The 224,523-nt window shown below is 64.4% G+C and carries 218 protein-coding genes, 3 pseudogenes and 3 riboswitches (2 of these 224 cut by a window edge); of the genes and pseudogenes, 111 read left to right on the top strand and 110 right to left on the bottom strand.

Annotated features, from left to right (window positions below; genetic code table 11):
• On the bottom strand, window positions 1–142 hold the beginning of the coding sequence (locus AC5RUQ_RS14365) for a glycoside hydrolase family 3 C-terminal domain-containing protein (RefSeq protein ID WP_493948002.1). Its footprint begins 2,753 nt before the window's first position; only the first 142 of its 2,895 coding nucleotides appear in the window; its start codon is at window positions 140–142; its stop codon lies beyond the left edge, outside the window.
• A gap of 195 nt (window positions 143–337) precedes the next feature.
• Here AC5RUQ_RS14365 and AC5RUQ_RS14360 point away from each other — a divergent pair, with 195 nt between their 5' ends.
• Genes AC5RUQ_RS14360 through AC5RUQ_RS14350 form a run of 3 tightly spaced genes read left to right on the top strand, consistent with a single transcriptional unit; the run spans window position 338 to window position 4,068 of the window.
• Window positions 338–2,041 (top strand): extracellular solute-binding protein, encoded by a 1,704-nt coding sequence (locus AC5RUQ_RS14360; RefSeq protein ID WP_493948001.1) that lies wholly within the window; start codon window positions 338–340, stop codon window positions 2,039–2,041.
• A gap of 12 nt (window positions 2,042–2,053) precedes the next feature.
• Complete coding sequence (locus AC5RUQ_RS14355; RefSeq protein WP_493948000.1) at window positions 2,054–3,118, top strand: ABC transporter permease; 1,065 nt, start codon at window positions 2,054–2,056, stop codon at window positions 3,116–3,118.
• A complete protein-coding gene (locus AC5RUQ_RS14350; RefSeq protein WP_493947999.1) occupies window positions 3,115–4,068 on the top strand; it encodes a carbohydrate ABC transporter permease in 954 nt (317 codons plus the stop codon). Before AC5RUQ_RS14355 ends, AC5RUQ_RS14350 begins: the two co-directional genes overlap by 4 nt.
• Window positions 4,069–4,100: 32 nt before the next feature.
• Here the strand turns inward: AC5RUQ_RS14350 and AC5RUQ_RS14345 are convergent, their stop codons facing one another.
• Window positions 4,101–5,126 (bottom strand): LacI family DNA-binding transcriptional regulator, encoded by a 1,026-nt coding sequence (locus AC5RUQ_RS14345; RefSeq protein WP_493947998.1) that lies wholly within the window; start codon window positions 5,124–5,126, stop codon window positions 4,101–4,103.
• Window positions 5,127–5,150: 24 nt separating this feature from the next.
• Here AC5RUQ_RS14345 and AC5RUQ_RS14340 point away from each other — a divergent pair, with 24 nt between their 5' ends.
• Together AC5RUQ_RS14340 and yicI are read left to right on the top strand one after the other, a co-directional pair.
• Complete coding sequence (locus AC5RUQ_RS14340) at window positions 5,151–7,220, top strand: beta-galactosidase (protein ID WP_493947997.1); 2,070 nt, start codon at window positions 5,151–5,153, stop codon at window positions 7,218–7,220.
• A gap of 6 nt (window positions 7,221–7,226) precedes the next feature.
• Complete coding sequence (gene yicI / locus AC5RUQ_RS14335; protein ID WP_493947996.1) at window positions 7,227–9,407, top strand: alpha-xylosidase; 2,181 nt, start codon at window positions 7,227–7,229, stop codon at window positions 9,405–9,407.
• Window positions 9,408–9,477: 70 nt separating this feature from the next.
• On the opposite strand, the gene AC5RUQ_RS14330 is transcribed toward yicI, so the two are convergent.
• Window positions 9,478–10,071, bottom strand: a complete 594-nt coding sequence (locus tag AC5RUQ_RS14330; RefSeq protein ID WP_493947995.1) for a DUF5655 domain-containing protein — start codon at window positions 10,069–10,071, stop codon at window positions 9,478–9,480.
• Window positions 10,072–10,265: 194 nt separating this feature from the next.
• On the opposite strand from AC5RUQ_RS14330, the gene AC5RUQ_RS14325 reads away from it, so the two are divergent.
• The 3 genes from AC5RUQ_RS14325 to AC5RUQ_RS14315 all read left to right on the top strand — a co-directional run bounded on the left by AC5RUQ_RS14325 (window position 10,266) and on the right by AC5RUQ_RS14315 (window position 12,492).
• Entirely contained in the window at window positions 10,266–10,958 is a 693-nt protein-coding gene (locus tag AC5RUQ_RS14325; protein ID WP_493947994.1) for a protein tyrosine phosphatase, read from the top strand.
• 222 nt (window positions 10,959–11,180) lie between these two features.
• Window positions 11,181–11,759: an RNA polymerase sigma factor gene (locus tag AC5RUQ_RS14320; protein ID WP_493947993.1), complete on the top strand. Its 579-nt coding sequence runs from the start codon at window positions 11,181–11,183 to the stop codon at window positions 11,757–11,759.
• Window positions 11,752–12,492 carry a hypothetical protein gene (locus tag AC5RUQ_RS14315; RefSeq protein WP_493947992.1) on the top strand — a complete coding sequence of 247 codons (741 nt, stop codon included), beginning with the start codon at window positions 11,752–11,754 and terminating at the stop codon, window positions 12,490–12,492. The genes AC5RUQ_RS14320 and AC5RUQ_RS14315 overlap by 8 nt, the downstream gene beginning before the upstream one ends.
• Before the next feature lie 36 nt (window positions 12,493–12,528).
• On the opposite strand, the gene AC5RUQ_RS14310 is transcribed toward AC5RUQ_RS14315, so the two are convergent.
• Window positions 12,529–13,083 (bottom strand): COG4315 family predicted lipoprotein, encoded by a 555-nt coding sequence (locus AC5RUQ_RS14310; protein WP_493947991.1) that lies wholly within the window; start codon window positions 13,081–13,083, stop codon window positions 12,529–12,531.
• Between the two features lie 161 nt (window positions 13,084–13,244).
• On the opposite strand from AC5RUQ_RS14310, the gene AC5RUQ_RS14305 reads away from it, so the two are divergent.
• Together AC5RUQ_RS14305 and AC5RUQ_RS14300 are read left to right on the top strand one after the other, a co-directional pair.
• Window positions 13,245–13,745: a sigma-70 family RNA polymerase sigma factor gene (locus AC5RUQ_RS14305; protein WP_493947990.1), complete on the top strand. Its 501-nt coding sequence runs from the start codon at window positions 13,245–13,247 to the stop codon at window positions 13,743–13,745.
• Entirely contained in the window at window positions 13,742–14,410 is a 669-nt protein-coding gene (locus tag AC5RUQ_RS14300) for a zf-HC2 domain-containing protein (protein WP_493947989.1), read from the top strand. Before AC5RUQ_RS14305 ends, AC5RUQ_RS14300 begins: the two co-directional genes overlap by 4 nt.
• A gap of 67 nt (window positions 14,411–14,477) precedes the next feature.
• Here AC5RUQ_RS14300 and AC5RUQ_RS14295 read toward each other — a convergent pair whose 3' ends face one another.
• Window positions 14,478–15,296, bottom strand: a complete 819-nt coding sequence (locus tag AC5RUQ_RS14295; protein WP_493947988.1) for a DUF1206 domain-containing protein — start codon at window positions 15,294–15,296, stop codon at window positions 14,478–14,480.
• A gap of 271 nt (window positions 15,297–15,567) precedes the next feature.
• On the opposite strand from AC5RUQ_RS14295, the gene AC5RUQ_RS14290 reads away from it, so the two are divergent.
• Both AC5RUQ_RS14290 and AC5RUQ_RS14285 read left to right on the top strand, forming a co-directional pair.
• Window positions 15,568–17,148 (top strand): hypothetical protein, encoded by a 1,581-nt coding sequence (locus AC5RUQ_RS14290; RefSeq protein ID WP_493947987.1) that lies wholly within the window; start codon window positions 15,568–15,570, stop codon window positions 17,146–17,148.
• A gap of 67 nt (window positions 17,149–17,215) precedes the next feature.
• Entirely contained in the window at window positions 17,216–17,662 is a 447-nt protein-coding gene (locus AC5RUQ_RS14285; protein ID WP_493947986.1) for a hypothetical protein, read from the top strand.
• Between the two features lie 38 nt (window positions 17,663–17,700).
• On the opposite strand, the gene trmB is transcribed toward AC5RUQ_RS14285, so the two are convergent.
• Entirely contained in the window at window positions 17,701–18,624 is a 924-nt protein-coding gene (gene trmB / locus AC5RUQ_RS14280; RefSeq protein ID WP_493947985.1) for a tRNA (guanosine(46)-N7)-methyltransferase TrmB, read from the bottom strand.
• A 34-nt stretch (window positions 18,625–18,658) separates the two neighbouring features.
• Entirely contained in the window at window positions 18,659–19,072 is a 414-nt protein-coding gene (locus AC5RUQ_RS14275) for a hypothetical protein (RefSeq protein ID WP_493947984.1), read from the bottom strand.
• A gap of 134 nt (window positions 19,073–19,206) precedes the next feature.
• Between AC5RUQ_RS14275 and AC5RUQ_RS14270 the strand changes: the two genes are divergently transcribed.
• Window positions 19,207–20,544 carry an MFS transporter gene (locus AC5RUQ_RS14270; RefSeq protein ID WP_493947983.1) on the top strand — a complete coding sequence of 446 codons (1,338 nt, stop codon included), beginning with the start codon at window positions 19,207–19,209 and terminating at the stop codon, window positions 20,542–20,544.
• A gap of 57 nt (window positions 20,545–20,601) precedes the next feature.
• Here the strand turns inward: AC5RUQ_RS14270 and AC5RUQ_RS14265 are convergent, their stop codons facing one another.
• Together AC5RUQ_RS14265 and AC5RUQ_RS14260 are read right to left on the bottom strand one after the other, a co-directional pair.
• A complete protein-coding gene (locus tag AC5RUQ_RS14265; protein WP_493947982.1) occupies window positions 20,602–21,891 on the bottom strand; it encodes an MFS transporter in 1,290 nt (429 codons plus the stop codon).
• Window positions 21,892–21,917: 26 nt separating this feature from the next.
• Window positions 21,918–23,162 carry a M20 metallopeptidase family protein gene (locus AC5RUQ_RS14260; protein ID WP_493947981.1) on the bottom strand — a complete coding sequence of 415 codons (1,245 nt, stop codon included), beginning with the start codon at window positions 23,160–23,162 and terminating at the stop codon, window positions 21,918–21,920.
• 132 nt (window positions 23,163–23,294) lie between these two features.
• Here AC5RUQ_RS14260 and AC5RUQ_RS14255 point away from each other — a divergent pair, with 132 nt between their 5' ends.
• Both AC5RUQ_RS14255 and AC5RUQ_RS14250 read left to right on the top strand, forming a co-directional pair.
• The gene (locus AC5RUQ_RS14255) at window positions 23,295–24,326 is read left to right on the top strand and encodes an Lrp/AsnC family transcriptional regulator (protein WP_493947980.1); all 1,032 of its coding nucleotides are present in this window, start codon (window positions 23,295–23,297) and stop codon (window positions 24,324–24,326) included.
• Between the two features lie 78 nt (window positions 24,327–24,404).
• Entirely contained in the window at window positions 24,405–25,805 is a 1,401-nt protein-coding gene (locus tag AC5RUQ_RS14250; protein ID WP_493947979.1) for an MFS transporter, read from the top strand.
• A 5-nt stretch (window positions 25,806–25,810) separates the two neighbouring features.
• Here the strand turns inward: AC5RUQ_RS14250 and AC5RUQ_RS14245 are convergent, their stop codons facing one another.
• Entirely contained in the window at window positions 25,811–26,554 is a 744-nt protein-coding gene (locus tag AC5RUQ_RS14245; protein WP_493947978.1) for an SAM-dependent methyltransferase, read from the bottom strand.
• A gap of 386 nt (window positions 26,555–26,940) precedes the next feature.
• Between AC5RUQ_RS14245 and AC5RUQ_RS14240 the strand changes: the two genes are divergently transcribed.
• Window positions 26,941–28,857 carry a DEAD/DEAH box helicase gene (locus tag AC5RUQ_RS14240; RefSeq protein ID WP_493947977.1) on the top strand — a complete coding sequence of 639 codons (1,917 nt, stop codon included), beginning with the start codon at window positions 26,941–26,943 and terminating at the stop codon, window positions 28,855–28,857.
• An 88-nt stretch (window positions 28,858–28,945) separates the two neighbouring features.
• Here AC5RUQ_RS14240 and AC5RUQ_RS14235 read toward each other — a convergent pair whose 3' ends face one another.
• The 7 genes from AC5RUQ_RS14235 to AC5RUQ_RS14205 form a co-directional block, all read right to left on the bottom strand.
• Window positions 28,946–29,596 (bottom strand): MBL fold metallo-hydrolase, encoded by a 651-nt coding sequence (locus AC5RUQ_RS14235; RefSeq protein ID WP_493947976.1) that lies wholly within the window; start codon window positions 29,594–29,596, stop codon window positions 28,946–28,948.
• Between the two features lie 37 nt (window positions 29,597–29,633).
• Window positions 29,634–30,626, bottom strand: coding sequence for an aldo/keto reductase (locus AC5RUQ_RS14230; RefSeq protein WP_493947975.1), 993 nt, complete (start codon window positions 30,624–30,626; stop codon window positions 29,634–29,636).
• A 69-nt stretch (window positions 30,627–30,695) separates the two neighbouring features.
• On the bottom strand, window positions 30,696–31,322 hold the full coding sequence (locus tag AC5RUQ_RS14225) for a nucleoside/nucleotide kinase family protein (protein ID WP_493947974.1): 627 nt from the start codon (window positions 31,320–31,322) through the stop codon (window positions 30,696–30,698).
• Between the two features lie 111 nt (window positions 31,323–31,433).
• Entirely contained in the window at window positions 31,434–31,811 is a 378-nt protein-coding gene (locus AC5RUQ_RS14220; RefSeq protein ID WP_493948142.1) for a DMT family transporter, read from the bottom strand.
• Complete coding sequence (locus AC5RUQ_RS14215) at window positions 31,811–32,134, bottom strand: DMT family transporter (protein WP_163167896.1); 324 nt, start codon at window positions 32,132–32,134, stop codon at window positions 31,811–31,813. Before AC5RUQ_RS14215 ends, AC5RUQ_RS14220 begins: the two co-directional genes overlap by 1 nt.
• Before the next feature lie 9 nt (window positions 32,135–32,143).
• A riboswitch (guanidine-III (ykkC-III) riboswitch) is annotated at window positions 32,144–32,209 on the bottom strand.
• An 83-nt stretch (window positions 32,210–32,292) separates the two neighbouring features.
• Complete coding sequence (locus tag AC5RUQ_RS14210) at window positions 32,293–32,823, bottom strand: ferritin (protein WP_493947973.1); 531 nt, start codon at window positions 32,821–32,823, stop codon at window positions 32,293–32,295.
• A gap of 72 nt (window positions 32,824–32,895) precedes the next feature.
• Window positions 32,896–33,501: a HutD/Ves family protein gene (locus AC5RUQ_RS14205; RefSeq protein WP_493947972.1), complete on the bottom strand. Its 606-nt coding sequence runs from the start codon at window positions 33,499–33,501 to the stop codon at window positions 32,896–32,898.
• A gap of 96 nt (window positions 33,502–33,597) precedes the next feature.
• Here AC5RUQ_RS14205 and AC5RUQ_RS14200 point away from each other — a divergent pair, with 96 nt between their 5' ends.
• Together AC5RUQ_RS14200 and AC5RUQ_RS14195 are read left to right on the top strand one after the other, a co-directional pair.
• On the top strand, window positions 33,598–34,212 hold the full coding sequence (locus AC5RUQ_RS14200; protein WP_493947971.1) for a phosphoribosylanthranilate isomerase: 615 nt from the start codon (window positions 33,598–33,600) through the stop codon (window positions 34,210–34,212).
• A 71-nt stretch (window positions 34,213–34,283) separates the two neighbouring features.
• Window positions 34,284–34,685 (top strand): YccF domain-containing protein, encoded by a 402-nt coding sequence (locus tag AC5RUQ_RS14195; protein WP_493947970.1) that lies wholly within the window; start codon window positions 34,284–34,286, stop codon window positions 34,683–34,685.
• 56 nt (window positions 34,686–34,741) lie between these two features.
• Here AC5RUQ_RS14195 and AC5RUQ_RS14190 read toward each other — a convergent pair whose 3' ends face one another.
• From AC5RUQ_RS14190 to AC5RUQ_RS14180, 3 genes are all read right to left on the bottom strand, one after another.
• Window positions 34,742–35,128: a VOC family protein gene (locus AC5RUQ_RS14190; RefSeq protein ID WP_493947969.1), complete on the bottom strand. Its 387-nt coding sequence runs from the start codon at window positions 35,126–35,128 to the stop codon at window positions 34,742–34,744.
• A 94-nt stretch (window positions 35,129–35,222) separates the two neighbouring features.
• A complete protein-coding gene (locus AC5RUQ_RS14185) occupies window positions 35,223–36,032 on the bottom strand; it encodes a 2-phosphosulfolactate phosphatase (RefSeq protein ID WP_493947968.1) in 810 nt (269 codons plus the stop codon).
• Window positions 36,029–36,898: a DUF4031 domain-containing protein gene (locus tag AC5RUQ_RS14180; RefSeq protein WP_493947967.1), complete on the bottom strand. Its 870-nt coding sequence runs from the start codon at window positions 36,896–36,898 to the stop codon at window positions 36,029–36,031. The genes AC5RUQ_RS14185 and AC5RUQ_RS14180 overlap by 4 nt, the downstream gene beginning before the upstream one ends.
• 139 nt (window positions 36,899–37,037) lie before the next feature.
• Between AC5RUQ_RS14180 and AC5RUQ_RS14175 the strand changes: the two genes are divergently transcribed.
• From AC5RUQ_RS14175 to AC5RUQ_RS14160, 4 genes are read left to right on the top strand one after another with little or no spacing between them, the layout of a single operon-like run.
• A complete protein-coding gene (locus tag AC5RUQ_RS14175; RefSeq protein ID WP_493947966.1) occupies window positions 37,038–37,445 on the top strand; it encodes a TOBE domain-containing protein in 408 nt (135 codons plus the stop codon).
• Between the two features lie 41 nt (window positions 37,446–37,486).
• Window positions 37,487–38,224, top strand: a complete 738-nt coding sequence (gene modA / locus AC5RUQ_RS14170; protein WP_493948141.1) for a molybdate ABC transporter substrate-binding protein — start codon at window positions 37,487–37,489, stop codon at window positions 38,222–38,224.
• Window positions 38,221–39,069, top strand: a complete 849-nt coding sequence (locus AC5RUQ_RS14165) for an ABC transporter permease (RefSeq protein ID WP_493947965.1) — start codon at window positions 38,221–38,223, stop codon at window positions 39,067–39,069. Before modA ends, AC5RUQ_RS14165 begins: the two co-directional genes overlap by 4 nt.
• Window positions 39,066–40,124, top strand: a complete 1,059-nt coding sequence (locus AC5RUQ_RS14160; RefSeq protein ID WP_493947964.1) for a sulfate/molybdate ABC transporter ATP-binding protein — start codon at window positions 39,066–39,068, stop codon at window positions 40,122–40,124. Before AC5RUQ_RS14165 ends, AC5RUQ_RS14160 begins: the two co-directional genes overlap by 4 nt.
• A gap of 10 nt (window positions 40,125–40,134) precedes the next feature.
• Here the strand turns inward: AC5RUQ_RS14160 and AC5RUQ_RS14155 are convergent, their stop codons facing one another.
• A complete protein-coding gene (locus AC5RUQ_RS14155; protein ID WP_493947963.1) occupies window positions 40,135–40,518 on the bottom strand; it encodes a YciI family protein in 384 nt (127 codons plus the stop codon).
• A 177-nt stretch (window positions 40,519–40,695) separates the two neighbouring features.
• On the opposite strand from AC5RUQ_RS14155, the gene clpB reads away from it, so the two are divergent.
• Window positions 40,696–43,353, top strand: a complete 2,658-nt coding sequence (gene clpB / locus AC5RUQ_RS14150) for an ATP-dependent chaperone ClpB (protein WP_493947962.1) — start codon at window positions 40,696–40,698, stop codon at window positions 43,351–43,353.
• A gap of 46 nt (window positions 43,354–43,399) precedes the next feature.
• Here the strand turns inward: clpB and AC5RUQ_RS14145 are convergent, their stop codons facing one another.
• A complete protein-coding gene (locus tag AC5RUQ_RS14145) occupies window positions 43,400–44,128 on the bottom strand; it encodes a septum formation family protein (RefSeq protein ID WP_493947961.1) in 729 nt (242 codons plus the stop codon).
• A 262-nt stretch (window positions 44,129–44,390) separates the two neighbouring features.
• Here AC5RUQ_RS14145 and AC5RUQ_RS14140 point away from each other — a divergent pair, with 262 nt between their 5' ends.
• A complete protein-coding gene (locus AC5RUQ_RS14140; protein ID WP_050053419.1) occupies window positions 44,391–44,624 on the top strand; it encodes a DUF3073 domain-containing protein in 234 nt (77 codons plus the stop codon).
• 312 nt (window positions 44,625–44,936) lie between these two features.
• Here the strand turns inward: AC5RUQ_RS14140 and AC5RUQ_RS14135 are convergent, their stop codons facing one another.
• From AC5RUQ_RS14135 to uraD, 10 genes are all read right to left on the bottom strand, one after another.
• Window positions 44,937–46,730, bottom strand: coding sequence for an ABC transporter permease subunit (locus tag AC5RUQ_RS14135; RefSeq protein WP_493947960.1), 1,794 nt, complete (start codon window positions 46,728–46,730; stop codon window positions 44,937–44,939).
• A complete protein-coding gene (locus AC5RUQ_RS14130) occupies window positions 46,730–48,292 on the bottom strand; it encodes an ABC transporter substrate-binding protein (RefSeq protein ID WP_493947959.1) in 1,563 nt (520 codons plus the stop codon). The genes AC5RUQ_RS14135 and AC5RUQ_RS14130 overlap by 1 nt, the downstream gene beginning before the upstream one ends.
• 88 nt (window positions 48,293–48,380) lie before the next feature.
• On the bottom strand, window positions 48,381–49,664 hold the full coding sequence (locus AC5RUQ_RS14125; RefSeq protein ID WP_493947958.1) for an MFS transporter: 1,284 nt from the start codon (window positions 49,662–49,664) through the stop codon (window positions 48,381–48,383).
• Entirely contained in the window at window positions 49,661–50,461 is an 801-nt protein-coding gene (locus tag AC5RUQ_RS14120) for an ABC transporter ATP-binding protein (protein ID WP_493947957.1), read from the bottom strand. The genes AC5RUQ_RS14125 and AC5RUQ_RS14120 overlap by 4 nt, the downstream gene beginning before the upstream one ends.
• Complete coding sequence (locus AC5RUQ_RS14115; RefSeq protein WP_493947956.1) at window positions 50,458–51,246, bottom strand: ATP-binding cassette domain-containing protein; 789 nt, start codon at window positions 51,244–51,246, stop codon at window positions 50,458–50,460. Before AC5RUQ_RS14115 ends, AC5RUQ_RS14120 begins: the two co-directional genes overlap by 4 nt.
• A 215-nt stretch (window positions 51,247–51,461) precedes the next feature.
• The gene (purM, locus tag AC5RUQ_RS14110) at window positions 51,462–52,622 is read right to left on the bottom strand and encodes a phosphoribosylformylglycinamidine cyclo-ligase (protein WP_493947955.1); all 1,161 of its coding nucleotides are present in this window, start codon (window positions 52,620–52,622) and stop codon (window positions 51,462–51,464) included.
• The gene (gene purF / locus AC5RUQ_RS14105) at window positions 52,619–54,310 is read right to left on the bottom strand and encodes an amidophosphoribosyltransferase (protein ID WP_430231344.1); all 1,692 of its coding nucleotides are present in this window, start codon (window positions 54,308–54,310) and stop codon (window positions 52,619–52,621) included. Before purF ends, purM begins: the two co-directional genes overlap by 4 nt.
• Before the next feature lie 59 nt (window positions 54,311–54,369).
• Window positions 54,370–54,684, bottom strand: coding sequence for a hypothetical protein (locus AC5RUQ_RS14100; protein WP_493947954.1), 315 nt, complete (start codon window positions 54,682–54,684; stop codon window positions 54,370–54,372).
• Window positions 54,685–54,775: 91 nt separating this feature from the next.
• Window positions 54,776–55,114, bottom strand: a complete 339-nt coding sequence (uraH, locus tag AC5RUQ_RS14095; protein WP_493947953.1) for a hydroxyisourate hydrolase — start codon at window positions 55,112–55,114, stop codon at window positions 54,776–54,778.
• The gene (uraD, locus tag AC5RUQ_RS14090) at window positions 55,111–55,608 is read right to left on the bottom strand and encodes a 2-oxo-4-hydroxy-4-carboxy-5-ureidoimidazoline decarboxylase (RefSeq protein WP_493947952.1); all 498 of its coding nucleotides are present in this window, start codon (window positions 55,606–55,608) and stop codon (window positions 55,111–55,113) included. The genes uraH and uraD overlap by 4 nt, the downstream gene beginning before the upstream one ends.
• Window positions 55,609–55,858: 250 nt before the next feature.
• Between uraD and AC5RUQ_RS14085 the strand changes: the two genes are divergently transcribed.
• Window positions 55,859–57,091: a sensor histidine kinase gene (locus tag AC5RUQ_RS14085; protein WP_493947951.1), complete on the top strand. Its 1,233-nt coding sequence runs from the start codon at window positions 55,859–55,861 to the stop codon at window positions 57,089–57,091.
• A gap of 97 nt (window positions 57,092–57,188) precedes the next feature.
• Here AC5RUQ_RS14085 and AC5RUQ_RS14080 read toward each other — a convergent pair whose 3' ends face one another.
• The 4 genes from AC5RUQ_RS14080 to AC5RUQ_RS14065 are packed head-to-tail and all read right to left on the bottom strand — an operon-like array spanning window position 57,189 to window position 61,014.
• Complete coding sequence (locus AC5RUQ_RS14080; protein WP_493947950.1) at window positions 57,189–57,614, bottom strand: ATP-binding protein; 426 nt, start codon at window positions 57,612–57,614, stop codon at window positions 57,189–57,191.
• Window positions 57,607–57,939: an STAS domain-containing protein gene (locus tag AC5RUQ_RS14075; protein ID WP_387547502.1), complete on the bottom strand. Its 333-nt coding sequence runs from the start codon at window positions 57,937–57,939 to the stop codon at window positions 57,607–57,609. The genes AC5RUQ_RS14080 and AC5RUQ_RS14075 overlap by 8 nt, the downstream gene beginning before the upstream one ends.
• Window positions 57,929–59,905: a glycosyltransferase family 2 protein gene (locus AC5RUQ_RS14070; RefSeq protein WP_493947949.1), complete on the bottom strand. Its 1,977-nt coding sequence runs from the start codon at window positions 59,903–59,905 to the stop codon at window positions 57,929–57,931. Before AC5RUQ_RS14070 ends, AC5RUQ_RS14075 begins: the two co-directional genes overlap by 11 nt.
• Entirely contained in the window at window positions 59,902–61,014 is a 1,113-nt protein-coding gene (locus AC5RUQ_RS14065) for a PP2C family protein-serine/threonine phosphatase (protein ID WP_493947948.1), read from the bottom strand. The genes AC5RUQ_RS14070 and AC5RUQ_RS14065 overlap by 4 nt, the downstream gene beginning before the upstream one ends.
• Window positions 61,015–61,283: 269 nt before the next feature.
• On the opposite strand from AC5RUQ_RS14065, the gene AC5RUQ_RS14060 reads away from it, so the two are divergent.
• Window positions 61,284–61,685, top strand: a complete 402-nt coding sequence (locus AC5RUQ_RS14060) for a hypothetical protein (protein WP_493947947.1) — start codon at window positions 61,284–61,286, stop codon at window positions 61,683–61,685.
• Window positions 61,686–61,880: 195 nt separating this feature from the next.
• Here AC5RUQ_RS14060 and AC5RUQ_RS14055 read toward each other — a convergent pair whose 3' ends face one another.
• On the bottom strand, window positions 61,881–62,459 hold the full coding sequence (locus AC5RUQ_RS14055; protein ID WP_493947946.1) for a GNAT family N-acetyltransferase: 579 nt from the start codon (window positions 62,457–62,459) through the stop codon (window positions 61,881–61,883).
• A 272-nt stretch (window positions 62,460–62,731) separates the two neighbouring features.
• Here AC5RUQ_RS14055 and AC5RUQ_RS14050 point away from each other — a divergent pair, with 272 nt between their 5' ends.
• Window positions 62,732–64,228, top strand: a complete 1,497-nt coding sequence (locus AC5RUQ_RS14050; protein ID WP_493947945.1) for an MFS transporter — start codon at window positions 62,732–62,734, stop codon at window positions 64,226–64,228.
• Window positions 64,229–64,383: 155 nt separating this feature from the next.
• Here the strand turns inward: AC5RUQ_RS14050 and bcp are convergent, their stop codons facing one another.
• The 7 genes from bcp to AC5RUQ_RS14015 all read right to left on the bottom strand — a co-directional run bounded on the left by bcp (window position 64,384) and on the right by AC5RUQ_RS14015 (window position 71,838).
• Window positions 64,384–64,863, bottom strand: coding sequence for a thioredoxin-dependent thiol peroxidase (gene bcp / locus AC5RUQ_RS14045; RefSeq protein ID WP_163165875.1), 480 nt, complete (start codon window positions 64,861–64,863; stop codon window positions 64,384–64,386).
• A gap of 81 nt (window positions 64,864–64,944) precedes the next feature.
• Window positions 64,945–65,616 carry a winged helix-turn-helix transcriptional regulator gene (locus AC5RUQ_RS14040; protein WP_493947944.1) on the bottom strand — a complete coding sequence of 224 codons (672 nt, stop codon included), beginning with the start codon at window positions 65,614–65,616 and terminating at the stop codon, window positions 64,945–64,947.
• A 9-nt stretch (window positions 65,617–65,625) separates the two neighbouring features.
• On the bottom strand, window positions 65,626–66,969 hold the full coding sequence (gene allB / locus AC5RUQ_RS14035; RefSeq protein WP_493947943.1) for an allantoinase AllB: 1,344 nt from the start codon (window positions 66,967–66,969) through the stop codon (window positions 65,626–65,628).
• The gene (locus AC5RUQ_RS14030) at window positions 66,962–68,176 is read right to left on the bottom strand and encodes a glycerate kinase (protein ID WP_493947942.1); all 1,215 of its coding nucleotides are present in this window, start codon (window positions 68,174–68,176) and stop codon (window positions 66,962–66,964) included. Before AC5RUQ_RS14030 ends, allB begins: the two co-directional genes overlap by 8 nt.
• A gap of 2 nt (window positions 68,177–68,178) precedes the next feature.
• Window positions 68,179–69,957 carry a glyoxylate carboligase gene (gene gcl, locus AC5RUQ_RS14025; protein ID WP_493947941.1) on the bottom strand — a complete coding sequence of 593 codons (1,779 nt, stop codon included), beginning with the start codon at window positions 69,955–69,957 and terminating at the stop codon, window positions 68,179–68,181.
• Between the two features lie 146 nt (window positions 69,958–70,103).
• The gene (locus AC5RUQ_RS14020; RefSeq protein WP_493948140.1) at window positions 70,104–70,985 is read right to left on the bottom strand and encodes a 2-hydroxy-3-oxopropionate reductase; all 882 of its coding nucleotides are present in this window, start codon (window positions 70,983–70,985) and stop codon (window positions 70,104–70,106) included.
• Window positions 70,986–71,037: 52 nt separating this feature from the next.
• The gene (locus AC5RUQ_RS14015) at window positions 71,038–71,838 is read right to left on the bottom strand and encodes a hydroxypyruvate isomerase family protein (RefSeq protein ID WP_493947940.1); all 801 of its coding nucleotides are present in this window, start codon (window positions 71,836–71,838) and stop codon (window positions 71,038–71,040) included.
• Window positions 71,839–72,277: 439 nt separating this feature from the next.
• Here AC5RUQ_RS14015 and AC5RUQ_RS14010 point away from each other — a divergent pair, with 439 nt between their 5' ends.
• Window positions 72,278–72,676, top strand: coding sequence for a cupin domain-containing protein (locus AC5RUQ_RS14010; RefSeq protein ID WP_493947939.1), 399 nt, complete (start codon window positions 72,278–72,280; stop codon window positions 72,674–72,676).
• Window positions 72,677–72,846: 170 nt separating this feature from the next.
• Here AC5RUQ_RS14010 and glgX read toward each other — a convergent pair whose 3' ends face one another.
• Both glgX and AC5RUQ_RS14000 read right to left on the bottom strand, forming a co-directional pair.
• Window positions 72,847–75,051, bottom strand: a complete 2,205-nt coding sequence (gene glgX / locus AC5RUQ_RS14005; protein WP_493947938.1) for a glycogen debranching protein GlgX — start codon at window positions 75,049–75,051, stop codon at window positions 72,847–72,849.
• 161 nt (window positions 75,052–75,212) lie between these two features.
• Window positions 75,213–75,344 (bottom strand): Hsp20 family protein, encoded by a 132-nt coding sequence (locus AC5RUQ_RS14000; protein ID WP_493948138.1) that lies wholly within the window; start codon window positions 75,342–75,344, stop codon window positions 75,213–75,215.
• Between the two features lie 360 nt (window positions 75,345–75,704).
• On the opposite strand from AC5RUQ_RS14000, the gene AC5RUQ_RS13995 reads away from it, so the two are divergent.
• The gene (locus tag AC5RUQ_RS13995) at window positions 75,705–76,004 is read left to right on the top strand and encodes a putative quinol monooxygenase (protein WP_493947937.1); all 300 of its coding nucleotides are present in this window, start codon (window positions 75,705–75,707) and stop codon (window positions 76,002–76,004) included.
• Window positions 76,005–76,132: 128 nt separating this feature from the next.
• A complete protein-coding gene (locus AC5RUQ_RS13990; RefSeq protein ID WP_493947936.1) occupies window positions 76,133–77,020 on the top strand; it encodes a Rieske (2Fe-2S) protein in 888 nt (295 codons plus the stop codon).
• A gap of 87 nt (window positions 77,021–77,107) precedes the next feature.
• Here AC5RUQ_RS13990 and AC5RUQ_RS13985 read toward each other — a convergent pair whose 3' ends face one another.
• The 5 genes from AC5RUQ_RS13985 to AC5RUQ_RS13965 form a co-directional block, all read right to left on the bottom strand.
• On the bottom strand, window positions 77,108–78,532 hold the full coding sequence (locus AC5RUQ_RS13985; RefSeq protein WP_493947935.1) for an HNH endonuclease signature motif containing protein: 1,425 nt from the start codon (window positions 78,530–78,532) through the stop codon (window positions 77,108–77,110).
• A 111-nt stretch (window positions 78,533–78,643) separates the two neighbouring features.
• A complete protein-coding gene (locus tag AC5RUQ_RS13980; protein ID WP_493947934.1) occupies window positions 78,644–79,924 on the bottom strand; it encodes an N-acetylglucosamine-6-phosphate deacetylase in 1,281 nt (426 codons plus the stop codon).
• A gap of 6 nt (window positions 79,925–79,930) precedes the next feature.
• Window positions 79,931–80,683 carry a copper homeostasis protein CutC gene (locus AC5RUQ_RS13975; protein WP_493947933.1) on the bottom strand — a complete coding sequence of 251 codons (753 nt, stop codon included), beginning with the start codon at window positions 80,681–80,683 and terminating at the stop codon, window positions 79,931–79,933.
• Window positions 80,680–81,459: a glucosamine-6-phosphate deaminase gene (nagB, locus tag AC5RUQ_RS13970; RefSeq protein ID WP_493947932.1), complete on the bottom strand. Its 780-nt coding sequence runs from the start codon at window positions 81,457–81,459 to the stop codon at window positions 80,680–80,682. The genes AC5RUQ_RS13975 and nagB overlap by 4 nt, the downstream gene beginning before the upstream one ends.
• Window positions 81,460–81,512: 53 nt before the next feature.
• Window positions 81,513–82,763 carry a PTS transporter subunit EIIC gene (locus AC5RUQ_RS13965; RefSeq protein WP_493947931.1) on the bottom strand — a complete coding sequence of 417 codons (1,251 nt, stop codon included), beginning with the start codon at window positions 82,761–82,763 and terminating at the stop codon, window positions 81,513–81,515.
• A gap of 228 nt (window positions 82,764–82,991) precedes the next feature.
• Here AC5RUQ_RS13965 and AC5RUQ_RS13960 point away from each other — a divergent pair, with 228 nt between their 5' ends.
• Window positions 82,992–83,222, top strand: a complete 231-nt coding sequence (locus AC5RUQ_RS13960; RefSeq protein ID WP_104043504.1) for a PTS sugar transporter subunit IIB — start codon at window positions 82,992–82,994, stop codon at window positions 83,220–83,222.
• Entirely contained in the window at window positions 83,222–83,680 is a 459-nt protein-coding gene (locus tag AC5RUQ_RS13955; protein WP_493947930.1) for a PTS sugar transporter subunit IIA, read from the top strand. The genes AC5RUQ_RS13960 and AC5RUQ_RS13955 overlap by 1 nt, the downstream gene beginning before the upstream one ends.
• A 21-nt stretch (window positions 83,681–83,701) precedes the next feature.
• Here the strand turns inward: AC5RUQ_RS13955 and AC5RUQ_RS13950 are convergent, their stop codons facing one another.
• Window positions 83,702–84,460 carry a GntR family transcriptional regulator gene (locus tag AC5RUQ_RS13950; RefSeq protein ID WP_493947929.1) on the bottom strand — a complete coding sequence of 253 codons (759 nt, stop codon included), beginning with the start codon at window positions 84,458–84,460 and terminating at the stop codon, window positions 83,702–83,704.
• 190 nt (window positions 84,461–84,650) lie between these two features.
• Here AC5RUQ_RS13950 and AC5RUQ_RS13945 point away from each other — a divergent pair, with 190 nt between their 5' ends.
• The 4 genes from AC5RUQ_RS13945 (at window position 84,651) to AC5RUQ_RS13930 (ending at window position 87,127) form a co-directional block, all read left to right on the top strand.
• Window positions 84,651–85,502: a hypothetical protein gene (locus tag AC5RUQ_RS13945; RefSeq protein ID WP_493947928.1), complete on the top strand. Its 852-nt coding sequence runs from the start codon at window positions 84,651–84,653 to the stop codon at window positions 85,500–85,502.
• A 147-nt stretch (window positions 85,503–85,649) separates the two neighbouring features.
• Complete coding sequence (locus AC5RUQ_RS13940; RefSeq protein WP_493947927.1) at window positions 85,650–85,865, top strand: hypothetical protein; 216 nt, start codon at window positions 85,650–85,652, stop codon at window positions 85,863–85,865.
• Window positions 85,866–85,902: 37 nt separating this feature from the next.
• Window positions 85,903–86,163 carry a hypothetical protein gene (locus AC5RUQ_RS13935; protein ID WP_493947926.1) on the top strand — a complete coding sequence of 87 codons (261 nt, stop codon included), beginning with the start codon at window positions 85,903–85,905 and terminating at the stop codon, window positions 86,161–86,163.
• 1 nt (window position 86,164) lies between these two features.
• Window positions 86,165–87,127, top strand: coding sequence for a threonine/serine dehydratase (locus AC5RUQ_RS13930; RefSeq protein WP_493947925.1), 963 nt, complete (start codon window positions 86,165–86,167; stop codon window positions 87,125–87,127).
• A 3-nt stretch (window positions 87,128–87,130) separates the two neighbouring features.
• Here the strand turns inward: AC5RUQ_RS13930 and AC5RUQ_RS13925 are convergent, their stop codons facing one another.
• A complete protein-coding gene (locus AC5RUQ_RS13925; protein ID WP_493947924.1) occupies window positions 87,131–87,469 on the bottom strand; it encodes a hypothetical protein in 339 nt (112 codons plus the stop codon).
• A 200-nt stretch (window positions 87,470–87,669) separates the two neighbouring features.
• Here AC5RUQ_RS13925 and AC5RUQ_RS13920 point away from each other — a divergent pair, with 200 nt between their 5' ends.
• Window positions 87,670–88,605, top strand: coding sequence for an SMP-30/gluconolactonase/LRE family protein (locus AC5RUQ_RS13920; RefSeq protein WP_493947923.1), 936 nt, complete (start codon window positions 87,670–87,672; stop codon window positions 88,603–88,605).
• 85 nt (window positions 88,606–88,690) lie between these two features.
• Here the strand turns inward: AC5RUQ_RS13920 and AC5RUQ_RS13915 are convergent, their stop codons facing one another.
• A complete protein-coding gene (locus tag AC5RUQ_RS13915; protein ID WP_493947922.1) occupies window positions 88,691–89,332 on the bottom strand; it encodes an NADPH-dependent F420 reductase in 642 nt (213 codons plus the stop codon).
• 267 nt (window positions 89,333–89,599) lie between these two features.
• Between AC5RUQ_RS13915 and AC5RUQ_RS13910 the strand changes: the two genes are divergently transcribed.
• Complete coding sequence (locus tag AC5RUQ_RS13910) at window positions 89,600–91,597, top strand: rhamnogalacturonan lyase (RefSeq protein ID WP_493947921.1); 1,998 nt, start codon at window positions 89,600–89,602, stop codon at window positions 91,595–91,597.
• Window positions 91,598–91,729: 132 nt separating this feature from the next.
• On the opposite strand, the gene AC5RUQ_RS13905 is transcribed toward AC5RUQ_RS13910, so the two are convergent.
• The 4 genes from AC5RUQ_RS13905 to AC5RUQ_RS13890 form a co-directional block, all read right to left on the bottom strand.
• Complete coding sequence (locus tag AC5RUQ_RS13905; RefSeq protein ID WP_493947920.1) at window positions 91,730–92,665, bottom strand: SRPBCC family protein; 936 nt, start codon at window positions 92,663–92,665, stop codon at window positions 91,730–91,732.
• A 149-nt stretch (window positions 92,666–92,814) separates the two neighbouring features.
• The gene (locus AC5RUQ_RS13900; protein ID WP_493948137.1) at window positions 92,815–93,516 is read right to left on the bottom strand and encodes an SRPBCC family protein; all 702 of its coding nucleotides are present in this window, start codon (window positions 93,514–93,516) and stop codon (window positions 92,815–92,817) included.
• A gap of 172 nt (window positions 93,517–93,688) precedes the next feature.
• Window positions 93,689–96,334 (bottom strand): exo-rhamnogalacturonan lyase family protein, encoded by a 2,646-nt coding sequence (locus tag AC5RUQ_RS13895; RefSeq protein WP_493947919.1) that lies wholly within the window; start codon window positions 96,332–96,334, stop codon window positions 93,689–93,691.
• Window positions 96,335–96,579: 245 nt separating this feature from the next.
• Window positions 96,580–97,467: an SAM-dependent methyltransferase gene (locus tag AC5RUQ_RS13890; RefSeq protein WP_493947918.1), complete on the bottom strand. Its 888-nt coding sequence runs from the start codon at window positions 97,465–97,467 to the stop codon at window positions 96,580–96,582.
• Between the two features lie 576 nt (window positions 97,468–98,043).
• Between AC5RUQ_RS13890 and AC5RUQ_RS13885 the strand changes: the two genes are divergently transcribed.
• The 4 genes from AC5RUQ_RS13885 (at window position 98,044) to AC5RUQ_RS13870 (ending at window position 100,304) form a co-directional block, all read left to right on the top strand.
• On the top strand, window positions 98,044–98,793 hold the full coding sequence (locus tag AC5RUQ_RS13885) for a pentapeptide repeat-containing protein (protein WP_493947917.1): 750 nt from the start codon (window positions 98,044–98,046) through the stop codon (window positions 98,791–98,793).
• 225 nt (window positions 98,794–99,018) lie between these two features.
• Entirely contained in the window at window positions 99,019–99,423 is a 405-nt protein-coding gene (locus AC5RUQ_RS13880) for a VOC family protein (protein WP_493947916.1), read from the top strand.
• Window positions 99,420–99,698: a winged helix-turn-helix transcriptional regulator gene (locus AC5RUQ_RS13875; RefSeq protein WP_493947915.1), complete on the top strand. Its 279-nt coding sequence runs from the start codon at window positions 99,420–99,422 to the stop codon at window positions 99,696–99,698. The genes AC5RUQ_RS13880 and AC5RUQ_RS13875 overlap by 4 nt, the downstream gene beginning before the upstream one ends.
• Before the next feature lie 174 nt (window positions 99,699–99,872).
• Entirely contained in the window at window positions 99,873–100,304 is a 432-nt protein-coding gene (locus tag AC5RUQ_RS13870) for a hypothetical protein (RefSeq protein ID WP_493947914.1), read from the top strand.
• 206 nt (window positions 100,305–100,510) lie between these two features.
• On the opposite strand, the gene AC5RUQ_RS13865 is transcribed toward AC5RUQ_RS13870, so the two are convergent.
• A complete protein-coding gene (locus AC5RUQ_RS13865) occupies window positions 100,511–101,101 on the bottom strand; it encodes a hypothetical protein (RefSeq protein ID WP_493947913.1) in 591 nt (196 codons plus the stop codon).
• Between the two features lie 105 nt (window positions 101,102–101,206).
• Window positions 101,207–101,824 carry a hypothetical protein gene (locus AC5RUQ_RS13860; RefSeq protein WP_493947912.1) on the bottom strand — a complete coding sequence of 206 codons (618 nt, stop codon included), beginning with the start codon at window positions 101,822–101,824 and terminating at the stop codon, window positions 101,207–101,209.
• A 437-nt stretch (window positions 101,825–102,261) separates the two neighbouring features.
• Here AC5RUQ_RS13860 and AC5RUQ_RS13855 point away from each other — a divergent pair, with 437 nt between their 5' ends.
• The gene (locus AC5RUQ_RS13855; protein ID WP_493947911.1) at window positions 102,262–103,044 is read left to right on the top strand and encodes a hypothetical protein; all 783 of its coding nucleotides are present in this window, start codon (window positions 102,262–102,264) and stop codon (window positions 103,042–103,044) included.
• A gap of 179 nt (window positions 103,045–103,223) precedes the next feature.
• Here AC5RUQ_RS13855 and AC5RUQ_RS13850 read toward each other — a convergent pair whose 3' ends face one another.
• From AC5RUQ_RS13850 to AC5RUQ_RS13840, 3 genes and pseudogenes are all read right to left on the bottom strand, one after another.
• On the bottom strand, window positions 103,224–103,328 hold the full coding sequence (locus tag AC5RUQ_RS13850; protein ID WP_493948135.1) for a hypothetical protein: 105 nt from the start codon (window positions 103,326–103,328) through the stop codon (window positions 103,224–103,226).
• A 139-nt stretch (window positions 103,329–103,467) separates the two neighbouring features.
• Window positions 103,468–103,659: pseudogene (locus tag AC5RUQ_RS13845) on the bottom strand (LD-carboxypeptidase); the annotation flags it as partial.
• Window positions 103,660–103,780: 121 nt separating this feature from the next.
• Window positions 103,781–103,930, bottom strand: a complete 150-nt coding sequence (locus AC5RUQ_RS13840) for a hypothetical protein (RefSeq protein ID WP_493947910.1) — start codon at window positions 103,928–103,930, stop codon at window positions 103,781–103,783.
• Window positions 103,931–104,141: 211 nt separating this feature from the next.
• Between AC5RUQ_RS13840 and AC5RUQ_RS13835 the strand changes: the two genes are divergently transcribed.
• The gene (locus AC5RUQ_RS13835) at window positions 104,142–104,753 is read left to right on the top strand and encodes an NADPH-dependent FMN reductase (protein ID WP_163165931.1); all 612 of its coding nucleotides are present in this window, start codon (window positions 104,142–104,144) and stop codon (window positions 104,751–104,753) included.
• Between the two features lie 82 nt (window positions 104,754–104,835).
• Here the strand turns inward: AC5RUQ_RS13835 and AC5RUQ_RS13830 are convergent, their stop codons facing one another.
• The 8 genes from AC5RUQ_RS13830 to AC5RUQ_RS13795 form a co-directional block, all read right to left on the bottom strand.
• Window positions 104,836–105,309, bottom strand: a complete 474-nt coding sequence (locus AC5RUQ_RS13830) for a sensor histidine kinase (RefSeq protein ID WP_493947909.1) — start codon at window positions 105,307–105,309, stop codon at window positions 104,836–104,838.
• A gap of 129 nt (window positions 105,310–105,438) precedes the next feature.
• The gene (locus tag AC5RUQ_RS13825) at window positions 105,439–105,639 is read right to left on the bottom strand and encodes a PfkB family carbohydrate kinase (protein ID WP_493947908.1); all 201 of its coding nucleotides are present in this window, start codon (window positions 105,637–105,639) and stop codon (window positions 105,439–105,441) included.
• Window positions 105,640–105,722: 83 nt separating this feature from the next.
• Window positions 105,723–105,899, bottom strand: coding sequence for a hypothetical protein (locus AC5RUQ_RS13820; RefSeq protein WP_493947907.1), 177 nt, complete (start codon window positions 105,897–105,899; stop codon window positions 105,723–105,725).
• Between the two features lie 78 nt (window positions 105,900–105,977).
• On the bottom strand, window positions 105,978–107,483 hold the full coding sequence (locus AC5RUQ_RS13815) for a glycoside hydrolase family 32 protein (RefSeq protein WP_493947906.1): 1,506 nt from the start codon (window positions 107,481–107,483) through the stop codon (window positions 105,978–105,980).
• 123 nt (window positions 107,484–107,606) lie between these two features.
• The gene (locus tag AC5RUQ_RS13810; protein ID WP_493947905.1) at window positions 107,607–109,214 is read right to left on the bottom strand and encodes an ABC transporter substrate-binding protein; all 1,608 of its coding nucleotides are present in this window, start codon (window positions 109,212–109,214) and stop codon (window positions 107,607–107,609) included.
• 85 nt (window positions 109,215–109,299) lie between these two features.
• Window positions 109,300–110,259 carry a carbohydrate ABC transporter permease gene (locus tag AC5RUQ_RS13805; protein ID WP_493947904.1) on the bottom strand — a complete coding sequence of 320 codons (960 nt, stop codon included), beginning with the start codon at window positions 110,257–110,259 and terminating at the stop codon, window positions 109,300–109,302.
• A gap of 7 nt (window positions 110,260–110,266) precedes the next feature.
• Complete coding sequence (locus AC5RUQ_RS13800; protein WP_493947903.1) at window positions 110,267–111,241, bottom strand: ABC transporter permease; 975 nt, start codon at window positions 111,239–111,241, stop codon at window positions 110,267–110,269.
• A complete protein-coding gene (locus tag AC5RUQ_RS13795) occupies window positions 111,238–112,281 on the bottom strand; it encodes a LacI family DNA-binding transcriptional regulator (RefSeq protein ID WP_493947902.1) in 1,044 nt (347 codons plus the stop codon). Before AC5RUQ_RS13795 ends, AC5RUQ_RS13800 begins: the two co-directional genes overlap by 4 nt.
• Before the next feature lie 171 nt (window positions 112,282–112,452).
• On the opposite strand from AC5RUQ_RS13795, the gene AC5RUQ_RS13790 reads away from it, so the two are divergent.
• A complete protein-coding gene (locus tag AC5RUQ_RS13790; RefSeq protein WP_493947901.1) occupies window positions 112,453–113,544 on the top strand; it encodes an SDR family oxidoreductase in 1,092 nt (363 codons plus the stop codon).
• Between the two features lie 118 nt (window positions 113,545–113,662).
• On the opposite strand, the gene AC5RUQ_RS13785 is transcribed toward AC5RUQ_RS13790, so the two are convergent.
• Both AC5RUQ_RS13785 and AC5RUQ_RS13780 read right to left on the bottom strand, forming a co-directional pair.
• Window positions 113,663–114,850: a rhamnogalacturonan acetylesterase gene (locus tag AC5RUQ_RS13785; protein ID WP_493947900.1), complete on the bottom strand. Its 1,188-nt coding sequence runs from the start codon at window positions 114,848–114,850 to the stop codon at window positions 113,663–113,665.
• A 248-nt stretch (window positions 114,851–115,098) separates the two neighbouring features.
• Window positions 115,099–116,028 (bottom strand): aldo/keto reductase, encoded by a 930-nt coding sequence (locus AC5RUQ_RS13780; protein ID WP_493947899.1) that lies wholly within the window; start codon window positions 116,026–116,028, stop codon window positions 115,099–115,101.
• 338 nt (window positions 116,029–116,366) lie between these two features.
• On the opposite strand from AC5RUQ_RS13780, the pseudogene AC5RUQ_RS13775 reads away from it, so the two are divergent.
• Together AC5RUQ_RS13775 and AC5RUQ_RS13770 are read left to right on the top strand one after the other, a co-directional pair.
• Window positions 116,367–116,448, top strand: a pseudogene (locus AC5RUQ_RS13775) (YkvA family protein); the annotation flags it as partial.
• Window positions 116,449–116,640: 192 nt separating this feature from the next.
• Window positions 116,641–116,829, top strand: coding sequence for a hypothetical protein (locus AC5RUQ_RS13770; RefSeq protein WP_493947898.1), 189 nt, complete (start codon window positions 116,641–116,643; stop codon window positions 116,827–116,829).
• Between the two features lie 684 nt (window positions 116,830–117,513).
• Here the strand turns inward: AC5RUQ_RS13770 and AC5RUQ_RS13765 are convergent.
• The 4 genes from AC5RUQ_RS13765 to AC5RUQ_RS13750 form a co-directional block, all read right to left on the bottom strand.
• Window positions 117,514–117,690 carry a CsbD family protein gene (locus AC5RUQ_RS13765; RefSeq protein ID WP_163165952.1) on the bottom strand — a complete coding sequence of 59 codons (177 nt, stop codon included), beginning with the start codon at window positions 117,688–117,690 and terminating at the stop codon, window positions 117,514–117,516.
• Window positions 117,691–117,784: 94 nt separating this feature from the next.
• A complete protein-coding gene (locus AC5RUQ_RS13760) occupies window positions 117,785–119,650 on the bottom strand; it encodes a glycoside hydrolase family 15 protein (protein WP_493947897.1) in 1,866 nt (621 codons plus the stop codon).
• A complete protein-coding gene (locus tag AC5RUQ_RS13755; protein ID WP_493947896.1) occupies window positions 119,647–120,123 on the bottom strand; it encodes a hypothetical protein in 477 nt (158 codons plus the stop codon). Before AC5RUQ_RS13755 ends, AC5RUQ_RS13760 begins: the two co-directional genes overlap by 4 nt.
• Window positions 120,124–120,315: 192 nt before the next feature.
• Window positions 120,316–121,302: an aldo/keto reductase gene (locus tag AC5RUQ_RS13750; RefSeq protein WP_493947895.1), complete on the bottom strand. Its 987-nt coding sequence runs from the start codon at window positions 121,300–121,302 to the stop codon at window positions 120,316–120,318.
• A 442-nt stretch (window positions 121,303–121,744) separates the two neighbouring features.
• Between AC5RUQ_RS13750 and AC5RUQ_RS13745 the strand changes: the two genes are divergently transcribed.
• Window positions 121,745–122,362: a T6SS immunity protein Tdi1 domain-containing protein gene (locus AC5RUQ_RS13745; RefSeq protein ID WP_493947894.1), complete on the top strand. Its 618-nt coding sequence runs from the start codon at window positions 121,745–121,747 to the stop codon at window positions 122,360–122,362.
• A gap of 179 nt (window positions 122,363–122,541) precedes the next feature.
• Here AC5RUQ_RS13745 and AC5RUQ_RS13740 read toward each other — a convergent pair whose 3' ends face one another.
• Window positions 122,542–123,126: an SMI1/KNR4 family protein gene (locus AC5RUQ_RS13740; protein ID WP_493947893.1), complete on the bottom strand. Its 585-nt coding sequence runs from the start codon at window positions 123,124–123,126 to the stop codon at window positions 122,542–122,544.
• Window positions 123,127–123,253: 127 nt separating this feature from the next.
• Between AC5RUQ_RS13740 and AC5RUQ_RS13735 the strand changes: the two genes are divergently transcribed.
• On the top strand, window positions 123,254–123,955 hold the full coding sequence (locus AC5RUQ_RS13735) for a hypothetical protein (protein ID WP_493947892.1): 702 nt from the start codon (window positions 123,254–123,256) through the stop codon (window positions 123,953–123,955).
• Window positions 123,956–124,638: 683 nt separating this feature from the next.
• Here the strand turns inward: AC5RUQ_RS13735 and AC5RUQ_RS13730 are convergent.
• Entirely contained in the window at window positions 124,639–125,274 is a 636-nt protein-coding gene (locus tag AC5RUQ_RS13730) for a hypothetical protein (protein WP_493947891.1), read from the bottom strand.
• 182 nt (window positions 125,275–125,456) lie between these two features.
• Here AC5RUQ_RS13730 and AC5RUQ_RS13725 point away from each other — a divergent pair, with 182 nt between their 5' ends.
• From AC5RUQ_RS13725 to AC5RUQ_RS13710, 4 genes are all read left to right on the top strand, one after another.
• Entirely contained in the window at window positions 125,457–125,888 is a 432-nt protein-coding gene (locus tag AC5RUQ_RS13725; protein ID WP_493947890.1) for a DUF6228 family protein, read from the top strand.
• A gap of 804 nt (window positions 125,889–126,692) precedes the next feature.
• The gene (locus AC5RUQ_RS13720; protein WP_493947889.1) at window positions 126,693–127,040 is read left to right on the top strand and encodes a hypothetical protein; all 348 of its coding nucleotides are present in this window, start codon (window positions 126,693–126,695) and stop codon (window positions 127,038–127,040) included.
• A 513-nt stretch (window positions 127,041–127,553) separates the two neighbouring features.
• Entirely contained in the window at window positions 127,554–128,453 is a 900-nt protein-coding gene (locus AC5RUQ_RS13715) for a tetratricopeptide repeat protein (protein WP_493947888.1), read from the top strand.
• A 292-nt stretch (window positions 128,454–128,745) separates the two neighbouring features.
• The gene (locus AC5RUQ_RS13710) at window positions 128,746–129,207 is read left to right on the top strand and encodes a hypothetical protein (RefSeq protein ID WP_493947887.1); all 462 of its coding nucleotides are present in this window, start codon (window positions 128,746–128,748) and stop codon (window positions 129,205–129,207) included.
• Between the two features lie 120 nt (window positions 129,208–129,327).
• Here the strand turns inward: AC5RUQ_RS13710 and AC5RUQ_RS13705 are convergent, their stop codons facing one another.
• Window positions 129,328–130,068 (bottom strand): alpha/beta fold hydrolase, encoded by a 741-nt coding sequence (locus tag AC5RUQ_RS13705; protein ID WP_493947886.1) that lies wholly within the window; start codon window positions 130,066–130,068, stop codon window positions 129,328–129,330.
• Between the two features lie 73 nt (window positions 130,069–130,141).
• Between AC5RUQ_RS13705 and AC5RUQ_RS13700 the strand changes: the two genes are divergently transcribed.
• The 3 genes from AC5RUQ_RS13700 (at window position 130,142) to AC5RUQ_RS13690 (ending at window position 131,934) form a co-directional block, all read left to right on the top strand.
• The gene (locus tag AC5RUQ_RS13700) at window positions 130,142–130,840 is read left to right on the top strand and encodes a helix-turn-helix transcriptional regulator (RefSeq protein WP_493947885.1); all 699 of its coding nucleotides are present in this window, start codon (window positions 130,142–130,144) and stop codon (window positions 130,838–130,840) included.
• Window positions 130,841–131,009: 169 nt separating this feature from the next.
• The gene (locus AC5RUQ_RS13695) at window positions 131,010–131,378 is read left to right on the top strand and encodes a hypothetical protein (RefSeq protein WP_493947884.1); all 369 of its coding nucleotides are present in this window, start codon (window positions 131,010–131,012) and stop codon (window positions 131,376–131,378) included.
• Between the two features lie 199 nt (window positions 131,379–131,577).
• On the top strand, window positions 131,578–131,934 hold the full coding sequence (locus AC5RUQ_RS13690) for a hypothetical protein (protein ID WP_493947883.1): 357 nt from the start codon (window positions 131,578–131,580) through the stop codon (window positions 131,932–131,934).
• Between the two features lie 55 nt (window positions 131,935–131,989).
• On the opposite strand, the gene AC5RUQ_RS13685 is transcribed toward AC5RUQ_RS13690, so the two are convergent.
• On the bottom strand, window positions 131,990–132,202 hold the full coding sequence (locus AC5RUQ_RS13685) for a hypothetical protein (RefSeq protein ID WP_493947882.1): 213 nt from the start codon (window positions 132,200–132,202) through the stop codon (window positions 131,990–131,992).
• 143 nt (window positions 132,203–132,345) lie between these two features.
• Between AC5RUQ_RS13685 and AC5RUQ_RS13680 the strand changes: the two genes are divergently transcribed.
• From AC5RUQ_RS13680 to AC5RUQ_RS13660, 5 genes are all read left to right on the top strand, one after another.
• Entirely contained in the window at window positions 132,346–133,272 is a 927-nt protein-coding gene (locus tag AC5RUQ_RS13680) for an ABC transporter ATP-binding protein (protein ID WP_493947881.1), read from the top strand.
• A gap of 3 nt (window positions 133,273–133,275) precedes the next feature.
• Window positions 133,276–134,193, top strand: a complete 918-nt coding sequence (locus AC5RUQ_RS13675) for an ABC transporter permease (protein ID WP_493947880.1) — start codon at window positions 133,276–133,278, stop codon at window positions 134,191–134,193.
• Between the two features lie 24 nt (window positions 134,194–134,217).
• Entirely contained in the window at window positions 134,218–134,514 is a 297-nt protein-coding gene (locus AC5RUQ_RS13670; protein ID WP_493947879.1) for a hypothetical protein, read from the top strand.
• Between the two features lie 65 nt (window positions 134,515–134,579).
• The gene (locus AC5RUQ_RS13665; protein WP_493947878.1) at window positions 134,580–134,870 is read left to right on the top strand and encodes a hypothetical protein; all 291 of its coding nucleotides are present in this window, start codon (window positions 134,580–134,582) and stop codon (window positions 134,868–134,870) included.
• Window positions 134,867–135,445 carry a hypothetical protein gene (locus AC5RUQ_RS13660; protein WP_493947877.1) on the top strand — a complete coding sequence of 193 codons (579 nt, stop codon included), beginning with the start codon at window positions 134,867–134,869 and terminating at the stop codon, window positions 135,443–135,445. Before AC5RUQ_RS13665 ends, AC5RUQ_RS13660 begins: the two co-directional genes overlap by 4 nt.
• A 718-nt stretch (window positions 135,446–136,163) precedes the next feature.
• Here the strand turns inward: AC5RUQ_RS13660 and AC5RUQ_RS13655 are convergent.
• The 3 genes from AC5RUQ_RS13655 to AC5RUQ_RS13645 form a co-directional block, all read right to left on the bottom strand.
• Window positions 136,164–137,585: an MFS transporter gene (locus AC5RUQ_RS13655; protein WP_493947876.1), complete on the bottom strand. Its 1,422-nt coding sequence runs from the start codon at window positions 137,583–137,585 to the stop codon at window positions 136,164–136,166.
• A gap of 347 nt (window positions 137,586–137,932) precedes the next feature.
• The gene (locus AC5RUQ_RS13650) at window positions 137,933–138,481 is read right to left on the bottom strand and encodes a P-loop nucleotide/nucleoside kinase family protein (RefSeq protein ID WP_493947875.1); all 549 of its coding nucleotides are present in this window, start codon (window positions 138,479–138,481) and stop codon (window positions 137,933–137,935) included.
• Window positions 138,478–139,125 (bottom strand): bifunctional 4-hydroxy-2-oxoglutarate aldolase/2-dehydro-3-deoxy-phosphogluconate aldolase, encoded by a 648-nt coding sequence (locus AC5RUQ_RS13645; protein WP_493947874.1) that lies wholly within the window; start codon window positions 139,123–139,125, stop codon window positions 138,478–138,480. The genes AC5RUQ_RS13650 and AC5RUQ_RS13645 overlap by 4 nt, the downstream gene beginning before the upstream one ends.
• A 148-nt stretch (window positions 139,126–139,273) precedes the next feature.
• Between AC5RUQ_RS13645 and AC5RUQ_RS13640 the strand changes: the two genes are divergently transcribed.
• From AC5RUQ_RS13640 to AC5RUQ_RS13615, 6 genes are all read left to right on the top strand, one after another.
• Window positions 139,274–140,254, top strand: a complete 981-nt coding sequence (locus AC5RUQ_RS13640) for a Gfo/Idh/MocA family protein (RefSeq protein ID WP_493947873.1) — start codon at window positions 139,274–139,276, stop codon at window positions 140,252–140,254.
• Complete coding sequence (locus AC5RUQ_RS13635) at window positions 140,247–141,242, top strand: LacI family DNA-binding transcriptional regulator (RefSeq protein ID WP_493947872.1); 996 nt, start codon at window positions 140,247–140,249, stop codon at window positions 141,240–141,242. Before AC5RUQ_RS13640 ends, AC5RUQ_RS13635 begins: the two co-directional genes overlap by 8 nt.
• Window positions 141,239–141,823 (top strand): VOC family protein, encoded by a 585-nt coding sequence (locus AC5RUQ_RS13630; protein ID WP_493947871.1) that lies wholly within the window; start codon window positions 141,239–141,241, stop codon window positions 141,821–141,823. The genes AC5RUQ_RS13635 and AC5RUQ_RS13630 overlap by 4 nt, the downstream gene beginning before the upstream one ends.
• Entirely contained in the window at window positions 141,820–142,725 is a 906-nt protein-coding gene (locus tag AC5RUQ_RS13625) for a sugar phosphate isomerase/epimerase family protein (RefSeq protein WP_493947870.1), read from the top strand. Before AC5RUQ_RS13630 ends, AC5RUQ_RS13625 begins: the two co-directional genes overlap by 4 nt.
• Window positions 142,722–143,720 (top strand): Gfo/Idh/MocA family protein, encoded by a 999-nt coding sequence (locus tag AC5RUQ_RS13620; protein WP_493947869.1) that lies wholly within the window; start codon window positions 142,722–142,724, stop codon window positions 143,718–143,720. Before AC5RUQ_RS13625 ends, AC5RUQ_RS13620 begins: the two co-directional genes overlap by 4 nt.
• Before the next feature lie 329 nt (window positions 143,721–144,049).
• Complete coding sequence (locus AC5RUQ_RS13615; protein ID WP_493947868.1) at window positions 144,050–145,051, top strand: shikimate dehydrogenase family protein; 1,002 nt, start codon at window positions 144,050–144,052, stop codon at window positions 145,049–145,051.
• A gap of 443 nt (window positions 145,052–145,494) precedes the next feature.
• Here AC5RUQ_RS13615 and AC5RUQ_RS13610 read toward each other — a convergent pair whose 3' ends face one another.
• The 3 genes from AC5RUQ_RS13610 to AC5RUQ_RS13600 form a co-directional block, all read right to left on the bottom strand.
• Window positions 145,495–146,868, bottom strand: a complete 1,374-nt coding sequence (locus AC5RUQ_RS13610) for a protein kinase domain-containing protein (RefSeq protein ID WP_493947867.1) — start codon at window positions 146,866–146,868, stop codon at window positions 145,495–145,497.
• Between the two features lie 283 nt (window positions 146,869–147,151).
• On the bottom strand, window positions 147,152–147,739 hold the full coding sequence (locus AC5RUQ_RS13605) for an RBBP9/YdeN family alpha/beta hydrolase (RefSeq protein ID WP_493947866.1): 588 nt from the start codon (window positions 147,737–147,739) through the stop codon (window positions 147,152–147,154).
• A gap of 190 nt (window positions 147,740–147,929) precedes the next feature.
• Complete coding sequence (locus tag AC5RUQ_RS13600) at window positions 147,930–148,427, bottom strand: HAD domain-containing protein (protein WP_493947865.1); 498 nt, start codon at window positions 148,425–148,427, stop codon at window positions 147,930–147,932.
• 433 nt (window positions 148,428–148,860) lie between these two features.
• Here AC5RUQ_RS13600 and AC5RUQ_RS13595 point away from each other — a divergent pair, with 433 nt between their 5' ends.
• Window positions 148,861–150,093: a saccharopine dehydrogenase family protein gene (locus AC5RUQ_RS13595; RefSeq protein WP_493947864.1), complete on the top strand. Its 1,233-nt coding sequence runs from the start codon at window positions 148,861–148,863 to the stop codon at window positions 150,091–150,093.
• A gap of 62 nt (window positions 150,094–150,155) precedes the next feature.
• Here the strand turns inward: AC5RUQ_RS13595 and AC5RUQ_RS13590 are convergent, their stop codons facing one another.
• The 5 genes from AC5RUQ_RS13590 to AC5RUQ_RS13570 all read right to left on the bottom strand — a co-directional run bounded on the left by AC5RUQ_RS13590 (window position 150,156) and on the right by AC5RUQ_RS13570 (window position 155,278).
• Window positions 150,156–150,980, bottom strand: a complete 825-nt coding sequence (locus AC5RUQ_RS13590; RefSeq protein WP_493947863.1) for an alpha/beta fold hydrolase — start codon at window positions 150,978–150,980, stop codon at window positions 150,156–150,158.
• A 407-nt stretch (window positions 150,981–151,387) separates the two neighbouring features.
• The gene (gene katG, locus AC5RUQ_RS13585; protein WP_493947862.1) at window positions 151,388–153,682 is read right to left on the bottom strand and encodes a catalase/peroxidase HPI; all 2,295 of its coding nucleotides are present in this window, start codon (window positions 153,680–153,682) and stop codon (window positions 151,388–151,390) included.
• 165 nt (window positions 153,683–153,847) lie between these two features.
• Window positions 153,848–154,168 (bottom strand): DMT family transporter, encoded by a 321-nt coding sequence (locus tag AC5RUQ_RS13580; protein ID WP_493947861.1) that lies wholly within the window; start codon window positions 154,166–154,168, stop codon window positions 153,848–153,850.
• Window positions 154,165–154,521: a DMT family transporter gene (locus AC5RUQ_RS13575; protein ID WP_493947860.1), complete on the bottom strand. Its 357-nt coding sequence runs from the start codon at window positions 154,519–154,521 to the stop codon at window positions 154,165–154,167. The genes AC5RUQ_RS13580 and AC5RUQ_RS13575 overlap by 4 nt, the downstream gene beginning before the upstream one ends.
• A gap of 118 nt (window positions 154,522–154,639) precedes the next feature.
• Entirely contained in the window at window positions 154,640–155,278 is a 639-nt protein-coding gene (locus tag AC5RUQ_RS13570; protein WP_493947859.1) for an isochorismatase family protein, read from the bottom strand.
• 135 nt (window positions 155,279–155,413) lie between these two features.
• Between AC5RUQ_RS13570 and AC5RUQ_RS13565 the strand changes: the two genes are divergently transcribed.
• From AC5RUQ_RS13565 to AC5RUQ_RS13495, 15 genes and pseudogenes are all read left to right on the top strand, one after another.
• Window positions 155,414–156,364: a GlxA family transcriptional regulator gene (locus tag AC5RUQ_RS13565; protein WP_493947858.1), complete on the top strand. Its 951-nt coding sequence runs from the start codon at window positions 155,414–155,416 to the stop codon at window positions 156,362–156,364.
• Window positions 156,365–156,739: 375 nt separating this feature from the next.
• The gene (locus AC5RUQ_RS13560; RefSeq protein ID WP_493947857.1) at window positions 156,740–157,846 is read left to right on the top strand and encodes an ice-binding family protein; all 1,107 of its coding nucleotides are present in this window, start codon (window positions 156,740–156,742) and stop codon (window positions 157,844–157,846) included.
• Window positions 157,847–158,195: 349 nt separating this feature from the next.
• Window positions 158,196–158,669, top strand: coding sequence for a class F sortase (locus tag AC5RUQ_RS13555; RefSeq protein WP_493947856.1), 474 nt, complete (start codon window positions 158,196–158,198; stop codon window positions 158,667–158,669).
• A gap of 39 nt (window positions 158,670–158,708) precedes the next feature.
• On the top strand, window positions 158,709–159,308 hold the full coding sequence (locus AC5RUQ_RS13550; RefSeq protein ID WP_493947855.1) for an LURP-one-related family protein: 600 nt from the start codon (window positions 158,709–158,711) through the stop codon (window positions 159,306–159,308).
• A gap of 159 nt (window positions 159,309–159,467) precedes the next feature.
• A complete protein-coding gene (locus AC5RUQ_RS13545; protein ID WP_493947854.1) occupies window positions 159,468–161,201 on the top strand; it encodes an ABC transporter ATP-binding protein in 1,734 nt (577 codons plus the stop codon).
• Window positions 161,198–163,216: pseudogene (locus tag AC5RUQ_RS13540) on the top strand (ABC transporter ATP-binding protein). Before AC5RUQ_RS13545 ends, AC5RUQ_RS13540 begins: the two are co-directional and overlap by 4 nt.
• A gap of 571 nt (window positions 163,217–163,787) precedes the next feature.
• The gene (locus AC5RUQ_RS13535; RefSeq protein WP_493947853.1) at window positions 163,788–163,925 is read left to right on the top strand and encodes a hypothetical protein; all 138 of its coding nucleotides are present in this window, start codon (window positions 163,788–163,790) and stop codon (window positions 163,923–163,925) included.
• A gap of 377 nt (window positions 163,926–164,302) precedes the next feature.
• A complete protein-coding gene (locus tag AC5RUQ_RS13530) occupies window positions 164,303–165,502 on the top strand; it encodes a GmrSD restriction endonuclease domain-containing protein (protein ID WP_493947852.1) in 1,200 nt (399 codons plus the stop codon).
• Window positions 165,499–166,596, top strand: coding sequence for a HEPN domain-containing protein (locus tag AC5RUQ_RS13525; RefSeq protein ID WP_493947851.1), 1,098 nt, complete (start codon window positions 165,499–165,501; stop codon window positions 166,594–166,596). Before AC5RUQ_RS13530 ends, AC5RUQ_RS13525 begins: the two co-directional genes overlap by 4 nt.
• A gap of 495 nt (window positions 166,597–167,091) precedes the next feature.
• Window positions 167,092–170,745 (top strand): methionine synthase, encoded by a 3,654-nt coding sequence (gene metH / locus AC5RUQ_RS13520; RefSeq protein WP_493947850.1) that lies wholly within the window; start codon window positions 167,092–167,094, stop codon window positions 170,743–170,745.
• Between the two features lie 366 nt (window positions 170,746–171,111).
• On the top strand, window positions 171,112–172,317 hold the full coding sequence (locus tag AC5RUQ_RS13515) for a phytase (protein WP_493947849.1): 1,206 nt from the start codon (window positions 171,112–171,114) through the stop codon (window positions 172,315–172,317).
• Between the two features lie 169 nt (window positions 172,318–172,486).
• Window positions 172,487–173,338 carry a glycoside hydrolase family 25 domain-containing protein gene (locus tag AC5RUQ_RS13510; protein ID WP_493947848.1) on the top strand — a complete coding sequence of 284 codons (852 nt, stop codon included), beginning with the start codon at window positions 172,487–172,489 and terminating at the stop codon, window positions 173,336–173,338.
• Between the two features lie 701 nt (window positions 173,339–174,039).
• Window positions 174,040–175,167, top strand: a complete 1,128-nt coding sequence (locus AC5RUQ_RS13505) for a GTP-binding protein (protein WP_493947847.1) — start codon at window positions 174,040–174,042, stop codon at window positions 175,165–175,167.
• Window positions 175,164–175,286 (top strand): type B 50S ribosomal protein L36, encoded by a 123-nt coding sequence (ykgO, locus tag AC5RUQ_RS13500; protein WP_011693081.1) that lies wholly within the window; start codon window positions 175,164–175,166, stop codon window positions 175,284–175,286. Before AC5RUQ_RS13505 ends, ykgO begins: the two co-directional genes overlap by 4 nt.
• 356 nt (window positions 175,287–175,642) lie before the next feature.
• Window positions 175,643–176,719: a TerC family protein gene (locus AC5RUQ_RS13495; RefSeq protein WP_493947846.1), complete on the top strand. Its 1,077-nt coding sequence runs from the start codon at window positions 175,643–175,645 to the stop codon at window positions 176,717–176,719.
• Between the two features lie 474 nt (window positions 176,720–177,193).
• Here the strand turns inward: AC5RUQ_RS13495 and fdhA are convergent, their stop codons facing one another.
• The 7 genes from fdhA to AC5RUQ_RS13460 all read right to left on the bottom strand — a co-directional run bounded on the left by fdhA (window position 177,194) and on the right by AC5RUQ_RS13460 (window position 188,474).
• Window positions 177,194–178,411, bottom strand: a complete 1,218-nt coding sequence (gene fdhA / locus AC5RUQ_RS13490) for a formaldehyde dehydrogenase, glutathione-independent (RefSeq protein ID WP_190613821.1) — start codon at window positions 178,409–178,411, stop codon at window positions 177,194–177,196.
• A gap of 536 nt (window positions 178,412–178,947) precedes the next feature.
• Window positions 178,948–180,549 carry an APC family permease gene (locus AC5RUQ_RS13485; protein WP_493947845.1) on the bottom strand — a complete coding sequence of 534 codons (1,602 nt, stop codon included), beginning with the start codon at window positions 180,547–180,549 and terminating at the stop codon, window positions 178,948–178,950.
• Window positions 180,550–180,669: 120 nt separating this feature from the next.
• Window positions 180,670–182,223, bottom strand: coding sequence for an aldehyde dehydrogenase family protein (locus AC5RUQ_RS13480; protein WP_493947844.1), 1,554 nt, complete (start codon window positions 182,221–182,223; stop codon window positions 180,670–180,672).
• 31 nt (window positions 182,224–182,254) lie between these two features.
• A complete protein-coding gene (gene betA, locus AC5RUQ_RS13475; RefSeq protein WP_493947843.1) occupies window positions 182,255–183,967 on the bottom strand; it encodes a choline dehydrogenase in 1,713 nt (570 codons plus the stop codon).
• Between the two features lie 421 nt (window positions 183,968–184,388).
• Window positions 184,389–184,973 carry a TetR/AcrR family transcriptional regulator gene (locus AC5RUQ_RS13470; protein ID WP_493947842.1) on the bottom strand — a complete coding sequence of 195 codons (585 nt, stop codon included), beginning with the start codon at window positions 184,971–184,973 and terminating at the stop codon, window positions 184,389–184,391.
• 55 nt (window positions 184,974–185,028) lie between these two features.
• Window positions 185,029–187,908, bottom strand: coding sequence for an ATP-binding cassette domain-containing protein (locus AC5RUQ_RS13465; RefSeq protein ID WP_493947841.1), 2,880 nt, complete (start codon window positions 187,906–187,908; stop codon window positions 185,029–185,031).
• On the bottom strand, window positions 187,905–188,474 hold the full coding sequence (locus AC5RUQ_RS13460) for a hypothetical protein (RefSeq protein WP_493947840.1): 570 nt from the start codon (window positions 188,472–188,474) through the stop codon (window positions 187,905–187,907). The genes AC5RUQ_RS13465 and AC5RUQ_RS13460 overlap by 4 nt, the downstream gene beginning before the upstream one ends.
• Window positions 188,475–188,641: 167 nt before the next feature.
• Between AC5RUQ_RS13460 and AC5RUQ_RS13455 the strand changes: the two genes are divergently transcribed.
• Window positions 188,642–190,090 carry an HNH endonuclease signature motif containing protein gene (locus AC5RUQ_RS13455; RefSeq protein WP_493947839.1) on the top strand — a complete coding sequence of 483 codons (1,449 nt, stop codon included), beginning with the start codon at window positions 188,642–188,644 and terminating at the stop codon, window positions 190,088–190,090.
• 79 nt (window positions 190,091–190,169) lie between these two features.
• Here the strand turns inward: AC5RUQ_RS13455 and AC5RUQ_RS13450 are convergent, their stop codons facing one another.
• Together AC5RUQ_RS13450 and AC5RUQ_RS13445 are read right to left on the bottom strand one after the other, a co-directional pair.
• Window positions 190,170–190,643 carry a GNAT family N-acetyltransferase gene (locus AC5RUQ_RS13450; protein ID WP_493947838.1) on the bottom strand — a complete coding sequence of 158 codons (474 nt, stop codon included), beginning with the start codon at window positions 190,641–190,643 and terminating at the stop codon, window positions 190,170–190,172.
• Window positions 190,644–190,752: 109 nt separating this feature from the next.
• Window positions 190,753–191,544 (bottom strand): IclR family transcriptional regulator, encoded by a 792-nt coding sequence (locus AC5RUQ_RS13445; protein ID WP_493948134.1) that lies wholly within the window; start codon window positions 191,542–191,544, stop codon window positions 190,753–190,755.
• Between the two features lie 140 nt (window positions 191,545–191,684).
• On the opposite strand from AC5RUQ_RS13445, the gene AC5RUQ_RS13440 reads away from it, so the two are divergent.
• The 11 genes from AC5RUQ_RS13440 to AC5RUQ_RS13390 all read left to right on the top strand — a co-directional run bounded on the left by AC5RUQ_RS13440 (window position 191,685) and on the right by AC5RUQ_RS13390 (window position 201,723).
• Window positions 191,685–192,188, top strand: coding sequence for a tripartite tricarboxylate transporter TctB family protein (locus AC5RUQ_RS13440; protein ID WP_493947837.1), 504 nt, complete (start codon window positions 191,685–191,687; stop codon window positions 192,186–192,188).
• Window positions 192,189–192,190: 2 nt separating this feature from the next.
• Complete coding sequence (locus tag AC5RUQ_RS13435; RefSeq protein ID WP_493947836.1) at window positions 192,191–193,693, top strand: tripartite tricarboxylate transporter permease; 1,503 nt, start codon at window positions 192,191–192,193, stop codon at window positions 193,691–193,693.
• 57 nt (window positions 193,694–193,750) lie between these two features.
• A complete protein-coding gene (locus AC5RUQ_RS13430) occupies window positions 193,751–194,755 on the top strand; it encodes a tripartite tricarboxylate transporter substrate binding protein (RefSeq protein WP_493947835.1) in 1,005 nt (334 codons plus the stop codon).
• A 33-nt stretch (window positions 194,756–194,788) separates the two neighbouring features.
• Window positions 194,789–195,418, top strand: coding sequence for an RraA family protein (locus AC5RUQ_RS13425; RefSeq protein ID WP_493947834.1), 630 nt, complete (start codon window positions 194,789–194,791; stop codon window positions 195,416–195,418).
• Between the two features lie 37 nt (window positions 195,419–195,455).
• On the top strand, window positions 195,456–196,235 hold the full coding sequence (locus AC5RUQ_RS13420) for an NAD(P)-dependent oxidoreductase (RefSeq protein ID WP_493947833.1): 780 nt from the start codon (window positions 195,456–195,458) through the stop codon (window positions 196,233–196,235).
• Between the two features lie 79 nt (window positions 196,236–196,314).
• Entirely contained in the window at window positions 196,315–197,652 is a 1,338-nt protein-coding gene (locus AC5RUQ_RS13415) for a TRAP transporter large permease subunit (RefSeq protein ID WP_493947832.1), read from the top strand.
• Between the two features lie 11 nt (window positions 197,653–197,663).
• A complete protein-coding gene (locus AC5RUQ_RS13410; RefSeq protein ID WP_493947831.1) occupies window positions 197,664–197,918 on the top strand; it encodes a hypothetical protein in 255 nt (84 codons plus the stop codon).
• On the top strand, window positions 197,915–198,898 hold the full coding sequence (locus tag AC5RUQ_RS13405) for a cyclase family protein (protein ID WP_493947830.1): 984 nt from the start codon (window positions 197,915–197,917) through the stop codon (window positions 198,896–198,898). The genes AC5RUQ_RS13410 and AC5RUQ_RS13405 overlap by 4 nt, the downstream gene beginning before the upstream one ends.
• Before the next feature lie 196 nt (window positions 198,899–199,094).
• Window positions 199,095–199,541 (top strand): SRPBCC family protein, encoded by a 447-nt coding sequence (locus AC5RUQ_RS13400; protein ID WP_493947829.1) that lies wholly within the window; start codon window positions 199,095–199,097, stop codon window positions 199,539–199,541.
• A gap of 260 nt (window positions 199,542–199,801) precedes the next feature.
• Window positions 199,802–200,662, top strand: a complete 861-nt coding sequence (locus tag AC5RUQ_RS13395; RefSeq protein WP_493947828.1) for a phosphatidylinositol-specific phospholipase C/glycerophosphodiester phosphodiesterase family protein — start codon at window positions 199,802–199,804, stop codon at window positions 200,660–200,662.
• Window positions 200,663–200,691: 29 nt separating this feature from the next.
• Window positions 200,692–201,723, top strand: a complete 1,032-nt coding sequence (locus AC5RUQ_RS13390; protein WP_493947827.1) for a hypothetical protein — start codon at window positions 200,692–200,694, stop codon at window positions 201,721–201,723.
• Window positions 201,724–201,802: 79 nt separating this feature from the next.
• Here AC5RUQ_RS13390 and AC5RUQ_RS13385 read toward each other — a convergent pair whose 3' ends face one another.
• Window positions 201,803–202,120: a hypothetical protein gene (locus AC5RUQ_RS13385; RefSeq protein ID WP_493947826.1), complete on the bottom strand. Its 318-nt coding sequence runs from the start codon at window positions 202,118–202,120 to the stop codon at window positions 201,803–201,805.
• A gap of 259 nt (window positions 202,121–202,379) precedes the next feature.
• Between AC5RUQ_RS13385 and AC5RUQ_RS13380 the strand changes: the two genes are divergently transcribed.
• From AC5RUQ_RS13380 to AC5RUQ_RS13370, 3 genes are all read left to right on the top strand, one after another.
• Window positions 202,380–203,150 (top strand): GOLPH3/VPS74 family protein, encoded by a 771-nt coding sequence (locus AC5RUQ_RS13380; protein ID WP_493947825.1) that lies wholly within the window; start codon window positions 202,380–202,382, stop codon window positions 203,148–203,150.
• 339 nt (window positions 203,151–203,489) lie between these two features.
• Window positions 203,490–203,633, top strand: a complete 144-nt coding sequence (locus tag AC5RUQ_RS13375; protein WP_493948151.1) for a hypothetical protein — start codon at window positions 203,490–203,492, stop codon at window positions 203,631–203,633.
• Window positions 203,634–203,737: 104 nt separating this feature from the next.
• Window positions 203,738–204,082: a hypothetical protein gene (locus AC5RUQ_RS13370; protein ID WP_493947824.1), complete on the top strand. Its 345-nt coding sequence runs from the start codon at window positions 203,738–203,740 to the stop codon at window positions 204,080–204,082.
• A 91-nt stretch (window positions 204,083–204,173) separates the two neighbouring features.
• Here the strand turns inward: AC5RUQ_RS13370 and AC5RUQ_RS13365 are convergent, their stop codons facing one another.
• Together AC5RUQ_RS13365 and AC5RUQ_RS13360 are read right to left on the bottom strand one after the other, a co-directional pair.
• Window positions 204,174–204,458 carry a DUF427 domain-containing protein gene (locus AC5RUQ_RS13365; protein WP_256247098.1) on the bottom strand — a complete coding sequence of 95 codons (285 nt, stop codon included), beginning with the start codon at window positions 204,456–204,458 and terminating at the stop codon, window positions 204,174–204,176.
• A gap of 138 nt (window positions 204,459–204,596) precedes the next feature.
• Complete coding sequence (locus tag AC5RUQ_RS13360) at window positions 204,597–204,956, bottom strand: VOC family protein (RefSeq protein WP_493947823.1); 360 nt, start codon at window positions 204,954–204,956, stop codon at window positions 204,597–204,599.
• A gap of 79 nt (window positions 204,957–205,035) precedes the next feature.
• Here AC5RUQ_RS13360 and AC5RUQ_RS13355 point away from each other — a divergent pair, with 79 nt between their 5' ends.
• The gene (locus tag AC5RUQ_RS13355; protein WP_493947822.1) at window positions 205,036–205,347 is read left to right on the top strand and encodes a hypothetical protein; all 312 of its coding nucleotides are present in this window, start codon (window positions 205,036–205,038) and stop codon (window positions 205,345–205,347) included.
• A gap of 16 nt (window positions 205,348–205,363) precedes the next feature.
• On the opposite strand, the gene AC5RUQ_RS13350 is transcribed toward AC5RUQ_RS13355, so the two are convergent.
• Window positions 205,364–205,720 (bottom strand): hypothetical protein, encoded by a 357-nt coding sequence (locus tag AC5RUQ_RS13350; protein WP_493947821.1) that lies wholly within the window; start codon window positions 205,718–205,720, stop codon window positions 205,364–205,366.
• Window positions 205,721–205,868: 148 nt separating this feature from the next.
• A riboswitch (glycine riboswitch) is annotated at window positions 205,869–205,966 on the top strand.
• Window position 205,967: 1 nt separating this feature from the next.
• A riboswitch (glycine riboswitch) is annotated at window positions 205,968–206,075 on the top strand.
• A gap of 52 nt (window positions 206,076–206,127) precedes the next feature.
• Between AC5RUQ_RS13350 and gcvP the strand changes: the two genes are divergently transcribed.
• The 11 genes from gcvP to AC5RUQ_RS13295 all read left to right on the top strand — a co-directional run bounded on the left by gcvP (window position 206,128) and on the right by AC5RUQ_RS13295 (window position 218,464).
• Window positions 206,128–208,992 (top strand): aminomethyl-transferring glycine dehydrogenase, encoded by a 2,865-nt coding sequence (gene gcvP / locus AC5RUQ_RS13345; RefSeq protein ID WP_493947820.1) that lies wholly within the window; start codon window positions 206,128–206,130, stop codon window positions 208,990–208,992.
• Between the two features lie 10 nt (window positions 208,993–209,002).
• The gene (gcvT, locus tag AC5RUQ_RS13340; protein WP_493947819.1) at window positions 209,003–210,169 is read left to right on the top strand and encodes a glycine cleavage system aminomethyltransferase GcvT; all 1,167 of its coding nucleotides are present in this window, start codon (window positions 209,003–209,005) and stop codon (window positions 210,167–210,169) included.
• A gap of 104 nt (window positions 210,170–210,273) precedes the next feature.
• Complete coding sequence (gene gcvH, locus AC5RUQ_RS13335) at window positions 210,274–210,657, top strand: glycine cleavage system protein GcvH (RefSeq protein WP_493947818.1); 384 nt, start codon at window positions 210,274–210,276, stop codon at window positions 210,655–210,657.
• An 11-nt stretch (window positions 210,658–210,668) separates the two neighbouring features.
• The gene (gene glyA / locus AC5RUQ_RS13330) at window positions 210,669–211,982 is read left to right on the top strand and encodes a serine hydroxymethyltransferase (RefSeq protein WP_493947817.1); all 1,314 of its coding nucleotides are present in this window, start codon (window positions 210,669–210,671) and stop codon (window positions 211,980–211,982) included.
• A gap of 83 nt (window positions 211,983–212,065) precedes the next feature.
• Complete coding sequence (locus AC5RUQ_RS13325) at window positions 212,066–213,493, top strand: L-serine ammonia-lyase (protein WP_493947816.1); 1,428 nt, start codon at window positions 212,066–212,068, stop codon at window positions 213,491–213,493.
• Window positions 213,494–213,506: 13 nt separating this feature from the next.
• Window positions 213,507–214,514: a lipoyl synthase gene (gene lipA, locus AC5RUQ_RS13320; RefSeq protein WP_493947815.1), complete on the top strand. Its 1,008-nt coding sequence runs from the start codon at window positions 213,507–213,509 to the stop codon at window positions 214,512–214,514.
• A gap of 36 nt (window positions 214,515–214,550) precedes the next feature.
• The gene (locus AC5RUQ_RS13315; RefSeq protein WP_493947814.1) at window positions 214,551–215,384 is read left to right on the top strand and encodes a methylenetetrahydrofolate reductase; all 834 of its coding nucleotides are present in this window, start codon (window positions 214,551–214,553) and stop codon (window positions 215,382–215,384) included.
• Window positions 215,374–216,864, top strand: coding sequence for a D-serine/D-alanine/glycine transporter (gene cycA, locus AC5RUQ_RS13310; protein WP_493947813.1), 1,491 nt, complete (start codon window positions 215,374–215,376; stop codon window positions 216,862–216,864). Before AC5RUQ_RS13315 ends, cycA begins: the two co-directional genes overlap by 11 nt.
• Before the next feature lie 5 nt (window positions 216,865–216,869).
• Window positions 216,870–217,790, top strand: a complete 921-nt coding sequence (gene purU, locus AC5RUQ_RS13305; protein ID WP_493948132.1) for a formyltetrahydrofolate deformylase — start codon at window positions 216,870–216,872, stop codon at window positions 217,788–217,790.
• A gap of 70 nt (window positions 217,791–217,860) precedes the next feature.
• Complete coding sequence (locus AC5RUQ_RS13300; protein WP_493947812.1) at window positions 217,861–218,013, top strand: hypothetical protein; 153 nt, start codon at window positions 217,861–217,863, stop codon at window positions 218,011–218,013.
• Between the two features lie 208 nt (window positions 218,014–218,221).
• Window positions 218,222–218,464, top strand: a complete 243-nt coding sequence (locus AC5RUQ_RS13295; RefSeq protein ID WP_493947811.1) for a hypothetical protein — start codon at window positions 218,222–218,224, stop codon at window positions 218,462–218,464.
• 192 nt (window positions 218,465–218,656) lie between these two features.
• On the opposite strand, the gene AC5RUQ_RS13290 is transcribed toward AC5RUQ_RS13295, so the two are convergent.
• Complete coding sequence (locus AC5RUQ_RS13290; RefSeq protein WP_493947810.1) at window positions 218,657–219,079, bottom strand: universal stress protein; 423 nt, start codon at window positions 219,077–219,079, stop codon at window positions 218,657–218,659.
• A gap of 282 nt (window positions 219,080–219,361) precedes the next feature.
• On the opposite strand from AC5RUQ_RS13290, the gene AC5RUQ_RS13285 reads away from it, so the two are divergent.
• Window positions 219,362–220,402 (top strand): hypothetical protein, encoded by a 1,041-nt coding sequence (locus tag AC5RUQ_RS13285; RefSeq protein WP_493947809.1) that lies wholly within the window; start codon window positions 219,362–219,364, stop codon window positions 220,400–220,402.
• A 91-nt stretch (window positions 220,403–220,493) separates the two neighbouring features.
• Here AC5RUQ_RS13285 and AC5RUQ_RS13280 read toward each other — a convergent pair whose 3' ends face one another.
• The 4 genes from AC5RUQ_RS13280 to AC5RUQ_RS13265 form a co-directional block, all read right to left on the bottom strand.
• Window positions 220,494–221,510, bottom strand: a complete 1,017-nt coding sequence (locus AC5RUQ_RS13280; RefSeq protein ID WP_493947808.1) for a LacI family DNA-binding transcriptional regulator — start codon at window positions 221,508–221,510, stop codon at window positions 220,494–220,496.
• 19 nt (window positions 221,511–221,529) lie between these two features.
• Entirely contained in the window at window positions 221,530–222,432 is a 903-nt protein-coding gene (locus AC5RUQ_RS13275) for a carbohydrate ABC transporter permease (RefSeq protein WP_493947807.1), read from the bottom strand.
• 2 nt (window positions 222,433–222,434) lie between these two features.
• Window positions 222,435–223,400: a carbohydrate ABC transporter permease gene (locus AC5RUQ_RS13270; RefSeq protein WP_493948131.1), complete on the bottom strand. Its 966-nt coding sequence runs from the start codon at window positions 223,398–223,400 to the stop codon at window positions 222,435–222,437.
• Window positions 223,401–223,536: 136 nt separating this feature from the next.
• On the bottom strand, window positions 223,537–224,523 hold the 3' portion of the coding sequence (locus AC5RUQ_RS13265; RefSeq protein ID WP_493947806.1) for an ABC transporter substrate-binding protein. Its footprint extends 333 nt past the window's final position; 987 of the gene's 1,320 nt are visible here — the last part of the coding sequence; the start codon falls outside the window, past its right edge — the gene reads right to left on this strand; it ends in the stop codon at window positions 223,537–223,539.

Genomic DNA, 224,523 nt, shown 5'->3' with positions numbered 1-224,523 from the left:
CCGGGGCGTGCTGGTGGAGCATGGCCACCTTCTGCTCCAGGGACAAGCTGGCCAGGATCCGGGCGGGCAGGCCGGCGGCCTCCTCTAGGCCGGGCCCTGAGGCATCAACGTTGAGGGTGGCAGGCAGAACGGAATGCGGCACTGGAGTCCAATCGGCTGGTTATCGAATCGCTTATACGAAGCAGGCGAGACCCAGTGTTGCACTCCAGGATGTGAGGCGCAACACATTTCGGCCTTGCGGGATTTGCTGCGAGTGCCCTACGCTAATCGAAGTCGAACCGATTCGATGAATCCGTTGAATCCTCCCGTCATTGACTTAACACGAAGGAGTGCTGTCATGCTCAGTTCCACCACAGGCCCCGGGAGGGGCAAGCCCCGAAAAACCGCCGCCGGACTGCTGGACGAAGCATCATCCGCAGGCGTGAACCGCCGGTCCTTCCTCGGAATCCTCAGCGGCGCCGTGTTCCTGGCCGCGGCGCCGGCCGCGCTCTCTGCTTGTTCCGCAGGTACCGCAGCACCCCAGGCCACTAACTCGGGAGGACTGGCGGAAGCGGTAGCCAAGCTGGTTCCTGCCTACAAGCCACTCGAGCTGGTGAAGCCCGACATCCCCTCCACCAACGGCTCCACCCCCGGCTTCACCAGCATCCCTTCCTCCCTGGTCAAGTCCGTCGCCACGACACCGGGAAGCGGCGGAACCTACACGGCCATGACGCCGGCCTGGTGGGCCGTCCCGCCTGCCTTGCCGCAGAACAGCTACTACCAGGCTGTCAACGAAAAGCTTGGCGCCACCATCAACTTCCAGGCCAATGACGGCAACGCCTACGCGGACAAGGTCCAGACAGTCCTGGCCTCGCCCAAGGACGTGCCGGACTGGATGGTTATCCCGAGCTGGAACCTCCCGCCCCGCTTTGGGCAGGCCGCCGCGGGTGTGTTCCAGGATCTTTCGGAGTTCATTGCCGGGGACAAGGTCAACAAGTATCCCAACCTGGCAAACATCCCTACTGCCGCCTGGAAGATGGGCTGCTTCGAAGGCGGCCTCTACGGGCTCCCATATCCCGGCGCGCTGATCTCGGACGCCATCTTCTACCGGGCGGACCTCTTCGAGGAACTCGGAGTGGAACCGCCGAAGTCCGCCGACGGATACCGCAAGCTCGCCAAGGAGCTGACGGACGAGTCCAAGAACCGCTGGGGATCCGAAGACGTCTGGAACGGCGCCCAGATCATGCACGGCGTGGTACCCAAGTGGAAGATGGTGGACGGCAAGCTCCAGAACAAGGTCGAAACGGACGAATACCGGGCCGCCCTGGAGTGGACCGCCCAGCTGTTCGCCGATGGTTCCGTCCACCCCGACGCCGTGGCAGGCAACTCCCAGCAGTCCAAGCAGCGTTTCGAGTCCGGGGCCTCCCTCATGGCGTCTGACGGCACGGGCTCCTGGCATGAGGCCCTGGCCCGTGTCCTGCCCTCCAACCCGAAGTTCAACATGCAGCCCATGGACTATTTCGCTCCCGACGGCGGGAAGCCCACCCTCTTCCGCGCCCAGCCTGCCGCCATCTTCAGTTTCATCAAGAAGGCAGACCCGGCGAAGGTGGAGGAAATGCTGGCACTGGCCAACTTCATGGCCGCCCCGTTTGGCACAGAGGAGAACGTGCTGATCAACAACGGCGTTGAAGGAGTGCACTTCACCCGTGATGCCCAGGGCATTCCGAAGGCCACCGCCAAGGGGACCGAGGAGGTCACCAGCACCTACGCCTTCCTCGTCAGCCCTCCGATCGTCAACTCCATGGTCCAGTACCCCGGGCTGGTTAAGTCCCAGTCGGATTGGGAAGCACGGCAGGCCCCGAACGTGGTGGAGGACGTGTTCTTCGGCATGCAGATCCAGGAGCCAGCCAAGTTCGGCTCCCTGTCCAAGCCGTTCGATGACCTGGCCAAGGACATCATCCGCGGACGCAAGAGCCTGAAGGACCTCGACAGCGAGCTCGCGTCCTGGAAGAGCAAAGGCGGAGACGAACTCCGGGACTTCTACGCCGGGTTCCTGGCCTAGGACGTGGCACGCATGATCACCGGAATAGAGCACAAGGCTGCCGCGCCATTGCAGGATGGGGCTGGGACACATACCGATGAGGCCCTGGCAGCGGGCACGACGGCTGGGCGTAGTTCCCGTGTCGGCGGGCGGGCTGCTGGAGGTGCCGCCACCGTGCCGCCGCGCGCAAAGGGAAACCTTTGGTTGCGTTTCAAGCGGGACCGCTCCCTGGTATTGATGGCATTGCCTGCGGTCATCCTGCTGGGCGTTTTCGCTTACCTCCCCATGCTGGGCAATGTGGTGGCGTTCCAGGATTACTCACCCTACGTCGGTATTCCTGACAGCCCCTGGGTGGGCACGGACAACTTCGCCAGGGTGCTGGCGGACGCCGACTTCTGGCATGCCGTCAAGAACACCCTGGTGATTACAGCGTTCCAGCTGGTGTTCTTCTTTCCGGTTCCCATCGCCCTGGCCATGCTGTTGAATTCCCTGGTGAATCCCAGGCTGAGGGCGGCAGTTCAGGCCGTGGTGTACCTTCCGCACTTCTTTTCCTGGGTGCTGGTGGTGTCCGTCTTCCAGCAGATCTTCGGCGGAGCCGGACTGCTCAACCAGTCGTTGCGGGCCAACGGCTGGCAAGCGATGGACATCATGACCAACCCGGACACCTTCCTGTTCCTGCTCACCTCGCAGGCAGTCTGGAAGGACGCAGGCTGGGGCATCATCGTCTTCCTCGCTGCCCTGAGCGCCATCGATCCCGCCCAGTACGAAGCGGCGGCGGTGGACGGAGCGGGCCGCTGGAAGCGCATGTGGCACGTCACCCTGCCAGGCCTGCGCAGCGTCATCGTGCTGCTGCTGATCCTGCGGCTGGGGGATTCCCTGACCGTGGGTTTTGAGCAGATGATCCTCCAGCGCGATGCAGTAGGGGCGGAAGCCTCCGAAGTCCTGGACACGTTTGTGTACTACACCGGCGTCCAAAACGGCGACTGGAGCTACGCTGCAGCCGCTGGCCTGATCAAGGGCCTGGTGAGCCTGGCCCTGATCCTGACAGCCAACAAAGTTGCCCACATCTTCGGTGAGAGCGGTGTCTATTCCAAATGAGCACAATAATTAGCAAGGCCGGGCCCTCCACCAGCACCTCCAAACCCTCCAGGCCACCGCGGCTGAAACCCGAGCGCCCCGTCTGGGACGAAGAACCCGGGGCAGCAGCGAAGGCAGGGAAGTTTATTGTCCTGGCCGTCGTCGTCCTGGCTGTCCTGGGGCCGCTGTACACAATCGTCCTGACGAGCATCTCCTCCCAGGCCACCATCACCCAGGCCGGCGGACTGGTCCTGGTCCCCGGAGAAATCTCTTTCGCCGCGTACCAGCAGATCCTCAGTGGAGGTGTGGTCACCCGCGCGGTGCTCGTCAGTGTGGGAGTCACGGCCACCGGAACCGCTCTGAGCATGGTGGTTTCCATCCTCTGCGCATACGGATTGTCCCGGCCGGGGTCCTTTGCGCACACACCCATCCTGTTCACGCTGCTGGTCACCATGTTCTTCAGCGCGGGGATCATTCCCTCCTACCTGCTGGTCTCCGGGCTGGGGCTGATCAACACGTATTGGGCGCTGATTCTGCCCAGCTGCATCTCGGTGTTCAACATCATCATCCTGCGCGGCTTCTTTATGGGGATCGACAGGGGAATCCTGGACAGCGCAAGGATCGACGGTGCCAGTGAATGGCGAACCCTGACCCAGATTGTGCTGCCCATGTCCAAGGCCGTTACCGCCGTGATCGCATTGTTCTACGGCGTTGGCTACTGGAACGCCTTCTTCAACGCCGTCCTCTACATCAACGACAGCGCCATGAACCCGCTGCAGGTGGTGCTCCGGTCCTACGTGCTCCAGGGCGTCTCGGTTCCGGGGCAGGTGGACGTGGGCACCGGAGCCGCTGCGGGCCCTGCCCTGCAGATGGCTGTCATCGTGCTGGCCATGGTGCCCATCCTGATCGTGTACCCCTTTGTGCAGAAACACTTCACCAAGGGCGTGATGATCGGGGCGGTCAAGGGATGAGGGGCCAGTCTGCGCCGGCCCTTCAGCTCACGTCATCGAACCGCGGCGGTGGTTTCGCCAGCCATCAGTGTGGGGGCGATGAGCCGGAGTTCGGCTGGTTTTTCCAGGCTCAGCCGGTCCATCACCATCTCCACCGCGGCACGGCCGATGTCCATCGCGGGGATGGGTACAAAAGTCCAGGGTCGGACGGCAGCCTTTGCCACATCTGCCGGCGCAATCACTGCCACGGAGATGTCCCCGGGGACGGAAAAGCCGTGGACGGCCAGGTTCTCCCGCAGGATCGGCAGCAACCCCTCGTTGTGCACCAGAAGAGCAGTGATGGGCTCGGGGCCAGCGAAGACCTTGTCCAGGGCCCTTGCCAGGTCAGGCGAGTTGGCCTCGCACGCCACTGCCACATGATGAACCTCCAGCGCGCGGCATGCCTCCTCGAATCCACGCAGGGTGCGGTCGGCATACGTAGCGTGGCGGCGGAGGGAAGCCGGCGGAGACCCGATGAACGCAATACCCCGGTGGCCCAGCTCGGCCAGGTGGCGTACGGCAGTGCGGGACGCCCCGGCAAAATCAAAGTCGACGCAACTAAGGCCCCGCGGATCATCCGGCATGCCGATCAGCACCGCCGGTTTCTGCAGCCTGGCCAACACCGGAATGCGGGGATCGCGGGCTTCGATGTCCATCATGAGCAGGCCGTCCACCATGGACTGGGACGTCACCCGCTCTATGCTGCCGGCGTCGTCCTGGGTCAGCAGCAGGACGTCCTGGTTGAAGGAGCGGGCAGTGGTCACCACGGCCGTGACGAACTGCATGACCACGCCGACGTTCACGTCAGCGCGCAATGGCACTACAAGGCCCAGGACATTGGACCGGCTGGAGGCCAGCGCGCGGGCACTCGACCGCGGGCTGTACTTCAGGCGGCGCATTGCGGCTTCGACGATATCGCGGGTTTCTTTCGATATGGGACGGTTACCGCTCATCACATAGGACACCGTACTTGTTGAAACTCCGGCTTCTTTGGCCACATCACTGATCGTCGCCGCAGTTGAAGCCTTTCGATTACCCATACCCCCATTTAACCAAGGAATTCGATGCATCTTCGCAGCCACGGGCTGAACACCGTAACCCAGCAGGCAGGGTTGCTGTTCGGCGCCGACTACAACCCCGAGCAATGGCCGGAAGAAAGCTGGCCGGAAGACATCCGCCTAATGCAACAAGCGGGCATTAACCTCGCCACCCTGGGCGTGTTCAGCTGGGCAAGGCTGCAGCCGTCTGAAGGCAGGTGGGACTTTGGTTGGCTGGACCGGATCCTGGCGCTCCTGCACGAAGGCAACATCAACGTTTGCCTTGCAACGCCCACCGCATCGCCGCCGCCGTGGCTGGGACACCGCTTCCCCAGTACGCTTCCCACCGATGCCTCGGGGACTACGCTGTGGTACGGCTCACGCAACCAGTTCTCGCCGTCATCGGCGGTGTACCGCAGCGCTGCGCTGCAGGTTACGGCCGCACTGGCGGAGCGCTACGGCAAGCATCCCGCTGTCGTGATGTGGCACGTGGGCAACGAGCTCGGGCAGGCCAGTTACGACGACGAAACGGCCGGTGCGTTCCGGGGCTGGCTGCTGCGCCGCTATGGTTCCCTGGACAACCTGAATTCCGCCTGGGGCACAACCTTCTGGAGCCAGGGGTACAGCAGCTGGGAGGAGATCCTGCCGCCCCGCACAGCGCCCTACCTGCACAACCCCACCCAGGTCCTAGACTTCAAGCGTTTCACCTCGGATGCGCTGCTCAAGCTCTTCACGGCTGAACGGGATATCATCCGCCAGCACTCTCCCGACGTCCCGGTCACCACAAACCTCATGGGCTTTTTCCGCGGGGCGGACTACTTCAGGTTCGCAGGCGAGACGGACCTGATCGGCAACAACTGGTACACGGACCCGGCCCAACCTCAAACCTGGGAACTCGGCGCGCTCACGCACGATCTCTGCCGCGGCATGGCCGGGGGCCAGCCCTGGCTCCTGATGGAATCAGCGGCGTCGGCCGTCAACTGGCGCCCGCACAACAGCGCCAAGGAACCCGGCGCGCTGCGGGTGGACTCCCTGTCTGCCCTGGCCCGGGGCTCGGACGGAATCTGTTTCTTCCAGTTCCGCCAGTCCGCCTTTGGTGCCGAGCGCTTCCATTCCGCAGTGGTACCCCTGGCGGGGGAGGACACCCGCGTGTTCCGGGAAGTCTCGGCTCTCGGGTCCGAGCTTCAGGATCTCCGGCTCCTGGCAGGCACCCCCTCACCCTCCCGCATTGCCGTGTTGTTCGACTGGGACAGCTGGTGGGCTGCCGAGTCCCCGGACTGCCCCAGCGACAGGTTGGGCGTGCTGGACCAGCTCCAGGCCTACTACCGGCCGTTGCTAAGGCGCGGATTGTCCGTTGAGGTGGTGCATCCCGCTGCCGCCCTGGACCGCTTCGACCTGGTGCTTGTCCCCAGCCTTTTCCTCCTCACAGAAGAACATGCCGCGGCCCTGACCGGCTGGGTGCATGGGGGAGGAACTGCAGTGGTGGGCCCCTTCAGCGGATTGGCCGACAGCAACGGACACCTCCGCCAGGGACGGTTCGCTGCCGTGCTGGCTGAGGTACTTGGGGTTACAGGGGAAGAATGGCGGCCTCTGGCCCGCAGCGTTGGACTTGAATATGCACAGCCCGGTCCCATTGGCCCGGAGGCCAACGCAGGAATGCCGGACAACCTCGAAGCCTCCTTCTGGTCGGAGGACCTGCGCCTCCACAGTTCCAGCGCTGCCGCGGTGGCCACCTTCACGTCCGGCCCGCTTGCCGGGAAGCCGGCAGCAGTCCGCAACAGCCACGGCCAAGGGACCGCCTGGTACATCGGCTGCGACCTGCCTCCTGCAGCGCTGGGAAGCATTGTTGGGGCGGCGGTGGCGGAAGCGGGACTGAGTGCGCCCGTCGCCGCGGAGCTGCCCGACGACGTCGAACTGGCCACCCGCGGCGGTTACCACTTCCTGCTGAACCACAGCCCGGAACCCCGGACGGCACGCCTCAAAGAGCAGTCGGTGGACTTGCTCTCCGGGGAAAGCCACGGACCTGAAATCACCCTGGAGCCGTACGGCGCACTGGTCCTCAAGAACAGCTTTGACCATATTGAGAACGGAAACTGAGATCCCATGAAATTCACGGACGGATACTGGCTGTACCGCAAAGGCTTTTCCGCGCTGCACCCCCGCGACGTATCGGACGTAGTGGTGAATGGCGGGACGATGACCGTCTACGCGCCCACCAAACGAATCACCTCCCGCGGCGACGCGCTTAACCTTCCCCAGCTGACGGTCACCTTCGACGCCCCGATGCCGGACGTCATTGGGGTAACCATCGAGCACTTCCAGGGCGGCCTGGACAACGGTCCGCATTTTGAAGTGAACCGGGCAGGATCCGCCGCGGAGTTCAGCCAGGACGGCGGCAGTACCGCAAGCATCACTTCCGGGGCGCTGACGGCACGGGTCAGCACTTCCGGCGACTGGGGAGTCGACTTCTTCGGGAACGGCAGGCTGCTGACAAGCTCCACTCCGCGCAGCGTCGGCGTCATCACGGACGACGGCGGGCGGACCTTTGTGCACGAACAGCTCAGCCTCGGGGTGGGCACCAACGTCTACGGCCTGGGCGAGCGCTTCGGCGCCTTCGTGAAGAACGGCCAGGCGGTGGACATCTGGAACGAGGATGGCGGCACCTCCAGCGACCTCGCGTACAAGAACGTGCCGTTCTTCCTCACCAATGACGGGTACGGCGTGTTCGTCAACCACCCGGAGAAGGTGTCCTTCGAGGTGGGCTCGGAAGTGGTTTCCCGTACGCAGTTCAGCGTGGAAGGCCAGAAGCTGCAGTACTTCATCATCCACGGGCCCACACCCAAGGAGATCATCCGCCGGTACACGGAGCTGACCGGCCGGCCCGCCCGGATCCCGGCGTGGTCCTATGGGCTCTGGCTGTCCACGTCGTTCACCACCGACTACGACGAGAAGACCGTCAACTCCTTCATCGACGGCATGGAAGAGCGGAACCTTCCGCTCTCCGTCTTCCACTTCGACTGCCACTGGATGCGGTCCTTCCATTGGAGCGATTTCGTGTGGGACCCCGCCACGTTCCCGGACCCGGAGGGCATGCTCGCCCGCCTGCACGACCGCGGGCTCAAGGTCTGCGTCTGGATCAACCCGTACATCGCCCAGCGCTCGCACCTGTTCCGGGAAGGCCTGGAACGCGGCTTCCTGGTCAAGCGTCCGGACGGTTCTGTCTGGCAGTGGGACATGTGGCAGGCAGGGATGGGATTGGTGGACTTCACCAACCCCGACGCCGTGCTCTGGTACCAGGACAAACTACGCGGGCTGCTAAGCCAGGGCGTTGATTCATTCAAAACCGATTTCGGCGAGCGCATCCCCACTGATGTGGTGTGGCATGACGGCTCAGATCCGGCCCGGATGCACAACTACTACGCGCAGCTGTACAACAGGACGGTCTTTGACCTGCTCTCCAAGGAGCTGGGTGAGGGCGAAGCGGTGGTCTTTGCACGCTCAGCCACAGCAGGCGGCCAAACCATGCCGGTGCACTGGGGTGGAGACTGCGAGTCCACCTTCGCGGCGATGGCTGAATCGCTGCGCGGCGGATTGTCGCTGGCTGCGTCCGGATTCTCGTTCTGGAGCCATGACATCGGCGGCTTCGAGGGCACGCCTGAACCGGAAATCTTCAAGCGCTGGATCGCGTTCGGGCTGCTGTCCTCGCACTCCAGGCTGCACGGCTCCAACTCCTACCGCGTCCCGTGGCTCGTGGACGAAGAGTCGGTGGACGTCCTTCGGCACTTCACCGAGCAGAAGATGCGGCTGATGCCTTACCTGCAGATGGCGGCCGAAGAAGCGTATGCAGAGGGCATTCCCCTGATGCGCCCGTTGTTTATGGAATTCCCGGAGGACCCGGGCTGCGCACATCTCGACCGGCAATACATGCTGGGCCCCGACCTTCTGGTGGCACCTGTGATGGACCCCTCCGGCACAGTGTCCTTTTACCTGCCCGAAGGGACGTGGACCCATCTGGAAACCGGCGAGCAGCTGGCGGGCCCCCGGTGGCACCGCAAGGAGTACTCGGTCATGGAAGCGGCAACCTGGGTCCGTGAAGGCGCCGTGCTGCCCATCGGTACGGTGTCCGACCGGCCGGACTACGACTGGGCGCAGGACATGCGGTTCCAGGCCTTCGCGGCACAGGACGGCACACGCCGGGTCGCTGTGCCGTCACCGGGCGGGTCCACCACCGTCTTCGAGGTGACGGTTGCTGACGGTGACGTGTCCGCCGTCGTGGTCCCGTAGCTCGTGCTGGGCTGGTCGGCGGGTGCCAAGTAGACGCAGGGCAGCAACCGTCAGCTGTTCTGCATCAGGCTTAGCTGTTCTGCTCCAAGGCCACGGCCAGGATGTCCATAAGTTCATCGTCCACCTGGTCGGCTGAGGTGAGGCGCACCCTGCGGGTGAAAGGGTCATCGGCCCGGGTCTTGACGGTTTCAAGCCGGCCTTCCGCGGAGGCGTCGAGCCGGAGGGTTACGTCAACGGCAGTGTTGGTGGTCCGGGTGACCTGCGCGAACTTCCGCCGGGCACTGTGGAGGGACACGTAACCCTTCCGCATCTGGATCTCCACCCCGCCGGTTGCGGACGCCCATGCCAGGAGGGCGTCCGCAATGGGCCTGAGGTGCGGGTGGTTGGCATACTGACCGTCAATCAGTTCGTCGGCGTCGCGCAGCATAAATTCCGGATAGCCGAACATCTCCCAGGACACCGCGTACTGGGCGTACCCAGTCACCCCGAAGCTGTCGCGCATCCAGGTGCGGAGTTCGCCGTCGTTCCGGATGCCCGCGGCACGGGCCTTCCCAACCCAGTAATTGGTGTCTTCGCCGGTCTTCCGCAGAAGGAGGGCTTTGTTGCTGTCCACCATCGACTGCCAGGTGCTGGCTTTCTTCTGGGACTCCGGGATCGCAGGCATGCATCGATCGTAGCGCCGTCCCTAAACCTCGCCGGCTGCTGCCCGCCGGCTGCCACCGCGATGTTTTCTGACAAACGCCGCAGAAAAAGATCCCGGAGACCCGTAACCTTTCCGCCTGCCCCCGCGATGTAGGAGGTGATGGGTCCGCCCGACGGACCTGCTTCGAATAAGTTGTCTAAGTTTTGGAGTGTCTAATGTCGTTGTTCACCGTTCTCGCCACCAGCAAAGTCGCCGCCGGAGTACTGGCAGCCGGCACCCTTGCCGTCGGCGGAACCGGCGCCGCTGCCGTTTCCGGCGTCCTCCCCGCCGAAGCACAGCAGACCGCCCACAATCTTTTCGGCGCCCCGGCTCCGCAGCTGGCAGCAGAAGCTGCCACTGACGCGCAGGCAACCGCTGACGCCGCCGCAGAGGCCACTGCCAACGCTTCCGCTGACGCAGAAGCGGAAGCCGCAGGAGATGCCACGGTTTCCGGCGAGAACGTCGCAGCCCAGGCTTCCGTGTCCGCCGCAGCCGGTACGGCAGTTGACGCAGCCGGCGCCGCAGCCCTTGGCCTCTGCACCGCTTTCACCAACGGTGGCCTGAACGCCTCTTCCGAAGGCTTTTCCTCGCTTGCCATCGCAGCGCAGGGTGAAGCGAACATCGAAAGCTTCTGCGCCGACGTCGCAGCGCAGGCTGACGCTGCCGCAGAGGCAGGCGCCGCAACCGGTGGTTCCGCCGCTGTTGAGATCGAGCGTCCCGAGGTTCCTGCTGTTCCCGCTGTCCCGGCTGTTCCGGGTGTCGACGGCGAGCCGGCAGTTCCGGCCGTGCCTGCAGTTCCCGAGGTTCCTGCTGCCTCCGTCGACGGTGGCAGCGCAGCTGTGGACGCGCCGTCAGTTTCGGTCCGCTAAGCGGCGTTGGCTAGTGTGTACTGCGGGAAACGGCCCACGGTCCGTTTCCCGCAGTACGGCAGTCCCCGATTTTAGGAACTGCCCTTTCAGGAACACTAACGGCCCTTGGGGAGGCCGGTCCGGAATGAAGCCCGGAATCACCTGCCGAAAGGCAGCGGGAAAGTAAGCGCAGGACCTGCAGACCGCACCGTAAAACCGGGACGGGCCTTGCCTTGCTCCGGGATGGAGGAGCCGCCGGTGCTAGACACTTTGGCCCAAGAAAAGATCGACATATTCGACGACGCAGCCGGAACCGACCCGGCTGCGGTGTTCGGCGTTGCCTACCGGTCCTTCGCGGGACCGGTGCTGGGATACCTCAAGGCACGCGGCGTCGACGATCCCGAAGCGGTAACCCAGGACGTGTTCCTGGCATTCTTCCCGCAGATCAGCAGCCTCACCGGCGGGCTGCAGGGGGCCAAGTCGCTCATCTTCTCCATCGCCCACGCCCGCATGGTGGACCACTACCGGCGGCTGGAACGCAGGCCCCAGCTGACTCCTTACGACCCGCTGGAGGACAGCCGGAGCACCCCCTCCGCAGAACACTGCGCGGTGGAGCTCAACGGCGCGGCTGCCGCCCTGCTGGACGGGCTCAGCGACGAACACCAGGAAGTGCTGGCCCTTCGCGTGGTGGCTGACCTGTCCATAGAACAGGTGGCCGGCATCATGGGCAAGAGCGAAGGGGCAATCAAGCAGCTCCAGCGCCGGGCCCTTCAAAATCTCAAGGCACAAACGCTCAAAAGAAACCAGGCAAACCATGAGTGACACTGCAGGATTCCGCGACGGGTCCGTCGACCAGCTGCTGTTGGAGGCAGACCTGGATGGCGACACCCAGCTCCGCCCAGTCCTTCTCGAGCTTCAGGCCCTGGGCTCTGCTGCGCCGGAGCCTTCTGCTGAGCTGCTGGCCCTGATGGCCGGAGGCAACGCGGGGCTTAGTGCCGACCCGGAAGCCGCCGAAGATGCGCTTGCTTCAGCTCCCGCTGACGAACTCGCTGCCCGCCGCAGGGCCAAGCGCCGGGTCACCCTGACGGCCTTGTCCGTGGCGGTGTCCCTGAGCGCCGGCGGCGCAGTTGCCGCGGCATCAGACCAGTCCATCCGGGAGTCGTTCACCCAGCTCAACCAGGCTGTCACTTCGTTTATCACGGGGACCGGCGGAGCACCTGCAGACCACCAGGTTAAACAGCCCGCGGCGCCTTCGCCCAACACGCCGGCTGGCGCCGAGCCTGCCGCAACTGCACCGGCCGGCCCAACATCGATACCGGCGGACCCCGCCGCAGCGACGCAACCGACGGTCCCGCCGTCGAATGGTCCGGTTGCGCCGGAGACCGCTGCAAGCCAGCCAACTTCCCCGGGAAAACCCGGGGAAGTCCCCGCTTCAGAGACCCTGCCGGGGGCTGTACCCGAGCATATTGCCGACGGGCTGGGCGGGTCACGGGAAGTGCCGGTGCCGCCCCACGTTCCACTGCCCGCCACGCTGCCGGCAGTTCCGCTCCCGTGACGCACCGGCACCCGGCCCACCGCCCCCGGAGGGTCATTATTTGGCCGCGGTTTTGATCATTTCGCCGGCCGGATCGGCCAGGTACCAGACGTCGTTGACGCCCTGGCCGAGGATGTCACCGGCCTTGGTGTCCTTGGCGAAGTAGTACAACGGCAGGCCGTTCAGGGTCACCTGCTTGGCACCTTCCGGCGTGGTGATGGTGCCCACGGTCCCGGTTACCCCTTCGACTTTGGGCTCGTCCGAAGTGATGAGGAGCGGCGGCCACGCGGTCAGGCATCCCCCGGTGCAGGTGCTGGTACCGGAGTCTTTGACATCCTTGGTGTAGTAGTAGACGCTCATCCCCTTGCCATCGACCACAATGTCGCCCAGGCTGGAAGACGCAATCTGGAGGTCGACACCGGCGGCCGTTGCTGTGGACGTTGCGGAGGGCGGAGAAACAGAGGCAGCGGGGGCCGTTGCAGAGGCGTTAGGTGAGCCTCCCGTGACAGCCGGGCTGCTGGCTGCAGGGGTGGAACCGCCGCCGCCGGCGCACCCCGCGAGGGCCCCGGTCAGGGCGAGGATGGTGAGGCCTGTTCCCAGTTGCTTTTTCATAGGTTTGCTCCTTGGTCCGTGCCCGGCGCCGATGCCGGACGCTAACGACTAAGACGCCGCCGGGTGAAGAATGGTTCAAATGAACCAAATTCCGGCTGCGGACGTCGTATCAGCCGGAAGCACACGGTGGCGAACCATGCTGAAGGCCGGGAGGTCCTGATATGCCGCTGGACGAGGACGTTGTTGAGTCCATCTACCGTGAGCACGGCCCGGCCCTCCGGCGCTTTGTGCTCAGCGCCTCCCGGGACCCGCAGCTGGCTGAGGACGTGGTCCAGGAAACCGTGCTCCGTGTCTGGCAGCACGCCCCGGAGGTCACCGGGAGCCTTCGCAGCTATCTTTTCCGGACGGCCAGGAACATCATGATCGACAATTACCGCCGGGCGCAGCGCCGCCCGGCCGAGACCCTGGACGACGGCCTTGCCAATTCCGCCGAGGCAGTGGAACGCGTGGACGAGCTGCTGAACAAGGTGCTGATCGAGGAAGCGCTGCTCCGCCTCAGCTCGGAACACCGGGACGTGCTGGTGGCATTGCACTACCGCCGTTTCACCGTCAATGAGGCAGCGGTGCAGTTGAACGTCCCGAGCGGAACGGTGAAGTCCCGTGCGTACTACGCAGTGCGGGCCTTGCGGACCATCCTGGACGAAATGGGGGTGGAACGGTGAACCCTGCCGAGCTGCACCACTTGCTGGGCGCCTACCTGTTGGGCGGGCTGGACGCCGAGGACCTGAAGATCTTTGCGGCGCACCTTCAGGGTTGCGCGAGATGCCGGGACGAGCTTGGCCGGCTGGAGAAAGTGCCTGCGTTGCTGGACGCCCTCCCGGTGCCGGACGCCGTTGCGCTCACCGTGGTGCCGGCAGGACCGGGCGCGCCACCCGCTCGGACAGCCGGGGCCCCGGTGCCCCTCCTTTCGGAACTGTCCCGCCGGCGTCGTAAGGTACGACGGCGGTGGGCGGCCCTGGTGGGAGCGGTCGCCGCAGCATGCCTCGCCGTCGGTTTGGCCGTGGGCCCGGTCCTGAACCGGCCGACGCAACCGGACGCGAGCTACTCCGTGCAGTCCGGAGATGGCCTGCAGTTCAGCATCGACCTGGCCCGGAAGATCTGGGGAACCGAGTTGGCGGTGAACGGCAGCAGCCTCCCTTCCGACGGGACATTGTCGCTGTGGGTCCGGGACCGGGCCGGCGGCGAAGACCGCGCGTGCGCTTGGACGGCCACGCCGAGCGGCAGGGTCAGGGTCACCGGAGCAACACCCATCCAGCTGGCGAGCATTTCGAGTGTGGAACTGCGGGACGGTACCCAGCAGGCCGTCGCGGTAATTACGGTGCCATAGGGTCCGGCACAAACCCGGGCGCTCCAACCCCAGCCACACTGGCAGCTTCAACAGCTGCGGCCACCGGCTATCGGGTCATCTTCGCGAGGCGTGCCCGGACGATCATGTAGGCGCCGTAGCAGATGAGCCCGGCGCCCACAGCCGCCAGGAGGTACACCCCTAAGGGCTGGTCGCGGAGTGCCCGAAGTCCGCCGTCCAGGCCGGTGGATTCCTCAGGGTGCGCCTGCAGGGTGGCTATGGCGATGAGCAGCCCGGTCAGCAACAGCACAATGCCCTTCGCCACGTATCCAGTTACGCCCAGCACGGTGACGGCGGTCCGTGCGGTGGGGGACGAGGGCATTGTCAGATGCTTTTCAAACGATTTCCGAAGGCCGCGGATGCCGTACACCACGCCGGTTACGGCAATGCCCACGCCCAGCAGGACCAGCAGCGCTACGCCGCCCGGCGCCTTCATCACGGACGCGGTAAGGTCGCTTGCCGCCTGCTGGTTGTCCCCGCCCGCACCGGTTCCCATGGCGAAGGACATCAGTGTCAGGGCAAGCCCGGCGAAAACCACTGCCTGCGCCGCTGCCTTGGCCTTCTTTCCGGCCTTTTCCTTTGTGGGCAACTGGTTGTAGTCGAAAATGGCATCGCTGGTCTGCCACAGTGCGAGGGCAGCGCAGGCGGTGAAGCTGGCCCACAACAGGAAGGGTCCGGCAGGCTGGGTGGCGAGTTCGGCCACGGCACCGCTGAAGTCGGCGTTGCCCGTACCGCCCATGGCCAGCCGGATTGCGATAGCACCTACCAGGAGATGCAGGATTCCGCTCGCTGCAAACCCCGCCCTCGCCATCATCTCCAGGGTGTGGGAGTTGGTGACGTTCTCTGCCGCATCTGCGGCCTGTCGCAATTCTTTTTTGATGGCTGTTCCCTTTGTACAGGCGCGGATGCCCGGATGGTGCGTACCCCCGCGTAAGGGCAATCGTGCCACGCGCTGATGGTCCGGGCCAGTAATTCCCTCGGACGATGTGGATTAGGTGGCGGATCGTGCGGCTCCAGGATGAGGTGCCAGTGCCGCCGCTGCCGGATGGGGAGGGATGCCCATCGCCGAATTTCCCGCCGCCGTGGAACTATATGGTCAGCGACCGAACATCGGCGCGAACTTCTCCGGGGGACGAACCATGACTTTTTACGGCGCTGATGTCAGCCAGTTGCGGGCTCTGGCGAAGGCGGCTGATCAGGCTGCCTTGCTGTTGAGCACCCGGGCGAGTTCGCTGCATAGCCAGATCCAGGCGGCTCCCTGGAAGGGCACGGACGGCGAACGTTTCCGTCAGGAGTGGAGCGGAAGCCACCGCCCCGGGCTGGAGAAGGTTGTGTCCAGCCTGCGTGAGAACTCCAGGATTTTGCTGCAGCACGCAGAGGAGCAGGAGAAGTCCTCCTCGTCCTCATCGGCCGGTGCCGGCACCGGCGTCTGGGACCGGGTTAAATCGTTTGCCGGGCAGGCCCAAGACTGGCTGAAGGACCAAGCCGCTGCCGCCGCGGCCGCGGCCGGGCACCGCCAGGAGCTGGAAGCCGGCCTGGAACGGATGCTGGACGCCAGCCCGGAAGAACAGGCCACGTGGTGGGACAGCCTCTCTGCAGCCGACCGGAAATACCTCATCGAGAGCGAAGGCGGCGACGGTCCGTTCGCCGAGGACCTCATGCGAATGGACGGCGGCATCCCCAAGTCCGCGCAGGAGCAGGCCAAGGAACATCTCCAGGACATCGCCAGGGCGGACATTCCCGTCTACTCCGAGGCAGGCAAGGCATCGATTGAGGCCCGGGTGGCCTGGGTGCACGGCGGCGCCGAAGTGGGCACCGAAGTGGTGGAGAATGCCGATGGCACCGCCACCATGATGGTGTACGGAAACATGGGGCTGGGCGTCAACGACACCACCGGAACCGCCGGCGTGACCCTTAACGGGCAGGTGTCCCGCGAATACTCCTTCGGCAGCGTGGAAGAAGCCATGGCAGCCCGCGAGCAGATGTACCGGGACCTGCCGCCGGACAGCGTGGGTGAGATCAAGGATGTGGCCGGCAATCCGACCGGTTACATCCTGGACACCATCAACAAAGCCGCCGGTGACAACGGCTCCACCGGACAGACGGACAAGGCCAAGGGAACGCTGTCGCTCGAGGCCGAGGGGGAGACTGGAGCCGCATCAGGTTCGGCCAGGCTGGACCTGGCCTACGAGCGGAACCTGACCGACGGCACCTCAACAGTCAACGGCGAGGTTTCCGCCCAAGGCAAGCTCAACCTGGACGGCCGCGTTTTCGAGGCTTCCGGCAAGGGCGGACTGCAGGTGAACATGGACAAACACAGCAGCATCGAATCCGTGTCAGTCTCCATGGATGGAACGGTGGCGCATGGATTCACTGCGGGTTCGGACGTCAAGGCCGCCAAGCTCGAGTCCTCAGTCACCGTGGGAACCCGGGGTACTGTCAAGATCGATGTGGATTATTCACCGGAGAACAAGCCACTGATCGACAGCTACTTGCGGCATGTCGCGCTCGGAAACGAATACGGCGCAGCACGCGATGCCGCCAGGCTGTATGAAGCCGGTTCTGCCACTGTCCAGGTCAACAATGTGGTGACGGCGTCCAATGAGGCCGGGCTTGACGTGAAGGCGGGCGAGGTGGAGGTCAGAACAGAGAGCCAGGCCACTACAAACGTCTCCACGTACTACAAAGTCCCCAACGACGCCAGGCTTGAGCGGCTGTAATCGCGCCGGCCAACATCCGGCCGCGCACCCAGCCCAGCTACGACACACCCGCTGAAGGAGCAAGAGAATGTCAGTCCACATCGAATCCGCGCTGGGGTTCACAGCAGACTTTCCCGAGCACACCCAGGTCCTGGAAAACTCCACGGCCGGCCCCAACACTGAACAGTACGGATTGCTCGGTGGGGTCCTTGTCACCGTCATCAAGGACGACACCTCCGTGCATGGCGCCGCGCAGGCCAACGGCTGGGCGCACCTGATGTCCGGTTACTACCTGGAGGAGAAGGCAGGCAGCCTTCTCACGGAAGGCGGGTTGAACCTGCCCGGCAAGTCCGCATACGCGGTGGTAGTGGGCTACGACGACGCCGAGGGGGCGGGGAAAGTGGCGGCGACCGTGGGCGTCTGGGAACGCGGGCGGTTCATCGGCCTGGTGGTCATCTGGCCCTACGCCGGCCCTGACGTGGAGCCGAGGCTCAGCATGCTCAGGGAGATTGTTGCCTCCATCAGCGTGGGCTGATGATGCCCGGGCGGCGGCCGGGTGTGCACTCGCTGGAACTAACGGCGGCGGTAGCAGAGATCAAAAATGAGCCGCCCGGCCTCGTGGGCCTTGCCTTCAAAGCTGGTCCGGATCCTTCCCTCGAACCTGGGAGCCCAGCCGCCCGTTTCGTCCACACCCTCGTTGGGGCCGGTGTGTTCCGTGCTGACCGGGGCACGGCCTTCACGGACGGGGGCCCCGCCCACCACTGATTCCACGCCGGACTGCCACACCTGGGTCAGCGGACTCTCCGGTCCGCGGCGCTCGCCTGTGTGCAGGTTCTCAAAGTCCTCCGAATCCGCCAGGACATCGCGGACATGGACCGCATAGTTGGACCAGTCAGTGGCAATGCGCCACAGCCCGCCCTTCTTCAGGGCACGGGCAGCAAGGTCCGCGAATTCGGGTTGGATGAGGCGCCGTTTGTGGTGGCGGGATTTGTGCCAGGGATCGGGAAAGAAGACCCACAATTCACTGACGGAACCCTCCGGGAGCATGGTGGCCAGCACCTCGGGCGCGTTGGCCTCGACAACCCGGACATTGCTCAGCCCCCGGCTGTTGATCTTGATGATGGTGTTGGCCAGCCCGGGAGTGTAGACCTCCACAGCGAGGAAGTCGGTGTCCGGGTTCTGCTCAGCGGCGTGGCAAATAGCGTCACCCAGGCCCGAGCCGATCTCGACAATGAGGGGTGCCTTACGGCCGAATTCCGCCTCCGCGTCGAAGGTGTAGTCCGGGTGGACCGACGTGTTGGCCACGTGCCGGGGGACGTTCACGGCCCACCGCTCGGCATGGAGTTCCCAGGCTGCCTGCCGGCGCCCCTGCAGGCGTGTGCCGCGGCGAACAAAGCTGACAGGCCGGCCACCGTAGGTGCCGTAGGAGGCTTGGGTTCCGGGGGTCACCGGCCGCGGGACATGCTGCGGCTGGGGGGTTTCTGGGGATTCACTCATCCCTTCCAGAATACCGGCGGCCGGAGAGCCCTCATTATGGATTCCCCAATTGATCCAATGCAGGCCCCAAAGCCAGTACGAGGACCAATCCCGCGAGGCATAAAGCGAGTGCCGCCGATGACCGGTCCGGCGAAGTATCCGGGGAGTTCTTGAGGACGGAAATTGCCAACACCAGGGAGGGCAAAGCAAACAGGAGGGGAAGGCTGAAGAACACCAATGGTGCCACCCAGGGCATCTCGGATGGCCCGGTGGAAGGGTAAGTGGCAAGCATGGCAAACATCGCCAAGGGAGCAGTAACGATCATGCTGACAAGGGCAAGGACTGCCAATAACACACTGGCTGTTGCTTTGCGCCCATAACGGGGTTCCTGGGCTTCTTCTGCAACGGGTGCTTCGGGTTGGGTTGGCTCCTTTGCCGGTTGGGGCTCATCTGGCGGCGCAATGCCCATTAGTCTCCTCCGGAGCCGGGCAGTTGGGTGCTGTTCATGCTTCCAAACCTATGGCTCAGACCTGCGGTGGCAGCAGTCCTCCACCGCCCTATGTGGACAACTCGGTCCGATGGCCCTCCTGCAAGAATGGGCAGGTGACGGAAGCGACGAGTGCTGCGGCGAAGAAGGACCGGCGCGCCAGGCCGCCGGGGAGGCCCCACCCCGACAACCTGGTGGATGCCGAAATTGATGAGTTGCCCGCGCCGGAACCAACCCGGGTGGGAAGCCGGAGAAGCTTGGTGTACCTGGGCCTGTGCCTGGTCCTGATCGGCCTAAATCTGCGCACGGTTTTCTCCAGTTTTTCGGCGGTGCTTCCCGAGGTGACGTCGCAGGCCGCACTGCCGGGATGGGCGGTTGTTGTGCTGACCACTGTCCCCGTGACGCTGCTGGGCCTGTTTGCGCCCCTGGCCCCGGTGCTGGCCCGCCGGTTCGGTGCCGACCGCGTGCTCCTCGGCGCCATGGCGGTGCTGACGGCGGGGCTTCTGCTGCGCCCGGCCGCGCTGCCCTGGCCTCCAGCCGGGGATCTGCCGGGACCAGTGCACCTGCCCGCCCTCCTTGCCGGGACAGCCGCCTGCGGTGCCGCCATCGCCCTGTGCAATGTGCTGCTGCCCGGGCTGGTCAAGCGGGACTTCCCGCACCGCCTGGGCCTCATGGGCGGGCTCTACACCACAGCCATCTGCGCCTCCGCCGCTTTGGGAGCCGGCTTTACCTACCCCCTCTACACGGCGACGGGGGAGTGGACCCTGGCGCTGTGGTTCTGGGCGCTGCCGGCCGCCGTCGTACTTTTCCTGTTCCTGCCGGTGGCGGTACGGCAGCGCCCCGTCCGGCACCAGGCGGTAAAGGAAGGGGTGAACGTCTGGCGCTCCGCGGTCGCGTGGCAGGTCACCATTTTTATGGTGCTCCAAGCGATGATGTCCTTCAGCGTCTTCGCGTGGCTGGCACCCATCCTGCGGGAACGGGGAGTGGACGGCGCAACGGCCGGGCTGATCGTATCCGTGTGCATCGTGCTGCAAATGCTCGGCTCGCTCTTCGCCCCGGCGCTTGCGGCGAGGTTCAGGGACCAGCGGGTCATCAACACCGTGGTGGCCCTGATGACCGGCGGCGGCTTCGCGCTGAGCATCTTCGGGCCACTTGGGTTGATCTGGGTATGGGCGGGACTGCTGGGGCTGGGCCAGGGGAGCCTCACCGCGGTGGCGCTGACCATGATCATGCTGCGCACCCGGGACGGGCACACTGCAGCGCACCTGTCCGGGATGATGCAGGGCGTGGGCTACGGCCTCGGTTCAACGGGGACCCTGATGGTGGGCCAACTGCACCAGGCCACCGGGTCCTTCACAGCCGCCGGCGTCCTCTTTCTGGCCGTGGGACTGCTCGCGGCCGTGTTCGGCTACCGGGCCGGACGGAACCGCTTCGTCGGCGACCCAACTGGGTAGCAGTAAGTGTCGTTATGAGCGTTCATAACGACACTTACTGCCACTTACATCGGTGAACTAGTGCGTCAGGTCCTTGCCCTTGGTCTCCGGGATGGTGAAGACGAACAAGGCGCTGACAGCCAGGAGCAGCACAGCGTAGACGTTGAAGAGGTCGGGCAGCTGCAGGGTGGTTCCCAGCCACTGCTGCAGGTAGGGGGCGGTGCCGCCGAAGAGCGCCACGCAGATGGAGTACGGAACACCCACGCCCACGGTGCGGATGCTGGTGGGGAAGAGCTCGGCGTACACGGCCGGCACAATCGCGGCACTCGCGGCGATGAAGATCAGCATCACGGACATGCCAACGGCCAGCTGCCACGCAGAGTCCTTCAGCAGCCAGGTCATGGGGAAGTGCATCACGGCAGACCCAATGGCGCCGGACCACAGCACCTTCTTTCGGCCAATGCGGTCCGAGAGCTTCCCCCAGAAGGGCAGCGCCGCGATGAACACGATGTTGCCGATGACGCCGGCCCACAGGGCCTCGCCGCGGTCGATCTTCAGCGCTGTTGTGGCGTAGCTCGGCGCCACCACACCCCAGATGTAGTAGATCACCGTGAGGCCCACGGTCAGGCCGATGACCTGCATGGCCTGCTTGCGGTGGCGGACAATCTGCGGCCAGATCGGTGCCCGCTTTTCGCGGACGGACTCGCTTTCGAACGCTTCGGTCTCGTGCAGCCGTGACCGCATGATCAGTGCGTACAGCCCCAGCACCGCACCGATCAGGAAGGGGATACGCCAGCCCCACGCGTTCATGGCCTCCGTGCTCAGCACCATGTTCAGCACGGCGCCCAGGAGCGTGCCGAACAGGATGCCCACCGTGCCTGATGTGTAGATCAGGGTGGCCCAGAACCCGCGCTTTTCCTTCGGCGCCATCTCCGAGAGGTACGTTTGCGACGACGGCAGCTCACCGCCGTGCGCCAGGCCCTGGACCAGCCGGGCCACCAGCAGCATCAGGGAAGCCCACACACCGATGCTCGCGAACGTCGGCGCGATGCCGATCATCAGGCTGCCCAGTGAGGCCAGGCCCACGGCCAGGGTCATGGACGTCTTGCGGCCTACCCGGTCACCGATCCAGCCGAACAGGAATCCGCCGAAGGGCCGGGCAACGAAGCCGACGGCGAAGATCGCCAGCGTAGACAGGACGGCCGACGCCGGGTCCGCCTTGCTGAACAATTGGCTGGCTATGAAGGGGGTGAAGGTTGCATAAATCGCCCAGTCGTACCACTCCACGGCGTTGCCGATCCCGGTACCAACAATGGTTTTCCGCATTGCTGCCCGCGCGCTGCGGTGCGGGTTCACGACAGTGGTCATTTCAGTTCTCTTCCTGGAAGGGTGGATCAGGAGTTGTTGGTGCGGGATTGCGAGAGCGCGGCGAGACGCTGCGTGGCGAGTTCCGCGTAGAGGGCGGCACCGTCCGCCAGGACGCCGTCGTCGAACGTTGCGTACGGTGAGTGGTTGAACGGGGAGGCGGCATGGTCCACGCCGCGGGGGACTGCGCTGAGCCCGATGAACGTGCCGGGCACTTCCGCCAGCACCCTGGAGAAGTCCTCTGAGCCGCTGAGGGGTGTGGCCCAGCGGGACAGCCGGGAATCACCGAACAACTCCGTGATGACGTCCTCGGCCGTATGGGTCTCGTCCTCGTCCGTGATGGTGAGGGGGTACTCCTGCTGGTAGTCGACGTCGACCTCGAGGCCGTGTGCCGACGCGATCCCCTGCAGGAGGCGGGGAATAGAGTCCATCAGCTTCTCCCGGGAGGCCTCGGAAAAGGTCCGGATGGTGGCTTCGATCCGCGCAGTTTCCGGGATGACGTTCCGCTTGGTGCCGGCGTGGAGGACGCCGACGGAGAGGACCACCGGATCGAACATGTTGAACTGGCGCGTGATCATCACCTGCAGCGCGGTGACCATCTCGGCCGCCGCAGTTACCGGATCCTTGGCCGCGTGCGGGGCCGAACCATGGCCGCCTGCACCGAGCACGGTGACCACCAGGCCGTCAGAAGCACTGAGCATCACTCCGGGTTTGGTGGTGAAGGTGCCATGCGGTTCCAGGGCGGAAAACACGTGCATGCCGTACGCGGCGTCTACCCGCCGGCCCGGCGCGTCCAGCACACCCTCGCGGATCATATAGCTGGCGCCGTCAAAGCCTTCCTCGCCCGGCTGGAACATCAGGACCACGTCCCCGGCCAGGCGGTGCCGGTTCTCGGCCAGCAAGGTGGCGGCACCCGTGAGCATCGCGGTATGGAGGTCATGGCCGCAGGCGTGCATGGCGCCGTCCAGGCGGGAGGTGTAGTCCACGCCGGTCTTTTCCTGGACCGGAAGGGCGTCCATGTCGGCGCGAAGCAGGACGGCCGGCGCAGCCTCCTGTCCCTGCCCGGCCCGGGCACCCGGGGCGCCGCGGAGCACTGCCGTGACCGACGTCGTTTCCTTGCCCAAGGTTATTTCGTAGGGGAGTCCGTCCAGCGCCTGAAGGACCTTTTCCTGCGTTCGTGGCAGGTCGAGGCCGATTTCCGGCTCCTGGTGCATGGCGTGGCGGAACCGGGTCAGTACGGGCTGGAGTTCCCGGGCCGCGGATGTGATGGTCATTTCTGCTCCTCCAAAGAATGGACTGCTTCCAGTCTGGCGTGACCTGCTTCACAACTGCGGGAACCGCTGGAAAAATGCGAGGGCAGCCCTCCTGCTCCTCGATCTACGCAGCCGTGCGGAAGAATGGGCACCATGGACCTGACCGAGGAGGACCTCGCACTCATCAACGCGCTTGAGATCGCGCCCCGGGTGAGCTGGGCGGATGCAGGCGAAATCCTGGGCGTGCACGCCACCACCTTGGCAGCGCGGTGGGAACGGGTGCGTCGCTCTGGTGCCGCATGGGTGACGGCCCACCTGATGGGTGACCCAAAGCAGATGTGCCTGGCCTTCGTCGACGTCGACTGCGAGATGCACCGCCGCGACGAGGTGACGGAGGCCCTGGCTGCCGTACCCGAGATCGTCACGATCGAGGAAGCAGCCAGCAACCGGGACCTGATGCTGACAGTCCTGACCCCGTCCCTTGAGGAGTTCACCACGGCAGTTGCCTCCCGCCTCAAGGACATCGATGGCCTGCTGAAGTACCAGACGTCCCTGTGCACCAGGCTGCACTCCGGCGGTTACGCCTGGCGCCTCAACGTACTGAACCGGGCGCAGGTTGCGGCGCTGCAGGCCAAGGCCGGGCCGGAAGCGGCAGGATCTGCACCGCCGGAGACCGTCGTCGAGCCTTTGCCGGAAAGCCATCTGGCGCTGCTGCCCTTCCTGGCAAGGGACGGGCGGGCGACGGCGGCCGACATCGCCCGGGCCTTGGACAGGCACCCTGCCACAGTCCAGCGCCAGCTGAACCGCGTCCTCGCGAGCAGGGTGCTCTCGTTCCGCTGCGAAGTGGCGCAGAAGTTCTCCGGCTACCCCGTAACGTGCCAGTGGTTCGCCAACGTACCGGCGGGCCGGCATGAGGCGGCGGCCGTTGAGCTCCGCGGCCTCCGCAACGTCCGCCTCAGTGCCTCCACCACTGGCCGCACGAACTTCCTGATCATCATGTGGTTGCAGTCGCTCGCCGATGTGATGAACGCCGAACTCGCCCTGCAGCAGCGGATCCCCGGGATTGAACTGGTGGAAAGCGTGGTGATGCTCAGTACCGTCAAGCGGGTGGGCTGGATGCTGAACCAGGATTCCACGGCCACCGGACGGGTCATTGTCCCCGCGGCGGTGGCCAGCGCCGGGTGAGCCGGCAGGAAGCGTGAGCCCTGTCACTGCCGGCCGCTATGCTGGCACGACAGACAAACGACCGATCGGGCCAGAAGCGTGCGCGAGACAACCCTTTCAGCCGCGGATCCCCACGCCGGCATCCTGCAGCGGCCGTACTTGTGGGTGACCATCGGTGCCTGCGCACTGGTGTTCCTGGCGGCGTTCGAATCCCTTGCGGTGACCACCATCATGCCCGTAGTCAGCCGCGAGCTAAATGGTGCGGGCCTCTATGCCCTGGCGTTCGCCGGCCCGCTGGCAACAGGCGTCATCGGCATGGTGGCTGCGGGAAACTGGTCCGACCGCAGGGGACCCGCTGTTCCCCTGTATGCGTCCGTAGCGCTGTTCGTGGCGGGGCTGCTGATCGCGGGCACCGCCGTCTCCATGCCGCTGCTGGTGGCGGGCCGGCTGGTGCAGGGGTTGGGCGGCGGTGCCCTGACCGTTGCGTTGTACGTGTTGGTGGCCCGGATCTATCCCGGGTTGCTGCACAGCAAAATTTTCGCTGCGTTCTCTGCGGCCTGGGTGATCCCGTCCCTGGTGGGGCCCTTCGCAGCCGGAATTGTGGCGCAGGTGTTGAGCTGGCACTGGGTGTTCCTGGGTGTGGTGGGCCTGGTCATTCCGGCGCTGGTGATGATCGTCCCGGTGCTGCGCGGGATGACGTCCGCCAAGGAACAGGCTGCTCCTTCAGGGCAACCACCCACCCCGTGGGCCCTTGGCCGCCTTGCCTGGGCCACTTTGGCCGCGCTTGCCGTGCTGGGGCTCAACCTGTCGCGGGAGGCCAAGTTTCACGGTTTCCCCGCCGCGCCGGCACTCCTGGCGGTGGCCGCCGTCGTGGTTGCCCTGGTGGCGGTGCGGCCCTTGGTGCCACCGCGCACGCTCGCTGCCGGGCGCGGCCTGCCAAGCGTGATCCTGGTCCGCGGGCTCGCCTCAGCCGCGTTCTTCGGCGCCGAAGTCTATTTGCCGTACCTGCTGATTGAGCAGTACGCCTTTTCGCCCACCTTTGCCGGGCTCACCCTTACCGGTGGAGCGTTGGCTTGGGCGGGCGCGTCGGCAGTCCAGGGGCGGCTCGGTGCGCGGTTGTCCCACCGCTGCGCCGTCCGCATCGGTTCGTTGATGGTCCTGGGCGCCGTGGTACTTGCCCTGGCCACCACCGCACTGCACTGGCCGGCCGCCGTCGCAATCGTTGGGTGGGTCTTCGCCGGCGGTGGCATGGGCCTGCTCTATCCGCGGCTGAGCGTGATGACCCTGGCGCTATCCACGAAGGAGAACGAGGGCTTCAACAGCTCGGCCATGTCCATCTCCGACTCCCTGGGCGGCGCGCTCGCACTGGCCGCTACCGGCATCGTGTTCGCGGCGTTTACGACGACGACGGAATCCTTCGCGGGCGTCTTTGGACTTGCCGCCGTGGTCGCGGTCGCCGCGGCCGCCCTAGCGCCCCGGGTCACCGCCAAAACCCCTTAGGGAAGTCAGGGGAGCCGGCTGGCGCGAACCACCACGTCGGCGATGGTGGCGTGCTGGCCGTCCGGCCCGGTCACCGGCCGCTCCCGGCTGGTCTGCACTTCCAGCTGCCATTCTGGCCCGTCAAGCCCCAGCTCCTGGACCAGTTGCTCCCCCGTGTAGAACATCCCGTCGTGGGTGTGCGCCCCGCCCCATGGCGGCAGCCGGTGCGGATGGTGCCCCACTACCAGCAAAGTTCCCCCGGGCTTGACCGCCGCGGCGGCCGTGCGAAGGGGGCCCTGCCAGGCGAGTTCCTGGGAGTGGAGGAACTGTGAGGTCACGAGATCGTACGCTTCCCTGGGCTGCCATTCCTTGAGGTCGGCCTGCTGCCAACTGATGCGGCTGGCGATGGCACCCTCGGCTGCATGCACGCTTTCCCGCGCGAGTGCCGCCTTTTCATGCCCGTGTGCACGTTCCAGCGCCACGGCTGAAACGTCGACGGCGGTGACGGTCCAGCCGTGTTGGGCGAGCCAGATGGCGTCCGCACCTTCGCCGCAGCCAAGGTCCAGCGCATGTCCAGGCCGCAGCCCGCCCGCCTCCCGGACCAGCTGGGGGTTTGGCTTGCCGCTCCAGATCTGGGGTTTGCTGCGGTACCGCTCGTCCCACAGGGAAGCCGCGTCCCGGATCCCCTGACCCTCGCCGTCCCCGGAAAGGCCGGGGCCGCCGTCGTGCGTTGCCTCGTGTTCATGCTGGTGGGCCGCGTGTTCGCTCATGCCTCAACCCTGCCCCGCACAGGCTGTGTTCGCAACGCCCAACCAGGTAGCGCTAAGTGTCGTTATGGAGGCCCAGAACGACACTTAGCGCGACTTGGTTGGGAGGGGACAGGGCAGTCGGGAAAGGGGAGCGGGCTTGGGATGCTAGACTGGTGGAACTTGATGTGCAGTGATGCCCATGTACCCCTTCATTTAGGGGACGGGGCTTTTTTCATGTGAGAGGCACATCCTGCGTCGATGAACGCGTTCCATTTGGTCCCGGTCGTCGCTTTGCATAAGCGGCAGCAGGCTGGTTGATCACCTGACTTTTCTTCGGCGAACCCCCTGGGCCAACCGGCGTCGGGGGCCGATATCCGCACGGATACCGCCTGAAAGACCTTTGAACTTTGACTACTTTTGCTGCCCTCGGCACGCCCAAAGCCCTCGCCGACACCCTTACCGCACAGGGAATCACCGAGCCGTTCCCCATCCAGGTGAAGACCCTCCCGGACACGCTGGCAGGACGCGACGTCCTTGGCCGCGGCCGCACCGGCTCCGGCAAGACCATCGCGTTCGCCATCCCGCTGGTGGCACGCCTTGCCGAGCGCGAAGCCAAGCACTTCCGCAAGCCCGGCCGCCCCATGGGCCTGGTCCTTGCCCCCACCCGCGAGCTGGCCACCCAGATCAACGCCACCATCGAGCCGCTGGCCAAGGCTGCCGGCCTGAACACCACCGTGATCTACGGCGGCATCTCGCAGGCCCGCCAGGAAAAGGCCCTGCGTGCCGGCGTTGACATCGTCATCGCCTGCCCCGGCCGCCTGGAGGACCTGATCCGCCAGCGCATCCTCACCCTCGAGGCCGTGGAAATCACCGTCCTGGACGAGGCCGACCACATGGCCGACCTCGGCTTCCTGCCCGTGGTGAAGAAGCTCATGGACATGACCCCCAGCCAGGGCCAGCGCCTGCTCTTCTCCGCCACCCTGGACAACGGCGTGGACAAGATCGTCCAGCGCTACCTGTCCAACCCGCTCACACACTCCGTGGACGACCCGCAGGCAGCTGTCACCACCATGGAACACCACGTCCTGGTGGTCAACGACCAGACCGTCAAGAAGCAGCTGATCGTGGAGCTCGCTTCCGGTGCCGGCCGCCGCGTCCTCTTTATGCGGACCAAGCACCACGCCCGCAAGCTGGCCAAAACCCTCACCGACGCCGGGATCCCCGCGGTCGACCTGCACGGCAACCTTTCTCAGAATGCCCGGGACCGCAACCTCGCTGAGTTCTCCTCCGGTGACGTCCGCGTCCTGGTGGCCACCGATGTCGCAGCCCGCGGCGTGCACGTGGACGACGTCGAACTGGTGATCCACGTTGACCCGCCCACCGAGCACAAGGCATACCTGCACCGTTCAGGCCGCACCGCCCGTGCCGGTTCCGACGGCACTGTGGTGACGCTGACCCTCCCGGAGCAGCAGACCGACGTGAAGAAGCTGATGAAGGCTGCCGGCGTCGAGGTTAACTTCGAGCGCGTCACCGCGAACTCGCCCATCGTTGCCGAGCTCGTGGGCGAAATGGCTGACAAGATCGATCCCCGGACCCGCGCAGCGCTGCTGGCCAAGAAGGCCGCACAGCAGGGCGGCGGCACCTCTACGGGCGCCAACGCTGAGCGCAAGCGGGCACGCCGCCAGGCTGCACCCACTGCCGGCGGCCGTGGCGGCCGTGGTGGACGCGGCCGCGTTTCCGCCGAGCCCACGCGGACCGATGTTCCCCGCGCCGAGCGCCGGGCAGCAGCATTCGAGGGCCGCACCGAAGCCCGCGCGGCGTTTGATCGCGTTGCCGAGCAGAACGAGGACCGCGCCGTTGCCGCAGCAGCAGCCCGCCGCAACGCCCGTGGCCGTGGCACTGCAGCTTCGACCCACCGCAACGACGTCCCCGCGGCAGGTGGCCGTGCAGCGGCTGGCCGCGGTTCGGACGGACGCACTGATTCACGCGTAACCCGAAGCGACGCTCCCCGCGGCGGCACCGGCCGTCCGGCTTCCTCAGGCCGTCCGGCTGCTTCCGGCGGACAGCGCAGCGGACGTCCGGCAACGGGCCAGCGTGCAGCAGCCGGCGCAGGTGCCCGGACCGGCGGCGGTTCACGCTCCGCAGGTGCAGGTGCAGGTGCAGGTGCAGCCAGCGGCGGCAACAAGGCTGTCTGGTCCTCGAACACCGGCGGAACCTCCGGCGGATCATATGGTTCAAGCAACGGTGGCGGTTCCGGTCGTCCCGCCCGCAGCGGCCCCCGCCGTGCTTCGGCTCCGGCGTCGAACGAACGCCGCAGCCGCTAAGGTTACGGACTTCCACTGCTGAAACGGACGGCCGCTCCCGGGATCCCGGGAGCGGCCGTCCGAATCAGCAGCGGAAACCCTGGCCGTCCTACCAGCCGCGGGCGCGCCACTCCTCGAGGTGCGGCCGCTCATCACCCAGGGTGGTCGGCTTGCCGTGGCCTGGATGCACGACGGCGGCGTCCGGGTAAGTCCCGAACAGCCGCTCGCTGACGTCGGTGAGAAGCCTGGCGAACCGCTCCGGGTCCTTCTGGGTGTTGCCTACCCCGCCGGGAAACAGCGAGTCCCCGGAAAAGATGTGCGTGGGGCCTTCCGGTTCCTCGTATACAAACGCGATCGACCCCGGAGTGTGCCCGCGCAGGTGGACGGCCGTCAGCTGGAAGCCGTCCACGGACACGGTATCCCCCTGCTCAAGGTGCCGGTCCACTGCAACGGGCAACGCGGCGGCGTCGTCCTTTCCTGCAGCAGTGGGCGCGCCCGTTGCGGCCACCAGCTCCTTCAACGCCCGCACGTGGTCCCAGTGCTGGTGCGTGGTGGCGATCAGGGCAAGTCTGGGCGCAGCGGATGTATCCGCGGCCGAATCCTGCAGCAGCTGCTGGATGGCCGGCAGGTCATCCGCGGCGTCGATGAGCACCTGCTCGCCGGTGGTCTTGGCGGTCAGCAGGTACATGTTGTTGTCCATCTCGCTGACAGAAATCCGCCTAATGGTCAGCGCCGGCAGGTCGTAAAGAAGTGAGTCCATAGGCTTCAGTCTAGGGAACCGCTTTTTCCGGCGCCGGTTACTCACGGCCTTGGGACACCCAGTTGGGATCCGCCGAGCGGGAACCGACGACGGCGTCCGAAGCTTCGGCCAGTGCGTCCAGTTGCGCCGGGGTCAGCTTCAGGGCCAAGGCACCCAGGTTCTCGTCGATCCGGTGTGTTTTGCGGGTGCCGGGAATGGGGACGACGGGCAGGCCGAGCAGGTTGCCCTGGGCGAACAGCCACGCCAGGGCAACCTGGGCCGGCGTCGCTTCCAGTTCGTCCGCTACGGACCGGACGGTGGCCACCACTGCCTGGTTGGCACTCGCCGCATCAGGGGCGAAGCGGGGGATCCGGCGTCGGAAGTCGCTGTCCCCCAGGCTGGAAGCGTCGACGGTGCCGGTGAGGAATCCCCGGCCCAATGGCGAGTACGGCACAAAACCCACTCCCAGGGCGGCGGCGGCCGGAACAACGTTGCGTTCCACGTCGCGGCTCCAGATGGACCATTCACTCTGGACCGCCGCAATGGGGTGGATAGCGGATGCTGCCTCCAGCTCCTGGGCCGTCACCTCCGACAGCCCCAGGTGCTTGACCTTGCCCTGCTGCACAAGCTCCGCCATGGCCTCCACGGTTTCCACAATCGGAACGCGGAGGTCACGGCGGTGCATGTAGTAGAGGTCAATCACGTCCGTGCCCAGCCGCTGCAGGCTCCGGTCCACGGCCTGGCGGATGTGCGCGGCGTCGCCCCGGATATCCGTATAGCCGTCTGCAGGCGAGCCCACCAGGCCGAATTTAGTCGCTAGCTGGACCTCGTCCCGCCGCTCCTTTAGCAGTTGCGCGATCAGTTCCTCGTTGCTGCCTCCGCCGTAGATGTCCGCGGTGTCGATGAAGGTGACGCCGGCATCGACCGCGTGGTGCAGCGTCCGGAGCGCGTCAGCCGGATCGACCTCCCCATAGACCGGTGTGAGTGCCATTCCGCCGAAGCCGAGCTGGCTGACCATGAGGCCGTCGCCAAGGTGGACCGTTGCTGCCATGACCGTGCTCCCATCATAGAAGTTGTCCAAGCCAAGAACCCCGCCCCCGGTGGCTGTATTCCGTCAGTCCTAATGCCAGGGAATGACCCGGTCCGCAGCCGGGCGGGTTGCTTGGATCAACACCGCGTTGGCTTCGTCCGGGCCGGTTGCCCAAGCCTTGGCTGCAGCCGGTTCCATTCCAAACGAAACGTGCCGTGCCACCAGGCGCGCCAGGCGCAGCTCCGGGGGCGCATCCACAAACCACACCTCGTCCAGCTGCGCCCTGATGTCCTTCCAGGGTTCCTGTTCCATCAGGAGGTAATTGCCCTCCGTGATCACCAGCGGAACGTCGGCCAGGATCGCGATGGATGCTGCCACGGGTTCATCCAGGGTGCGCCGGAACTCCGGGGCATACACGACCGGCTCATCCCGGCGTACCAGGCGGCGCAACAGCGAAAGGTAACCGCCGGCGTCGAACGTGTCGATCGCTCCCTTGCGCTGGCGCAACGGGGTGCCGTCGATGATGGCGTTGCCGAGGTGGAAGCCGTCCATGGGCACCACCACGGCCTGCCCGGGCTCAAACTGCTGCCGGATCCACTCTGCGCAGGTGGACTTGCCGGAACCGGGGGCCCCCGCAATGCCGAGGACGGTCCGCGCTCCCGGAACGAGCCTTGCCCGGAGGGCGGCCACCGCCTGGGTGATCTCGGGGGAGTCCATGGCAAAAGCCTAGACTGCCCGCTGGATCTCCCCACCTTTTGTGCCAGGAAGGGCAGAGACGACGGCGATCCGCGGGGCCACGCCGTCGGCCTGCCTGATACATGGGGATATTCAGCGGCGGGCTGGGGAGGCAGTTTCGGGCTCGGAGGCGTCGGCCCCGCCGGGCAGCACTTTAAGGCCGGCCGCACATCCCACGATCCCGGCGATGAACACCACTTTGACCACACTGAATGCTTCGACGCCGGTGGCCATGGCCCAACCCACCGTCAGCGCAGCACCAATTCCCACCCACACGGCGTAGGCGGTGCCCAGGGGAATAGTCCGGATGGCCATGCCCAAGCCCAGCATGCTCAACGTTGCCGTCACTGCGAAGACAAGGGTGGGAACGGGCTCAGTAAAGCCGTCGGATAAACCGAGAGCTGTGGCCCACACCGCTTCGAGAACGGCCGAGGCAAGAAGCACCAACCAAGGAATCGAGCGCCGCAGCATCACGCCACCACCTTCAGGCCCACCACGCACACCGCGATGCCGGACAGCAGGAGGAGGCGTGCCGCCGTCGGGCGTTCCACCTTGGTGGCGATGGCGTAGGCGGAGGTCAGCACTACACCCACACCCACCCACACCGCGTACGCCGTCCCGGTGGGTATCGATTGCATGGCGATGGCCAGGCCGCCGGTGCTGGCGGCCACGGAGACCAGGAAGAGGGCGGCGGGGGCGATGCGGCGCCGGCCGGAAGCCTGGAAGGTACGGTGCAGGGCTGCGGCCCACACAGCTTCAAGGGCGCCGGAAAGAATGAGTATTAACCACGGCATGACAGATCCTTTGGCCAGTCTTGTCGCGTGCCGGGTACTGAACCGTCGTCCGGAGGCCCGTTTACGGAGCCTACCCTTCCAGCCTAGCAACGCCAGACGCCGGGTGGCCACCGATGGTGCGGAACCTCACCACCGGGTGGCCTCCCTGGGCCCGGACGTCAGAGGACGCCGCCGGCTGCCTCCGGGGCCGAGGAGTCGCGGCCGCCGTCGCCGATGGTTTCGCGGGCAATGAAGTTCTCGATGTCGAACAGGTTGTCCGCACGCTCGGCGATGTTCAGCAGCGTGGTCATGGACGCGACCTCTTCCACCTGCTCCTTCAGGAACCAGAGCATAAACTGCTCACCCAGTGCATCGTTTTCGCCTCGGGCGGCCCGGAACAGGTCCTCGATGTTGCGGGTTACTTCCTTTTCCTGCTGCAGGGCCAGGGCCAGCGGCTCGGTGACCGAGGTGAAGTCGTTGCGGACGGCGGGGACGCCTGGAATGGTGAAGGCGATATCCCGGTCCAGCATGTACTGCACCATCATCATGGCGTGGTTCCGTTCCTCCACAGACTGGCGGTAAAAGTACTTGGCCAGCTGGGGGAGGTCCTGGTTGGCGAACCAGGTGGCCACGGCAATGTACTGCTGCGATGCCGTGAATTCGTTGCCGATCTGGGTGGACAGGAGCGCATTGAATGTTGAAGTGGTCATAGCCCGAGTCTAGGGACGGCCGTGTGGAGCCACCAGTGTGGAAAGGCTCTGCTACCCAAAGGCGAGGCTGTCCTATTCCGCGTGGGGCTCATCTTCCACCGGATCGATCTCCACCGGGTCGATCGAGACGACGGCCAGGAAACCGCGGCCCAGGACGTCGGGGGTGTCGACGTCGGAGCCCACCACGGCGTCGTACCGCGCCAGCGCCTCGGGTTCAGTAATTCCTTCGGCTGCCGTGGCCTGGCCCTGGAGGAGGATCCCCAGCTGCCCTTCGAAGATGGGCTTGGCACGCTTTTTCGAGAGCTCGATGATGGACGTGAAGCCCTTGAAGCGGCCGGCCCGCGTGATCACGTTGAGGTCCCGGATGTCGCCGGTCGGAAGGGAAGCGTGCGTGCTGGCCCCGCCCGGAAACCGGAATGGACGGTACTTCTCCAGGGGGTGTTCGGCGCCGTCCACGGACAGCAGCAGGAGTTCACCCTCGATCACCGTCAGCACCCGCTCCATCCCCGGGAACGCGGAGAAGTCCCCGGCCTTGCTGACGTCAGCGATGCTGACCCGCCAGTCCCAGGCCCCGTCCTGCGTGGAAGCTGAGCCGGGGTGGCTGGCAACCTGGCGCGTCACTCCGCCGCCGTTCCGCCAGGGTTCGGGCTTGAGGTCTGCAAAGCGGATGATCTCCATCTGCCCAGCCTAATTCCCCCGCGTACATCCCGCGGCCAGCCTTCCTGCTACTCTCCTCCGGGGGGATAACACAAAAACAGCCTCAAGGAGCCGGGAATGTTTGTAAAAGTGTGTGGTCTCAGTACGCCCGAATCCGTCCGTGAAGCGGTAAGTGCCGGGGCGGATGCCGTGGGTTTCGTCCTCACCGCCAGCCCCCGCGTCGTCTCGCCATCCCAGGCGTCCTCGTTGCTGGCGGAGGTCCCCGCGGGAGTCTCGCCCATCGGAGTATTCCGCCACGAACCCGTGGCCGACGCTGTGGCGATCGCCCGCGTTGCCGGGCTGGAATGGATCCAGCTGCACGGCCCGCGCACCCGCGAGGACGTCGCTACCGTGCACGACGCCGGCATGAAGCTGATCAGGGCAGTCACCATGGACGCCGCTCCCGAGGAGTTCGAAGACTGGGGCGAGGATCTTCTGCTGATCGACGCCGCCGTGCCGGGCTCCGGGAAGGCGTGGGACTATGCCTCCGTGGCCGCCCTGCCGGTTCTTCAAGGACGCCATTGGCTGCTCGCCGGCGGGCTTGACCCCGCCAACGTCGGTGCTGCCTCCACGGCAGCCCATGCCTGGGGCGTCGATGTTTCCTCCGGCGTGGAGGCATCCCGGGGCGTGAAGGACCTGGCCAAGGTGCGTGCCTTCGTGGAGGCAGCGAAGGGTGCTGCTGCCCCGGCTTAGCAGCCGGGCTAAGGGGCCGGTCAGGGCAAACCCCCATCCTTTTGCCACAGCCACCGGGGCACAATGGATGAATGAAGACACTGCTCAACATCATCTGGCTGGTTTTCGGGGGATTCTGGCTTGCGCTGGGCTACTTCCTGGCCGGCGTCATCTGCTGCCTGCTCATCATCACCATCCCGTGGGGTATCGCCTCCTTCAGGATTGCGTCCTACACGCTGTGGCCGTTCGGACGCACAGTGGTGGACAAGCCCAGCGGCACAGGAGTGTTCCCGCTGCTGGGCAATGTGATCTGGCTGCTGGTGGCGGGTATCTGGATTGCCATCGGCCACGTGGTCACTGCCTTTGCCATGGCCGTCACCATCATCGGCATCCCGCTGGCCATCGCGAACCTGAAGCTCATCCCGGTGTCCCTGATGCCGCTGGGCAAGCAGATTGTGCCCACCAGCGCGCCGTTCGTCACGGCCTACCGGTAAACCGGCTCCCGCCCCACCAGGAAAGCAGCCCGGGGAACGGATGAGCCGACGGGCCTCTACTCCGTTGGCTCATCCGGCCGCAGCGCCCGCAGGACGCAGAACTCATTGCCGTCCGGATCAGCCATTACCACCCAGGTGACCTCGGGGCCCTGGCCCACGGAAACGCGTTTGGCACCAAGGCCCTCGAGCCTTGCAACCTCTGCGTCGCGGTCCTCCGGCCGCAGGTCCAGATGAAGCCTGTTCTTGACCTCCTTGCGCTCGGGCACCTTGAGGAAGAGCAGGTCCGGGGATACCCCGTCCTCGGGGCTGCCGGCCGGCGGCTCGAGCACAATCTCGTCGTCCGCCTCGTAGGTCCGCCGCCACCCCAGCGCCTTCTCCCAGAAGTCCGCGGGCACTTTCGGATCGGTCGAATCGATGCAAAGGGACTGGATGCGCAGGGTCATCCGAGCAGTGTTGCATCCCTAACGGGAGCCGTAAAGGTCCGGCTGGCGGAAACTATCCCTTTGGTCCAGCCGGACCAACAGGGCACCGGGTCCTTTAGCGTGGGCTGAATACCCCGTTTACCAGGAGGGCCACGGCGCCGCTGTCGTCCAACTCCGCGGCGATATCCACGTCGTCGGCATAGCCGGCACCGGCCAGCTCGCGGCCGCTCGAACACCTGTGAAGCATTTCCCGGAGCCGTGGTTCCGCCGCCTCGAACACCGCCATCGCCGCCACGGCTTCCGGTGCGTAGCCGTGCCTGCCGTCTTCGGCCTCGTAGCCGCCCTTGCCGGCAGCCACCAGGCCCGCCACAAATGCGCCTGCGCCGATCTGGTCCTCCACAGCAGGGCGGAGGGTGCCGTCAGGCCAGTGTTCGCCGGCGGCAATCACCGCGATCACGGCATCTTCATCAAAGTTGGCCATCACCCAATCGGCTGTTGCCGCCGCATTGCGGAGCGATACCGCAGCCACCAGCGGGACCTCGCCGGCCAGTTCATGGCACAGAGCGGAACCGTTCGGGGACGGCAGGACCACCCGTTCCAAGGACCCCGCCGTCCGGAGGCTCGCGGGGGACAGGCTCAGTCCGCCGCCGTTGCGGGGCCCTGCCAGCTGGGCGCCGTGGCGGGCGGCGAAGTCCTCCGCGCCGGTGTCCTTCCAAGGAAACGGAAAAACGGCGGCTCCCCGGTCCAGGGCGACGCTGACGCAGGTGCTGAAGGACAGGACGTCGACCACCACGGCCAGGTCCGCGCCGGACGTTACTGTCCTGGCGCCGTCGAGCCCCCATTCCAGCCGCACTGTGTAGGGCAGTTGCCGGTGGGCGGCACTTGCCGTCAGCGTGTGGCGGGGGTTTGAAGTGGGTGCGTTCACGCCAGTTCGCCTTCCAGATTCCGGTGGGCGGCGTCCAGCCACAGCTCCTGCGCCCGGTCGGTATGGAACAGCGGGTCAAGCTCCAGCAGGTGGCGTACGACGGCGGCGCGCCCGGCTGCGAAGTCAGCGTCGCCAATGTGCGCATAATCCTGGCGGACGTCGGCCACGTACCTCGCATACTCGTCAGGTTCGCCGCCCAGTACGGAAAGGTCGGCATCGCAAAGGAGGGCTCCGTCGTCGTCCCCCGGCTCGGGGCGATGGTCCGATGTCAGCCGCACAAGCCGGGCCACCTCGGCGACCTCCGCCTCGGGAAGGCGGGCAGCGACCAGTCGGTCCTCCGCGAGGCGGGCGGACTCTTCTTCGTCCTGCCCCGCTACGCCCCGATAGATGGCGTCGTGGAACCATGCGGCCAGCAGCACCGTGCGCGGCGGGTCAACGGGATCGGTGAGCAGGTCGAGCGCTTCCAGTACCGACAGCAGGTGGGTGCAGCCGTGGTACCGGCGGTGCGGCTCGCTCCAGCGGTCCAGGAGGTCCAGGAACAGCGCGTCGTGGCCGGGCATGATGGCGTCCCAGCGGTTGAACAGCGGGACCTTGAGTGACTTGTTCCGTTGCCGCGCAGGGATCCGCAGGCCGCTGCCGATCAGCTTGCGGACCAGGATCCGGGCCTCCACGGGAATGGCCCCTGCCGCAACCAGCTCAGCGAAGCGGCGCTCCGCCACGTCATAATGGTCGCCGTCGAAGGCCCGCTCCGGAATGCCGGCCGCGGCGGCGAACTCGTGCAGTTCCGCCAGCGACGAGTCAGACACCAGGTGCGAGAAGTGGGTCCCGTGGGCAGGCCAGAGCGGCGGGTCGATGTAGATGGCCATGGAGGAAGTCTAGTTGGGGCGGGTGCACGGCGCGGTGTGCAGCAAGGCGCCGATACCAACGAGGGAAATATCCGGGCAGTATCCGAAGATGCGGCACCGTGCTGCTCCATCTTCCGCATCTGCGCCATAAACTGGGCCTATGACCATTATTCGCGTTGCTGAGGCTGCCCGGTTCCTCGGTGTCAGCGACGACACTATACGGCGCTGGTTGGACAACGGATCACTCACCGCCATCAAGGACGACGGCGGCCGGCTCGCCGTGGAGGGGCTGGACCTGGCCCGGCATGCACAGAAACTCGCGCAGCTTCCGGACGATCCGCACCGTACCGGCAGTTCCGCGCGCAACAGGTTTGTGGGCCTGGTTACCGGCATCACGGCGGACAAGGTTATGGCCCAGGTGGAGCTGCAGTGCGGGCCGTTCCGGGTGGTGTCGCTCATGAGCAGCGAGGCCGTTCGGGAGCTGGGGCTGGAACCCGGCTCCGTGGCCACCGCGGTGGTCAAAGCCACCACGGTGATCATCGAAACGCCGCAGGGCAAGGCGCTGTGAGCAGGATCCAAAAGCTCATTGCCCTGCTGCTGGCCGTACTGATGTCAACCACGCTGGCGGCTTGCACTGGCAAGGGCGATGCGGCCGCCAACGCCGGCGGCGGGGTACTGACCGTGTTCGCTGCCGCATCCCTCAAAACCAGCTTCACGGAGATGGCAAAGATTTTTGAAGCCCGGCACCCCGGCACCACCGTCACCCTAAGCTTCGCCGGATCGGCAGACCTGGCTACCCAGATCAACCAGGGCGCGCCGGCGGACGTCTTCGCCTCCGCGGACACCAGGAACATGGAAAAACTGCAGGAGGCCGGGCTGGTGGATGGCGAACCGCAGATTTTCGCCACCAACACGCTCGCCATCGCCGTCCCGCCGGGAAACCCGGCCGGCATCCGTTCTTTCGCGGACCTCGCCAAACCTGGAACCCGTCTGGTGCAGTGTGCCCGGCAGGTTCCCTGCGGTGCGGCCGCGGCCACCATCGAACAGCAGACCGGAACAGACCTTAACCCAGTCAGTGAGGAAAGCTCCGTGACGGACGTGCTGGGCAAAGTCATCTCCGCGGAAGCCGACGCGGGGCTGGTCTACGTCACCGACCTCCAGTCCGCAGCAGTCCGGGTGGAGGGCGTTCCCTTCCCGGAAGCAGCCGGTGCAGTCAACAGCTACCCCGCCGCCGTGCTGTCCAACAGCAGGGACAGCGCAGATGCCCGTGCCTTTCTCGAATTCATCGGCAGCCCGGAAGGGCAGCAGGTGCTGTCAGACGCCGGCTTCGGACCGGGCTCGCCGTGAGCCACCAGGCTTACAGCGGCGTTCCGCGCTGGATCCATGCGGTGGCGGTCCTGGCCGCCCTGGTGGTCATCCTGCCGCTGCTCGCCATGGTCGCGAGGGTCAACTGGGCTAACTTCCTGCCACTGGTCACCTCCGAGTCCGCTGTGTCGGCGCTGGGCCTGAGCCTCCGGACTTCCGCTGCCAGCACCGTCCTGTGCATCCTCCTCGGTGTACCGCTGGCCCTGGTCCTGGCCCGGGGCAGGTTCCCGCTGCAGGGCCTGCTGCGTTCGCTGGTGCTGCTCCCACTCGTCCTGCCACCCGTGGTGGGCGGCATCGCGCTCCTCTACACGTTCGGCCGCCAGGGCATCCTGGGCAGCACCCTGGAAGTCCTCGGCCTCCAGATTGCCTTCTCCACCACCGCAGTTGTCCTGGCGCAGACATTCGTGGCGTTGCCGTTCCTGGTGGTGAGCCTGGAAGGGGCCCTGCGGACCGGAGGTGAACGGTACGAAGTAGTCGCTGCAACGCTCGGCGCCTCGCCGGGGCGGGTCTTCCGCCGCGTGACGCTGCCGCTGGTGCTGCCCGGGCTGGCCTCGGGAGCCGTGCTTTCCTTTGCCCGGAGCCTGGGCGAGTTCGGAGCCACCCTGACATTCGCGGGCAGCCTCCAAGGGGTGACCCGGACGCTGCCGCTGGAAATTTACCTGCAGCGTGAAACGGACCCGGATGCCGCCGTCGCCCTCTCCCTGGTGCTGGTGGCCGTGGCGGTGGCCGTGGTGGCCCTTGCGTACCGGCGGCCCGGTGGGCGTGCCGGCCTGGTTTCCAGTCAGCGGACGACGACGGCGGCCGCCACGGTAAGGAACGCCGCGTGACATTTACATTTGAGGCAGCTGTGGCCGGGCGGGGGTTCGACGTGGCCCTGACGGTCGGTCCGCGCGAAACGGTAGCGGTGATGGGGCCGAACGGGGCGGGCAAGTCCACGCTGCTGGCCGTGATCGCGGGACTGCTGCGGCCGGACAGCGGCCGGGCCGAGCTCAACGGGCGGACGCTGTTCGACCTTTCGCCGGGCAGGAGCAGCTGGACGCCGCCCCATCATCGGGGTACAGCGCTGCTGGCCCAGGAACCCCTGTTGTTCCCCCACCTCAACGCCTTGGAGAACGTGGCTTTCGGTCCGAGGAGCGCCGGGGTGGTGAAGCGCCAGGCAAGAACCGATGCCGTCCGCTGGCTCGCCGAGGTGGAAGCCCAGGAGCTCCATGACCGCCGCCCTGCCGAGCTCTCCGGCGGCCAGGCCCAGCGTGTCGCGGTTGCCAGGGCGCTCGCCGCTGATCCGGGGCTTCTCCTCCTTGATGAGCCGATGGCCGCGCTGGACATCCATTCCGCGCCGCTGCTCCGCCGCCTGCTGACACGGGTCCTCACAGACAGGCCGGCCATCATCATCACCCACGACGTCCTGGACGCGCTGATGCTGGCCGACCGGGTGGTCATCCTGGAAGGGGGCCGGATCTCAGAGGAAGGCCCTACCCGAGACGTACTCGAGCGGCCCCGCAGCACCTTTGCGGCCGGGCTGGCGGGGCTGAACCTGATTCCTGGAACCCTCACCCGTGACGGGCTCAAAAGCTCAGACGGCCAGACCATCGCCGGCCATATCGAGGACCCCGGCCCGGCAGCCGAGGGTGACCTGGCAGCGGTGGCCGTGTTCCCGCCGTCGGCCGTTTCCGTGTTCCTGGACGACGCCCACGGAAGTCCCCGCAACTACTTCGAGGTGACCATCACGGATCTTGAGCCGCACGGCGACGTCATCCGGGTGCGGGCGGGAAGCCTGGCGGCGGACATCACGCCCGCCGCGTCGGCAGACCTCGGCCTGGTCCCCGGCCTGCCCGTGCATTTCGTGGTCAAAGCAACGGCCGTGGCAATTTACCCGGCCTAACGGCCAGCGCCTACATGACCGGCAGGTCCAGGGACTCGTAAACCTGGATACTCGCGCCGGGCATCATGAGGTGCGGGTGGCCGTCCAGCAGCGCCTCGGCGCCGGCGAGGTCCTCGGCCTGGAGGATGCCGTAACCGGCCACGCCGGTGCTGCTGTCTGCCGTGCCGGTTGCCGTGATTTCCTTCCCTGCCCCGAGCGGGTTCCCCATGTCCACGATCCCGTCACCCGCCCGCTCAGCCCATTCCATCCAGGCCTTCATACCCTCCTGGGCCGCCTCCGGCGAGCTTTCGGCCATTTGGGCCTGGGCCGATTGCGCTGCGATGTAGAGAACAACAAACTTCTTCATTGCCTGTCCCGTCTGCCGTGCGCCGGCGGCACAGTGCTCCCCGGTCACAAGGCGATCCTAGGGCGGATAGGCAGCCTTGGAAACGGGGCGGCCAGCCGAGTCCTGAGCCCTGGTTTGCTGCCCTTCCTCCTTTCGCTGTGGGAAAACAGGAAATAAAAAGTACCCCCACCAAAGTTGAGCGTAGTAGACTCAACCCAAGACAACAGACCCTGAAAGGAGCTCTCTTTGGACGTCAAATTCACCACCAAGAGCCAGGAGGCTCTCTCGGCTGCCGCCATGAACGCCTCCACGGCCGGCAATCCGCAGGTGGAGCCGGCCCACCTGCTCAAGGCGCTGATGGACCAGCGTGAAGGCGTCGCCGTGGCGCTGCTCCGAGCAACCGGCGCGGACCCGGATGCCGTAAGCGTCCAGGCGAGCAGTGCCATCAAAGCGCTGCCGGCCACCTCCGGCGCTTCCAGCCAGCAGGCCCAGCTGTCCCGGCCTGCCCTTCAGGCCATCCAAAATGCCAAGGAGGAAGCCGACCGGCTGGGCGACACTTTTGTGTCCACCGAAGTGCTCCTGTTGGGGCTTTCGGCCGGCAGCGACGCCGCGGCCCGGTTGCTGCGCGACGCCGGCGCCTCCCACGAGGCCCTGCTCGCCGCTCTCCCGGGTGTCCGCGGCGACCGGAAAGTCACCAGCCCGGACCCGGAGAACACCTTCCAGTCACTGGAAAAGTTCGGCACGGACCTCACCGCCATGGCCCGGTCAGGCAAGCTGGACCCGGTGATTGGCCGCGATACGGAAATCCGCCGGATCGTCCAGGTCCTGAGCCGCCGCACCAAGAACAACCCCGTGATCATTGGTGAGCCGGGCGTCGGCAAGACCGCCGTCGTGGAGGGCCTGGCCCAGCGCATCGTGGCCGGGGACGTGCCGGAAAGCCTGCGCGGCAAGACCCTGATCGCCCTGGACCTTGCCTCGATGGTGGCCGGCGCCAAGTACCGCGGTGAGTTCGAGGAACGCCTCAAGGCCGTCCTGGAGGAGATCAAGAACTCCGAAGGCCAGATCGTTACCTTCATTGACGAAATCCACACGGTGGTGGGTGCAGGCGCCACCGGCGAGTCCTCCATGGATGCCGGGAACATGCTCAAGCCCATGCTGGCCCGCGGCGAGCTGCGGCTCATCGGCGCCACCACCCTGGACGAGTACCGCGAGAACATCGAGAAGGACCCGGCCCTGGAGCGCCGTTTCCAGCAGGTGTACGTGGGGGAGCCCAGTGTTGAGGACACCATCGGCATCCTCCGCGGCCTCAAGGAGCGCTACGAGGCGCACCACAAGGTGGCTATTGCCGACTCTGCCCTGGTGGCAGCTGCGACGCTTTCAAACCGCTACATCTCCGGCCGCCAGCTGCCGGACAAGGCCATTGACCTCGTGGATGAAGCCGCGTCCCGGCTGCGCATGGAGATCGACTCCGCTCCGGAGGAGATTGACCAGCTCCGCCGCGCCGTGGACCGGCTTACCATGGAGGAGCTGGCCCTGGAAGGCGAGACCGACGCCGCGTCCGTGGAGCGCCTCGCCGCCCTCCGTGCGGACAAGGCTGACAGGGAAGAGGAACTCGCGGCCCTGAACGCCCGCTGGGAGGCTGAAAAGGCCGGCCTCAACCGGGTGGGTGACCTTAAGGCGAAGCTGGACGAACTGCGCAGCGCCGCTGACAAGGCCTACCGTGAAGGCGACCTGGAGACGACGTCGCGCATCCAATACGGGGAGATCCCTGCCTTGGAGCGCGAGCTCAACGCTGCCGCCGAGGCCGAAGCCGCCGTCACGGACAAGTCCGCGCAGATGGTGGCCGAACAGGTGACAGCCGACGACATCGCCGAGGTCATCTCGGCTTGGACCGGCATTCCCGCCGGCCGGATGCTGCAGGGCGAAAGCCAGAAGCTGCTGCACATGGAGGAGGAGCTCGGGAAGCGGCTTATCGGCCAGAAGAAGGCTGTTACCGCAGTGTCGGACGCCGTCCGCCGCGCCCGCGCCGGCATCAGCGATCCCAACCGCCCCACCGGCTCGTTCCTGTTCCTGGGCCCCACCGGCGTCGGTAAGACGGAGCTCGCCAAGGCCCTGGCGGACTTCCTGTTCGACGACGAACGCGCCATGGTGCGGATCGACATGTCCGAGTACGGCGAAAAGCATTCCGTCGCGCGGCTCGTGGGTGCGCCTCCCGGATACGTGGGCTACGAGGAGGGCGGCCAGCTCACCGAAGCCGTGCGCCGCCGCCCTTACTCCGTGATCCTGCTGGACGAGGTGGAGAAGGCCCACCCCGAGGTCTTCGACATCCTCCTGCAGGTGCTCGACGACGGCCGCCTCACCGATGGCCAGGGCCGCACCGTGGACTTCCGCAACGCAATCCTGGTCCTGACGTCCAACCTTGGCAGCCAGTTCCTGGTGGACCCCTCGCTGGATGCCGAGGCCAAACGGAATGCCGTGATGGCTGCCGTCAACGCCTCCTTCAAACCGGAGTTCCTGAACCGGCTGGATGAAGTGGTGCTGTTCGATCCGCTGTCAGTGGAAGAGCTCGCCCGCATCGTTGAACTGCAGGTGGCCGAACTTGGCCGGAGGCTGCACGAGCGCCGGCTCACCCTGGATGTTACCGAGGGCGCGCGCGCGTGGCTGGCGATGTCCGGCTTCGACTCCGCCTACGGCGCCCGGCCGCTGCGCCGGCTGGTGCAGCGGGAGATTGGGGACCGGTTGGCCAAGGCCATCCTGTCCGGCGAGATCGCTGACGGGGACACCGTGCTGGTGGACACGGCCACCGATGTTGATGAACTCACCATCGAAGGGCTGGAAGCTCTGGCAAGGCCCAGCGGCGGCGCCGTCCCGGGAACGGGGCTTGTGGTCCGCCGGAAGGACTAATGTTCCGCAGGTTGGTCTTGAGCGTGCTGCCCTGATGCCCAAGCGGCTAGGGCAGCACGCTCGCGTTGACGTTGTTGCCGCCAGGTGAGGTGACGTAGCAGTGCAGCCTGCGGTCCCCGGCGCCCCAGCTTGTGGAGCTGGGGAAGCTGCGCTCAAAGGTCAGCGTGTACTGGTTGGCGGCCGGGCCCAGCTTTGCCGCCTGGCATGCTTCCAGGGCTTTGGCCTTGAGTGCTTCCGCGCCCGGGTAGTCCTCGCCTTCCGGATAGTGGAAGACGGCAACCAGCTGTGCGGAATGGCCGGTGTCGCACGGGACCACTGTGGCTTTGAGCGCCTCCGGGTCAAAGTCCTTGAAGCAGTCACCCAAGGCGTAGGCCGCAGGTTCCGCCTCGCGGGGGAGCGGCAATGGGGTAGCCGGGGGTGTTACGGCGGTTTCGAGGATCCCGGGAACCGAGCCTGCAGAGGCCTCCTGGTCCCCGTTGGTGTTCAGCCACAAGGCAAGCCAGACCAGTGACCCGATGACGGCTAAGAGGACGACGACGAAGAACGCCTTCCACAGGGTCGGCTGGTTGATGCTGCCGCGGCCGGCTTCAGGTCCGTCAGGGATCACGGCATGGTCCTGCTCGAACGCCTCGCCCTGGTCCCGCTCTTGGCCCTCGGTACGTGCCGGAGGTTCGGCTGCTGGAACTCCGTACTCTGCCGCGGGAACCGTGGGCAGGCCAGCGGTGGGCGGAGAAGCTGGTTTGGGCGGAACGTCACGGTGGTTCACTGGGTGCATCCTCCTGCGTTTTCTCCGCACGGCAGCCGGATTCCCGGCCATTGTCAGTAGTTGCTGAGTCGACTCTACCGAAGAAAAAAGCCGTATTCTGGCCTTTGAACGGCAGGGATAGTACCGGGCGTCGCCGCAGGGAGCTGTGGCTGGCAAGCAGGGCCAGCAGAAAGCATGTAATCTAGGTGTACGACAAATTGACCAAACATTCCGGGGCCTCACCTACGCCAAGGTGACCACCTCCGGTCCAAGTACAAAAGGGGGTCACGCCATGGGGCGCGGCCGTCAAAAGGCAAAAGCTACCAAGCAGGCTCGGGATATCAAGTACTACTCCCCGAACACTGACTACTCGGCACTTCAGCGTGAGCTGACGGGTCCAGGCAGTCGTGCCACGAGCCATTACGCGAATGAGCCGGTTGAACCGGACTATTCGGCTTATGTGGATAAGTACGCGGATGATTTGGAAGAAGACGACGACGAGGTAGACACCCGTCGGATCGGCTAGTTGTCGCAAGGTGCTGTTGCCGTAACCGGGCAGCCCTGTGACGCCGCAGCACGAACGGATGCAGCAGGCATTTCTGCGGTTTCCACCTTTTAGTGCAGCGCTTCTTTTTGGGCACCCTTGATTTCAGTGGATCATCGGTGCTGACTCAGTTCTTGGGCCCGTTGCCTCCACCGGAATTCCGGTGCAGGCAGCGGGCTTTTGCTGTCCCTAGCCCGGATTACGGGCTCCGCGACAACGCCCCATCACTTCCCACAGCAAATCGTTGAACGCCCCATCACGTTCTGCGTCCCAGGGCAGGTAAACCGGGCTAAATCATTTTGCGGTTTCCGGCGCCGTCGCGGCGCGGGCGGCAGCGGGGTTTCCCAACCTCCTGAGCCGTGCCGCCCTGGTGCCGCTCCCTGTGCCTGCGAGGCTGACGGCCAGCACCGACGCCAGCACCAGCGCGGATGCCGGTGCCAGGACCGCCCACGGTGCCCGTTCCACATAGCCGATGCCCTCGGCCAGAATCAGTCCCCACTCCGGCGACGGCTGTTGCGGGCCCAGCCCCAGGAACCCGAGCGCCGCGAGGGCCAGGGCGACTCCCGGCAGGCGGAGCATAGCGTGGCGCAGGAGCGGCCGTGCCACCGCCGGCAAGATGTAGCGGAGCATAATGCGCGCCTTGCCGACCCCCAGCACCGGGAGGATCTGAACATACGGTTGTGCCCGGGCCTCCTGGGCCAGGGCGGCCGTGTGGGCAGCAAGGGGCGCCCAACTCACGGCTGCCACAGCCAGGGCGGCCCCCTGCGCGGATGGGCCGGTCACGGCTGCGACAACCAGTCCGGCGAGGATGGGCGGGGCGGCGTTGGCCACCTCGAGGGGCCCTGTGGCTGCCAGCGGGAAGAGGCCGACGGCGATTCCCACGGCCAGGCAGACGAGTACCACTACCAGCGCGGTTCCGAGCGTCCCCACGGCGCCGTGCCCCACCCGGGCCAGGAGGTCACGCCCACTGGCGTCCGCCCCAAAGGGCAATGACCAGGCGGGCGCTGCCAGCCTCGGGTATGCCGAGGTGTAGGGGTCACGCAGCAGTCCGGCGCCGATGATGAGCAGCAGGGCCGCAGCTGAAACTGCCGGCACGGCCAGGTGGCGGTGGCCCGCTGAACTTGGGGGCTCCGCAAGCGGAAGTGTGCCGAAGCGTACTGCGGGCCCGATCAGCAGGTACCGTGCCGCCGTCGCCAGCGTTCCCACCAGCAGGGCCAGCCCCATCAGTGCCAGCATGCCGGCCTGAAGGGTGGGAATGTCCTGGGCGCTGGCCGCTCCCAACAGCGCCCGGCCGAGCCCCGGAATGGCGTACACCTTTTCCACCGCGACGGCTCCGCCGGTCAGGCCGATGAGGACCAGCCCGAGCTGCGGCAGCACTGCCGGCAGGGAGCGCCGCAGTACCGCCCGCGTTAGCTGAACGGGCCCCGCGCCGGCCAGCCGCCACGTGGCCACCCACTTTTCCCCGAACGCGGCGCGGATGGCGTCGGACAGCAGCAGTCCCATCAGGCCGCCCGCCGGAATGCCAAGGGCGAGGGCCGGCAGGACGGCGTGCTCGGGGCCTTTCCAGCCGAACGGCGGAAACCACTGGAGCCAGACGCCGCCCACCACCAGCAGCATGGCCGAAAGCAGGAACTCCGGCAGGGAGGTGAGCGCGGCCGGCAAGACTCCGGACCCCTGCCTTCGCCGCTGCCGAAGCCCGTCCACCACTGCAGGCCCGCAGATCAACAGGACTATGATCCCTGCTGCCGCTATGGCAAAACCCATCAGGGTCACCGAAACGCCCAGCGCGGCTCCGATGCCGGGACCCACAGGAGTGCTGTTGATCCAGGAGGTCCCGAGGTCCCCGGCTAGGACGCCATGAACCCAGGACACGAACATGGCCAGGGGGCCCTGCTCGAGCCCGAGTTCGGTGCGGATGGCAGCCAGGGCTTCGGGGGTGGGTTCCCGGTCCGAGTACCGGGCGCGGAGGATGGTGTATTCAGCTCCACGGCCTGAGAGCCACGGCATCATTCCGATCAGCACCACCAGTCCGAGGAGGGCAACGATCCGCGAGGCGGTGACTTTCAGGAGCGCCGTACCGGTGGGCATCAGCCTGCGGCGCCTGGCGCGCTGGTGATCCCTGTACTGCTGGTGAACCCCGTCTTACCCGTGATCAGCGCCCGCTCCCGCGGATCCCGCGCCACGTTCCGCACCCGCCCGGATTCGCCCTGGATGACGCGTTCGTGGAGCAGCGGGATGGCCGCGTCCCGGGCCAAGATGAGGCTTTCAGCCGCTGCGATGGCAGCCCGGCGTTCAGGGCCGGCGGGAATACCTGCGGCTTTGGCCAAGGCATCGTCTACGCCTGGATCGCAGAACTGGGAGATGTTGAAGGAGCCCGCGCAGGAGAAGTCGCTGTAGAGGTAGGCAACGGGGTCACCGGAGTCCAGGACGGTGGCGCGGGACAGGATAAAAGCATCAAACTTTCCGGCCAGTGCGTCGGCCTCGATGTGCTGGTACTCGCGGACGTCCTGTTCCACGGTAAAGCCGGCGGCCTCCAGCTGCTGCTCCAGTTGAACCGCGACTTCCGGCAGTTCGGCGCGGTCGGTGAAGGTCCCAAGGCGGATGGAAGTCCCGTCGACGGCAGTTGCGGCCACCCGGGTGGCGAGGTTGGCGGCGTAGTCTGCGCTGCTCCGCTCGTCCGCCGCCCACGGGAGGGCGGGGCCGAGCAGCCCGGCGGCCTTGTCTGCGCGCCCCTCATAGACCCCCTCCACGATGGTGCCGGCATCAATCGCCCCGCGGGCTGCGGCGCGGACTGCGGGATCAGCGAAGGGGCCCGACGCCGTGTTGAGGTAGAGCGTGTTGGTCCGCGGCATCGGTACCTCATGTACCAGTGCCGGGTCGATCCGGGCCACTTGGCCCACCGGGATGGCTTCCACGATGTCCGCGTCACCGGTCCTTAGGGCAGCTGCCCGCGCGGTTCCGTCCGGCACGAACTGGACATCGACGCCGTCGGCTTGCGCCTTCTCGCCCCAGTATCGGTCGAAGCGGTCCAGCCGTGCTGATGAGGTGCCCTCCACCGAAGCCAGTCGGTAGGGCCCCGTACCGGCATTGACCGGATTCACGACGCCGCCTTCCTTGTACGCGGTGGCAGCAAAGACGGCCAACTGGGGACTTGACAGCCGCTGGGGGAGGAGGGGGTCCGGCGTCGCCGTCCTGACGATCACACCGCTCGAACCATCAGCCTGGGCGGTAAGTTCCACGCCGTCCAGAATCCTGGGCTTGGGGCTTGCCTTGGCCGCGGCGGAAAGGGAGGCAACAACCTCCGCTGACGTCAGGGCCGTACCGTCGTGGAACTCGACCCCGTCCCGCAGGGTGAAGCGCCACGAGGTCTGGCCAACCTGCTGCCACTCCGTGGCCAATGCAGGTTTCGCTTCGCCCAGGTCGTCCAGCACCACCAGGGTCTCAGCGGTCTGCCACCGCGAGAGCTTGAAGGCGTCGTCGCTCAGCGGCGACAACCCGGACCGCGGCGGCTGGAGCATGGCGAGCTTGATCCGGCCCGCACCGTCACCCCTTTCCGCTGCCTGCCCGCCACCGGCGAAACAGCCGGTCAGGCCGGCGAGCAGAAGGGCCGAGATGGCAATAGCGCCTGTTTTTGATCGCTTTTTGGGCATGGTGGTTACCTGTTTCCGAGGTCGGTGGAGAAGGGGAATGGCCGGCGCTCAGCCGGGTCGGCCCGTTGGCTGTTTTACGTTTGGAGGCTTAGCGCTTGGCAGGCAGGAGCCGTGAAAGTCCGACGGCGGGAAGCGCCGTCAGTGCCGCCATCACCGCCCAGGGCCACGCGGCGTCGGGCCCCGGCTCGGTGGCTCCCGAGTAGAGCGGCCCGAGGGCAACGTTGCCCAGCAGCACCGCGCAGCCGCCCATGCTCGCGAGGAGCCCGTAATAGATGCCCGTCCGTCGGCCGCGGGCAAAGTCCAGGACCAGCGGCATGGCCACCGGCCCGATGCACATGTGCCCCAGGCACAGCCCCACCACAAGCAGCAGCGGCGGCAGGAGCTGCAGGGTGCCGGCGGGCGGAACCTGGGCGAGCAGTGCCATGGTGGCGAAGGCCAGGCCCTTGAGGAGGAAACCTGCCGTCAGGGCTCTGCCCGGTCCCATCCAAGTTGTCAGCCGGGAGATGGGCCACTGCAGCGCAATGGTCAGGACCGAGGCGACGGCGAACAAGCCGGCCAGCGCCCCGGGGCCCGCACCGCTCCTGGTCAACTCGATGGGAAGGCCAAAGTACAGCTGGTTATAGGCCAGCAGGTTCACGCTGTAGAGGGCAGCAAAGGCCACAAAGCGCTTGTCCCGCAGCATCACCGTGATCCCCTCGCCCCGTGCAACGGAGGAAGGCGGCTCAGGGGAAGTCGGCGTGGAGGAAGACGCAGTGCCGCGCACAAGATTCGGGGCTTCGGCGGGCACACTGCGCCACAACACCCCCGTCATCACGGCAAAGACCACTGCTCCGGCCAGTGCTGCCCAGCTGAAGGAAATGCCTAGCAGCAGCGCGCCCACCAGCGGTCCGGCCACAGCCCCGATCTCTCCGCAGATGGCGAGGAGCGCAAACAGTGCGGGCGCCTTCCCACTGGTGTTGCGCCGTCGTTCTTCCGCCTGCCCAATTAGGGACTCCAGGGCAGGTGAGAACAGCGCGCCGCCCATCCCGGTGAGGACCGCGCCGAGGAGGAACAGCGGAAAGCTGCCGGCAAGCGCCAGGGTGAGGTAGCCGCAGATACGGACCAGGCAACCCACCAGCATGGCGCGCCGCGGCCCGAAGCGGTCCGTGATGATCCCGCCCACCAGGAAAAGCCCCTGCTGGCTGAAGACGCGGGCGCCCAGAACCACGCCAACCGCTGTTGCCGTCATGCCGAAGTCCTGGGTCATGACCAGCGCGAGGAACGGCACCACGGCGTAGAAACCGATATTGAAAACGAGCTGGCTGGCGAGGAGGAGGCCCGGGGCCGGGCGCGGGTTCGTTGCTGTCCGCTCTGCGGCGTTGAGGGCGGTCACAGGGCAACCGCCTGGAGTGGGGCTGGGAGCTGCAGGCCCCGCGACGCCTGCACTAGTGCGACGGCGGCCGGGCTGGCGGGGTTTACCAGCACCTGGCCCGTTGGCGCCTGTTCCACGATGCTGCCTCCGGAAAGCACGGCGGTGGTGCCGCACATCCTGGCAGCGGTAGCCAGGTCATGGGTCACGAGGAGCAGGCCCAGGCCTTCGTGCACCAGGCCGTCCAGGAGTTCGAGGACGGCATCGCGCAGGGGCAGGTCCAGGCCGCTGACGGGTTCATCAGCCAGCAGGTACGTCGGTTTCACTGCCAGGGCACGGGCAATGGCCACCCTCTGGTTCTGGCCGCCGGACAGCTCGCCCGGCCGGTGGGTCATCACCCAGGCCGGTAATTCCACGCGTTCCAGCGCCTGGGCCGCCAGATCCCGGTGGCTTCCTTGCACGCGGAGCTGCCGCAGAGGTTCTTCTAACAGTTGCGAGACGGTCATTCGCGGGTCCAGGCTCGCGGCCGGATTTTGCGGGACGTACTGCACCGAGCGGCGGTACCAGCGAAGGCTCCGGGCCGGTCCGGGCCTTACTGCACACCCGCCAAGCGTGACGGTGCCGTTGGACGGCTTTGCCAGGCCGAGCATGATCCGAACCAACGTGGATTTTCCGGAGCCGGAGCTTCCCACAAGCGCCATGCCGGCTCCAGGAGTGAGGCTCAGGGTGATGTTGCGGAGGATGTCCGCCGTAGGGCTGCTCCGGAGGTTGCGCTTGGGGTAGCTGAAGGAGATGCCATCCGCGCTCAGGGCCCCGGTCATGCTGCCACAGCCGTTCCTGCATGCGGGGGCGTTGCCGTAGCCGCCCGCACCAGCCGCTTGCTGTAAGGGTGCCCGGGGTTCAGTAGCAGCTCAGCCATCGGGGCATCCTCCACAATGTGCCCGCCTTCCATCACGAGCGCGCGGCTGCACAGGGCTGCCGCTGCTGCCAGATCGTGGGTGATGAAGATCAGGGTTCGGCCCTCGGACACCCAGCTGCGGAGGCTCGCAAGAACGGTGTGCCGGGTAACCGCATCGAGGGCTGTGGTGGGTTCATCTGCCACCAGGACCTCCGAGCGGCAGGCCAATGCCAGTGCAATGCACACCCTTTGCAGCTGCCCGCCCGACAGCTCGCCGGTGTAGCGCCGCAGGATCTCCGAGGGGTCCGCCAGCCCGGCCTGGGCGAGCAGGAGCGCCGCTTGGCACCGGGCTTCAGTGCGGCTGAGCCCTGCCCGGCGGAGCGGGATCATCAGCTGCTTGCCCACCGGCACCAGCGGATTGAGGGCGGTCTGGGAATCTTGGCTGATCAAGGCTGCGCCGGCATCGCCCTCCGCGCTTCCGCAGTCCCCTGGCCGGAAAGCAGCCCCAAACGAAATTTCCCCTCTCGCCGTGATTCCTTCCGGCACTGTCCCCGTGAGGGCGGAGGCGGTCAGCGACTTTCCGGATCCTGAGGCTCCCAGAAGCGCAACGCTTTCAGCCCACTGGATGGAGAACGTCAGGGGGTGCACCAACTGGTGCCCGGCGTGCGAGAGCACGAGGTTCTTCACGGACAGGGCGGGTGCAGGCATCGGAACGTCGTTTCGTGGCAGGACTTCGGGAACGAGTTCATCCTAACAAGAACCGTTCTCAATTACGCAACTATCGACAGGTGACTGTGCCTCTGGTTGATCCCAAGGTGATGGCGGGTTGCCTGATGTTCTGCAGGAGGTGATGGCGGGTTTTGGGATCCTGGCACAAAAAAGCCGGCGGGCGCTCAAGGCACCCGCCGGCATTCCGCATAAGCTCAGGCGTAGGCGTTGACCAGGCGGACCGCGCCGCCGTCCACGCCCTTGGCGCCCTGCACGTAATCCGGGCCGGACTTCAGGATTGAATCCGAGTCCTTGGTGACGGTGCCCATGATCCAGGACGGCAGTCCACGGTCGTTCAGGCGGGAGACTGCTGCGTCAGCAACGTCAGCCGAGACGATGGCCACCATGCCCACGCCCAGGTTCAGGGTGCGCTCCAGGTCTGCCAGCGGCACGTTGCCGAGTTCGGACACCAGTTTGAAGATGGCCGGCAGCTCCCAGGTGGAGCGGTCGACGGTGGCCACCAGGCCCTGGGGGAGCACGCGGGCCAGGTTGGCGGCCAGGCCGCCACCGGTCACGTGGCTGAAGCCGTGGACCGCGGATTCACCGGTGACGGGGAACGTGCGGGCAAGGTCCAGGCAGTCCGCCGCGTAGACGCGCGTGGGCTCCAGGAGTTCCTCACCGAGGGTACGGCCAAGTTCGGAGACCTGGCGGTCCAGCGCCCAGCCGGCGTGGTTGATCACGCGGCGCACCAGGGAGTAGCCGTTGGAGTGCAGGCCCGAGGAGGTCATACCGATGACGATGTCGCCGGCGCGGACGCGGTCCGGGCCGAGGAGGTGGTCGGCCTCGATGACGCCGGTGGCTGCGCCGGCGACGTCGTACTCGTGCTCGCCCAGCAGGCCGGGGTGCTCGGCCGTCTCGCCGCCCACCAGCGCGGTGCCCGCCACGGAGCATGCTGCCGCGATGCCGCGGACAATGTCGGCGATGCGCTCGGGCACCACCTTGCCGCAGGCAATGTAGTCCGTCATGAAGAGGGGCTCTGCGCCTACCACGACGATGTCGTCCACCACCATGCCCACGAGGTCGAAGCCGATGGTGTCGTGGATGTCCATGGCCTGGGCAATGGCGACCTTGGTGCCTACGCCGTCGGTGGACGTTGCCAGCAGCGGCTTCTTGTAGGTGAGGAGCTTAGAGACGTCGTAGAGGCCGGCGAAGCCGCCCACCCCGCCGATCACCGAGGAGTTGTGGGTGGCCTTGATGGCACCCTTCATAAGCTCGACGGCGCGGTCGCCGGCTTCAACATCGACGCCCGCGGAGGCGTAGGTGATGCCGGCAGTGTTCCCGGCGGTGTTGCCGGAGGCGGGGGCAGCGGAAGTCATACGGACTCTTTCTTGTCAGCGTCGGGGGTGGTGACTGCGTGATGAATCTCTGGCACAAGGTCGGCTTCGGTCAGCAGGTTCTCAAACTCCGAGTCCGGTCCGGGATCGCAGCCCGTGGCGCCGGACTTTTCCGCCGGATCCACGGCAGGGTCGATTGCAGGGTCCACGGCAAGGGCGGCAGTCTGGCCCGGAAGGGCGGACGGCGAGGGCTTCAGGCCGCCAAGGTCCGTGCGTTCCAGCAGGTTCTTGCCCAGCTTGTCAGAGCCCGGCAGCTCAATGGGGTACTTGCCCGTGAAGCACGCGGTGCACAGGCGCTCCCGGGGCTGCCGGGTGGCCCCGATCATGCCGTCCTCAGAGATGTAGGCCAGCGAGTCTGCACCGATGGCCTGCGAGATCTCCTCGATGGTTGCGCCGTTCGCAATGAGCTCGGCGCGGGAGGCGAAGTCGATGCCGTAGAAGCAGGGCCACTGCACCGGCGGGGAGGAGATCTTGACGTGGACTGCTGCGGCACCGGCTTCGCGGAGCATCCGGACGATGGCGCGCTGCGTGTTGCCGCGGACGATCGAGTCGTCCACCACCACCACGCGCTTGCCGCGGATCACGGACTCGAGGGCGTTGAGCTTGAGCCGGATACCCAGCTGGCGCAGTGTCTGCGAAGGCTGGATGAAGGTACGGCCAACGTAGGAATTCTTGACGAACCCGTGGGCGAACGGGATGCCGGATTCCTCGGCGTAGCCCACGGCGGCGGGGGTGCCGGATTCCGGAACGGGAATCACGATGTCCGCTACCTGTGTGTTTTCACGGGCCAGCTGGCGGCCCATCTCCACCCGGGACTCGTACACGGAGCGGCCCGCGATGGCGGCATCCGGACGGGCAAGGTAGACGTACTCGAAAACGCAACCGGCCGGCGTCGGCTCCGCAAAACGCTGGGAACGCACGCCCTGCTCGTCGATGGCGATGAACTCGCCGGGCTCGATCTCGCGGATGAAGCTGGCGCCAACTGTGGCAAGCGCGGACTGCTCGGACGCGACCACCCAGCCGCGTTCCAGCCGGCCCAGGACCAGCGGGCGGATGCCGAAGGTGTCGCGGGCCGCGTAGAGGGTGCCTTCGTCCATAAAGACAAAGCAGAAGCCGCCCTTGATCTTGGGCAGCAGTTCGATGGCGGTCTCTTCGAGGGACTTGCCTGGTTCACCCTCCAGGAGGGCGGTGACCAGGGCGGTATCGGAGGTGTTGCCCTGCTTCATCTCGCCGGTGAGCTGGCCGCCGTTGCGTTCCTGGATCATGGCGTTAAGCTCAGCCGTGTTGGTGAGGTTGCCATTGTGCGCCAGGGCCACGGTCCCGGTGCTGGTGGCGCCGAGGGTGGGCTGGGCGTTGGCCCAATGGCTGGCTCCGGTGGTGGAGTAGCGGCAGTGGCCCACTGCAAGGTGCCCGGTAAGGGTGTTCAGGGTGGTCTCGTCGAAGACCTGGGAAACGAGTCCCATGTCCTTGTAGACGTTGATCCGGTTGCCGTCGCTGGTGGCTATACCAGCGGACTCCTGACCGCGGTGCTGCAGTGCATACAGCCCGTAATAGGTTAGTTTTGCTACTTCTTCACCTGGTGCCCAGACTCCGAAAACGCCACAGGCGTCCTGCGGGCCTTTTTCGCCAGGGAGAAGATCATGGGAAAGTTTTCCATCGCCGCGTGCCACTGGTCGATTATCTCACGACATGGGGTAAGACTTTTCCGGCCGCCCGTTTATGACCGGGGCTAGGGCTGCGGGTCCGTATCCGGCTCAGAGTCCGGGACGGACTCCACGACGGCCCGCTGCTGCCGCTTGACGCTGCGCCGATCCAGGATGAGCGCCGCTACGGCACCCAGGACCGCGCCGGCGGCCGCGAACAGCACCAGGAAGAATCCGAAGACGGAGCCGGCGTCGAAGCTGGGCGTTTCCGGCAGGCCGTAGGCAACCACTGCCGCAGCGGCGATACCCACCAGTGCGCCCAGAACCAGGAACGGGACGTACTTGGGCGCACGGCGGACGGTGATTTCGCGGCGCTCGGCGGAGGGTTGTTCAGAAGGCATGCATCAAGCCTACATTTCCGCCGTTGACCTATCGCTTACGGTTGCCAAAACCCCGGAATGGGGACCATAAGTGATAGGTCAACAGGGTGGGTTAGCTGCCGCGATAGGTGGAGTATGCGAACGGGCTCAGCAGGAGGGGGACGTGGTAATGCTCGGGGCCCGTGACTTCGAACACCAGGTCAACCTCCGGGAAAAACGTGGCGGTCTGCAGGCCGGCGTAGTAGCTCCCGGTGGCGAAGTTGAGCTTGTAGTGTCCGGGTTCCAGCTGCTCCGGGCCCAGGTCCTTCGCACGGCCATCGGCGTCGGTAGTGGAGCCGGCCAGTTCCTGCCAGCTGCCGCCGTCGTTCCTGTACAGCACGACGGCGACCCCAGCCGCCGGGCGTCCGGCGCCTGTGTCGAGGATGTGGGTGGTGACGTGGGAGACGCTCATTCGGTCATCAGTCCTTCAAGCCGCAGTACGGCGATCTCGCGCAGCTGCTGGGCCACGATGGTGTCTTCTTCGGCCGGGGAGTTTTCCAGCCGCTCCTTCAAGGACTGCAGGATTTCCGGGGCCGTGCGGCCGGCGGCGCGGATCAGGAAGACGCGGCCGAACTTTTCCTCGTACTCCCTGTTTCCCTGGGCCAAAGCCTCTGCCAGCGCGCTGTCCGCCGGATCTACCCCTGCCTGCTCGGAACGGGACATGGACGCTTCGGTGGTGGCCGCCGTCGGCCGTTCGCCGATCCGCGGGTGATGCGCCATGGCGGACTCAACCTCTTCGGACGTGAAGGGGTTGGCGGCAACGGAAGCGAAAGCGAGCAGGGCTTCCTTGGTGGGGAAAGGCCGGGCCGCGGCAACAGCGTCCACCCAGCGCTGGACGTCGATGCAGGGCCTGAGGGTTTCCGCAGCCCTTGCTGGGTCCGCGGTATTGAATTCGGCAAGCTTCATGCTGGCTGGTTCCTCGGTGACAAATGCTGGCATCCATGGTGACGGCTATGCGGAGGCCGGACTTCGGCACCCAAGCATCGGCAACGCCAGCTTTAGGCTTCCGCATCATGGAACTGTTATTTCAGCATACGTAATATTGAAGTTGAGCGTCGTGGTGGTGTCAAGAGACTACCGCAGGCGTCTGGCCGGACGGGTATCATCGCGGAAGAGCTTTCGGCTCGACGATAATGCTGGGGGCTCAAGAAGAAATATGGACGCGACAGCTATCCAAATGCTGACCGATCAGGATCAGCGGGACCTTGACCTGCGGGAGTATGGGCTGCTCCCTGACACTGCTGGACGGATTCCGGAACTGGTTGATGAGCAGGCCCGTGGTGCCCTCAATAACCTGGTGCGCCTGGCCGCCTCGCTCTGCGGGGTGCCCTACAGCGTGGTCAACATCATCACGTCCGGCCATCAGCTGCAGATCGCCGCCGCCGGGACCGATGCCGGCATCTGCTCCCGCGAGGACTCCATGTGCGCCAGCGTATTCCTTGAACCAGGAACCACAGTGGTGCGGGATGCCTCGCAGGACCCCCGGTTTGCCGCAAACCCGTTTGTGACAGGGGAGATAGCCGACGTCCGCTTCTACGCTTCCGTGCCGCTAAGGACCGCCAGCGGGCTGGTGCTCGGCTCGCTGTGCGTGTTCTCGGAGGGCGCCGAACTTCCCAGGCGCGAGCAGATTGATGTGCTGGAGGTGCTGGCGCAGCAGGTGGTGGAGCTTCTCGAGCTGCAGCACCGCACCCTGCAGCTCAATGAGGCCCTGGCCGAGCTGGAGCGGAGCAATGCGATGCTGGCCGAGTTTGCCGGCCGCGTCAGCCACGACCTCCGTGCTCCGCTCACCACCATCCTTGGTTATGTGGAGCTGGCCGAGGATGATCCCGAGATTCCCCAGGACCATCCGGTTAAGGAGTACCTGCAGCTCATCGGCAGCGGTGGGCAGCGAATGCTGGGCACCCTGCAGGATGTGCTGGACTACTCCCGGGCAAACGGGCGGCTGAATCGCGAACGGGTGTCACTTCTGTCTGTGACGGCAGAGGCATCCCAGGACCTTGGCGTGAGCCTCGGCCTGGGCAGCGGCATCCTGTGCGAGGATGCCCAGCTGTATGCCGACCGGTCGCAGCTGCGCACGATGGTGCAGAACCTGCTCGCCAACTCCCTGAACTACCGGGACCCCCAGCGGGACCTTCGGGTGGCTGTTACCGCCACCAGTTGCCCCCGCGGACTCACTGTCCACGTCGCTGACAACGGCAAGGGCATCCACCCCACCGACCGCCCCCGGGCGGTAGAGCCTTTGGTGCGGCTGAACCGTCCCGGTGACGGCCCCGGGACAGGGCTGGGACTGGCCACCTGCCGCCGGATCGCGCAGGCGCACGGTGGAGAGCTCACCATCAGTGACACTCCAGGCGGCGGGGCCACTGTCTCGGTGACATTCCCGAACTAGCGCCACCGCCCCACCCGACTCACAGGAGTTTTTGTGCAGATATGCAGGGTTTCGGGCGCCGGAGGCCTGCATATCTGGACAAAAACCCGCTGAGGTCCTAGTCCTGCTGCGAGGTCCGCGACAGGACCCAGGTGTTCGTACCGTCCTGCCGCTCGAAAGTGACCGTGGTGACCAGGGCCTGGATCAGCGCCAGCCCCCGGCCGGACTCGGCCTCCTCGCCCTGCCTCGCGGGTTCCATCGGGCCGAACGGGGGCTTGGCATGATAGGCGCTGACCCGCGCCTGCAGCAGCGTTGGCCGCACTTCGATGTCCACGCCCAACTCCACAGGCTCCGGCCCGGCCGGCTCCGCATGCTGGACGATGTTCGATGCCGACTCGATCACCGCCGTCGTAAACGTCATCTGGTCCATGTCCTGCACGAAGGGGACGTCAAGCCAAAGGCTGTCGAGATCGTTATGGACGGACTCGATCGCGTCCCCGGTGGCCAGCCCGCGGAAGCTGCGGGATGCCAGGACCTCAGTCATTGCTGAACGCCTCTTCGGCTGATCCGTAGGCCGTGAGGACCTTGTCCATGCTGGTCAGCTGCAGGACCATCTTCACCTGCGGCTGGACAGCCGCAATCCGCAGGTCACCACCGGCCTGCCGCGCCGCCTTCAGGCAGCCGATCAGCGCGCCCAAGCCGGAGGAGTCCATAAACGCCGTGTTCTCCAGGTTCACCACGATCCGGTTGGACCCGCCGGCGATTACGTCAGTAACGAACTCACGCAGCTTCGGCGCGGAGACCATGTTCAGCCGCCCGTCCGCCTTGACCTCCGCATACGAGTCCTTGACCTCATAGCTAAACTCCATCAGGATTCCTCTCTGGTTCTTGTACTGCCGGATCTGCGGCCGGCTGGTAACCCTTATAAAGCACTGCACGCACCAGGATGCTCATGACCACCAGGTCGAATATGACCCAGGCGACGTTCACCAGGGTGCCCAGCGGTTCGGCAAGGCCGTTGGCCAGCCGAATGATTCCGACGACGGCAGCCACGGCCAGCAGCACGGACACCACGATCTGTGGCTGGATCAGGCTCCAGCTGGGTCCGCCGCTCTGGCGGGCCTTGGGGGTGACGGCAAACCCCAGGGGACGGCCGAACCAGACGTTCCGGGCCGCCGTCGAGCACGCCTTGATCCAGGTGGGGAACAGGGCGAGGCTGTACTGCTGGCCTCGCCAGGTGGGAATGCCCCGGCCGGCGACGGCAAACAACAGCTGGTTGACCACCATGAACGGGATGAACCGGATGAAGAAGTCCCAGCTCAGGCTCGTGACCGGCAGGATGCCCAGCAGCAGGTAGATGATGGGGGCGGCGAAGTAGATGACCGCCGCGTAGCCGCTAAGGTAGGTCCACATGGTGGCGAAGTACATCAGCCGCTGGCCCAGCTTCAGGCCCTTCTGGACGAGCGGATTTTCGCGGAGCAGCACCTGGATGGTGCCCTGCGCCCAGCGGAGGCGCTGGGTGAGCATCGTCTTGAGGTCCTCCGGCGCCAGGCCGTACGCCAGGACCTCGTGGTGGTAGACGCTCTCCCAGCCCATGGCGTGCATGCGCATGGCGGTGGCCATGTCCTCGGTGACGGAGATGGTGGCCAGCGGCATCACGGGCTGGGCTTCGTCGTTGCGTTCCACCGAGAGCGCGTCCAGGACGGCCTGCACGGATTCCAGGGCTCCGAGCGGTGACCAGTCGCGGGCGGACATCCGCTGCACGGCGTCGTCGGCCACCACGGGAACGCCGGACTCGCCCACATGGGCCAGTTCCATGGCGGCAATCTCTTCGAGGTCTGCCTGGAGGGCTTCGACGTCGGCCATCACGAGGGTCTGCACGGCTGCGTCCACGCGGCGGCGGACACGGTAGGTGATCTCGCTCAGCGGCTGGCCGGCGTCCAGTTCCTGCTGGGCCTCGCGGGTGGCTGCCTCCACCTCGTCGAGCACCTGGGCCACCAGGGGCGTCTCCATGTCCGCGGACTTCCGGGCCTGTTTGATCGCGGAGCGGGAGGCCGCCAGAGCTCGGCGGATGCTTTTCTCGGTTTCCTTCACGTAGCCCACAAGGCCCAGCTGCATCAAGGCCTCGCGGCGCAGGATGGCGTTGGAGCCGCAGAAGAAGGCGGCGTTCCAGCCGTCCTTGCCCTGCTGGATGGGGCCGTAGAAAAGGGGTGCCTGGCTGCCGAGGGGGTCATCGGCGGGCACGTTGCTGAAGTACTGCGGTGTCTGGACCAGTGCCACCCGGCGGTTGTTGAAGTACCCCAGCGTTTTTTCGAGGATGTCGGGCTCGGGGATCTGGTCCGCGTCCAGGATCAGGAGGAACTCGCCGTGCGTTTGCATCAGGGCGTTGTTCAGGTTGCCGGCCTTCGCGTGCCGGGGGAGGTTCGAGGTCCAGTCCTCGCTGCGGGTGACATAGCCCAGGCCGTGCTGCTCGGCGAGGGCCTTCAGCTCGGGCCGTGCGCCGTCGTCGAGGATCCAGGTGCTGTGCGGATGCCGGATCTTCTGGGCAGCCAGTGCTGTGGTCATCACCATGTCCAGGTCTTCGTTGTAGGTGGTGATGAAGACGTCCACGGTGGCATCATGCGGGGGCGGTGGCGCGCCCTTGCGGATTTTCAGCTTCCAGACGGTCATGCCGAACAGCATGACGTCAATCAGGCTGTAGGTTTCGGCGACCACCAGCGGCACGGCGATCCACCAGGCATCCCAGTTGAGGGACGCTGCCCAGCGCCAGGCGATGTAGTTGATGCCGGTGATGACCGTCAGGACCACCACCAGGCGGGTCCAGAAGCGGGTCACGCGGTTGCATCTTCCGGTAGCCGGCGGACCACAACCACCGTGACGTCATCCTCGGCTGTCTCGGCCGGGGCGAGTGCCAGGATCGCGGCGCTGGCTCCCTGCGCAGAATCCCCACTTTGGGCGGCGCGGCCGACGGCTTCGGTGAAGTCCTCCACGGAGCCGAAGACGTCCAGCACGCCGTCACTGACCACTACCAGCGAATCTCCCGGGGCGAGGTCCAGTGATGACTGCGGCCAGGAAGTCCCTTCCCAGGCGCCGACCGGCGGGCCGCCGGAAGGGAGCCGGTGGGCCGTGCCGCCGGACCGAACGTGCAGCGCAAGCCCGTGCCCGGCGTCGACATAGTTGACCGTTCCGGACGCTGCGTCCAGCCGCGCGTGGAACAAGGTGGCAAAGGAGTTGGAGGAGTCCAGGTCCGTGGCGATGGCCTTGCTGGCGGTGGCGAATGCCCCGTCCAGGTCCTGCCGGTGGCCGGTGGAGCGCATGACAGCGCGCACTGTTGCTGCGATGAGCGCGGCTCCCATGCCCTTGCCCATGGCGTCGGCGAAGGTCAGGTGGAGCCCGTCCTGCGTCTGGTACCAGTCATAGAAATCACCGCCCACGCTGCGGGACGGGCGGAACATGCCGGCCACGTCGTAGCCCTCCACGCGGATGTCCTCCTTGGGAAGGAGGCTTTGCTGGACCTCCGTGGCCCGCTCCAGGTCATTGCGGGCGGCGGAGTCCGCGGCTGCGGAAGGCCTGCGGCGGAAGAGCGCGTTGATCCTGGACTGCAGTTCCCGGGGGCTGAACGGCTTGCTGATGTATTCATCGGCTCCGTTGTCCAGGCCGGTCAGCTTGTCCAGTTCGTCGGCGCGGGCAGTGAGCATCACAATGAAGGCATCCGAGAATTCGCGGAGCAACTTGCAGACTTCCAGGCCGTCGAGGTCCGGCAGGTTCAGGTCCAGGGTGATCAGATCGGGCTTGCGACGGCGGACTTCCTCCACGCCGGGCAGGCCGGCGTCGGCCTCGGTGACGTCGAAGCCCTGCTTAACCAGGACACGGACCAGCAGGCCGCGAATGTCCGGGTCGTCCTCAATAACAACGGCACGACGGATTTCGGATGGAGAGACCATAACTCTACTTCTACCGCATTAACGGCTGCCGCCCGAGTCACAGCGCCTCGCAGGAATGGGATTCGCGGTTGTTTCCTCGCTCACGTCGGCGGCGACGGCGGCGCGAAGCAGGCCGGCCGGGGAGATCTTGCGTCAATCTTGGGACCCGCTTGCCCGGACGTTGAGGAAGGCCCGGGACACTCGAAGGCAGGGAGCAGCTTTCTTCGAGTACGAGGGTCAAGGACGATCCGTTCGGAGGCTGCACGGCGGGCAGGAAGGCGGAGCAGCCAGTGGGACACATCAACAAGAAAAACCAGGTGACGGCGGGTGGCGCCGCTGTTACAGAACCGGCCCGTGCAGTGCCGGCTGGTTCAGAACCGAACTCTCTGACAGCAGGAGGGGAATCGGTGCCCGGCGACCTGTTGCAGGCAGCTGTGGACAAGGGCAGGGCGCTGCTGCGTGTCTACTTCCACTCACGAAAAGTGCGTGCCGCCGCCAATGCCCTGGCCCAGGCGCTGGCCGAATCGCGGGAGGCATCCAGCTGGCCGGGCGACCGGCTCCCGGTCGGCGCGGAGATGTCCGTGCAGGTGGAGAAGCTGACGCGCCGCCTCAAGCTGGAAACCGAGGCTCACAACAGGCTGGAGGCACTTTTCAAGAGTGTGGATTTGGGGCGTTCCGCAGCGGCGGCTTAGGTGCCACACTTAGGAGCAATCGAGTGGCTGGGGGGTTACCGGGTCAGGAGATTGTTATGGGTTGGTGGACAGGTTGGGCGTACCTCATTGCGGGACTCATGACAGTCGATGCCCTGCTTTTGGCATTGTGGGCCATCGACGAGGACTGGCCCGGCAAATGGTGGAAAAAACCCTGACACGCTTGATCCAGGATCATCAACCTCCTGCCAGGTCCAGGCGCATCAGCACCCGCGGGAAGCCGTTGAGGATTGATTCCGTGTCCGCGGCCTTCGTGAAGCCGGCGTCCTCGAAGAGCTTTCGGGTGCCCACGTAGGCCATAGTAAGGTCGACTTTCTGCCCGCCGTTATCTACTGGGTAGCCCTCCACGGCTGCTGCTCCATGGGCCCGCGCCAGTTCTACGGCACCCTTCAGCAGGTGGTGGGAAATGCCCTCACCCCGATGACCCGGCCGTACCCGGATGCACCACACCGACCACACCTCCAGGTCGTCCACGTGCGGGATCTTGCGGTTGCCGGCGAAACTGGTGTCAGCACGGGGGTGGACCGCTGCCCACCCAACTACCTCGCCGCCGTCGTACGCCAAAACCCCCGGCGGGGGATCCTGGGCCACCAGCTCTTTCATCAGGTCCCCGCGCTCCGTCCCGCGCAAGGCCTGGTTCTGTTTGGATGGAATTCGGTAGCTCAGGCACCAGCAGACGTTGGCGTCGGGCCGCTTGGGCCCCACCATCGTCCTGACGTCCTCGAACTCGGTGGCCGGACGGACCTCGATCGCCATGCGGCCATCCTGTCACCGGACCCCGGAAGGGGGCAACGGGGGTGCTTAGTCCACGGCAACACGTCATACGCACCTGGACTCCTCCTGAAAGCAGTACCGGCTCAAGGAAGTGGATGTACCGGTCCTGCCTCGTCAACCCCACTGTCGGCTCCGACGAAACCAAGGCCTCCGCGACAGCAGGGCTGCCCCTTACGCGCTTAGGTTCCGGTGAAGCAGCAGGAGGGGGGTTTCCACCCTGTCGGCCCCGGTTGGTCCTCATTACACTGGGACGCATGACCGAGCAGGAACCGGCCCGGGGCACGGCTGCTGCGGCTTCCGACGGCGGGACGGGGCTTGGCGAGGACGTGGCCCTCGCCGCCACACCTGATGAGGACGGGGAAGCCCCGCACCTGGCGGACCCGGACGCCGTCGACACCTCCGTGCGCAGCCCGGCAGAAAGGTCGCGCACCTTCACCGGGATCCTGGTGAACACCGCCCTGGCCAACATCACCACCAGCTACCTATGGTTTGCTCTGACCTTCTGGGTGTACCTGGAAACGCGCAACGTGATCGCCACCGGGGTGGTGGGGGGCGCGTACATGCTGCTGATCGCCCTTTCCAGCATCAGCTTCGGCACCTTCGTGGACCGCTACCGCAAGCTGGCCGTGATGCGATTCGCCGCCGCCTTCACCCTGGTGATGTTTATGCTGTCCGGGGTGATGTTCCTCCTGACGCCCGCGTCGTCGCTACTGGACCTGACCCAGCCGTGGTTCTGGGTGTTCACCCTGGTCATCCTGATCGGCGCGGTGGTGGAGAACCTGCGGAACATCGCACTGTCCACCACGGTCACCATCCTGATCGAGCCGGACCGGCGGGCCAATGCCAACGGCCTGGTGGGGATGGTGCAGGGGCTGATGTTCCTCATCACTTCCGTGCTGTCAGGGCTGTCGGTGGGGCTGCTGGGTATGGGGTGGACCATCGTGGTCGCCCTCATGCTCACAGCGCTCGCCTTCGCACACCTGCTCATCCTCCGCATGCCTGAGGAACGGCAGGTCGCGGCCACCGATGCGCACGGCGGGTTCGACCTTCGCGGCTCCTACGCCGCTGTGCTGGCCATTTCCGGCCTGTTCGCACTGATCCTGTTCTCCACGTTCAACAACTTTATCGGCGGCGTCTACATGGCGCTGATGGACCCCTATGGCCTGGAGATGTTCCCAGTGGAACTCTGGGGCGTTTTTCTGGCTGTAGGCTCCAGCGGATTCCTGGTCGGCGGGGCGCTGATCAGCAAGTTCGGCCTCGGGGCCAACCCGTTGCGCACTCTGCTTATCGCGGTAGTGGCCATGGGGGTCCTCGGCGCGGTGTTCACCCTCCGGGAGTGGGCGTGGCTGTACGTCCTCGGGATCTGGCTGTACCTGACGCTGGTGCCCGTTGTGGAGGCCGCCGAGCAGACGGTGATCCAGCAGGTGGTTCCGCTGCCACGGCAGGGCCGGGTGTTCGGTTTCGCCATGGCGTTTGAGTCTGCGGCTGCGCCCATCACGTCCTTCCTTATTGCGCCGCTCGCCCAGTTCTGGATCATCCCCTACGCACGATCGACCGACGGCGCGGCCCAGCTGGCCCCGCTGCTGGGCGAGGGCACCTCCCGCGGTATTGCCCTGGTGTTCCTCATCGCAGGGATCATTATGGTCATCGCCGCGCTGCTGGCTTTCCTGACCCCCGTGTACCGTCGGGTGTCGGCCGAATATCAGCAGGCGGCCGCAGAGGGCAAGGCTACGGCGGACACGGACGCGTAGGGCGCCAAAGCAGCAGGATGACTTGGCGCCGCGATTGTGCCCTTAACGCCGGGACGCTCCCGCAGTAGGTGCCAGAGCGTCCCGGGTAAAGGCGCGTCAAGTGCGAGAGCGTCCCGGGTAAAGGTGCGTTAAGTGCGAGAGCGTCCGGTGGGTGGCTAAATTCCCAGGGCTTCCTTCAGGGCAGCAACGTGGCCGTCGGCCTTGACCTGGTACTGGGCCAGCGTGACTTTGCCTTCGGGATCCAGCACTACAGTGGAGCGGACAATGCCCTCGGTGATTTCGCCGTTGACCAGCTTCTCGCCCCAGGCGCCGTAGGCCAGGGCAACTGCGTGGTCCGGGTCGGACAGCAGGGGGAAGGTCAGGGAGAAGTCACCGGTGAAGCCGGCCAGGGCTTCCGGTGCATCGGGGGAGATGCCGATGACTTCGTAGCCTTTGCCCTGCAGGGAGGCCAGGCTGTCGCGGAAGTCGCAGGCCTCCGTGGTGCAGCCGGGGGTGGCGGCCTTGGGGTAGAAGTACACGATGACGTTCTTGCCACGGTAGTCGGCCAAGGCAGTCTCGCGGCCCTGGGCATCCTGAAGGGTGAAATCAGGGGCCTGGGTTCCGGGCTGAAGCTTGGTGGTCAGGGTCTGGCTCATGGCGTTCCTTTGGAAGACTTTGTCAGTTACTGGCAAAACATCAAGTGAAGCGGCTTCCCGCTCAGTCATACAACTCCGGCGTCATATGCAGTATTCCGCCGGGCCGCGGACGGTTACCCGCTGCCCCGGCACAAACCGGTAGCCTCCGCCGCGGACAGTGGCCACAGCATGGCGCGCATTTCCGAGTTTCCGGCGGATCCGGCCCACGTACACGTCGATGGACCGGGCCGAGGCGCCGGGGGTTTCAAACGAGTCCAGGAACTGCTGGAGTTCCTCCCTGCCCACAGTGCGCGACAGGTGGGTCACCAGGTACCGGAGCACCTTGAACTCGACGCCGGTCAGCTGCACAGTGCGGCCGTCCAGCAGCACGGTGTCGGCAGCCAGGTCCACGGCAACCCGGCTGACGGGACCGGCCGACGGCGGCAGCCGGGTGCCGCCGTCGTCATCGGTGCCGCCGGGGTTCTCCGCCGCGGAGGGAGGCTGAGAGGAGTCGTCTGCGGCTCCTTCCGCCGTGGCGGAGACCCCGGAGGTGGGAGCTCCGGTGGCGGGCCAATGGACTTCCGCCTCCGGAGCAGTTTCGAGGGCCCTGGCTAGGACCAGTTGGGCGGCGTGGGCGAGGAGTTCCGGGCTGGTGCCTTCCCCGGGAACCACCCACACGGCGAGTCCCCGGGCAGCCGCCGCCGGCGCGGCAGCACCCCTGACGGCTATCCGCGGCCGTGCCACCGTCCGCGGATGGTGGGCTTCCACTGCCATGGCGCGTCCCTAGACTCCGCCGCGGCGGATCAGCTTGCCCGTGGGGGTTTGGCCGTCCACTACAGCGCCGCGCAGGAACGTCTTGCGGACCACGCCGGAGAGGGCCTTGCCGTCGTAGGGGGTGATGGGGTTCTTGTGCTTGAGCTTGGACACGTCCACCACAAACGCCTCGTCCGGGGCGAACACGGCAAAGTCGGCGTCGTAGCCCAGCGCCAGTTGGCCCTTGTTGGAGAGCCGGGCCAGCGCTGCCGGCTTCTCACCCATCCAGGACACCACCTGCTCCAGCGGAATGCCGCGGTGCCGTGCCTCCGTCCATATCAGGGACAGGCCCAGCTGCAGCGACGAGACGCCGCCCCAGGCCACGGCGAAGTCCCCGTTCTCCAGGTCCTTCAGATCCAGGGTGGAGGGGGAATGGTCCGAGACGATGCAGTCGATGGTGCCGTCCTGCAGGCCCTGCCACAGCAGCTCCCGGTTGGAGGCCTCGCGGATGGGCGGGCAGCACTTGTAGGCGGTGGCGCCGTCGGGGATTTCCTCAGCCATCAGCGTCAGGTAGTGCGGGCACGTCTCGACGGTCAACTTCACGCCGTCGCGCTTGGCGGAGGCGATCATCGGCAGGGCGTCCGACGACGAGAGGTGCAGGATGTGCGCACGCGCACCGGTCCAGCGGGCCCGCTCGATGACCTCGGCGATGGCCTTGTTCTCGGCGCCGCGGGGGCGGGAGGCCAGGAAGGTTTGATAGTGGTCGCCGCCGGGGTGCGGCGCGCGGTCGATGGCATGGGAGTCCTCCGCGTGGACAATCATGAGGGAGTCGAAGGACTTCAGCTCGGCCATGTCCTCCTCCATCTCATCCGCGTCCAGGTGCGGGAACTCGTCCACGCCGGAGTGCAGCAGGAAGCACTTGAAGCCGAAGACGCCTTCGTCGTGCAGGGCCCGCAGGTCACCCTTGTTGCCGGGGATGGCGCCGCCCCAGAACCCAACGTCAATGAACGCCTGGTCCTCGGCCACCTCGCGCTTCAGCTTGAGGTTTTCCACCGTGGTGGTGGGCGGGACCGAGTTCAGCGGCATGTCGATGATGGTGGTTACCCCGCCGGCAGCAGCTGCACGGGTGGCGGAGGCGAATCCCTCCCACTCGGTGCGGCCGGGCTCGTTGACATGGACGTGGGTGTCCACCAGCCCGGGGATCAGGGTTTCGTCGTCGGCCAGCTCAATGACCTCGGCGCCGGCCAGGCCGTTGCCCAGCGGTTCGAGGGCCACGATTTTTCCGCCGCGGACGCCCACTTCGCGGGGTGCCAGGCCGGCGGTGGTGAGGATGCGCTGGCCGCGGATGACCAGGTCAAAACGTTCTTCAGACATGGAGGTCCTCCTTGGTGGTTGCGGGACGGGACAGCGTGTTCGCCGCCAGCCTTCCGCTGATCTGGGTGCCCAGCTGCTCCAGAAGCTCCGCTGCCTCTGCTATGCACCTGTCTACATTGCTTTCAAGCTCGGTCAAAGCGTAAACGTCCTCGAATCCGGCAGCGGCTGCCTGGCCCGGTCCAAGCGTGGTGCGGCCGCACACTGCGATCACCGGGACACCCTGCGCTGCGGCTGCCCGGGCAACACCCATGGGCGTCTTGCCCAGCAGGCTCTGCTCGTCCAGGCTTCCTTCGCCGGTGATCACCAGGTCGGCGCCGGCCAGTCTCTGCTTCAATTCTGTGAATTCGAGGACAACGTCGATGCCCGGGCGGCGGGTTGCGGCCAGAACGGCGATGGCGGCATAGCCAACACCTCCTGCCGCTCCGGCGCCCGGGGCTTCCGCTGCCTTGAAGGCCCTGTTATTGGGGCCGTCGGGACCGATTTCCCTGGCCAGGACTTCGACAAACCTGGCCAGGGCGGCGTCGAGCATGTCGACGTCCTGTTGCGTGGCGCCCTTTTGCGGGCCGAAAATCACCGCGGCGCCTTGGGCGCCGAGCAGGGGATTGTCGACGTCGGACGCCAGCACAAAGCGTGTGTCCTTCAGCCGGGGTTCAAACCGGCTGAAGTCGATCCGGTCCAGGCGGGCCAGGGCGGCACCACCGGGCGGAAGTTCGTTGCCCTCGATGTCGAGGAACCTGGCGCCGAGCCCCTGCAGGACGCCCGCACCGCCGTCGGTGTTGGCACTGCCGCCCACGCCCAAAATGATGCGGTTGCAGCCGGCGTCAAGGGCGGCGGAGATGAGCTGGCCGGTGCCCAGGCTGGTGGCGGTGGCGGCCGCCGTCGGGCCTGGCCGTCCATCAACCAGCGCGCCGGCGGGGAGCAGGGCCAAACCCGAGGCCGCCGCCATCTCGATGACCGCCTCATTGCCCCGGACAGCGAACTCGGCCGTCACCGGTTCACCGGTGGGTCCGGCAACCACGGCGCTGCGGCGGGTGAAGCCCGAGCCGACGGCGGCGTCGAGGGTGCCCTCACCGCCGTCGGCTACGGGAATCCGGACCACGTCAAGATTGCCGCCCGCCCCGCGCTGCAGCCCCTTTTCCAAGTGGCTGCAGACCTCCGGGGCGGACAGGGATCCCTTGAACTTGTCCGGGGCAATGACGATGCGCATGTTTAGCCCTGCAATGCCAGGATGGCGGTGGGGGCGTCGGCAGCGGTCTCGGCCAGTTCCTCAAACTCGTTCACCGCGTTAATTTCCACACCCATGGAGATGTTGGTGATCTTTTCCAGGATCACTTCCACCACCACGGGCACCTGGAACTCGCCCATCAGTGCCTTGGCCTTGTCGAACGCGGCGGCGAGGTCCTTGGGGTCCTCCACACGGACGGCCTTGCAGCCCAGGCCCTCGGCCACCTTCAGGTGGTCCACGCCGTAGCCGTTTGTCTCGGGCGAGTTGATGTTGTCGAACGCCAGGGACACGTTCTGTTCCATGTTGAAGCCGCGTTGGGACTGGCGTATCAGGCCCAGGTAGGAGTTGTTCACCACCACGTGGATGTACGGGAGGTTGAACTGTGCGCCCACGGCCAGTTCCTCGATCATGAACTGGAAGTCGTAGTCACCGGAGAGGGCAACCACGGTCTCGTCCGGCTTGCCGCGAACGACGCCGAGGGCCGCCGGAGCGGTCCAGCCCAGGGGACCTGCCTGGCCGGCGTTGATCCACTTGCGCGGGCCGAACACGTGCAGCATCTGCGCGCCGGCGATTTGGGACAGTCCGATGGTGGACACGTAGATGATGTCGCGGCCGAAAGCCTTGTTCATCTCCTCGTACACACGCTGCGGCTTGATGGGGATGTTCTCGAAGTGGGTCTTGCGGTGCAGGGAGGCCTTGCGCTCCTGGCATTCAGCCACCCAGGCGCTGTAGTCCGGCAGGGACCCTGCCGCCTTGCGCTCGCGGGCGAGCTCAACCAGCCCGGCCAGCGCCGCACCGGCGTCGGACGCGATGCCCAGGTCCGGGGAGAACACGCGGCCGATCTGCGTGGGCTCGATGTCGATGTGCACGAACTGCCGGCCTGCCGTGTAAGTCTCCAAGCCGCCGGTGTGGCGGTTGGCCCAGCGGTTGCCGATGCCGATCACGAAGTCGCTCTGCAGGTAGTTCTCGTTGCCGTAGCGGTGCGAGGTCTGCAGGCCCACCATGCCGGCCATGAGCTGGTGGTCGTCCGGGATGCTGCCCCAGCCCATCAGGGTGGGGATGACCGGAACGTTGAGGATCTCGGCCAGTTCCACCAGCTGCGCGGAGGCGCCGGCGTTGATGATGCCGCCGCCGGCCACGATCAGCGGGTGCTGGGCCGCGGTCAGCATGTCCAGGGCCTTTTCCAGCTGCTTGCGGGAGGCCTTGGGCTTTTCGACGGGCAGGGGCTCGTAGGTCTCGATATCGAATTCGATCTCGGCCAGCTGGACGTCAATGGGCAGGTCCAGCAGGACCGGGCCGGGGCGGCCGGAACGCATCAGCTGGAAAGCCTTCTGGAAGGCGCCGGGAACCTGGCCGGGCTCCAGGATGGTCATGGCCATCTTGGTGACGGGCTTGGCGATGGACTCGATGTCCACGGCCTGGAAGTCTTCCTTGTGCAGCTTGGCAACGGGTGCCTGGCCGGTGATGCAGAGCATCGGGATGGAGTCGGCCCAGGCGGCGTAGAGGCCCGTGATCATGTCCGTGCCGGCGGGGCCGGAGGTGCCGATGCAGATGCCGATATTGCCGTCCTTGGCGCGGCTGAAGCCGTCGGCCATGTGGCTTGCGCCTTCAACGTGGCGGGCCAGGGTGTGGCGGATGCCGCCGTGGGCCCGCATTGCGGAATAAAAGGGGTTGATCGCGGCGCCTGGCAGGCCGAACGCCTCGATGGCGCCTTCCTTTTCCAGGATGGCCACCGCTGCATCAACGGTACGCATCTTGCTCATGGTGTGCTCCTACTTAAGTCTGTTTAGGGGAAGTCTGTTTTTGGGTGTGCTGAAGGGAGTTTTTGTCCAGATATGCAGACTTAGAGGTTGTGAAAGCCTGCTTATCTGGACAAAAACTTTGTGTGCTGGGTGGCTGGGGGCCGGGGTTACTCGCGGCCGCTGAGCTGGAGGACCTGTTTGAAGAGTCCGGAGTGGTCCAGTGCGCCGTCGCCCTGGTTGACGGTGGCGGCGACGAGCTGTGCGACGACGGCGCCGAGGGGGACGGCGACGTTGGCTTCGCGGGCGGCGGAGGTGACGATGCCCAGGTCCTTGTGGTGGAGGGCGAGGCGGAAGCCGGGGTCGAAGTTGCGGTCGAGCATCTTCTGGCCCTTCTGGTCCAGGACCTTGGAGCCGGCCAGGCCGCCGCCGAGGACCTTGAGGGCGGCGTCGGTGTCCACGCCGTAGGCCTCAAGGAAGGCGATTGCCTCGCCGAGGACCTCGATGTTGACGGCGACGATCAGCTGGTTGGCTGCCTTGACGGTTTGGCCGGATCCGGAGGGGCCGACGTGGACGATGGTTTTGCCGACGGCGTTGAGGACGTCCGAGGCGGCGTCGAAGTCTTGCTTGTCGCCGCCGACCATGATGGACAGGACGGCGTCGATGGCGCCCTGTTCGCCGCCGGAAACCGGGGCATCCAGGGGGCGGATGCCAGCTTCGCGGGCTTCGTCGGAGAGGCGCTTGGCGACGTCCGGGCGGATGCTGGAGGCATCGATCCACAGGGTGCCCTTCTTCGCGTTCGCGAAGATGCCGCCCTTGCCGCTGACGACGCCCTCAACATCGGGGGAGTCCGGGACCATGGTGATAACGACGTCGGCATCCTTGACGGCGTCCGCGATGCTGGTGGCGCCCTTGCCGCCTTCGGAGACGAGCTTGTCGATTTTGTCCTGGCTGCGGTTGAAGCCGGTGACGGTGTGGCCGGCCTTGACCAGGTTGATGGCCATGGGCAGGCCCATGATTCCGAGTCCGATTACTGCAACGTTGCTCATGATGGTTCTCTTTCTGGAAGTCTGTGTGTGGTGCGGGCGGTTGAGCTTGGTGGAACTACGCGGTGGCCGGCTGGCGGATGGCCCAGCTGAAGGCGGTTTCCTGCGGTTCCTTGTACTCGAGGCCGATGTAGCCTTGGTAGCCGAGTTCGCGGCTGCGGGAGATCCATTCGCCGAGCGGGAGGGTGCCGGTGCCGGGGGCGCCGCGGCCGGGGTTGTCGGCGATCTGGATGTGGCCGAAGTCCTTGGCGTGGTTTTCGATGACGGATTCGACGTCGTCGCCGTTGACTGCGAGGTGGTAGAAGTCGGCGAGGAGCTTGATGTTGGTGGCGCCGGATTCCGCCTTGACGCGGGCGATGACCTCGAGTGCGTCTTCGGCCGTGAGGAGCGGGTACTTGGGTGCGCCGCTGACCGGTTCGAGGAGGACGGTTCCGCCGATCCTGGCGACGCCTTCTGCAGCTGCGGCAAGGTTCTTGACGGCCAGTTCGTCCTGCTCTTCGGGGGTGAATTCGTCCTGCCGGTTGCCGTAGAGGGCGTTGAAGGCCTTGCAGCCCAGGCGTTCGCCGATGCCGGCCACCACGTCGATGTTGTCCTTGAACTCGGAGCAGCGTCCCTTCCAGGAGACGAGGCCGCGGTCGCCGCCGGGCATGTTGCCGGCGTTGAAGTTCAGGCCGGTGAGCTGGACGCCGGCATCCTTGATGGCGTTCTCGAATTCGGCGACCTGCGCGTCAGAGGGAACGGAGCTTTCGAAGGGCCACCAGAACTCGACAGCGTCAAAGCCTGCTGCCTTGGCTGCCGCGGGGCGCTCGAGCAGGGGCAACTCCGTGAGGAGGATGGAGCAGTTCACTGTGTACGTCATCGTAGGTCCTTCCGAGGAGGGGCTTTGATCTATCTTCCCTTTGCTTGGCGGCCTCGGTACTGCAGGCGGTTTCCGCTTTGTGGAATTTAGATTCTGCTTTATGAAAAGTGTAGGGAAAGCGGGGTGGGGGAGTCAAGGGGACTGGGACGAAAGGGGTGCACTGCCACTTCGCTGGGCTCTTTATGGCACGCCGGCCCGTTCCGCGAAGAGCTTGGGGGCCGTTAGGCCCGGAGCCTCACGGCATCCGCTGAGCCATTGACTTCAGGTGCCGCAGGGCTACGGTTGTAGATACGCCATCACCTCTGGTGAGCGGGTCTGTCGCCGGGGGTAAAGGCGCATGCAGCTACTTGGTCTCGCCATTCTTAACCGCTCGCCGGTATCCGAACAGATCGCCTGGCTCGCCACCAGACGTCCACCTCCATCCATAGGCTGTGTCCGAATGACCGCAAATTTCATCAGAGCTTTGGCAGTGAAGTCGTTTGATGTTCCTGACAGGAAGCGCTGCCCCGACAAGGCGGAGTTCGACCTTGTGACCGTAGATGATTACTCGGTGGCGCGGCTGATCCTTGCGCCGGGCTGGCGCTGGTCGGAGTCCGCCAAGCCCACCGAACTGACAACCTACTGCGAGCACCACCACCTCGGCTATTGCATCTCAGGGCAACTGGAGATTGAAACGGCGGACGGCGGGCGGTCCATGATCCACCCGAACGACACGTATGCGCTTCCTCCCGGCCACGACGAATGGGTGGTGGGGGATGAGCCCTTTGTCGCCGTCGAATTCCTTGGCGCCGCCTCGTTCGGGCGGCCGAGAAGCCATGGGATGCACGCGCTGATCTGACTGCTTTTTGGTCAGGACGGCGGTTCGAACCGGTCAGGCGGAGGGTCCGGCCTGGCGCCTCCTCCGCAGTAGTCCAGGGCGCCCGTTCCGGCCACGGCAATCGCCAGCGCATCCACCACCTGCACGCCCCGGGCCAGGCCGCCAGAACCGCCGGTGCTACAGCGATTGGATTATCCGCGCCCAGTGACCTCTGTCTTCGGTGACTCCCGCTGCTCCGGCATTGTGAGCAGTGCCAGGGAAGCGGAGACGGAGTGATCAGGCTTCTCGGGCGGGCTGGTGTAGGCCCGAAGCACCAGCAGGGACTTTCCTACCAGTTCGACGGTCTCATTGGCGTGGAGGAGACCGGTGTCCGCGTGTTCACCGGCTGTGTCGATGAGTTGCTCCCAGCTGGGCGAGTATTCTGCGCTGGGCAGCGTGAAAACCACCGGATCGTCGCCCGAATTGCAGTACAGCAGGAAATTGTGGTCGCGGATCATGCGGCCGCGGTGGTCCTTGCCTACCGCCGCGCCGTTGTAGAACACACCCAGAGCCCTGGCGAGGGGGTTGTCCCAGTCGCCGGGAACCATGGCAGAAGCGTCCTTGTCGAGCCAGACGATGTCCGGCAGTGGCTGGCCGAGGCCACGCAGGACGGGGCGGCCTTGAAAGAACCTGTTGCGGCGGAAGGTGGGGTGCTCCCGGCGCAGCCTGGAGACGGCGGCAAGAAACTCCACCAGGGGCTGGTCCGCTTCCTCCCAGTTGATCCATGAGAGCGGCGAGTCCTGGCAGTAGGCGTTGTTGTTCCCCAGTTGGCTGCGCCCCAGTTCGTCGCCGTGCAGCACCATGGGAACGCCTTGGGAAAGGAGGAGTGTCGCCAGGAAGTTTCGCTGCTGGCGGGCCCGCAGCGCGAGGATGCCGCTGTCCGTGGTGGGTCCTTCCACCCCGCAGTTCCACGAGCGGTTGTGGGATTCTCCGTCGTTGTTGTTTTCGCCGTTGGCTTCGTTGTGCTTGGAGTTGTAGGAGACCAGGTCGCGCATAGTGAAGCCGTCGTGGGCCGTCACGAAGTTGATCGATGCCACAGGCCGGCGTCCTGAACTTTCGTAAAGGTCGGAGGAACCTGCCAGCCGGGAGGCGAACTCACCCAGCGTGGCCGGTGCGCCGCGCCAAAAGTCGCGGACGGCGTCACGGTACTTGCCGTTCCATTCCGTCCAAAGGGGCGGGAAGTTGCCTACCTGGTACCCGCCGGGGCCCACATCCCATGGCTCGGCGATGAGCTTCACCTGGGACACCACGGGATCCTGCTGGACCAGGTCAAAGAAACTCGACAGCCGGTCCACCTCGTAGAACTCGCGTGCCAGCGCAGAGGCGAGGTCGAAGCGAAACCCGTCCACATGCATTTCCAGCACCCAGTACCGCAGCGAATCCATCATCAACTGCAGGGCGTGCGGGTGCCGGACATTGATGGTGTTGCCCGTGCCCGTGTAGTCCAGGTAATGCTGCTTCTCATGGTCAACCAGCCGGTAATACGCCTGGTTGTCGATGCCCTTGAAGGAGAGTGTGGGTCCCAGGTGGTTCCCTTCGGCGGTGTGGTTGTAAACGACGTCGAGGATCACCTCGATGCCGGCAGCGTGCAGGGAGCGGACCATCGCCTTGAATTCCTGCACCTGCTGTCCCGGCCTGGTGCTGGAACTGTAGCTCTCGTGCGGGGCGAAGAATCCGATGGTGTTGTAGCCCCAGTAGTTGCTGAGGCCTTTGTCCTTCAGTGTGCTGTCCTGGACGAACTGGTGAACCGGCATCAGTTCGATCGCCGTCACGCCAAGTTTCTGCAGGTGCTCGATGACGGCGGGGTGGGCGATACCGGCGTAGGTGCCGCGCTCCCGCTCCGGCACCTCCGGATGGCTCATCGTCAAGCCCTTCACGTGGGCTTCGTAGATCAGGCTGTCGCTGTAGGGGATACGCGGCGGGCGGTCGTGCTGCCAGTCGAAAAACGGGCTGATCACCACGGACCTCATCGTGTTGGGGGCGGAGTCTTCCGTGTTGAAGCTTGTGGGGTCGCCGAAGTTATAGGAGAACATCGGCTGGCCCCAAGTGATATCGCCGGTGGTTGCCTTGGCGTAGGGGTCCAGCAGGAGCTTGTGCGGGTTGAAGCGGAGGCCGCGGGCGGGATCATAGGCGCCCTCCATCCGGTAGCCGTACAGCTGGCCCGGCAGGACATGCGGGAGGTAGCAGTGCCAGACGAAGGCATCCACGGCCTCCAGGCTGATGCGATGCTCCGCGCCGTCGTCGTCGAAGAGGCACAGATGGACGGCGCTCGCCGCCTCGCTGAACACCGCGAAGTTCGTGCCGCTGCCGTCATAGGTGGCGCCCAGCGGGTAGGGGCTCCCCGTCCACACTTCCATGCCCGCCTCCATCCCCGGTAAGAGAACTCCATCCAACCACAGCGGTGTGACAGAGGCCGGGAGCGGGCATGGCGGCGGTGGGCAACGCAGGAAAGTTCGGGAGCCCTGGCATGCCAGTAAGGCGCGGATTACGACGGCGGCCGTGCGCCGCCGTCGTGATGCTAGCCGCGGATGATGGGGATCCGCCGCCGCTCGGCGGCACCCTGGTCAGGCAGCGGCACCCGGACCTCGAGAATGCCGTCCCGGTAGGTGGCCTTCACCTCTGTCTGGTCAGCAGCACCGGGGAGGGTGATGGTTGTTCATCCCCACAACTCCTTTCGCTTAATACTTCGTGGCCCGCGGACCCCGACCCTTGGTATTCAAAGGGTTCCGGTCCGCGGCGGCGGCCCCTCTTACGGGGCCCCTATCACCTGCTGCCCCCGTTGCGGCAGCAGGTGGTCTTAGCACCCGTGCGGGCGCAGGTCTTTGGGGAGAGATGGAGGATGCCGGCGTTCGCTTTCATGGAAGTGGCTCTCTTGGGCTGCCTGTTGGCCGACTGCTTTGCCATCAATAAATTACCCAAGCGGGGCGGCTGCATCACGCCTGTCAGCGAACTTTCTACGTCAAGGCGGCGGATTCCGGTTCTTGTCGTCCCCATGCTGCACACTGTCTCCATGACCTTTGCGAATGTGGGAAGTCTTGGAACCAAGCCGGGGCAGCGCGATGCCGTCGTGTCCATCCTGCTCCGGCCCATGGCCGGGCTGAAGGAGGCAGGCTGCCTGCTGTACGAGGTGGGCGTCAATGACGAGGTGCCGGACACGGTATTTGTGTCCGAATTGTGGGAATCACCGGAAGCGCACCGGGCCTCGCTTCAGCTGGACAGTGTGCGGGCAGCCATCGCCGAGGCGATGCCCTTGCTCTCCGGTGAGATGGGCGGCCACCAATTCTCCGTGCTGGGGTCGCCGCTGCGCTGAACCGCGCGCTTTGCGTGGCGCTGCTGCCGGGCACCCCTGTCCCTCGCGTGCGCCAGCGGCTAGGCTCTCGGGCATCGGCTGGACCTGGACAATCGACTGGACTTTGACGAACGGGGTAAGGGACTCACATGAAACCGCTGCCTGCACTTGAACTTGTTGCCCGGCTGGAAGATGCCGAGTGGCTCGATCCCGTGGCCAAGAAGGTCCGGAAAGTAGTAAAACGCACGATCCGTCCGCAGTGGGCCCGCGACATCCTGCACGGAGTGCCCATCGGCCACCCTGTACATCCACTCGCTGTTCAGGTTCCGCTGGGTTCTTGGATTTCAGCAGCAGTCCTTGATGCGCTGCCTGGCAACGAGCGGGCAGCAACGGTGCTGATCGGCGTCGGAACTGCCTCTGCCGTGCCTTCCGCAGTGGCAGGTTTCATGGACTGGTCGCAGCTGCACAGCCAGCAGCAGCGGGTGGGCCTGGTCCATGCGGCAGCCAACATCACCGCCGTTAGTCTCTACAGCGCTTCGCTGGTGGCGCGGGCAAATGGGCAGCAGGGCGCAGGCAAGATGCTCGCCTACATGGGCTTGGGCGTGGTCAGTTTTGGCGGCTTCCTGGGCGGCCATCTCAGCTACCGCCAGGCGGCTGGTGTGAACCACAGCGAGGACATTCCCCACCGCTTCCCCAGCGGGTGGCAGGCCCTCGCCCCGTTGGATGACCTGCCGGAGGGCAAGCTCCACAAGCGGGTGGTGGCCGGACTCCCGTTGCTTGTATTCAGGGAGGCAGAGAAAGTCAACGTGCTGTCCGACGTCTGCAGCCACCTCTCCGGCCCGCTTCACGACGGCAAGCTAAAGGGCGGCAGTCTTAACGACGACGGCGACCCGTGCGTGGTCTGCCCGTGGCACGGCAGCACCTTCTCGCTGCGGTCCGGAGAAGTCCAGGCAGGGCCCGCCACCGCCAGGCAACCGCGGTTTGAAACCCGCGTCACCGGTGGGCTCGTGGAAGTGAATCTTCCCGGCGCGGATTGAGTTTCTTGCTGCGGCTGAACCGGGTTGTTTGGGCGTGAAGCGGACGCAGCCGCCATAGGCACGGCGCCACCCGCGCGAGAGAGCACCTTAGCTAACTACGTATTCCACAAGAACCGCTTCAAAGTAGCTCTTTTCCGCCGGCAGGGACCCGGGAGGCCACACTGGTGGTTCCCAGTTCTGGTGTTCGCTTTTGTAGTGCCTGCCGGTGGGTGAGGTCCAGCCCGGTGGTTCGGTTGTGGTGGCTGGTGTTGGTTTCCAGCCGCTGGTGTGGCGGAGTTTGTGGTGTTTGGGGCAGGGTTGGCCGAGGTTCGATATTCCGGTGGTGCCGCCTTGGTGCCAGGCGAGGATGTGGTCGGCTTCGTTGTCCAGGGAGTTGTTGCTGCAGCCGGGGAAGGGGCATTTGCCGTCCCTCAATCTGAGCCAGTTCCGCATGGCTTTGGTGAGCCGGTAGCTGGTCCGGCCGATCTCCAGCGGTGCCCCGTCCCGCGGATCCACCAGTACCCGGTAGAACGAGCCGGCCCCTTTGGCGACGAGGTTTCGTGCCATCGAGGCGGGGATTGGGCCGTGCCCGTCCAGCATCGCCGGCTCATCGGTCAGGCCCAGCAGGGAGAACACGGGCACGGTGACCAGGATCTGTGCCCGGGGTGCGGGGATCTCGGTGGTGGTGCCGCCCAGAAGCCAGCCCGCAGCGACATCGGCCCGGAGCTGGGTGAGGGTGCGGGTTTCGTCCGGTCCCTGCATCCCCCGGGAAACGGTGGTGAGCCGGTCCCAAATGGCGGACGCCTGGTCCGCGGGCAGACACGCGGCGACCCAACCCATCCCGTCACCATCAAGCCAGTACTCGACCCGCCGGTCCGCCACACTCTTGGCGTGCCGCTGCTCCAGGCTCTCCGGGTGGTGGCGTTCCCGCCAGGCCCGGGCCTTGGCTTTGAACCGGTACGCCGGCATCTCCCCGACCGTGGCGGCTGCTCCCGGTTTCGGCGTGTCCGGGTCCAGGAAGTGCGCCTCCAACGCCGCCGCCCCGGCAGGGTCAAGGCTCGCGGTCTGGTCGACCATGGTCCGGGCGTGCGCCCAGGAAATCGTCCCTGCCTGCAAAGCGGCCAGGGTGCGGGGCAGGGAAGTGGTGAGGGCATGGGAATCGGCGAGCAAGGCACCGGCGGCCCGGTCACCGATTGCCAGCACACACCCCACCTCCGCCACCAGGCTCCGCTCCTGCGCCGCCACCTCATACGGCGAGGCGGCTGGAGCATTCAGCGCTTTCGTGGCTTCCGCGAACACCGCCACGGCCTGTGCCTTCAGGGCCGCCAGCTTCGCTTCCGACCGTGCCACCGCGGCAAGAACATCCAAAGCCCCATCAGCAACCCGCTGCAACGGATCATCAGACTCAGCCGCGGCCCCAGGATCAGCGGCACCGGAAGCAGCAGTGCAGCTGCCACCGAGCACCGCAGCAAATGCAGCGACAGAAGCGTCAACAAGCTTCTCCGCTTGCACCACTGCCGCGTCCGTTTCCATATGCAAAGCATTTCAGAGGGGTCTGACAATCCAGCACGCGCGGCGCGGATAGGCACAGTGCCGCAATGCCCCTACTAAACGGCACGCCCGCGTAACACTCGGGGCACCGATCTAGATGGGCCGCTGCTGCTCCGTCACCCATTCGCCCCGGCGCAGAACCCCTGCCAGCTTCAGTTCACTGTCCACGACGACCACGTCGGCCGGCATCCCTGCCCGCAGGTCACCCGCCTGCCGCGACATTCCCAGGACCGCCGCCGGCACCGCACTGGCTGACGTGATGGCGTCCCTTAACGCAACGCCGGCTGCCACGGCGGTGCGGACAACGTCCAGGAGCGTGGCCGTACCGCCGGCGATCGCGCCCGTGCTGTCCACGCGGGCTACGCCTCCCTCAACCGTTGCCGTCAGCGTACCCAGCTTGTAGTGGCCGTCCTGCAGGCCGGTGGCAGCCATGGAGTCGGTAACCAGCGCAATGTTGTCTGCTCCCACCAGCTCGAACACGGTCTTCACCGTCTCGGGAGCCAGGTGGACGCCGTCGGCAATGAGTTCGACGACGGCGTTCCCGGCGCGGGCGGCACTGAGGCACGCGGAGACGGGGCCAGGGGAGCGGTGGTGCAGGCTGGGCATCGCGTTGAAGAGGTGCGTGACGGTTGGGCGACGGCCCCTGTGGGCTGTTTCAGTGCCTGGTTCCGCGGAAAGCGCAGCCGCCGAAGTAAGCCCTGCGGCAGCCCGCTCCAGGAACGAGGCTGCGGCCGGATGATCTGCGGCGGTGTGCCCCAGGGACGGAATGACGCCGCGCCCAGAAAGCAGGTCCGCCAGTTCGCCCGCGCCCGGCAGTTCAGGGGCCAGCGTCATGGAAGCCAGGGAAGGGCCTGCCACGTCGAGCAGTTCGGCCATCAGCGCGGGATCGGGTTCCAGCAGCAGCGAGGGGTTATGCGCTCCGCACTGCCCGGGTGAGAGGAAGGGGCCTTCCAGGTGCGACCCCGCGACCAGCCCTTCCTCCGTTACCGTCCGCAGCGCCTTAAGGCTATGGAGCAGGTCCGCGGGCGCTGCAGTCACCAGGCTGGCCAGCAGCGTGGTGGTGCCCCGCCCGTGCAGGTAGCGGGCAGCAGCACGGGCGCCCTCCACAGAACCTTCGGAGAAATCCGACCCGTGGGCGCCATGGCAGTGCAGGTCAACCAGGCCCGGCATCAGGATGTGGCCCGCACCTTTTCCGGCGGCATTCCCGTCGGCGGCACTCCCGTTTGGTGCACTCACGTCCCCTGCAGCCGCCCCACGGAAGCCCGACGCCGGCCCGGCGTAAGTGATGTGCCCGCCGGCGACCGCTACCAGGCCGTCCTCGATGTCCATGCTCCCGGACACGATCCGGCCCCGAAGTATCAGTTCCTCGCCCATAAGTCGTCAGCCTCCTGCTGAAAGCGCCGCTGCCATGCTGGCAGCGAGTAAGGGATCAGCGGCATTGGCCCTGGCCCCGGTGGAATGGTCGTAGTTCCGCGCCGAGGTGTGAACGGCATGCACTCCGCTGCGGACCAGCGCGGACATCAGTTCCAGCCGGACACCCCCTCCAGCCATGATCTGTAACGACGGCGCGTGGTCCCGTCCCAGCTCCACCAGCCGGGCCAGCATCGGCAGTCCCGCCGTGCAGTCGGGGCTTCCACCGCTGGTCAGCACGCGGCTGACTCCGCCGTCGTGCAGCCGGGCCAGTGCATCGGCAGGGTCCATGCCTGCGGCGAGAGCCGCGTCGAACGCCCGGTGGAACGTCACCTCTGCACCTGGACTGTGACTGCGTGCCACGTCTGAAACCCGACGGAGCGCTGCAACGTCAGGGCCGCCGTCGTCCGCCAGCATGCCCACCACGACGCCGGCGGCCCCGGCACCCAGCGCCGCATCGACGTCGCGCTCCAGCACCTCAAGCTCCTCGGCGTTGTAGGTGAAGCTGCCCGGTCGGGGGCGGACCAGTACATGGACCGGAAGGCCCACTTCACACGCCTGCTCCACGGTTCCGATGCTCGGGGTGATCCCGTCAGTTTCGGCGAGGGCCGCGCAAAGTTCCACCCTCGCGGCCCCCACTGATGCTGCCAACCGCACGCCTTCGGCACTCTCTACCGCCAGCTCGAGCTGCGGTGTCCGGAGCATGCCCGGGGCCGCGCTCAAAGTCCCTGCCAGGCAGGTTTCCGCCCGAACGTGTCCTGGTAGTACTCGCGGTGAGCCAGCCTGGACGCCGCAGCCTCGTCCAGCAGGACGGTGACGTGCGGATGGAGCTGGAGCGCGGAGGCAGGGCACACTGCCGCCACCGGACCTTCCACGGCCGCCGCGATCGCCTCTGCCTTGGCCTCGCCCATGGCCAGCAGCAGAAGGTGCCGGGCTTCGCGGATGGTGCCCAGCCCCTGGGTCAGCACATGGTCCGGAACATCCGCAGGATCCTCGAAGAAACGGGCGTTGTCCTGCCGTGTCTGCTGGGTCAGCGTCTTGATCCGGGTCCGCGAGCCCAGCGAGGACATCGGCTCGTTGAAACCCACGTGGCCGTCCGTTCCGATCCCCAAAATCTGGATGTCCACCCCGCCTGCTGCCGCAATCGCGGCCTCGTACCGGCCTGCCTCAGCCTCGAGATCCTCCGCCACACCGTCCAGGCCGTGGACAGCGCCCGCGGCGAAGTCAACGCTGTCCACGAACTCTGCCCGGATCACCGAATGGTAGGACTGGGGATGCGCGCTGGGCAGGCCCACGTACTCATCCAGGAGGAAGGCCTGCACCCCGGCAAAACTCAATCCGCCGTTTCGGTGCCGCGCAATGAGTTCCTGGTAGGTTCCGAGCGGTGTTGAGCCTGTGGCCAGGCCAAGGACGGACGGGCCGCTGCGGACCTGCTGTTCGATGGCGTCTGCAGCAGTGCGGGCCACATCTGCAGGAGCGGGGAGGATGACGATTTCCATGATGTTCAGTGCTTTCGGTTGCTGTGGCTGTTGGGTGGTGGCTGGCCTGCGGCCTACTTGGCCGCGTCAGTCTCCACCGTGACTTCGTCGTCTTCCCGGCCGGGCGTCCGCAGGTTCCAGCGCTTGATGACGATGGAAAAGAGGAAGTAGTAGATCACCGCGTAGCCAAGGCCGATGGGGATTAGCAGCCACCCGTTCTCCGACTTGCCGAAGTTGAGGATGAAGTCGATCAGCCCGGCGGAGAACGTGAACCCATGGTGGATATCCAGCGCATTGACCAGGGCCATTGAGGTTCCGGTCAGGGCAGCATGGACGATGTAGAGCGGGAAGGCAACGAACATAAAGGAGTACTCGAGCGGTTCCGTGATGCCGGTGAGGAACGCGGTGAGGGCGGTGGAGAGCATGATGCCACCCACAATCTTCTTCTGCGAAGGCTTGGCGTGGCGCCAAATGGCGAGGGCGGCAGCGGGAAGGCCGAACATCATGATGGGGAAGAACCCGGTCATGAAGATGCCGGCGCTGGGATCGCCGGCGAAGAACCGGTTCAGGTCGCCGCGGACCAGTTGGCCGGAAGCGTCGGTGTAGTCGCCGATCAGGAACCAGACGGCGGAGTTCAGGATGTGGTGCAGCCCTGCAGGGATAAGCATGCGGTTGGCAAAGCCGTAGACTCCACCGCCGGCAACGGCGTTGCCTGCCACTGCCTCACCTACGGCTGAAAGGCCTGCATTGAAGAACGGGTAGACAAAGGCAAGGGCGACGCCGGCCACCAGGCTGGCGACGGAGGTCAGGATTGGCACCAGGCGCCGGCCGCTGAAGAAGCCCAGGAAGTCTGGAAGCTTGGTGCGGTAGAACCGCTGCCAGAGCATCGCGGAAAACAGGCCCACCACAATACCGGCGAGCACGCCGTAGTTGATCATGGCTGGCTTGCCCGCGGGGTCCAGCTGTCCGGCAAGTACCAGCGGGGACATCGCCTTGAAGACGCCGTCAATCACCATGTAGCCCACCACCGCCGCCAAAGCGGTGGATCCGTCAGCCTTCTTGGCCCAGCCGATGGCAATGCCCACCGCGAAGATCAGCGGGAGCCAGGTGAAGACGGCGTTGCCTGCCGCCGAGATGACCGCCGCGCCCCCTTCGAAGCCGGGGATGGCGCCAAGCAGATCGGCCTGGCCGATGCGCAGGAGGATGCCTGCGGCGGGCAGGACGGCAATGGGGAGCATCAGGCAGCGGCCAAGGCGCTGCAGGGTCGCGAAAACCCTGTTTGGTTTCTTCTCCGGAGCCAGGGCGGCGGTATCAGATGTTGACATGGTTGCACCTCTGCGGGGTCGGTGGGGCTTGTGGAGTGATGGGGTGAGCCGGTACTGTCTGGTTATGACCAGTTCAGTGTGATCCATCCCACGAGCGCCTGTCAAGGCAGTGGAGAGGCCGCCGGCTATTCAAAAGCCCCGGCGGTGGACGCCATAATTGGTCCACTTGGGCCGCCGGCCCCGGTGATCATTCAGTGCTCCGAACGGGCACCGTCAGAAAGGGCAGCCATGTCCAAAGCAGAAAAGATCATTGAAGGCCTCGGCGGAGCCGGCAACATCGTCGAAATCGAAGCCTGCATCACCCGCCTTCGCACGGAAGTCAAAGACGGCTCACTCGTCAACGAAGCCACCCTCAAGGCCGCCGGAGCCCACGGCGTCCTGGCTGCCGGGACTGCCGTCCAGGTCATTGTGGGGCCTGAGGCTGACAACCTGGCCGAGGACATCGAGGACCTCCTCTAGTGGCGCAGTCCTTGGTTGTCCACGCGCCCATCAGCGGCAGGGTGCTTCCCCTCGCCGAGGTCCCGGACCCCGTGTTCGCGGGCCAGATGGTGGGGTCCGGTGCCGCGATCGAACCGCCTGAAGGCGAGATGTTCGACGTCGTATCCCCGGTGGCGGGAAAGGTGATCAAGCTCCTCCCGCATGCGTTTGTTGTGGTGGAGTCGTCCGGGCGGGGAGTCCTGACCCATGTGGGCATTGACACGGTCAAGCTCAAGGGCGAAGGTTTCAAGCTGCTCATTGCACAAGGGGACACTATTGATGCCGGCACTCCCGTTATGCGCGTGGACCCCACCGCCGCCCTGGCGGCGGGGTATTCGATGGTGAGTCCCGTCGTCGTACTTGACACCAAGCCTGACACCGCAAGCTTGGTCGCATCCGGCACTGTAGCCGCGGGGGCCAGCCTGTTCTCGCTCGACTAAGCGCGAAGGCCGGGCCGGTTCCTAGAGCCGGACTTCCATGTTGAGGGAGTAGCGGTCCGAGCGGTACCAGGAACGCGAATGCTCGATGGCCAGCGGCCCCGAATAGGAAACGCGGTCAAACGCCAGTACCGGCGCTCCCGTTCCGGTGCCGAGGAGCGCCCCGACGTCCGCCGGGGCGCCCTCGGACCTGACGCTCTGCCGCGCCCGGTCAATTTGGTGGCCCAGCTGCGCTGCAAGCGCCTTGTAGACGGATCCCGTCAGGTCAATGTCCAGCAGCCCCCGGGCGTGTTCGGGGTTGTACCAGGCGTCATCCACGCTGACCGGCCGGCCATCCGCCAGGCGGAGCCGCTTGAGGTGGATGGCCTCGGATCCCGGAGCCAGGCTAAGGGCGTCGGCGGTGTCATCGGGGGCCGCAGCGGCCTCCGCTACCAGCACAACGGTGCTGGGCACGTGCCCCATCGCCTCCATTTCCTGGGTGAATGAGGCCAGGTGCAGGGTGGACTGCACAGGGGAATCGGCAACGAAAGTGCCCTTCGCGGGAACGCGGACCAGATGCCCCTCGTTGACCAGTCGGCCGATGGCGGCGCGCACTGTGATCCGGCTCACGCCATAGGAGTCCATCAGGGTCCGCTCGCTGGGGAGCCGGGCGCCGGGCTCCAGCTCCTCCTTTGCCAGCCTGAGGATGATCAGGCGCAGCTGTTCATGCTTGGGGACCTGGGAATTGTTGATGGCCGCGCTCGCCGCCGGAGCGCTGCTCCCTGGTGCTGCTGTGGCTGGCACGTCGGCCCCTCCAATCCGTGGAGCGGTCCGGTCAGGACCACTGCTTCGGATTATTCCACAGCCTGCTTTGCAAGGGTGCACTGGGATGCGTTAGCTGAAAGGTGCCGTGCCGGTATTTCCTGCCTAAGGGAAAACCCTTTAGTGTTACTAACACTAAGCATGCTTCCTATCTCAAAAGGGGTTGTACCTGATGCGAAAAGTACCTGCGCTTGGATTGATGACGGCAGCGATGATTGCCCTGGCGGGCTGCACGGGCGGCGGGGGTTCTGCGAGCCCCACGGCCACCGAAACGGCGAGTGCCTCGGCAACGGCAGAAGCAAAGGTCTACTCCGAGGACGAGCTGCGCGAGCTGATCTCGGGCATGAAGGACGAGGACGGCAACGAACTGAAGCTGTACTCCAAGGAGCAGGTGGACCAGGGCGGCAACATCGCCAACCTGCTCCTGAGCACGGCGACTGTGGACCCTGAAGACTGCAAGGACATCGCCTCCGCAGGACTGCTGGACACGGTCGAAAGCGGTGAGATCGCCGTCGCGCTGTCAGAGGGTGACCAGCCCCGCACCGTCTCTGCGCAGTCGGGCAGCGAGGGGCCTGACGCCGTCGAGGTCTTGGACGAAATCAGCGGCAAGATGGACCAGTGCGCCACGTTCTCCGTAACAGCGCTGGGTCAGACGTACGAGGTCACCAGCGAGGAGCTCCAGGCTGACACGGATGCAGAAAAGAGCTTCGGCACGCTCAGCACCCGCAGCGGGGAGAACCAGCAGAAGCTGATGCAGGTATCCGCCGCCGAGGGCAGGCTGCTTGTCGTCGCCACAAAGAGCGGTGCAAACCTCGGCGATCCGGACCAGAAGGAACTCGAGGACCTTATCAACGAGGTGCTGAAGAAGGCCGACGGCGGCAGCGCAACTTCCAGCCCGACGTCCACCAGCACCTCCGGTTCCGCCAGCACGTCGTCACCGAGCGGTTCTGCGTCGCCTGAGGCAACAGAAACCGAGACTGAAGAGGCGGAGACGTCCTCCGCTTCGCCGACGGCCACGCCTTAGGGCTGGTGCGTCTGGCAAATGGCAGGGCGGGCAGGGACCTGGATGGTCCTGCCCGCCTGCTTTGTTGGGGGATCTGGCCGGCAGAAAGCGGGGCGGGCTGAGGGGTCAGCACCGTACACTGAACCAACCAATACCTAGCATGAAGACATGGCGGACTCAATGAGCGATAAGCTGCACCTCACTCCGGAAGACCAGTTCCCGGAGGATCTGGAAACAGTCCCGGACCACGAATTGCAGGTACTGGACAGCCAAGTCCAACGCCAGCTGGATCACGAAGTGGTGGTTGACGGCGAGCCGAACCCCGAAACCGAGTTCCGCCACTACGAATTGGACGAAGAATTCAACGACCGCGACAAACGCTGACGCGCCGGCCCACGGGCGTTGGGTGAAAGGCAGGATCATGACCACTTCGAATGAGGAACCCCGCAACACTGCCGACCTTCGTGGTCCGGGTGACCCCGACGAGGCCGGGCAGGTGACGCAGGCTCCGCAGGGCGGCATGCACCCGGAACTGCCCGGTGCCAGCAATATCCGCGAAGAGCAGCAGGGGCACGCGGCCGGTACTGTTCCGGCGTCGTACTCCGGAAGCGGCGAGCCGCCGCAGGAGCACAAGCCCGAGGAAGCCCTGGCCGAGCCGGGCACCTGGGACGACGAACTCTGAGGTGATTACCCGCGCCGATGTGGATGAAGCGGCACAGCGGACAGCAGGACTCACCCGGCTGACGCCTGTCCTGCAGGCTGACCCGGGTGCGCTCCCGGCCGATGTGTGGTTCAAGTGCGAATTTCTGCAGCACACCGGCACCTTCAAGGCCCGCGGCGCGCTGAACCGCCTCCTTGCCAGCAAAGAGCGCGGTGAGCTGAAGCCTGACGTTGGTGTGGTGGTGGCTTCAGGAGGCAACGCCGGACTGGCCAACGCGTACGCGGCAGCCCAACTGGGAGTGCCGGCAGCCGTGTTTGTTCCGGCTGCCGCTCCGGCTGTGAAGGTGCGGAAGCTCGAAGCGATAGGTGCCACGGTAATCCAGGGCGGAGCCGAATACGCCGTTGCCTACCAAGCGGCTGTGGCGCATGCCCAGGAAACGGGTGCTGTTTACTGCCACGCCTATGACCAGCCCGAAATCGCGGCCGGCGCCGGAACTGTGGGGACGGAGCTGCTGGAGCAGATAGCCGGGATGGACACCGTGCTGGTGGCCGTGGGCGGCGGCGGGCTGATGGCAGGGATCGCTGCTGCTGTCGAAGGCCATGCGAAGGTGGTGGGCGTTGAGCCGGAGAACGCGCCGACGCTCCACGCGGCACTTGCCGCCGGGGAACCTGTTGACGTGGCGGTATCCGGCGTCGCCGCTGATTCCCTGGGGGCCCGACGCATCGGGGACATTGGCTTCTCCGTCGCGGTCCGCGCCGGCGTCGTCAGCGTCCTGGTATCCGACGCCGACATCGTCGCCGCACGTTCCCTGCTGTGGAACGACTACCGCATCATGGTGGAACACGGAGCTGCCGCCGCCTACGCTGCCCTGACCGCGGGTGCTTACGAGCCGAAGCCGGGGGAGCGCGTTGCCGTGGTTTTGTGCGGGGCCAATACGGACCCGGCCACCTTCCAGGAAGGGCAGCCGGGCCCGGTCGAAGAGTAGGGCTTAGCTGCAGAACTGGCTGTAGGTGCTGCCAGCCTGCTCGTAGCCGGCCTGGAGCTCGGAAAGCCTGGCCTCGTCCGGTGTTTCCTTTGCCTGTTCGTCCGTGTATTCAAGGATCGACTGAAGGGCGGGCTTGAGGTCATCCGATGCGACGGCATGGATGGGGCGGATCTGGTTGGCCAGGCGGTTCATACCCGTCTTGCCGGCGTTGTTCGCGGGGTTGGATACAACGCTCTGGATCCGCTCGCAGGTTTCCGCGGTGGAGAGCTGGTTCGAAGCGGTGCAGGCTGTGGCGGAAAGAACGAGTCCGGCAGCGAACAGGGCTGTGGTGAGTTTCTTCATGGGTCCCTCAGTAGTTGATTGAGGTTTTGATTGTAAGCAGAATCCGGGACACGGTGCTGGTCTACCCTGCCTGCGGCCGGGACTATGAAGGGGGCATCGGGCTCTGGCGGGCCTTCCGGCAGGTGCTTAAACTGGCATCACCATCGTGCGGAGCTGCCGCAGGTTGGGCCCCGCGCATCAGCCCAATTCAAGGAAGCATCATGCGCCGAACAGTACAGCGCCGTACCGCCGTTGGATTCATTGCTCTTTTGGTACTGCTGTTACCGACGGCATTGCCGGCAGCGGCCTCAGCGCTTTCCCGCGACGATGTCATAGTCCTGGACGGCGCCACGTCAGCAGAGGGCATTGCCGCAGGGGAAGAAACAACTTTTTACGCCGGGGAACTGCTGAGCGGCGATATCTTCCGTGGCGACATTGGTGATGGAAAGGCCAAGCGTTTCATTGACGCGCCGGAGGGCAGGATGGCCGTCGGAATGAAGGCGGACGTCCGGAATGACCTGCTGTTTGTGGCCGGTGGATCCAAGGGGAAGGCATATGTCTATAACACCGAAACCGGCGACACCGTCAAAGAATATGATCTAGCCCCCGGCTTCATCAATGACGTAACCCTCACCCCGGACGGCGCCTGGTTCACCAATTCGGCCGCGCCCGAGCTCTACTTCATCCCGGTTAGCCGCTGGGGCAAGCTCGGCAAAGCGGACGATGTGGAGACATTGAAGGTAGGCGGTGAGGCAGGCGAGCCATTGCAGCCTAACCAGTTCGGATTCAACGGCATTGCAGCAGCCGAAGACGACGACGTGCTCATTGTCGCCCACACGCAGAACCAGGCCCTCTATACCGTTGACCGGGACACCGGCGAGAGCAGCAGGATTAAAGGACCGGACCTGAAGTTCGTGGACGGGATCCTGGTGAAGGGCGATACCGTATGGGCGGTTCAGAACAGGGCCAATCAGATAAGCCTGCTGGAGCTCTGCGACGACTTGTCGTCATTCACGGTTGAGGACATCATCACGAGCAAGCATTTTGATGTCCCGACGACGGTTGCCAGGTTTGGCGATACCCTCGCCGCTGTCAACGCGCAGTTCATGCGCCCTGCCAGCCCGCATGAAGTGGTGCTGGTTCCTGCGTGGGACTAGCGGGGCAAAATTGGCTGGCAGCTAACGTCGCCCTTGAAGCCGTCTACTGCCAGCCAGTTTTGTATGTCCGGGCGGACAGGGGCCCCTAGATGGTCCGCGGCGCCTTGGCGAGGTTGTCCTTCAGTTCCTGGGCGGTCTGCCGCACCCCATACGCCGGCCGGTCGCGCTCCACTCGCCAGCTCTCCTCCAGCAGCCCGATGTTTACAGCATCAAAGCCGAATTCGTCATAGAGACGGGTGACCAGTTCGGCCGCTTCCGGGTAGTCGCTGGCCGTGGCCAGCGCCCGCCGGTTCTCCGTGCCCACCGGTGCCCCATCCGTGGTGATTTGGGCGGCCCCAATGTGGTTGAAGCCCTTGGCCACCTTCGATTCCGGCAGGTGCTCCTGCAGCAGCCCGGAAGTGGTGGCCTCCCCGTTGTCCAGGGCCGGGACGTGACCGTCGCGTTCCCAGTAGTAGTTGTTGGTGTCGATAACGATCTTGCCGGCCAGCGGCTCCGCAGGAATGACCCTGTAGTTCTTGAGGGGAACAGTGACCACGGCGAAATCGCCGGCCGCTGCTGCTTCTGCCGCTGTGGCTGCCCGTGCCCTGGGGCCGAGCTCCGCGACCAGCCCGGACAGGGTTTCCGGGCCTCGGGAGTTGCTGATGACTACGTCGTAGCCCAGCTCCACCGCCTTCCGCGCGATCTGGCTTCCAATGTGTCCTGCACCAATGATTCCGATGGTTGTCATACCCGGCCCAACTCCGCTTTGCCGGCAGATATTTCCGCACCCACAGTACGCATAACGAAACGTGATAGAACAAATTCGCCCACAAAGCAACGCCAAAATCCTTGACCCGCCCCCGCCGGCGCTGATAGACCAGTAGGGCAGAAAGCGTTTTCCACTCTTCGCCAGCCACCCCCCCTTCTCCCCGGAGCTGGGCGGTCAGCCTTAGTGAAACGTTCCAAACTGTCGTGCGGCAGACTCAGCTGCCGCCGCATCAAAGGAGATGTTCCCTTGCTCTATCCCTCACAATGTTCCCGTCCGTCCCGGGCCGGCCGCGCCTGGAAGGCTGCTCCGCTGGTGGCGGCTGCCTCACTCACCGTCGCCGCACTGGCGTTCACCGGCGTGCCCCTGGCCCAAGCCAACCCCAGCACGGCCCCCGGGCAGTCCGGCAAGGCAGGGCTCCAGCGCCAGGTGGAGAACCTGGACCGGGCACCTGTGGCTGTACTGACGGACCAGGGCGTCACCCTGGGCTGGCGCATGCTGGGCCTGGACAAGGACAGCGTGGGCTTCCACGTGATCCGCGACGGCGTCCAGCTCACCGAAGAGCCCATCCGAAACACCACCACCTACGTTGACCCTGCCGGAACCGCAGACTCCAAGTACGTCATCAAGACCGTGGGAAACGGCAATGGGCAGGACAAGCTCAGCGCTGAGGTCACCCCACTGGCCCAGAACTACCTCGCCATCAAGCTGGACAAGCCGGCCGACGGCGTCGGAAAGGACGGGAAGCCGTACACGTACTCGGCCAACGATGCCAGCGTTGCAGACCTGGACGGCGACGGCAGCTACGAGATCGTCCAGCTCTGGAACCCCTCCAACGCGCAGGATAACTCGAAGTCCGGCTACACCGGCAACGTGTATGTTGACGCCTACAAGATGGACGGCACCAGGCTGTGGCGCATCGACCTGGGCCAGAACATCCGTGCCGGTGCGCACTACACACAGGTGCTTGCCTACGATTTCGACGGCGACGGCAAGGCTGAAGTGTCCATGAAGACGGCGGACGGCACCAAGGACGGGGCCGGAACCGTGGTCGGCGACCCCGCCGCGGACTACCGCAACAGTGGCGGGTACGTGCTGTCCGGGCCGGAATTCCTTACGGTCTTCAACGGCGCCACCGGCACCATCATGGACACCGTGCCCTACGACCCGCCGCGGGGCAACGTCAGCTCCTGGGGTGACAACTACGGCAACCGCGTGGACCGCTTCCTGGCGGGCGTCGCGTACCTCGACGGCGAGCGGCCGTCCATGATGTTCAGCCGCGGCTACTACACCCGCGCCGTGCTGGTCACCTATGACCTGGTGGACGGCAAGCTGGTGAAGCGCTGGACGTTCGACTCGGACGTTTCCGGGGCAGAGTACAAGGGCCAGGGCAACCACAACCTGTCTGTGGCCGACGTTGACCAGGACGGCAAGGACGAGTTCGTCTTCGGTTCAATGACCATCGACGACGACGGCAAGCCGCTGTACAACACCAAACTGGGCCACGGCGACGCCATCCACACCAGCGATTGGGATCCGTCCCGCCCCGGGCTGGAGACCTTCGCCGTACACGAGAGCATGAGCCAGAGCGGCAACCGCGGCGCCACCTTCCGCGACTCTGCCACCGGCGAGGTGCTGTGGAGCATTCCCGCTACCCGGGACACGGGGCGCGGCGCCATCGGGGATATCGATCCCCGCCACGCCGGCGCTGAAGGCTGGGCTGTTGGCGGCGACGCTGCCTGGAACTCACCTGTCGGCTTCCTGATGTCTTCGAAGGGCGAAAAGATTGCCAACAAGATCCCGGCCGCCAACTTCATGGCCTGGTGGGACGGCGACCTCCTCCGCGAAATCGTTGACCACGACTTCGACGCCGTTGCCGGTGTGGGCGTCCCCACCGTTTCCAAGTGGAACTGGGAAACCGAGACCAGCGACCGCCTGCTGACGGCTACCGGCGCCAGGACCAACAACCACACCAAGGGCAACCCCTCGCTCCAGGCGGACCTCCTGGGCGACTGGCGCGAGGAACTGGCCTTCCCGTCGTCGGACAGCACCGAGTTGCGGATCTACACCAGTACCTCGCCCACCGAGGTCCGGCTCCGCACCCTCATGCATGACCCGATGTACCGGACGGGCGTGGCACGCGAAAGCGTCGCGTACAACCAGCCGCCGCACCCGAGCTTCTTCATCGGTGAAGGTATGGAAACCCCGGCCATGCCGTCCGTGAAGTACGCCGGCACGGACCAGTAGCACCAGAACAGCGAAGCGCCGCCCGCCTCCAATAGGAGGTGGGCGGCGCTTTCGTTATGTCCGGAATGTCCGACACCGGAGCCCTGCCTCAGCGGCAAGCCTCAGCCAGTTCCCGGCGTCGGTATGTCCCGGCTAGCGCTGGCCGATTCCGGCGACGGGCGGCAGGCCGCCGTCGGGCCCGCGGTCGTCGTCGCGGCGTTCCGCGCCGCTCAGGTTCTCGCCTTCGGCGGTCCCGTCGGACTCGCCGGTGGTGTCCACCAAGCCGTTCGTCTGATCGAAGGCGTGGCCGATCCTGTCATCGCCCAGGTCGGCGACGGAACCCGTAGAGCCGGCTGCCGCCGTCGTGCCCGTTGTTGTGCCGGTGCTTGTGGTGTCTGTCGTTGTGTCCGTTGAGATGGGCGTAACGGTGACTGGCTCCCCAGGAACCACAGGAGTTACCGTTTCATCGGCAGCTGCAGTGGTGTCCTTGTTGCCGCCGGCGGCCATAGCTGCTGCTACACCCGCTGCCGCGGCAACACCCAGGCCTGCGGCTACCTTGCCGGAGATGCCCGCCTTGCCTGAGTCGCCACGCGATCCTGCTGCGTCCTCGACGCCGGGCGTGCCTGCGGGTGCCCCGGAGCTGACGCTGCCGCGCCACGCTCCGCTGGCGTAGCCCTCATCCTCGATAAATTCCTTGAACCGCTGCAGGTCTGCCTCTGCCTGGCGCTCCACGACGTTGAGCTTGTCGCCCACCTTCTCAATAATGCCTTCGGGCTCGTACTCAAGCGTCAGCTGCAGGGAGGTCTGGCCGCCGCCGATGTCCTCGAACTCGATTGCGCCGGCGTTTGTGGCGCCTTCCGTAGCGGCCCAGGCCACTTTGCGGTCGGGGATCTGCTCCAGGATCTTGGCTTCCCACTGCCTGCGGATGCCACCGATCTCGGCCACCCACTCCAGCCGGTCGTCACTGAGCTGCGTTACGCTCTTGACGCCGCCCATGAAGTGCGGGAACTCCTCGAACTGGGTCCACTGGTTGTAAGCGGTGCTTACCGGTACGTTCACCAGAATGCGTTTTTCCACCTTCGTGCTCATAACGTCTCCTTCGCTTGTTACCGGAAGCTGATGAGTCGGTAAAATCATCAGCATGCTTACCAACATACCTTTTCGGGTGGCTGGTTTCCAGAGCAAGAAATAACGGCGGCGGCAGGGGGCGCGGAGAGTCCGTGTCGTAGAAGGGCTGGTCAGGTCTGCCCGAAAAGGTTGCCATAGGGCGGGATTCCCTCCCCGTTATGGCGATTCCGCCGTGCAGTGGAGCTGTAGTTCTCGCCTTCAGCTGTTTCGTCCGACTCGCCCTCGAAGTCCACCAGGCCGCCGGTTTGGTCGAACGGGTGCTCAAACCGGTTGTAGGGCCGCGGCTCTCCGGTAGTCCCTGCGGTTGTCTCTGCAGTTTCAGCTGTCGCCGTGGGTGTTGCCGCTGCCCCGGTGGCTGTCCCCGGAATGGTCTCGCGCCAGGCCCCGGTGGCGTGGCCCTCGTGTTCGATGAATTCCTTGAACTTTTTCAGGTCGTGCTCTGCCTGGCGGCCCACGACGTGGAGCAGGTTGCCCACCTTCTCCACCACGCCTGCAGGCTGGTACTCGAGCGTCAGTGCCAGTTCGGTCCTGTTGTGTCCGAGGTCCCGGAATTCGATCGTGCCGGAGTTCGTGGCACCCTCGGTGGACGCCCAGGCCACTTTGCGGTCCGGTACCTGCTCGACGATTTTGGCTTCCCACGTCCGGTGGACGCCGGCGATGTGGGCAACCCACCTCAGGTGGTCATCACTCAGCTGGGTCACGCTGTCCACGCCGCCCATGAAGTGCGGAAAATCCTCGAACTGCGTCCACTGGTTATAGGCCGTGCTGACCGGCACATCCACCACGATCCGTTTCTCCACTTTCGTGCTCATCATGTCTCCTTTGACTGAACCGAATCCGATGAGAAATCTGGGGTCATCAGTAGCTTTACGATAGCCGCGCCGGAAGCCCCCAACCACCATGGGAGGGGACGGACGACGGCGGCACCTGGCGTTTGGAATTCAGCCCGCCGGGGTGCCGCCGTCGTACGTCGGAGCCTGACGGCTAGCGCAGCTGGTTGCCGATCAGCGCCAGGTTCTGGATGACTGCCAAGCCGAACTGGGAGGCGTCGTTGGTGGAGACGGTGGGTGCCTCGTCCACGGGCAGCAGCACCTGCGGCGGCTCGATCGTCCGCAGAGTGAAGGCCGATTCGTGGTTCAGGTGCTCCCCGCCTTCCGCGAAGCTCGTCCAGGCCCGGGCGGCCAGCTCCGGGTCGTTCAACCGGGCCGCGGCGTAAGCCGTGAGGCGGCTGTGCGCCTGGGTGAGGTAAATCCCGGCCAGCGGCTGGCCCACGGCCTCCACCTGCTCCTCTTTCGTGGCCAGGAAGAGCCGGCAATACTGCAGCCAGGCCCGCTCGAACTCCGGATCACGGACCAGGTCCACCAGCTCGCTGCAGATTTCCACCAGGCCGAAGACTGCGCTGAGGTGTGAGACCTGGATGAGTTCCCGGCCGGTATCGAACCGTCCCCTGTCCAGGTCGTACAGGGCCTCACCGGTGAGGAAGCCGTACTTGAGGGCACCGATGTCCGCCATGGTGCCCAGCAGCCGGTCGCGGGAGCGGGGGTTCCCGGTGCGCTCCCAGTCGGTGAGCCACGTGGCCGCCAGGGAACCCCAATCCGTGCCCAGCCCCACGCCGAGTGCGTTCCGGTTGGGACGGTAGGTGTCAGCGTCTGGCCGGACCTTTCGGACCGGGTCCAACCCCAGGAAGTTCTGGTCGCTGTCCACCAGTTCGGACAGCAGGTCCCCGGTCCGTTCGTCCGCCGTCAGGTAGTAGTAGAACCGGCGGTAGGTGGGGGTGCTGATGCGCAGCTGCTTGGCGCTGCAGCCCCAGTGCTGGACATTGTGGCGGGAGCCAAGGCCCTTCCAGGGGCCGAGGTGGTAGACGTCCACCTCGCCGGTGTGCCGGGTCATGGCTTCGGCGAAGCGGAAGATGTCCGCCCTTCCGGAGCGCAGGTACGAGTACCAGAGCCACAGGTCCGGGGAGAGCTCGGAGTTGTCCCAGGCATAGCCGCCCACGTCGTACCGCCACACGTGCCGGTCATGATCGTAGGTGTGCATGACGTCGCCGTAGTTCCAGAAGCCGTACCAGCGGCGCTGCTCCACCTGCCCGGCATAGAAATCGAAGAGGAAGTCCAGGTGGTCCTCAAGTTCGGCCCGGGCGGGGGTGCTGCGGTCCACGGGGTCCCAATCGCCGAAGACGCCCACACGGTGCAGGTATTCGGGTGTGGCTTGCAGCAGGGCCGGGGTTGAGGCGGCTTGAGCGTCGGCAGCGACGCTTTCCGTTGCGGGCGTGCCCTCGTAGGCGAAGAGAGTTAACTCATGTGTGCGGGCAATCCCGGTGGCGTTGCCGAAGCCCGGCTCGTAGTCCTCATACGTGATCTCGAGCCCCTCGAGCTGTTCTTCGAAGGTGTCTTGGCCCAGGCCATCGTGGTAGAAGCGGAGGTCCATGGGCTGCGCCTCGGGGGAGTACAGCCAGGCGGTCATTGACGGCTCGCCGGTGGCCGCACCACGGATGTCCAGCTGGCCGGGGTGGGACTGCCAGAAGTCCTTGATGCCCACGCCGAAACCGCCGCGGGTATCGCTCAGCGAGCAGAATCCGGCCGACCTGGTTCCGCCGGAGATCCCCACCCAGGCGTGGCCTTCGGCGGTGCGCTTCCGGAGTTCGAAGCCGTCCGCGCTGAGCTGCGTGAGCGTGTAGTCATTCCACTCGGGAATCAGGTGGAGCCGCTCCGAAACCTCCGGGTTCCATCCGGTCAGCGGCGGCGTGGGCCGGCCTTCCACCTGCGCCCGGCGGACCTCCTCGCCCGGGTCCCGGCGCAGGCCGGTGAGCCCACGCACGCCTTCAACCAGGAATCCGCCGTCGGCCCCGGCGATCCGGATGTGCCGGTCATGAAGCTCGGCCTCCAGCGGCAATGAAAACCGAACGCCCAGCCCGGCCAGGAAGTCCTGCTCGGCGTCGCCATCCCAGATGAATGAATGCACCATCCGCACACTGCGGGCGTTGGCGTAGAAATAGAATCGCACCACAAACGGCAGCCAGCTGCGGCGGCCGCTGGCCGGCGCGTCGGGGCGGTGTTGTCCTTCCAGCCGAACGACGGCACGAACGGGACCAGCTTGTTCAATCACGACGGCGGTGACCTCGCCGGTGAAGGCCTCCCGGCTGGCGGTGCCCGCACCCTCCGGAATGCTGTCCTGCAGAAGGCTGACCAGGCGGGCATCCCGGGCCACTTCGGTTCCGCCGCGTGTAAGGCTGCTGAAAAGGTGGGAACCGCTGCAGTCGATCACCATCTGCAGTGTGCCCGTGTCCACCGTGAACGCTTCGGCCGTTTCGGTGACGGTGACGCTGGGGAGGCTCGACGGCGGGAGGCCAACTTTGGCGGCTGAGGCGCCGCCGTCGGCCGTTACCTCATATGCCTCGGAGGGAGCGCCGGTGGCAGGGATCGCCAACCCGGCCCATTTGAGCGAACCGTCGGGCCAGGTGGCAAGGGGCCAGGCCTGGCTTGGGGTGGGATTGCCATCCCGATCACGGACGCTGAGTTCCGCAGCGTCCGCTACTTTTCCGCGTGGAAACGGCATACCCCAGGTGGTGCCGCTGCTGATTTCTGCCGGGGCGTCGCCATCGATCCACCTGACCAGCGTATTTTTAATCATCGTGTCCAATTCCGTTGTGTTTGTTTCCGCTATTCCGGTTCATGCCCGGACCGCCAGCCCGCGGCCCGCCAGGAGCGAGAAACCGCTTTCTGATTCGTTTCAAAATAGTCGCAGGCGAAAGCGAACCGCAAGGGGTGGCCACCATCTGGAGGGCGTTTCTTAGCCACTCGCCCCGCGCACGCTGGCGGTTGCGTAGCGTGAGGGCCCTGGGGTTCTCCAGAGTTTGGCCGTAGCGGTGCTGGCGATCAGGCCGACTCCTGCTGCGTTGTTTTGCCGGGTACGCGTGGCGCCCCGTTCTCCCTCGTCTTCGACAGCGTGAATATCCCATAGCGCATTGCACCGGTCCGGTAGGCCAGGATCAGGCGGGGGATGCTCAGGATGAAGATGCGGTTGCGTGCGCCGAGGGCGAAGCGAAGGGTCTCGCGGTCCACGAGCAAGGTCTTCACAAGGCGACGGGCGCACACCGTCCATGTGCGCGCTACGCGGCGGCTGACATCTTCATAGTCCTCGACCGTAAAGCCCGCGGCGATTGCCATTGCCTCGTACTCCTCGCGGGTGCCCATCGAGGGTAGGCGCCCTTCGCGGCAAATCGGCTCGAGCAGGTGGCGGACCTTCCACCCGCTCGCATCAGTCCCAGCGAGCCACGCGCAAACGACGAAGCGGCCGCCGGGCGACAGCACGCGATGCGCCTCGGCGAAGAACCTGGGCTTGTCGACCATGTGCTCGCTCGACTCGATTGCCCATGCGGCATTGGCCGAGGCGTCGGGCAGCCCGTTGACGAGCCAGTCGCGGAGATGGATGTCCACGTCGGGCATGGGACGGGCGGCGGCATAGTCGGCCTGCTCAGCGGAAAGCGTGAAGCCGGTAACGCGGACGCTGTGTGTCACCGCGAGCTGCCTTGCGGTGGAGCCATAGCCGCAGCCGACGTCGACGCACGCCTCGCCGGGCATAAGGCGGAGCCGATCGCCGACGGTGTCGACTAGTGCCTCGACGGCCTCGGCGGGCGTCTCGCGACCCGTCGCCCATAGCCCGTGATGGACATGCTCACCCCACACCTGACGATAAATCGGGTCGAGCTCGTCGTAGTGGTCTGCGACCGCCACGGCGTCCTGGGAAGTATTGGGGACGATCACGCCATCACGTTATAACGCCGATCCATGCCAGCGTAAGGTCTCGCCTCACGAATCCAGGGCTTCTAAGGTCGTTGCGGCGCAACGCAGGCTCCCATGCGCTCCTTCGAGTGCCGGCGTCACCTGTCTCGTAACTGGCGTCACCTGTCTCGTAACTAACGATGAGTACTCGATTTTGGCCTAAAGGTTGCAAGACATAGTTATGAGGGCTAGCAACAGCGCCGAGGCAACAATTTTCATGCTGGCTGCGCGCTCGACGACCGGCTAACGGGCGGGGAGGACGTGATGCTACGTTTGACCGCAGTGACATTCTTATTTTCTCTGTGACCCAGAGTCGATGCAGCGGTTCCCGTTCGCTTCCCTCGGAAGCGGTGATTTCCTGTGCCCTCGAAGGGGACTCCCTCGCGAGTCCCCATGGCACCCGGTCCTTAACCGAACTCATCCAGAGAAGATCACATACCCTTCACGTCGAGCGACTCCACTGCGCCCTCCTCGCCCGCTCTTAACCGGGAATCATTGCGCCCTGATTGCGGCAACTGCTTCGCGCTCTGCTGCACAGCCCTAGGCTTTTCCCGCACCATGGACTTCGCCATCGACAAACCAGCAGGAACTCCCTGCCGGAACCTCGACTCAGATTTCTCCTGCACCATCCACGACAGCCTCCGACCACGAGGCTTCCGAGGATGCACCGTCTTCGACTGCTTCGGGGCCGGCCAAAACGTCTCCCAAAACCTCTTTCAAGGCGTCAGCTGGAAAGCGGACCCAGGAACAGCGAAAGACATGTTCCCGGCGTTCAAGGTCGTTCGGCAACTCCACGAAATGCTCTGGTACCTGACAGAAGCCACGAACCGGACGTTCGACCCGGACACTTCGCACCACGTCAGCGAGCTCAGAATGACCATCGAAGATGTAATGGGCGATACGCAGGAGGTCTTCTCCCTGAACCTTGGCGACATGCACGCCCGGGTTCGCTCCGTGCTGATGGACGTCAGCGAAGAAGTGCGATCCTCATATCTCGCCACTGGTGACGATCATCTAGATGCGGCGTTTGTCCCGGGAGCGGACCTCATGGGTAAGAAAATGAAGTCCAAGTCACTGCGTGGGGCGGACCTTCGAGGCGCCTATCTCATTGCTACGGACCTGCGAGGCTGCGACCTTTCAGGCGCTGACCTCCTCGGCGCTGACCTCAGAGACGCCCGTCTCGAAGGAGCCGATCTTTCCAAAACCCTCTATCTGACGCAGGTCCAACTCAACGCCGCTCAAGGCGATGTACACACACTCCTGCCCTCCGAGCTCGACAGTCCTGCTCATTGGCCCATCAACAGCTAAGGACAACGCACCGGTGGTCACCGGCAGGCATCCACATTCAGCAGTTGCCTGCCGGTCAGTACTTAGAACCATCGACGAGTAAGTATTCGGTAGCCCATCCCTGGCTGCACCAATGCCGAACGCACGGTCTGGTCTCTATTACTCGGCCGTACCTTACAAGCCCGGCACGTCGTGAAGCGCGGCCGGGGCTTGACGTCTTACTTGCATTTTGCAAGTATGGGCCGCATGAGCCTTTTCATTACCTGCCCGGTTGAGAGCGTTGAGCGCGCTACCGCTTTTTATACCGCCCTAGGCTGGACCCTCAACACCAACATGTCCGATCACAACGTGTCATGCTTCGCGATGGCCCCCGAGCAGTACGTCATGCTCGGCAGCCGCGAGATGTACGCGAGCGTCGGCGGCGCCGAGGAGCTGGTCGGCGGACCCGACACCCCCTCGAAGGTCACGGTCTCATTCGACCTCGGCAGCCGCGAGGCGGTCGACGAGCTCATCGAACGCGCCGGCGCCGCCGGCGGGCGGATCGGTGACACCGACGACTACCCATTCATGTACCAGCGCCAATTCGACGACCCCGACGGCTACCACTACTCGCCGTTTTGGATGAAGCCGGACGCCGATCCGACCGCGTGAGCAACCTCGCCGCGGCCCTCGACATCGTCGGAGCGCGGTGGTCCCTGCTCGTCGTGGAGCGGCTGCTCGACGGGCCACAGCGCTACGGCGACCTGCAGCGCGACCTCGGAGTGCCGACCAACATACTTGCGACCCGCCTGCGTGAGCTCGAGGCCGCCGGCATACTGTCCCGCCTGCCCCTCCGGCACAACACCCGGGCCTACGCGCTGACCGATCGCGGGCTCGCCTTGCGCGAGGCGATCGTCGCGCTAGCACGCTGGGGCGGCGAGGAATGACCTAGGTGTGGCGCGGAATCGCGATGCGCTCCGACAAGCTCCCCGGCAGCTACAAGGCCGGAGCCGAGACGATCAGCGTTGGGGGGACGAGGCGCTTGTCACGGAGCGCATCCAACCGCGGCCGGCGTTTTTGCCATAGCCTTTCAAAACTTTCATCGATTCGACAGGACCCGCGTGCAGAACGGCATTTCAGGCAGCAACATGGGTGGCGGCCCCCACTACGACGACCAAGTCCGCAATCAGCACGAACAGGCCCTGGCACGCGGTGACAAGAGAATCCTGTTCCGCACGGTGGAGGGAAGGCTTCACAGCTACGCCAAAGATGAGCTCGGAGTGGTCACTGCCAGTTCCCACCCCCAGGTGCGGTCCGCTGGCGGCTTCCTGGTGATGGCTTGCGTCTTCGCTGCTGTGGCAGTCTTCTCTGTCTTTCTGGTGGCCGGGCCGGCCAGCAGGGGCCAAGATCCCATGTGGAGCGCCTTGTCCCTGACGGCGGCCGGGTTAGGAGGGGCGGTGTACGCCGTGAGGATGGCGGGAGTGGCAGTTAAGGCTAAACGCCTGCGAGCGGAGCGGGGAATCCCCGACCCGACGACCCGCCAGTTCGATTAATTCATCGCTGCGGCGCTATTGGGAACACGGGACAGTCAAAAAAATCATGAATATGCATCGGATTTTCAGTAATTATTGAGAACTCTTGATTCATCCTCAGGATGGTGAGTGCGGGCACGAATTCACTGCTCCAAAGCTCCCTGGTCGCTTTTGGCGACAGGTACCGGCCGGTCGAAAAGCGCCGGTGATCAGTTGGAATTCAGTGCCTAGTCACGCTGCATCTGAACGGTGATCTCGTAGGAATCTGAGCCTTCTGAAGACTCTTCGATGCAGAGTGACTCTCTGCTTGCTCCGTGAGACTCGGTACTGATGCAGCCCACATACCGTCCCAAAACGGGGCCGTCTGAGTTGGACTTCATGCCGAATCGGTTTGCTGTCTCTTCCAGGCTGATCTTGTGATCCACGGACCACCGGGCGGACAAACGCAGGCAGGATGTGTCGATGGAGAGACATCCAGGGTCGACCTTGGGATCGTGGCGGAAGACCTCAACCCAATCAGCCTCCGGCACGTTGTCAGCCCGGGCCATCATTTCGCTAGCCTTCTCCGCCTGGGTGCCTCCACCACCGTTGATCTCTTGGACGAGAGCGGAGCATCCCATGAATCCAAGGATGCAGAGCAGTGTCACTGCCAGTGCGATTCCACCGAGTATCCAGCCAAGTTTGCTCTTTTTCTGCGGGGGAGGCCCCTGCCACCCGTGCTGTGGTGGTCCATAGTAGGGCTGTTGCGGATGCTGCCCCTGGCGGGTGTGGGGCGGTTGAAGTGGATACGGCGGCTGGTGCTGTTGGTGCGGGTCCATTGCGTAGCCTCTCTGGTTGAATTACTTGCGTCTCCTGCTGGTTGCAGCCCGCCCGGGTTACCGGCACTCGGCGGCGGGTCTGTAACGGCAACGAGCCAAAGGCAGTCAGGCCGGGCTGACATGCACGATGATGACGTGGGTGTTTTTGGAGCCGTCGTAACGGAGGTCGTACTGGACCTGGAGGCCTGTTAAGGTCCCCGGCGCCAGCGCAAAGTCGCTCTTGTCCTCCGGCCGGCTGGAGATGGAGTCGATCCGGCGCTCGGCGGTATCACTGGGGATGCCGTAGCGGTGCACGGCGTCACGGATCAGGGCGGTGTAGTCCTCCAGAGACGCGGCCGTGAGGAAGTAGGTGACTTCGGTGAAGTCAGACCTTGTATTCATGCCGTTCAGGCGCAGTCTGTCGGTTTTCGCACTGACCGTTCCGCTGGGCCCCTGAATCTCCAGGGAAATTACGCCCTCGGGCATGAGGACATCCGGGGCTTCGTTGTTGCCATCCTTCAGGCCGGCGCTCTCCTTCGTGAGCCGTCCTGAGGTCATATCCAGCCGGGCGGATTTGGACGCCTTAATTTGTGCGATCCCGGCCTCATCCAGGCGGGCGTAGCCGTCGGCGGCCGCTGTCGCTGTGGTGGTAGCGTCAGCGCCTCCATAGGGGACGACACAGCCGGTGAGCAACAGCGGGACAAGCAGAATCGACGCGGCAAAGCCCTTCAATGTATCCCCCAATAAGCGTGTGTGACCGTCAGGCCAGTAAATCATTGTGCATGGAGGACCAAGGAACTCCGAGCCTGGGTAGTTGTCCCCATGGCCGCTGGCGACATTCTCAGCCACTTTGAGGCCCAAAAGGTCGAGGGAGCCCTTCTTCTCGACCGTTTGAAGAAGCACGATCCGCAAAAGCGATTGTTCATTGAGAGTGTTTCCTTGGTAGTGATGCGGATGTGGAGTTTGCCGCTAAATGGCGGCGTTCTGTGATCGCTAGATGTTCATGGCTGCCCCCGGACCGTCTTGTATCGCTAGGGTTTCGAGACGTTCTCCGTAGAACTCTTCATTGTCACGAGTTCTGTGCCGGAGGAGACTTGAGGCGACGGCATCCCATCCCGGGCCGCCCGCGGGGCCACCCGGCTGCGGGGCCTCACAGTACCCTCTAGCGGCTTGGTGGATCGATGACCTCCATGACTCCCCTCAAAAAGCCCGCTCAGCGGTCGCGCCATCTCTTGCCCTCGGTGGCTATCGCACTGCTGGCATGTTTCGGCCTCTCGGCGTGCACCGCCCCCGAAGCGCCATCCCCCGCAGCAACGACGGAGGCCCGCACGGTCCCACCGCTGCCCACGGTCCCACCGCTGCCCACGGTCCCACCGCTACCGGACAGCGGCGACATCGACGCTGGTACATACCTCGTCACCAGCTTCACAGAGAATTTCGAGATCACCGTCCCAGAGGGCTGGGCGAGTGAAGACGGCGATGGCCTTGGAAAGGACGACCCGGATCACCCGGATGATTTGGGGGTCTTTGTCGGTTGGTGGCCCTCCAACTATGTGCCGACGGACGCATGCGCGTGGCAGGGCGCGCTCGTCGAGGTCAATCGGTCGGCTAAGGCCTTCGTCGACGCGATGACGGCGCAGACGTCAACGGCCAGCACCCCTCCCGTCGAGGTCGTGGTGGGCGATTACTCCGGCGTCGAGTTCGACCACTCCGTCGAAGGCGACGTGGACATCAAAGCCTGCGACAACGGTCAGTTTTGCGTCCACTCAGAATATTCGAACCTATGCACACGCTGGTACTCGAGCGCCGCTGAGCGCGAAACCTATCGGGTGGTCAACCTGAACGGCCAGCGCGCTATGTTCTGGGTGGTCCAATTCCATGAATCGATCAATCCGGAGCTGACAAGAGAGGCACGCGCCGTCTTCGACTCGATCGTGTTCAAGGTCCGACAAGTGACCAGCTGATGCGATAGGCGATCCCGCCCGCGGGCGCCGACTCCTTCTCTGAGCCCACCAAGGTGTCTCATCGCCGTGTCTCATAGCCTCAGTGTCTTGAAAAAGCATGGGTTACGAGACGGCCTAGGAGTTCGAGGTGTCGCGGCGATATGCCGAGGATAGTCCTCTGACTGCTGCTCAGGGGGTGGTCAGTTGTAGAGCGCGCTGATAGTGCGGGCTGATCCGTTTATAGTGATGGGTCCGCCGTAGGGCAGGACCCATTGCGGGCGGGTATGGCCAAACGGCACCCCGATGCAGATGACGGCCTTGGGGTTGTACCGGATGACCTCCTCGATCAGAGCATCCCCGCTGGGCGGCCCGCAGGCGAGAGCGTTCCTCGGGCTCCGGCCGGTGCTCGAAATTGCTGGTTGGTGCCCTGGCTACGAGAATCCCCTGAACCGCGTTGAGGATGCCTCGCTCCCCGAGCGAGCGGACCCACCGCTTCACCCAGTCGGCAGGTGGGATCAGCTCACTGGTGTCCAGCAGCAGGATGCGCCCTTGCAGCTCAACAATCGACGGCAGCCGATCCGCCAACGCGAGCTGGTCGATGACCTCCAGACATCGACCCCAGGTCTGCCCCGCCACGAGCCGCTCCGGCCCGGCGGCCTCCAGGAGGTGAGGTGGACACCGTCAAAAAGCCACAGCTCCGGGCGCAGGTAGCGCTGCATGACTCAGTGCTTCAGAGGCGGCACATCAAGGGCAAGGGCTATGTGGCGGGCCCGGTGGTGTCCGGAGTGTCAGGTCCCTCGGCCGGGTCCTGGGTGTGTACCCGGATCTCCGTGATGTCGGCATCCGGGTCGCCCTCGGCGGGCGCCTCTGTGTGGACCCGCTCATCCTGCACTGGGTTCTCGCTCATGGCTGCTCCTGACCGCGCCGGGGACTTCGCTACAGATCATTCAGCGCTCCCCGGCCCGGGCTGTCAAGCACCTTCCACCGGCTCTGGCCGTGGGTTGGTCTTCTGTGCTGGACTGGTGCTGCAGTGGGCACCAAACCGCCGCCGGACGCGCGGCATCTTTTCCAGAACGAACTTGGACGCCGGTTCGGACCGGCTTTTGGAAGGAACACTCATGGCACCTTTTAAGATCGGATACTTCGTGGGGAGCCTCGCTACCGGCTCCATCAACAGGGTCCTTGCCAATGCGCTGATCAAACTCGCACCGGAGGACCTCGAGTTTACGGAAATCCCCATCAGGGACCTTCCTCTTTACAGCTACGATTACGACGCCGACTTCCCGCCGGAAGGCCGCGCTCTGAAGGAAGCCATCGAGGCTTCCGACGGCATCCTGTTCGTCTCACCCGAATACAACCGGTCCATCCCCGGTGCCCTCAAAAACGCCATCGACTGGGGCTCCCGCCCGTGGGGGAGCAACTCGTTCGCCCGCAAGCCCACCGGCATTATAGGCGCCTCCGTAGGCAGTATCGGCACGGCCGTGATGCAGTCCTCGTTCCGCAGCGTGCTGAGCTTCCTGGACGCGCCGCAGCTGAACGCCCCGGAGGCCTACATCCATTACGACGCTGCGGTATTCGGTGAGGACGGCGAGGTCCGGAACGAGGGCACCGCCAAGTTCCTTCGGCACTTTATGGACGAGTACGCGGCCTTCGTTGCCCGCGTCCTGGCCGCCAACGCACCCGGCCACATCGGCGACCTGGAGCACGACAGCGCGAAGCTGACGCGGTAGCGGCACCAAGTGCCGGAAGCTACGGATGCCCGCCGTCCCAGCGACGGCGGGCATCCGAGTCTTGTAGCAGTCATCCCGGTCTTTAGTCCAACGGCAGGGTGACGGTCACGCTCGTGCCCTCACCAGGGGCGGAACAGATGTCCACGGTGCCGCCCGCCTCATGCACGGCTACGGACATGAGGCGGAGGCCGTATCCGTGGTGGCGGCCGCGCGTGGCAAGCTTGCTGTCAAAGCCTGTGCCGTCGTCGGACACCACCAGGCGGATCCCGTGGTCGACGGCGGCGAGCTGGACGTTGAGCTGGGACGCTTCGGAATACTTGAATGCGTTGCTGAGCGCCTCCCGCGCCGACTGGTACAGCAGGGTGGCGCAATCCGCCGGAATCTCGATGCCCCAGTGCGGAGTATCCCAGCGGATGGCCGTCCCACGCTGACGGAGGGGTGCGGTGAGCCGGTCGATGCAGCCGGCCAGCCCCAAGGTGTAGAAGTCGAGCGGATGTTGATCCGTGAGCAGGCCTTCTACGGCTGTTACTTCGTCTGAAACTACTTTGTTTCCCATGACTTCCTGCTCCTGCAAGCTGTTTGTCTGATACCTCCAGCGTGAACCTCCAACTGCAACGGGTGGCAAGGTTTACCTCAAGATCCCATCAATTTTCCGCGCGGCGATGGGACGCGGGAGCAAAAGCAGTTATCGCTGGAACTGGGAGCGGAGTTCATCTCCAGTGGGGGGCCGGGTGCCGGCCCGGGATACCGTGGCGGCGGCGGCAGCGGCCGCGGTGCGTCCGAGCTGTTCGAGGACCGACGGCGCGTAGCCGCCGGTTCCGCGGGTGAGGAGTGCCGGGATCAGGGCCGACATGTAGGAGTCGCCGGCTCCAATGGAGTCAACCACTGTGGACTTCGTTGCCGGGATGCTGAAGGATTGCCATGACCTTTCCGGCGCCCGGGGAGAGGAAACTTGCGATCGAACCGGTGTCAAGGACCTTGGGCGGGGTGGGTGCAAAGTCGGGCGGTCCCCTCCCAGGTGATGTCGAAGGCGTAGCTCGCCGAACCATCGCGGGCGATGGTGGCGGCCGCCGTCGAGGTTCTCTCCAGTGAGCGGGAGCCGGGCAGGAGCGTCACCCCGGCGCCGGTGAGGGCTTGCCCGATCACGACGACGTCCGGCGCCTCCCGGGAGGGTTCGGCTTGCCGTTGCTGTGCATGTTTGTTTTTCCTGGCTTGGGTGCTGACCTACGCGAGCTGCGTGACCTGAAGGCTGGTGACGGTTGCCGTCCCGCCGGCGGCGTAGACGGAGAGGTCAGTGCTGGCCTCGGCCGGGAAGATCAGTTCGGTCATGGTGACTTCGCCGTCCTGGGCGAAGACTTCCACAGAGCAGCGGTCCACGAAGATCGTGAGCTGGTAGGAGCCCGAGGTTGCCCGGAGCGGGGCGGTGTCGAGGGAGGGGAAGGATCCGTGGAAGTCTGTGATCCCGGATTCCCGCCGGTCCACGAACAGTTTGGCTTCGCCGGGACGGACGCCGACACGGGTTCCGGTGAGGCCGTCGCCACGCAGGATGAGCCCGAATTCCGCTGCGCTTCCGGGCGTGAAGGTGACGTCGATGCGCTGGACCGTTCCGGCCGCACCGGCCAGAACCTGCACGCCGTCATGAATAGTGGTTTCAGTAAGGCAGAACGGGTCCGGGCCGGCCAGGGCAGCCCAATCGCCCGCGGGCTGCTGGACCAGGCACAGGTCGCCGTCGCGTGTCTGGAGTGAAATTTCACGGGCGAGGCTCATGGGGCTGCGCCAGGGTGTGGTGGGGATGTGGTTGGCGTATTCCCAGTTGTTCATCCAGGCGATCATGAGGCGGCGGTTGTCCGGGGCGTCGCTGAAGGAGACGGCGGCGTAGTAATCCCGGCCCCAGTCCAGCCACCGGTAGTCGCCCAGCCGGTCCGGGTCCTGGAGGCCTTCGGTCACGGTGCTGGCGGAGGTGAAGGTGGTGCCGTCGAACTCGCCAATGAAGTATTGTCCGGCTGAGCCGTTGTTGGGCCCGCCGGGGTTGAGGTTGACGGTAAGGACCCACATGAGGTTTTCCGGGTCGCCGTCCACCGGCAACTGGAAAAGGTCGGGGCATTCCCAGACGCCGCCGGTGGCGTTCGCGGGGCCGAAGGTGCTCAGCAGTTCCCAGTCCTTCAGGTCGTCGGATTTGTAAAGCACCACCTGGAAGTCTTGGGCTTCGACGGCGACCATCACCCAGTAGCTGCCCGCGTCGCCGTCGTACCGGATGACTTTGGGGTCGCGGAACTCGGCGGAGCCACGGCTCAGCACCGGGTTGTCAGTGTGTTTTGTCCACGTGTAACCCCCGTCCAGGCTGTACGCCAAGGACTGGGCCTGGACCCCCTCATGCCCCGAGCCCGGCTTAAAGGCGCTGGTGTAGATGGCCACGAGCGGTGCAGTTGACTCGGTGCCGAAACCGCTGGTGTTGCGCCGGTCATGGACGATGCTGCCGGAGAAGATGTCCTCGTTCTCGTCGCAGGCGATGGCGACGGCGTGTTCCGTCCAGGTCAGCAGGTCGGTGGAGGTCGCGTGCCCCCAGGACATATTTCCCCAGACGTTTCCCAGCGGGTTGTTCTGGTAGTAAAGGTGGTAGACGCCGTCATGGAAAATCAGGCCGTTGGGGTCATTGAGCCAAGTGTTCCGGGCTGCGTAGTGCAGAACCGGCCGGAAGGTCTCGGCTGTCGTGGCGGTCGCGGCAGTCATGAAGGTGGCGTCTCATTTCTTGGCAGGTGTGGTCGCTGCGGGTCCCGTGGGAGTGCCGGCAGTGGGATGAGCGGGGCGGGTGGGGCCGGCGCGGACAGCGCCGGCCCCACCCGTTTTTTGGTGTTAGGAGTTCTTTTTGTAGCGGTCGTAGGCCTGCTGGTAGACCTCGATCATCTTGTCGACGCCGACGTTCTTGAGCTGGGAGACGTAGCCGTCCCATTCCTGCTCAATTCCTCCGGAGACGATCCACTTGGCCATGTTCTGCTTCACCAGGGACGTGACATCGGTCTGGATGGTGCTGATCTGCTGGAGTTCCTCGTTGGACAGGGCCACCGGGGGGTAGCCGTCGTTGCCGGCGAAGGGCTTGTAGAGCTCGTTGACGGTTTTCTGCCGTTCAGCGGCGCGCGGTTCAGGGGCGACCACCGTCGTGAAGTTCTCAGCGGTGTTTGCCTTCGGGCCGCCGGGAGCGACCTTTTGGCGGCGTTCACCTTCGCTGGTTCCGGCCGCGGCTGGGATCTGGGTCAGCAGGCCGCTGGCGTCCTTTTGCAGGGTCTCGCCGATCGGTCCCCAGTTGGCCTGTGCGGACTGGATGGGGTCGTAGAGGTTGTCGGCCCAGCGCATGGTGGCCGCCGGGTATTTGTTGTTCCGGGTAATGGCGAAGGCGCCGCGGGCGATTTCCTGGTTGTTGGCCTGGCTGGCGATCCGCTTGCCGTCCACGCCTTCCAGCACGGGGACCAGGGCATAGTCGGCGGCCCGGTCCGCGCCGACCATTTCGGGGATTTCCCACCAGACAAAGGAGCCGAGGTTTTCGGTGGCGGCCTTGCCCTTTGCCAGGTACGCCTTGTCGTCCTGTGAGAAGGACTCGGGGTCAATCAGGCCTTCCTGGTACCACTCGTGCAGGGTCTGGATTGCCTTTTTGTAGCCGTCCTGAGTGGCGGTGAAGATGACTTTGTCGTCCTGGACAATGCGGTGGTCCATGTTGTCCGGCATGCCGCCGAGGGCAGCGATCAGGTCCACGATGTCCCCGCACCAGGATCCGGGCATAAAGCTCAGCGGGATGGTCTTGCCGGTCCCGGACGCGTCCTGGGTCTTGAACGCCAGCAAAGCATCGTGGAACTCGTCCACGGTCTTCGGCATCGGGATGTTGAGTTTTTTCAGCCAGGAGGTGTTGATGGCGAGTTCGTGGGGGAACTGGACCAGGCCGAGTTCTTCGATGGAGGGCAGCGAGTAGATGTGCCCGTCCGAGGAGGTGATGGCTGCCTTGATGTCAGGCCGTTCGGAGAGCAGCTTGGAGAGGTTGGGGGCGTTCTTTTCGATCAGGCCCTCAAGCGGGATGAGGGTGCCACTGGCGGAGTACGTGGCGATCTCGGCGTCGGTCAGGCCGGTGTTGAAGAACGCGTCGGGCAGGTCACCGCTGGCCAGGATGAGGTTCTTCTTTTCCTGGAAGACCGTCTCGGGCAGGTTCTCCCAGTTGACGTGGATGTTGGTGGCCTTTTCCCATTCCTGCACCACGGTCATGGTGTTGTAGTCCGGGGCCAGTGCGGTTTTGGTACCGGAGAAGGTCAGGTCAAGTTTCTTGCTCACGATCGGGAAGCCTGTTTCCTGGAAACCGAAGTCAGCGGAGGCGTCTTTGATCTCCGTGGTGCCCGAGCCGCCGCCGGAGCAGGCGGTGAACGTCAATGTTCCGGCCAGGACGGCGCCGAGGACGGCGTATTTGCGGCTGAATGCCATGGTCATTCCTTATCTGAGGTGGAGTTGTTCCGAGGTGGGAAGTGCTGTTGCTGCCCGGTGGCGGTTGCCGGGGCGGTGGTAGGAGCTATTTGACGGCGCCGATCATGGCGCCCTTGGTGAAGTGCTTCTGCATGAATGGCAGGGCAATCATGAGGGGCAGGCTCGAGACGACGATCATGGCGTACTTGGTGAGCTCTGCGACCCGTTGCGCTGCGGCATAGGATTCGATGTCTCCGCCGGTGGTTCCGGTGGACGAGACGTCTGACTGGATGAGGATGTTGCGCAGCACGAGCTGCAGCGGGTATTTGGTGTCGTCGTTGAGGAAAATCAGGGCGTCGAAGAACGAGTTCCAGTGCGCCACCACGTGGATCATGATCATGAGCATGATCAGTGGTTTGGACAGGGGCAGCACCATCTTGAAGAAGAACTTGAAGTCAGTTGCCCCGTCCATCTGGGCGGCTTCGCGCAGCTCGTTCGGGATGGTGTGTTCGAAGAACGACCTTGCGATGATCAGGTTCCAGACACCTACGGCTCCGGGCAGGACAACTGCCCAGACGGTGTCGAGCATGCCCAAGTCGCGGACCACCAGGTACTTGGTGATCAGGCCGCCGTCGAAGAACATGGTGATGACGAACAGGAGCATCAGGAATTTCCGGCCCGGCATGTCTTTGCGGGACAGGGCGTAGGCGCCGCAGAGGATGGTGCTGACGCTGACGGCGGTGCCGAGCACTGTGTAGACAACGGTGTTGCCCAGGCCGTTCCAGATCCTGCTGTCGGCGAAGATCCGCTCGTACCCTTCGGTGGTGATGCCCGAGGGGAGGAGCCAGACCTTTCCTTCGTAGACAGCGTTCGGGTCGCTGATGGAGGCGATCACGATGAAGTACAGCGGATACACCACGGCCAGGATGGACAGCACGAGGACGGCTGTGGCGGCGATGCCGAAGGCGCGGTCGCCGTACCTGGCCCGCAGTGATTGCTTGGGGCGGGCCGGGCTGACAGTCCGGTTTGGGGTATCGGTAGTGTGGGGGTTAGTTGTCAGGGACATATCGGCATCACCACAGGGTCGCTTGGTTGGCCCGGCGTGCAATCGTGTTGAAAACGAGCAGCAGCGCCAGGTTGAGGAGGGAGTTGAAGAGGCCGATAGCGGCCGAGTAGCTGAACTGCGCCTGCTGCAGGCCCGCGTGGTAGACGTACGTCTGGATGATTTCCGAGGATGAGATGTTCAGCGGCGTCTGCATCAGCAGCGCCTTCTCAAAACCGACGTTGAGCAGGTTGCCGATGGCCAGGATGAACAGGATGGTCACCACCGGCATGATGCCGGGCAGGTCGATGTGCCGGATGCGCTGAAGCTTGGAGGCGCCGTCCACCTTGGCGGCGTCATGCAAGGCAGGATCGATGGCTGCCAGGGCCGCCAGGTAAACAATCATCGAGAAGCCGGCGTTCTGCCACACATCCGAGATCACGTACACGGGACGGAACCACTCTGCGGAGCCCATAAAGAAGACGGGCTCCCCGCCGGCAAGCTGGATGGCGTTGTTCACCAACCCGGACCGGGGTGAGAGAAGGACGAACATGATGCCCACCACCACAACGGTGGAGATGAACGCGGGCGAGTAGAGCACGGTCTGGGTGAACTTCTTGAACCTCTCGCTTTGAAGCTGGTTGACCAGCAGCGCGAGGATGATCGGAATGGGGAAGGCCACCAGCAGGCCGAGGATGGCGATCCACAGCGTGTTTCCGACCACCTGGCCGAACTGGTAGGAGTTAACAAACCTGATGAAGTGGGTCAGGCCCACCCAGGGGCTGCCCGTGAAGCCGTCCACCGGGTTGTAGTTCTTGAACGCTATTTGCACGCCGTACATCGGCCAGTACTTGAAGACCAGGATGTAGATGACGGCCGGAGCTAGTAATACGTATAACTGCCAGGCACGGGAAATTCTCTTGAGGCGGAGCGAAAGAGAATTTTTCCGCTGCGGCAGCGGTGCCGCAGCTGGACCGCCGCGTCGGGCCGGGATGGTGCGGCTCATGGCGTCTCCTTAGGATGGGTCACTGAGTTCCGTTCGATCAGAGGGCAGTCCATGAGCTCGACCCGGCCATCGGGTTCGGCATCCTGGAGGATCAGTTCAACCGCGCGCCGGCCCATGGCGACGAACGGCAATTCAAAGGTAGTCAGGCCCGGCCGCAGGAACGGCGCCAACGTCGCCTGATTATCGAAGCCCACAATGGACACGTCCCCGGGGATTGAAAGGCGCAGGTCAGACACCGCCTGGTAGGCGCCCCAGGCGCCGCGGTCGTTGGCGCAGAAAATCGCGGTGGGCGGGTTGCTGGAGGTCAACAGTTCCATCGCGTACTTGTAGCCGTCTTCTTCGCCGCCACTGCCGAAGCGGACCAGGTCCGGATCCAGTTCCAGTCCGGCTTCCTCGAGTGCTTTCCGGTAGCCCTCGTAGCGTCCGACGGCGGCCGGGAGTCCGCTTTCGAGGCTCTCAATATTGACCAGCGCGATCCGGGAATGCCCGGCTTGGAGCAGCCGTTGGGTGGCTGAATATCCGCCCGTGACTTCGTCAGGAGCGACACTCGCAACCCTTCCGGCCCGATCCTGTGAATTCAGCACCACGGACCGGACGCCGGTCAGGGCCTCCGGAACATCCAGGCGGCGGTGGTACATGCCGGCGTAAACCACTCCTGCAACCCTGTAGGAGAGCATTGTGTCCAGGGACGCAGCCTCAAGCTCCTTGTCCCCGCCCGTGTTGACCGTCAGCAGGAGAAGTCCGTCTTCCCACGCCCGCTGCTGTGCGCCTTCAATGATGGCGCCGGCAAAAGGAGTGGTCGCAACGGTGTCGCCGATGAAGCCGATCATCCCGGCGACGCCTTCGCGGAGTGTCTTCGCGTGGGCGTTGGTGCGGTAGCCCAGCCGGTTCACTGCGTCCCGGACCTTCCGGCGGGTATCCTCGGAGAACCGCGATCCTGAAGCCGAGTTCAGTACCAGGGATACGGTGGCCTGCGAGACGCCGGCGGCAGCAGCGACGTCGTGCATTGTCGGTCCTGACTTTGGCCGTGAACCAGCCATGGGCACCTCCTCGGGCCGCTAGTAATTCGGGCAGTTATTCGTATAACTGGGTCAACTGTAGCGGGCGTCACGTTGGAGCGTCAATAGGCAGTGGATGACGGCGTGCAGGAATATCTCCCTTGGACGCGGGCTTGTCCCCAATGGCAGGAGCAGCGCACCACGAGGAGGACCATGACTATCAGCACAGGAACAACAGCGGGCACGGGGCGGACGGCTCTCGTGGTGGGAGCCACCGGCATCGCAGGATCTGCCCTGGTGGACACCTTGGCAGGCGAAGGGTGGGACGTCCTTGCCCTGTCCCGCAGGCCCGGCACGGAGCGCGCCGGGGTCCGGTGGCTGTCCGCAGACCTGACCTCGGCTGCATCCCTTGCCGGCGTGCTGGGCCCGGAGAATCCCTCACACGTCTTTTTCACAGCGTGGTCGCGGCGCGACACGGAAGAGGAGAACATCACCGTCAATGCCGGCATGGTCCGCGACCTGCTCGCCGCACTCCGCGGCAAGGACGTGGCCCACGTTGCCCTGATGACCGGCCTCAAGCATTACCTCGGACCCTTCGAGTCATACGCAGCCGGGGAGATGGCGGATACGCCCTTCCACGAGGAGGAGCCGCGACTGCCGGTGCCGAACTTTTACTACGCACAGGAGGATGAGCTCTGGGCAGCGGCGGCCGCGCAGGGCTTCACCTGGTCCGTGCACCGTGCCCACACCGTGATTGGGCATGCGGTGGGCAACGCCATGAACATGGGCCTTACGCTCGCCGCCCAGGCCACCCTTTGCAGGGAGCGCGGGGAGCCTTTTGTCTTTCCGGGTTCCGAAACGCAGTGGAACGGCCTGACCGATATGACTGAGGCTGGCCTGCTCGCCGAGCACATGCTCTGGGCATCCACTACGCCCCAGGCCGAGAATGAGGCCTTCAATATCGTCAACGGCGACGTGTTCCGCTGGCGCTGGATGTGGCCGAAGCTTGCTGCCTATTTCGGCGTGGAGTGGGAGGGATACGAGGGGCAGCCCCGGCCCCTCGAGCAGTCCATGGCGGGGCGGGAGGACCAGTGGAGGGAACTTGCCCGGCGCCATAACCTCAGCGAGCCGGAGCTGGACCGGGTCGCCTCCTGGTGGCACACCGACGGTGACCTGGGGCGCAACATCGAGGTAGTAACAGACATGGGCAAGAGCCGGGACGCCGGGTTTACCGGCTACCGCCGGACCCTTGATGCCTTCATCGCGCTTTTCGAGCGCTACCGGGCGGACAACCTCATTCCCTGACTGGGGCGCTCGCCGGGGGCGGTGGCAGGCGCCGCTGCCCGGCCCCAGGGCAGAAGGATTGAAATCACGACGGCGGGATGCGGCTCCGGGCCGCGTCCCGCCGTCGCTTCCTGCTCGGTTAGAGGCCCTGGCGTGCCAGGTCCTCCGCCACGAGCCGTGCCAGTTCAATGGCGCCGGCCCGGTTGGGGTGCAGGGTGTCGCCGGTCATGAACAGGGCCAGCGTCGCCTCCGGACCAATCTCCGTAAAGTAGGCGGACGCCAGGACATTCAGGTCAACCAGAGGGATGCCCTCCTCCTGTGCCAGGGCAACAGTGGAGTTGCGGTACCAGCGGTTTACTGAGGAATGGACGCCGTCCACGAAGTCCGTTGCCCGGCCCTGCGGCGTGACCAGGACGGGCGTCGCTCCGGTGGCCGCAACCTGCCGGATCATGTCCCGCATAAGCTCCTTGAACTCCGTCTCGGTGGTGGCGTTTTTGGCAGCAGTGTCGTTGATGCCCATCTCCAGCAGGAACAGGTCGCCCGGCTTGATGTACTGCAGGATGGCTTCCAGCTGGCCGTCATTGCGGAAGCCGCGGGCGATCTGTCCGCCGGTTGCCATGTTCCGGACGTCGAAGGCTTCCGGGTCAATAAACTGCAGGAGCATCTGGCCCCAGCCGCCCTGCACGCTGGTCTCCAGCGGGTAGTAGCTGGCAACTGTGGAATCCCCGCCCACCCAGATGGTCGGGTCCATCTCCGGATGGCGGGACACCTTTTCGATTTCCAGTGCGCTCAGCGTGAAGGCCGTGCCAACCTTGCCTTCGGTAACCAGCAGGTTCAACTGGCCATCAGTTACGGGAAGCTCGAAGGAAGCCGTGGCGCCGTTTCCGGTCAGGTTCATTTCCTGGAAGACGCCCTCGGCCGCAATGCTCGCGCGGGAGGTGTCGCCGAGGGTGACGGACACCTTGTACAGGCCTTCCTTCAAGTCCACATCAAAGGTGTTGGCGCTCTTGGTCCCGAACTGCAGGAAGCGGACGGCGTCGCTCCCTGCCCCGGTTCCCTTGGCGGGGACGTTGGCCATGTGCTCGGGGGTGTTGAAGCCGTAACGCTTCTCGGGGTTGTACGCGTCGGTGGCGTTGACCCCGATGTACCCCTGTTCAACCGCTCCGCTGCCGAAATCAAAGAGGTAGTTGCTGGGCTCAGCGTGTGCGGCAGGTGCGGACAAGCTGACTCCTGCACCGCTCACCAAGGCCGCGGCTGCGAGGCAGCAGGCAACGGTTTTTCTGGTGGGTTGGCGGGACGTGTTGCGCAGGCTCGGACTTTCGGTCACGTTCATCTCCTTCGATGACGGGTGGAACGGGGACCACGGCGTCGTGTTCTTGTATCGATTCAAAAATGGCCGGCAAGGACGGCTTGATTCGAATGGGGCTCGCCGGGGAGAAATTTGAGGTACCGGCGTTACAGCATTTGTAACAGTCCACAACCTAACTGGTCAAGCGATTTTGGGCGATTTCTGTTCTCTTTTGTTCCGCAATGTAGCAGATGGATCTCTCAGGACTGGCTGGCGGAAGGGCCCCGCTAGCCCAGTTCCCCGGTTCCAGCTGCGGCAATGGGCAGGATCCTGTCCCAGAAATCCGCGGGAATGTCCGTGCTGGCCAGCTGCAGCGTTTCCTGGACGCGGTCGGGTTCGGACATGCCCACGATGGTGGAGCTGACCCGGGGGTCGCGGGTGGAGAACTGCAGGGCAGCGGCCGCCAGCGGCACGGAATACTCGGCACAGAGCGCCTCCATCTTCCGGACCCGCTCGATGATCGCCGGACTTGCCGGGCGGTAGCAGTAGTTGGGCGCGGCGTCGGGCCCTTTCACGAGCATGCCACCGCCAAAAGGTGCCGCATTGATGAACGCCACCCCGCGTGCCATCGCGTCCTGGATCAGGGGCTCGGCGGTCTGGTCCACCAGGGTGTAACGGTTGTGGCTGATGACGACGTCGAACAGGTCCGTGGCCAGGTACTTCAGCTCCAGGTCAATCGGCCCGCCCGCCACGCCCAGATGCCCGATGACGCCCTGGTCCCGCAAATCAACCAGCGCCTCCAGCGGCCCGCCCTCCCTGGTGCCTTCCTCGAAGGTGATCTTTTCCGGATCGTGCAGGTAGACCAGCTGCAGCCGGTCCATGCCGAGCCGCTCGAGGCTTTCCTCCACCGAGCGGCGGACGCGGTCCCCGGAGAAGTCATTGGTCCCGCTGATGGGGTCCACCTTGGTGGCCACAACGAAGCCCTCCGGGAGGCCGCCGGCCTCGGCAAGGGCCTGCCCGATCCGCTTCTCGCTGTTGCCGCCGTCGCCGTACTCGTTGGCGGTGTCGATGAAGTTGAAGGGACTTTCCAGGACGCGGCGGATGGTTGCGACGGCGGTGTCCGTCCCCCGCGGAGCAGGGTGGCTGCCCAAGGAGCTGGTGCCGACACAGATGGCTGAGACGGAGAGGCCGGTACGGCCCAGAACGCGGTAATCCATTGCTTGCTCCTCAGGGGTGGGTTTCCCCGAAAGGCTACCCCGATCTTGAGCCGGAGCAACTGGAGTACGCTCGTCCAGGAGCCGGCCCCTCACCCGGCGCACGAGGCAGGGAGGTGCGGATGACCTGGGAGACCGTCGCCGGAATTGCGGCCGGATTGCTGCTCGCGTACGCCGTGCTGCTCCTCCTTCTGTGGTGGTACGCCCGCCGCCATCCCGAGACTGTCACCATGAAGGACGCGCTGCGGCTGCTGCCGGACCTGCTCCGGCTCATCAGGAGGCTGGCCGCGGACCGGACCCTCGCCGTCGGGGTGCGGGTGCGGCTGGTACTGCTGCTTGCCTACCTGCTCTCGCCCATTGACCTGGTGCCGGACTTCATCCCGGTGATCGGCTACGCGGATGATGCGGTCATTGTGGCCCTAGTGCTGCGGTCGGTGCTCAAGCGGGCCGGGCCCGAGGCCCTGGAAAGGCACTGGCCCGGAAGCCGGCCCGGGCTGGACGCCATCCTGAAAGCGGCGGCTCCGGTCCGCCGTCGGCCCTAAATTCTTTCGCTTTGTCCGCTCCTTTCTCGCTGGGGGCTGTTAGCGTGGAGGCCCGGCCACTGAAGGAGGAGCAATGACCATCAACTCACCAGATTCACTGCCCGACGACGAGCTGCAGGAAGGCGGCACGGCCAGCAAGGGCAAGGACGACGGCGGCGTTCCCGGCGGCGAGGACGGCGTCGGCATCGGTGCGGATGCGGAGCCGAACACCTTCGAACCAGAAGAGGACCCGGAGGCGACCGGCGGGCCGGAAACGGACTGAAGCCCGGCGGCTTGTTGTCGCCACGCCGGCTCAAAGTTCAATCAAGATTCGCTTCAAACGGCCCAACCCGGCTTTCCGGTAGTTACCAGCCGGTAGATTTTAGGTGCTTCCAACTTTTCCCCCAAAGCGGAAGCACAACGGAAGCCCCTGCGCTGGAGCATGACTCGCGCAGGGGCTTCCCATCACCTGATGACGGGACCGCTCGTGTTTGATGTCTGTATATCCAGCGTGGAAGAGTGCCGGCGCTGGGTCATTTACAACGCAGTCCGGGTTTTTTGACGTGAAGCTGCGAGGGGCGCGGTTGGTGAGGCGCGACCTGTCCGGTGCTGTGCTGCGCTCCCGGTGGGCCCGCTGTCGACTAACCGCTACAAATTGAGTGGGGCCGGCGACGGCTGGGGGAGGTGCCCGCGGTCTCAGACGGACACCAACGTCGCCGGCCCCAGCCTGGTCCCCGGCAAATTGCCGGGAAATCTAGGGGCTGAGAGCCAGTAGCGGGAGTTGCTTTCCCCGCTGATGAAAAGACTAAATGGCGGGAGCCGCGTGGACACGAGTAGTCAGTACTCGTTAACGGCAACGACTCCACTTAGGAGAAAGATGGCCGGACGGAGCCTGGGGAGGTTGCTGGGCCCACAGCAAAGAAGGGCGCCGCTCCGGTTGGAGCGGCGCCCTTCCCATCACGGGAAATCAGTCTTTTTTGAATGCGTCTTTGACTTTTTCTCCGGCCTGCTTCAGGTCGCCTTTGGCCTGGTCGCCCTGGCCTTCGGCCCTCAGGCTCTCGTCGCCCGTAGCTTCTCCGGCAGCTTCCTTGCCCTTGCCGCCCAGCTTCTCGGCTGCGTTACCGATCTTGTCGTCCAAACCCATGGTGATTCTCCCTTCGGTCGGAATCCGCCCGCATCGCGGTGACGGACTTACGCCACCATCCTAGCCCGGCGGTTTGCGGCGGGATCCTCGGGGCCTAAAGAAAACTTTGGCTTGGGCAGGGGTGGTCGCGAAGGGCGAGTGCGGCCTGGACCAGCGCGGAGTGTGTGAGGGCCTGGGGGAAGTTTCCCAGGAGGATGCCGGAGGATGGGTCCATCTCCTCGCTGAAGAGTCCCAGCGGGGAGCCCCTGTGCAGGAGGGCCTCAAACCAGGCGGTGGCTTCGTGGTGTTGGCCGGTCATTGCCAGCGCTTGAACCAGCCAGAAGGAGCAGGGCAGGAACGCTCCCTCGGTCCCGGGAAGGCCGTCCTGGCCGGGCGGATAGCGGTAGAGCAACGGGAATCCGGCGGACAGTTCCGTGCGGACGGCATCGATTGTTCCCGCCAGGCGGGCCGAGCCAGGTTCTTCCAGGCCTGTGAGCGGCAGGACCAGGAGGGCTGCGTCCAGGTCATGGGAGCCGTACGTGCGGGTGTACGAATTCCTGGAAGCGTTGTAACCGTTCGTTCGCACCTGGGCGGCGATCTGGCTGCGGGCGGATTCCCAGCGGAGCCGGCGCCGCGTGCTGAGCCGGTGGGTCGCCGCGATGCGAAGGGCCCGGTCCAGCGCGAGCCAGGCCATGACTTTGGAATGGACGTGCTGGGCTGCATCACCGCGGATCTCCCAAATGCCGGCGTCGGGTTCCTGCCAGTTGGCGGCGACCAGATCGGCGAATCCGCGCATGGCCCGCCACGCTTCGGACGTCAGCCTGTGGCGGTTTTCCACGAATGCCCAGGCTGCGTCCAGGACCCAGCCGTAGCCGTCCAGCTGGTGCTGGCCTGCCGCGAGGTTGCCGGTCCGCACCGGGCTGCTTCCGGCATAACCGGGCCACTCGGAGAGGTTCCGTTCTGCCGGGACGTGTCCTCCGGTCAGGGTGAGAAGGGCGGGAAGGTGCGGCCGTTCAAGGCGGCTGGCATGCAGGAGCCAGCCGAGGAAGTCCTCTGCCTCCTGCCTTTTACCCGCCCGGAGGAAGGCGCCGACGCCGATGCTTGCGTCGCGGGGCCAGGCGTACCTGTAGTCCCAGTTGCGGATGCCTCCCGGGTGCTCAGGCAGCGAGGTGGTGGGGGCGGCCACGGGAGCTCCCGAAGGGGAGTAGGTGAGGAGCCGAAGCGTCAGCAAGCTGCGCACCACGGCATCGCGGTAGGGGATGGTGGTGTCGATTTCCTCGGTCCAGGCCTGCCATTGGGCCTCGTCCCTGCTCACCAGGTCCCATGCTGCCCCGGGGTTCACGTGGATCAGCGGTTCGCCGTAGGCCAGAGCGAGGACAAGTGTGAGGGGTTTGCCCGGAACGATCTCTAACGTCAGGGGGCGCCCCGGCTCAAGATCGAGGGTGGGGCTGGTTCCCAGGGATGTTGCCGGTGGGCCCCAATTGCAGACAAGGTCTTGGCCCCGGCGCACGCGCGGGCGCCGGTGCTGTTCGCCAAGCCGCGGGTCGAAAAGCACTGTGGCACGGACCGGCGCGCCCTCCGCTGCAAGGTGCCGCATTAGGAGGGTGGTGGGCAGCAGTTCGCCGGCCACTTCCGCGATCATGGCTTCAGTCAGCGTGAGCCTGCCGTTCCCCGCCGCCCACACCGTTTCCAGGGTTGCGGTGTTCGGGCGGTACCGGCGGAAAATGACGGGGGCGGGCCCGGCCGGTCCGGCGAGGAACCGCCCGGCCTCCGGTCCTCCCAGCAAGGCACCAAAGAGGGGCTCGCCGTCGAACGCGGGAGCGCAAAGCCAGTCCACCGACCCTGCCGCGGAAACAAGCGCGGCTGTACGCGTATCACCGAGCAGGCCGTAGTCAGCGATGGGCGTGGGCGTGTGCTGCTCCCACAACGTGCCCGGCAGCTCCCCCTCCTGCGGGGCCGTGTCCCAATGATCAACGCTCATCGTGCCCCCAGAAGCAGCCCAAGCACCGCGCCGTAAATGACGTGCGCCACCACGGCAACGGCGGGGGTCTGGATGCCGTAATTAAGCCCGAGCAGGCCCGGCGGTTCCAGTACAGCGGTGGTGGCGGGCCCGGCCCTGGTGGACGCCATCCGCGGATGGACTCCGGGCAGCAGGGGCAGGATGACCGTCAGGGCCACCGCCACGTGGAGGAATCCCAGTAGCGCGCCGAGCCACCACGTTGCCTGCCCCAGGAGTGCGAAGACCGCTGCGTAACCGAGGGCGAAGCCCTGCCCAGCGCCAAGGTGGATAAAGAAGCCTGCCACCCGCGCCTTGTCCGGATCGGGCGTGGCGAGGGTCCCGAGCGCCAGCGGCAGGTCCAGCCGGGTGAGCCCGGCCATCTGGGCGGCGATCATCACTGCGGTCAGCACAGAGGTTGCCACCAGCCCGAACAGGGCCCAGCCCTGCCAGTCCATCTCAGGTCACCTGACCGTTACAGCTGGGCGCGCGAATACAACTGTGCATAATGCCCGGATTCCCACAGCGCATCGTGTACTCCTTCTAAAAGTAGATAACCTAACTTTAGAAGTCTTGTCGGGTTTAAACAAGGTATCTGTTTTTAGAAGGGGGCTCGCGGGAATTTGGTTTCGCTTACGTTGGGAACCCGCTTAGGCCGGGATCATGCCCCGCTCCTGCAGGTCCTGCCACAGCGCGTCGGGGACCTCGGTGGACATGCGTTTGGCACTTTCGCTGATCTGCTCAGGCCTGCTGGCGCCGACGGTGACGTTGACCACCGCCGGGTGGCGGAAGGGGAACTGGATGGCGGCGGTGGGAAGTTCAACATCATGTTCTTTGCAGATGGTTGCCAGCCGGCGGGCCCGGTCCAGAATCTCTGTGGGCGCCGGGGAGTAGTTGTAATGTGCGTCGGAGGGCAATTCAGGCTTGGCGAGGATGCCGGAGTTGTAGACGCCGACGCTGACAACGCAGGTGCCCAGCTCCTGGCAGCGGTCCAGCAGTCCTTCACCGGGACGGCCGTCCGAGCCCGGCTGTTCCAGCATGGTGAACCTCCCGGCCAGCATCAGGAGGTCCAGGTCCGCCGCTTCCACGCACTGCAGGGCGGCGCCGGCGGTGTTGGTGCCGACGCCGATGGCCCGGACCAGGCCTTCAGCGCGGAGCTTCTCAAGGGCCGGAAGGGCAGATTTCACGGCATCTTCCATGCTGTACACGTCGGGATCGTGCAGGTAGGCGATGTCGATGTAGGCCAGGCCCAGCCGTTCCAGCGACTGCTCGATGCTGCGCCGCACTCCTGCCTCGGAGGGATCCCATTCGCGCCGCAGTTCAGCGGGTACGTCAAAGCCTTCCGGATCCTTTATGTCCTTGGTTGCGGGTGACGGGACGAGGACCCTGCCCACCTTCGTGGAGAGGATGAAGTCTTTCCGCGGTTTCCGGGCCAAGACTTCGCCGATCCGCCGCTCGGACAGGCCGAGCCCATAGTGCGGCGCTGTATCGAAGTAGCGGATGCCGGCGTCCCAGGCCGCTTCCACCGTTGCAGCCGCCTGCTCGTCAGCAATGGCGCGGTACAGATTGCCCACTCCGGTACCGCCAAAACCAAGGCGGCCCAGCTGATCCCGTAACTGCCCGTTGTCCTCGTTCACAGCCTTGTCCCTTCGTTTACGCATCCGTGGCTCACGATGGCAGGAGCCTAGGTTGGGGCGTTGGTGCTGTCAACGGAATGGGGGAGGGCTGAGTGTTTGGTCGGCTTCTTGTCCCTGCCGCCGGGGGTGTTCATGCCGAAGATGTCAGGGTGGGGTCTTTGAGCTTCCGGAAGCATTGCTTGGAAACGGCTGTACCGGCCCTTATCTGACAACTATTTCGAGGGGTTCCTGACGTCAGGTTGGGGTGTGCTAATACGCAACACCTACGACGGCGCGCTGAGGCACGGATAAGGCACCCGTGCGTACATTCTCATCGTGCGGGGTAAACGTGCGTTGCTTCTCGTTTGGACGGCCGGCGCATGCTGCAGGCAGAACACGAGCGGTGAGGGACCGTCTAAAGGGCAGTGGCCGGCCGTCCAGCGGCATCTGCTAGAACTAGTGAATGTTTGAAAAGTTCGCTAGACAGTTCACGGCCACGTCCCAGGGTCCGACGCAGTCATTTGGGACGGCAGAAACGCAGCCAGTTCTCCAAAGGCTTTTCGATACATATGGTGGGACCACTTTCAACGAGGGTCTTTACAGGGTCCATGACTCTGTCTCGTCTGGTGAAGCCACCCAGGACGCCGCTGTTGTGTATCCCGCGCTGAAGTTTCCATGGGTATGTTTTGGATATGACTGGCTAGGGCGGCAATTCGCCCTTGACTACCACCGCGGTACAGCGGACAACCCTGAAGTAGTGATGCTCGAGCCGGGAACTGGTGAGGTCTTGGAGGTACCCGTTACTTTCGAGGATTTCCACGACTACGCCCTCCTCGAGTACCAAGATGCCTGTCTCGCACCAGAATTTTTCGGAGAATGGCAGGCCCGCGGAGGCGACACCCCCAGGATCGACCAGTGCATCGGGTACAAAACTCCGTTGTTCCTCGGCGGACTCGATGAAGTCGCCAACCTAGAACTCTCAGACCTCCACGTCTATTGGTCGATCACGGGCCAACTGATAACGGCGACCCGCAATCTTCCTTCAGGCACTCCTGTTTCAAGCTTGGGACTTACTAACTGACCTAAGTTCGATGCCCCGCGAGAATCTGCATTCGTAGGAGCTCCTGCCATAGCGCTTGGTGCTATCGCAGCGCCCGCATGAGGGATCCTCCAACGGACGCACCGGTGTCACCCCCCCAGGGCATCGTTTTTCAAGTGCAGTCCCGGGCCGCGCTGGCCTGTTGTTCCAATCGTGTCGAGTCAGTACAGAGCCCAGCCAGGGGCAGCAGGGTTCATCGTTCTCGCCATATTCACAAAAGCCTCATCGTTGGCGTCCAAGTACCCGGAGGGGTGAAGGAAGTAAATTTGCCGGTTATATGCCGCTGCAAAAGCGGAGAACATAGCAGAGATTGAAAAGTATTCGAGAGGATGCTCCATCTCGTCCAGCATGAAGTGATGAACGTGACCTTGGGTGGCTACATTGTCTGAGCAATCAACGGCATAAAAATCGCCTCCTCCATTTGCCAGCAAGGGAAGCCAGCCTTTCCTCCATCGGGGATCCGATTTGAAGGTGGCGTAGTTGATGAGCGCCTCATCAAGGTCAGGAAAGTAGAAGCCAGGCACTACGTGGATGTCATCGAGTTTTGCGCCAGGGTAGTCCAAGGTTCCGTTATGCCACTCATAAAGCGTTGTGAGACCGTCCGGAGCGGCCAAGCCGGCTGTGTTTAGTTGTCGGCAAACTTCAGATCCTGCAATGCCTCTTTGCAGTACTTTAAGTACCGGGCGCTGCATATCGGACAGATGTCTGGCGATAATCTGCAGGGACTCGTTTAGGCTCTCACTCATGGTAGGAACCTAACAGTTCAGCGACAATGCGTCCGGTGAGGGATCCATTACCGGACGCCGCATAATTGCACCTCAGCTGTCACATGGACCGGCTTCGAGAACGTCGAAGCCCGGTAGAGTGCGATTTATGACATTGGGGGATGCCACACCGAACGTAGGCCGCCGACCGTGGGCGTTCGCCGCGGTGTGCGTGATGGTCGCCTCGCTGGCGCTGCTGGTGGTTGGACTGTCCCAGGTGCCGGCGGACCAGCTGCTGCCTTGGTATGTGGCCGCTTATCTCCTGGTAGGGGCGTGTATCTTCGTCCCGACCGGGAAGCTCCCTTCGCTGCGACAGGTCGGAGGGTTCCTGCTGCCCGGCGCCCTGCTCGTCGTCCTGGCGCTGCTGAACCTAGGCTTCTGGGCCGGCGGCTGGCTGCTCGGTCTTCCGGCCTGGGGCCTCCTGCTGAGTCGATGGACGCCGGAGAGCCGGCTTCCCGTTCTGAAGGTCCTGAAGTTCTTCGGCCTGCTGGTGTTGGGCCTGGTTATCTTCATGTTTAACGGCATCTTCCCGTTCTTCAGCCTGGGCCTGTTCCTGCTGCCGATCATCCCCTTGGTTCGGCTGGCCTACCCCTACTACCGCGCCCGTCCGTTGCAAGCCGGCGTGGAGGTTCTGCTGGGGCTCGCAGTGGTCGTGGTCGCCTTCATGATCCCCACTCCGGAAGGTGCCTGGTCGTCACCCTGGGTTCACGCTGGAGGGGCCGCGACAGCGGGGCTCATGATCGCATTCTGGGCCCGCGGGCTCCCGCGCCGCTCCAAGCACATACAGGTCAACAACGGAGCCATCGTCTAGCCGCTGCCCCTGGAAATCTCACCCGACGTCCGGTAAAGGATCCCTCACCGAACGCCCCGTAAGCCGAATCTTCAACGTGTCGGCTCCTCGTTGGAGTGCAGAACGGGTGCCCTAAGTGGCCTCGTGGCCGCCACAGCCAATGCTGATCCTGCTAGTACGGAGACCGGAAGCCACCATCTCGCTGAACTCGTAAAGAATGCGGGTCCCAACAAGACAAGCGGAGGAAGGGCGACTCCTACTGCGCCCCCAATCCCTGCGGCAGTGGCCCGCAACCCGCTGGATATCTTCCTAGCAAGTGCATGCAAACCAAGGGAACAAGCAGCAGACCCGCCACCCAATAGTGCGCCGAGGCTCGCTCCCGATAGGAAGACCAATGGCACTCTGCCGACATCCAAGGGAGCTGCTCCACCTACCGGCAGCAGGTACAAGGTGACGGAAAGGGCGACGCCGACAGCGACACCGACCACAACGGTTTTGAAAAAGATCGCTGAAAGAGGCGTCGCTGAATCCCGATATGTGTTCGCCATGGTGGGAGCTTACTCCTTGGGTATTTCTGCAGAACGATAGTCCCGTTAGCCGGTGGTCCAACGCACCCTCCTGCGTTCGATGAGGGATCCTTTAGCGGACACGTTTTGTGGGCCTACGCGGGCCGGGAAGGTCCACTCCAGAACGAGGTGCATGCCTTACAGGTCTCCTAGGGCAGGATCTGCTGCTAATTCCGTGAGGGCTTCGACCGCTAGAAACTGCGGATACTGATCCTGTCTTAGCTGGTGTCGATAGTCATCAAGCCAGTAGCTAACGGTTCTTTGTCGAGTGATGCTCATGAACTCGGGGTTGGCCCGGACGAATTGTGCGTATTCATTAAGCAAGGTTGGCCGCATGGGGAGAGACGCCGTTACGAAATTAAGAATGTCGAACCCGATTTCAAGGACGTACTCACCGCAGAGCTGGATGACGAAGGGAATAGTCCAGGCCGCGTCCGACGGGAGAATCTGAGACAGTGCACGTTGGCGGACCCGCCCGTCGTGGTTCCGTGACATCCAGCAGGCAAGGATAAGTTGTTGCCTGACATTCAGGGCCTTCGTGCGTTCCTCGCTTGGCCACTTGTAGTAATGCCGATATGGGACCTGGAGGCGCTCCCCGTGGACATAGATTGCCGGGTAGAAGCTCGCGGGCTGTTGATTCGTGTCTTGTATTAGCGTGTTTGGCGTCGCATGCAGGGGTTGGCTTAGTGTCCTCATCGTCACTTCGGCATCTGCCCGCACTGAGTGAGGAAATGCAGGCAGAAAGGTGGGTTCGTCAAACAGCGGTGCGGCCATCACATGATTCAAGCACCCGGCAACTACCGTCGGGGAACGAAAGGACTGCAGTGCCTTTCCGTTCTTATGTGGACGTCGCTTGTCTGTCAGGGATCTGGGGCCAAAGGGCTTGTTCCAGTGTCCGCAAGGGCATCCGTTAACGGCAGGCGATACAGAGCGGCAGTAAATATAAGAATTGAGTCATGGACAAAGTAGAGATCGGGCACACACAGCGGCTCATTTTTGAAGACGTGAAGCGGTCATCTGTTGGCGAACTGGAAAGTATGGTCGTGTCCGTCGAGTTGCAGGACTTAGCGGCGCGTCGAGAAGTCGCCGCGTATTACGGAAACGGATTTGATGACCTTTTGAACTTCTTCAAGGACCTAGCCGACCACTGGTCAGGCTGGCGAGGCATCAAATCATACAGTTCTCTGGAGCGGGATCTGCAGCTCGAAGCGGAGCACAGGGGCAGCCACGTCGAGCTCACTTTTGATTTGCATGACCCAGAATTCCCAGGGACTTCAGGGACTTGGTGTCTCCGCGGCCAGTTGACACTGGAACCCGGAGAGGAACTCACCCGAATCAACAACGCGCTAGACCGAGTTATGGCCCGCTCCCCGAGAGGTGCCCGGTAAAGGATCGGTTTGCGGGGCGAAGCGGTTTCGTGACTCTTAGCCGTAGATTCAGCTCAGACCATGTCGCGCCGGGTTCGGCCTGGTCTGTCGAGAACGATATAGCGACGGATATGCAAATTCCTCAAAAGAGGGTTGGGGCTTCCTCATAATGAGGAAATGAAGCCCCAGTTCGAGAAGCCACGCGTCGGACTCAGGCGGCGCCCGGCCGCGTTTCTTACCGCATGTGCGCTCGGAGGAACTGTCGTACTTGCTGGCTGCAGTCCATCCATTTTTGGGGCACCTCCCTGCATGCCACCTCCTTACTCTGTGATTCCATCGAGCGCAGCAATCGGTGAGACCGTGACAGTCGCATGTCACAGACGCGGGAGGCAAGCGGATCATCAGTACAACCGCGACGATGAATGATGCTGGCGGTTTCACCTACTCTTTTCAACTGCCGGCCAACGCCACCCCTGGAGAGGCGGCCGTAGAGGCGTATCCACACGCCGTTGACTGGTGCGACGACACGGGAAAGAACAACCGCGTCTCTGCCGGGGAGAAGCCCTTCATTCGGGCATCGTGCGCAGCTCGCATCGAGCCTCTGCTAATTACGGATCCGAGATAGTTCGAGTTGTGCGATGAGGGATCCTTTACCGGGCGTCACCGCTGATAGGAACGTCTTCAACTGATAGGCCTTTATTGCAGTGGTAGCCTACAAACGGCGCAGCCCGCCCAATCGTGGATCGCATTGCAACCTGTCCTAAATTAGGCACGGCGGTCCGCGTTTACAGGTGCGGGCCGTCACATAGGGGGATGAAAAATTTAGTGACGACGCAGAACTGGCAGCAGGCCTTCGAGGAGCGCATGCGTGCTTGGAAAGCACGCCGTAGGCGCTACCACCTTATATCGACCCTTTGGTCGGTCCTTTTCATCTGTCCGGTGGTTTCCATGGGAACCTACTTCGGTGTCATCCTCGTGGATGCGGCCGGGCCACTGCTGTCGGGTGAGGTCGGATACGGGCACCCTGAATACTTTGGCAGGCAAAGCTACGTGGACACTCACAGCGTCCTGCTCGGGGCCTGCGTCCTGGCCTTCGGGCTGTTCTGCGTCTTCTACATCCCCTGGTGCTTGCGGGCGGCGCGGGACCGGAAGCCCCGCGATGCTTCTTCCTGACTGCGATGCCGGAAATCTACCGGCTTAGCGGACAGCAGGATTGGACCCTTGCGGGAGGCTATCAGGGGTAAGTGAGCGACAGAGCGCCGGAGGGAGCCGGACGCCATTTAGGATGCGGGTGTGAAGCCTCGCTTGATTCTCGTTGCTGCTCTTCTGCTGATTGTCGTAGTGGTTGCGGTAATTGTGGCTTGGGCAAGTTTCGGTGACCGCCCGGGCCCCATGGGCTCAACTGTGCTCGATCAGAGGGCAGAGCAGTTGGGGCCGGGTTCCTTGCTGTAATGCTGAAGGACTTCGAAGAAAAAAGTCTTGCCCGGTGAGGAATCCACTTACGGAGCAGCCCATCCGCAAATTCCGGCAGTGTCATCGTCGTAAGATCCAGTCCCCGGGGTAGCCGATTCCGGTCGTGCAGTTCCGTGCTGGCGTGGCGTTCGGGCAGAGCAGCGCGTGTTGCATACTGTTCGGATGATGGGACGAACTTGGGCGGGGTTTAGGAAAAAGCGGACACCTCACGAAGTGTGGTCAGAGTGGAAGGCTGCGGATGAGGCCGGAGACGCCGGCCTTGCGGCGGTGCTGGCCTCCGAGCTGTTGGAGTTGACGCCCAAGTCCTATTACAGCTGGTTTCAGGCCGGTCTGCTGTCCAAGGCCCTTGGCAATTGGCCGGAAAGTCTGGACCGCAACACGCGGGCGCTGAAACTCTTCACTCCGAAGGATGCAGAGGAGTTCAACGGAGCCAACCCTGCTGCCTGGAACCTGGGAATCGCATCAACAGCTTTGGGTGATTGGTCCAATGCCAGGGATGCGTGGGGCGCCTACGGTCTGGACAAGTTTCTGGCCGAACCCGGGCCCATCGACGTCGACTGCGGCATGGCTCCCGTCCGGCTCAATCCCGACCAGCCCAGCCTCCCGCACCAGGCCCTGTTTTCGGTCGGGAAGACTGAGGTGGTCTGGTGCTGGCGCCGGAGCCCGGCCCATGCAATCATCGCGAGCGTTCCCCTACCGGAGTCCGGCCATCGTTTCCGAGATACGGTCCTGCACGACGGCGAACCCAAAGGGACCCGACGGCTCGATGGACGGGAGGTGTCGGTCTTCGACGAGCTGGGACGTCTTGAAGAATCCGGTCTTCCTACATGGCAGGCCCAGATAGTTGGTGCGACCTCCGATGACGTCCAGGCGCTGTCGGACCTCCTCGGACAGCAGGGACTCGGGCTCGACGATTGGTCCGGGATCCGGCTGATGTGCTCGAACTGTTCGCACGGCGCACCCGAGGAGGGGCACGACCACATCCCCACCACGTCGGAGGATGCGATACAACTTGGACTCGCTGGCCACGAAGCAGATCTCGGCGGAGTTATAGACGGATGGCTGGCGGACAGACCCGGAATCGACGTGCTCAACCTCGAATTGCTCTGGTAGTCCCCACTATTCGGTCAGCCGATTCACAGAGCTCGACTCAGCTTCCGGATCTTTCGCGGCTGCGGCGGCGCGACAGCCTCTGTATGCTCCCCAGATGCGGGCGGCACAATCAGCAACGTGCGTTGAAGGATCCTTCACCGTACGTTCCACATGGCCCTGCGCCTAAACGCGGTCGCCTCAACATTGAACCGAACACCTATCCCGGTTTCATTGCGGGAATAGCTGGAACGATGCGGTATGGCAGCTTCAGCTTTTAGGCTGGGGCGACACGCAATTCTGATTGGGGACAGAAATGAAGCATGCACTTTCTTTCAGCGCTTTGACAGTAATCGGCCTTTCACTAACATCCTGCCTAGCAGCCCAAGACACGACACCGGTTGCCACAAGTTCGCCCACTGTAAAGCAAGAGCTGCCGACCGAGTTGCTTCTGAGTGAAGCCGGCAAGAAGGCTGTGGTTCATTCGGGACCGTCCTCGGCTCCGAGACAAGACGCCGAGCTCAAGGGGCGCCTCGATAACGACGGAGCCGGTTGCTTCATCCTGCGGGCGGAGGACGGTGACGATTACACCCTGGTCTTTCCAGAAGGCACTGAGTTCGACGGTGAGTCAGTCGTCTTTCCTGGCACCTCGCCTTTATCTGAGGGTGCAACCGTGTCTGTCGAGGGCGCCCGAGTTCCGGCGAACGAAAGCTTGAGCATGTGTTTGAACTACGCCCGGCTCCTATCCGTCGAAACTGCAACCGTTGTCGCGTCTTGACCTCCAAGTAACGCGCCCCTTCTACGAAATGAAGCCCCGCCCGTAAGCGATCCTTATTCGTGCATGATGACCGACCAGGGTCAGCCGGATTGGGCTGACCCTTCAGGTTGTACGTGCAGTTCAGTTGGTTCGTGAAGCCGCTGACTGAATGGCGTTGGCGAGGTCGCGGGGACGGCTCCACATAGGCCAATGCCCCGTCGGGAGGTCAATGACGTCGAGGTGCTCGATGTTTGCGACTTCGGCAAACATGGCATGGCCTGCGCGGGCCAGCTCCAGCACCTGCGCGCTCGGGAATGAGCAGCACACCAGGGTGGTCCGGACCTTGCGGCGGACATCGTTCGTGAGCTCAAGGGGCTGACGAAGCACGGGGCCGGGCTCGGGGACGGCCCGGGCCCGAAAACGCTCCAGGACCTCTGCGCTCAGGCCTTCGAGGCTCGCCTGCTGTGCGAGGACCTCGAAGGGCGGCAGCGGAAGCTCCTCCAACTCCTCCGGGATGTCTGGGCCGAAGGCGCTTCCCGTCGCCACAGGGCCGGAGTCGACCCACACCACTCGATGGACAAGCTCAGGGTGTCGGTCAAGGACGAGGCTGACGGGGGCGTTCGCGCCGCTGTGAGCGACGAGAGTTGCGGGCTGATCCTCGGAGACCCCGAGTTGAGTGATGACGTCTAGGACCGCTGCGGCTTGATCGTCGAGAGTCTTCGCCGCACGCTCGGGATCGTCGCCGTCAAGACCGGGCAGTGTCATCGCGATTGCACGAGAGTGGTCGGTTGTCAGGTGTTCAAGCACTTCATCCCACGCCCAAGCGCCCAGCCAGTGGCCGGCGATGAGAATGATGATCGGACTGCTTGTAGTAGTTGTCATGTCACTACCCTCGCAGGCACTACGGACAAGGGTATGTCACTATTTGTGTCATGAATTTGCCGGGGTCTGAACTGTGAAGCGAGTCGAACGGCTCCATGCTCTATCCGAGATGTTGCGGCGCTGCGGCACGCGGGGGGTTTCCGCCGAACGGTTGGCCAGAGAGTATGAGGTATCCGTGCGCACAATCAAGAGAGACCTCGATGCGTTAGAGAACAGCGGTGCTCCTATATGGTCTCGCCCAGGTCCGGGCGGTGGCTACGGATTGACTACAGGAGCGTCCCTGCCGCCTGTCAGCCTGTCCCCAGCGCAGGCCGTAGCGCTCATGGCAGCCGTGTCCGCTGCACCCGATGCCCCCTACGCCGATCTGGCACTAGCAGGTATCCAAAAGATCCTGGACGTCCTCGATCCCAAAACCAGAGCACGAGCCGACGAACTGGCCCACCGCGTCTGGGTCAACGCGCTTCCCTCCTCTTCCCGCGCAATCAAGTCGGCACTGGAAGAGGCAATGGCCGAGCAGCGAGTAATCCGCATGCGCTACACAACGAGAGACGAGACCACGACGACCCGCGACGTGGAGCCAGTGCTGTTCGCCTCCACTAACGGCCAGTGGTACCTAGTTGGGTGGTGCCGAATGCGCAATGCAATGCGATGGTTCACCGTCTCGCGCATCGAGCGAGCCAGCGTAACCAAGACGGCTTGCGGCGGCCATACCATCCACGAGGTCGGAGAACCCCCAGCAAACGCCAGACCGGTGCACAGTCGGGGCCAGTAAGTCACTCAATCAACCTCTCCGGTCAGTACAGCTAGATCTGCATCGCCGTGCGAAACCCGCCCCAACGTGTCTGGTCGCAAATCCCTTTACGGGCAGTTGAGCCGCAGCAAGAGTTGGGCACTGGCGAGATGCAATGATGTGGTCGGCGACCAATAAAGAGGAGAACCCAATGGACGTCACCGTCCAGGCGGCTTTGCCTAACGCGATCTTTCTCGTGCTCGGCTCTCAGGATTCGACACTTCCAGATGTCACCCCAGAAGGTCTTGTTTGGGCGAGCGAAGACGCTCTGATCATCGGTGGGACTAACGATATGGACGGCGACACCAGAATACATATGTCCGGGCAGGAGCCCTCACAGGAGCTCATCCCGCTCACATCCGAAGTGATTAGATGCTCGACAGGAGAATTGACCCTGGAGACGGTTTATGGCGAAAAGCTGTCGCAATATGCGGTTACCGCAGGCACAGCGAGGATTGGCATTTGGGTAGATGATCTTAGGGAACCGGGCAATGTGCACCTACAGGTGGTAAGCCAATAGATCCATGACAGCCAGCTATTCGGCGAAGCTGGCCCTGCATGACGTGCTCGCCGCCCGTTCAGGGATCGGCTAAAGGGCATTTGAAAGCGTCTGTGTTTTGCGGAGTTGGGCTCACCACGCTACTGCCAGCGCATGAGCGCCACGTGCGCACACGGTAGGCATTTCGTCCGATGGGAAGGGCACAGGTAGGCTCCATTAGATGGGGGAGACCTTGCTGCGCATAAAGCCGGCCGTGTGGCTCAACCTGTCCGCACTGTCCGCATTATTGCTGTTCGTGGTCTTCTTCCAAGGATTCGCCGCCGGCGGGCTCGACGTCGCGGAGGCGTGTGAATTGGGTGGGCACAGGTACGACCGCGAATACCGCAGACTTCACAAGGACGAGCAGCTTCAGCTGTTCCCGCTGACCGCTAAGTGCAACGCCGAGTACGATCTGGTTCCTCCGTGGACGAACCCGGCGTTGGCGGTGCTTGCCCTACTGACCGTGTCCTTCTTCGCGATGGCTCTGGCCCGCCATGTTCGTCCGCGCGAAGAGCGTGCTCCGGGAATGACGCCCTAAACGTTCGACTGGACAAGCGGCCTGACGTCATCAAGGGCGGAAGCAGCTGAGGTGCTCACCGTGTCCGGATCGCTTCCTTGAGCCACTGGTAGATGCTCGTCAGGATGCAGACTATGCCGATAGCGAGGATCAGCACGCCAACAAGGGAGAGCAGCGTGTAGAGGTCCTCATCGCTGCGGTACTGCTCCTGGCTGGACCGCCCGCCAAGGACCTCGAAGAGCACCCAGCCTATGGGCAGCATTCCCAGCCCGAGCAGAAAAGCCCTCATGGGCGAATCTTGCATGTCATCCCCGAAATTCGATTGGCCTTCAGCGTATCTGCTGCCGGCAGGTGCGCTCCGTAGCGACTACATGCTGCGCCCTACGCATGCCTATCGGGAATGACCATCCGCATCACAGATAGGCTGGCAGGATGACGTTGGGGGACGCGGCGGAGCCGCTTGTGCACATCAAAGACTTCCGGATGAGTTTCGGGGACACCACGGTCATTAAGGACCTGTCCTTTGATGTCCGGGCCGGGGAAACCTTCGGGTTCCTGGGCAGTAACGGTTCCGGGAAGACCACCACCTTGCGGGCCCTGCTGGGCATCTATCAGCCCACCGCCGGCACCCTGCACATCGGCGGGAAGGCCTTCGAGCCCCGCGATGGGGCACGCCTCGGGTACCTGCCGGAGGAGCGGGGCCTGTACAAGAAGGAAGCCGTCCTGGACGTGATGGTGTATTTCGGCCGGCTCAAGGGCCTGTCCAAGACGGCGGCCCGCGCCTGGTCACTGGACTATCTGGAGCGGGTCGGGCTGGCAAACAAAGCGACAGTCCGGCTGGATAAGCTCTCCGGCGGGCAGCAGCAGAAGGTCCAGCTCGGCGTGACCATCATGAACGACCCGGAACTGCTCATCCTGGACGAGCCGACAAAGGGCTTTGACCCGGTGAACCGGCGGCTGCTGATGGACATCATCGAGGAGCAGAAGCTGGCCGGCGCGACCGTCATCATGGTCACCCACCAGATGGAGGAAGTGGAGCGGCTCTGCGACCGGGTCATCCTGCTCAAAGACGGCACCTCACGTGCTTACGGGACCGTGACGGAGGTGCAGGAGCAGTTCGGCGGGACCGTCTACCGGGTGAGCTTTGAGGGCATCCTGCCTGCCTCTGTCCTGTATGACGTCGTGACCGAAGCCGGCGGCCGGGCCGAGCTCGCCCCGCGGGCCGGGGCCACCGAGGCCGCAGTCCTGCGCGAACTGGTCGAAGCCGGTGTGGCGGTAGCGTCCTTCACGACGGCGCGGGTCTCCCTGGAGGAGATTTTCATCCAGGTGTACGGCGAACAGCAGATGGCAGAGGTCTAAGCGATGGCACTTTCACAGCACAACCTGGGCACCGTCGTCGGGTTCGAATTCATGCGGACCATCAAGAAGAAGGGCTTCGTGATCGCCACCCTCGCGATCCCCGTAGTCCTGGTGGTCGTTTTCGCCCTGATCTTTGCTTCCAACTCCAGCACCGAGGCCAGCGCGGACGCTCAAAAAAACTCACAGCTGTCCTTCACGTACACGGACGCCTCCGGCATCATCCCACCTCAGCTGGCCCAAGCGGCCGGCGGGAAATCAACCGGGGATCCGAACGCGGCCCTGGCCGCCGTGAAGGACGGGACCAGCGAGGCATATTTCGTCTACCCAAAAGATCCGGCCGCCGAACCGGTGAAGGTCTACGGGGCCGACCTAGGGGTGTTCGAGAACGGCAAGTATGAGGCCGTTGCCAAGCAGCTCCTGACCGCTGCCGCCCAGGCCCAGGTCAACAACCCACCGCTGACCGCGGCCCTGGCCGGGGGAGTGGCCTTCGAATCCGAAACATTTAAGGACGGGAAAGCCTCTGGTGGAGTCGGCTCGGTCATCCCGCCGATGCTGTTCCTGCTCGCGTTTTATATCGCCATGATCCTGCTCTCCAACCAGATGCTTAATTCGACCCTGGAGGAGAAGGAGAACCGGGTCACCGAGATGATCCTCACGACCCTGAACCCGACAACGCTGATCACCGGGAAGATCATTTTCCTGTTCGCCGTCGGGCTCGTCCAGATGCTCGTGTTCCTGGCCCCGATTGCCGTAGGCTACCTGTTCCTCCGCGACTCCCTCGCCTTGCCGGACCTGGACCTGTCCAGCCTCGTGTTCGAGCCCGCGCCCCTGATCGTCGGGGCCCTCCTGCTGCTGGGCGGCTTCACCCTCTTCACAGGGGTCCTCGTCGCCATCGGAGCCATCATGCCGACCGCCAAGTAAGCCGGGACCATCTTCGGCCCGCTCATGGCCGCAATGTTCATCCCCTTCTACGCCTACAGCCTGATCATCTCCGACCCCAGATCCCTCATCGTGCAGGTCTTCACCTACTTCCCGCTGACCGCACCGGTCACCGCCATGCTCCGCAACGGCTTCGGCACCCTAAGTCCCGTAGAGGCCGGCATCGTCATCTCCGAACTGTTCATCGTCGGAATCCTGATCCTCCGCCTCGCCGTCCACCTCTTCCGGTACGGGTCCATCGAATACGGCAAGAAGCTCTCCATCGCCGGGACCTTCCGCCGCAAAGAGCTCGCCGCCAAGTGAGCCCGTTCTTAGTGGTGCCAATTATCGCCGTGGCTCTCTGGTTGGGTCACGCGAGTCTTCATGCGGTGGGAAAGCTGAGCGCCTACCGCTACACCCGGTGGGCCCTTTTCGGTGGCCTGGCGGTTTGCGTGGTCGTGCTCGCCCTGCTCGGCGTCCAAGCAAGCAACGCAGTACCCGCGGAGTGGAGGAACGACGCTTCCGGTGGGCTCGTCGAGTTCGTCCTCGCGTTGGAGACCATGCTGGTGTTGCTTGCCCTGGCGCTGCTGGAAGTCATCCACGTCGCGGTAGCACAGACGATAGAGGACACCCGGAAACGGACTGACCGGCCGATCCTTGCCGGCCCTGACAGCCGATGAAACGCCGCGAGATCTGGGGGAGCGCCCTGATTGTCGCCGCCTCCATATGCGCTTGGGCGGACACGGTAATCAATGAGGCGTTCTGGGCCGCTGCACGACAAGGCCTGCTGCTCTACGCCAGCATCCCTGGCGACTCCATTGCTGCCTGGTTCCGGATTGCAGCCCTCTTCTTGGCCGCCTCGGGTTTGCTGCTCCTGCTCCCGGCACTGATAGGACGCGTACAGCGGAAGGTGCCACGACGCATCATCGGTTGGACAACAACGGTGGCCGCAGCAGCAGCGTCCCCTTTCATTGGCATCATCCTCCTCTTCACACTTCTGAGCGCTTTTGGCATCGGGGACACCGTGAAAGTCACTGCGGCGGACGGGCAGTCCGTGCTTATCACCCAGGATGGTTTCGACGGCGACATCATCGAAATCTATACCGAGCACGACGAGCTCCACTACAAGCGCGTGCGCAACGCCCCGGAGATCTCCACATGGCCCCGGGTTAAGGACCAGAACTGCCGGCTCGACACCGCCGACAACAAGCTACAGCTCCTCTGCGGGGATGCAGCCGTGGCGGTTGAGCACTGATCCGGGCAGGCGACGACAGCGTCTGATGCCAGGCGCCGCCGGACCAGGACCATTGCCTAGATCCTGCTCGTCCTCGCCTCGCTGGTCCTGATCGCCCACGGAATCGTGCCCGCCGGCTGGCACAGCTGACTGCCGACCCCGGCCGATATGGAGGAATCCTCGACTGGTCGCCGCTACGTCTATACCGGCTGCGCACTGTCCTTCACCGCCGCGGTCTGGTCGGGCATCCCGGGCAACCAGGTCTGAATGACCGTCTGCGTGGGGATGCCAAAAAGTCCAATACGTCAATGGCCGGGAATTCTCGCCGCTACTTCTACTCGTCCCACTCGAACGCCGATAACTGATATTCCGTCAACCTGCCTCGGCCAAACCTTTGCTTACTGATCACCGGCCGGAACTGGGGCCCACTTCAGCCCGTCCATAGCTGGGGTCAATTCAGGTTATCCACGGCTGGGAGTGGGAGCCGTTAGGGTAGCTCCCTGGAAGCAGTAGCGGTGGATAACCCCTAAGAATTGCCCCTGGCTGTGGGCGGCGGCAGCACATTTCTTCACGGGGGAGGGGAGGACCAACTCCCACCGTTCTGCGTCCGGCATGGGCACGTTTGTCAGGTTGTGGTGTGCCTCATCTTGGAGTCGGCCCCAGCCGGGAAGGGGAAAGCCCTCGACCGGAGCGGGTCGAGGGCTTTCCTCATGTGCAGTGTTGCGGAGGAGAAGGAGGCCTACGGCTTGGAATCCTTCGTCTGGATCCCGCCGTGTGGAGTATCGAAGAGCAGGTGTTCGCCTTGCAGCACTTCGGGGTCTGCCGGTGCGACGGTGGTACGCGGGCCCTTGCTGCCGGTCTCGGGGAGCGTGAAGTAGACGATGAGGGAGAGGGTGACAATGGCGATCATGTAGTACGCAACGAACATGGGCTGTCCGGCGCCGACGAATGCAGCGGCGATAAGTGGTGCGGTGCCACCGAAGACGGCGATGACGATCTGGTGTGCGAAGCCGATGCCTGCTACCCGGACTGAGGCCGGGAACAGCTCTGCCTGGATTGTCGGGTAAACGGCCTGCCAGATACCGAGAACTACCCACCCGGATGCCGACACCAGAACGTATACCCAGAAGCCTGGCTGGTTCAGCAGCAGGAGCAGTGGGTAGAAGAGCACGATCATGCCGATGGCGCCGATGATGGGGAAGATCTTGCGGCGGCCGAGGCGGTCCGAAAGGTATCCACAGACCGGCACGATGACCACGAGCAAGGCCAGACCGATAACGCTTCCGGCCAGGGTGGAGGACAGGTCCCGGCCGGTGGTCAGCTTGGCGTAGGTGGGGAGGAAGGTGGCCCAGGTGTAGTAGGCCACGGCCGGGGCAGAGAGTGCCGCTGCCTGGAGCAGAGCCTTCGGGTGTTCGCGGAGCAGGTCCTTCAGCCGCGCCCAGGCGGATTTTTGATCGACGAGGGCAGCTGCCTCAAATTCAGGGGTTTCATCCGAGCGGGCCCGCAGGATGAGACCGGCGACGCCGAGGACGCCGCCCACAACGAAGGGTATGCGCCAACCCCAGGCTGCGAGTTCGGCGGGAGCAAAGGATGATGTCACGATCGCGGCCGAACCGGTCGCTGCGAGGGTCGCGAGGCCGCTTGCCATGTTGGAGAACGAGCCGAACAGGCCCCTCCGGTTCGCGGGAGCGTGTTCGACCATGAACGCGATGGCGCTCTGCTGCTCGGTGCCGGCCGAGATTCCCTGGAGGATGCGTGCAACCAGAAAGAGAACAGGTGCTGCGTATCCGATCGTCGCGAATGAAGGGGTGAGGCCGATGATCAGAGAGCCGAGCGCCATCCCGGAGATGGACAGCGTCAGGATGAGCCGGCGGCCGTAGCGGTCGGCCAGCGGCGAAATGATGATTCCGCTGAGCGGGCGTACAACGAAACCGACCGCGTAGGTGAGCAGCGCTGCGACAAGGGACGCGAACGGGTTCTCGCTTGGGAATATCTGTCCCGCGAACACCGCTGCCAGCAACCCGTAGATGTACCAGTCGTACCACTCCACAAAGTGGCCGATCGTGCCTGCCACCATGTTGACGGAGCGCCGGGGCGGCTCCGGCACTTCCGGAAATTCAGAAGGGCCCGAGCTGTCGAGCGCATCTTTTGAGGTCTTCATTGAACTCTCCATACTTTCACGTTTGCTGAGGAGGGGTTAGGGATTAAACCAGAGGCAATCAGTCCTCCGGCTTTTCACCGGAGCCAATAAGATCGATTGCTGAGATCGGTTGCAGAGATCGGTTGCAACAAACACTACGGGCGGCAAACAAGGCTTGTCAACGTTTTTTGTGAGCCACGTCGCAGCTTCTGGCTTTGCCGTCTCTGGGGGAGGGCACACGCTTTGTCCTCGGGAGGCAGACGCGCGGCCTCGGCCGGATTAGGAGTGGTGTGGCCCGTTCATGCTGCGGGCTGCAAGAGCGGCCGGCGTAGAACTGGCCGAACCGGGCCGGTCTGCTGGTTCAGCCATCACCCCTCCGCCGGAAGGGGTGTCTCGTTGTTGTAGTCCACGAACCGGGCTCCCGACCACGCGCATTCCAAGCTCCCGTAGACGGACCAGTATTCCTCCCAGTGGGAAAGTTTCCACTGGTCCCGTTCCAGGCCGCGGCGGGCAATCCGGTCCCGCAGAAGGTCCTGGGGGACCCTCACCCGCACTACCGTGGTCACAGACGGTGGCCAATTGAACTTTTCTGCCGCACGCGTCAGGAAATCCGGTTCGTCGAAGTAGGCTCCGAAAGGGGCATCGAGCACGACGGACCGGCCCAGGCGCAGGTTGGCCCCGGCCACGTCCATGAGTGTTTCGTACTCGAGGGGCAGGAGGTTGTCGCGATAGTAGTCGTTGGACTCCCGGTCGGTGGGGTCGTGTCCGGTCGCCTTCAGCGCGAACTCGACGAAGCGTCCGCATACCCGGTCCTTGTCCAGGTATGCCGCGTTATGTTCTTTTGCTGTTTTTTGCGCGACCGTCGTTTTCCCTGAGCCGGCCGGGCCAATAACAATATAGACGCTGGGGACTGTCATCGGCGGGCCTCTGCCACTGCTGACAGGAACTCCTCGGCGGCTTTGGTGACGCGGGTAAAGTCGCCATCGGGCTGCCATGCTTTGGTCACGTAGCTGCCGACGCCGACACCTGCCACGCCCGCCGCGAACCATTCGCCTACGTTCTCTACGGTTACCCCGCCTGCCGGCATGATCGGCAGATGGGCAAGCGGGGCGAGCACGGACTTGGCATAGGGGATGCCGCCAGCCTCGGTGGGGAAGAGCTTGAGGATGTCAGCGCCCGCCTCGGCGGAGTTAACAAGCTCAGTCGGCGTGTAGGCCCCGCTGATGGTGGGTATCTGGTACCGGTTTGCTGTCCGGATCATTGCCGGGTTCAGCTGGGGACTGACGAGGAACTCAGCCCCGGCGCGGATGCACTCGTAGGCCGAGTGCTCGTCCAGCACCGTTCCAGCTCCGATCGCTACGCCATTCGAGCTATGCCTAACCGAAAGCCGGCGGATTACATCGACGGCTCCAGGGATCGAGAGCGTGATTTCAAGGGCACGGAAGCCTCCGGCGATGGCAGCTTCGGCAACACGTTCTGCGACCTCAGCGTTCTCGAGGCGGACGATGAGGACGGCGCCTGATGCGTCGATGGTCTGCAGGGTGCGAAGTTTCTTGTACATGGCTGGCCTTTCTCGGGGCCCAGGCGGGACGATGCTCCTTGTTACCTGGGCCACTGTTGAAGTGTCGTTGACAAACTCTCCCACCATCCATACTGTTATTGCAACCGATCTCAGCAATCGATCTCATACTTAGCAAAGGGGCTGGCAGATGAGTGGACCACGCACGATCATTCTTGGTGCTTCCCATTGGCACGTTCCGCTGTACGTCCAAGCGATTGCCGAAGTGCATCAGGTTGTCGGTGTCAGTGACGAGGACGTGTCCCTCGTCCGGGGGCTTGCCGATGGCTGGGGAGCTCCGGTGGAAGCTGACTGGCGGAAGCTGGTTGACCTTCCCGATATTGGGCTGGCCTACGTTTTTGGCCCCCATTACGGGATGGCCGAGAAGTGTCATGCCCTGATCGAGCGTGGGATTCCGTTTGTGGTGGAAAAGCCGCTGGGAACGTCCCTTGCCGAACTTACTGCGGTGCGCAAGGCCGCCGATGCAGCCGGTGTGCCCGCTATCGTCCCGCTGATCCAGCGGGGCGGTCCCGCCGATCGGTGGCTCGCCAAGGCTGGCAGGCCAACGTATCAGCGAATCTCTTTTATTGCCGGACCGCCCTCCCGCTATGTCGATAACGGCAATGCGTGGATGCTGGATCCGGCCAAGGCGGGCGGAGGGTGCCTGGCGAACCTGGGTCCACACTTCGTGGACCTGTTCCTGCAGGGCTGTGACGAGACCTCGGTTCGTGTGCAGGCCCGGCTTTCGTCAACGTTGCACGGGGGAGATGTGGAGGACCACGCCAGTCTCATCCTCACTACGCCCGAGGGACGGGAAGCCATCGTGGAGGTTGGCTACGCATTCCCGGGTTCGCCGTTGAAGCGTTACTGCAGTTATACGTCTGTTGGTGAGGCAGGATACGCCTCGGTTAACTCGGATGGTTCTGCTACTTTCACCGCAGCCGATGGGACCACGGAGAGCGCCAGGATCGACGTGGACAGCGACCCTCTCTACGATCCGTTCGTGCGGCGGGTCGCCCAGACGCTGGAAGATGGATTCCAGGGCTTGCCTACACTGGCCCAGCTCGAAGACGTCATGCGCCCCATTTGGCAGGCCTATGACGACCATCACGGAGGAAGAGAACATGCCTGATCTGAGTATCGACGTCGTTGCGAAGGCCGCCGGTGTCCACCGGTCCACGGTCTCCCGGGCATTCTCCCGCCCGGAAGCGGTGAAAAGTGAAACCCGCGAGCACATCCTCCGGGTCGCTGAGGGGCTGGGCTACACAATGAGTCCACTCGCCCAGGCGCTTCGCCGAAAGACCAGCACCTTCATCCCGCTGATCGTCCCTGACATCACCAACCCGTTCTTTGCAGAACTTGCCAAGACGATGACGCAGGCGGCGGACGAGCGCGGCTACCAGCTGCTGCTCTGCGTCACCAATGGTGACCCTGCCAAGACCGACGGGTACTTCACCGCCATGCAGGCCATGTATGCCCCCTTCGGGATCGTCGCGCCTTCCACGAAGGTCGATACCGAGGCGTTGAAACGCTTCGCTTTTGGCCACAAGGTGGTGGTGATCGACCGGGTTGAAGGCGACGATGCGGTCCCAACTGTCACCGTCGACAGCCGCCGCGGAATCATGCTCGCGCTGGACCACCTGCATTCTCTGGGGCACACGTCGATCGGCTACGTTTCCGGCATCGCCGGAACGCACACCGCCCAGGACCGGATGGACGCGTATCTGGAGCTGTCCGCTGAGAGCGGCAGCGCACCTGTGGTGCTGGACAGCGGGTCAGATCTGGATGCCGGCACGCGAGGGGCCGAACATTTCCTCGAGATGGAGAATCCGCCGACCGCCATCATCGCGGCAAATGACATGGTGGCATTTGCGGTCATCTCGGCCCTCGGCCGAAGCGGCGTGCGCGTACCGGAGGACGTGTCGGTCATCGGTTTCGACGGTCTGGCTTTGGGGGCCCGGTTCAATCCTCCCCTCACGACCATCCGGCAACCCATCGCCGACATGGGACACATCGCCATCGAACTGGCCGAGAAGCAGAACATCGACGGCTCCGTGGACCACATCGTCCTCGAACCTGAACTTCTGGTCCGCGGCTCCACTTCAGGACCACGCACATGACCGCGCAGACTAACGGCGCCACGGCAGGAACACTGCGGCGGCTACCGGGGCTCCAGCACACCGACCACGTCGGCCTGACCGTCCCCAACCTCGAGGAAGGTATCCGGTTCTTCGTCGACGTGCTCGGGGCCGAGGAACTGTACCGCTCAGAGCGGGGTCCCGACGAAGAATTCATGCCCAGAAACTTCGAAGTCCCGGCAGATGCGAAACTCACGCTGGCCATGCTGCGCCTGCCCCCGAACCTCAATATTGAACTCTTCGAGTGGAGCAGCGCTGAGCGGCGCGAAACCCCGCCACGGCATTGTGATGCCGGCGGACACCACCTGTGCTTTGTCGTGGACGACGTCGATGAAGCGATCGCCGTGCTCCAGGAAACACCTGGGGTACGGGTGCTCGGTGAGCGCAAAGAAGTCGCAGGCGACAGCCCGCGCGTAGCCGGCAACCGCTGGACCTACTTCCTTACCCCCTGGGGCCTGCTGATGGAGATCGTCGACCGGTCCCGCGTCCCCTCCCCACCCCGGCTGGTCGGTCCTGCGGACTGGACAGCGGCTCCAAACACTTCCAGAAAGGACACTGAATGATGCGGCTTGCAGGTCACACACTCGGAACCCCGGACCACACGGTTCCCCAAGCACTAGCGCTCTTCAAAGCTGCCGGCCTCGACGCCGCTGAAGTTATCTACCAGGACGACTACCTGTCAGGGTTGCCGCTGGGGGACCGGCGCGCCGCGATGGAAGCGTTGAAGGCTTCCGGCAGCGAAGGCGTGCCAATCGTAGGCCTTACGCCGTACACGACAGCCATCAACTCCCTCGAGGACGTGGAGTGGAGCGGGGCGGTCGATGAATTCCGGGGTGCCATTGAAACCGCGCATATGGTCGGGGCTGACCGGGTCCGTGTCTACGCCGGGTCCTGGCATGCCGGAGACTCTGACCATGCCCGGCGGTGGGCACGGCTCGTGGATGCGTTGCAAACCCTTGCACCTGAAGCCGAACAGGCAGGCGTACGGCTGTGCGTTGAGAACCACTTCGGCACAATGACCCAGTCCGCGGCCGAAACCGCAGCCCTGGTCCGCGAAGTCGCGCACCCGGCCATCCGCGTTCTGTACGATCAGGCGAACCTGACTTTCACCCACGACGAAAAATTCGAAGAGGCCCTCGCCGTCCAGGGCGACCTGATCGGCCACGTGCACGTGAAGGACCTTGTCTTCACCGATCCCAACGCAGCGTTCCGCGCAACCGAAACGGCGCGCGTCAACGCTTCCGAGCGGGCCGTACGATCCCGCGTCGTAGGAAGCGGCGTCGTTCCCTGGCCCCAAATTCTCGCCGGGCTGGTGCAGCACGGCTACGACGACGTGCTCAGCATCGAGCTTGAATACCGCTGGCACCGGCAAGACCTTCCCAAGCCCGAGGACGGATTCAGGGAATCAGCTGACGTCCTGCGCGCCATGCTCTCTGATCCCGCCCATGTAAGGAACGCCCGATGAACACCAACCGCCTCCGCGTCGGCGTCGTCGGCGCCGGAAACATCGCTACCATTGCCCAGCTGCCCACACTCGTACAGCGGGATGACGTTGACCTGGCCGCCCTGGTGTCCCGCCGTGAGGATCCGGGCAGCCTGGTGAGGCGCTGGGGCTTCGGCGCCGCATACAAGTCAGTCGAGGAGATGCTCGACGCGCAGGACCTGGACGCAGTCTTCGTCCTTACACCCCGCTCCGAACACGCCCACGCGGTCCAGCTGTGCCTGAACCGCGACGTCGATGTGTTCTGCGAAAAGCCCTTGGCCCCAGCCACTGAGGAGGCAGAACGTTTGGCGGACCTGGCCGATGAGCGCGGCCGCATCCTGATGGTCGACTTCAACCGCCGCTATGCCCCCGTCTACACCGCAGGCCGTGAGCTGTTCGGCACGAAAGGCGCTACCTTCTGCGTGGCCCAAAAGAACCGCCCGGGATCCGAATACCGCGCCACGTTCGAGAACGCCATCCACATGGTCGACCTGCTCCGCTGGTACTGCAGCGGCGAACCCGTGGACGTGGCCGCACACGCAGCCGGTGACGACCCTTGGGAAGAAGACGGCGTCGCAGCCATGATCCGCTTCAGCACCGGCAACACCGGAGTGCTCATGGCAGCCAGGACAGCAGGAGCCTGGAACGAAAAACTCGACGCCTACGGCGATGGCAAGACCGTGGAAGTCAGGGCACCGGAAACCGTCTCGACCACCGTCAAGGGAGTCACCACCTCACGGGAGCTCAGCGCCGAGGCGTACGGCTGGGCAACGGCCACCGACACGCTCGGATTCTCCGCCGCCGTCCATCATTTCCTGGACCGGGTCGCTGACCGGGCGCAGCCACTAACCTCCGGCCGGGAAGCTGTCCATACCCAGCGGCTGCTTGACCGGATCCTCGCCGCCTCCGGACTGCCCACAGAAGAACAAGAAGGCCGGCAATGGGCAAGCCACGCCACCAGCGCGAACAACAGCTAGGCAGCACCGGCACGTACGCCACCCTGGACCGGGGGATTGCAGACAACAGGCTTCAACAGTGCGGCAGAAGGTCGGGCACGGAGCGGCGCCCACTGAAGCAGCCGCGCCCGGAGCCATGGCACACCCGTTGGGAAACACCTCAAGTAAGGACCTAGAAAGATGAAACGAGCAGACCAAGTCGTCCTGGTGACCGGATCAAGCGGCGGAATCGGCGATGCAGTCGTCAGCGCACTCAAAGCCGAAGGGGCCCTCGTCATAGGTGCCGACCGTGGCCCGAAGGAGGGCCAGGGACCGGCCGGCTTCTTTTCATCGAAGTCGTCCAGGTCCGCGTGGCTCCCGATATCTTGCAGGACAGGCTGCGCAAGCGAGGCCTCGAGCGCAACCCTGTCAAGCTCGCACAGTGGGACGAGTACTGGGCTGAGCACGGCGACCAACTCTGCTCCTGGACAGATGTTCCAGTGACGGAGCTGGGTGCACCGCGCAAACAGGCGAGCCCGATGATCAGCGGAACGACGACGCTCATCGCGCACCTGGGATATCCCACGCACACGTTCAAGTCGTCTCTGATCTGCAACCCATGGTTTGAAACGCACGCGATCGATGCAGTCGTCGTCCCCATGGGGATCAAACCGGAGGACTACCCCGACTTCTTCCGCTCCGTCTTCACGCTAACCAACATCCGAGGTGCGCTTGTCACCATGCCGCACAAGGTGGTCACCATGAACCTCGTCGACGAGGTTAGCCCAACTGCCCAGATCGCCGGTGCCACCAATGCCGTCCTCAGGCGAGATGACGGATCACTGTTGGCCGAGCAGTTCGACGGAGCAGGCTTCGTCCGCGGCGCCCTGCGCAAAGGATTCGACCCTCACGGCAAGCGGGCACTGGTTGTCGGCAACGGCGGCGTGGGCTCGCCGATCGCCGCCTCACTGGCCGGCCTCGGACTTGCCGGCATCGGCTTGTTCGACCCCGATACAGGTGCCTCCGACGCGCTCGCCCAGCGCATCAGCGCGCACTACCCTGACGTGCAGATCGCCATGGGGTCCAAAGATCCGGAGGGTTACGACCTGATCGTCAACGCCACCCCGCTCGGCATGAGGGACGGTGACCCCATGCCTGTCGACATCGACCGGATCACGCCCGGCTCCTATGTCGGGGACGTCGTGCTGAAGGCCGGAATGACCCCATTCCTGCAGGCCGCCAAGCAGAAGGGATGCACAGTTCAGGTGGGCAGCGACATGCTGTTCGAGATGATCCCCGCTTACCTCGAGTTCTTCGGATTCGGTACTGCGACAGCCGAAGAACTGCGCACAACAGCGCAACTGCCCTTATGAAGAAAGGCCTCCGTGACGATGAGGTGGTTGTGAGTCGACCCAAGGCATCCCTTAACCGATAAAGATCCCTTGCGACAGTGATGCGCCTCAGGTCCATTCGTGGGTCATCTTTTCCTTGCTACCCCTACTACCCAGGCTGCCGCAAGGTACCTCAGCTGTTCGGAGCGTCAACGATGGGATTCGGCTTCCAGGTCTTCCATGACCCATGCCAGAACAGCGAGTTCATACTTGCGTGAGTCCGACGACTCCCTGCGCTTCAACGACTGAAACCACGCCGAAGACCCCATTTCAGGGGTACTCCGCCGCCCGTTTTCCAGAGCCGATAGTGTATCTTCGGTCAAGCTGCGGCCGAGGCTGCTACTGCACAACAAAGGTGCCAGCGGGGGAGCTACGTTCAGGAGCTCGCCAGGCGGAGGTTCGAAGTCGACTAAGTCAGCTGCCTATTAGTGCAGGTTGAGGCTTCGTCTGGTCTGCAGCCGGAGTTCCAGGTCGTTCATGACAATAGCTGCCAGGTTTTCGAGCGTCTGGGTGTCTTCACTGCTGAATTCTCTTGGCTTCTGGTCCAGTACGCAGAGGGTGCCGAGGTTGTAGCCATCAGGCGTGCGGAGCGGCACGCCAGCATAAAATCGCATGCCCGATTCCCCCGCGACCAGAGGGTTAGCCAAGGTGCGTGGATCGGTGGCAGCGCTTTCTATAACCCATGCATGATCCTGGAGGATTGCTGAGGCACAGAGTCCGGGATCTCGGCCGATCTGCTCAACGTCGGTGCCGTACCGCGCCTTGAACCAGATACGGTCGTGGTCAACGATGCTGACGATGGCGACCGGGACCGAAAACAAACGCGCGGCGACGGCTACAACCCTGTCAAAGGTCCCATCGGGGAGGGTGTCCAGGATTCGGTACCGGTGAACGGCCCTCATCCTGGCCTCTTCGTTCTCTACAGATTCCAAGGATCCCGTACGGCGCCTGCCTGAACTGCTAGCGATTTCTTGTCGTAATGCCAATGACACTTCCAAGGCCGCCGGGCGGGCGGCAGGATCGCGGGCAAGCATAAAGGTCAGCAGTCTGACCCACTTGGGTGCGATGTCTGCCGGGATCTGGGGATCGCGCAGCAACCGTGCCAGTGCTGACTGGATAGGTGCGCCCGGGTAAGTCACCTTCCCGGTCAGTCCTTCCAACAGCACGAGGCCAAGTGCATAGACATCGCCGGCCGCGCCTGAGGGTTCACCGGCCGCCTGTTCCGGACTGAGGTAATGGGGAGTGCCGGACGAATCCCCTTCGAAGGTTTCGTGACCTTCTCCCAGCAGCAGGGCGACACCAAAGTCGCTGAGCTTTGCTCGGTTTCGGCTCTCGCCGCCGGTACCTTCGACGAGCAGAACATTCGCGGGTTTGACGTCCCGGTGCACGATGCCGTGGTGGTGGATGTAAGCCAAGCCATCAGCCAGATCATGCCCGATGCTAGCCATCCGTGCGGCCGACATCGGACCGGCAGCACCCCTGCTCCGGAGGTCAGGGCCCCGAACGAGTTCCATCACTAGGTAGCTGCGCGGATCCTGCGGGTCACTTAGATCTGCACCGGCGTCGAGAAGGGTCACAAGCGCCGGGTGGCTCATCCCTGCCAGGATGCGCACCTCCGCTTCCTGCCGGCGGACCTGCTCCAAGTCACCGTGGTGCCGGCGGAACACTTTCACCGCAACGTCCCGTCGAAGTAACTCATCAACGGCACGGTAGACGCTTGACTGCGCTCCCACACCAATCAATTCGTCGATCCGGTACCGGCCGCTGAGCAGGTACCCGCTCTGTATCGAACCTGCCATCATCATCCTTACGTCCTGGATTCATCACCGGGCGTGCAGACGTCCTCGGCTCTCCGCCTCAGCGGTCCGCGGGAGACCGACCATGGCCGGTAGGGACTGATAAAGCAGCTTGGGCTACATCGTAAACGAGTTCCGCCACCCTTGGCAGACCATCCATCTGTTCCCTGCAAGGGCACGCCAGAAGAACAAACCGTTGGGCCGCTTGAGGATGATCTCAGATCCGCCGCCTCAACGCCCCATCATGACCACAAGGGCGGTTTAGGGGCTTCTTTACCGGAAGCCCCTATTTGGACCGAATCAGGTCAAGCAGAGCCGGCAGCCTTGTAACACCATCCTCTGCCATGAAGTGTCTTGCTCCCGGGTAGACCTCCAGACGTGCACTTAGACGTCTGGCCAGGTCATCGGATGCTTCCGGCGGCACGAAAGGATCCGTGTCGGAGCGAAATACTGTTCGTTCCCGAATGCTCGTTGCCACCCGCTCAACGGCAACGTCAGTTGCGAGGAAACCATCGAGTTCCGGCAATGCTTCCAGTGGTTCAATGAACCCGGCGACCAAGACGAGACCACCCAGCTCCCAAGGTTCCGGCTGTGTCTCGAGTACCCGTAGGACGGTGACCACGCCGAGGGAATGTGCTACAACCACTGTTGTCGCATCCGGCACTCCTAGTGCCGTGCTGACTGCGTTCTCCCAAGCTGCTTTGCCAGGATCGTCCGGGTCGGGGAGTGGAACGACTGTGACTCCTATGCCCTCAGCTTCAAGGGCGCTTTGAAGCCAAGGGAACCAGTTTGCATCCGGAGACGATTGATATCCGTGAACGATGACGACGCGCTGGACGGGTCGAACCGGGACATTATTGGCTGGGGCCTTCATAGGCAAAGACTCTAGAGGTTCAGCTGGCATCCCAGTTATCCGCGGGCGAGTACCGCCACCGTACGCCCGCGTCGCGTAAGGCCCCGGGCCTTAAATTGCGCTGTTTTTCATTCGGACGCTGACGGTACACGCCCTTACCCCTCAGGCCGTGACCGTACTGCGCTTGGCGGGTGGCGGAATGCATCTGCTGTCAGGGCGCATGGTCCCGGTCCTCGTCGTTAATGAAAACCTGCACCGCCACGACGTGGGCTTCTGTCAGGCCCTCCTCAGGGTTAGGCTTCTCCAGCAGGACGGGTTGGTGGTGCTGGTGAGCCCAGTCGTGCACGTCAGCCTCCAGTGCATCGTCGATCCACACAATGGCGTCCCAGTCAGCGCCGCCTTCGGCCTCCATCTTGTTCAACCACCTGGATACTGACCCCAGCTTTGGCGTCTGCTGGTCCTCATCGTCCGGCTCCGGCATGATCTCCACGCGCAGCGGTTTCACCTCAAGCTGCAGCTGCGCTTCGAGGCTGTCCACAAGATCCTCATTTGACGTCGATACCCACGCGAGCCTCCCTTTGGTGGCGAGCCGACGCACCAGGGCAACCTTTAAATCCGAGAGCAGCACATTCTTCCCATCAGACTCGTCACCCGGCTGAAGCTTGGGGTTGAGCACGCCGTTGATGTCGAGGAGGATGATCGGCTTCATGACCGAGACCATAGCCGCTCCGCAGACAGGAGGGTAGTCTTTTACGTTCTACTTTGCCCGTTCTCTGGGGCGGATGCCGCCACTACGGGGTTTTACGCCGGTCACTCACCTAACCATTTAATCGCTGATAACGGATCTTTCGTAAAGCTAGGCTGTATATTCCTGCAAAGGAGCGCCCGGCCATTAGGAACGCCACCAACCACAGCACGACCACTGATGCCGTCGGACCCCGCTCCAAACGATTCCCTGATCTGGATCGGTAGAAACGACAGAGGCTGCACCATCCAGCTTGCCCGCGCGCCGCTGTCGCACAGGCATTGGTTGCATCTATGGAATAACCCATACCCGATGTACGCGTATTACGGATATTCCGTCAGCCTGCCTCGGCAAGGAGCCGTGTCAGCTTGGAGGTGCCGCTGTGAAAGGCTGCAGTATGGACAACTCATCTCGGGAACATGACCTCGTTCTCTACGGAGCGACGGGTTTCGTTGGCCGACTGATCGCCAGCTACGTCGCGGAGCATGCACCGGCCGGTATGCGAGTCGGACTCGCGGGCCGGTCCAGGTCCCGACTCGAGGCAGTTCGGTCGCAGTTGCCGGTCGAGGCGCACGGATGGGCCCTCATCGAAGCCGACACGGAGGACGCGGACTCAATCGCCGCCATGGCCGCGAACACACGCGTGCTCTTCACAACCGTCGGTCCATACGCGAAACATGGACTCCCCGTCGTCGAGGCCTGCGCACGGGCCGGTACCCACTACGCCGACCTCACGGGTGAGGTGTCCTTCATCCGGGAGGCAATCGATCGCTACGACGCTCTGGCCAGGACGAGCGGGGCCAGGATCGTGCACTCCTGCGGCTACGACTCTGTGCCGTCCGACCTCGCCGTACTGCTGCTTCATCAGGCGGCAGAAGCCGACGGCGCTGGCGGTTTGGTCGAGGTCCAACTCGTTGCCAAGGCCAAGGCTGGCATCAGCGGAGGCACGCTCGAATCGATGCGCGGGCAGCTCGACGCGATGCGATCAAGCACCGCCCTGAGGGCATTAGGCGCGGACCCCTACGCTCTCAGCCCTGACCGCACACGGGAGCCGACGACACAACAGCCTCCTGACGCCGGTCCTGTGCGCCGTTCCGATGACGGCACCTGGACCGCGCCATTCATCATGGCCCCGGTCAACACTCGGATAGTGCGCCGCAGCAACGCATTGCAGGGCTGGGCCTACGGCCGCTCCCTTCAGTACGGCGAGGTGATGGGGGTGGCCCGCGGACCGGCAGGAGCGGTTATCGCCAGGGCAACGGCGCTCGGAATCCGGGCATTCACTGGCGCTATGGCGTTCCCGCCGACCCGGCGGGTGCTCGACCGCTGTCTTCCTGCACCAGGTACGGGTCCGAGCGCCAGCACGCGGCGCGCGGGCTGGTTCCACTCCCAGGTCACCGCCCACACCGAGGACGGGCACCGATACCAGGCGATTACAGCTGGCCACGGTGATCCCGGCTATGCCGCCACTGCCGTGATGGCAGGGGAGACTGCACTCGCTCTTGCCCTCGACGGCGACCGGCTACCGACCGCGAAAGGGTCGCTGACACCGGCCACTGCACTCGGCAACGTGCTCATACAGCGACTCCGCGCCGCCGGCCACACTTACCAGGTAACCAAACTCGCCTGAACCCAGGTCCTGCAGGTCAGCTGATAGTGGGGCAATCAGTGACTGGACCTAGCTAACGAGCGTCACGAGCGGGTGTCGAGGTAGTGCAAAATCGCCCGGGCCGTTTCCTCCGGAGCGCTGACGTGGGGGCAGTGCCCGGTGGCCTGAAGCTGCACCAGGGTGCTGTGTTCCAGATTCTTGTGCAGGTAGGCGCCCACTTCCGGCGGGGCAAGCCGGTCGTTGGAGCACTGCAATATCAGGCAGTTGGTGCGCACCTTTTTCAGTTCAGGGCGGGTGTCGGAAAAGAAGGTTACCCCGGCGAAGTGCCGTGCGATGGACGGGGTTGTCCGGCAGAAGCTGACACGCAGGTCCTCCGCTAATTCCGGCTCCTGCGGGTTGCCCATAACCAAGGGCGCCACGGCCGCGGCCCACGCGAAATAGTTGCTGTCCAGAGATGCCAGCAGGCCCTCGATGTCTTCCCGCGAAAACCCACCCACGTAGCCGTCGTACGGGTCATCTGTATGACGGGGTGAAGGAGCAAGCAGGACCAGTTGGGAGAAACGGTCGGGGTCCTGCACCGCGGCGATCACGGCGATCATCGTGCTGACACTGTGGCCCACCAGGATGACGTCCTCAAGTTCAAGGGCGGCGCAAATCTCCAGCAGGTCCGACGCGTAGCCATCCAGGGACCCGTACTTCTCCCAGTCATAGGCGCTGATGTCGGAGTGTCCTGCACCCACATGATCAAAAAGCACCAGCCGATAATCATCAACGAAATAAGGCAGCAGCTTCCGCCACATAGCCTGATCGCAGCCAAAACCGTGGGCAAACATCATCACAGGCCCATCACCCCGGCCTGTTATGGTGACATTGTTCCGGCGGATTACCGCAGCAGCTGCTTCGATCACGTTCTCACTTACCCTCGCGTAGGGTGTTGTCCTGCCCCAGACTATCCACGGGAGATAGTGAATCCTAGAATCCTCCCGTTATGGCCTTCAAGGTGACGTCGATTCCGCCCATGATGTTGTGTCACCACGCATCCGTAGCTTTGGAAGTATCCCCGGCACCCAGGCCAGGGCAAACCAGAATAACGGAGCCCGAGATAGCCATCACCCGGTCCAAACTCAGCGGAGCTGCAGGCACTGTCGCCACAGCCACCGGACTCAGCCAACGCCGCCTAGTGCCCAACTCTTGGCTCAGAAGGAATCACAATTCCTACAGGACACTGACGGAAACGGCCAGCCGGAGGACAAGGAATAGTAGTGTGCGGTTCCGGGCCGGCCGCGGCTGCAGCCGGCCCGGAACCATCAATCAATCAGCGCAGGTCGAAGCGGTCCAGCTCCATCACCTTCACCCAGGCCGCCACGAAGTCGTTCACGAACTTCTCCCTGCCGTCGTCGCTCGCGTAGACCTCGGCGATCGCCCGGAGCTGCGAGTTGGAGCCGAACACCAGGTCCACCGGCGTGGCGGTCCACTTCAGTTCGCCGGTGGCGACGTCGCTGATTTCGTAAACGTTCTCCTCCGCCTCCGACGCCTTCCACTTGGTGCCCGGTGAGAGCAGGTTGGCGAAGAAGTCGTTCGTCAGGACCTGGGGCCTGTCCGTGAAGACCCCATGGCTGGAACCGCCCAGGTTGGTGCCGAGGGCGCGCATGCCACCGACGAGCGCCGTCATCTCCGGGGCGGAGAGGTCCAGCAGGTACGCCTTGTCCAGCAGGAGGGTCTCCGGCTGGAGCTTCTCGCCGGGGCGCACGTAGTTACGGAACCCGTCCGCCCGCGGCTTCAGGTACTGGAACTGCTCGACGTCGGTCTGCTCCTGGGCGGCGTCGGTGCGGCCTGGCCGGAACGGCACAGTGACGGCGAAACCTGCGTCCCGCGCAGCCTTTTCCACCGCGGCGCAGCCGCCGAGGACGATCAGGTCCGCCAGCGAGACCTTCTTGCCCCCGGCCTGGGCTGCGTTGAATTGCTGCTGGACCGTCTCAAGCGCCTGCAACGCCGTCGAAAGCTGCTCCGGCTCGTTGACCTCCCACCCGCGCTGGGGCTCCAGCCGGATCCGTGCCCCGTTAGCGCCGCCGCGCCGGTCGGTCTTGCGGAAGGTGGACGCCGCGGCCCATGCCGTAGTGGCGAGCTGAGAGACGGACAGGCCCGAGTCCAGCAGCCGGGCCTTGAGCGAGGCGATGTCCTGCTCATCGATCAGCTCGTGGTCCACTGCCGGCACCGGGTCCTGCCAGAGCTGGGCCTCCGGGACCCACGGCCCGAGCATGTGCGGGCCAACAGGGCCCATGTCGCGGTGCAGCAGCTTGTACCAGGCCTTGGCGAAGGCGAGCGCGAACTCGTCAGGGTTCTGCAGGAAGCGCCGGCCAATTTCCTCGTAGACCGGGTCGAAGCGCAGCGACAGGTCCGTGGTCAGCATGGTGGGGCGGTGCTTCTTGTTGGGGTCGTGGGCGTCCGGGATGATCTCCGGCGCATCCTTGGCAACCCACTGGTGGGCGCCGGCAGGGCTCTTGACCAGCTCCCACTCGTATTCGAACAGGATTTCCAGGAAGCGGTTGCTCCACTGCGTGGGCCGGTCGGTCCAGGTGACTTCCAAACCGGACGTGATCGTGTCCGCCCCCTTCCCGCTGCCGTAGGTGCTGAGCCAGCCCAGGCCCTGCGTCTCGAGGTTTGCGCCCTCCGGCTCGGGACCTACGTGCGCGTCGGCGTCACCGGCGCCGTGGGTCTTGCCGAACGTGTGCCCGCCGGCGATCAGCGCGAAGGTTTCTTCGTCGTTCATCGCCATCCGCTTAAACGTCTCGCGGATGAAAGCTGCCGCCAGTTTGGGATCCGGGTTGCCCATCGGCCCCTCGGGGTTAACGTAGATCAGGCCCATCTCCGTGGAGCCGACCTCCTCCGACATCTGCCCCTCGCCGATGTACCGTTCGTCGCCGAGCCAGGTATCCTCCGGCCCCCAGAAAATCTCCTCGGGCTCCCACACGTCTTCGCGGCCGAAGGCGAAGCCGAACGTCTTGAATCCCATGGACTCGAGGGAGACGTTGCCGGCCAGGACCAGCAGGTCCGCCCACGAGAGCTTCTGGCCGTACTTCTGCTTGACGGGCCACAGCAGCCGGCGGGCCTTGTCCAGGTTGGCGTTGTCCGGCCAGCTGTTGAGCGGCGCGAACCGCTGGCTGCCGTCACCGGCACCGCCGCGGCCGTCGTGGACGCGGTAGGTGCCGGCGGCGTGCCAGCTCAAGCGGATCATCAGGCCGCCGTAGTGGCCGAAGTCCGCCGGCCACCAGTCCTGGGAGGTGGTGAGGACCTCGGTGATGTCCTGCTTGAGCGCCTCGACGTCGAGCTTCTGGAACTCTTCGCGGTAGCTGAAGCCAGTGCCGAGCGGGTTGCCCTTGGGGTTATGGCTGTGGAGCACCGAGAGGTCCAGCTGGTTGGGCCACCAATCGGCGACGGTCCGCGGCCGGTGCCCCTTGGGCTGCGGCGAGTCGATGGCCGGGTTTTCACTCTCGCTGCCGTGCGAGGTGACGCTGCCATGCGCCACCGGGCATCCGCCTTCAACCTTGCTGTCCAGGCCTTGGGCACTTCCGGGGGTGGGGATCGGGGGGTGTTCCGGGCGATCGGTCATGTGCTTCCTTCCATATGGCCGAGGCCGTGGAGCGGACTCGGGCGGCCGGTTCAACCTTCCCATTTGACCATGGACGGCGTGTAGGTGGGAGAACCCGTCCGCCATGAGAGAAATGGCGGTATTGCCGTTGCACTTAAGTAATCTCCAGCTCCCGTTACGGGGCCGCTAGTGCGCTGCGCCGAGCTCGATGAGCAGGACACCGCCGATAATGAGCGCCAGCCCGAGCATCATGATGGGCGTGATCGCCTCCTTGAAGAAGACCCGGCTGGCAAGGGCCGTCAGTGCGACGCCGGCCGCGGCCCAGATGCCGTAGGCAACTCCGAGGCTCATTCCCTGGTCCAAAGTCAGGGTGAGGAGCGTGAACGCCAGGAAGTACCCGACGCCGACAGGTATGTACCAGCGCCGCTTACCGGTGGATGCGACGCGCAGGAACAGGGTGGCCGTTACCTCGGTGAGGATTGCCGCCGACAGCAACAGCCACATCATGAGCGTGCCATTTCTTTTGCCGGTTCTTTTGCAGGCTCTTCATGCGATCCGAGTTCCACGCAGAGCACGCCGGCGATGACCATGGCGACGCCGATCATCATCACCGGCGTCAGCGCTTCACCAAAGATGAGGGCAGCCAGCAGCACCGTGAGCGTCACTCCCAGTGCAGCCCAGATGCCGTAGGCGACGCCGAGTCCCAGGCCTTTGCGGAGGACCGCCGCGAGGAAAGCAAAGGAAGCGGAATAACCGAGAACAACCACGATGAAGAAGGCAGGATTATCCAACGCCGCTTTCAAGGAGAGGGACGCCGTCACCTCACTCAGAATCGCGCCGGCGAGGAGAATCCACTTCATGAAATTAGTCCTTGAGATTTCGTTGGGGCTTGGTCCCCGTGTGTGCAACGGCGCGAATGCTTCCGGTGTTCCCGGGCATCCCACCGGTCAAGGCAGGCGGGTAGCCCGGGACGGTTGGTTAAGCCTGGGGGAGGAGCTCCAGCCCCGCGACAGCTGAGCTGCCGAGGTCACTCCTGGTGAGGGCCTGCCGTGCGGCCAGGGCATCGGTCCAGGTATCAGTATCGGCCACCGCTGCCCAGTTCGAGTTCAGCAGCGCGAGCAGTGTCGTGTGCACGGTCTTCGCGTCGGCGGAACCGGCATCGTTGGCGAGGTTGATGGCGCCGGTGGCGTCTGAGAGGACCTCGGTGGTGAAGCCGAGGAACTCTGCCTCCACGGCGGAGGCGAGCACGCAGTTGTTGGTCATGTAGCCCACAAAGGAGACCGTGTCGACGTCGTGCTTCCGCAGCCAATCGGCAAGGTCAGTACCGGCGTAAACGGAGCCGTACCGCTTGACGAGCGACTTCCACTCACCGGTTTTGCGACGTTCAATCTCGGGGTGCAGCTCGAAAGTGGGTGTGCCGGGTGCAAAGACAGGTGCACCTTCGCCCGCGGAGTGCTGGATGACGGCAATAGGAATGCCTGCGGCGGTGGCGGCGTCAACTGCCTTCGCGATGGTGGGCAGGGATTCCTGGTGCGGCGGGTACTGAATTTCGAGGGGGCCGCTGAAGTACTGCTGCTGCACGTCGATGAGGATGAGGGCGCGGCGGGGGGTGCTCATATTCTTGGTTCTCCCTGGTGGTTCTCTCGGCTGCCTTCTGGCAACTGTTCCAGTCTTCCCGGTGCCGATCCCGGCCAACAGTGGCACGAAGGCAGATGTACGATGGATTCGGGTCAAAGTAGTGGAAGGGGCCAAATGAGGATCGCCGTCTACGCCTTCAATGGGGCGACAATGTTTCACCTCGCTGCTCCGCAGATGGTTTTTGACGAGGTGGCCCGTCAAGGCCTTGCCGAGTGGAAGACCTTTCTTTTCTCTGATGAGGAAGGCGAGGTAACAACCGCTGAGGGTTATCGCCTGGGCGAGGTGAAAGGGCCCGGGGCAGCAGAAGAGGCCGACGTCGTGGTGGTGCCCTCCTGGTTCGACGACGGGCGCGTCCTCAGCGATTCGCTGCGGCAGGTGCTTCAAGGGGCACACGGGCGTGCGGTCCCGATTCTAGGGTTGTGCCTTGGTGCGATTCCCGTTGCTGATGCGGGGTTGCTCGCAGGGCGTCGAGCAGTTACGCATTGGCAGGCCTTTGATTCCCTTGCCGGACGGCACCCGGATATCGCCCTTGATCAGTCGGTGCTCTACATCGACCACGGCGATGTCCTGACCTCCGCCGGCACGGCCTCTGCGCTGGATGCTTGCCTGCACCTTGTGCGTACCAAACTTGGAGCGGAGGCAGCGAACCAGGTGGCACGCAGCCTAGTCATCGCTCCACACCGGGAGGGCGGACAGGCGCAATATATCGAGCGTCCTGTTCCTTCCCGCTCCACCGACGAACCAATCTCGCGCCTGCTCGAATGGGCCCTCGGCCATCTGGGTGAACCACTGACCATTGACCTGCTTGCGGCGCAGGCGCACCTGAGCCGACGCACCTTTGTCCGCGCGTTCCGGGCAGCAACGGGGACGACGCCGGCCGCCTGGATCCGCGCCCGCCGCCTTGACGCAGCACGGCGGCTACTCGAAACCACAGACCTGTCGATAGACCAGATCTCTGCCGACTGCGGATTCGGCAACGCCGTCACCCTCCGGCAGAACTTTGCAGCCGCCTTTTCCACAACGCCAACGGAGTACAGGCGCCATTTTGACGCGCGGGTTGTCTAACGCCCAGGTGTGTCCCTGCGCTCGCTGTGGTCTTACCAGTACGGCTCACCGGATAAGCCTTAATTCTTTTCGGCAGTTTATGACGCTACCGTCGGGCCCGTCACAGCTCTGAGGGCCTTTGACCAGCCAAGATACGAACTGAAGCCCGGGAGGGCAACTACGGCAGCCGGGCGCGGCCTCGTTGCGGCTGTCGGAGGTCCTAGGTGCGCCACCATTTCAGGCGTACAGTCCGCAGTATCGCACCCTCACAACTTGTCAGGCAGTGCTTTGGGCGTTTGCCCGCTGGGGGAAGGAACTGCCATGCAACACAAGTCTGCGCAACAACAGGGGTCACGTCAGCACAGATCGGGAGCGTCCCGCCGTCGAAAAGCAGCAATGGCAGGGGGTGCCGCAGGCGCAGTTCTCCTGGCCGTGGCCTTCGTGGCGCAGCAGTCGCCGGCGTTCGCTGCCACTGCGGTAGGTCTGGGCACTGCCACCTCCTACTCCGTCCTTGCCGGCTCCGCTGTGACCAACACCGGCCCGTCCACGCTTCAAGGTGACCTGGGCGTCAGTCCAGGGACTGCTATCACGGGATTTCCGCCCGGCATTGCTGCGGGAGCCAAACACGCAGCAGATGCGGTGGCACTCCAGGCACAGTCAGATGTGACCACTGCCTACAACGCAGTGGCGGGACAACAGGTAACCACCAGCGTTTCCGGGGACCTTGTTGGGCTGACCCTCACAGAAGGTGTGTACAGGTCCACCAGTTCGCTGGCCCTCACGGGCCAGCTCACCCTGGATGGCCAAGGGAATCCCAACTCCGTCTTTGTCTTCCAGGTGGCTTCGACACTGATCACCTCTTCCGCCAGCAGCATCATCCTGACCAACGGTGCCTTGGCCTGCAATGTGTTCTGGCAGGTAGGCAGTTCAGCCACCCTGGGGACGGCATCAAGCTTCAAAGGGACCATTCTTGCGCTCACCTCCATAACAGCGGAGACCAACGCGAGGGTGGAAGGGCGGCTACTTGCCCGCAACGGGCAGGTATCACTGGATACGAATGTGATCACCAGCCCCGGCTGCGTGCCAACGTCAACAACGTCGCCGCCCACCACGGACACGCCGACGGTGACAGTCACCCCGACGGCGTCAGCCACAGATACAGCAACGCCGACGGACACAACCTCGGAAAGCGCCACAGCGACTGGGGCCGCAACCGGTTCCGCCACTACGACGCCGACCTCAACAACCACGGACGGCCCGACGGCGACTGCCACCACAGACGCACCGGGGGCCAACGGCACTGAATCTTCTGCTGCTACAGCGGCAGTGCCACTGGCGGGAACTGGAGGCGGGGGCAGGAACCAGGGCACGAACGTTGATACGGCGGCAAGCCTTTCAAACGGAGGCCCCGGGGCTCTCGGCGCACTGGTTGCCGGCCTTGCCGTAACGGCTGCAATCGTATTTGGGGTCCGGTTGATGGCAGGCAGGCGCCGGAGCAGCTAGGAGCAGGGGAATGCGGCGGGGAGCTGTTCAGGGAGGCCGGCACCGCCGGCTGCCCGGCCCTAGGCACCTGGCGGAGGGGCCGTCGTCGGCCGGGCGCCTTGGTTCTCGAAGGCGAAAGGCGGGGAACCCGGGCCGGGTTGCTGCCATCCTTTCCCTCGCTGGCGCGGTAGCCCTGGCTGTAGTGCTCCTGGGCGGCGGCGGGTCCTCACCGCCAAGAGGTCCTGAGGCCCTGCCGCCGTCCACGCTGCCTGCTGGTCCGCATACTTCCGGACCAGCAGTTGTTCCAAAGCCGGCCCAGCCTGCCAACCGCTCGGAAACCCCGCCGCTCGCCGCAAGCCCGCCACTATCCGTGGAGGAAAGTGCGTCGCGGGAGGCTGCAAGCTCGCCACCCCTGCACATCACCTATGCCGCCGTCGGGATGGATCAGACCGTCCTGCCGCTGTCACCGACGGACGAGGAGATGAGGTCCAGTTCCATCGTTCCTCCCTACACCGCGGACGCCTACTGGCTCACCCCTTACGGCGTCCCCGGCGCGGGAACCACCAATACGACGTACATCGTCGGGCACAGCTGGGAGGGACGCCCTTCCCCCTTCAACGAGATCAGTTCCCGCGCAACGCCCGGCGATCAACTGACTGTCACCACAAGTCAGGGACCCCTGGTCTTTGTCATCGACCAGATCACCACCGAGTACAAGGACACGCTCAAGGACAGTGCCATCTGGGATAAGGTCCCCGGCCGGCTTGTCCTCATCAGCTGCTACACGGAGGATCTTTGGGGTAAGAACATCATCGTCCAGGCCAGCCCGCTACCTGCTGGTTAGGTCAAACTATCCGAGACCGCTCTAACCACGAGGACCGACATGACCGCAGAACTTTTACAGGGCATTGAGCGCTTCACCGTGACACAGAAGCTCACCCTGATGGTGAATCGCTATGAAATACGTTCCGTGACCGCGGACGGGCAGGCCGGGCACCTGCTCGCCGTCGCCCAGCAGAAGCGGGCCGCTTTCAAGGAGCAGGTGACCTTCTACCAGGACGAGTCAAGGACCACGCCGATCTTCTCCTTCAAGGCCCGGCAACGCCTCGACCTCGGCGCCACGTACGACGTGCTGGACGCCACTGGACAACCGATCGGCAGCTTCCGAAAGGACTTTGCCAAGTCCCTGCTGCGATCGACGTGGCACCTCGAAGCGTCCGGGCTCAAACTCACCGGAAGTGAACGCAACGTTGGTGTCGCCATCGGCCGGCGCATATGGGAAGCGACGCCGATTGGTGATGCGGTCCCTTCGCCCTTCCGTTTCCACTTCGACTTTGTGGACTCGAACGGAGAAGTGCTCATGACATCAGAACGGGGAAAGTCCCTGCGCGATCGATACCTCATCACCCTTCCAGGCGCACGACTCGATGGCCGGGTTGCGGCGGCTATGGCAGTCGCACTGGATGCTTTGCAGTCGCGATAGACCGGCCCAAGCGATAGGACGAGACGCGGCAGCCCAGGAGCGGCTGCGCCCTCGGTGAACCCGCCCAACTTCTCCTCCGAAGGCACGGCTCCACCCCAGCCTCCGGACGTAAACTGACCTTCGCATCACGTCCCGTGAGCCCTGGACCAGGAGCCGCGCATGCTCTGGAAACTGCTAGTTGAATACCTGCGGCCGCACCGGAAGCTGCTGGCCGCCGTCGTGGTTTTCCAGCTGGCGCAGTCCATCGCGTCCCTGTACCTGCCCACCCTGAACGCGGACATCATCGACGAGGGCGTGGCCAAGGCGAACATCGGCTACATCCTGAGCCTCGGCGGCGTAATGCTGGCGATCACCCTGCTGCAGATCGTGTGCGCGGTGATCGCGGTGTATTTCGCGGCGAAGGCGGCGATGGGCGTGGGCCGGGACCTTCGCGGCGCGATCTTCAAAAGGGTGGGGGAGTTCTCCGAGCAGGAAGTCACCAGGTTCGGCGCGCCAAGCCTCATCACAAGGTCCACCAACGACGTCCAGCAGGTCCAGCAGCTGGTCCTGATGTCCGCCACCATGCTGGTCACCGCGCCCATGCTCAGCATCGGCGGCGTCATCATGGCCATCAGGCAGGACGTGCAGCTGTCCTGGCTGATCGCCGTCGCGGTCCCGGTGCTGCTCATTGCCGTCGGCCTGATCACCGTCCGGATGGTGCCGCTGTTCCGCAAAATGCAGAAACGGATCGACACCGTGAACCGCGTCCTCCGCGAGCAGCTCACCGGTATCCGCGTGGTCCGCGCGTTCGTCCGCGAGGACATCGAAACCGAACGCTTCGCCCGCGCCAACGAGGACGTCACGGACACCGCCCTGCGCGCCGGCCGGCTGATGGCGCTCGCGTTCCCCGTGGTGATGCTGGTGCTGAACGTCTCCAGCGTGGCCGTCATCTGGTTCGGCTCGTTCCGCATCCAGGACGGCTCCATGCAGGTGGGCACGCTCATCGCGTTCCTGAGCTACCTGATCCAGATCCTGATGTCCGTCATGATGGCCACGTTCATGGCCGTGATGATCCCGCGCGCCGCCGTCTCGGCCGACCGAATCGGCGAGGTGCTGCGCACCAAGTCCAGCGTCCGGCCGCCTGCCAACCCGGTGAGCAGTGAGGTGCGGCGCGGCGAGCTGGAAATGCGCGACGTCGGATTCGCCTACCCGGGTGCCGACCAGCCGGTCCTCTCCGGCGTCAGTTTCACCGCCAGGGCGGGGCAGACGACGGCGATCATCGGCAGCACCGGATCCGGCAAGACCACCCTGGTGAACCTCATGCCCCGGCTGTTCGACGCCACCAGCGGGGCCGTGAATATGGACGGCGTGGACGTGCGCGAGCTGCACCCGGACCTGCTCTGGGGGCACATCGGCCTGGTCCCGCAGCGGCCCTACCTGTTCAGCGGCACCGTGCGCAGCAACCTGCTCTACGGCAAGCCGGACGCCACCGAGGACGAGCTCTGGACCGCCCTGGAAATCGCCCAGGCCAAGGAGTTTGTGGAGCGCATGGACGAAGGACTGGACGCGCCCATCAGCCAGGGCGGCACCAACGTCTCCGGCGGGCAGCGGCAGCGGCTTGCCATCGCCCGGGCCCTGGTGAAGCGGCCCGAGCTCTACATCTTCGACGACTCGTTCTCCTCGCTGGACACCGGCACCGACGCCCGTCTCCGCCAGGCCCTCAAGCGCAGCACCGCCGGCGCCACGCTGGTGATCATCGCCCAGCGCGTCTCCAGCATCGTGGACGCGGACCAGATCCTAGTGCTCGACGACGGCAGGATCGTGGGGCGCGGAACGCACAGTGAGCTGCTGGAGACCTCGGAGACGTACCGCGAAATCGTCTCCTCCCAGCTGGCGGCGGAGGAGACGGTATGAGCCGGCAGCCCTCTCCCGCACCCGGCACCAAAGCCGCACCCGCCTCCACAAATGGAAGCGCCGACGTCGTACGCATTCCCCGTCCGGCGGGCGGACCGGGGAGGGGCGGGCCGTTCGCGGGGATGAACGTCCCGGCGGAGAAGGCGATGAACTTCTGGCCGTCCGCCAAACGGCTGCTGGGGAGGCTGCGGCCGGAACGGGCGTGGTTACTGCTGGTGTTCATCACGGCGGTGGCCGGGGTGGCGCTCTCGGTAATCGGGCCGCGGCTGCTGGGGGAGGGCACCAACCTGATCTTTGCGGGGGTGGTGTCCCGGGACCTGCCGGCGGGGACCAGCAAGGAGCAGGTGATTGCGCAGCTGCGGGCGGCGGGGGAGAACCAGCAGGCGGACATGCTGACACCCATGGCGCTGACGCCGGGGCAGGGGATCGACTTCGCCGCGTTGGGGAATGTGCTGACGTGGGCGCTGGTGCTGTATGTGCTGTCGTCGGCGTTTATGTGGGTGCAGGCGTATGTGCTGAACGGGGTGGTGCAGCGGACGGTGTTCGGGCTGCGCGGGGAGATCGAGGCGAAGATCCACCGGCTGCCGCTGCGGTATTTCGACTCAATCCAGCGCGGTGAGCTGCTGAGCCGGGTGACCAACGACGTGGACAACATTTCCCAGAGCCTGCAGCAGACCATCAGCCAGGCGGTCACGTCGGTGCTGACCGTGGTGGGCGTGCTGGTGATGATGGTGATCCTGTCTCCCACGCTGGCGCTGATCGCGCTGGTGACCATTCCGCTGACGCTGGGGATCACGGCACTGATTGCCAAGCGCTCGCAGAAGCTGTTTGTGGCGCAGTGGAAGAACACGGGGGAGCTGAACGGGCAGATCGAGGAGACGTACACCGGGCATGCGCTGGTGAAGGTGTTCGGCCGTCAGCGCGAGGTGGAGGAGCGGTTCCGGCAGAAGAACGCGGAGCTGTATGACGCGAGCTTCGGGGCGCAGTTCATTTCCGGGCTGATCATGCCAGCCATGACGTTCATCGGGAACCTGGTGTACGTGGGGATTGCCGTGGTGGGCGGGCTGCAGGTGGCGTCCGGGGCGATGCAGATGGGCGATGTGCAGGCGTTCATCTAGTACTCGCGGCAGTTCACCATGCCGCTGGCGCAGCTGGGGTCCATGGCGAACCTTCTGCAGTCCGGGGTGGCATCGGCGGAGCGGGTGTTCTCTTTGCTGGATGAGGACGAGGAATCTGTTGAACCTGCCCCGTCTACTGGTCCTGTGTTTGGGCGGGGGCGGCTGGTGTTTGAGGACGTGTCCTTCTCCTACTTGCCGGACAAACCGCTGATCTCCGGGCTGTCGCTGGTGGCGGAGCCGGGGCAGACGGTGGCGATTGTGGGGCCTACGGGGGCGGGCAAGACCACGCTGGTGAACCTGATGATGCGGTTCTACGAGCTGGATGCCGGGCGGATAACGCTCGACGGCGTGGACGTCACCTCGGTGCCGCGGCGCGAGCTGCGCTCGCGGCTGGGGATGGTGCTGCAGGACACATGGCTGTTCGGCGGGACGATTCGGGACAACATCGCGTACGGGCGGCCTTCGGCTTCCGAAGACGAGATCCTGGAGGCGGCACGGGCGACGTATGTGGACCGGTTCGTTCGTTCCCTGCCGGACGGGTATGACACCGTGCTGGAGGACGAGGGGTCCAACGTGTCCGCGGGGGAGAAGCAGTTGCTGACGATTGCGCGGGCGTTCCTGGCCCGGCCTTCTGTGCTGATCCTGGATGAGGCGACATCTTCGGTGGATACCCGGACGGAGGTGCTGGTGCAGAAGGCGATGAGCGCTTTGCGGTCCGACCGCACGTCCTTTGTGATCGCACACCGCCTGTCCACGATCCGCGACGCCGACCTCATCCTGGTGATGGAGGCAGGACAGATCGTGGAGCAGGGAACCCACGCTTCACTGCTTGCTGACGGCGGGGCGTACGCGCGGCTGTATGAGGCGCAGTTCGCGGCTCCTGTGGCGGAAGTATGAGCTTGTGCGCCGGTCGGCTAGCTCCGCCTGGCTGTTGTTCCTTTTTGGATTGCAGCAGCGGGATACGTCGTCGTCGAATCGCCGGACAGGACCCACGTTATAGAAGCTATTGAGAAAAGGCGCCTACCCGATCGGTCCCCCCGTCGGTTCGCCTGAAGGAATGACCAGAGGTGCATGAACTATGAGCCGGGTGCGAATAGGCCAGCATAGTGTCTCGACATCGTGCATCCCAGACCCGAAACCCCTTGGGCAAGCGTGCTCGGCAGCAACCTTCCGATTAAATTTTAAGACCCCTTCACCGGTGTGTGAGAATATCCGTTTGGGGCCTATTGACGACTTTATCCTTGCTGCCTGACGTCAGATTTGAGTGTGCTCCTATAAGTATGGAGTCTGGCTTGTGAAGATCGAAACCGGCGCGACACGGACCCGTGATTAACTGGGTTCGGGCGTAGGCCAAAGACGTACTTCTGATGGTCCCAGCCTGTGCGCTGCCCGGCTGAGTATCTCATGTCTATTTCGACACATGAGTCTACGCGTTGGTGCAAACGTCTGAAAGCGAGGCAATGCCGCCATGGCCGATATTTTGAAGGCACTCATCCTCCCGGGGCACATGACCCGGGAGCACGACAATGAGTACCGCAGCTTCCGGTTACACAACCAATGGCTGACAACGGTCCCGGAGGACACCGGCCGCTTCCGTGTCCGGTAGTTGAGGACCCCAGCCGTATCCCTTGCTTACGCAGCTGGCTGTAAAAGTACCCGGGCCCATCCATGCGTTCGCCCCCGGTGACGGCGACGGCCCCGGCATCGACGGCCGCTGATATGAGGGCCTGGACATCATCGCGGGCTCCGGGCTTGATGAGCAGGGTCTTTATTTGTGCACAGTTTGTAGGCAGTGGGACTTGATGGATCGGGCGGGCCAAATGGTTCAGGCTCGCCTGACTGTCTGCTGTGCGGCTTCCCATTCCGTTGCCGTCATACAGCCCACTGTGCAGGCCTCACAACGCGCACTCCGGACCGTCTTCACGTCCCCAGCACTCCCGCTTAACTGTCAAGGGCTCTTTAGGAGTGTGGCAGGATCAACTCATGGCACTTCTACCCGGCGAACCTATCGACTTGAGCCCAATTCCACCTAATGCTGATCGACCCGCGGATGAATTCATAAATGAGAAGTACGTGCGTGGTGAAGTTAGAATTGTTACCGAGCAGGCGCGATACCCACTAAATTCGATACCGGGTCTACTGGAAAGCGGAAGCTATCTTCTCCGACCCGAGTATCAGCGGCGACACAGGTGGTCAATCGAAAAGAAGTCGCGGTTGATTGAATCATTGGTGATGAACGTGCCAATACCTCCAATATTCCTATATGAGTACGAATTTGGAAAGTACGAGGTTATGGATGGTTTGCAACGTCTGTCTACGATTAGTGACTTTTACAACAATGAGTTTGGTCTTAAAGGCCTTGTGGAGTGGCCCGAGTTGATGGACCGCACTTACTCGACCCTGCCCTCAAGCATTCGAGCGGGGATTGACCGTAGATATCTATCTTCAATTATTCTTCTCCAAGAGACTGCCAAAAATGCACAGCAGGCTCAGAATCTAAAGCAGCTCGTATTTGAGAGAATAAATAGTGGTGGAGAAAAGCTGACACCGCAGGAGTCGCGAAACGCTATCTATGGCGGGCGCATGAATGATTTGTGCTTGCAGTTGTCTCGCGAGCCAGCCCTAAGTCTTACTTGGGGAATACCGATAACCGCTGGACTCGCAGGCGCGGAGGAAGACGATGAGCTCCTTGAAAATGATCTCTATCGTGAAATGTTCGATGTCGAGTTAGTGCTACGTTTTTTTGCTTTCCGACAGGACTCCTCGCATTTGCGACGAGCACTGCGAGACTATTTCGATTCCTATCTGAAGGCAGCTAATAATTTCGACCACAGTACCCTCGATCGGCTGGGCGACATTTTCAAGCAAACAATATCTCTTGCTTATGACTTGTTTGGTGAGCGAGCATTTTGGTTATGGAGGCAGCGAAACGGTCGTTGGAATTGGTATAGCAGGCCCACGACCGTTGCTTATGACACTATGATGTGGGTGCTCAGTCAGCGGTTGAATGAAGCCCCCGAGCTACGAGCACGTGCAGAACTGCTGCAAAAGTCACTGCCGGACTTTTACGAAGCAAACTACGAGCAATTTGCTGGCAGATACACAAATCCATCAAACATACTAGACCGCCGAAGCCTATTTGCGGATTGGTTGGATAAAACCGCGTTTGGCAGAACCTCATGAGGGCTGTTTTGGTGCAGTTCCAGCGGTCATTAGACGATCTTAATGCACTGCTTGCTAGAGATTCGCTCGAGGTACGTTTATTGGCTCACTCGGAAGATAAGGACCTTCCTGATGAAGTCGCGGAATTGCTACGTAAATATAAATTGAGTATCGACCCTTATTCCCTCAGTCAAGCGCAATACTCTATGCAACTTGTTCTTTTGTATGGCGCCTTCGAGCGTTTTATTGAAGGAATGATTGTTGAAACAGCGAATGCGCTATCTAGCGTAGTTCCAGAGTTCAATAAATTGCCTCTTCAGATACAGGAAAATCATCGAAAGAAGTCGATTGATGCTCTAAGGGATGAGCTATGGCTGAGTCGGCAGACTGACAATACTCTGAGTAAGCGGTTGATTGAAAATCTTAGTACATGTGAGAGTAGGTCCTCGAACTACTCCATAAACTCTTGGGCGTATGCTCGCCACAGTGCAAACTACCGAAGGACGTTGATTGATGAAGCTTTCCGCGATCTAGGAGTCGATCGTATATGTGAGAAAACAAGGTGGACCTCTCCCTATACTGATTTTATAGCTGCGCTTCCGGCTATATCGAAAATCGCGGGCGATGGGCTTTCGACGGTAGATGATTTAGCTGAACGTCGAAATGAAATTGCACACGGAAGTGCAATGGAAGTAATGGGACCGCAGGATTTGGGCACCTATTTAAAGTATTTTGAAGTATTTGCCGCTGGCCTTTATATGAGTTTGAAGAACTATCTAACTCGCTACCTTGTGGAGCATCGTTCGCTACACGTCGGGCCGATAGCCGCAGTTCATTACGGTAAGGTCGCAGAAATTAAAGCCAGCGTACTTCGCCAGGGGACGTCTTTGGAGGTAGGCGATAAAATTGCCGCTGGCTTTGGTTCGGGTGACGAATTTCGCCTCGGTACAATCGAAAGTCTTCGGATCGAGGCCGGGGATGTCTCTATGCTTCGGTGGAGCGACGGTTTGCATGCAACCATCGGAACAGATTTGAAGTTACGAGATGGGCACGAGCTTTATCTGATCGAATCCTCTAATGCCACGGCTGCGTCACTAGCTGCTCCTTGGCCTTAACTATTTGTGTCGAATGATGGCCGGCACCTGTCACTTCTTGCATTTTTAGTCCGTCAATCGTCACGGCGACTATCGGGGCCGCCCACCCCGTGTCGCGAAACATCGCGACCGTAAGCGGCTCCTAGTGGTTGAATTCAGTTTGCGTTGTTGTAGACAAGGGGGCCCTTGCCATGCTGAGAAAAGTGTGCCTTGTTTATAACTTGGAACAGGAGCATCAGCCCACCGGGGTCGCAGTCGTTGCTTGCCACCAACCACGAAGAGCCGCAAATCCCGCAGAAGCTCAAAAAAGTTGAGAGCTCCTTAAAGTTTCCAGGGGATCGAGACGATTCATCTGATGCCATACGCGGGCTTCTAATTTATATAGCTTTGGTTATCGGCATGACGGCCAAAGCCGGCACCGGAGAAGGACCTTGGAACGCAGGCAACCCCTAGCCCCCCGCCGTAGTACATGGACACACAGCGCAACGTTCCGGCCCCCACACGTAACCTGTTTAGATGCCTCGTTTTGCACTTGATATTGAGTCCGTGCCCCGCCCTGTCCGTTCGCAGGAGCTGCTGGACGCCGTCAACCACCGGGTCGTCATTGCCGATGGCGCGATGGGCACCATGCTGCAGGGCCGGGACCTGTCGCTCGAAACAGACTTCCAGGGCCTCGAAGGCTGCAACGAGATTCTCAATGACACGCGTCCGGACGTCCTCGCGGACATCCACGACGCCTACTTCGCCACGGGCATCGACGCGGTGGAGACCAACACCTTCGGCGCCAACTGGTCCAACCTCTCCGACTACGGCATCGACGACCGGATCGAAGAGCTCGCCCTGAAGGGCGCCAAGATCGCCCGCGAGCGTGCGGAGGCCGCGGAAGAAACAGACGGCCGGATGCGCTGGGTCCTCGGCTCCATGGGCCCCGGCACCAAGCTCCCCAGCCTCGGCCACACCAGCTACGACTACCTCAAGCAGACCTTCGCCCTGCAGGCCGAGGGCCTCATCGACGGCGGCGCGGACGCCTTCCTCATCGAAACCAGCCAGGACCTCCTGCAGACCAAAGCTGCGGTCAACGGCTGCAAGCAGGCCATCGTCACCCGCGGCATCCGCCTCCCCATCTTCGTCGAGGTAACGGTCGAGACCACCGGAACCATGCTCATGGGTTCCGAAATCGGCGCCGCACTCACCGCGCTCGAGCCGCTCGGCGTTGACGCCATCGGCCTCAACTGCGCCACCGGCCCGGACGAGATGAGCGAGCACCTGCGCCACCTCTCCAAGCAGTCCTCCGTGGCCATCGCCTGCATGCCCAACGCCGGCCTGCCCATCCTCGGCGCCAACGGCGCGCACTACCCGCTCACCCCCACCGAACTCGCCACCGCGCACGAGCAGTTCGTGCGTGAGTTCGGCCTGGGCCTGGTGGGCGGCTGCTGCGGTACGACGCCGGAGCACATGGCCGCCGTCGTCGAACGCCTTGCGCCCTTCCGCAACGCAGCCAAAGGCACCAACACGGGCGCCGACAGCAACACCCCCGCCCGCGTCCCCACCGAGCGCGAAGCCGGCGTCGCCTCCCTCTACCAGCACGTGAACTTCGACCAGGACGCCTCCTACCTCGCCATCGGTGAGCGCACCAACGCGAACGGTTCGAAGGCCTTCCGCCAGGCGATGCTCGAAGAGCGCTGGGACGACTGCGTGGACATCGCCCGCGAGCAGATCCGCGTCGGCGCGCACCTGCTGGACGTCTGCATCGACTACGTAGGGCGCGACGGCGTGGCCGACATGAAGGAGATCGTCTCGCGTTTCGCGTCGGCCTCCACGCTCCCTTTGGTCATGGACTCCACAGAACCGGCCGTACTTCAGGCCGGGCTCGAACACATCGGCGGGCGCCCGGTGGTCAACTCCGTCAACTATGAGGACGGCGACGGTCCGGACAGCCGCTTCGCGCGCATCATGCCGCTCGTGAAGGAACACGGCACCGCCGTGATCGCCCTGACCATCAACGAAGAGGGCCAGGCACGCACCACCGAGGGCAAGGTGGCCATCGCCTCGCGCCTCGTCGACGCCCTGGTGGGCGAATGGGGGATGCGCGTCGAGGACATCATCGTCGACTGCCTCACCTTCCCCGTCGCCACCGGCCAGGAAGAGACCCGTCGGGACGGCATCGAAACCATCGAGGCCATCCGCCAGATCACCGCCAAGTACCCGGGCATCAACACCACGCTCGGCGTCTCCAACGTATCCTTCGGCCTGAACCCGGCCGCGCGCATCGTCCTTAACTCCGTGTTCCTGCACGAGGCCGTGCAGGCGGGCCTGACCAGCGGCATCATCGACGCCGCCAAGATCGTGCCGCTCGCCTCACTGCCGGAGGAACAGCGCAAGGTGGCCCTGGACCTCGTCTGGGACCGCCGCGAATACGACGCCGACGGCAACACCACTTACGACCCCCTGGCCATCATGCTGGACATGTTCGCCGGCGTCGACACCGCAGCGCTCAAGGACCAGCGCGCCGCCGAACTCGCCGCGCTGCCCACGGGCGCGCGCCTGGAACGGCGCATCATTGACGGCGAGGGCAAGGGCCTGGAAGAGGACCTGGACCTGGCACGCAGCGAGGGCATGACCCCGCTGGGCATCATCAACGACCACCTGCTCGAGGGCATGAAGGTGGTGGGCGAGCGCTTCGGCGCCGGCGAGATGCAGCTGCCGTTCGTGCTGCAGTCCGCCGAGGTGATGAAGAACGCCGTCGCGTTGCTCGAACCGCACATGGAGAAGTCGGACTCCTCGGGCAAGGGCACCATGGTGATCGCCACCGTGCGCGGCGACGTGCACGACATCGGCAAGAACCTGGTGGACATCATCCTCACCAACAACGGCTACAAAGTCATCAACATCGGCATCAAGCAGGGCATCGCTGAGATCATGGCCGCGGCCGAGGAGCACAACGCCGACGTGATCGGCATGTCCGGGCTGCTCGTGAAATCCACCGTGGTGATGAAGGAGAACCTCGCCGAGCTGCAGTCCCGCGGCCTCGCGAAGAAGTGGCCCATCATCCTCGGCGGCGCCGCCCTCACCCGCGCCTACGTGGAGCAGGACCTGGCCGAGCAGTTTGACGGCGTGGTCCGGTACGCCAAGGACGCCTTCGAGGGCCTCGCCCTGATGGAACCGCTGGTGCGCGTTGCCCGCGGCGAGTCACCGGACGACGTCGGCCTGCCGCCTTTGAAAAAGCGCATCCATAAGGGCGGCGCGAAGTTCACGGTGACCGAGCCCGAGGCAATGCCCGGCCGGTCCGACGTCGCAACCGACAACCCTGTCCCTGCGCCGCCGTTCTGGGGCACGCGCATCGTGCGCGGCGTCGCGCTCCACGACTACGCGGCCTTGCTCGACGAGCGCGCCACGTTCATGGGGCAGTGGGGCCTCAAGCCCGGCCGCGGCGAGGACGGGGCTTCCTACGAGGAACTGGTGGAACTCGAGGGCCGGCCGCGCCTGCGGTACTGGCTGGACCGCATCCTCGCCGAGGGCATGCTTGATGCGTCGGTCGCCTACGGCTACTTCCCGGTGGTCTCCGAGGGGGAACAGGTGGTGGTGCTCCACCACGGGGAGGATCACGACGGCGTCCTTGGCACCGCGGGCCTGCTCGCCCCCGACGGTGGTTCAGGCGGTCCGATCGGCACCGACCGGCTGCGCTTTGACTTCCCGCGCCAGCGCCGCGACCGGCACCTGTGCTTGGCGGACTTCGTGAAGTCGCGCGAATCGGGGAAGATCGACGTGCTGCCGGTGCAGTTGGTCACCGCCGGCTCAAAGATCGAAGAGTTCACGTCCAAGATGTTCGCCGCCAACCAGTACCGCGACTACTACGAGCTCAACGGCCTGGTCATGCAGCTCACCGAGGCGCTGGCGGAGTTCTGGCACGCCCGCATCCGCAAGGAGCTGGGTTTCGCGGCCGAGGAGCCGAAGGACACGGCAGGGTATTTCAAGCTCGACTACCGCGGTGCCCGGTTCTCGCTCGGCTACCCCGCGTGCCCGGACATGGAGGACCGCCGCAAGGTGACCGAGCTGCTGAAGCCTGAGCGGATGGGCGTGATCCTGAGCGATGAGCTGATGCTGCACCCCGAACAGTCCACCGACGCGTTCGTGTTCCACCACCCGGAGGCGAAGTACTTCAAGGTGTGAGCTGGGGGCGGTCTTCGGCCTGCGCGTGTGGAGGCCAAAACCCCTGGGCGGCAGCCGGACCGCCAATTCTTCTGCCGGGATGGTTTCACTGCTGAGTGCCTGAAGCGACGCGCTATCGCGCGATGGCGATGAGCAGAAAGTACCGGTGGTAGGAATCGGGTAGTGCCAGCCGATAGTAGGGTATCTTGCCCTATTCCGGGCTGGTCTGGCCGCGGGTACGATCCATCTACGACGCTGAATATTGCTGGGTCTGGGGGCGTCCGAATCGGATGTCCGGTGCGCTTTCGTGCAGCGCGCCGGCCAACGGATGGGAAAGCCATGGCTCGCAATGTTAGTGCTCGACTCACGAAAGCGCCTGGGAGATCCTTGCGCCACGCCCTCAAGCTGCTTCGGCTCCTGCTTGTCACGGTTTTAGCTATCGCCCTCGCAAGCCTCACCGTACTCACAGCCCCGCAAGCGCATGCGGCGGACGTCTTGGTGGCTCCATCGACGGAGACAGCACCCGTTCCGAGCTCCAGTGACGCGGCGGACGACACCGCGATCTGGATACACCCGACAGACCCGTCGCAGAGCGTGGTGATCGGTACGGACAAGTTGAGTACCGGAGGCGTGGGGGTCTACGACCTGTCGGGGCGCCAGTTACATTTCTACCTGCACGGCAGTATGAATAACGTCGATCTCCGGTACAACTTTCCGCTGGGCAGTGAACGCATCGCCCTCGTTGGTGTGACGGAGAGGAATGTGGAGTCGACCGGCGTCCGGTTTTACAAGGTAAACGTGTCGGATCGATCGCTGACAGAGGTAGGGCGCATCAGTACCCCGGGCAGGCCCCGCGGCTTCGGGATGTATCACTCCCCAGTCTCGGGGAAGTATTACGCCTTTGTGCATGACTTCAACACGAACGTGATAACTCAGTTCGAGCTTGACAGCTCCAAGGGATCGGTTCGAGGGACTTCCGTACGTTCCTTCGACAACGGCGACAGCTCCGAAGGCATTTCGGCAGATGATGAGCTGCAACGTCTCTATGTATCCGAGGAGGAAGTCGGCGTGTGGCGGTACGGAGCTGAGCCGGGGGACGGGTCAACCCGGACACTCGTGGATCGAACCGTGGCAACCGGCGGACGAATAGTGGACAACATTAAGAACACCGCCATCTATTATGGCCGGCAGGGGACCGGTTATCTGATTGTCTCAAGCCAGGGCGGATCCAACTTCGTCATCTACAACCGCAATGACAACGCCTTCGTCGGCTCCTTCAAAATCAGCGATGGCGGCGGCGTCGACGGTGTGAATGGCCAAGACGGCATTGATGTCACCAATTTTGCACTTGGCCCTTCCTATCCCGCTGGATTATTTACAAGCCAGGACCATAACAACACCAATGCGGGCAACGGCAACAGCGGTAACCAAAACCACAAGCTCGTCTCCTGGCAGCGAATTGCCGATGCTTTCAGCCCAAAGCTGCTTGTGGACACCACTTTTGACCCGCGTCAAATAGGAGCAGAGGGCGGAGGAGGAGACCCCGGACCGGATACCGCACCGCCCGATACGTCGATTACGGGTGGCCTATAGGGACCAGTGGCGGCAGGGACTAAAATAGGGGGCCGCCGCCCTTTTGCGCCTTGTCGTCCAAGCGTAAAGTCTTACCACTTCGGAGGTAACAGACAGACGCCCGGGGCAGGACATGCATGACACCAGAGGTGGGTCGTGCCGGGCCCCACCTCATGCAAAGGAAGCAATCATGAGAGATTTCAGCGCATGGGCCCGTTACGGGATGAAGACGGCATGCACGGTCCTGGTACTCCTTGGGCTAGTGGTCGCAGGAATGACTCCGGTGGCGGCGGCTCCGCCAAACTCAGATAAGGACCGTCTGGGCAACGACGTTTCCTGGCCGCAGTGCGGTAAGGACCTTCCCACCGCTCAAGCATTCGCGATCATAGGCGTGACCGGCGGACTAGCCAATAACACCAACCCTTGCCTCGGTGACCAACTTGCCTGGGCCGCTACCGCTACAGGGAGGTCTTCGCAGCCCAAAGTTGCTTTATACGTGAACACTGCCAACCCAGGCCATGAGGGCTCTTGGTGGCCGTCGTCCAACATCTACAAAAATGTGAACGTCCCGAATCCCTACGGAGAATGCCGGGCGCCCGATGGCGAACCTGAAGGCCCCGTCAACCTTCCCTGCTCATACATGTACGGCTACGCAAAGGCTTATGACGACGCAATTGAACGAGGTGTGAGCAACCCCGGCACCTATTTCTGGTGGCTAGATGTGGAGACAGGCAATAGCTGGCAAACCGGCGCAGCCGACAGCAGAGCTCTGAACCGGGCGACCCTTGAGGGAATGGTCAACTACTTCAAGAACACCACTGTCGGTGTCGGGATCTACTCGACTAGCTATCAATGGGGAATCATCGCCGGGACCGTGCCGTCCGGCAGCTCCCTCACAGGGCTGCCAAGCTGGCTTGCAGGGGCTAAGACCCTGCGGGGAGCGAAGTCGAATTGTTCTTTGCCTGGTCTGACGCCCGGCAGCCCCGTAACAGTGACCCAGTATGTGTCGGCCGGCCTCGATTACGACTACTCCTGCAAATAGACATCACCTCGCCTCCCGGCACCGCGGCGGTGACACCCGTTCTGCCGTATTGGGAATTGGTACCCGGTCGCCGGGGTGACTCTTGAGCTGAAGTTGGTGGCGTGGCTTGGTGTCAGATGCTGTTATTCCGACTCCGGCGTCGTCCAGGCAGGGGGCTCGCTTACCCGATGGTTTACCCACTGACCGGAGGCAAGTGCACCGGGGACTTTTGACCGTTGGAAGGCTTGTCCATACAAAACGCTCCATGTGGTTGTACTTGCCGAAGTCCAGGACCGCTCCGTTGAGCCGGGCCGCGAGGTCGTGACTCACCGTGATGGTTATGGTCTGAGCGGTATCGGCTGGTGATTCCAGGGTGCAGGTCAGAAATTTTATTGCCCGGGTGCGGGAAAAGTAGAGTCCTTGGGACCGGCAGCTACGCATGGCCGGGCACTGTTACTGTCTGCCCGTCCCTTGGTTTTCTGTCTTTCATGGGCGGCATGCCCCGCAATTTCCCACGAGTTCCAGGGTACGGGAGACGGCTCTGAAGCCGTCTGTGGGCTGGTTGTCCTGTTGGCCCAGCGCGGCGGTCCTAATCAGGGTTTGCTCGTCGGCATCATCAATATAAACATGTGTTGATTGGTTTGCAGGGTAAAGGCCTAATCCTCCACTCATTTCAGTGCTGGCTTTGCAATTGAGAATGATTCTCATGTAGTGTGCCGGTTATGTCTGTGACTCTTGTCAGTTCCCTGGATGTTTTCAGCCGCCAGGCGGCGTGCGCCGCACTGGCCGCCGAGTCTCCGGGCGCCCTTGTCGTGTTCCATGACCTGCTCGAGGACGGTCTGGTGGTCCGGCGGGTTTTTCAGGAGGGCCGGCGTCTTGATCATGGGGAAGCGACGCTGGAACACCCCTGCCTGGGCTGCACGGTCCGGCTTGATGTTGTGCCCACGGTGCGGCGGCTGCTGGCGTCCGATTCCCGCATCATTGTCGGCCTGCCGCCGGCCGCGGCGTCAGAAACAGCCGTGCATATCCTGCTGCGGGGCCTGGGGGAAAAGGTGAATATTGATTCAGTCGTTCTCGCTTGCGCCCCGGATGCGGTCGAGGACCATATCTGGGACCACCACACCCTGTTCGAGTCCGGCTTCACGCCGGTTCCGGCGGATGACCGGACGGCCGGTGAATTCCTGATGGGCGAACTGTGCTTCGCAGATACGGTCATGCTGGCGGACCCTGCGCTGGTCTCGGTGGATCCCGCTGCGCGTCTTCGAGGGGTCCAACTGATTCGGGAACTGGCCCCGCATGCCGTACTGACCGATGGCGCGGGCGATATCCGCACCGGCGCGCACAGCCTGGCCGACGCTACGGCACGGACAGTGCCCGGAATGGTGCGGGCCGCAGTTGAACCATCGGGACCGTTCACCACAGTGGTGCAGCGCATTGAGCGGCCCCTGCACCCGGAACGCTTCCGCCACGCCCTGGCGACCCTGGCCCAGGCCTGCTGCTGGCTCCGCGGAAGACTGTGGGTGGCATCAGCCCCGGGCTGCAGAATCGCCGTGCAGGGAATCGGTCCCCGGCTGTGGCTGGAAAACACCGGACCCTGGCAAGCCGAACGAAAATCCCTGCCCTTCATCGCTCAAATGACCGGTCAGGACCTGGGTGAATGGCACCCCGAATACGGGGACCGCGGCACAGTCGTGGCCTTCACCGGCGATGACATCGACGCTGCAGAAATTGCCGAACTGCTCGGCGCCTGCGAACTGTCACAAGCGGAAATGGCCGCCGCCGCTGACTCATTCCCCGACCCTTTTTACCTCAATGTAACAACCGACACCTCACAAAGGAGCAACTCATGAAAGTACGGAACTCGCTGCGGGCACTGAAGAAAATACCGGGCGCCCAGATCGTCCGCCGCCGCGGACGGACCTTCGTCATCAACAAGAAAAACCCCCGGATGAAGGCCCGCCAAGGCTAAACAACTGATCCGCTCTCAAGAGGGCCGGGCCGGCGCCTACAGACTTTTGGGGCGGACGCCGTGCCTGGTCCCACCGCCCGTCCACAATTGGGATCAATTCTGGTCATCCCGACTGAAAGTCGGGGCTGGAGCGCTCCAGGTGTATTGACCTGAGAGGGTGCCGCCGGCGGCCGGATCTTTCGGTTCGGACGACGTTAAGGTCGGTTATGATTTTCTTATCAAGGGGAGTACTCCCGTCTGTGTTCGGCCCGTCAATACGGATGCATTGAAGCATCTCGGGTCGACGGCTCCGGTGTCGTCCGGGCGGAGGAGACCTTGGCGTATCTGTCCAACGCCGACCCCTTGGGAGCATCCTCATGCAGGTCACACCTCTGATCTGGCTCGTCACGATTGCCGTGACGATCCTGGTCTTCGTCTACGAGTTCTTCGCCCACGTGCGCAAACCCCACGAGCCATCCATTGCAGAATCGGCGCGCTGGTCCGCGTTCTACATCGGACTCGCTCTGCTGTTCGGGGTGGGGATCGGCACTGTGTCGGGATGGACGTTCGGCGGTGAATACTTCGCCGGCTACCTGACTGAAAAGGCACTGTCGATCGACAACCTGTTCGTGTTCCTCATCGTGATGGCCGGATTCGCAGTACCGAAGAAGTACCAGCAGAAGGTGCTGATGATCGGGATCATCATCGCCCTGATCCTGCGCGGCGGGTTCATCGCCATCGGAGCGGCCCTGATCGAAAACTTCTCCTGGATCTTCTACATCTTCGGTGCCCTGCTCCTCGTCCTGGCCTACCGGCAAGCGTTCAGCAATCACGAGTCGAACCCCGCGGACGGTAAGTTCATGACACTTGTCCGCCGCGTCCTGCCTGTCACTAACGAGTACCACCAGGACAAGGTCACGGTCCTGCAGGGCGGGAAGCGTTTCGCCACGCCGATGCTGCTCACCATCATTGCGATCGGCTTCGTAGACCTCATCTTCGCCGTCGACTCAATCCCGGCAATCTACGGCCTGACCAACGAGGCGTACATCGTCTTCACCGCCAACGCATTCGCGCTGATGGGTCTGCGGCAGTTGTTCTTCCTCATCGGCGGACTGCTCGAGCGCCTGGTCTACCTCGCCCAAGGGCTGGCCGTTATCCTCGCCTTCATAGGCGTGAAGCTCGTCTTCCATGCCCTGCACGTCAACGAGCTCCCCTTCGTCAACGGCGGGAAACCGCTCCTCTGGGTGCCGGAGATCCCCATCTGGCTCTCGCTGCTCTTCATCGCCGCAACCATCGTCGCAGCAACCGTCGCGAGTCTGCTGAAGACCAAGGCCGGCGAGAACGAGGACGGCCGCGGACTGATTCACAACGAACCAGTGGTGATCACCGCCGACTCCCCGCACAAGGAATCCGAGGTCGACAAGAAGGCGGCGCCGACTGCCAAGTCCAAGTAGCTCCCGGCCGGCAGGCGAGCCGGGGACAGGAGGCGCGTGCTGCAGCAGGATGCTGTTCCCGATAATGGAACGAGGTGGCCATGAGGGCCCATTTCGCAACCAGCTGTAGGTGATGCCAGTGCTCATCCCTACGCTGGCGAAGGCCGGGACCAGGCTAGGAGCCGTGTGTCAGCCTGTACAACCACTGTCAGCGGACGCCGAGGTCGCTGTCGACATACGAACCCGGGCGGTTTTCAGTGCCATGTTGGCAATTGCAGCCACCATCCAGCTGAAGCCGAACGGTCACCGGACTCGACGATTCGAGCCGGATGTCAACATGCTCCTTCCCGTTGCTGCTAAGGCGGAGAATCGATTCTTGGTCGGTGCGATGGGTCATGTGATTACCTTTGCTGATCCGGGGAGAGTGGATGCGCACCGGTGGCATGGGCCAGGAAGGCCCATGCCACCGGGGCGGGTTGCTACTTACGTGAGGTTCTACGCCTTGACGTATCCGTTCGGATTCAGCACGAATTTCGTTGCCGAACCGGCGTCGAATTCGGCGTAACCGCGCGGTGCATCCTCAAGTGGGATCGCTGTGGCGTTTACTGCCTTGGCGATCTGGACCTTGTCGTGCAGGATCGCCATCATCAGCTGGCGGTTGTACGACATGACGGGGCACTGTCCAGTGGTGAACGACAGGGACTTTGCCCAGCCGGTGCCCAAGGACAGCGACAGGGAGCCGTGCTTTGCTGCCTCGTCGATTCCACCAGGGTCGCCGGTGACATACAGGCCGGGAATGCCAAGAGCCCCGCCTGCAGCGGTGATGTCCATGAGCGAGTTCAGTACCGTGGCGGGGGCCTCGTGGGAGGCGTCCTTGCCGTGACCGCGGGCTTCGAACCCTACGGCGTCGACGCCGCAATCCACTTCGGGGACGCCAAGGATTTGCTCGATCTGGTCCTTCGGATCGCCCTTGGTGACGTTCACCGTTTCGCAGCCGAAGGAGCGGGCCTGAGCCAGGCGGTCTTCGTTCATGTCACCGACAATCACAACGGCTGCGCCAAGCAGCTGCGCTCCGACGGCGGCCGCGAGACCCACCGGGCCGGCACCGGCAATGTAAACGGTGGATCCGACGCCCACTCCGGCGGTGACGGCACCGTGAAAGCCTGTGGGGAAGATATCGGAGAGCATGGTGAGGTCCATGATCTTTTCCAGGGCCTGGTCGCGATCCGGGAACCTGAGCAGGTTCCAGTCAGCGTAAGGGACCAGCACGTATTCGGCCTGGCCCCCCACCCAGCCGCCCATATCCACATAACCATAGGCGCTGCCCGGTCGGTCCGGGTTGACGTTCAGGCAGATGCCCGTCTTGCGCTCCTTACAGTTCCGGCAACGGCCGCAGGAAATGTTGAAAGGTACAGAGACAATGTCTCCCACCTTGATGAACTCCACGTCCGGACCGACCTCCACCACCTCGCCGGTGATTTCATGGCCAAGGACGAGGTCCTTTGGGGCCGTGGTCCGGCCCCTAACCATGTGCTGGTCCGAGCCGCAGATATTGGTGGTCACCGTGCGCAGGATCGCGCCGTGGGGTACTTTTCGGCCCACATTGGCGGGATTGACGCCAGGCCCATCCTTGAGTTCGAACGTCGGGTAGTCGGTGTTGATGATTTCGACGACACCGGGTTCTTTGTAGGCAACGGCTCTGTTTCCTGACATGGACACTCCTTGTGGTGGGGGTATGGTGCCAGGCCCTCCATACGGATGGCCTTGCACTGGTCCGGCAAAGTTGCAGGCGCTGCCCCAGGCCCGAAAGCGGTGCTTCGATGAGGATACCTCCCCAGGTTTCAGGCCACCGAAGCACCCTTCACGGGCACGGGACAGCTCTTCCTTCGCGAGGGTGAAGGCTGTCAGTGGGATGCTGTGTCCAGTGGAACAGCATCCCGATGCTGCCTGCCCGGCGCTGAACCGGACAAGTAAGAGTCCGATGGTCGAAGAGCCTGTAATGATGAGATTAGGGTCACAAGAGCTGCAATAAAAGCGCAAAATCTTGGAGATAATCATGCGGAACAGGTGCATGATCGATGCCCCGCTCATCTCGCACCCCGTGCACCCGGACGGACTCCGGAACCGGTCGTAAACAGCACGGACGGACATCCCCTTGCACGTACTGCAAAGGGATGCCCGTCAGGACCGGGCAACGCGTCCGGGGTTGGACCGTGCCACGGATAGGTATTGCTACTGTCAGATAAGGGCTAAGGGTTGGAAACGGGTGCCGTCACCAGCTGAGGCGCAGCTGGAGCATCTGGCCCGCTGACAGCCACAGCCGGCTGTGCGGTTGCAGCGTGTTCGGCCAGGACGCCCGTCTGGTGCCTGATCTTCAGGCGGTACAGCAGGGCACCGCCGCCGGCGACGGCGGCCACGAAGATCACGCCGCCCCACTGCAGGTACCACTCAAACGGGGGCACCGAGTTGTAGATCTCCGGGCGGGGCCAGATGAGGTTCAGGGTCATGGCGCCGCCCCACAGCACCGCGAGGATGTTCACGGGCAGTCCCCACTTGCCGAGGCTGAAGCCCGGCTCGGTGCCGTCATCCGCAAGCGGCCACTTTTTCTGGAACCTCTTGCGAAGCAGCGGAACGGTGACCAGCAGGTAGGACAGGTAGATCAGGACGATGCTGATGCTGGAAAGGATGGTGAAGATGGCAGGCTGGGAGACGTTGACGATCAACGGCATGATGGCGATGACACCGATGACGATGGCCGCTACCGTGGGCGTCTTCCGCTCGGGATGCACCTTGCTGAGCTGGCGGCTGAAGGGCAGGTTGTTGTCCCTGGCCATGGCGAACATCATGCGGATGGCGGCAGCGTGAACGGCCAGGGTGCAGACGGTCACGGCCACCACAATGCACACCAGGAACGCCTTGCCGAAGGGGCCTCCCAACACGGAGAGCACGATGTACTGCAGGCCGCCGTCGGCAGCGCCCAGCTTGGGGTCGTTGAGGTCGGGAGCGGCCAGGAGTCCGCCAAGGAGAATCAGGCCGCCGAGGATGAAGGACGCCGTGATGGCGCGGAGGATGGCCTTGGGGGCGGTCTTTTTCGGGTCCTTCGTCTCCTCGCCGAGGGAACTGGCCGTGTCAAAGCCATACATCACGTAACCGGAGGCCATGGCCCCGATGAGGAACACCCCGAAGAAGCCAAGGTCGTGGTCCATGCCGTAGCCTTCGGTGCTGAAAAGGACTTCCGGCCCCCGCACCACATGCCAGCCAAGGGCCAGGATGAGGAGCACGGCGGCGGCGAGCTCCACGAAGACGCCGATGCTGTTGATCTTGGTCATCAGCTTCACGCCGAAGGCGTTGATGAGGGTGGAGATGGAGATCATGATGCTGGCAAGCAGCACGCCGTTCAGGGCGAAATCGTAGGTGCCGGTGCCGTCGCCGATGATCTGGAAACCGGACCAGATCTGGGGCAGGGTGAGCTGCAGTGCAAGGGCCACGGCGCCGAGCGCCACGATCGAGGAGATGAGCAGCAGCCAGCCCGCCAGCCAAGCGAACGTCCCTGACGAGAGCCGCTTGGCCCAGTTGTACACCGAGCCGGCCACCGGATACCTTCCGGCAAGCTCGGCGAAGCAGAGCGCCACCATGAGCTGGCCGGCGAAAACGAGGGGCCAGGACCACGCGTAGGCGGGGCCGGCCATGGAAAAACCAAAGTAGAACAGCTGGAAAACACCGGTGAGGATGGAAATGTAGCTGACGCCTGCGGCGAAACTGGCGAACTTGCCGATGCTCCGGTCCAGGGTCTGGGCATAGCCGAACTCGTCCATGCCACTTGAATCAGTACTCTTGCTGGGTTCGAACATCTGAACTCCTAAGTCAGAAAAGCACGATGGTGATGACCCATGGCCGCCATTGGACACGGGTTATATCGGCGGCCGGGCACCGCGCCTGCGGCGCCCGGCCATGTCCCCCAAATGCTGGTGCTAGCCGGCGGCCCCCATGCCGGCGTCATCGGCAGGTGAGCCAAACCAGCCGCTGGGCGCGGGCTGGATGTTCTGCCAGATGTGTTTTGCCTCGCGGTATTCGTTGAGGCCGGCGCTGCCAAGTTCACGGCCAATGCCGGACTTCCCAAAACCGCCCCACTCCGCCTGCGGGACGTAGGGGTGGTAGTCATTGATCCATACTGTTCCGTGCCGCAGGGCTCCCGCAACGCGTTGCGCCTTCGACGCATCCGACGTCCAGACAGCACCTGCCAGGCCGTACTCCGTGTCATTGGCGATGGCGACGGCCTCTTCCTCGGTCCGGAACGTCTCGATGGTCAGTACCGGGCCGAAGGATTCTTCCCGCAGCACACTCATGCCGGAGCGGCAGTTGCCAAGCACCGTGGGCGGGTAGAAGAAGCCGTCCGCAAGGTGCCCGTCGTCGGGAATGTAGCCGCCGCACAAAAGCTCGGCGCCCTCCGCGATGCCGGCCTGGACGTAGGCGTGGACCTGGTCGCGGTGCTTTGCGGAGATGAGTGGGCCCGTTTCCGCGTTGGGGTCAAAAGGCCCGCCCATCCGGATCTTTTGGGCGCGTTCCACCACCTCGGCGACAAAACGTTCGGCGATTGACTCCTCTACGACGAGCCGCGCCCCTGCCGAGCAGACCTGGCCGGAGTGCAGGAACACGGCGGTCAGGGCATTGTCGACGGCGGCGTCCCAGTCGGCGTCAGCGAAGACGACATTGGGGTTCTTCCCGCCAAGCTCGAAGGCGACCCGCTTCACGGTCTCTGCGGCCGCCGCCATGATGGTTTGGCCCGTGGCCAGGCTGCCGGTCAGGGAGACGAGGTCCACCCGAGGATCGGAACTGAGGAGGGGGCCCACCCTCGACCCGCTACCCGCGACCAGGTTGGCGACGCCGGCCGGAACGCCGGCCTCCGCCAGGGTTTCCATGAGCAGGATGGAGGTGGACGGCGTGAGCTCGCTGGGCTTGAGCACGAAGGAATTTCCCGCAACGAGTGCCGGCGCCACTTTCCAGGCCGCCTGCAGGAGGGGATAGTTCCAGGGTGCGATGAGGGCGCAGACGCCGAGCGGTTCGTAGACCACACGGCTGATGGCATTCGGCCGTCCGGTATCGATGACCCGGCCGGCATCGAGGCCCGCTATTTTGCCGTAGTAGCGGAAGCAGGAGGCGATGTCGTCAATGTCGTATTCGGCCTCGACGAGGCGCTTGCCCGTATCCAGTGCTTCGGCGCGGGCATAAGCTGCCTTGTCCCGCTCCAGCAGCGCGGCGATGCGAAGCAGGACCTCCCCGCGTTCAATGTCGGTCAGCCGGCGCCACGCACCGCCGTCGAACGCTGCCCGTGCACTGGCAATCGCCCGCTCCGCGTCCTCCGGGGTGGACGAGGCGACTACCGCCACTTCTCGCCCGTCCGCCGGGCAGCGCACAACGGTTGTGCCGCCGTCGGATGCCTGGTGCCAGGCGCCGTCAATGTACAAGCCCTTGATGGCGTCCTGCGCTTGTCCGGCGTCGCGGACCTGCTCAGCGGTGGCGGTCATCGTTTCTCCTTTTCCAGTCCATCAATCATGCCTATGCCTTTGCCGCGGGGGCAGCTGCAGTGCCGGAACCATTACGCTCCAACGGGCTGATCCCGTGCCGGTAGAACTCGGCATGCTGCGGCGCCAGTGGGGCCTTACCCGCGATGAGGTCGGCGGCTTTTTCGGCGAGCATCATGACGGGCGCGTAGATGTTGCCGTTGGTCACGTAGGGCATGGCCGAGGCGTCCACAACCCGGAGGCCCTGCGTTCCGTGGACGGACATGTCGAGCGGGTTCACTACCGCCATCGGGTCGGACTCCGGGCCCATCTTGGCGGTGCAGGAGGGGTGCAGGGCGGTTTCGGCGTCGCGGGCCACCCAGTCCAGAATCTCGGCGTCGGTGCGGACACTTTGTCCGGGCGAAAGCTCCCCGCCGTTGAAAGGCATCATGGCGGACTGGCCCAGGATGTCGCGGGCCACGTGGATGGCCTCCACCCATTCGCGTCGGTCCTGCTCGGTGGAGAGGTAGTTGAAAAGCATGGACGGGTGGACGGTGGGGTCCGTGGACTTGATCTTCAGGGTGCCGCGGGCGTCGGAGTACATGGGGCCGATGTGCACCTGGTAGCCGTGCTTGGCGTCCGCTTTCTGCCCGTCGTAGCGCACTGCCACGGGCAGGAAGTGGAACATCAGGTTGGGGTAGGCCACGTCCTCGTTGGAGCGGACGAACCCGCCGCCTTCGAAGTGGTTGGTGGCCGCGGGGCCCTTGCGTCCCAGCAGCCACTGCAGGCCGATCAGGGGGTAGCGCCACAGGTCCAGGTTGGGCTGCATGGATACCGGCTGGGTGCAGGCGTGCTGGATGTAAACCTCCAGGTGGTCCTGCAGGTTCTCGCCGACGCCGGGCAGGTTGACCACGGGGTTGATGCCCAGGGAGTTGAGGTGCCCGGCTTCGCCCACGCCGGAGAGCTGCAGCAGCTGCGGGGTGTTGATGGCGCCGCCGGACAGGATGACCTCGCCGGCATTGACCACGTGGGTCTGCCCGTTGCGGCGGTAGGTGACGCCGGTGGCCATCGTGCCCTTGAAGTTGACTTTGGTGACCATCGCCCGGGTGAGGACGGTGAGGTTCGGGCGGCCGGCGTTGGGGCGGATGTGGGCCCGGGATGCCGAGAGGCGCTGGCCCTTGTGGACGTTGCGGTCGAAGGCCGCGAAGCCTTCCTGGCGGTAGCCGTTGACGTCGTCGGTCAGAGGGTAGCCCGCTTCCTGGGCTGCCTTGAAGAACGCTTGGAAGAGCGGGTTGGTGGCAGGGCCACGTTCCAGGACGAGCGGGCCGTCGTGGCCGCGCAGTTCGTCATCCGGGTCCGCCGCCAGTGCGTTTTCCATCTTGTTGAAGTAGGGCAGGCAGTGTGCGAAATCCCAGGTGTCCATGCCGGCGTCGGCGCCCCAGCGCTCGTAATCGAGGGGGTTGCCGCGCTGGAAGATCATGCCGTTGATGGAGCTGGAGCCGCCCAGGACCTTGCCGCGGGCGTGTGCCACGCGGCGGCCGCCCATGAACGGCTCCGGGTCCGATTCGTAGCGCCAGTCATACAGCGGATTGCCGCTGGGGAAGGTCAGCGCGGCAGGCATTTGGATGAACAGGTCCCAGGGGTAGTCGCTGCGTCCGGCCTCGAGAACCAGGACACTGCTGTTGCCCCCTTCGCTCAAGCGGTTGGCGAGCACGGAGCCCGCGCTTCCGCCGCCGACAATGACATAGTCGTAGTGGGTTTTAGTCATGCTGGAAACTCTCTTTCTACCTGGTGCAGGCCAGCCGCTGAGGGCTGGTGGTCCTTCTTCCGGAAGCGGCGATGCGCCGCGATGCCGGACGAGTGTTGGAAATCCATGAAGTGGTGGATGCGGACTGCTGAAGCGTCAGCGCTGACTCAACGCGGTACCGGAAATCCCTGAGGTGTGGTGTACGTCATACCCATGCACAGTAATGGACGTTGAACGAGTGTTCAATAGTCCGACTGGACAAACGTTCAATATTTAACGCCGCTGAAACATCGCGCCGTGACGCGGAGGGGAAAAGGCACCCGCGGCCCTCGAATATGACGGGCGGCTGTCATGAACGCGGGAACCCCACGGAAGGGCGTAGCGATGGAAGTGGGGATGGCTTCCAACCGCATTCCATTAGCGAAAAGGGTGAAGCAGCCTGCTAAGCGGCGAAGGCGATCTCTTCGGTCCGGGCGATGCTCCGCCGGATGGAGTCCTTGTCAACACCAAGGAGCGCGGTGAGCCACATCCCGTTTTGCACGACGACGATGTCTGCTGCCCGCTCCCTGCATTCGTCATTGGAAAGCTCGGGCCGGGCATTGCAGATCAACGTCGCGAGCCCTTGGAGGTAGCGTTCGAACGCTGCGGCGTTAATGGAGGCGAAGTCTTCATGGGCTTGTGCCAAGGCCCATAGGTGGAGCCGCAGGGACAGGTACTGCAAGGTAAGGAATTCCGGGGCCGCCACCCGCTGCAGGGCCTTCTTCAGCTGCTCGCCGGGAGGCGAGTCGGGGTCGGGCGTGACCAGCATCAGGTCATGCTGGTCTACCCGGTGAAGAGCTGCACGGATCAGGCTCAGCTTGTCTTCGTAGTAGTAGTTCACCAGCCCGAGAGCCACGCCGGCCTCGCGGGCCACGGCCCGCATACTGACTCCCGCAATACCGTGGCGCGACAGCAGATCCAAGGCCGCTTCGAGGATGCGCGACTGCCTGTCGACCTGTTCCCCGGGTTTCACAGTCTTTGTATCCACTTGGCCAGACTATGGGCAATACAGTGGTGGCGCACGCTGCAGCATGATGGATGGCTTAGACCCCAAGATCAACCCGGTCCCTGGACTGATCGGAGGGCGCCCGCGCGGACTGACCGCCGGCGATTCTGCCCCCACTGGAGACCGGCTTCACCCGCCGGAACGCGGCGAGAACGGCCCTGCCCACCACAACGATGCCAATGACCGTGGTGACGGCACGCAGGGTATCCCAGCCCGCCGTCGACGTTACGAGCGAGTACAGCAGGAAGCTGCTCAGGTTGGTGGCCAGCGGCGCGCCGGGCTCGTATGAAATGCCGGTGCCGGCGCCCACCGCGAAGGGCCAGAACCACAGGTTGGTCAGCAGGCCGAACAGGTAGGACGCCACCGCGCCGTATCCGCACAGCATCCAGAGTTCGGCCTTGCCGCGCACCCGGCGGGGGAGCAGGCCGGCCCCCGCGCCCACCCACGCACAGGCGAAGATCTGGAACGGCGTCCAGGGCCCGATCCCACCCCACACCGCGCTGGAGACGGCGATCGTGGCGGCGCCGAGGAGCAGGCCGAAACGGGCACCGAACGCCCGGCCGGCCAGGATCAGCAGGATAAAGACCGCCTCCACGCCCCCGACGCCGGTGCTCACCACCCGCACCGCCGAACCTACCGCTGCCAGGACGCCGAGCAGCGCCACCATGTGTGCGGAACGGACCGAGCCGTCCAAGGAAACGACGACGGCGACCGCGGCGACGGGCGCGATGGCCAGTGCAGCGTAGGGGAGGGCAGCGGCGGCATCCTGAGGGAGGGCCGCGGCGAGCAACGGCCAGCAGAATGCGGCGAGGGCCAGGAGGTTTGCGGCTGAGAGGACGGCGAGTTCGACCCCGCGGGGCAGCCGGAGGCGGTGTGGCTTCGTCGCCCTGTGAGAGTCTGCTGATTCGTCGACGGGTTGTGGTGTTGGGGCCCGCGGCGCTGTGGCGGACGGTGCTGTAGCGGTAACAGCCGGCGGGTTGTCCTCCACAGTAGAGGGCACGACGCCGTCCCGCATCGGGAGGATCCGGGCGCCGAGGCCGTGGGCAAAGTCGTGGTCGTGGGTGGCAATCAGGACGGCTGTGCCGGCGCCCGCTGCCGCCCGTAGCGCCGCTGAGACTGCTGCGCGCGCTGCAGGATCGAGTCCGCGGGTGGGCTCGTCGATCAGGAGGATCGGGGGATCGTCGATGGTCTGCAGCGCGATGGCAAGGATCCGGCGCTCGCCTGCTGAGAGGTCGCGGGGATGCTCATGGCCGATGGGAATCGTGACGTCGCCCCGCAACCGGGCAAGGTGTGCAGTTGCGGATCCAGGTGCAGGCTGTCCGCCGTTCTTTCGGCGCGCAAGGCGCCGCTCCGCGGCGCGAAGCTCTCCCTCGACGGTGTCCCTGGTGAAGAGGTCGTCCGAGGCGTCCGGCACCAAGGCCACGCGGATGCCGTCGGCCGTGCCGCCGTCGTACGTTTTTATACTTCCCGTTCCTTCAGCGCCCGTGCCCTCACCCAACGCGAGCGCCACCAGGAGGGACGACTTCCCGGCCCCGTTCGGCCCCACCAGGGCTACCACTTCACCGCGGTGCAGCGTGAGGGACGCCTCGCGCACAAGTGGCTTGCCCTTGCGATGCACCGCAAGGTTTGTCCCCGTCAGCACGGGCGCGAGGTCCGTCTGCTGGGCCTGGGCCGGAAGGGCCTGGACGGGGGCGGAAGGCGCGGATGGCGCGGTACCCGGCAGGAGGGCGCCATCGCTGATAGTCCACCAGGAATCGGCCACCGGCACGAGCGCTTCCGCCCGGTGCTCCGCCACAATGACGCAGACACTGGCGTCGCGGGCGAGGGCGTGAAGCACGGCGGTGACGCGTCTGCGGGCCGTGGTGTCCAGGTCTGCCAGGGGCTCATCCACCAGGAGCAGGGCCGGATGGTCCACCACCGCGGCGGCGATGGCGACGAGTGTTGCCTCACCGGCGGAGAGGGTGCTGAGATTCCGGTCCAGCAGATCGGTCACCCCGATACGCTCGGCAACCTCTAGCACACGAGCCTTGGTGGAAGCGGATGGCATACCGCGCAGCTCAAGGGCGAGGGCGATTTCGTCCCGGACCCGGGTGCTGGCGAAGGCGGCGCGCGGATTCTGCAGGACGACGCCTACGGTGCGGGCGGTTTCGCGCGGGGGAGTGGTGGCACGGTCGGCTCCGGCGACGCGCACGGTGCCGGAGAGTTCGCCACCGTCCACATGCGGAAGGAGGCCGGCGATGCCGCGCAGGATGGTGGACTTCCCGGAGCCCGTCGGTCCGGTGATAACGGATACTGAACCGCTCGACGGCGTGAAACCGGCAACGCGCACCGTCGCGTCACCGATGCGGAATTGTGCGTCCCGGATGAGGACCGGGGCTTCGCCATGTTGGTTGGGTTGGTGTCCTGCCCTGCTCCCGAAGCCGCGCAACTCTAGGGCCGCGGCAACCCGGCTCGCGTGCTCAAGGGTGCGCTCGAGGATGGGCACCAGGGCGCGGGGTCCAAACTTTTCTCCCCGCAACCGGAACGCCAGGCGGACGGAGGCAACGGCGTCGGCCAGCGCCGGCAGCGCAGCCCACGCCACTACGAGAGTCCTGGCCAAGCCCTGCATGGGGCCGCGGCGGGCCAGGTGCACGAAGCCCCGGGCCACGTCCACGAACGCGTTGAGCAGGCCGAAGCCGAGGAACATCGCGGCAATCGGCAGGGCCGAGAGGACCGCCTCCCAGAGGCCTTGCCCCGTGACCGGGCCAAGGAAGACCACGTGGGCAAACGGGGCAGGGAGCCGCATAGCCGGCAGGTCGAGCAGGACCGGCCCGCCAAGGCCCGCGCCGTTAAAAAGGACGCGGTAGATGACCCGCGCCGCGACGAAGACGACGGCGAGGGCCGCCGCTGCACGTAACGGCGCGGGTCGGAAGGTCATGCCCTGGGGGTGGCCGGTTCGCCGTCGACCGTGTAGAGCAGTTCCAGGCTCTCGCCGGGGCTCACCTTCAGGGTGGCGAGGCCTTCCTGGGCGTAAGCCCAGTCACCGGTAGCTGGCTTGACCCAGAGGGACCAGTACGCGAAGGCGGCGGGCATGCCCTTGCATTCTTCCCGGTACGTGCCGGCCTTGTGGGTGATGTCGAAGTCCGCGGCTGGCACACCGTTCACGCGGCACACCAGTTCCGTGGGGTACTGCTCGGTGCCCTCGGTCTTGATGTTGGCCTCCTTGAGCACATCGGCAGCGACAGTGGGCTCGTCCACATCCACGCAAACGGAGGTGTCGGCGGCTGCCTGCTCCAGGGCGCCCGGATCAACGATGACCTTTACGCCGTCGCAGGGCCCATCGGAGGTGCTGGGTGCGGCGCTGGACGAAGTTGCTGCCGAGGAAGCCGGTGCAGAGGCGGCCGGCTGGGTGGCAGGCACCGAACAGGCGGCGAGGGAAAACAGGAGACCGGCGGCGGCGAGGGAGCTCGCGGCGGCGGTGCGCATCATAGTCAAAGTCACCATTTAAGGGTAGGGCGTTGGTTGCCCGGAACCGGAGGCTGTCGACTTTTGTGACGTCAGGCTTCACCCCAGGCGGCGGACGGTGCCCGCTTGAAGGGAAAGCGGACGACGGCGGGAGGTCCCGCCGTCGTCCGTCCAGAATGTCACACCCCCCTGCCATGCTTTTGGTTATGGAGACCGGTGTGGTTGTCGATGCGGAAGGCAGGGCGGCGTTGGCGGCTGCCCTCGCGTCGGTGACCCGGCTGGTTGATGAGTTTGCCGGTGTTGTTGCCTGCCCCATCGCTGCGGATGGAGCTGACCGTCTTCCCGATGCTGATTCTGACCCGTTGCAGGAGTTTTCCCAGACATGCCTGGATGGCTTAGGGGCGCTGGCACGGGTCGAGGCTGCGACGGCGGCGGCGAAGATCCGGCTCCTGGCCGCCTACGCGGAGGCCGCAGCCGAGTTGGAGGGCCCGCCGGCCAGCGCGTATGAGGCATCGGCGCGGGAGATGAGCATGGTAGCCGAAGTCGCGTGCGTGCTTACCATCGGCGAACGCGCCGCATCCGCCCTCCTTGGAGAAGCCCACGCGCTGACCACGTCGTTGCCGGCGGCACTCGATGCGCTGCAATCCGGCACCATCGCCTGGCAGCACGCCCGCATCGTGGTCGAGGAAACGGTTGGTCTTACCGCCGCAGCCGCCTCTGCCTTGGAGGCACACTTCTTCGACCCGGACGCACCGAACCCGGCCCGCGGTGCCGCGCCCGGAGATCTGGTGCCCGCCCGGTTCCGGCGGAAGGTCCGGACCTGGCGAGAACGCCACCACCCTGAGTCCCTTGAAAAGCGCCACGCGGAGAAAGTGGCGGACCGGCGGATGGAGTACAGCCCGGACCGGGACGGCATGGCCTGGATCTCGCTCTACCTTCCCGCGGACACAGTCTGCGCCATCTTGAACAAAACCGCCGCTCTTGCCCGCGGCCTCCAAGGCCCCCGCGAATCACGCACCCTCACCGAGCTGCGCGCCGACATCGCCGCAGGGCTGCTGCTGGGCACTGCGAACCAGAACGCCGGAGAAGTGCCCTCTCCAAAAGTTGAGGTGCTCGTCACCGTCCCGGTCTTCTCCCTCCTCGTCCTCACCGACGAACCCGCCGAGATCGATGGAATGGGACCGATCCCGCCATCTATGGCACGCCGGCTCGTTGCCAATGGTGCCAACTCGTTCTACCGGGTCTTGATCGACCCCCGCAACGGAGCACCGCTGGAAATCAGCCGTACCAACTACCGGCTCCCTGAAACACTGAAGCGGTGGCTCAAAATGCGGGACGGCAAGTGCACTTTTCCGGGCTGCAGCAACCACAGCCTGGACAATGAGGCGGATCATCTCACCGCCTGGCAGCACGGCGGAACCACCGGGATCAGCAACCTGGGACAGTTATGCCCAAAGCACCACCGGCTCAAACACCGGCGGCCATGGAGACCAACGCAGGCAACGAAGGACCGGCCACCTGGCTGGGTGTCGCCGAGCGGCCGATACTATCCTGCCGAGCACCCGGACCGGGAACCACCGCTCTGGCCACAGGGTTGGCTGCCGGGTGCCGTTAGCCCCTTTGAACAGGTCATACAGACGCGCCGCGCTGCCTGATGCGCTGGCTGGCTGACGTACCTGGCTGCCGGATGCTGCGTGCTGTGTTTGAAGGGGTGTCCGTTGGGGCGGGTCCTCCCTACAGGCGGAGCTCCATGAAAACGCTGTGGGGGTCCAGGGCATAGTCAGCGAACGGCGGGCACTCGACGAAGCCGTTTCGGGCGTACAGCCGGCGCGCGGGAGCGAAGTAGTCCTCGGCGCCGGTCTCAAGGTAGACAAGCTCGAGGTTCCGGGCGCGGGCGTCATCGAGAATGTGGCGGAGCATCAAGGTAGCTACGCCCCGTCCCCGTGCGCTTGCCGCAGTGCGCATCGACTTGATCTCGCCATGCATCGAGGAGCCGGATGGCGCATCCAGGAGCTTGAGCGCGCCGCACCCCAGCAGATCGCCGCCCTCACGGGCAGTCCAAAACGTGATTGACGGCGCGGACAGGGCGGAGTGGTCCATCGCATGGACGCTTTCGGCCGGTGAGGTGGCGTACATGTCCGCGAGGTGTTCGCTGAGGAGCTGATGGACGTCGCCGCGTGCTGGGTCGTCCCGGTCAATGGAAATCATCGGCTCAAATCTACCGGCTGTGGCTGCAGACGCCGGGACGCCACGAACTACGTCAGCGCTCGCCACGCACAACAGGCGAGTGTCCTGTCCAGACTCGTGGGTGGAACCGCTAGTAGACGGAGCCCTCGAGCAGTTCCGAAAGTCTCCCGGCGGCGCGGCGGAGTTCCGGCACCCCGGCTTTTAGCGTCGCTTCGCTGGCGGCCTCAACAGGGCTGGTGAGCGAGATGGACTCACTGGGCCGCCCCAGCCTGTTTGGCACGGCGACGGCCACCGAGACAACTCCTGTGGCCCGCTCGTCCGCTGAGTACGCGTAGTCAGCGGATGGCTCAGGCAGCCGGGAGCGCAGCGACTCGACAGTAAACGCGGCGCTCTCCTGGCCCCCTGCGACTGCCGCAGCCACCACCTGCTGGAGCTCGTCGTCGGACGCGGACGCGAGCAGGATCTTGCCAGCAGCCCCCAGCGTGAGGGGGAGCCGCTTACCGAGGGGCAGGTCATACCGGAGCGGAGCCTCGCCGTCGACCCGCGCCACAAGGATGCGCTCGAAACCGAGCCGCGTATAGAGCGACGCCGTAAGTCCGGTCTGTGAGGCCACCTGCTGAAGGACGGGGCGGGCGGAGACGACGAGCGGGTCATTCTCGAGAAAGCTGCGGGCAGCGGGCAGGACAGCTGGGCCGATCCGGTAGGACTTGTCCGTCTGGCTGACCATGCCGAAATCCTGAAGCACCCGCAGGATTCTCAGGGTGGTAGGCAGGCTCATCCCACAGGCCTTGGCAAGATCGCTGAGCCGCTGCGGGCGCTCGGCCCGCTGAAGTTCCGCGAAGACCTCCAGGGCCCTGGAGAGGGAGCGCATGTTGGAGGCCTTGGGGCCCTCCTCCGTCGAAGGTTCCGTGGATGTCGTCATCGCCATTCTTTCATTCTATGTAAGTTCCTTGCGCTTGACAGTAGGTGTGTCTGCTGTCACTATTTCTCTGTACGCAACATAGTTTCATTCTGTGAAATAACACAACACGGAGTGAAAGCAACCAGAGTTAGAAGGAACCGATGACAACGGAGTCACTTACGACGAAACCCGAGAGCGCCGCACGAGTGGCTCCCTCCGTGCTGGTGGGTATCGGTGCCTTCGCAGCAGTCGGCGTTTACGTTCTGGTCAGTTCGATCGAGCTTGGCCTTTGGACTTCCCTGGGACCCGGCCCTGGCCTTTTCCCGTTTGCTATGGGCGCGGTCCTCGTTGCCATGGCCTTTCTTTGGCTGCTCCAGGAACTCCGCCGGCCCAGCGACACAGCGGGAGGCGTTGACCGCGGCCTGGTGATCGCCGTCGTCCTGAGCCTGACGATCCTCGCAGCAGTCATGGACCTGCTCGGCTTTCAGCTGAGCATGTTCCTGTTCCTGATGTACCACCTGAAGCTGCGCGGCGGCAGGGCCTGGATCTCCTCGCTGATCACGGCCCTCGCCGGCAGCGTGGGCGCGTTCTACGCCTTCAACTACGGCCTGAACGTGGCACTGCCCGTCTCAGCCTTCCCCCTGCTGAACACGATCGGACTCTGAACGTGGATATCTTCAACGAACTTATGGGCGGCTTTGCGTCCGCCATGACCTGGCAAAACCTGCTCTTCGCCTTCCTGGGCTGCCTCCTGGGCACGATCATCGGCGTCCTGCCTGGCATCGGGCCGGTGGCAGGTGTCGCTCTTCTGATCCCCCTCACGCTGAACCTGGACGCTACCGGCGCGATCATCATGCTCTGCGCCATTTTCTACGGCACTGCCTACGGGGGAACCATCACCAGCGTGCTACTGAACACCCCCGGTGAAGCAGCCTCAGCCATCACCACCATTGACGGCTACGCGATGACCAAAATCGGCAAGGCCGGAGCCGCGCTGACCATCGCCGCCGTCGGATCCTTTGTTGGCGGCACGATCGCCACCCTTGGCCTGGTGGCCGCCGCCAAACCGCTCGGTGAACTGGGCCTGCTCGTAGGCCCGCCGGAATTCTTCGCCCTCATGGTCGTGGGCATATCGCTCCTTGTCGCGCTGGCCGGAAAATCCATGGTGAAGGCAGTCATCTCCGGGGCATTGGGCCTGCTGATTGCCATGGTGGGAATCGACCCCGTAGCCGGGGCTCCGCGCTTCACGTTCGGCATGGACCGGCTCCTGGACGGCGTCAGCTTCGTGGCCGTAATCGTCGGAGTTTTCGGCCTCTCCGAACTCCTGTCCTACCGCAAAGGCACCGCAACCCCCACGGTGCACGCACCCAACTTCCGTTCTCTGCTCCCCACCGGCAAGGAATGGCGACGCAGTGCCCCGGCCATGGCCCGCGGCACCGGCATCGGCTTCGGCCTGGGACTCATCCCCGGCATGACCGGCTCCGTGTCATCCCTGCTGGCCTACGGCGCGGAAAAGAAATTCTCCCGCCACCGCAACGAACTCGGCAAGGGCGCCATCGAAGGCGTTGCCGGTCCGGAAACGGCCAACAACTCCCACGCCAACGCCGCGCTGATCCCGCTGTTTACCCTCGGTATCCCGGCGTCACCCACCATCGCCGTGCTGATGGGAGCATTCCTCCAGCAGGGCCTCACCCCGGGACCCACCCTCTTCACCGAACACTCCGAAATCGCCTGGGCCATCATCGCCAGCCTCTTCATCGGGAACCTGTTGCTGCTGGTTTTGAATGTTCCGCTCGTCGGGCTCTGGACCTCCATCCTCCGCGTACCGTCGTCGATCCTGACCGCACTCATCCTGCTCTTTATGGTCATCGGCGCCTACACCATCAACTTCAGCGTCTTCGATGTCTTCGTGATGATCGGGTTCGGTCTCCTGGGCCTGGCCCTCCGGCACCTGGACATCCCCTTGGCCCCCATGGTGCTGACCCTCGTGCTCGGACCCCTGATGGAACGCTCCCTCCGGGAAACCCTCGAGATCTCCCAAGGCGACTTCGGCATCTTCACCAGCCGCCCCTTTTCCGCCGTCCTGATCGGACTCGGCCTCCTGATCGTCTTCAGCCCGCTGCTCAAGCTGCGCAAGCCCAAGGCACTGAACGAATACCCCGAAACCTAAACCCCACCCGCTCACACGTACCACCCCCAAACACCCCTTCAAAGGAGAAGAACCAAAATGTCCCGTTCACGCATCGCCGCTGCCTTCGCTGCAGCAACCCTCATCGCCCTCACCGGTTGCGGCGCCAACGCCAGCTCCGGCAACACCGCCGCCGCTGACGATTTCCCGAAAAAGGGCAAGACCATCGACCTCGTCGTCGCCTTCTCCTCGGGAGGCGCCGTCGACACTGCCGCCCGGCTCATCCAGCCGATCCTGGAAAAGGAACTCGGCACGAACGTCGAGGTCATCAACAAGCCCGGTGCAGGCGGCCAGATCGGCTACACCCAGCTGACCAGCGCCGCACCCGACGGCTACACCATCGGTGCCACCGGCTCGCCGTCCGTCGTCGTTTCACCGCTCGATCCGTCCCGTGGGGCCAAATACACCCGCGACAGCTTCCAGCCCCTCGGCCGGCAGGTCATCGACCCCACCGTCATCGCCGTCCAGCCGGATAGCCCGTACCAGACGCTGAAGGACCTCCTGGACGCTGCAAAGGCAAACCCGAAGTCCATGACCGCCAGCACCACCGGCCTGCAGACCGGCGAACACTTCGCGCTGGCGCAGGTCCAGGAGACTACCGGGGCAGAGTTCGCCCCTGTCCACTTCTCCGAAGGTGCTTCGCAGGCAACCACAGCCTTCCTGGGCAAGCACGTTGACATCCTCGTGGCCAACGTCAGCGACGTGACCGACCTGACCAAGCAGGGCAAGGCCCGCGTCCTGGGCGTCATGACGTCGGAGCGGGCACCCTCGCTTCCTGACGTTCCCACGTTCAAGGAATCAGGCTACGAACTAGAAGCCGGCACAGCACGCGGCTATTCGGCCCCCGCCGGCCTCCCGGACGGCGTGGCAAAGAAGCTCGAAGCCGCCATCAAGACGGCCGTCGAAGATCCGACAGTGGTGCAGAAGATGAACGACCTTGGCCTGCAGACCAGCTACCTCCCCGCCGAAGACTACAAGCAGTTCTGGGCCGGACAGGAAGAGGACTTCAAGAAGGCCCTCCCGCTGGTCCAGAAAACCGATTAGCCCTCCCGCATCGACCTGACGGAAGAACCCATCATGACAACCCCAGCACTTGACACCCTCGACGCTGACTTTCCCCGCCCCGACAGGGACGTGGTGGAACGGCTCGCCAAGCTTCCCGCCGCCAACATCGGTGACGCCATGGACCGGCTCGGCGTCGCAAATTCCTCAATCCAGGCCATCTGGCCCGGTGCCCTCCTCGCCGGGCCCGCCTTCACCGTATGGACACGGCCCGGAGATAACCAGGGCATCCACAAGGCCCTTGAGTCCGCCCGGCCCGGAGACGTCATCGTTGTCGCTGGCGGCGGGGATGAGTCCCGCGCACTTCTGGGAGAACTCATTGGTGAGCGTGCCATCAACCTCGGCATCGCAGGTTTCGCACTGGACGGAGCAGCGCGCGACGCCGAAGCGCTGGCGGAGATCGGCATGCCCGTCTTCGCCCGGGCTACTACCCCCGCCGGTCCTTACAAGAACGGCCCGTTCCGCCTCGGAACGCCGCTCGCCTTCGGCGGCGTGCCCGTTCTGCCGGGCGATGTCATCATCGGCGACTCGGACGGCGTCGTGGTCATTCCCCGTGAACAGGCAGCCGCTGTAGCCGAAGCTGCGGAAGCCGTTTTTGCCGACGAGACCAACCGCCGGCAAGCCATCGTCGCGGCCCGCCACTAAGCAGCCCGCCACTAATACGAGAAAGACAGGCGACATCATGACAGCGGTAACCATCATCGGTCTCGGCGAAGCCGGCGCCACCTATGCTGCGGCACTTACAGCCGCCGGCCACGAGGTCACCGGGTTCGATCCGGTTGCCCCGTCCACGCCTGCCGGCGTCACCCGTGCTGCAACTGCGGCCGAGGCCTGTACAGGGGCTGACATCGTCCTGGTCCTCACAGGAGCTGCGGCGGCGCGAAGCGTAGCCAAGGAATGCCTTCCGGTCCTGGAGGCAGGCAGCTGCTACGCGGACTTCACCTCGTCCTCGCCCGGCGTCATGCAGGAGCTCGGACGGCTGCCCGGCAAGGCCGATTTTGCCGATGTCGCCATTCTTGGTCCGGTATCCGCACTGGGTGAGAAGACGCCCCTGATGGTCAGCGGCCCCGGTGCCCAGGCAGTCGTGGATCTGCTTGGCCCGCTTGGTGTGGACGTTGAAATCGCGGAAGGGGAGCCCGGTGCAGCCATGGCCCACAAACTCCTGCGCAGCGTCCTGATGAAGGGCCTGGCCTCAGTGGTCGTCGAAGCCGTCAACGCCGGTAAGGCAGCCGGACTCGAAGAGTGGATCCGTGCCCAGATCGCTAGCCAGCTGGCCGGGGACGGCCAGGCAGTCATCGACCGCTTCCTGACCGGTACAGTCAAGCATGCCCTCCGCCGCTCCAAGGAAATGCAGGACACCGCGAGTTACCTCTTCGACCTCGGAGTGCCTGCAGAAATGACTACTGCCTCCGCGGCCGCCCTCAGCCGCATGGCTGCGGCAACAGTATCGGCCTTGCGCTGACCCCGGTGCCGGGCACAATCATGAACAGGGAACCTTTGACTAACCACACCACCGGCACTTCGCCGTCAGGAGCAGCAGCATGATCGGCATCTGGGCACTCGGGGCCTACTTGACCGTCATCCTGCTGTGGACGACCGTCATCAAGCGCAGCGTGGGGGAGGCGATGATCCTCGGGTTCCTGGTTGTGCTCCCGTTCACGGGTGCAGCGGCTGGCCAGATCGGCTGGACGGCGCTGTCTTCGGCCGTCACCGACGAAATCGTGTATGCCACCATGGCATTCGTCTTTATGGGATACCTGCTAGACAAAACCGGGGTGCTCGACAAGCTGATCGACCTGCTGAACTCTCTCATCGGGGGAGTCAAAGGCGGACCGGCATGGGTATCCACCGTGGCATCAGCAGGCCTGGGCGGGGTAGTCCACAACCAGGCCGCCATCGCCGCGACAGTGGGGTCAGTGACCATCCCCTGGATGGAAAAATCCAAGCTGGACAAGCCCTCGGCAGCGACGCTCGTGGCCGGCAACGCCGGAATGGGGATCACCTTCCCGTTCAGCGCGTCGATGTTCGTTTTGGTCGGGTCCGCCACAGTGGGTCCGCTGCTGGACATCAACGCGCTCGTCCTGCCGCTGCTGTTCGGCGGTCTGTGGTGCTTCCTGCACCGGCTGATCGTCACCTGGCTGCTGGTCCGGAAGAGCGGAATGACCCCGCTTGACGCCGCCCACAGGCCTTCTGTCGGTTCAGCGTTCAACCGTGGCTGGGCCACCCTGCTGCTGTTCGTCGTGGTAGCCATCCCGCTGGTCATCACTTCCGGCGCCATCGCTGACGCCCTGTCGGACTGGACCGGGGGAGATGTCACCAAGACAGTGAGCGTCATCGTCTGGATCCCGGTGGTCCTCATCATCACCGGCTTTCTTCTAGGCAGGAAGAAGCTTCCCCGCGAGGGGCGTGCGTGGTGGGCGCTGCTGCAGAATTCCGCACCACGGTTCGGGATTGTCGGCGTCACGGTTGTCTTCGCTTTCGCCGGAGCAAACGCCCTCGCCGCAACCGGGCTGCCGAAGCAAATGACGGAGCTGCTGAACGGGATGAACCTGCCCCTGTGGCTCCTGGCGATCCTGATTGGGCTGATCATCATCGCCGTCGCAGCACCGCTCTCCGCGACGGCGACGATGGCGGCCGTCGGGACGGTCGGCGTCGCAACCCTTGTCGCTGCGGGGGTGCCGGCAACCACCGCAGCCGTTGCCGTCCTGGTTTTCTCCTCCTGTGAGGCGGCGGTTCCGCCGGGAGGTGCTCCCTTGTATGTGGCGTGCGGGATCGCTGACGTGGACCCCATCAAGACCTTCGCCCGGCTGCTGACCCACTACGCCCTGCCGCTGCTCGGCATCGGCGTGCTGATCATCCTTGGCGTCCTGCCGATCTAAAGGAACACCACATGCATAAGATCCGAAGGGCCGTTGAAGTCCTCTTCGTCCTCACCCTGGCAGTGCTCCTTCTAGGCGGGGTCGTGTTCGTGACCGGCCAGGCCGTTGCACTGATCGCCGGGCAGGGCGCATGGCTGACGCTGCTGAACGAGACCATCAAGACGCCAATGTGTATCGCCGCCTCCACCTGCGCCATCGCCGGGTTCCTCCTCAGCTACAAACGCCACCAGAACCAGGAACAGCCGCAGAAAGCAGGGGCACGATGACCTCCCTTGCCGGCAACTATCCCTCATTCGCCGGGCTAATGCGGCGGGAGGGCGTGTTGGCGGGGACCTCCTGGGGATTGTTTCCGGAACCAACGCGCGGAACGCCGTCGTTCATTACACCGGACGCAATACTGCAAGCCCGGAACTGCATTCGAACCGGCACCGCGTTTGGTCTGGACTATCCGGGGGATGCCTTCGACCCCGGAATGTCCCTCAAGCGCGGCGCTCCCCGGCACACCATCTACTCCTCCCACCCCGCCCACCGGGACGATTACCTTGACGGTTACTACCTGCAGGGATCGACCCAGATCGACGGACTGCGGCATCGAAGGGCCGACGACGTCGGCTTCTACAACAACACCCCCGATGACCGCATCCGGGAGGGTACGCCGGATCTCGGCATCCAGGAATGGGCGGACAGCCCTATCGTTGGCAGGGGAGTGGTGGTGGATCTTGAGGGATACCGCAGTGGCCAGGGCCGCCCCATCAACCATGCCGCGGGCGAGCCCCTGGGCCTGGATCTGATCGAGGCCGCACTCAAGAAGCAGTCAGTCAGTCTCCTGGCGGGGGACATTTTGATGCTCCACACCGGTTGGTGCGAATGGTTCCTGGCCCTGTCGCCGGACGGAAAACAACAGACGCGGGACAGTCGCCGGGCCACTGGCATTGCCCAGTCCGAAGACTTCGTCGCCTGGGCATGGGACCACCAACTTTCCCTCCTTGCTGCTGACAATTTCGCCCTCGAATGCCTGCCAGCCGTCCCGGGCAGCCCCTACCGGAACTCGGCACCGAACGACCATGGAATGATGCACCAGCAACTCCTCGCCAAACTCGGTATGCCCCTTGGCGAACTATGGCGGCTCGGCCCCCTCACCCGGCACATGCGAAGCACCGGCAATTGGGACGCCTTCCTCAGCATCAAACCGTTGAACATCACTGGCGGAACGGGCTCACCCGCGAACGCCATCGCGTTGACGTGATCCCGCGCTGGTGAGCTGATCATCGCGGGCTGGCCCCGGCATCCTGCCGCCACGTACCGCGGTGTCCTGGGAGTTCCGAAGGTCTGGACACTGCCAACCGCCGGACTTATCGTGCAAATGTGGCGGCTGCCTGACTGGCAGGAAGGCAAATGCTGCCAGTCCGCTGTTGCTGCCGCCCGTTATGAGGAGGAAGCAGATGGAACACGTTGAAGAGACTGTGGAAGTAGCTGTACCGGTGCGGACCGCGTACAACCAGTGGACCCAGTTCGAATCCTTTCCGCAGTTCATGTCCGGTGTGGAATCCGTAACCCAACTGACCGACACCACCAACCATTGGGTTACCAAGGTGGGCGGTGTTCAGCGGGAATTCGATACTGAAATAGTTGACCAGGAGCCTGACGACCGGATCGCCTGGCGCAGCACCGACGGCAAGTCCCATGCGGGCATCATCAGGTTCACGCCGCTGGATGCCAATCACACGAAGGTCAAAGTCCATTTCGAATGGGCACCCGAAACCGTCGTTGAGAAAGCAGGTGCGGCACTGAAAATCGACGAGATGCAGGTGAAGGCCGACATGCGGAAGTTCAAGGACTTCATCGAATCACGCGGCAGCGAAACCGGTGGCTGGCGAGGCGAAGTCTAGGAGAGCGGGCCGACGGACTGGAGATGCCGGGACCGGCTGAGCAATCAACGACTCAAAACAGAAAGCGGACGACGGCGGGATGCCTCCCGCCGTCGTTCTTTATGACCTGCGTGCGGCGCGCACTGTCACGTCGGGTTCACCCTCCAGCAACCCGCTGGCCCCGAACCGTTCTCCCGCGGCAAGCACTCTTTTCACGCACCCCTTTCTGCCCGGCACACCCCACACCCGGGCGGATATCCCCGAGGTACCAGGAGTACTCCGTGTTCGTGAAAAGCACCCTTGCCGCCGTCGCCGTCCTTGCCTCCCTGGCCGGAACTGCCGCGGCACCCGCCCAAGCTGAGGCAACCCAGCCGGCGCCTGTTGTCGTCGGCCAGCCGCTGGCCCAGGCGCATGCGCACAACGACTATGAGCATGACCGCCCCCTGTTCGACGCACTGGAGCACGGCTTCACCAGCGTCGAAGCGGACGTCTGGCTGGTGGACGGCGAGCTGCTGGTGGCCCACGACCTGGAGGATGTCCAGCCCGGAGTCACCCTCGAAAGCCTCTACCTCGACCCGCTGCAGGACCTGGTCCGCAGCCAGCAGGGCCACAGCGTCTACCCGAAGTGGGACGGCAGCCTGCAGCTCCTGATCGACATCAAGAGCGATGGCGAAGCCACGTACGCCGCCATCGAGCAGGAATTGGCCGAACACCGCGACATCATGAGCCGCTACACCAACGGCACCACCAAGACCGGCCCGGTCACTGCCGTCATCAGCGGCAACCGTCCGCTCGCCACAATGCAGGCGCAGGAGAAGCGGTTCAGCTTCTACGACGGCCGCTCCGCCGACCTCACCTCCGGCAAGCCCGCCGAACTGATGCCGCTGGTCAGCGACAACTGGACCAAACTGTTCACCTGGCAAGGCGTCGGTCCGATGCCCGAGGCCGAGCGCGCCAAACTGCACGCCTACGTTGCCCAGGCCCACGCCAACGGCTACCGCGTCCGCTTCTGGGCCACCCCGGACATGCCCGGCGCCGCACGCGAAGCGGTGTGGAACGAGCTCTTCGACTCCGGTGTGGACCACATCAACACCGACGACCTCGCCGGCCTGCAGCAGTTCCTCACCGCCCGCGCGTCCTAAGCCCTTCCCAGCAGAAACAGGAGCATCCCATGCCTTTAAACACCCTGAAAATTACGACGGCGGCCGCCGTCCTGGCGCTCGGCCTCCTTGCGTCCCAGCCCGCCACCGCCGCCGACAGCACCAGCGATGCCTTCACCTTCGGCGTCATCGGCGACATCCCCTACGGCGACGCCGAAATCGCCAAGTTCCCTGCCCGCATCCAGGACATCAACGCCGACAAGGAACTGAAGTTCGTCACCCACGTGGGCGACATCAAAAACGGCTCCTCGGTCTGCTCGGACGAGTACTTCGCCAACATCCGCACCCAGTTCGACACCTTCGAACACCCGCTGGTCTTCACCCCGGGCGACAACGAGTGGGTGGACTGCCACCGCACCAACAACGGCGCGTACAACCCGCTGGAGCGGCTGGACAAGCTGCGGGAAGTCTTCTTCAACGAGCCGGGCAAGACTCTTGGCGCCACCATGCCGGTGAAGAGCCAGGAGAATCTTGGGTTGCCCGAAAACGTCCGCTTCAACCAGAACCGGGTGGCCTTCTCCGTGCTGAACATCCAGGGCAGCAACAACTCGCTGCAGCCGTGGAGCGGGTTGGGTGAAACTACCGCCACCCCCGAGCAGCTGGCCGAAGTTGAGCACCGGACGGAGGCCGTCCTGGACCAGATCCGTGACACCTTCGCGGACGCCGAACGCCGCAATGACCGCGCCGTGGTGCTGATGACGCAGGCCGACATGTTCGATCCTTCGCTGCTCAACGCGGCCGCCCTCAACCCGGAAATCCTCTCCGGGTTCCGCGGGATCGTGCAGGCCATCGTCGAGGAGACCAACAGCTTCGACCGCCCGGTCTACCTGATCAACGGCGACAGCCACGTCTTCGCCGAGAACCAGCCCCTGGCCGCGGGCTCACCCTGGCTGGATATTTACGGCCAGCACGCCGCGGACGACCTGCAGCGCATCACCGTGGACGGTTCCGCCAACGCCACCAACTACGTCCGGTTCTCGGTGGCCGGCAACAGTTCCGACGCTGGCGTCCTGAGCTGGGAAAAGGTCCCCTTCAGCCAGTAGGCACCAAACGGAAGCGGACGACGCCGGGAGCCTCCCGGCGTCGTCCGCTTCCCTATGCTGTGGGTCTCGTCGCTTGGTTCTATGGGCTGAGGTCCCAGTGGACTTGGATTGCTTCTGCGATGGGGCCGGTGGTGACGTCCACCCGGAAAGCGACGGGCGCTGTGCCTGTCTCCTCGATAACGGCGTCGCGGTACACGCGGCCGCACCGAGGGCACAGCGTGTAGAGGTCCTCGTCCGCCGGCCACGGCGCCAGCCCTTCGGGTACAGGGGATTCGGCATAAACAGGCATGCCCTCTGAGTTCGCCTGTATCAATCCGTCCTGGCTGACAGTGTTGCCGCAGACGCAGGTGATGGTGGTGACATCATGGCCCACCACATCGGCGGTTTCAGCGTCCACGATGACCTCCCGGGTGCTGGAAGGGAACTGGTGGTACCAGCTTATGCCCGCTGATGGTCAAGGCGCCCGGGCATACCCAACTTCCGCGGGGGGAAACGGCGGCTCCTCACCCTGCGTCACCCTGGACTTCTACAACAGAACGGGGCTGGGGACCTTACACGGGCCGCGTATGGCCATAATTGGCACGACGGCGGGAGGCCCGGCGTCGTGGGCATAAGTCCTCATTGTGGTGGCTGCCCAACTGGTCCACCATGATGCTATGGATGCTGAAACACCTAAAACTGTGGACCTGAGCCTTCCCCAAGCTTTCCTGCTTTTGGCCACAAATGACCAGAACGGCAAACCTGAAGTGCCGCTGTTCGCGCTTAGGACAACGGTGGCAGGGGCAATACTGGCCGAGCTGGACCTGCTCGGCGCAATCGAGCTGCAGGGGAAGCACGTCAAGGCCACGGGCACCGCCCCGGTAACGGACTACCAGCACGAGCTTGAACTCATCCGCAGCAAATCCCGGCCCCACACTCCCAAGTGGTGGGTGTCGGTGCTGGAAAGCCGCGCCGAAGTGCTGCGCGTTTACGACGGGCTGGTGTCACTCGGCATCGTGGAACACGTGGGTGAAAAGCACTTGGGCCACTTCCGGGCCGTGCGGTACCCGGAGAAGGACCACGCTCCGGAGGAGGCGCTGCTGAAAAAAATCCAGGCCGCGCTCAGTGCGCCGTCCAGCCTCGAGGTGCCGGATACCACGCCAACCGGAGACGGGGCACCTGGTGCGGGGACCACGGATGGCGGGGCAACCGCGTCCGGGGAGCCTGGCCCCAACCCGCCCGGCGCCAAGCCCGTTCCCAAGGCACCCGATGCCAGGACCATCGTGCTGATCGCACTGCTTCAGGCGTCCGGACTGCTCCCGAAGCTCTTCCCGGAGGCAGACAGAATCCGGGCAAGTGAGCTGTCGAAAGACTATTGGCCGTCGCGCGCGGTCGAGGACGAGCTTCGCATGGTCAGGCTGGCTGAGGAAGAAGCGGCAAATCTTTGATCCCACGGAACTCTGGCCGATGATGGTCCCGGGGCTCCGTTCTACCTACCTCGCCAGGATAGGACCAAACGTAGTAAAGCGGCTTTGGTGTCGTGATTTTTAGGCTGCAGCAGAAAGCGACGACGCAAATTCAGTGCATTTCCGGCTTTGATTGCGACGTTGACAGAAAAAGACGAACAAAAGCTCTTCTGTCATGAAACGGAAAAGGAGCTAACCGTGCTGGTCACACGGCTCACCGAGCGCTGCGGCGCTTAGATCGCCGCTGGACCAGGTTTTTCGAGGACTGGCATAAAAAATAAAAGTAGGTATGGTATCGGGTAACGCAAAGCATAGAAAGGCGTGATTCCGATGTCCGGAAAATCCCCGAAAAGCGGCGCCGCTAAAAAAGCCGGCAAGTCGATCCTCGAAAAAAGAGCCGACAAAAGAGCCAAAAGTGAAAACAGCGAAATCAACTTCATAAAGCCGCGCAAAAACCAGCGCTAAACAGGCCAGCGGGCAGCCGAAACGGGACTCCTAGCCCACTCGGCTGCCCGCGCCATTCCGCCATCGGCGCCTAACCTCCGTTTTTCAGCTACAAGGACACCACCATGAACACTTCCGTTAACGCCTTAGTGGTCCCTGCCCGCCTGGTCCATCCGGTCCACATCAGGCCAGTGGAGCTGGACCTGACAGCACTTCAGCGGGTAGCCGCAGGGGAGGTAGGCCGCATCGCCGGCACCGACTGGCACGTCTACCTGGATAGCGAGGGCATCAGGTACACCGAGAACGTCCGCGCCGAAGTCCTCATTCGTGAAGCAGGAATCGATCTCGAAGAAACCATCCACGGAACCGCCATGTTCCTTGGCCACACAAACCCCATCGAAGAGACCGACGCTCCCCGCCACCTCATCCGGCTCGCCGAGCAACTGTTCGATATGCCGCTGGCCGCTTAGCCAAAGCGCTGTACAGGGCGCGATGGTGGGCCCTGGCAAGAAGCAACGGGCGGCGGCGGGAAGTCCCGCCGTCGCCCGTTGCTTTCCGCTGCTACGCCTCGATGGTTACGCCGCGCCAGAACGCGATGCGGTCCTCGATCTGCTTGGCGCGTGCCTTCGGCTCCGGGTAGTACCAGGCCGCGTCCACGTTCAGCTTTCCGTCCACTTCCAGAGAGTGGTAGCTGGCTTTGCCCTTCCAGGGGCAGACCGAATAAAGGTCACTGTCCCGGAGGTAGCCAGCATTCACTGCATCGCGCGGGAAGTAATGGTTGCCCTCCACCACCACGGTGTCCGTGGATTCGGCGATGACTTTTCCGTTCCAGATAGCCCTGACCATGTGGTTCCATTCTGTTGGGTGCCGCCGCATGCGAATGCCGCTCGTAGGTATCCCAACGGCATAGTGTGCGCACTTGTTCCCGGAGGGCGGGTTCCAGCGCCCCGATCTGAATCACCGGCGTAAAGTTCGATGGCGGCGCTACCGCGGGCCTTGGTCGATGACGCAGAAACGGTTCCCGTCGGGGTCGGCGAGCACCACGAAGTCGGAGTCCTCCGGATACAGGTCCCAGTCGACGCTCCGGGCGCCGAGCGAGATCAGCCGCTCCACCTCTGCTGCCTGGTCGTCAGCATACAAATCCAGGTGGATGCGCGGGCGGTCCTGCACGGGCGTCTCGCTCAGCATAAGTGCCAACTGCGCTCCCGGTCCCGACGCCGGCACGAGGATCACCCAGGTCTCATCCCCGGGCTCACGGGGAACGTAGCCCAGGGCGGCGTGCCAAAAAGCTGTGGCGCGGGCGACGTCATTGACGCCAAGGACGGTGCTGCCAATGGTCAACATCCGCCCAGCCTAACCACAGCCCCCGCCGTCTGTCCCCGGCGGCGGGGTAACGATCAACAGCACCACTAGACTCGCCTGCATGGGGGAAAACAACACACCTGACGCACAGAAAACGCCAAAACCTGCCCGCTTCTTCGGAGCCGCGCTGCCGGTAGCTGCCCTCGCCGTGGTGCTGGTGGGGTGCTTCGTCGCGTGGAGCAACAGCCAGAATGTCAGCTTTGGCTGGTTCGCGTACGCGCCGCTGAGCAACGAGCCCTTCAGTGGAAACGGCTTGGCGTTCGTTACGCCAGGGACGCAGGCAGGCCTGGCAATCGCCGTCGCGGGTTTGCTTGTCCTGGCATTCTGGGCCGGGTACCGCATCGGCACAACAGCCGGCCCCAGGAAGCGGTAGCTGCTCTAAGCAGCTTTTACAGCCGGTCCACTCCGCTGATCCCGAGCGTGCGCGCCAGGCTGTTGGCGATATCCCACAGTGCAGCCACTTCAGCATCGTCATAGCCGGCTTCGCGGTGGGCCAGTGCGACTTCCAGTTGGGCCGCCAGATGCCTCCTGTCGCGCGCGGATACGGCCACCACACCAGCGGCCGTCTTCACCTTGCGGACATTCAGGGTTTCGGCGCCGCCCCAGCGCTGTCCGCCCAACATGAATTCGGCACGTGTGACCTCTTTGAAGCGGGACGACAACTCACTGAGCAATTCGGAGACCGCAGCGGGATGGGACTGGTCATCTACCGTGATGTGGACGGCAATAGTGTGGCTTGTCATCATGGCTCATCCCGCCTTTAGGGGCTATTAATCATCCCGTAGTCCCTTCCACTTGTCAGCCTCCTCCCGCCCCAGAATGCCCCCCGTTTTGCATCCAGCCCCGCAACCCGGTATGGTGTGAGCCGTGTCACCCACCAGTGGCACGTGCTGATGATCTGCGGCGGGAGAGTCCTGCCGGTACGTTCTGCAGGCGCCGTAGGAGCAAATCCTCCCCAGGAATCTCTCAGGCCCACGTACCGCCGCGGCAAGGCAACTCTGGAAAGCAGTCCGGGCAACCGGGCTCACCGACGGTGCAAGTGGCGCTCTGCTGAACAGCAAAGCAACGCAAAACTCTCAGGTTCAATACAGAGCGGGGAGGAACCCGAATCAACGTGGTGTTTCGGCACCACCTGAATTATGGAGTTCCTCTCATGACGGTTCAATCGTCCCCAACCACCTTCGCAGACCGCCATATCGGCGCGCGCCGCCAGTCCGACATCGACACCATGCTCAAGGCCGTCGGCTACGACAGCGTCGATGGCCTCGTGGACAGCGCGGTCCCCGATTCCATCCGCCAGGACAAGCCCCTCACCCTCGAGAGTGCCCTCAGCGAAGTCCAGGTCCTCGCCGAGCTCCGCGAGCTTGCCGGCAAAAACAAGACGGCCGTGCAGATGATCGGCCAGGGCTACTACGACACCGTGACCCCGCCGGTGATCCGCCGCAACATCCTCGAAGCCCCCGCCTGGTACACCGCCTACACCCCGTACCAGCCGGAAATCTCCCAGGGCCGGCTCGAAGCACTGCTGAACTTCCAGACCATGGTGCAGGACCTCACCGCGCTCCCGGTAGCCAACGCCTCCCTCCTGGACGAAGCCACCGCCGTCGCTGAAGCCGTGCTGCTGATGCGCCGCGCGAATAGGGCCAAAGGCCAGAACGCAGGCGCCAAGGACGGCAAGACCGTCCTCGACGCCGACCTCCTCCCGCAGACCATCGCCATCGTGCTGGGCCGCGCCGAAGCCCTCGGCTTCGAGGTGGAGATCGCCGACCTCACCAATGGACTGCCCGACGGCGACATCAACGGTGTTGTTCTCCAGCAGCCCGGCGTCTCCGGCCGCGTGTGGGACCAGTCCGCCGTCATCGCCGAGGCCAAAGACCGCGGCGCCCTGGTCACCGTCGCCGCCGACCTCCTGGCCCTCACCCTCATCACCCCGCCGGGTGAGCAGGGCGCGGACATCGCCGTCGGCTCCACCCAGCGCTTTGGCGTGCCGTTGTTCTTTGGGGGACCGCACGCCGCCTACATGGCTGTCCGCCAGGGCATGGAGCGCACCCTCCCCGGCCGGATCGTGGGTGTTTCCAAGGACGACGCCGGTGTCCCCGCCTACCGCCTGGCCCTGCAGACCCGCGAGCAGCACATCCGCCGCGAGAAGGCCACCTCCAACATCTGCACCGCGCAGGCACTGCTCGCTATCGTCTCGTCCTTCTACGCCGTCTATCACGGCCCCGACGGACTGAAGGCGATTGCCGAAACCGTCCACCACAACGCCCGCGCCCTGGCCACCACGCTGAAGACCGCCGGACGCGATCTGGTGTCCGACACCTTCTTCGACACCCTCACCGTCCGCGTGCCCGGCAAGGCAGCGAAGGTGATCACCGCCGCCGAAGCACACGGCATCAACCTGCGCCTCATCGATGCGGACACAGTTGGCGTGTCAGTCGATGAAACCACGACGCCGGAGGTTCTCTCCTCGGTTGCCGTCGCCTTTGGCGCCGGTCCCGTTGCGTCCGGCGAGGGTTACGAGCTGCCCGAGTCGGTGCTGCGCAGCTCCACGTACCTGCAGCACCCGGTCTTCAACACGCACCGTTCGGAGACCCAGCTGCTGCGCTACATCCGCCGCCTCTCCGACCGGGACCTGGCGCTGGACCGCACCATGATCCCGTTGGGTTCCTGCACCATGAAGCTGAACGCCACGGCCGAGATGGAAGCCATTTCCTGGCCCGAGTTCGCCTCGATCCACCCGTTTGCTCCGGATTCGCAGACCGAAGGCTGGCGGGAGCTCATTGCCGGCCTGGAAGCTGATCTCGCGGAGATCACGGGCTACGACCAGGTGTCCGTCCAGCCCAACGCCGGTTCCCAGGGCGAGCTCGCCGGCTTGCTGGCGATCCGCGGCTACCACCACTCGCGCGGGGACCAGCAGCGCAACGTGTGCCTCATTCCCGCTTCGGCGCATGGCACCAACGCCGCCTCCGCCGTCCTCGCGGGGATGAAGGTTGTAGTTGTGGCCACCGCCGCCGACGGCACCATCGACCACACCGACCTCGCAGCTAAGATTGAGGCCCACAAGGACGTCCTCTCCGCGATCATGATCACCTACCCGTCAACGCACGGGGTGTATGACTCGGACGTGCGCGAGGTGTGCGATGCCATCCACGCCGCCGGCGGCCAGGTGTATGTGGACGGTGCCAACCTGAACGCCCTCGTCGGGCTGGCGCAGCCGGGCAAGTTCGGTGGCGACGTGTCGCACCTGAACCTGCACAAGACGTTCTGCATCCCGCACGGCGGCGGCGGACCCGGCGTCGGACCTGTTGCTGCCAAGGCGCACCTCGCACCGTTTATGCCGGGCGACGCCAACAAAGCAGCCCACGAAGACGGGCACGGGGTTGCGATTTCTGCTTCGCGCTTCGGTTCGGCCGGCGTGCTGCCGATTTCCTGGGCGTACGTGAAGCTGATGGGCGGGCAGGGGCTCACCGAGGCCACCAAGTCCGCCCTGCTCGCAGCGAACTACATTGCCGCGCGGCTCGACGAGCACTTCCCGGTTCTTTACACGGGGGAGAGCGGCCTGGTGGCGCACGAGTGCATCCTTGACCTGCGGGACCTAACGGCCAGGACCGGCGTCACCGCTGAGGATGTGGCCAAGCGCCTTATCGACTTCGGCTTCCACGCCCCCACGCTGTCCTTCCCGGTGGCGGGCACGCTGATGGTGGAGCCCACCGAGTCCGAGGACCTTGCGGAGATCGACCGCTTCATCGAGGCTATGATCTCCATCCGCCAGGAAATCGACCAGGTGGCCAACGGCGACTTCCCGGTGGAGAAGTCACCGCTGCGCAACGCACCCCACACGGCAGCCGCCGTCGTCACCTCTGAATGGAACCGTTCCTACCCGCGTGAGCAGGCAGCCTTCCCGGTGGCCTCGCTCCGGCAGGACAAGTACTTCCCGCCGGTGGGCCGCATCGACGGTGCGGCAGGTGACCGCAACCTGGTGTGCTCCTGCCCGCCGCTTTCCGAATTTGAGAACTAAGGACTTTTCGATGACTGAGAACTACACCGCGCCTGAGAACTACACAGCGCTGTACGAGCAGCACAAGATCGCCGGCGCCTCCTTCACCGACTTCGGCGGCTGGCAGATGCCCCTGAAGTACAGCTCCGAGCTGGCCGAGCACCACGCCGTCCGCAACGCAGCAGGGCTGTTCGACCTCTCCCATATGGGGGAAGTCTGGGTTACCGGTCCCGACGCCGGGGCTTTCCTCGATTACGCCCTGGCCGGCAAGCTGTCCGCGGTGGCGGTAGGCAAAGCGAAGTACTCGCTGATCTGCCAGGAAGACGGCGGCATCATCGACGACCTCATCACGTACCGCCTTCCTGCGGCTGCGGATGGAACTGCCAGGTACCTGGTGGTGCCCAACGCCGGCAACGCTGCGGTAGTTGCCGCAGCACTGGCCGAGCGGGCTGCCGCCTTCGACGTCGTTGTGGATGACGTCTCCGCCGGGACCTCCCTCATCGCAGTGCAGGGGCCGAACGCAGAGGCCATTTTGCTCCAGCTGGTCCCTGCTGAACAGCACTCGCTGGTGACGGAGCTGAAGTACTACGCCGCTGTGGAGGTAGGGATCACCGTCAACGGCACAGTACAGGAGCTGTTGCTCGCCCGCACCGGGTACACCGGCGAGGACGGCTTCGAAATCTACATCCCGAACGAGGATGCCGCCGGCCTGTGGGACGCGCTGCTGGAAGTTGGCGCGGGTCACGGGCTCATCCCCGCCGGGCTGGCCTGCCGCGACTCGCTCCGCCTCGAAGCCGGCATGCCGCTCTACGGCAACGAGCTTTCCCGCGAGGGCAACCCGTACGCCGCAGGCCTGGGCCCCGTGGTTTCACTCAAGAAGGAGTCGGACTTCGTGGGCAGGGCTGTGCTGGCCGAGCTCAAGGAACTGGGCGCCGGCTCCACCTCCGGCCGCAAGCTGGTGGGCCTCAAGGGCCTGGGCCGCCGCGCCGGCCGCAGCCACTACCCGGTCCTCAAAAACGGCAACGTCGTGGGCGAGGTGACCTCCGGCCAGCCGAGCCCCACCCTTGGTTATCCGATCGCCCTGGCCTATGTCGACGTCGAACACGCCGCACCCGGCACCGCCCTGGACATCGACCTCCGCGGCAAGCCGGAACCCTTCGAAGTAGTAGAGCTCCCGTTCTACAAACGCCAGAAGTAACGCTCTCTCACTTAATGCGCGTTTTGTCCCAACGCTCTCGCATTTGATGCCGGGTTTGGCCTAACGCTCTCTCACGTTTGAAACACGAACCTAAGGAAATACACATGGCAAAAGTTGTTGCTGAACTGAAGTACTCCGCCGAGCACGAGTGGGTTGCTGCTGACGGATCCGGCCCCACCAACATTGGCATCTCGGCTGTCGCCACCGAGGCACTGGGCGACATCGTGTACGTGGACCTGCCGGAGGTCGGCTCCACGGTCACCGCGGGGGAGACCTGCGGCGAGGTCGAATCCACCAAGTCCGTCTCGGACCTCTACGCGCCGGTCACGGGCGAGGTTGTGGAGATCAACGACGAAGTGGTCTCCGACCCCGCCCTGATCAACAATGATCCCTACGGCGCAGGCTGGCTGTTCAAGGTGGCCGTCACCGAAGAAGGCCCCCTGATGTCCGCCGAAGAGTACGCGGCTGCCAACGGCGGCGAGCTGTGAGCGGCGCGGGCATGACCACAACAGCAGCCTTCGAGCAGGTCGTCTCCCCGTCCCTGGACGCAGACCTGTCCGCGCTGGACCCCGAAATCGCCGCAAAAATCGACGACGAACTCACCCGCCAGCGTGACGGCCTGGAGATGATCGCCTCCGAGAACCACACCGCCGTCGCCGTGATGCAGGCGCAGGGTTCGGTGCTGACTAACAAGTACGCCGAGGGCTACCCGGGCAAGCGCTACTACGGCGGCTGCGAGCACGTGGACGTCGTGGAGCAGCTCGCCATTGACCGCATCAAGGCACTGTTCGGCGCGGAGTTCGCCAACGTTCAGCCGCACTCCGGCGCGCAGGCGAACGCTTCGGTGATGCACGCGCTGATCAAGCCGGGCGACACCATCATGGGCCTGAACCTGGCACACGGCGGCCACCTCACCCACGGCATGAAGATCAATTTCTCGGGCAAGCTCTACAACGTGGTGCCGTACGGCGTCCGCGAGGACACCCACACCGTGGACATGGCCGAGGTGGAGCGACTGGCGGAGGAGACCAAGCCCGCGCTGATCGTGGCCGGTTGGTCTGCCTACGCCCGCCAGTTGGACTTCGCCGAGTTCCGCCGCATCGCCGACTCCGTGGGCGCCTACCTCATGGTGGACATGGCGCACTTCGCCGGGCTAGTGGCCGCCGGGCTGCACCCGTCGCCGGTGCCGCACGCGCATGTCACCACGTCCACCACGCACAAGACCCTCGCCGGTCCGAGGGGAGGCATCATCCTGACGAACGACGCCGACATCGCCAAGAAGATCAACTCGGCTGTGTTTCCCGGCCAGCAGGGCGGGCCGCTGGAGCACGTCATTGCGGGCAAGGCCGTCGCGTTCAAGATCGCGGCCTCGGCCGAGTTCAAGGAGCGCCAGGAGCGCGTCCTCGCCGGCGCCCGGATCCTGGCCGAGCGCCTGGTCCAGCCCGACGTCACCGCCAAGGGCATCAGCGTGATCTCCGGCGGCACCGACGTGCACCTGGTCCTCGTTGACCTGCGCAACTGCGAGCTCAACGGGCAACAGGCCGAGGACCGCCTCGCGGCCATCGACATCACGGTTAACCGCAACGCAGTCCCGTTCGACCCCCGCCCGCCGATGGTCACCTCCGGCCTCCGGATCGGCACGCCGGCGCTCGCCACGCGTGGCTTCGGCGAAGCTGCCTTCCGCGAGGTTGCCGACATCATCGCCGAAGCTTTGACGGCCGACGCCGACGCGGACCTTTCGGGGCTGCGTCACCGCGTCGAGGCCCTCGCCAAAGCCCACCCGCTCTACCCGGGCGTAGCACCACTGTCCTGAGGCTGGCTCCGCCGGCCCCTCGTGCCCACGTCGCCTTGGTGACGCTCTATCCGCCCGCTACACGTCAAGTAAGGAATCCCACCATGGCCGTTGGCGTATTCGACCTTTTCTCTATTGGTATTGGCCCCTCGAGTTCGCATACCGTGGGGCCGATGCGGGCTGCTGCTGTGTTCGCGGAGGAGCTGAAATCCGCCGGTGCCCTGGACCGGGTGGCCTCGCTTCGGGTGGATCTGTATGGGTCGCTCGCGGCGACGGGACACGGTCACGGGACCATGACGGCGATCCTGCTGGGGCTGGAGGGGTTTCATCCGGAGTTGATCCTGCCGGACGAGGTGGAGGAACGCCTGGCCGCGATCGCCGACGCTGGGACCTTGCAGCTGGCCGGTGCCGTGCCGCTGCCGTATGGGGTGAAGGACATGGTGCTGCGGCCGCTGACCATCCTGCCGCGGCACACCAACGGGATGACGTTCACCGTCTTTGATGCCGAGGACGAGATCCTCCACACTGCCACGTTCTTCTCCGTGGGCGGCGGGTTCATTGTGCGTGAGGGGGAGGAGGACGCGGCCCAGCAGGAGCTGGAGGAATCCAAAAAGGAACTGCCGCTGCCGTTCCGTACCGCCGCCGAACTGCTGGAGCACTGCCGGGAGACCGGGCTGGGCATCAGCGAGGTGATGCGGGTCAATGAGGAAGAGAGCCGCACTGTGGAGGAAATCCGGGCGGGCCTGCTGCATATCTACTCCGTTATGGAGGGCTGCGTTGCCACATCCCTGAAGCGTGAAGGCGTTCTGCCGGGCGGGCTGAAGGTCCGCCGCCGTGCCCCTGACTGGTACGAGCGGCTCCAGAAGGAAAGCTCCCGGCCTGACGGTGAAGGCCAGGACGAGGACTTCCACGACCCGAAGTATTGGCAGGAGTGGGTTAACTTGATCGCCCTTGCCGTGAACGAGGAGAACGCCTCCGGCGGCCGCGTGGTCACCGCGCCCACGAACGGGGCTGCCGGGATTATCCCGGCGGTGCTGTATTACGCGCTGCATTTTGCGCCGGGGATGGAGAACGCGACGCAGGAGGACCGCGAGGACGTGGTGGTGAAGTTCCTGCTCGCCGCCGCCGCCGTCGGGGTGCTGTACAAGGAGCAGGCATCGATCTCGGGGGCCGAGGTGGGCTGCCAGGGCGAGGTCGGGTCGGCGTCGTCGATGGCTGCGGCGGGGCTGGCCGAGGTGATGGGCGGGACCCCTGCGCAGGTGGAAAACGCCGCGGAGATCGCGATGGAGCACAACCTGGGCCTGACCTGTGATCCGATCGGCGGGCTGGTGCAGGTGCCGTGCATCGAACGCAACGCGATCGCTGCAGCGAAGGCCATCAATGCCGCGAAGATGGCGCTCTGGGGCGACGGGTCCCACCGGGTGTCCCTGGACGAGGTCATCATCACGATGCGCGAGACCGGCAAGGACATGAGCTCCAAATACAAGGAAACGGCCATGGGCGGCCTCGCCGTCAACGTCGTCGAATGCTGAAGGAAGAAGACTAATGACATTGGCACCTGAAGGCCGGAAGCTTTTGCGCGTTGAACAGCGCAACTCTGCTGTCCCGGTGGAGCGGAAGCCGGACTGGATCAAGGCCAAGGTCCAGATGGGGCCGGAGTTCGTCCAGCTTAAGAACCTGGTGAAGAAGGAAGGCCTGCACACGGTGTGTGAGGAGGCTGGCTGCCCCAACATCTTTGAGTGCTGGGAGGACAAGGAAGCCACGTTCCTGATCGGCGGGTCCGAGTGCACCCGGCGGTGTGATTTCTGCCAGATCGACACCGGCAAACCCTCCCCGGTGGACCGGTTCGAACCGACCAAGGTGGCCAGGTCGGTGCAGGCGATGCAGCTGCGCTACGCCACCGTCACCGGCGTGGCCCGCGACGATCTCGAGGACGAGGGCGTGTGGCTGTACGCCGAGACGGTCCGCAAGATCCATGAACTGAACCCGGGCACCGGGGTGGAGCTGCTGATCCCCGACTTTTCCGGCAAACCTGAACACATCAAAGCGATCTGCGACTCCAAGCCCGAGGTGTTCGCGCACAACGTCGAGACCGTGCCCAGGATTTTCAAGCGGATCCGGCCGGCGTTCCGCTACGAGCGTTCCCTGGATGTGATCACGCAGGGCCGGAACCTGGGCATGGTGACCAAGTCCAACCTGATCCTGGGGATGGGCGAGACCCGCGAGGAGATCTCCGAAGCGCTGCGGGACCTGCACGAGGCAGGCTGTGACCTGATCACCATCACCCAGTACCTGCGCCCGTCCGAGCGGCACCTGCCGGTGGACCGGTGGGTCAAGCCGCAGGAATTCGTGGACCTGCAGGACGAGGCCACCGAGATCGGGTTCCTCGGCGTCATGAGTGGCCCGTTGGTCCGTTCCTCCTACCGCGCCGGCAGGCTCTGGGCCACCGCGATGCGGAAGAAGGGCTGGGACATCCCGGCAGAACTGGCCCACATCGAGTCCTCCGGCACCACCCGCCAGGAAGCCAGTTCCCTTCTCGCAGCCACAGCCTGAGTTGGGAATACCCACCCTGATGCACAGACAGGACCAATGATGTTCCCCGTCCGAATCGAAATCATCCCATCCTCGGGAATCGTGGAGCAGGCCCAGGCCCTGGTGCCCACGACCACCACGCTGAGCGTGACATGCCTGCCGCACCACGGCATCGAGCGGACCATGCGCACGGCAGTGGAGCTGAGCGACGCCGGGTACAAGGTAATCCCGCACCTCGCGGCGCGGAGCATCCGCAGCCGGGCCGAGCTCACCGAGATTGTCCGCGGCTGCGATGCCGCGGGCATCCGCGAAGTGTTCGTCATCGGCGGCGACCGGAAGCAGCCCGCCGGCATTTACGGCTCCGCCCTTTCCGTGCTGGAGGACATTGCCCAGTACAGCAGCGGAATGATGCGGGCCGGCGTCGCGGGCTATCCGGAAGGCCATCCCCTCGTCAGCCCGCTGGACCTGTTGGACGGACTTCTGGCCAAGCAACACCTCGCCTCGCATGTGGTCACCCAGATGTGCTTTTCCGCCGGCAAGATCCAAGACTACGCAGCGCTCCTGCGCCGTGAGGGCGTCCACCTGCCTGTCTGGGCGGGCGTGGCCGGGTCCGTCCCGCGGACCAAGCTGGTGGCACTGTCCAGGCAGATCGGCGTCGGAAGCTCCCTGAAGTTCCTCAGCCGCAAGGGCCCGCTGGCCCGCAAACTCCTGAGCGGGGACCGCTACTCGCCGGACAGCCTGATCACCGGCCTCGAAAGCCAGCCCGGCACCATCGCCGGCATCCACCTTTACAGCTTCAACAGCCTCGATCCCCTGCCTGCGGGCCCGGACCAGGCGGCCACTTCAGCACTCCAGACAGCATTGATCCGAGGAGCAGCACGTGACAACTAACCCTGTAACGCCCCACCAGGAGCCGCATCTTGAGCGGCAGCTCACCAACAGGCACATCCAGCTGATCGCCATTGGCGGCGCCATCGGCACGGGCCTGTTCATGGGCTCGGGCAAAACCATCTCCGCGGCCGGACCGTCCGTCATTTTTGTGTACATGATCATCGGCTTCATGCTGTTCTTCGTCATGCGGGCGATGGGCGAACTGCTGCTGAGCAACCTGAACTACAAATCCTTTAGCGACTTCGCCGCGGACCTGCTGGGCCCGTGGGCGGGCTTCTTCACCGGCTGGACCTACTGGTTCTGCTGGGTGATCACGGGCATCGCGGACGTCATCGCGATCGCCGGCTACTCCAAGGAACTCTGGCCGGGACTCCCGCTGTGGATCCCGGGCCTGGCTACCGTGGCGATCCTGCTGCTCCTGAACCTCGTCACGGTGAAGGCGTTCGGCGAGACCGAATTCTGGTTCGCGCTGATCAAAATCATTGCCATCGCGGCGCTGATCATCGTGGGTATGTTCATGATTTTCACGGGCTTCCAGTCCGACGCCGGCCCTGCCACCTTCACGAACCTGTGGAGCCACGGCGGCATGTTCCCGAACGAGTTCATGGGCTTTGTGGCCGGCTTCCAGATCGCTGTGTTCGCGTTTGTTGGCATCGAGCTGGTGGGCACCACGGCGGCTGAGGCGAAGGACCCGGAGAAGAACCTGCCCAAGGCCATCAACTCCATCCCCATCCGCGTGCTGCTCTTCTACGTGGGCGCCCTCATCATCCTGATGTCAGTGACCCCCTGGACCCAGTTCCAGGCTGGCCACAGCCCGTTCATCGCCATGTTCTCCCTGGCCGGCCTCGGCGCCGCGGCCACCGTCGTGAACCTGGTGGTGCTCAGCTCGGCCATGTCCTCGGCCAACTCCGGCATCTATTCCACCTCCCGCATGGTCTACGGTCTGGCGCAGGAAGGGGACGCGCCGTCGGTCTTCCGCAACCTGTCCACCCGAAAAGTGCCGCAGAACGCCCTGTTCCTCTCCTGCGTGCTGCTGCTCTCCGGCGTCATCCTGATGTACGCGGGCCAGGACATCGGCAAGGCCTTTGAGATGGTGACCACGGTGTCCGCCGTCTGCTTTGTGTTCGTCTGGTCCATCATCCTGGCCAGCTACCTGGCGTTCCGGCGCCGCCGCCCGCAGCTGCACGAGGGCTCGAAGTACCGGATGCCCGGCGGCGTGCCGATGGTCTGGGTGGTGTTCGCGTTCTTCGCCTTCGTTCTGTGGGCGCTGACCACGCAGCCTGACACCCTGCTGGCGCTCCTGGTTACGCCGGTCTGGTTCCTGGTGCTCGGCGCCGCGTGGCTGATACTGCGCCGGCGGCCTGCTCACTTGGCCCGTTACGCTACGTTCAAGTCGGAGCTGGCGCAGGATATGGATGCTGAAGCGTCAGCCATAGGGCGGGACTTTGACGGCGCGTTGAATGACGGGGTGAATAAGTGAGCACCCTGGTAACGCCCGTTTCAACCCCTGCCAAGGGTGCCTCGACGGCGGAACGTCGTGCCGCCGTCGAGCATGTACTGACGGTTGACTGCGTGGAATCCCCGGGAATTGTCCACGCGATTTCGGCCTTCCTGCTGGAGCACGGCTGCGACATCATCGACATCAAGCAGTACGGGGACAAGGCCCAGGGGCACTTCTTTATGCGGGTGCACTTCGCCTCCGGGCCTGGTCCGCAGCAGCAGCCGTTCAGCACCGAGGACCTGCGCGCCCGCTTCACGCCGCTGGCCGATCAATGGCAGATGAACTGGCATTTGGAGCCGCACGGCCGCAAGCGCCGCGTGCTGGTGACGGTGTCCAAAATGGGGCACTGCCTCAACGACCTGCTGTTCCGGGCGCGGACGGGCGATATCCCGGTGGAGATCGTCGCCGTCGTGTCCAACCACCCGGACCAGGCAAGCCTGGTGGAGTGGGACGGCATACCGTTCTTCCACGTGCCGGTCACCAGGGACACCAAGCCCGCCGCCGAAGCCCGGCTCCTGGACCTTGTGGACGAGCTCGACGTCGAACTTGTGGTCCTGGCCCGCTACATGCAGGTGCTCAGCGACGAGCTCTCCGCCAAGCTCGCGGGCCGGACCATCAACATCCACCACTCGTTCCTGCCCAGCTTCAAGGGGGCCAAGCCGTACCACCAGGCGTATGAACGGGGCGTCAAAACTGTGGGGGCCACCGCGCACTACGTGAACGCGGAACTGGACGAGGGTCCGATCATCGCCCAGCAGGTCATCGAGGTGGACCACACGTACACCGCTGAGGACCTGGTGGCGGCAGGGCGGGACGCCGAGTGCGTGGCGCTGCGGAACGCCGTCCGCTGGCATTGCGAGGGCAGGATCCTGCTGCTGGGCAACCGCACGGTCATCCTGCGGTAGTGCCGTGAACGCGGCGGGCGGGCAACAGTGGCGGCGGGTGTCGTGGAACGCCCTGCCGAGGGGGCAGCGGGTGCGGCTTTCGCAGCACGGGCTGCCTATCGGCTCGGGCTTTGTGGACACCGCCACGCCCGATGGCTCGATCATTTGGGTTGTACTTGACGGCTGGCAGGAACGCCGGATGTTCCTTCGGGAGGACTATGTGCAAGTGGAGATCAACGGGTAACGGGTCAAAGCGCAGGACCGTGCGGCAGCGTCTGGAAGCGTGGGCGGTTGCTGCCACGTTCCTTGCCCTGATCGCCGTTACCGTCGCGCAGGCGCTCACTTTCGGGAACTGACGGAAGCGGCCGACGGCGGGAGGGGCCGCCGTCGGCCGCTTCACCTTGGGCGCGCCGGGTTATTGACCGTTCACCGGCAACCGGTAACCATGAGTTATGACTGACTCAGCCGATACCTCAAGCGCCCCCTTTGACGACGACGAAACTGTGGAGGACACAGCCCATACGGAGACTCCTGAAAGCATCGCCGACGAGATCCGCGACGAAATTCGGCTGGGCCACGTGGAGGATGACGTGAGCCATGTGCTCGAGGAACGCTTTGAGGAGGCCGGCATCGAACTGCGCCCGGAAGAGGTGGATGACCTCGCCGAGGAAATCGAAAAGGACGTCTCAAGCTAGGTAACCGTGCGGGCCTGAAACGGCAGGGAACAACCTGGATCAGTGCGCTGGCCGTGTTGGGCGCATGGCTCCCGACCACTACGTGGTGGAGGGGCAATACCACTGGTCCAGGTGGCCCGCACTTTCCTGCTGCGAAACGCAAGCGGCCGACGGCGGGACGTTCCGCCGTCGGCCGCTCGCTTGGCTAAGCTGTTAGTCCTCGTAGGTGTTGGCGATGTAGACATCGCAGGGGGCGTTGTGCGCCACGCTGTTGGCGACGCTGCCCAGGAGCCGGCCGATGCCGCGCATCCTGCGGTTGCCCACAACTATCAGTCGGGCGTCCAGTCGGATGGCTTCCTTGATCAGCGAATCAGCCGGTTTGCCGCGGGCGGCAGAGTGGGTGATCTCCAGGCCCTGTCCCGAGTTACCCAATGACCTCGCGACGTGTTCGGCACTGTCGGCGTTCGAGATTCTGACCTTGTCAGACCCTGCGCCGAAGGTCTCGGCGGTCTCAAACTCGAATGCGGTCACGATGTGAAGGGACGCTCCCAGGGACATCGCCAGGTCCCTTGCAGTTTCCGCAGCCTTCCTGGCCGACTCGCTGCCATCCACTCCTACAACAACTACTCCACTCATTAATGGCTCCTTCGTTCCTTGTTGCGGCTTGTGTCCACTGGCAAGTCTAAGGAACTTGGGCTTGAAGCCCCCACATCATCTTTCGAGTGGCCTCACTTTGAAAAGCCCCGACCTTGACCCGCTACTGCCAGGCAGCACCAAGACCGGCCCCGCAGGCAAAAACCTCTGGAACGAGCGTTCGGCGCGGGAGTAAACTACGTCAACACCGTCGATGTCGAGGCGCTGAAGCAGCTCCTCATCACCTGCACAAGTAGCCACCCGGTAAGCAGACAGGCGAAACTGATGACTTCAAAAACGCTAATTGCAACGACGACGGCGGCCCTGCTCGCGCTCGGTCTCGTCGCGTCCACGCCCGCGGGCGCTGCGGACAAAGCACCCAAGAACGACGGCTTTAGTTTCGGCGTTATCGGGGACATGCCCTACGGCGACGCGGAAGTCGCCAAGTTCCCAGACCGCATCCAGGACATCAACGCGGACAGCAGGCTTGACTTCGTGGCCCACGTGGGCGACATCAAGAACGGAACGTCACCCTGTTCCGACGGCTACTTTACGAGGATCCGGGAGCAGTTCGACACCTTTGAGCTCCCTCTGGTCTTTACGCCGGGCGACAACGAGTGGGTGGACTGCCACCGCATCGACAACGGCGCGTACAACCCACTGGAACGGCTGGACACGCTGAGGGAAGTGTTCTTCGACGAACCCGGCAACACCCTCGGTGCCGCCATGTCCGTGAGGTCCCAGGTAGGGCGCGGGCTTCCGGAAAACGTCCGCTTCACCCAGAACCGCGTGGCCTTCTCCGTGCTGAACATCCAGGGCAGCAACAACGGGCTGCAGCCCTGGAGCGGTCTGGGCAAGACGACCGCCACCCCCGAGCAGCGGGCCGACGTGAATCACCGGATTGGCGCTGCGGTGGACCAGATCCGCGACACGTTTGCTGACGCCACGCGCGGGGACCTTCGTGCCGTGGTGCTGATGACCCAGGCCGACATGTTCGCTCCCCCGCCCCTGAACGGCCGTAAGCCCAGTCCGAACTCGGTGTCTGGTTTCAAGGAAATCGTAAAGACCATCATCGAGGAAACGAACCGCTTCGACGGGCCGGTCTATCTCATCAACGGCGACAGCCACGTCTTCGCCGCGGACAAGCCGCTCGCGGCCGGCTCAGAATGGCTGGACATTTACGACCTGCCGGCCGCGGATGACCTGCAGCGCATCACCGTGGCCGGCGCAGAAGACGTTACCCACTACGTCCGGTTCACGGCGTCGCGGAACAGCGCGTCCAGCGCCCCTGTCCTATCCTGGAAGCAGGTCCGCTTCAGCCGGTAGCGGCAATAACCGCAGCGGCAACTAAGAAGCGGACGACGCCGGGAGGTTCCGGCGTCGTCCGCTTCCGTTTCTCACGTGGCCGGCTGAAAGGTCAAGCTGATTCCCGGACCACCAGTTCAGTGGGAATGGTGATGGCCGCGGGACGCTTGCCGTTGATGACATCCAGGAGCAAGCGGACCATTTCCTCGCTGATGCGCTCAAAGGGCTGGCGCACGGTGGTGAGGGCCGGTGTTGCAGTGGAGGACGCGCTGATGTCGTCGAACCCGACGACGGCGACGTCCTCGGGTGTCCGGCGCCCCGCCTCGTGCAGCACCTCCAGGGCACCGATCGCCATCAGGTCGTTGGCAGCGAAAACAGCGTCGATATCAGGAGCCCGACGGAGAAGTTCGCGCATTCCTTTCGCCCCACTCTCCTTGCTGTAGTCACCGTGGACGATGAGCGCCTCATCAATGACGGCGCCCTGGTCGTCGCGGTAGGCCTCGAGCCGGCGGATGCCGCCGGAGGTGTCCTGCGGCCCCGTGATCGTGGCGATCCGCCGGCGGCCGGCATCATGCAGGTACCGCAGAAGGTCCCGAGCCCCTTCGTAATCGTCGGCCGCCACGTACCCCATTTTCTTCTCGAACCCGAGGGGGATACCGCAGGAGATGGCAGGGATGCCCGCGGAAATGATGTCCGAGATGATCCCTTTCCGGGTGGCATGCGAGGACACCAGCAGCACGCCGTCCACATGGCCCGCCGTGAGGAAGTCGGTGGCGCGGCGCTGTTCGTCGTCGGTGCCGGCCAGGATCAGCACCAGCGGAATGTCATGGACTGCCAGCGCATCTGCCGCCCCGCGCAGGAGGACCGCGAAGTTCGGGTCCTCGAAAAGGCGGTCATGCGTTTCGGTCAGCAGGAAAGCCACCGAGTTGGCACGGTTGGTGGCCAGGTTCCGGGCATGCGGGTTGACTCGGTAGCCGGTCTTTTTGATGGCGGCGTTGACAGCTTCCAGAGCGGACGGGCTAACCCAGTGTCCGCCGTTGAGCACGCGGGAGACCGTGCCGCGGGACACCCCGGCTTCTTTGGCCACGTCGTCAATCTTTGGCCTCGGCCGGGAGGTGGGTTGAGTCATCTTCAAAGCCTATCCAGTACTAGGCCTTGACAGCGCCGGCGGCGAGGTCGACCCGCCAGTAGCGCTGCAGCAGCAGGAACATGATGACCAGCGGGACGATCGACAGCAGGGCGCCGGCCAGGACCAGAGTGTACAGGGCCGGTGCGGAGGCGCCCTGGTTCAGCAGCCCGTTCAGGCCCACCGTGATCGGGAACAAATGGTCGTCGCCGAGCATGATGTAGGGCAGCATGAAGTTGTTCCAGATGGCCACGAACTGGAAGAGGAAGATGGTCACCAGGCCGGGCAGCATCATGGGGGCCGCAATCCGGTTGAAGATGTACATTTCCTTGGCGCCCTCGGTGCGGGCGGCCTCGATGACATCGCCGGGTACCGACGCTGCTGCATAGATCCGGGCGAGGTAGATGCCGTAGGGGCTGATGATCTGGGGCAGGAGCACGGACCAATAGGTGTTTGTCAGGCCGGCCTGGGCGAGCATCAGGTATTGGGGAATGGCCAGGATGACACCGGGGACCAGCACGCCCATCAGCAGCACCTTGAAGATTCCGGACTTGCCGGGAAAATCGAACTTTCCCAGGACATAGCCGGAGAGGGCGGAGACCCAGGTGGAGACGATGGCGCCCACGCCTGCGTACAACGCGGTATTGGCCATCCAGCGCCAGAACAGCCCGTCACGGTATTCGGTGAGGGCAACGATGTTGTCCCACAGGTGCGTGCTGGGGGCCAGGGTGAAGGTGGAGAACAGCTCGTTGCCGTCCTTGCTGGCGGCGGCCACCACCCAGATCACAGGGAACAGGCAGTACAGCGCGCCTAGGATCAGGATCCCGGTGGACAGGTAGCTCGGCTTGTCGTGGGCCGAAACTGCGCCCTTGGAGGTGCGAACTGTCTTTGTATTCTCGGTGCGGCTGGGCGCCAGGATGGTCACGGTCAGTTCTCCTGTCCGAAGGCCCGCTTCTGCACAACGCGCAGGAACAGGAAGGAAATGATGAAGGTGGCGGCGGCGATCACGATGCTGGTGGCGGCGGCTGAGTACACGTCGTTACGCGTGAAGGCGTCGCGGTAGACCAGCATGAGCGGGGACCAGCTCGTGGAGAGGCTGTTGGCCAGCGGCCGCAGGGTGGTGGGCTCGGCGAAGACCTGGAGCGTGGCAATCATCGAAAACAGCGCCGTCATGACCAGCGACGGGGCGATGATGGGGATCTTGATCCGCAGGGCGGTCTGGACCTCTGAGCAGCCGTCCAGCTTCGCTGCCTCATAGATTTCGCTGGGCACGGCCTTCAGCGATGTGTACATCACGATCATGTTGAAGCCCACGCCGCCCCAGAGGGCGATGTTGCAGATGGCGAACGTGACGAGGTTCGGGTCCAGCAGCGAGGGAAGCGCGACGCCGAACTGCCGGGCCAGGAAGTGGAAGGGGCTCACGCCGGGCAAGTACAGGAAGCCCCACAGAAGGGAGCTGATGACTGCGGGCACGGCGTAGGGAAGGAAGATGGCGGTGCGGGAAAAGCTGCCGGCCCTGGTTCGGCGGGAATCCAGCAGGAGCGCGAACAGCAGGGCGAAGCCGAGCATCAGCGGGATCAGGATGAGCCCGTACAGCATCACGCGCAGCACGCTGCCCAGGAACTCCGGGTCCGTCAGGGCGCTGACGTAGTTTTCGAAGCCCGCAAACACCTGGCTCTGGGAGCCCTTGCCGAGGCCCAGGCCACTGACCTTCTTCTTCTGGAAGCTCAGCACCAGCGTGTAGACGATGGGGGCGGCCATAAAGACGAGGAAAAGGATGATGCCCGGGGCGAGCATCGCGTAGGGGATGAGCACCCGGGATTTGAAATTCTTCGCCCGCCTGGAGGGTCCGGCTGCGGTATCAGCCGCCGGACCGGGCTTGGTCACGGTCATTGCCACGGGTGCACTTCCTTGTGTGGATTGGAGCTTGTGGGATTCGAACCTGTCTGGATTCGACGTGGTGCCGGTTCCGGGAGGGGCCTTGGGGATGCCCCTCCCGGAACCGGAGTCAGTTGCTGCTTGCGGGACGCTACTTGACCGTGAAGCCGGCCTGCTTCAGGTCCTCAACGGTGACCTGCTGCATGGACTTCACGGCGTCGCTGAAGGCGCTCTTCTGCTTGGCCTGGGCAGCTTTGGCGAACTGGTCATTGTAGGCGTTGAAGGCCACGTTGACGTTGGGCCCGTAGGTGAAGGAGCCCACGTTCTGCGCGGCGTCGCCCACCACCTCGTAGAAGTCAGGCTGGTTGGAGAAGAATTCCGGTGCCTCCGTGAGCGCGGACTTGGCGCCTGCGTTGTCCGCGGGGTAGACGCCGGTTTCCTTGACCAAAGCCTGGACTGCTTCGGGGTCGGTGTTCAGCCAGGTGGCAAACTTTGCGGCGGCCTCGGCGTTCTTGGACTGGGTGGTCACGGCGGTGGAGGAGCCGCCCCAGTTGCCGGTGGAGGACTTGGAAGCATCCCATTGCGGCATGGGTGCCACCTTCCACTGCCCCGCGGTGGCGCCGGCGTTGCCGGAGAGAACGCCCGGGCCCCAGGCTGCGCTCAGCCAGCCCACCTGCTTGCCCGTGTTAAGGGCGGTGTTCCATTCCGGGGTGTACATGGGCTTGTTGTCGATGGTGCCCTCTTCCACGAGGCCGCCCCAGTACTCGGCAACCTTTTTGGTGGGGTCCTCGTCGATGTTGACGCTCCAGGCGTCGCCGTCGACACCCCACCAGGAGGCACCTGCCTGCTGGGCCATGCCGGTGAACCAGCCGGCGTCGTTGGAGGAGAAGGTGCCGAGGTAGGCCTCGGGGTCAGCGGCGTGGACTGCCTTGGCGGCCTGGGCGTACTCATCCCAGGTGGTGGGAACGGAAAGGCCCAGCTTCTCAAAGATGTCCGCGCGGTAATAAAACACCATGGGGCCGGTGTCCTGCGGAACCGCGTAGAGGGCGTCGCCGCCGAGGGTCACCGAGTCCCATACGCCTTCCGGGAAGTGGCTCTTGGTTTCATTGGCTTCAGTGCCGGAGAGGTCGGCGAGGGC

It is taken from the genome of Arthrobacter sp. MDT2-3, assembly GCF_059090465.1.
This window is presented reverse-complemented; position numbering and strand designations above follow the sequence as displayed.

Coding starts and splice junctions, on each gene's coding strand:
- AC5RUQ_RS13625 (WP_493947870.1), top strand. CDS start 141,820: ATGATGCGGCTTGCAGGTCACACACTCGGAACCCCGGACCACACGGTT.
- AC5RUQ_RS14145 (WP_493947961.1), bottom strand. CDS start 44,128: ATGCACCCAGTGAACCACCGTGACGTTCCGCCCAAACCAGCTTCTCCG.
- AC5RUQ_RS13865 (WP_493947913.1), bottom strand. CDS start 101,101: ATGGACCCGCACCAACAGCACCAGCCGCCGTATCCACTTCAACCGCCC.
- AC5RUQ_RS14200 (WP_493947971.1), top strand. CDS start 33,598: ATGTTTGTAAAAGTGTGTGGTCTCAGTACGCCCGAATCCGTCCGTGAA.
- AC5RUQ_RS14030 (WP_493947942.1), bottom strand. CDS start 68,176: ATGCGCATCGTCATTGCCCCGGACAAGTTCAAGGGATCCCTGTCCGCC.
- AC5RUQ_RS14310 (WP_493947991.1), bottom strand. CDS start 13,083: ATGAAAAAGCAACTGGGAACAGGCCTCACCATCCTCGCCCTGACCGGG.
- uraH (WP_493947953.1), bottom strand. CDS start 55,114: ATGAGCGTCTCCCACGTCACCACCCACATCCTCGACACAGGCGCCGGA.
- AC5RUQ_RS13680 (WP_493947881.1), top strand. CDS start 132,346: ATGACGTTGGGGGACGCGGCGGAGCCGCTTGTGCACATCAAAGACTTC.
- AC5RUQ_RS13455 (WP_493947839.1), top strand. CDS start 188,642: ATGGAGACCGGTGTGGTTGTCGATGCGGAAGGCAGGGCGGCGTTGGCG.
- AC5RUQ_RS13840 (WP_493947910.1), bottom strand. CDS start 103,930: ATGAGCGAGAACCCAGTGCAGGATGAGCGGGTCCACACAGAGGCGCCC.
- AC5RUQ_RS13480 (WP_493947844.1), bottom strand. CDS start 182,223: ATGACCGCCACCGCTGAGCAGGTCCGCGACGCCGGACAAGCGCAGGAC.
- AC5RUQ_RS14100 (WP_493947954.1), bottom strand. CDS start 54,684: ATGCCTTCTGAACAACCCTCCGCCGAGCGCCGCGAAATCACCGTCCGC.
- AC5RUQ_RS14325 (WP_493947994.1), top strand. CDS start 10,266: ATGTCGTTGTTCACCGTTCTCGCCACCAGCAAAGTCGCCGCCGGAGTA.
- AC5RUQ_RS14080 (WP_493947950.1), bottom strand. CDS start 57,614: ATGACTGAGGTCCTGGCATCCCGCAGCTTCCGCGGGCTGGCCACCGGG.
- AC5RUQ_RS13295 (WP_493947811.1), top strand. CDS start 218,222: ATGACTGACTCAGCCGATACCTCAAGCGCCCCCTTTGACGACGACGAA.
- AC5RUQ_RS13645 (WP_493947874.1), bottom strand. CDS start 139,125: ATGTACAAGAAACTTCGCACCCTGCAGACCATCGACGCATCAGGCGCC.
- AC5RUQ_RS13815 (WP_493947906.1), bottom strand. CDS start 107,483: ATGACTGCCGCGACCGCCACGACAGCCGAGACCTTCCGGCCGGTTCTG.
- AC5RUQ_RS14340 (WP_493947997.1), top strand. CDS start 5,151: ATGCATCTTCGCAGCCACGGGCTGAACACCGTAACCCAGCAGGCAGGG.
- glyA (WP_493947817.1), top strand. CDS start 210,669: ATGACCACAACAGCAGCCTTCGAGCAGGTCGTCTCCCCGTCCCTGGAC.
- AC5RUQ_RS14140 (WP_050053419.1), top strand. CDS start 44,391: ATGGGGCGCGGCCGTCAAAAGGCAAAAGCTACCAAGCAGGCTCGGGAT.
- betA (WP_493947843.1), bottom strand. CDS start 183,967: ATGACTAAAACCCACTACGACTATGTCATTGTCGGCGGCGGAAGCGCG.
- AC5RUQ_RS13580 (WP_493947861.1), bottom strand. CDS start 154,168: ATGATGTGGCTGTTGCTGTCGGCGGCAATCCTCACCGAGGTAACGGCC.
- katG (WP_493947862.1), bottom strand. CDS start 153,682: ATGACCGATCGCCCGGAACACCCCCCGATCCCCACCCCCGGAAGTGCC.
- AC5RUQ_RS13945 (WP_493947928.1), top strand. CDS start 84,651: ATGCGAAAAGTACCTGCGCTTGGATTGATGACGGCAGCGATGATTGCC.
- AC5RUQ_RS13885 (WP_493947917.1), top strand. CDS start 98,044: ATGGACTTCGCCATCGACAAACCAGCAGGAACTCCCTGCCGGAACCTC.
- AC5RUQ_RS13695 (WP_493947884.1), top strand. CDS start 131,010: ATGGACGTCACCGTCCAGGCGGCTTTGCCTAACGCGATCTTTCTCGTG.
- AC5RUQ_RS14040 (WP_493947944.1), bottom strand. CDS start 65,616: ATGGCAGTGGAAGCCCACCATCCGCGGACGGTGGCACGGCCGCGGATA.
- AC5RUQ_RS13365 (WP_256247098.1), bottom strand. CDS start 204,458: ATGGTCAGGGCTATCTGGAACGGAAAAGTCATCGCCGAATCCACGGAC.
- AC5RUQ_RS14255 (WP_493947980.1), top strand. CDS start 23,295: ATGGACCTGACCGAGGAGGACCTCGCACTCATCAACGCGCTTGAGATC.
- AC5RUQ_RS13740 (WP_493947893.1), bottom strand. CDS start 123,126: ATGAGTGAGAGCCTAAACGAGTCCCTGCAGATTATCGCCAGACATCTG.
- AC5RUQ_RS14305 (WP_493947990.1), top strand. CDS start 13,245: ATGCCGCTGGACGAGGACGTTGTTGAGTCCATCTACCGTGAGCACGGC.
- AC5RUQ_RS13610 (WP_493947867.1), bottom strand. CDS start 146,868: ATGGCAGGTTCGATACAGAGCGGGTACCTGCTCAGCGGCCGGTACCGG.
- AC5RUQ_RS14130 (WP_493947959.1), bottom strand. CDS start 48,292: ATGCCCAAAAAGCGATCAAAAACAGGCGCTATTGCCATCTCGGCCCTT.
- AC5RUQ_RS13550 (WP_493947855.1), top strand. CDS start 158,709: ATGACCGCAGAACTTTTACAGGGCATTGAGCGCTTCACCGTGACACAG.
- AC5RUQ_RS13735 (WP_493947892.1), top strand. CDS start 123,254: ATGACATTGGGGGATGCCACACCGAACGTAGGCCGCCGACCGTGGGCG.
- AC5RUQ_RS13605 (WP_493947866.1), bottom strand. CDS start 147,739: ATGAAGGCCCCAGCCAATAATGTCCCGGTTCGACCCGTCCAGCGCGTC.
- yicI (WP_493947996.1), top strand. CDS start 7,227: ATGAAATTCACGGACGGATACTGGCTGTACCGCAAAGGCTTTTCCGCG.
- AC5RUQ_RS13545 (WP_493947854.1), top strand. CDS start 159,468: ATGCTCTGGAAACTGCTAGTTGAATACCTGCGGCCGCACCGGAAGCTG.
- AC5RUQ_RS14190 (WP_493947969.1), bottom strand. CDS start 35,128: ATGACCCTGCGCATCCAGTCCCTTTGCATCGATTCGACCGATCCGAAA.
- AC5RUQ_RS13710 (WP_493947887.1), top strand. CDS start 128,746: ATGAAGCATGCACTTTCTTTCAGCGCTTTGACAGTAATCGGCCTTTCA.
- AC5RUQ_RS13670 (WP_493947879.1), top strand. CDS start 134,218: ATGGCCGCAATGTTCATCCCCTTCTACGCCTACAGCCTGATCATCTCC.
- allB (WP_493947943.1), bottom strand. CDS start 66,969: ATGTCTGAAGAACGTTTTGACCTGGTCATCCGCGGCCAGCGCATCCTC.
- AC5RUQ_RS13745 (WP_493947894.1), top strand. CDS start 121,745: ATGTTTGAAAAGTTCGCTAGACAGTTCACGGCCACGTCCCAGGGTCCG.
- AC5RUQ_RS13660 (WP_493947877.1), top strand. CDS start 134,867: ATGAAACGCCGCGAGATCTGGGGGAGCGCCCTGATTGTCGCCGCCTCC.
- AC5RUQ_RS13620 (WP_493947869.1), top strand. CDS start 142,722: ATGAACACCAACCGCCTCCGCGTCGGCGTCGTCGGCGCCGGAAACATC.
- AC5RUQ_RS13655 (WP_493947876.1), bottom strand. CDS start 137,585: ATGAAGACCTCAAAAGATGCGCTCGACAGCTCGGGCCCTTCTGAATTT.
- AC5RUQ_RS14360 (WP_493948001.1), top strand. CDS start 338: ATGCTCAGTTCCACCACAGGCCCCGGGAGGGGCAAGCCCCGAAAAACC.
- metH (WP_493947850.1), top strand. CDS start 167,092: ATGCCTCGTTTTGCACTTGATATTGAGTCCGTGCCCCGCCCTGTCCGT.
- AC5RUQ_RS13350 (WP_493947821.1), bottom strand. CDS start 205,720: ATGATGACAAGCCACACTATTGCCGTCCACATCACGGTAGATGACCAG.
- AC5RUQ_RS13410 (WP_493947831.1), top strand. CDS start 197,664: ATGCATAAGATCCGAAGGGCCGTTGAAGTCCTCTTCGTCCTCACCCTG.
- AC5RUQ_RS13425 (WP_493947834.1), top strand. CDS start 194,789: ATGACAACCCCAGCACTTGACACCCTCGACGCTGACTTTCCCCGCCCC.
- uraD (WP_493947952.1), bottom strand. CDS start 55,608: ATGAAGCTTGCCGAATTCAATACCGCGGACCCAGCAAGGGCTGCGGAA.
- AC5RUQ_RS13390 (WP_493947827.1), top strand. CDS start 200,692: ATGCCTTTAAACACCCTGAAAATTACGACGGCGGCCGCCGTCCTGGCG.
- AC5RUQ_RS13440 (WP_493947837.1), top strand. CDS start 191,685: ATGACAACGGAGTCACTTACGACGAAACCCGAGAGCGCCGCACGAGTG.
- AC5RUQ_RS13835 (WP_163165931.1), top strand. CDS start 104,142: ATGGCACCTTTTAAGATCGGATACTTCGTGGGGAGCCTCGCTACCGGC.
- AC5RUQ_RS13460 (WP_493947840.1), bottom strand. CDS start 188,474: ATGGTGACTTTGACTATGATGCGCACCGCCGCCGCGAGCTCCCTCGCC.
- ykgO (WP_011693081.1), top strand. CDS start 175,164: ATGAAAGTACGGAACTCGCTGCGGGCACTGAAGAAAATACCGGGCGCC.
- AC5RUQ_RS13405 (WP_493947830.1), top strand. CDS start 197,915: ATGACCTCCCTTGCCGGCAACTATCCCTCATTCGCCGGGCTAATGCGG.
- AC5RUQ_RS13880 (WP_493947916.1), top strand. CDS start 99,019: ATGAGCCTTTTCATTACCTGCCCGGTTGAGAGCGTTGAGCGCGCTACC.
- AC5RUQ_RS14330 (WP_493947995.1), bottom strand. CDS start 10,071: ATGCCTGCGATCCCGGAGTCCCAGAAGAAAGCCAGCACCTGGCAGTCG.
- AC5RUQ_RS13800 (WP_493947903.1), bottom strand. CDS start 111,241: ATGAGCCGCACCATCCCGGCCCGACGCGGCGGTCCAGCTGCGGCACCG.
- AC5RUQ_RS13575 (WP_493947860.1), bottom strand. CDS start 154,521: ATGAAGTGGATTCTCCTCGCCGGCGCGATTCTGAGTGAGGTGACGGCG.
- gcvT (WP_493947819.1), top strand. CDS start 209,003: ATGACTGAGAACTACACCGCGCCTGAGAACTACACAGCGCTGTACGAG.
- AC5RUQ_RS13355 (WP_493947822.1), top strand. CDS start 205,036: ATGGGGGAAAACAACACACCTGACGCACAGAAAACGCCAAAACCTGCC.
- AC5RUQ_RS13905 (WP_493947920.1), bottom strand. CDS start 92,665: ATGAGCACGAAGGTGGAAAAACGCATTCTGGTGAACGTACCGGTAAGC.
- AC5RUQ_RS14210 (WP_493947973.1), bottom strand. CDS start 32,823: ATGACCACTTCAACATTCAATGCGCTCCTGTCCACCCAGATCGGCAAC.
- glgX (WP_493947938.1), bottom strand. CDS start 75,051: ATGGAAGTGTGGACGGGGAGCCCCTACCCGCTGGGCGCCACCTATGAC.
- AC5RUQ_RS13690 (WP_493947883.1), top strand. CDS start 131,578: ATGGGGGAGACCTTGCTGCGCATAAAGCCGGCCGTGTGGCTCAACCTG.
- AC5RUQ_RS13810 (WP_493947905.1), bottom strand. CDS start 109,214: ATGGCATTCAGCCGCAAATACGCCGTCCTCGGCGCCGTCCTGGCCGGA.
- AC5RUQ_RS14205 (WP_493947972.1), bottom strand. CDS start 33,501: ATGGAGATCATCCGCTTTGCAGACCTCAAGCCCGAACCCTGGCGGAAC.
- AC5RUQ_RS13570 (WP_493947859.1), bottom strand. CDS start 155,278: ATGAGCACCCCCCGCCGCGCCCTCATCCTCATCGACGTGCAGCAGCAG.
- AC5RUQ_RS13770 (WP_493947898.1), top strand. CDS start 116,641: ATGACCATCAACTCACCAGATTCACTGCCCGACGACGAGCTGCAGGAA.
- AC5RUQ_RS13325 (WP_493947816.1), top strand. CDS start 212,066: ATGGCCGTTGGCGTATTCGACCTTTTCTCTATTGGTATTGGCCCCTCG.
- AC5RUQ_RS13650 (WP_493947875.1), bottom strand. CDS start 138,481: ATGACAGTCCCCAGCGTCTATATTGTTATTGGCCCGGCCGGCTCAGGG.
- AC5RUQ_RS13635 (WP_493947872.1), top strand. CDS start 140,247: ATGCCTGATCTGAGTATCGACGTCGTTGCGAAGGCCGCCGGTGTCCAC.
- AC5RUQ_RS13760 (WP_493947897.1), bottom strand. CDS start 119,650: ATGAGCGTTGATCATTGGGACACGGCCCCGCAGGAGGGGGAGCTGCCG.
- gcvH (WP_493947818.1), top strand. CDS start 210,274: ATGGCAAAAGTTGTTGCTGAACTGAAGTACTCCGCCGAGCACGAGTGG.
- AC5RUQ_RS14135 (WP_493947960.1), bottom strand. CDS start 46,730: ATGCCCACCGGTACGGCGCTCCTGAAAGTCACCGCCTCGCGGATCGTT.
- AC5RUQ_RS13675 (WP_493947880.1), top strand. CDS start 133,276: ATGGCACTTTCACAGCACAACCTGGGCACCGTCGTCGGGTTCGAATTC.
- AC5RUQ_RS13600 (WP_493947865.1), bottom strand. CDS start 148,427: ATGAAGCCGATCATCCTCCTCGACATCAACGGCGTGCTCAACCCCAAG.
- AC5RUQ_RS13530 (WP_493947852.1), top strand. CDS start 164,303: ATGGCACTTCTACCCGGCGAACCTATCGACTTGAGCCCAATTCCACCT.
- AC5RUQ_RS13525 (WP_493947851.1), top strand. CDS start 165,499: ATGAGGGCTGTTTTGGTGCAGTTCCAGCGGTCATTAGACGATCTTAAT.
- trmB (WP_493947985.1), bottom strand. CDS start 18,624: ATGAGTGAATCCCCAGAAACCCCCCAGCCGCAGCATGTCCCGCGGCCG.
- AC5RUQ_RS14235 (WP_493947976.1), bottom strand. CDS start 29,596: ATGGACTCACTTCTTTACGACCTGCCGGCGCTGACCATTAGGCGGATT.
- AC5RUQ_RS13790 (WP_493947901.1), top strand. CDS start 112,453: ATGACTATCAGCACAGGAACAACAGCGGGCACGGGGCGGACGGCTCTC.
- AC5RUQ_RS14215 (WP_163167896.1), bottom strand. CDS start 32,134: ATGCCGTGGTTAATACTCATTCTTTCCGGCGCCCTTGAAGCTGTGTGG.
- AC5RUQ_RS13565 (WP_493947858.1), top strand. CDS start 155,414: ATGAGGATCGCCGTCTACGCCTTCAATGGGGCGACAATGTTTCACCTC.
- AC5RUQ_RS13705 (WP_493947886.1), bottom strand. CDS start 130,068: ATGACAACTACTACAAGCAGTCCGATCATCATTCTCATCGCCGGCCAC.
- AC5RUQ_RS14195 (WP_493947970.1), top strand. CDS start 34,284: ATGAAGACACTGCTCAACATCATCTGGCTGGTTTTCGGGGGATTCTGG.
- AC5RUQ_RS14350 (WP_493947999.1), top strand. CDS start 3,115: ATGAGCACAATAATTAGCAAGGCCGGGCCCTCCACCAGCACCTCCAAA.
- AC5RUQ_RS13795 (WP_493947902.1), bottom strand. CDS start 112,281: ATGGCTGGTTCACGGCCAAAGTCAGGACCGACAATGCACGACGTCGCT.
- AC5RUQ_RS14010 (WP_493947939.1), top strand. CDS start 72,278: ATGACCGCAAATTTCATCAGAGCTTTGGCAGTGAAGTCGTTTGATGTT.
- AC5RUQ_RS13360 (WP_493947823.1), bottom strand. CDS start 204,956: ATGTTGACCATTGGCAGCACCGTCCTTGGCGTCAATGACGTCGCCCGC.
- AC5RUQ_RS13505 (WP_493947847.1), top strand. CDS start 174,040: ATGTCTGTGACTCTTGTCAGTTCCCTGGATGTTTTCAGCCGCCAGGCG.
- AC5RUQ_RS13895 (WP_493947919.1), bottom strand. CDS start 96,334: ATGATTAAAAATACGCTGGTCAGGTGGATCGATGGCGACGCCCCGGCA.
- AC5RUQ_RS14085 (WP_493947951.1), top strand. CDS start 55,859: ATGGACGCGACAGCTATCCAAATGCTGACCGATCAGGATCAGCGGGAC.
- AC5RUQ_RS14245 (WP_493947978.1), bottom strand. CDS start 26,554: ATGAGCGAACACGCGGCCCACCAGCATGAACACGAGGCAACGCACGAC.
- AC5RUQ_RS14320 (WP_493947993.1), top strand. CDS start 11,181: ATGGAGGAGCCGCCGGTGCTAGACACTTTGGCCCAAGAAAAGATCGAC.
- AC5RUQ_RS13915 (WP_493947922.1), bottom strand. CDS start 89,332: ATGACAACCATCGGAATCATTGGTGCAGGACACATTGGAAGCCAGATC.
- AC5RUQ_RS13535 (WP_493947853.1), top strand. CDS start 163,788: ATGGCCGATATTTTGAAGGCACTCATCCTCCCGGGGCACATGACCCGG.
- AC5RUQ_RS13755 (WP_493947896.1), bottom strand. CDS start 120,123: ATGGACTGGCAGGGCTGGGCCCTGTTCGGGCTGGTGGCAACCTCTGTG.
- AC5RUQ_RS13960 (WP_104043504.1), top strand. CDS start 82,992: ATGTCCAAAGCAGAAAAGATCATTGAAGGCCTCGGCGGAGCCGGCAAC.
- AC5RUQ_RS14175 (WP_493947966.1), top strand. CDS start 37,038: ATGACCATTATTCGCGTTGCTGAGGCTGCCCGGTTCCTCGGTGTCAGC.
- AC5RUQ_RS13415 (WP_493947832.1), top strand. CDS start 196,315: ATGATCGGCATCTGGGCACTCGGGGCCTACTTGACCGTCATCCTGCTG.
- AC5RUQ_RS13445 (WP_493948134.1), bottom strand. CDS start 191,544: ATGACGACATCCACGGAACCTTCGACGGAGGAGGGCCCCAAGGCCTCC.
- AC5RUQ_RS13315 (WP_493947814.1), top strand. CDS start 214,551: ATGATGTTCCCCGTCCGAATCGAAATCATCCCATCCTCGGGAATCGTG.
- AC5RUQ_RS14055 (WP_493947946.1), bottom strand. CDS start 62,459: ATGGCGATCGAGGTCCGTCCGGCCACCGAGTTCGAGGACGTCAGGACG.
- AC5RUQ_RS13980 (WP_493947934.1), bottom strand. CDS start 79,924: ATGGGCGAGGAACTGATACTTCGGGGCCGGATCGTGTCCGGGAGCATG.
- AC5RUQ_RS13990 (WP_493947936.1), top strand. CDS start 76,133: ATGAAACCGCTGCCTGCACTTGAACTTGTTGCCCGGCTGGAAGATGCC.
- AC5RUQ_RS14225 (WP_493947974.1), bottom strand. CDS start 31,322: ATGGACTCCCCCGAGATCACCCAGGCGGTGGCCGCCCTCCGGGCAAGG.
- AC5RUQ_RS13595 (WP_493947864.1), top strand. CDS start 148,861: ATGGACAACTCATCTCGGGAACATGACCTCGTTCTCTACGGAGCGACG.
- AC5RUQ_RS13780 (WP_493947899.1), bottom strand. CDS start 116,028: ATGGATTACCGCGTTCTGGGCCGTACCGGCCTCTCCGTCTCAGCCATC.
- AC5RUQ_RS13805 (WP_493947904.1), bottom strand. CDS start 110,259: ATGTCCCTGACAACTAACCCCCACACTACCGATACCCCAAACCGGACT.
- AC5RUQ_RS13900 (WP_493948137.1), bottom strand. CDS start 93,516: ATGAGCACGAAAGTGGAGAAACGGATCGTGGTGGATGTGCCGGTCAGC.
- AC5RUQ_RS14120 (WP_493947957.1), bottom strand. CDS start 50,461: ATGACCGGGGCCCTGAGCGCGGATGGCATCTCCTTCAGCTACCCCAAG.
- AC5RUQ_RS13270 (WP_493948131.1), bottom strand. CDS start 223,400: ATGACCGTGACCAAGCCCGGTCCGGCGGCTGATACCGCAGCCGGACCC.
- bcp (WP_163165875.1), bottom strand. CDS start 64,863: ATGAGCCAGACCCTGACCACCAAGCTTCAGCCCGGAACCCAGGCCCCT.
- AC5RUQ_RS13285 (WP_493947809.1), top strand. CDS start 219,362: ATGACTTCAAAAACGCTAATTGCAACGACGACGGCGGCCCTGCTCGCG.
- AC5RUQ_RS13640 (WP_493947873.1), top strand. CDS start 139,274: ATGAGTGGACCACGCACGATCATTCTTGGTGCTTCCCATTGGCACGTT.
- AC5RUQ_RS13725 (WP_493947890.1), top strand. CDS start 125,457: ATGGACAAAGTAGAGATCGGGCACACACAGCGGCTCATTTTTGAAGAC.
- AC5RUQ_RS14265 (WP_493947982.1), bottom strand. CDS start 21,891: ATGACCACTGTCGTGAACCCGCACCGCAGCGCGCGGGCAGCAATGCGG.
- AC5RUQ_RS13450 (WP_493947838.1), bottom strand. CDS start 190,643: ATGATTTCCATTGACCGGGACGACCCAGCACGCGGCGACGTCCATCAG.
- AC5RUQ_RS13940 (WP_493947927.1), top strand. CDS start 85,650: ATGGCGGACTCAATGAGCGATAAGCTGCACCTCACTCCGGAAGACCAG.
- AC5RUQ_RS13920 (WP_493947923.1), top strand. CDS start 87,670: ATGCGCCGAACAGTACAGCGCCGTACCGCCGTTGGATTCATTGCTCTT.
- purM (WP_493947955.1), bottom strand. CDS start 52,622: ATGACTTCCGCTGCCCCCGCCTCCGGCAACACCGCCGGGAACACTGCC.
- AC5RUQ_RS13430 (WP_493947835.1), top strand. CDS start 193,751: ATGTCCCGTTCACGCATCGCCGCTGCCTTCGCTGCAGCAACCCTCATC.
- AC5RUQ_RS13730 (WP_493947891.1), bottom strand. CDS start 125,274: ATGGCCGCACCGCTGTTTGACGAACCCACCTTTCTGCCTGCATTTCCT.
- AC5RUQ_RS14315 (WP_493947992.1), top strand. CDS start 11,752: ATGAGTGACACTGCAGGATTCCGCGACGGGTCCGTCGACCAGCTGCTG.
- AC5RUQ_RS14220 (WP_493948142.1), bottom strand. CDS start 31,811: ATGCTGCGGCGCTCGATTCCTTGGTTGGTGCTTCTTGCCTCGGCCGTT.
- AC5RUQ_RS14065 (WP_493947948.1), bottom strand. CDS start 61,014: ATGGTCTCTCCATCCGAAATCCGTCGTGCCGTTGTTATTGAGGACGAC.
- AC5RUQ_RS14285 (WP_493947986.1), top strand. CDS start 17,216: ATGTCAGTCCACATCGAATCCGCGCTGGGGTTCACAGCAGACTTTCCC.
- AC5RUQ_RS13630 (WP_493947871.1), top strand. CDS start 141,239: ATGACCGCGCAGACTAACGGCGCCACGGCAGGAACACTGCGGCGGCTA.
- AC5RUQ_RS14230 (WP_493947975.1), bottom strand. CDS start 30,626: ATGGCAGCAACGGTCCACCTTGGCGACGGCCTCATGGTCAGCCAGCTC.
- AC5RUQ_RS13485 (WP_493947845.1), bottom strand. CDS start 180,549: ATGTTCGAACCCAGCAAGAGTACTGATTCAAGTGGCATGGACGAGTTC.
- AC5RUQ_RS13985 (WP_493947935.1), bottom strand. CDS start 78,532: ATGGAAACGGACGCGGCAGTGGTGCAAGCGGAGAAGCTTGTTGACGCT.
- AC5RUQ_RS14115 (WP_493947956.1), bottom strand. CDS start 51,246: ATGCCTGCACCCGCCCTGTCCGTGAAGAACCTCGTGCTCTCGCACGCC.
- AC5RUQ_RS13765 (WP_163165952.1), bottom strand. CDS start 117,690: ATGGGTTTGGACGACAAGATCGGTAACGCAGCCGAGAAGCTGGGCGGC.
- AC5RUQ_RS13925 (WP_493947924.1), bottom strand. CDS start 87,469: ATGAAGAAACTCACCACAGCCCTGTTCGCTGCCGGACTCGTTCTTTCC.
- modA (WP_493948141.1), top strand. CDS start 37,487: ATGTCAACCACGCTGGCGGCTTGCACTGGCAAGGGCGATGCGGCCGCC.
- AC5RUQ_RS13855 (WP_493947911.1), top strand. CDS start 102,262: ATGACCTCCATGACTCCCCTCAAAAAGCCCGCTCAGCGGTCGCGCCAT.
- AC5RUQ_RS13560 (WP_493947857.1), top strand. CDS start 156,740: ATGGCAGGGGGTGCCGCAGGCGCAGTTCTCCTGGCCGTGGCCTTCGTG.
- fdhA (WP_190613821.1), bottom strand. CDS start 178,411: ATGTCAGGAAACAGAGCCGTTGCCTACAAAGAACCCGGTGTCGTCGAA.
- AC5RUQ_RS14180 (WP_493947967.1), bottom strand. CDS start 36,898: ATGGCCATCTACATCGACCCGCCGCTCTGGCCTGCCCACGGGACCCAC.
- AC5RUQ_RS13380 (WP_493947825.1), top strand. CDS start 202,380: ATGGATGCTGAAACACCTAAAACTGTGGACCTGAGCCTTCCCCAAGCT.
- AC5RUQ_RS14345 (WP_493947998.1), bottom strand. CDS start 5,126: ATGGGTAATCGAAAGGCTTCAACTGCGGCGACGATCAGTGATGTGGCC.
- AC5RUQ_RS13420 (WP_493947833.1), top strand. CDS start 195,456: ATGACAGCGGTAACCATCATCGGTCTCGGCGAAGCCGGCGCCACCTAT.
- AC5RUQ_RS14275 (WP_493947984.1), bottom strand. CDS start 19,072: ATGGGCATTGCGCCGCCAGATGAGCCCCAACCGGCAAAGGAGCCAACC.
- AC5RUQ_RS13400 (WP_493947829.1), top strand. CDS start 199,095: ATGGAACACGTTGAAGAGACTGTGGAAGTAGCTGTACCGGTGCGGACC.
- AC5RUQ_RS13965 (WP_493947931.1), bottom strand. CDS start 82,763: ATGTCAACATCTGATACCGCCGCCCTGGCTCCGGAGAAGAAACCAAAC.
- gcvP (WP_493947820.1), top strand. CDS start 206,128: ATGACGGTTCAATCGTCCCCAACCACCTTCGCAGACCGCCATATCGGC.
- AC5RUQ_RS14355 (WP_493948000.1), top strand. CDS start 2,054: ATGATCACCGGAATAGAGCACAAGGCTGCCGCGCCATTGCAGGATGGG.
- AC5RUQ_RS14050 (WP_493947945.1), top strand. CDS start 62,732: ATGACCGAGCAGGAACCGGCCCGGGGCACGGCTGCTGCGGCTTCCGAC.
- AC5RUQ_RS14290 (WP_493947987.1), top strand. CDS start 15,568: ATGACTTTTTACGGCGCTGATGTCAGCCAGTTGCGGGCTCTGGCGAAG.
- AC5RUQ_RS14260 (WP_493947981.1), bottom strand. CDS start 23,162: ATGACCATCACATCCGCGGCCCGGGAACTCCAGCCCGTACTGACCCGG.
- AC5RUQ_RS13830 (WP_493947909.1), bottom strand. CDS start 105,309: ATGGGAAACAAAGTAGTTTCAGACGAAGTAACAGCCGTAGAAGGCCTG.
- AC5RUQ_RS13510 (WP_493947848.1), top strand. CDS start 172,487: ATGAGAGATTTCAGCGCATGGGCCCGTTACGGGATGAAGACGGCATGC.
- gcl (WP_493947941.1), bottom strand. CDS start 69,957: ATGAGCAAGATGCGTACCGTTGATGCAGCGGTGGCCATCCTGGAAAAG.
- AC5RUQ_RS13290 (WP_493947810.1), bottom strand. CDS start 219,079: ATGAGTGGAGTAGTTGTTGTAGGAGTGGATGGCAGCGAGTCGGCCAGG.
- AC5RUQ_RS13935 (WP_493947926.1), top strand. CDS start 85,903: ATGACCACTTCGAATGAGGAACCCCGCAACACTGCCGACCTTCGTGGT.
- AC5RUQ_RS14075 (WP_387547502.1), bottom strand. CDS start 57,939: ATGGAGTTTAGCTATGAGGTCAAGGACTCGTATGCGGAGGTCAAGGCG.
- AC5RUQ_RS13685 (WP_493947882.1), bottom strand. CDS start 132,202: ATGAGGGCTTTTCTGCTCGGGCTGGGAATGCTGCCCATAGGCTGGGTG.
- lipA (WP_493947815.1), top strand. CDS start 213,507: ATGACATTGGCACCTGAAGGCCGGAAGCTTTTGCGCGTTGAACAGCGC.
- AC5RUQ_RS13280 (WP_493947808.1), bottom strand. CDS start 221,510: ATGACTCAACCCACCTCCCGGCCGAGGCCAAAGATTGACGACGTGGCC.
- AC5RUQ_RS13495 (WP_493947846.1), top strand. CDS start 175,643: ATGCAGGTCACACCTCTGATCTGGCTCGTCACGATTGCCGTGACGATC.
- AC5RUQ_RS13465 (WP_493947841.1), bottom strand. CDS start 187,908: ATGACCTTCCGACCCGCGCCGTTACGTGCAGCGGCGGCCCTCGCCGTC.
- AC5RUQ_RS14015 (WP_493947940.1), bottom strand. CDS start 71,838: ATGACGTACACAGTGAACTGCTCCATCCTCCTCACGGAGTTGCCCCTG.
- nagB (WP_493947932.1), bottom strand. CDS start 81,459: ATGGAAATCGTCATCCTCCCCGCTCCTGCAGATGTGGCCCGCACTGCT.
- AC5RUQ_RS13995 (WP_493947937.1), top strand. CDS start 75,705: ATGACCTTTGCGAATGTGGGAAGTCTTGGAACCAAGCCGGGGCAGCGC.
- AC5RUQ_RS13370 (WP_493947824.1), top strand. CDS start 203,738: ATGAACACTTCCGTTAACGCCTTAGTGGTCCCTGCCCGCCTGGTCCAT.